The following is a 230,686-nucleotide window of genomic DNA, read 5'->3' on the forward strand; positions in this document are numbered from 1 at the left end:
CAGTTCTGCGCACCAATAGTTTTACTCGGGACTACCTTGAGGGACGCAGTGGAGAAGCTTTGGATATGCGGGCTGTGCGCTTGATTGAGACCCGTCTGCTAGTAAAACGTCAGAGGGGCTGGCAGGCGATCCCCTATATTTGGAATGCGGCTCAAACTGAAGCCGTTTATGAAATCGCTGGTGATACCACACATTTTAAACTGGTGAACGACTCTGGGGATGTCTCAGAATTTACTTATGTGGTGCCCGATGCCAATCAATGCGCCGGTTGCCATGCTGACAACTTTACTGGAAAGAAGATTTCTCCACTCGGCCCGAGAGCAAGACACTTAAATCGAGATTTTACCTATCTTAGTGGAACAGAGAATCAGTTATCCCACTGGCAGAAAGTGGGATATCTGAAAGGGCTTCCCGCGCTGATATCACTACCAAGCCAGGCTAGTTATGCAGATACTTCAAAATCGCTAGAAGATAGAGCTCGCGCCTACCTCGATATCAACTGCGGTCACTGTCATAACCCGGCCGGTGCCGCTGACACATCGGGGCTGATGCTTCATCACAGTGAAACAGACTGGCGCAAGATGGGCTTGTGTAAACCACCAGTAGCGGCGGGTACTGGCAGTGGAGGGCGGGTATTTGCCATAGTACCGGGAGAGCCGGATCACTCAATTTTGAATTTCCGTGTAGAGTCCAGCGATCCGGGCGCGATGATGCCGGAGTTAGGGCGAAGTTTGGTACATGAAGAGGGGGTGAGCTTACTACGCCAGTGGGTGGCGGCTATGTCGGGGAGTTGCTCATAGTGCAGTGAGTGATATCAGGCTGGCCACTTAAGGAAGAAGGCGGCACAGTGTTTGGGCACCGTGCCGCTAACCTGTGAGATAGTCTTTATATTTCAGCCGTATGCTGCGGTCTCGGCAACTTGGGTAGCTGTTGCAGGAATTAAGCCGCGAACCATCATGGTAACTGTGCGCTCAAGCAATGGAGAATCCAGTGCAATGGAGCCACTCAAAATTTCATATTCCAACTTGAGAATAGTGCCGTGAGCGATTTGCGCAGCGGCTTCTGGATCAACAACTCCTAGCAAGTGGAAGAATTCCTGAATTAGGGACTCTCTCGCATGGCTTGACATGCGTACCGCCCGCGTCAGTTGCTCGTTGCGCAGCGCCTCATTGCGGAAGGCCAACTCAACCAAACGGCGGTCACGATCTTCAGCCTGGTTGCGCACATGTGTGAGGATGAAGCGGGTGAGCTGCTGCACCAACAGTTTGTGACTACTACTCGATGCGCGCTCTTGTGAAGAGAGGTTGCGAGCCGCATTGAAACTTTCTTCTTGAAGTTGGCGTGTGCTTTCCAATCCCTGCTCAACGAAGTAAGTGAATGAATCACTGATCAGATCGTTGAGGTCTTTAAAATAGTAGGTAGTGGCGGCCAGTGGTACATTCGCTTCGCGAGCTACGGCGCGGTGGCGGATACCGCGAATCCCCTCTTTTACGATTAGTCGCAGGGTGGCCTCTAGGATGGCCTTGCGGCGCAGGCGGCTGTCGGCTCGCTGTGCGCGGCGGCCGTGATAGACCAGATCAGACTTTCCATTGTCTACAGTCATAGCAGTATCCCTGTTCTTTTTGTGTTGGCTCCGATCGCTCTAGCAAGCTGTTCGGTCGTGCCATTCTAGCCAAACGAATTCAAAAAGAGAGAATAAAGCTATTACATTCGATTACACGAAGATTGCACAAGTCAGAGGCTTCACTTGTGGTTTTTCTACGTGAATCTCCTCAATATGGTGCACTTTTGTATAGGGGGCTTTTATTGAATCAGAAAATAAAGATTTAGGCGTCAATCCTAGGTCTTTTTCTCACCGGAATATGACAATTACTCGGCAAGTGGGTCAGCGACAATCGAATAGCTTTCGCTACACTAAACGATTGTCGTAGGGAATAAGGGCTTGTTTGGGGCAATCTTAAGAGATTTTTCCAGTAACGCGCACCCGTTTGGAGCCAGGTACAATTCTGATTTGCTGACTGCGGCGCCGTTCAATACCTGCATCAATAGCATTTTTCGCTGCAATCAGTAGACCGGCTACCAGAAATGCACCGGGCGGTAACACCGCCACCAGCACACCGGGATAATTACTTCCCAGCAAGTTTAGGCTCCAGTCTTTGGCCATAGGCCCCAATAGCAAATCCATATCTGAAAACAAAGTGCCCTGGCCGAGTATTTCCCGCACGGCGCCGATAGCAATCAGCACTGCGGTAAAGCCAACCCCCATCATAAAACCATCGACCAGTGACGGCAGCACTGGATTTTTACTGGCGAAGGCATCGGCGCGGCCGAGGATGGCGCAGTTGGTAACAATCAATGGAATAAAAATTCCCAGCACCAGGTAGAGCTCATAAGTGAAAGCCTTCATCAAGAGTTCGACACAGGTGACGAAGGTGGCGATGATCATCACCGAGGCGGGTAAGCGCACGGTGTCGGGCATCTGTTTCCGTACTAGGGAAACTGCCAAGTTGGAACAGGTGAGTACACCAGTGGTGGCGAGCCCCAGACCAATAGCGTTGACCACTGAGCCGGTAACTGCCAATAAGGGGCAGAGCCCCAAAAGCTGAACTAGGGCGGGGTTATTTTTCCAGAGTCCGTTGTGGGTAATTTCTGCGTAACCGGGGGTCGCCATTAATTCTGCTCCGTATTGGGCTGAGCCTCATCAGTATTTTCCGCTTCAGGATTTTCCACCTCAACGGCTCGCTTGGACACCGGTGCACTGAATATTTGCTGATGGTTTTTGGCGACAAACTCCAGCACCTGATGTACTTCAGCAACCACTGCGCGGGGGGTGATCGTTGCACCGGTAAATTGGTCGAAGACCCCGCCATCTTTTTGAACTCTCCACTCGCTAGAGGGTGGGTTTTTCAGTGAGAGGCCATCGAACTGAAGAATCCAATCACTTTTTTTAAGTTCGACCTTATCACCAAGGCCCGGCGTTTCACTGTGGCTGGTGACCCGTACACCAGCTATGGTGCCATCGCGGTTGACGCCTACCAGCATTTTGATTGGGCCCGAGTAACCGTCTGGTGCCACCGCCGGTACAATGACCGCTGAAATCTTACCGTCTTTGCCGCGCGCTAAGTTGATATCGCCACCCTGAGAGAGCCCTAGTTGATTCCAGTAGGTCTTGGGAATTGGATAGGTGTCCACAAGTAGGTCATTGCTGTGGCGATCCAGAGGAATAATTTCTAGCAGGGCTTTGGCAGAGGCTGCGCGTATCGCCCGTTCAATGGGCTCTCGGGTGGTGATCTGGGTCACTGCCAGAGTGCCTGCAGTGACCAGGGCAAACAGGGTCAGCACAACGGCATTGGTGGCCATAGACTGCTTGAGCATCAGTGCTCCTCCAAGTCAGTAGCGCGACGCGCCCGCTTGTGGCCATAAGTGCGTGGCAGGGTGTAATTATCAATGGTGGGTGCGGCAAAGTTCATCAGCAGTACCGCAAAGGCCACGGCATCCGGGTAGCTGCCCCAGGCGCGGATAATATAAGTGAAGAGTCCAACACCGGCGCCGAAGATCAGGCGCCCCTTATTACTGGTACAGCCACTGACCGGATCTGTGATGATGAAAAAGGCCCCGAACATGGTAGCGCCGGAGAACAGGTGCAGCAGTGGTGAGCCTTCGGAAAGAGAGCTGCCGCTGTCGTAGAAAAACAGAGAGATCAGGGTCAGGGTTGCGAGCATGGCTACTGGCGCGTGCCAAGTGATAATGCCGCGAAACAATAGAAAAAGTCCGCCCAACAGGAACCCGAAACTGATGGTTTCCCAGCCTGCCCCGGCAAAAGTCCCCTGGCTGAAAACCGGTTCCATCTCGTAGAGTTGTGACAGCAACACTGACTCGTTGAGGCGCACGATTTCCAAGGGAGTGGCACGGGTGAAACCATCCACGTTGTAACTGCCAAAGACCAGGGAAATGGCCTCGCCAATATCCGGTGCACCACCGATCACATCCGCCGCGCCAACCCAGCGGGTCATATCCACCGGGAAACTGATCAGCAATACCACATAACCCACCATGGCCGGATTGAAAGGGTTGTACCCCATGCCGCCATATAGCTGTTTAGCCAATACGATGGCCACGGCGCTGCCGACTACCGGCAACCACCAGGCACAGTATGGAGGCAGAGCAATGCCCAGTAAGAGTGCCGTGACCATGGCACTGTAGTCACGCAGGGTAGAAAGCCACGGGCCTGTCCCGCAGTTTCATGATTGCGGCTTCGCACAGCAGAGCGGTAATTACAGAGAAGGCAATATTGATCAACACGCCGATGCCGAAATAAATCACCATAGCCAGAACACCAGGTGCGGTGGCGGCCGCTACCTGCAACATCACTTTGGCCGTGTTATCGCCGGAGCGGGCGTGGGGGGAGGTGGCTCGCATCAAGGACATTACTGGCGACCATCCTGTGCGGCTTTTTGCTCTCGCATCTTGTCTTCCAACTTTTTCTGCAGCTTTTCCAAGGCAGTCTCAAAGGCCGCCAGGTTGGCATCATTTTCATTTTTGGCTTTTTGCAACCTTGCCTCGGCTTTGCCTAGACGCTTCTGCAGGGCCTCGATATCTGCGGGCGAGTCGCTCGGCATCGCTCATTTGAGAGCGAGCTTCTGCCGAGGCACGCGCCTTAGTGATAGCGCGCACGGCGGCACTGGTCTCTTCCTGACTGGGCTCTCTGGCGGGATCGCGATCGGCGCGACGCCTGGCCAGGGTGAGCTTGTGTTCGGCTTCCTGCAGTTTTAACTCGGCAGCCTTGAGTTGGGCTGCCAGCTGGTCGCGTTGGCCTTCTTCTGCGGCCTCCACCTTATTGCGCAGGCGTTCGACGCGGCTTTCGGCGCTGGAGAAGGTGCGCTGGGCACGGGCGAGCAGCTGCTGGGGATCCTCCTGGCGGGATTTAACCCGGGCCAGGGCAGCGGCGACGATATCTGCTTGTTGCTTGCTCTCTTTGGCTTCCTCGGACTCAGGGCTCTGCTCGCGCTGTTGGCGCGCCAGTTCGGCTGCCTTGCGGCGTGCCTCACGTTTGGCTTCTTTTTCTTTCTCGGCCTTTTCCAGACGGAGCTTGCGGAACTCAAAACGATCGCGGGCGCGGTCGGACTTTTCTTTCTCCTCCTCCGCCAGGCGTATTGCCCCTTTGGCAGCGCGGTAATACTGCACCAGCGGAATCGTACTGGGGCAGACATAGGAGCAGGCGCCGCATTCGATGCAGTCGAACAGGTTATAAGCTTGCAGCTTTTCGCGCTCATCGGCTCGTGCATACCAGTACAGCTGCTGTGGCAGCAGTGAAGCTGGGCAGGCCTCGGCGCAGTAACCGCAGCGAATACAAGCCTTGGCTACCGGTGCTGGTGGCAACTCCTGGTTGGTAGGCACCAATAGGCAGTTGGTGGTTTTGACTACAGGGGCGCGCTCATCGTCGATGGTGTAACCCATCATGGGACCGCCGATAATCACCTTTTGCATCTGGCCGCCGGTGGATACCGTGGTGTTTGAGAATATGGTGAATGGGAGTACCGATGGGCACATCGATATTGCGCTGGCGCTCCAGGGCTTGCCCAACAACTGTGGTTACCCGGCTGATTAGAGGTTCACCATAGCGAACGGCGCGATAAATGGCCCTGGCGGTACCCACATTCTGGCAGACGATGCCGACATTGGCCGGCAGGCCCTGATTGGGTACTTCGCGGCCGGTGAGAATCTGGATAAGTTGCTTTTCCCCACCAGAGGGGTACTTGGTGGGGAACACCACGATATCAAAGCGGGTATCTCCGGCGGCTTCGCGCATGGCGGCAATGGCCTGCGGCTTATTGTCCTCAATCCCGATCAATACGCGCTCGGGCTCGTCAAGGATATAAGAGATGATGCCAATCCCGGCGATAATCTCTTCAGCGCGCTCGCGCATCAGCATGTCGTCGGCGGTAATGTAAGGCTCGCACTCTGTCCCGTTAATGATCAGTGTGTCGATTTCCGCCCCGCCGTGGGGATCGAGTTTCACTGCGGTGGGGAAGCCCGCACCGCCCATGCCGGCGATGCCGCAGTCGCGAATTTTCTCCAGAAGCTCAACAGGCGAAAGCTGGGTGTAATCCTCACAGGGTTGCAGTTCACACCAGTGCTCCTCGCCGTCAGTACGGATCACAATACTGTCCTCGGCGAGCCCCGAAGGGTGGGGGACGGCGCAGGGCTCTATGGCCACGACTTTACCGGAACTGGGGGCGTGCACAGGGCTGCTGATCAGGCCATCCGCCTCGGCAATTTTTTGGCCTTTTAGTACGTCATCGCCGAGTTTGACCAGGGGCAATGCAGTGGCACCACTGTGTTGCAGCAGAGGCACAATCAAATCCTCGGACAGGGGAATGCTGCCAATGGGTTCGCCGGTACTCTGTTGCTTGTTTTCCGGTGGATGTACGCCGCCGTGGAAATCATTGGGGCGCAGTTCCCGCGCCTTTTCGCTGGCGATTAGCTGTGCCTCGCGGGCGGCGCGACGCTCCTCTACCGCTTCGCGCCGCTGGTTTTTTTCCTGTAGCGCTGTGCGGTTTTCATTTTCGGGGGTTCAAACTGCACCTCCCCGTTGATCTGTTTGCTGCGGGCGACGGTCGGTGGCAATCAGCTGGATACCGTCTTCGGGCTTTTGTGGATGCCAATCTTGTAGCGGCATATCTACGGGCACCATATCAATACAATCCACGGGGCAGGGCTCTACGCAGAGATCGCATCCAGTGCATTCGTCGGCAATTACGGTGTGCATATATTTGGCTGCGCCGGCGATGGCATCCACCGGGCAGGCCTGAATGCACTTGGTGCAGCCAATACATTCGGCTTCGCGAATAAAGGCCACTCTTTTTACATCTTCGACCCCGTGCTCTGCATCCAGGGGCATGGGTTCCATATCCAGTAGGTTGGCCAGCTCGTTGATGGTGGCTTGACCGCCTGGGGGGCATTTGTTGATGGCGTCTCCATGCACAATTGCTTCGGCATAGGGACGGCAACCGGGATAGCCACACTGCCCGCACTGAGTTTGCGGCAGCAGGGCATCGACCTGTTCTACCAGAGGATCCCCCTCCACCTTAAAGCGAATGGCGGCAAATCCCAGCAGGGCGCCAAACACCAGAGCCATACCGCCGAGTACCAGCAGAGGGGAGGAAATTTCAGAAATCCAGTCCAGCATCACGTAACCCTATACCAGACCGCTAAAGCCCATAAATGCCAGGGACATCAGCCCTGCGGTGACCATGCCAATAGCGGCCCCGCGAAATGGCAGCGGTACATCCGCGGCAAACAATCGCTCGCGCATGGAGGAAAAAAGAATCAATACCAAGGGAGAAGCCTACCGCGGCGCCAAAGCCATACAGGGTGGACTGTATAAATGTGTGGGCCTTCATGGTGTTTTGCAGCGCTACGCCCAGTACGGCACAGTTAGTGGTAATTAGCGGCAGAAAAACGCCCAAAACCTTGTACATCAGTGGGCTGGTTTTTTCGATAAACATACGGGCGAATTGCACCACTACCGCGATCACCAGAATAAAGGAAATAGTGCGCAGGTATTCGATGCCAAAGGGCTCAAGCAAATAAGTATTTACCAGGTAAGAGCAGATAGAGGCCAGTGTGAGTACAAAAGTGGTGGCGCCGGCCATACCCACGGCGGTCTCCAGTTTGTTGGAGACACCCATAAAGGGGCACAGCCCAAGAAACTGCACCAACACATAGTTGTTGACCAGGATGGTGCTGAGCAGGATGACTGCAAATTCGGTCATATCAGGTCCGGTTGAAGCCCAGGAACAAAATGATGCTAGCGCCTTGGCGGAGTCGAGGTGCCCCGGTGAGAGGCAGAGGGCCTGGGGCTCCGTCGAATGTCGCGCAGGGCCGGTATTATGGGTGAGTCGCGGGGGGCCTTCAACTCAGTCGGGGATCTTCTGGCAGCAGAGGACCCCTGCAAGGCGCCAAGCTAGGTTCTGGCTTTGAGAATAGTTGGTACCTCTGGGCTAGTGCGCGATGCTTACGAGAGGCGATTTAAGGTTTCCATGGATTTATTGGCGCGACCCTTTACTCTCGGGGAGTATGCCCTTATCTCTATTGGATTAACCCGTAACACCAGTTGGAGCTCTGTAATGCCGGATCAACCCTATACTCCGCCCAAGGTTTGGAAGTGGGATGCGGAAAGTGGTGGGCAGTTTGCCAAAATTAACCGCCCCATAGCGGGAGCCACCCATGATAAAGAATTACCTCGGGGCAAGCACCCGATGCAACTGTACTCCCTGGGAACCCCCAATGGTGCCAAGGCTACGATTATGCTGGAGGAGCTTCTGGCACTGGGGGTTGAAGGGGCGGAATACGATGCCCACTTGATTCGCATCACTGAGGGTGAGCAATTCGGCAGTGGTTTTGTGGATATCAATCCGAAATTCAAAGATCCCAGCCCTGGTGGACCACAGTACGACACCACCAATTCGGGTTTTTGAAAGCGGATCAATTCTTCTGTATCTGGGAGAGAAATTTGGCGCCTTTCTGCCGCATACACCGGAGCAGCGTACCGAGACTCTCAATTGGCTGTTTTGGCAGATGGGGGCGGCGCCCTATCTCGGTGGAGGCTTTGGGCATTTTTATGCCTATGCGCCCGAGAAACTGGAGTACCCCATCAATCGTTTTGCCATGGAAGTAAAGCGGCAGATGGAATGTATTGGACCGGCAACTGGCTAAGCACCAGTTTATCGCTGGGCGTGAATACACCATTGCAGATATAGCCATCTGGCCCTGGTACGGAGCCCTGATCCGTAATGAGGCCTATGATGCCAGCGAATTCCTGCAGACCGAGAGTTACAAACACCTTGTGCGCTGGTCGGATGAAATTGCACAGCGACCGGCGGTACAGCGTGGGCGTATGGTGAACCGCACCTGGGGGGATCCCAGTAAGCAGCTCCATGAACGCCATGACGCCAGTGATTTTGAGGAAAAAACCCAGGACAAAATGGCGCAAAAAGGCAGCTGAGCAGTATTGACTGGCAGTTTTTTCTATTGCACGCCCAGGGTGAGATGGTTGTCTCTCTGCTTATTTAGCTTTAGCGAAATAGCTTATAGGGCGCGCATAGAGAGTGCGAATTGAATGATTTGTGAGGTGTGTGGCAGCTGCCAGAGTTTTTCGGTAATAAAGCCGGCGGCAAAAGCGACGCCGAGAATGGCCACTATAGGAATTTTGCCCAGCTGCTGGTTAATTTGCCTTTGCTGTTGATCAAACAAGCGCAACGCACTGCGACGCTGTTTTTCAGCGTCCACACGGCATTGTGTAATTTCTCTATTTAATTGTTTCAGCGACATCTTGTATGGCCTCTTTTACCTGCCGTTTGGTTTCTTCAAACCCCAGCAGAGGGCGCAGTTTTTGCTGATAAAGCAACACACCGAGGAAAAGGGCAATTTGTATCAGTACAAATACAAGGAAGCCGATATAGATCGATTGGCTAAAATAGTAGGCAATCAAACCAATGCCACCGCAAAGGCTGACGAGTAGTGCGGTTCCCAGGGGTACCAGCATCAACTGCAGAATAATCAGCCTTTTCCCGGCTGTTAGGGTTCTCTCCAGCTCTAGTTGAAATAAGCGCTGAATATTACCCATCCATGCAGTTATAAGAGTGAGAGTGGCTTCAACACGAGCCATAGTCTCCTCTAAACTGCCGCCAGTGTCGCTACTATCACCGTTACCGCTGCCTTCAGCGAAACCGTCCCGCCCGCGCTGTTGCGCGGTCGGGTCGGAATTCTGGTCAGTTCCCTGGCGTTTTTCTCCATTGCCCATCGGCGGTTTCCTTACCGGTTAAAACGACAAACGCTTTGGCTTTATTTAAAAAGCTTGGCGATTGCCCAGCCGACCACAAAAGCACAGCCGACTGCGAGGATCGGTCTTTCCCGCAGGGAAGACTCCGCTTTTTCCATAACCTCTGAAGCGCGTTGCCTCTGTTGCTGGACAGAAGATCTCGCTCTCTGTCTCAGGTTTTCAGCAGCATCAGAAGCGGCCTCTCCTGCGAGATTATAGGCCTGTTGCAGCTTATCCCTGCTGGAGTTATGTGGAGATCTTGCAGTTGCCATCGGATTGCTCCTTTTCAGGGGATGATTGCCGCAGAATTCTATAGTCGCAGCAATCAATTCACAGAAGCATTGGCTCTTTATTTAGGGTAATAAAAAATAACTCTGAACTGTTTTGGTGAATTTAGTTATATCGCTATTGATCGGTGTCTCTACAGGGGGCTGATGGCATTTATGGTGTGAGTGTCCGTTTCCAGGCCTCAATATTGTTTACCACACCATCGAGTAAGCGCTGGCGGCTCTCACGGCTGATCCAAGCGTTGTGAGGCGTGATAATCAGGTTGGGAATATCAGTGGCCAGTAGGGGGTGACTTGCCGGTGGGGGCTCTTCACTCAAAACATCCAGTGCGGCGCCGCCGAGCTTTCCACTGCGCAGTGCGTCGGCTACGGCCTCCTCATCCACCAAACCACCCCGCGCGGTATTGATCAACAGTGCGCCGGGTTTCATGCTGTCGATAAAATCGCGATCGATCAATTTCTCTGTCTGCTTCGTGAGGGGGCAATGCAGACTGATTACATCAGATTCCTTTGTAAGTTGCGCCAGTGGTGCCCGGTCAGCGCGTTTTTCTCCACTGAAGGATTCAGCCACCAAAATCTGCATATCCAGGGCTTCCCCCAGTTTGGCGACCCTTTGCCCTAATTCACCATAACCGATTATTCCCAGGGTTTTACCGGCTAGTTCTACGACAGGATAATCGAGTAAACAGAAAATTTCCGACTGACTCCAGCGGCCGGTCATGACGTCCTGATGGTAGTGATGCCAGCGGGAAGCGAGGGCGAGAATTAGTGCCAGGGTGTGCTGTGGTACCGAAGCGCCGGCGTATCCCTGCACGTTGCGCACGGGAATGCCCGAGTCCTGTGCGGCTTGCAGGTCAATATTATTCGTGCCTGTAGCGCACACACAGATCAGCTTGAGAGAGCGGGCCTGCTCCAGAAGCGTGCGGTCCAAAACCACTTTATTAGTAATAACTACGTCCGCATCGGCGATACGTTCGGCGGTTTGCTTGGCTGAGGTGGTCTCATAGAAATCCCAATGATCTAGACTGTTTTTTAGGGACTGTATATTCAACTCCCCAAGTTTCATGGTCATTGCGTCCAGAAATACTCCGCGCATGGAATCTCCTCAATTTCCTGTGTGAGATAGCGGCATGCTACGTCAGCAGAGGTCGAATGCAATGGCTTTTATAGGACGGCTGCAGATCTTGTAGGGTTGGCTACGGTTTGTTTACGGGCCTTTCTGTCACAAATGAAGAGGGCCTTTATGGGAATATCGATAACTGCAGCATCATTGGTTTTAATCTCGGCATTTCTTCACGCGGGCTGGAATTTACTGGGAAAATCCCGCACCCCCTCCCCAGCTTTTTTCTGTATCGCTACTCTCAGTGTGGGTCTACTACTTCTCCCCCTTGGTCTCTGGGTCCTGTCACAGGCTCACTCACTACCTCGTGCTTTCTGGTTGTTGTTACTGGCCAGCGGTTTTTTTCAGATGATTTATATGGGGGGGCTGGCACTGGCCTATCAGCGCGCCGATATCAGCCTGGTTTACCCCATCGCACGGGCTCTGCCGGTACTTCTTGTGGCGCTGGCAACGGTGTTGTTGGGGCAGGTTCTGCCCTGGCAAGCCTGGCTGGGCATGTTGTTGGTGACGATCGGCTGTTTGTTGGTGCCGCTGGTGTATTTTCGTCAATGGCACTGGAGCGTGTACTGGAGAGCGGACTGCGCCTGGGCTCTGGTAGCGGCACTGGGTACGGTGGGATATTCATTGGCGGATAAGGGCGCACTGCTTTATTTGGAAGAGGCACTTGGCGACGCCGGTAACACCTGCGGTGGTGGCGTATAGCTACTTGGGCTTGCAGTTTTTTGTCAGTGGAGTCTGGTTACTATGTGGCTGTATGAGTCGAGTGGGGCGCGGACAATTATTAGAAAATCTGCGGGATTTGAAGGTTGGTATCTTGACCGGCCTGATGATGGGAGCGACTTATGGACTGGTGCTGTTGGCGATGACGATGACGGAAAATGTGAGCTACGTGGTCGCTTTGCGCCAGCTCAGTATTCCATTGGGAGTGGGATTTGCTATCTGGCTGTTGGGAGAACCGGCACACAGACCCCAGCTGTTAGGCGTGGGGCTGGTATGTGCCGGTTTAATTGCGGTATCGCTGCGCTAGGGTGGACAGTGCCCACCCCAAAAATAAATTACATTACGCGCATACCGGGCTTGGCGCCTGTGTGGGGTTCGAGAATCCACAGGTCTTTACCGCCTGGACCGGCGGCCAGCACCATGCCTTCACTCACGCCAAAACGCATTTTGCGCGGTGCCAGGTTAGCTACCATAACGGTGTGCTTGCCCACCAGCTCTTCCGGCGCATAGGCACTCTTGATACCGGCGAATACCTGGCGGGTCTCTCCGCCCAGGTCCAATGTCAAACGCAGCAGTTTGCCGGCACCCTCGACGTGTTCCGCCTCGGCGATGAGGGCGATACGCAAGTCCACTTTGGCGAAATCGTCGAACTGGATCTGCTCGGCAATAGGGTCTTCTGCCAGCGGGCCACTGGCCGCTTTGACTTCAGCCTGTAGCTGGGCCAGTGATTCCTGTGCGGCTTCCATCACCGCATCTACCTGGGTTTTTTCCACCCGTTGTAGCAGAGGTTTGAATTTTTTGATCTCGTGGTCCGCTAGCGGTGTGGTGGCCTGGGTCCAATCCAGTTCACTGTTGAGGAATTCCGCTGCCTTTTGCGCGGTATTGGGTAGTACCGGAGCCAGCCAGGTGATCAGGGCGCGGAACATATTTACGCCTTGAGAGCAAATCGCCAGTACTTCGGCTTCTGTGCCTTCCTGTTTGGCAAGGGACCAGGGTGCCTTGTCGGCGATCCAGGCATTGGCGGCATCGGCCAGGGCCATAATGTCGCGCATGGCGCGTGCGTATTCGCGCTGCTCGTAGTAATCGGCAATACGCGGTGCGGCCTCGACAAATTGATTCCACAGCTGTTCATCGGCCAGTTCGGTGGCGAGCTTGCCGCCGGCCTTACTGACAAACTTGGCGGTGCGTGAAGCGATATTGACCACTTTGCCCACCAGATCGGAATTTACCTTGGCAATAAAATCGTCAAGGTTGAGGTCCAGATCATCCACGCCGGCTGTGAGTTTGGCGGCGAAGTAATAGCGCAGATATTCCGGGCTCAGGTGGTCCAGGTAGTTGCGGGCATTAATAAAGGTGCCGCGGGATTTGGACATTTTCTTACCATTAACCGTAAGAAAGCCATGAACACAGACCTTGTTGGGTGTGCGGAAATCGGCGGAGTCCAGCATGGCAGGCCAGAACAGGGCGTGGAAATTGACGATATCCTTGCCGATAAAGTGATATACCTCGGCATCGCTGTCTTTTTTCCAGTAATCGAGCCAGTTGCTGCCATTCTTATCACAGTAATTTTTCAGGCTGGCCATATAGCCGATGGGGGCGTCCAGCCATACGTAAAAGTATTTGCCTGGCGCATCGGGGATTTCAAAACCGAAGTAAGGCGCATCGCGAGAGATGTCCCACTCCTGCAATCCCTCCTCGAGCCACTCAGCCAACTTATTGGCCACTTCATCCTGCAGGGTTCCGGAGCGGGTCCAGTTGCGCAGGAACTCGGTAAAGGCGGGGAGAGTGAAGAAGAAGTGTTCTGACTCTTTTTCCACCGGCGTGGCGCCAGAGATGGCGGACACTGGATCAATCAACTCCGTGGGGCTGTAAGTGGCACCACAGGCCTCGCAGTTGTCACCGTACTGATCGGGAGTGCTGCAACGGGGGCAGGTGCCCTTGATATAGCGATCCGCCAAGAAGAGTTGTTTCTCCGGATCGAAGGCCTGAGTGATGGTGCGCGAAGCGATGTGGCCATTTTCACTGAGGCGGCGATAGATCATAGCGGACAGCTCGCGGTTCTCCTCCGAGTGGGTGGAGTGGTAGTTGTCCACGCCGATTAGGAAGTCGGCGAAATCCCGCTCGTGCTCCGCCTGCATATTGGCGATATGTTGCTCCGGTGTCAGACCCAGCTGCTCAGCTTTGAGCATGATTGCGGTGCCGTGCGCATCATCGGCGCAGATGTACAGGCAGTCGTTACCGCGGGAGCGCTGAAAACGCGCCCAGATATCGGTCTGGATATATTCGAGTATGTGGCCCAGGTGCAGGGAGCCGTTGGCGTAAGGGAGTGCGCTGGTGACTAGGATTTTGCGCGTATCGGGCATCGGTTTTTCCATCGCTGTGGGGTTGCGGCCGGAGGCTCCGCTGGAGTGGCCGGAGATCGTCAAAAGACGGCGAAATATAGCAGATTTGTACTATGCCGGGGAGGTGTGGGCCATGCTCGTGTATAAAGCGGTCGGGATTGAGCCCGTCGCTGGCGCTGGGCCGCTTCATCCGACACAATGCGGTTCTGACAAGAAGCACCTAGAGGGAGATACCGTGAGCGATCACCACCACGATCATGAAGAGTTATCAAAGGAAGTGCAGGCCGAACTGGAGCGTCTGGCAGAGTGCCTTGGTCAGTTGCAGGACCCGGCCAGTGGCCTGCCGCTGGATCAGCTGGATGCAGATATTGAGGTGGGCTACGAAGATGATACCGTGTACGTCGGTATTACCCTCGGCTACCCCTGCGCAAGCCAGGAAGTACATTGGCGCAAGCGGGTTACCGAGGCCTGTGAGCCCCTGATGAAGAGTGGTCCCCTAGGCGGCCACGGCTTGCAATTTGAATTATTCAGCGATATCCCTGCCACCTCATCGGCCAACGCTCCAGAGCCATTGCGTGGCGTAAAGAATATTGTCGCAGTTGCTTCTGGTAAGGGTGGCGTCGGCAAGTCCACCACAGCCGTGAACCTGGCCTTGGCGCTGGCGGCAGAGGGTGCGCGGGTCGGGTTACTTGATGCGGATATCTATGGTCCCAGCCTGCCCACCATGCTTGGTACCGAAGGGGTCCGCCCGCATGTGAAGGAACAGAAGTTCTTCGTGCCAGTGGATGCATTAGGTATCGAGACAATGTCTTTGGGGTACTTGATGACTGAGGATACCCCGGCAGTTTGGCGCGGCCCTATGGCCAGTGGTGCACTCAATCAAATTCTCACACAAACCCTTTGGTGTGATGCCAAAGAAGAGCTGGATTATTTAATTGTGGATATGCCCCCGGGTACCGGAGATATCCAGCTGACTCTGGCGCAAAAAACCACTTTAGCTGGTGCGGTGATTGTGACTACACCACAGGATTTGGCGTTGAAGGATGCTATCAAAGGCGTGGAGATGTTCCGCAAGGTGTCGGTACCAGTGCTTGGCATTGTTGAGAATATGGCCCTTCATACCTGTTCCAAGTGTGGCCATAGTGAGCCGATTTTCGGCATAGGTGGTGGTGAGCGTATCGCTGAGGAATACGATACCCACCTGCTTGGCGAATTGCCTCTGGCACAGAAAATTCGCGCCGATATCGACAGTGGTCGCCCCAGTGTAACCGCAGATCCCGAGGGTGAAATTGCCGGTTTCTACCGGGAAATTGCCCGCAAAGCTGCAGCCCAGGTTTGGTTGAATGCCAGCAGCGACGAGGAACTGCCGGAAATCGAAATTAGTTGAACCCAACCGCGATATTGATCACAAAGCATTAACTTTTTATTTTTTGTGGTTTTTTAAAGGGGCAAAACTCCCTATATTGAACTCCTTCGGGCGCCTCTGTGAAATTTCGTTTTTGCAGGAGCGCTCAATCTTGATAAGCCAGAATTTAACGCAGGCTTTTCATGTCTCTGTAAAGATTCGTAATAATGACTCTGTTGATGGCTCGCAGTTGAGCCATTGAAAAATGGGTCTTTAAATAATTTATTTATTGCGATTTTGTATTTACGGCGCTTTCGCTCGCGCTAGTGTGCCTGTTAGCCTTTATTGGTACGCTGCCAAGTTAATCGTCAGGGTTTTAGTATTTTTTTAACAGACCCAATTTATTCTGTAGATACTTATGGCAGTTTTGCCTATGACTGCTCGAATTCAGCCTCTGCGGTAAAAAGAGTAAGTATTCCTGCTGAATATCCTCTGGCAATCGTTAAGGTATTTATGTGATTTTACTTTTATTGGAGGGACAACTCGGATAATCAGAAAAGCCGCGATAATCCACGGAATATACCGGGAGATGTTTAGTCGGTTCGTGGATAACACTCGGTTGCGTGGTACAGACTTCCTGCGCCGAGGGCAATAATATCAGGAGTGCAAACCTGTGGTGGCCACCGTGTTATTGGTCTCAGGTAGGGCATACATCAGGCATTGCAGTAGCTGTAGTCGATAAAAATAACAAAGACAAAAGCGCGAGTGCTTTCATCCATGAATTTTAATATTAGCTATCGACCGATAGGGGGTATAGCGCGGGTTTTATTTTATGGACCCGTGGGATTTGCAGAAAAAATGGAGGCGGCTGCCCGATTGGTAGAAAAGTACCGCCACCGTGTACCTTTGCGGGTATTACTGGATATGCGCTATGCGCGCACGAGGGTTACCCTGGAGGAGCAGCGGCAGTTCACCAGCTTTATAGCCGAGCACCCGGTGTTGCGCTGCGCTTATATTGCCGTTTTACATCCGCGCAACCGCTGTACTTCCCCCCTGTCGACCGACGGCACCTGCCTGTGCCGGCATAGTTCGCGGGAATTTGTTGCCGAAGCTGAGGCTGAGGCCTGGCTCACCCAGATCAAGGGCACTCCCAGGCCGGTACTTCGCTGATTACTACGCCTGCTGGGTTTTGGCCTGCTGAGCTTCCGCCTGGCGGCGCCGCTCTTCTTTTTTCTGCAGGCGTTTAGCGGTAGTCATTTCACGGGCATCTTGGCCCATGTGTTTTTCCCCGCGTTTTTTCGCCAGTTGAATCTGCTTCTCGCGCTCGCGGAAGCGGTGGCGATCAGCGTCACTCACTTTGTCATAACAATGCGGACAGCTAACTCCCTGCTCAAACTGTTCTGACTGCTGGTCCTCCTTGGTGATAGGCATACGGCAGGCATTGCACTGATCGTACTGGCCTCGCTCCAGATCGTGGTTGACGGTGACGCGTTCATCGAAAACAAAGCACTCACCCTCCCACAGAGATTCCTCTTTGGGTACTTCTTCCAAGTACTTGAGGATGCCACCGTGCAGATGGTAAACCTCTTCAAAGCCCTGTTCTTTCAAATAGGCGGTGGACTTTTCACAGCGGATACCGCCAGTGCAGAACATGGCGACTTTTTTGTGTTTGGCTGGATTCAGGTTGTCTTTGACGTACTGGGGAAACTCTCGGAAGGTTTCGGTATTGGGGTTGAGAGAATCTTTGAAAGTACCCACCTGGAATTCATAGTCGTTGCGGGTATCCACAACAACGACTTCTGGGTCGCTGATTAGGGCGTTCCAGTCTTTTGGTTTGACGTAGGTGCCAACCACTCGGCGGGGGTCAATGCCCTCTACGCCCATAGTGACAATCTCCCTCTTCAATTTGACCTTGCTGCGCAGAAACGGCATCTCGCCAGTGTAGGACTCCTTGTAATCCAGCTCGGCAAGGCGCTCGTCTGACTTCAAGTAGGCGAGGATGGAGTCGATGCCCTCGCGGGAACCAGCAACAGTGCCGTTAATGCCCTCTCGGGCCAAGAGTAGGGTGCCGCGCACTTGGTTTTCCAGCATAACGTCAAGCAGGGGAGTGCGCAGAGACTCAAAGTCCTCCAGAGTGACGAACTTGTAGAGTGCACAGACAACGAATTGATTCATGGTACTTCCTTAAATGCAGTCCGGAGCGTAAATCCGGGGCAGAAAAAATCGCCGCGCATTTTATCGCAAAAAAAAACAGCTTGTCGTACATTTAGCAAGCGCTCCAGCTGTTGTCCCAGCACAACAATATTTGTTGACCGGGGAGCCGCAACTTGTCAAAGTTCTGGCCGAATTTTCAGGGTCATAGCGAGGTGAACCCCATGGGCGAAGAATTTGCACCGAAAGAGTCAGAATTGAGCCAGATCTACCGCGAGGGCGAGGTATCTGTGCAAATCGATATATTCGAGGATGGTGAGGGCGGTTGGCTGCTCGAAATTGTCGATGAGAATAACAACTCCACCGTGTGGGAGGATGCTTTTGAGACAGAGCAGGATGCCCTTGAGGAAGCCTTGGACGCTTTGCGGGAAGAGGGCATCTCTACTTTTGTCGGCCCTGTTCAAGAAGCGGATGGCGGCTGGTAGATAGTTTTGCTGTGACCTCAAAGTGCGCCTGCTGCTGGTGGATGTCTTCCCGGTAGTCCTGGGAGGCGGCTCTTTGCGCCCAATATGCCGATAACTGCTATGGTTATGGTGAAGGGAATCGCGACTGTGTGACAGCACACCCCAATCACAGCGCCGTCGCGAGGCAACTGTGGAGCTTTTGTCTCCGGCGGTGCTACCAAACCAGCGGTTGCCTTCCCCATGATAATGCGCGGTATTTTTATCATGGTCTGCTTGCAGATCCCGCCCCTTCCCCTCTATGCCGACCCCTTGGTGCCAATTGTCCAACAGCAGCTTTATGCAGACCTCAAGGAGGTTCGCCTAGTTGCGAAGCTGCATGGCTACGCAATAGTGGCAGGGCGCCACTGCATTGATTGCGATGAGAATCTAGCGATTTATATACGACGTATTGCCAGGCCGGGTGAAGTAGTTGGTAATAACCTGTCAGATGGTGATCGTTATACCTATCCGGGTAGGTATCTCGACTATATGACGAAAAAGCTGGTAGAAAAAACCCGTATGTTTTACGGCTATTGCTATGAGGGGCTGCCTTCACTGTTATGGTTGACCGAGTACCGGTCGGGGGATGTTTGGATCAAGTCTGAATACCTGCTTTTACTCACGGGTGAAAATCTGGAGCACCGTTACGTAGAGGGGCATCAGCCGAGTGTTTTCCCATTTGGAGAGTGCAAACTGTAAGGAATTACCGGGGATTTTGATGGAAATGGAGCCCTAGAAATTGTGGCCTTTTTCAGTCATTTGAGGAGAGAGTGAGCCGGCATTGTTTTAGGGGCTTCTTTGCATAAGGGCCTCGAGAGAACAATTATAGTGCTCTCTAATCAAGTCCTTATTAATAATGGACCGGTATGTAATTAGCGGTCATCCACTTTTTACTCTGATTCCTACTTAACGACAGAAATAAAAAAACCCCGCTGGAGGGCGGGGCCAAAAGGGTCGTTGAAATCAGTTCTGCTTTACTTTACCGGTTCAAAAACAATTTTCAGTTTCTTCTTACCCCAGGCGCGAGCCTTGCGGATATCTTTTTCCATCCAAACATCAATACGGTTTGTGAAGCGTTTGTTCATGCGGTCACGCACAGTGTAAGTACCGGGCAGACCTTCAATCTGTACTTTAGCGCCGTTGGTCAGGCCGTGCTTTTCCAAGTCACGGGAAACGGCAATGATTTTATCGCCTGGACGCAGGCGGTTGTTCCAGGCAGCTACCCAAGGGTCGCTATCTGTCTGGCCGGGCACCGAGTTATACGCGGTAGCGTCGACAACCATGGTTTTCTTAAGAGCGGCTGATGCATTGACACTCACACCAATAGCAAGCAGGGCGGCGATGAAAAAAGCAGTGTTACGCAGAGTCTGTTTCATGATGTCCCATTACCTCCAGGAATCAAATGGTCGCAAGCCAAAAGGTGCTTACGAAATTTCCAAGTGCTTTTGGAAATGGTTGATCAATATTTAATCAACGCTGGTTATATTACTGGGGATTTGGGTTGAGGCAACTTTTTCTTATTTGGCGACAAAAGACCTTAAAGAATGGCTGGTTATTGTGAGTGCTTAAAACCAATAACCCTTTTTAGTCTTACGTTTAAGATTTTTGTTTGTGCTTAGGCGCTACTAATGGTTACAGAATTCCTATTTTTTTTCTGATTAAGAAATTTCATTTTTTAGGTGGGATTTGCAGTGACAGCGATGTCATTCTACGGTTTACAAATTATTTTCTTGGATCGGCTTTCTAATTCGTACGAGAAAAGTAAAAAATTTCCCTGAAACTATTTGTGACCATTCCGCCAAAACTGTCTGGTATGAAGGGAAAACCTGATTTTAGGTGGAAAAACTGCTTCGTCACTGATTTTTTTGGCAAAGAAATGGGGTAAATAAGAGCTAAAGGGTGGCTACCTAACTCTGTTGTAGAGGCTCGACTAACTGTGGTGAGACTATAGGAAGTAGACTCTGCTGCAGAGATGCAGAGATGCAGAGATGCAGAGATGCAGAGATGCAGGGATCTCTTCTTTCAAACGTTCCAAGCGCATAAGTTTGAATAAGCCTCTAACTAATCATTACTAATAATCTCTGTCATGAAATTAGAGAGCAGTAATTCTCTCTTTTGATTGTTTAGCTAACGGCAGAAATAAAAAAAACCCCGCTGGAGGGCGGGGCCAAAAGGGTCGTTGAAATCAGTTCTGCTTTACTTTACCGGTTCAAAAACAATTTTCAGTTTCTTCTTACCCCAGGCGCGAGCCTTGCGGATATCTTTTTCCATCCAAACATCAATACGGTTTGTGAAGCGTTTGTTCATGCGGTCACGCACAGTGTAAGTACCGGGCAGACCTTCAATCTGTACTTTAGCGCCGTTGGTCAGGCCGTGCTTTTCCAAGTCACGGGAAACGGCAATGATTTTATCGCCTGGACGCAGGCGGTTGTTCCAGGCAGCTACCCAAGGGTCGCTATCTGTCTGGCCGGGCACCGAGTTATACGCGGTAGCGTCGACAACCATGGTTTTCTTAAGAGCGGCTGATGCATTGACACTCACACCAATAGCAAGCAGGGCGGCGATGAAAAAAGCAGTGTTACGCAGAGTCTGTTTCATGATGTCCCATTACCTCCAGGAATCAAATGGTCGCAAGCCAAAAGGTGCTTACGAAATTTCCAAGTGCTTTTGGAAATGGTTTGATCAATATTTAATCAACGCTGGTTATATTACTGGGGATTTGGGTTGAGGCAACTTTTTCTTATTTGGCGACAAAAGACCTTAAAGAATGGCTGGTTATTGTGAGTGCTTGAAAATCAATAACCCTTTTTATTTTTATATTTAAGGGTTTTGTTTGCGCTTATACGCTATTGATGGTTACAGAATTCCTATTTTTTTATGATTAAGAAATTTCATTTTTTAGGTGGGATTTACAGTGACAGCGATGTCATCCTACGGTTAACAAGCTATTTTTCCGGATCGGCTTTCTAATTCAGATGAGAAAAGTAAAAAATTTCCCTGAAACTATTTGTGACTGCCCCACCAAATTAGTCTGAATTGAAGAAAAAAACGTGGTTTAACGCAGGCAAAACGGCTTCGTCGATTCATTTTCTGGCAAACAATTTGGGGAAAAAGTGAGGGCTAAAGGGTGGTTCCCCGGTTCTGCTGTACCGGCTCTACCTGCTGGCGAAGCGCGGCCAAATAGTCACTATCCTCTTTTAGGTCGGGTAATTTGTGCTGTAAATCCAGTTCTACCGCTTTCTCCAGCCAACGAATGGCCTCTTCAAGATTTCCTTGCCACTCACATACCTGCCCAAGATTGAAATAAGTAATAGAAAGGTTGTGCCATTCCTCCTGACTGAGCAGACCTTCCAGGGCACTTTTATAGAGGAGATAAGCAGTGCTGAGGAGATGTTCACGCTGCGTGGCCAACTCTTCGCTGGCAGCTTGGCGGTGGTAAGTGTGTGCCAGGGCAGAGCGCACTCTTGCGCTGGAGTGGGGTAGTTGTGCACCTGAATCCAGGTAGCGCAGAACTGATTGAAACTGGGCCCGCGCCAGCGGGTAGAGATCTGGCCTCGATTTGGCCCCCAAGGCATTTAGTACTATGCCGTAGCGGTAGCGCAGGGTGTGGCTGCTGGGAGGGATAGGCGCCGAGAGCGGAAATGGCTTTTTCATAGAGTGGCAAGGCATCGCCAAAATTACCCTCGCGGGCGAGTGCCTCCGCTTCATTGACCCAGTGGATCGCCCCCAGGGTTTCTCCCCCGTGAGATTGAGCGCTGTGAGTCTGGGTATTGTTGGGGAGAACGTCCGAAATAAGGGAGACTGCCGCTAATAGTGCGGTTAGGCAGAAAAGTGCATAAAAAAATATGTATAAATGAGGCAGTGGTTTATGCATGGGGATTTTCGCGCTTGGCCCGATGACGTATGGGGCTATAGTTACGGCCCTCATACGTCAGTAAATCCCTAGTTATCGAGTTGTGCCAGTAATCCCTGCAGAGGATGGCGCAGACTAACACCTGCAAAGCGGCTGGCCTGGCAGCGGCAGGAGTATCCGGTGGCGAGTTGGTTGTGCTCCCCACCATTGAGTTTGGGAGCCCAGGACTGCTGGAAGATCACCCGCGATGTTTCCTTGTGCGCGGTCTCGTGGCCATAGGTCCCAGCCATACCACAGCAGCCGAGATTTTCACTCTGCAGCTCCAGGCCCAGGGCGGCGAATACCGTTTGCCAATCCTTGAGTGAGGCGGCGGCATTGGTTTGCTCGGTGCAGTGCGGCAGTAGTTGAAAGCTGCCAGGTTTTACCCGAGCGCGCTGTTGCTGCAGGTGATCTTCTTGTTGAACCAGCCATTCTTGTAACAAATGTACTTTCGGAGCGCGTTCCCCTAGGAGTTTCTTGTATTCAGAGCGATAGGTAAGGGTCATGGAGGGATCAATGCCCACCAGGGGGATACCGCTCTCCGCCAGGTTGTTAAGCATCTCACTATTGCCTTCGGCAATTCGTTGGAACTGGCGTAAAAAACCATGAACGTGGAGGGGTTTGCCGTTGGCCCGATAGGGAGCGAGAATCGGCACAAAGTCCAATTGTTTGAGCAGGCGCAAAATATCCGCTACCACTTCGGCATCAAAATAGCTGGTGAAGGCATCCTGCACAATGATGACCGCGCGGCTGCGCTGGGAGGGTCCCAAGGTTTCCAGGCAGGCTTTAGTAGCGGTGGGTACTCCCAGTTCTCTCATGCTGGTTTGCAGGGTTTTTTGTGAGAGCTGTGGGCTGTCCACCATGCCGAAAACACGCTCCATCAAAAAAGAGATACAGGCTTCAGCTTTAGCGGCCAGTTGTACAATTGCGGTAGTCTGGCTAGATGCGGCATCAGGAATTCCAGTCCGCCCACGGCGTAATCCTTTAGCGGGCGTAGGTAACGGCTGTAATAAAGCTCCAAAAACTTGCTGCGAAATTCCGGCACATCCACGCGAATAGGGCATTGCCCTACACAGGATTTACAGGCTAGGCAGCCCTGCATGGCTTCATTGACTTCGTGGTTGAAGTCGTACTCGCCGCGGGTTTTTGCCAGGGTATTTACGATGCGTTTGGGCAGGCCGACAAAAAAAGAGCGCTCGCGGTATTTACGCGCGCTGGCTACTGCGTCTACATCGTGTTTACTCAATAGACGCAACCATTCTCGCATCAGCGAGGCACGCCCTTTGGGGGAATGGATCCGGTTGCGCGTGGCCTTGTAGGAAGGGCACATGGCATCGTCTGGATTCCAATTAAAACAGGCACCGTTGCCGTTGCAGTGCACACCCTCGTCGTATCCCTCCCATACTTGCGCGGGAATTTGTCGATCGTGTTCACCGCGGGTGCTCACCACATCAATTTTCAGCAGGCTGGCGCTGTCATTGGGTGTGGCAATTTTGCCGGGGTTTAATTGATTGCGTGGATCGAAAGCGGATTTAATTTTCTGCAGCTCGGGATACAGCTCGCCGAAAAATTCCGGGGCATATTCGGAGCGAACGCCTTTGCCGTGTTCTCCCCACAGCAGCCCTTTATACTTTTGTGTCAGTGCTACCACCCGGTCGGTGATGGGGCGAATTTGTGCGGCCTGTTGGGGATCTTTCATATCTATTGCCGGGCGTACATGTAATACGCCGGCATCCACATGGCCGAACATACCGTAGTCGAGGCCGGCCTCATCCAGCACTGCGCGGAATTCGGCAATAAAATCGGCCAGGTTTTCTGGTGGTACGGCAGTATCTTCTACAAAGGGAATCGGGCGCTTTTCCCCCTGGGCGTTGCCCAGCAAACCCACTGCGCGTTTGCGCATGGCCCAGATACGATTCACCTCGGCGTGGCCGCGGGCGATAGAATAGCCGAAGCTCTTGCCTGGCTGGCCAATGGCTGCCTCGATATGTGCAATAAATTGCTGCAGAGCTTTTTCCAGTTCCTCCTCGGTATCTGCAGCGTACTCCACCAGGTTGATACCCTTGACCGGGCGATCCTCTGCGGGGAAAAATTCACTGACGCTGTGCCAGACGATATCTTCCATGGCCAGCTGCAGTACTTTGCTGTCCACTGTTTCGATCGACATGGGGCCTGCGCCCATTAGGTCCTTGGCATCGCGCAGCGCTTCCTGGAAGTGGTCGTATTTTAAATTGACCAGAGCCACACACTTGGGAATGGGCAGCAGATTGAGTTTGGCTTCAGCAATAAATCCGAGGGTGCCTTCGGAACCGCACAATACGCTGTTGAGATTAAAGCGGTTGCCTTCACGGATATGGGCCAGGTCGTAGCCGGTGAGGCAGCGATTGAGCTTGGGGAATTTCTGCTCGATGAGTTCGGCTTTTTCCCTGGCAATCTTGTCACAGGCTTTATGCACCTCTGCGACGCGGCTATTTTCAGCGTATATTTCTTGTAGCTGAGCGTCCCCTATAACAGTGGAGTGCCACAGCTCCCCGCCCATTAACACTGTGTGTAATTCCAACACGTGATCGCGGGTCTTGCCGTAAACACAGGATCCCTGGCCTGAGGCATCCGTATTGATCATGCCACCGATGGTAGCGCGGTTGCTGGTAGAAAGTTCTGGCGCAAAAAACAGGCCGTGGGGTTTAAGTGCAGCATTCAACTGGTCTTTGACCACGCCAGCCTGTACGCGAACCCAGCGCTCTTCCACATTGATCTCAAGGATCTGGTTCATATGGCGGGAGATATCCACCACCAGCCCATCGGTAAGCGATTGGCCGTTAGTACCGGTGCCACCGCCTCTGGGTGAGAGCACTACGGAGTGGAACTCCTCCCGTTCGGCCAGTTCCGCCAGTAGTTGCAGGTCGCGGTGATTGCGTGGGTACACCACTGCCTGAGGTAGAACCTGGTAAATAGAGTTATCGGTGGCTAAAACGGTGCGGCTGGCGTAACTGGGTGTGGTGTCACCGCGGAAACCCGCGTCTACAAGCTCCTGCAAAAACTGCAAATAGAGCGCCTGAACCTCGTCGACTTCGCGCAATGCTGGAATCATGAGCTAATCCGTACTTTCGGGGAGGAGGAGGCCGCAAATTGCCGGGGTAGCTGGTGAGATAAAGAATCACAGCCCTGCCGCTCGGTAAAAATGCGGCCCTGCATTGTAGCTATGGTGTGTATGGGCGCAAGCGGCCATAGAAACTTGATTACTTTCCAAAAGTTATACAAAGCTATCTCTTGTACAACTAGTTGTGAGAGTCTATAAAAGAAGAACGTGAACCGATTCTGTGCAGCAAAACTATGCATATACAGCTCTTGTCTCAAAAAATTCCGGTGGGCATTAGCCGCTGTGCCGTGGGTGATCCGGTGCGTTACAACGGCAGCCACAAGCACAGTAAAGTCTGCACCCAACTGCTGGGCAATTGTTTTGAGTTGCAGGCTTACTGCCCGGAGGTTGCCATTGGCATGGGCGTGCCCAGACCGCCTATTCACCTTATTGTGAGTGACCGGTTGCGTGCGGTTGGCCGGGAAGACCCCAACTTAGATGTTACCGAGGCTCTAGAGGGCTACGCGGATACGATTGCCCCTGAAGTGGAGAATCTGCGTGGTTTTATTCTGATGCAGAAATCTCCCAGCTGTGGAGTGCGAACCACTCCCCACTATAAAGAAGATGGTACCGGGGTGCTGGCGCACGACTCCGGCTTATTCGCGGCACGCCTGCGCCAGCATTTTCCCCATTTGCCGATGGAAGAAGTGGGGCGGCTCAATGCCAGCGATTTGCGCGAGAATTTCCTCACCCGTGTTTTTGCTTACGACGCCTGGCATCGCTATGTGGCCACCGACCTGCGCCCAGCCAGGGTCATTGAATTTTACACCGCTTATAAATATCTACTGTTGGCGCACAGTCAGCCAATGACCCGTGCACTGGGTCAGTTTGTTTCTAACTCGCGCGCATTGCCGGTGGAGGAGTTTGCCTATGAGGTGAGAGGTAAAATAATGGAGATTCTCAGCCAGTTGGCCAGCCGAAAGGACCGCACCAATGCCTTGATGCACAGCCAGGGCCACCTGAAGAGCTACCTGAGCAAAGAAGAGAGAGCCGAGCTGGCACTGCTTATTGACGAATACCGTCAGGGTAATAAGCCTCTGTCGGCGGTGCTTACCATGTTGCGCCATTATTTGCCGCGGACTCCTCACCAGTTTATCCACAGCCAGGTGTTGCTCGCCGCTGAGCCGGCAGAGCTGGGTTTGTGTGAATTTCGCTGAGAATTGTGATGGTTGAGATTGCCCCCCCTACTGAAGCCAGCTTACCTATTCGTGAGGTAGCGCGTCGGACCGGCGTGCACCCTGTCACCCTTCGGGCCTGGGAGCGGCGCTACGGCCTGTTAACACCGGCCAGAACCAGCAAGGGGCACCGACTTTATAGTGAAGAAGAGGTCAGGCGTATCGAAGAGGTACTGGCCTGCCTGGCCCGAGGTGTAGCTATTGGACAGGTGCGGGAATTATTGGCACGTGGTCCATCCTCCCTGTCAGCCAAAGAGAGAGAGGCAAACACTGCAGGTGGTTGGCGTGAGATGATCGATGAAGCCTTAAACTTGTCACAAAACTTTGACGAGCCAAAGCTTCGCAAGCAACTGGACCACTGGATTTCCACCTTACCGGCATCACTGTTACTCGATCATTGGCTCAAGCCGCTGCATACCGAGTTGGCTAGGCTGAGGCGATCGGAAGCCGCGCAAGGTTTCTTTTGGCAGCTGGTTAATGAACAGTTGTTATTGGCCAACGGCATAGCTCGCAGAAATTTAAATAAAGATCGTTTGGCTTGCGAGAGTCGAGTCCTATTGCTGGATTTCCCCGGTGAAGATCAGCGGGCCTTTGTGCAATTATTTTGCGCCACACTTTTGGCTGCCGGTATTGGCGTAGTGGTTTTGGATTATCGGGCCGTTCTGCCGGGGCTTACTGAAAATATGAGAAAGCTGGATGTGCATGCGCTGCTCTGGTACAGCCATCGGGCACAGCCAAAATCCTTACTTGAGGAGGAATTACCACGCTCATTTCAGGAGCTAAGCAAGCCTCTAAGGCTTGTGGGGGATTTCGTAGAGTTACAGTCTGCCAGCTTGGATAACCTAAAGAAAATACCGATGATATCAGTATTATCAGGTACTACAGACTTCGTGGTAACGCAACTGCGGGAGCAGCTGAAGCGATGAGCCGTCAAATATCAATACAGCGGGGCCTAGTCTGGTTCCGCAGCGATTTGCGTATACAGGATAATTCGGCGCTGTATCATGCCAGTACTCGATGCGAACAATTGGCCGCAATTTTTATCGCCTGCCCAGAAACCTGGAAAAACCACGATGAAGGCGATGCACTGGTTTCTTTTCGTATGGCCTGCTTGCAGAAACTCCAAGGACAGCTGCAAACTCGCAATATTCCCCTGTACTTCCTCGAAGTCCCTGAGTTTTCTCTGGTTCCGGAGGCGCTGCAGCAAATTATTCAGCGTCTGAAAGTAGAGGCATTATTTGCCAATGCTGAGTATCCTCTGAATGAGCTGCGTCGAGACAATGCCGTTAGAGAAAAACTGCTGGAACACAATGTTTCGGTTGAATACTACAGTGACCGCACCTTATTACCGCCAGGAGCAGTGAGAGCGGCGAGTGGTGATCCCTACAAAGTGTTTACCCCTTTCAAGCGTGCCCTAATCCAGTTATGTGCAGGGAGCCAGGTTAAGCCCTTGCCCACTCCCAGGAAAATACCACCCTCTACTAATAGCGAACATTGGCCGAAGTGGCTCGCAGTGGATGTAAAGGGAAATCGAAAACTAACGCAGAAAATTCCTAGCCAGTTATTGGGCTACTCGCTCAATATTGATGGATCAGGTAGGGTTAAAGGTTGGGAGAGTGGTGAGCAAGCTGCACAAAAGCGCTTGAAAGCTTTTGCCGAAATTATTGATCAATATCAGGCCGAACGAGATTTTCCAGCGAAAGATAGTACCTCCCGCCTTTCTCCTTATTTAAATAGCGGGGCTATTTCTATTCGCCAGTGTGTCAAGATGGCCCTCAGCCAGAATAAAGGCCTTTGGCAGGGGGGAGATGAAGGGATTGCCTGCTGGATCAGCGAACTTATCTGGCGGGAATTCTATACACATTTACTGACTGACTTTCCCCGCTTGAGTATGGGCAGGCCATTTAAAGAGGAAACAGAACAAATTCCTTGGCGCTATGATGAAGGATTATTTTCCCTTTGGGCAAGTGGCGAAACCGGAGTGCCTATCGTCGATGCTGCAATGCGCCAGCTAAACGAAACCGGCTGGATGCACAACCGCTTACGAATGATTGTCGCCTCATTTCTGAGTAAAAATATGCTGATCGACTGGCGTTGGGGTGAACGCTACTTTATGCAGCACTTGATTGATGGCGACTTTGCTTCAAACAATGGCGGCTGGCAATGGACCGCCTCAACCGGTACGGATGCAGCACCTTATTTCCGTGTGTTCAACCCATACAGCCAGTCGCAGAAGTTCGATCCCAACGGAGAGTTTATTCGACATTATGTCCCGGAAATTTCCTCACTAAGTAACAAGGAAATTCATGAGCCCCCAATGATTGAAGGGTATCCCCAAGTAATTTGTGATGTGAGTGCCGGGCGCAAGCGAGCGATAGAGGTATTTGCCAACCTTAAATAACCATGTCCATGTCCAAGGCCAAGTTGGTAGAGAGAGATAAGTTTTGTAGAGCCTGAGGCTTATTTTTGGAGTGATAAATTGCAGAGCAGGTACTCTAGATAAATAGAAGAGAACTATGCCGACTATTTGATGGTATTCAAAACGACTCATCCTCCCGGTATACATTAATAGAAATAGAACCCTCTAGGTCAGCGGTAACGTGAAAAACTATGGGCTTACAGCAGACCTGGCAGTCTTCTATATATTCTTGCGGAAGTACAGAAATATCAATGAGTGTACTAAAGTGTTCGCCGCAGTAAGGGCATTGAATAATTTCTTCTAGGATTGGGTTCATGCTGAAGTAAAGTCTATCTAGTTCGAGACTTTTGAATTTTAGGTTAAAGCCTACGTAAAATGCCAGAATGATTTTATTTCTAGTTGAATGTCTGGAGTGATATTTTTGAAATTCTATCTTTCTGTAATTCTTGCTAATAAGTTAGCTAGGAAATTAGTAGTGTTGGGGAGTTGAGGTATGTGATTACTCAAGGGGAGTATATTTATTTTTTGAAAGTGGGTGTTGGCAGTTTTAGGGTTTGGTGCAAAGGAAAGATAGTGATTCCATTTATTTTGCATGAATTCTATAGGTTTCTTATGGTTTTCCTAGAGGATGTTTTTGTTAAATGGGGAGTTTGGTCGAATTAGGCTTTGTCGGTCTTTTTGTTTCTGCCTTTCTGGCGGCAACAATCTTACCAGTAAGTTCTGAAATTGTATTGACCACCCTGTTGATCAATGGTTTCTCGCCAGTTGCATTGGTGACTATTGCAACAATTGGTAATGTAGCCGGTTCATTAGTGAATTATGCTCTTGGCTATTGGGCAAGTTTGGGGCTTATAAAAAAATGGTTGAGGATGTCAGAAAATGAATTTGTAAAGGCTGAGCAGCGATTTAAAAAATATGGCCTGATTTCATTGGCTTTTGCTTGGGTTCCAGTTGTCGGAGATCCATTAACCGTTATGGCAGGGGTGTTAAGAATACGACTGTTATGGTTTTTGATTTTGGTGACGGCGGGTAAGCTTTTGCGCTATGTAGTTGTTAGTTATATGGTGTTGCAGGTTTCCTGAATTTGGGAGGCTTGACTGCGTTGTTTGCTGAGCTATAAGCGAGTAAATTTCATATAAAATCCATGAGTGTTATATTCTGGCTATATGTACTAAGTGGTCGGTCCTCATTAGTTGATGGAGTGCTGAGGGGAAGGCGCCCTCAGTTACTCAAGTCAGCTATTTAGAAAAGAGTCTTTTCCCCTGATTTGATAAAACAGTGAAGCCAGGCCAAAAATAAAGCCTATGGGCGAAGTTATTAGGCTGAGTAATGCAGCAATAATGCCGGGAATTTTATAAATTCTAGCCCCGCTTTTTATCTTTCCTCCTATGCTGATAAGTGCTACACACCAACTTAAAAATAAAATAGCTGGGGCTGCTGCTTTGATAGTAAAGGCTGCCCCCTGACTGTATATATAAATGGCGGTTAATAATATGCCAAACAAAAGTGTTAGCCACCCATTGAATTGAAGGAGCTTGCCTGCGACTCTTAAGTCTTTCATAGTTTAAACCGAATATTTTTTTGTCTAAATTTGCTTAAATCTTTGTTTTAAAAGTTGATATGTTTATCAGTTTCCCCACTTAACCAATTTCTCCAGTTGATTTCCAGGCCTCTGATCCCGCCAATATAGTCTTTATCGACCAGATAATACGAGTGCGTACGATCACCACGCTCCAGCTTATGGACTAAACGAATTACAAAGCTTTTACCGACTGGTGTTGATAATAGAAAGTATAAAAATTGCCCGGCCTGTGCTTGTAAAGGCGCAGTCCCATTTCTTTGTGCATGTCGCCATCTTGTGTTAGGGAGCCTAAGGAATGTACTGATATCCATAAGCCTCTCATGGCGCTTGAGAGGATTTACCCATCTATAATTTTCCCAGTGACTAGTGATGCGCAGTTGCCCATTCACTTTAGTGAGGGTTTCCATCTGCTCGGCCAAACCTTCATTTAACCAGGATTGAGCGTAGGGAGTGACAGTATCGGTTATTGCATGACTAACCTCGTGTTTAATAGTGCGGAATGTTCTGGCTCTATCCTCTTGGATGTAAACAATAATTTGGTTATCTTGAGAGAAATATATCCCATAAGAGGCTGATGGTTCTTTTCCCATTCTCTTTCTTAGGTGTTCGTAGTAGGCCTTTTTATCTTTTAGAACCAAGACCTTAACGGGTACCGTTTTATAAAAGTCAAAAAACAGAACGCGATCGTAAAATTCATAGACGAGGTTGACGTCTGTAACAATCTTGTTTAATTCCTGATTGCTCAGGTTGGTGTCAATGGCTTCGACGGAAATATCATATCGAGACCAATCAGATTTGTGCTTTCTAGGCTTAATAACTTCTTGTTTAACATTTTCTATTTTCTTGTCACTGAAGTGAACTTGACCATTCTCATCGGTCCACTTGTAGATATTGGCTGTCGCGCTTAGTGGAATTAGAGGTAGAAGAATAGCTAATACAGCTGGTAGGTGAGGAGTCACTGCTTGAAACTTTTAACTAATTGAAAGTTGGTACTATGATTCTTTGACTGACACCAGCCTCAAGAGGCTACAATCGCCTCTTTTATCGCGGCCTCAGCTAAAAGGTGGTTAGAGTTTAACGTTGGTAACCCAGAATTACTATCATCGATAATCAATGGTATTTCGGTGCAACCCAAGACCACTGCATCACATCCATCCTGTTTGAGGTTGTTAATAGTGTCTTGGAAGTATTGCACTGTTTCCTGTCGAAATACCCCAGTGACTAACTCGCCCATAATCAGCTGCCCGATCCTTTCAACAGCCTTCTTAGGCGGCCGTAAGTAACCTATGTTTGCGGCCTCTAGTTTGGACGGATAAACGTCGCTCTCAACTAACCATCGAGTACCGAGTAGGCCTAGCTTTCTATAGCCTTTGATAGTGGCTTCAGCAATAACACTATCGGCAATATGTAGCCAGGGTAGGGGGGATCTCTCTATTACATAGTCAAAGGCTTGGTGAATAGTATTATCGGGGCAGATCAGAAAACAGGCCCCCTGAGATTTGAGCTTGTCTGCGGAAGAGAGCATTAGATCGCCAACTCTTTGAAGATCATTGGAATCTAAATATTCTACATATCGAGCCAGTGAATGAGTGTGCATGGATATCTCAGGGTGAGCATGTTCACCAAGATATTTACCACTCTCTGTGCAAATTGTTTTATAGCATAGGGCTGCACCCTCAGAGGAGCAGCCAACAACACCAATATGTTTTATCTGATTAAAATTCTTCTTTAAGTTCTTCATTCGAGGAAATCACTCAGGCTGAAGTTGATCTAGTCGAGTTTTTCTTTGTTAGTCATTACTTCTAACTGTTCACTAACTTCCTTGAGTTGTTGTGGGTTGTTTGTTGTGTTTTGAATGATATGTAGAGACTTTTGGTAAGCAATATCAAAAGCCTCCTCTTTTGAAGCGATAATATCTGGTAAAACGCCGGTACCTTCCCAGTTGCTTTTGGTAATTGGATTTACAGCTCTTGCGATAGGAATTGATACCTTGAACTCCTTATCAAGGCTGAGAAATTGTATGGGATGGGCTCCACCTTTGGTGACTTCGCCAATAATTGTGGCTCGTTTAAGATGTTTTAGATAATAAGTAAATGCTTCCGCGGCTGAAAAGGTATCTTTACTGGTTAAAACGAAGACTGGAACTTTGGCTTTTCTTTTGCCATTGAGGGTTTCGAAAGTCCAGAATTCGGTGGTGCTATCTGTTGCTCTCCAGTAAATACTGTTCAGGTGGGTGGGCTTCTCAAAAAGATAACTGCTAATTAGGCGGCCCATATTGCCATCACCGCCGCCATTATTTCTAAGATCGAAGATGATGGCATCGGTATCTTCAATCAAGGTCATTACGGCTTCTAGGCGTTTCTTTGAGACTTCGTTGACATGATCAAAGCCCCAGAAATCAATATAGCCAATGTTACCTTCGAGCACTTCAACGCGCGTAAAACCAGAATTTTTCCTGCCTAGTTTACTGAACCAATCCTCTCGCTTCGGTTGTTTATTTGGGATGTTTGGATCGTACCAACGTACACCAAAATGCTTATCGTGTTTTTCCAGTGCCTTAGTAAGTAGATCGGCTGTTTGTTTTGGAGTTTTAATTTTTTTTAGGGCCTCGGAGTGTGCAATTTTTTGCAAGCTTTCACGAATTGAGGGGATGTTCTCCTGAAGTATATAGCGGTTGGAAATCTCAAGCTCAAGCGCATCAATGAGAGACTTTTTTTGCTCTGCTGAGAAGGTGGCGGAGAAGCCGTGCGATGAGATAAGCAAGAATACAACCGCTAGATATTTCTTCATTACAGTAACCCTCTGTTTTCGTTATTCCCTCGAAATCAATATATGGGCCTGGATTGCAGAAAAAAGAGGCCGCCAAAGATAATTTCTGGCACATTTGCCTCAGTTAAGTCGGTAGGGAGGGGTTGACTGGGGGCTTGGCTGTAAGTGAAGGATGTATGACTCTTATCTTTTCTTTTGCTGTTGAAATGCGCCCAAGACTGAGCGCCATCTATGGAGTCTGGGTTCGTTTATAGAGCCAGTTTGGAGAATCTGTTTCTGTGTGTGATCGGAGGGAGCAGATGTACTGGCATCTGCCTAATAGGCTATCCGGTCGCCTGCGATAGATATTTTATGACCGGCTGATGTCAAATAGTCTATCCCACCTTTATGCATAGACAATGCCTTCAGAATTTTCTGCGGTAAACCCCATAGAAACTCCTGAGTAATGCGAAATATGCGGCTATATAGCGGTATAGATTACTTTGATGGTTGCTACCTTAGCAGTCATAAATGGCAGATAAATAGTGAAAAACGTGACAGATTTTACCCCCCAATTCAGCCTTCAAAGCGAGGCTCTGAACTGTGAGGATTCCAATGTCTGGGCGGTCAGTGACCGGGCCCATGATCTTGCCGATAAGGGGGAGGATGTCATTTTCCTCTGTGTGGGGGACCCCAACTTCAATACCCCCGAGCCAATTCTGGATTTTGCCCGCGCTCGCCTGGGTGTCGGGCGGACTCATTACTCTCCCGCCGCCGGTGAGCCGGTGTTGCGCAGAGCTATCGCGGATATCGAAAGTAAGGTGTCACCCCACCCTTGCAATCCCGATGATGTTGTAGTGTTTCCCGGCGGTACCAATGCTATCTACGCGGTACTTTCCTGCCTGTTGAACCCTGGTGAGGAGATTGTTATCCCAGAACCGATGTATATCGGTTATGTCCCCATTTGTGACAGTCTCAGGCTGTCTGTAAAGCGCGTAGCCTGCCCGGCGGAACAGAATTTTGCGTTCGATGTGGACTCGATCAAAGCGGCAGTCACCGAAGAGACCCGAGTGGTCATGATCAATACCCCGGTCAACCCCACCGGTGCAATGGCAACTCCCGAACAGTTGCGTGAACTGGCTGCCTTTTGCCGTGAGCGCAACATCTGGCTGGTGTCCGATGAAATGTACTCCATGATTACTTTTGCCCGCCGCCATACCTCATTGCGCACAGCAGCAGAGTCTCTGGACAATATTGTGGTGATTGATGGTCTGTCTAAGTCTCATGCCATGAGTGGTTGGCGTCTGGGCTGGGCAGTAGCGCGTGGCCCCCTGGTGGAGCGCCTTGCGGCATTCGCCGGAGCCACTATCTTTGGCTGCCCACAGTTTATCCAGGAAGCTGCGGCTTTTGCCCTGGAGTTCGATACCTATTTCGTGAAACAGATGCGTGACGCCTATGAACGTCGCCGCAATTTGATCGTTGAGAGAATCGGCAAAATTCCGGGGCTTAGCTGTTACAGCCCGGATGCGGGTATGTTTGTGATGGTCAATGTTTCCGAGTTGGCCAGCTCTGGTCAGGTATTCGCCGAGGCCCTGCTGGAAGCCGAGCGGGTATCAGTATTGCCGGGTACACCTTTTGGTGAAAGTGCGGTGAATCATGTGCGTTTGACGCTAGCGGCCGATGACAGTGAGTTGTCGCGGGCTCTGGACCGAATAGAGCGTTTTGTCACCTGCGCTAATCGCCAGGCTAGTTAACCCAAGTGGCGGTAGCCAGCTCTCAGCCTCTCTTGCCGGGGGCTGGCTTTTTCATCTCTGGAGGTTATAGAGTTTCAGCCTCCGGCGATTACCGCTATCCTTGCCCCCTTTCAGATTCAAAAGAAATCAGTTCCGTGAAAATTGACCGGCATAATTTGCGTATTTTGCAGGCTCTGCAAACTAACGCCCGTATTAGCAACCTGAATTTGAGTGAACAAATTGGCTTGTCGGAGAGCGCCTGCCTGGCCAGGGTGAAGCGCCTTACCAGTGAGCGTTATATCCGTGAGTTCCTCGCCGAGATCAATCTGGACAAGGTGCGCCACGCTGAGTTTTATGTGAATGTGGCCCTGAAGCGCCAGGATGCGCGCACCAGTGAAAACTTCCGGCGAATTATCAGTGATATCCCACAGATCGTTTCCTGCGTGAAGATGTCTGGTGAATTCGATTATATGCTGCGCTTTATTTGCCCTGATGCGGCAGACTTCAACCGGGTTTCCGAGCAGTTACTGGCCAATGAGGAGGCCGCTATCTCGCGTATGACTTCGCATTTGGTGATCGAGAAAACCAAGCCTTTTACCGGTTATCCACTGGAGCTTCTCTTCCAGGATTAGGAACAGGCCAGGCAGTGGGCAGGTTTAATGCCACTGCCTGCTCCTTATTTGTGGTGCGGCTTTCGTTTGCGCTTTCTGACATGCTGGTCAAAAAGTGATCCTTATTCTTCGACGATACCTACAGCGAATAGAGACTGTTGCTAGCTGGTCAAGAATCCTTTCTCTTGCTTTCCTTGCTGTTTATTCAATAGCTTGAAGCGCCCCCAGCTCAAAGAGTTGAGCATGATTAATAGTTATCCAGCCTAGAGATTGCGGAGAGCTGCTCAGTCTGCGCCATGCGTATGACAATTTTGTTGCGGTAAGCCCTGCCTTCTTGTACAAGCGTGTTAAATGTGGTGTCTCTAGTCGGCCAGATTAATTTCGGGCTGGCCCAGGTGGCGGGTACCCATGTTGTTTTGAGCCGTTTTTCTTCTGGGATTCTAATTGGTTGAATTAGCTGTCAGGCGGGTGGTCTGGCTTGATCCTGTGCGGAATTTAAAGAACTTACCTCCCTTTTATGTCCATTTTGTGAGGTTGGTGATCCAATTGAAAGAGTGGCGGCTGTAACCTCATATATACTTTAGACAGGCTTCTGTGCAGCGACAGTGGTTGGAAAGCTGCTATCCAGAGGCTGGTAATCACCGCTGGTGCAGGGGAGTGGCAGTTGAAATATTTAGGGCGAGTCTACCTGACTCTCAATTTATTGGCTTTTGCGTCTATCGGTCTTGGGGCCCTGTTTAATCCGGAGTCGTTTGCTGCGGCTATCGGGTTTTCATTTACCTCACCTATCGCTGTGCCCGAGTTTCTTGCAACTTACGCCGGCTTTATGTTGGCAATCGCCGTTCTCTTACTGATTGCGTTGGCCATGCGCCCTCACCGCCGTGCCGCCTATGCTTCACTCTCAATCTCTTACATTGGATTTGCGGCTGGCCGTCTCTTTGGCATGTTTTCCAGCGGTAGCTTCGATGAACGCAATTTATTGTTCTTCGCCCTGGAAGTGATCATGGTAATTTGGGGACTCTACTGTTATCGGGAATCTCGTTGGCTTCCCCTGCAACACGGGCATTAATCCAAAACAGCTAAATACTGGGATCGCCCTTAGCTCTGTTCATCGGTGACTTTGGCCTGTGGGCAGTTCTTACTTTTCGCGTTAATACTGAGAGATGTCTGGCCTGTATTCAAAGGCTTTGGTCTGGTGTTTGCCGCATCCTGTCACTGATGGATATGAGTAATGTCTCAATTCCAAAGTTTGGTGGAAGCTCTGGTTATCCTGGTTGCGCTCTGTGCCTGCGCGATTTGGCTACGCAGTCGCGGGGTGATTCTTAGAGAAGAACAAGGAGTATTTGGGCGCCTGGCAACAGACTTTGCGCTGCCCGCAGTAATTTTACATAGCTTGATTAAAGTCCCTTTCTCTTCCCAGGCTCTTCTTCCCGCACTGGCCTTATTTGCTGTGAGTATTGCAATCATGGTGCCTGCGTGGGCAGTGGGTAAATTGATGGGGCTGGGGCGTAAGACCCTCGGCTCGATCGTGTTGGTTGCCGGTTTTGGCGGCTCTTCGACTTTAGGGTTATCGCTGATTCGTCGGATTTTTCACGATAACCCTCTGGTTATGAGAGACAGTGTTCTCATTGGTGAATATGGCGCACTTTTATCTGTATTCACTGTCGGTGTTGCTGTGGCCATTTATTTCGGCCGGGATGAGGGAGAGCAGGTCAATGTTTGGCAGGCCTGTAAGCCTTTCTTTGTATCACCAATTTTTATCACGATGGTTTTAGGCACAATTATTTCCCTATTTGGCCTGCCCCAGGGGAATGTTACTGTGCAGCTGCTGGAGGATATATTACGGATTTCCGGACAATCCTTGATAGTGCTGGTGGCATTTAGTATCGGTCTGGCCCTGCGCCCCATAGCTGTGCGCCAACTGGCGGGCCTGATCCTGGTGGTCGTCCTGTTAAAGCTGGTGGCAGAGCCTATGGTGGCATGGGCTCTGGCAATGCCAATTGAGTTACCGCACATTGAGCGGGAGCTATTGGTTTTACAGGCGGCAATGCCCTCTGGGGCGATTGCCGCCGTACTGGCGAAACGCTATGGATGCGATGGCGGCGTTGCATCCGCAATGGTGGTTGCCACCTCTTTTATCAGTTTGATAACACTGCCGTTGACTCTCTACTTTGAAAGCCAGTGATTGCACTGCAGCCATTGCTCAGGCGGTTATTTTCCCAGAGTTGTCATCGCTGGAGTGCTGTTCCAGCGTGGTAGTTTCCACCTGCTGTCCGCCGTGTAGTTTACCGTCTACAGCCTGGCGGAAAACTTCTTTGTAGTCCTTGAATTCCGTGCCCATTAAGCGGTCCCACCAAGTGAAGTAAAAACCGTAATTGCCCTGAAAACGCTGGTGATGCAGGTCGTGATGAGTTGTGGTGGTCATATTATCGAGCACGCCATCGACCCAGCTGCGTGGATGGAATTCGCGGCCTGTATGCAGCATGGCGTTGCGGAAAATCATTATGAAAAGGAAGCTAAGCCAGATACTTGGGTGCAGTGGTATCGTTAGGGCGATCAGTGGAGAGAAAAGTCCGTTGATAAATATTTCACCGATAGAGAAGCTGTAGGCGGTCCAGGGAGTTGGGGTTCGCGACATATGGTGTAGCTTGTGGAAGTGCTTAAACAGCTTTGGGTGGTGCATTGCCCGATGGGTCCAGTAGAAATAGGCGTCATGCAGGAGAATTACCACAGGCAGGCTCAAGATGCTCCACCAGAGCGGGTAGTCATTCCAGTTCCAATACAGCTTGGCGATCCCCATATCCTGTAGCAAATTTATGCTGATGCCAAAGAGGGTGAAAATACAAACGGTCAGCATGGAGTAGCTGACTTCCCGGCGAATATCCCCCCAGCTAGCACGCCGTTTTTGGATGCGGCGCCGGTTCATCCAGGCGCGAAACAGCCAGCTCGCGCAGATACTCATCACAGAAGCCGCCAACACATAGCGAAATAGGGTCAATTTAAAGTGGGTGGTTCCGTAATCAGCCACATCTGTGAAGAAATCCATCTTTTTCACCATCCTTTTTCATCGGCGTTGCTAAAGGGGCAGCGTTGGATATTGAGGATCTATTGGAATTCTAGGTGCTACTCACATGGGGAGCTTTTGCATCAGTGCATGCAGTCTGGGGGGCTTTGCTGACTGAGGCTTACGGAAAATGAAAAAATGCTGACGAATTCCGAATTGCTGCCCTCTTAGGCGGGCAGCTTGTCGCGACGGTACTCGGTGGGGGTCTGGTTATGACGACGCTTAAAAGCAGCATTAAACGGGCTGAGAGATCGGTAGCCGATATCCAGGGCGATGGTCAGCACTGGTAGATGCGCCTGTTCCGGATCGGCCAGGCGGGCGCTGGCCTCATCAATGCGAAATTGATTGAGATATTCGTTGAAGTTTCGATAGCCCAAGTGGCGGTTTATTAGTGTACGCAGCAGGTGCTCGCGGGTATCCAGTTGCTCCGCCAGTTCGCGAATGGTCAACCCGGTGTATCGATAGCCTCCACTTTCCATATGCTTTTGCAATTTAGCCAATTGCATCTGCTGCTGCTCATCCAAGGTTGGTACAGGTGCTGGAGGTGGGGCTTCCTCTTCAGGGATATCTGTTGCTGGTTGTAGTAGAGAGTCGCCCAGGGCGCTGGGTGAGAGCGCAAGCAGCCATAAACAAGCTGCCAGGGACAGCAGGCTGGCGAGTAGGGCGTGAAGAGTTGGCACACCATTGGGGACGGGGCGGTAGGCAAACAATGATTCAGCACTGATAACGATCAGCATATAAGTGCCCACCGCAATCAACAGTATGGCGCGCAAGCGACGACGCTCCTCCACCAAATCCGAGTGAAATTGCCCGTGTAGGGTGAGCATGCCCAGGCCAATCAGACCTAAGCGGGTAAATTGGGACAGATTAAAAAAAACCTCTTCGGCACTTCTACCTAAAGGAATTGGCGAATGACTGGCGGCAATACTAAAGGCGATGGAGAGGCCGATAGGTATCCAGCCCCAACGGGGAAAGGGTTCTTCCTCGCGACAGAGCAAGTGGGTAAACAGCCAGAAGGCGGCGGGTACCAGGATCACCGGCAGGTGCATCAGCAACCCCATTAACCCGGTAAGGGGTGGGAGCGTCGGCAACAGCAAATAACAGATAACACCGATTAAAACCAAAATCAGCCAGCGGCCCGCCGCGAGACGCCGGTGATTGACGGAGACCTTGGTTGCAGCCAGTAAGAGTAATGCGCAGGCACCGCCAGAAAAAAATAAATAGCCGGAAGTCACGACTTATCTCCAGCGGTTGGCCCAGGCATCCAGCACCTTACTGCTATAGGTGTGGCGGCCATAGCTGCCGTTGTAGTAGGCGAGAGCGTTGGCCAGATTGCCCTTCGCTTTTTTGATGTAGTGCTTGAGGATGGTACAGCCGTAGCGCAGGTTAGTATCCATGTCGATCAGGTTGTCATCGGGGCGGCCGATCTCTTTTTTCCAAAATGGCATTACCTGCATCATACCTTGCGCCCCTACCCGGGATACCGCGTAGGGGTTAAAGGCGCTCTCGATCTGGATTACCGCCAGAACAATCTCTGGGCGTAAATCCGCTCGCGTTGCCTCGCGATGTACAGCCTTCAGGACCTGCATGCGTCTTTTGGGGTCTTTGATATAGCGTGCCAGGGGTTGGGATTTTGACATCAGCCACACCTCCGCATCGAAGCGATCGACAAAGCTGTCTGCCTGAGTAATGGCCTCGCGCAGGGCGAGCCGCAACTCGGGGTCCACTTGCTTGGTGTTAGTCTGGGATATCGCACCGCAGCAGATAAGGCAGAACCCCATCGCGGTAATAGCTTTTCTTATCATGTTGGGAATTTTACGAGATCCAGGGAGATTGGGTAGCGCCTTTTATGGACCTTTTACGCAAATCTGGACAGGGAGAGGCATTTGAATTGAATGGGGCTGTGAAATACCAACGGACTTAAAGTGCTGTGTTGGTATTTCACGGAGGTATTTTGAGATAGATAAAGAAAATCTATCTCATCATCAGATTAGCGCAGGCCAAATTTCTCCAGCAGTACTTCCTCCAGCTGGGATACCGCAAACTCCTGGCTCTCAGCATCGGCGCGGCCCTTGTATTCCACAATGCCTTTCTCCAGGCCGCGGTCGCCGATAACGATGCGGTGGGGGATACCAATCAATTCGACATCTGCGAGCATGCCACCCAAGCGAGCCTTGGGCTCATCCATTAGCAGTACATCGACGCCTTTGCTGCGCAGGGATTCATACAGGTGCTCACACTTTTCCCGTACCACATCGCTCTTGTGCATATTGATGGGCACAATTGCCAACTGGAACGGCGCTATGGCGTCTGGCCAGATAATGCCGGAGTCGTCGTGGTTTTGCTCAATAGCGGCGGCGACAATCCGGGATACTCCGATGCCGTAACAGCCCATGGACATGACCTGCTCCCTGCCGTTCTCATCGAGTACGGTGGCGTTCATGGCGCGGCTGTATTTGTCACCCAGCTGGAAAATATGGCCGACTTCGATTCCGCGTTTGATTTCCAGGGTGCCCTGGCCGTCGGGGCTGGCGTCACCGGCAACGACATTGCGCAGGTCTTCAACGCGGCCGAGTTCCACGTCGCGGCCCCAGTTCACGCCGGTGAAGTGGTAACCGTCGCGGTTGGCGCCACAGATAAAGTCCGCCAGGTGTGCCGCAGCTCGGTCCACAATGGTTTCGAGCTTCATGCCGACGGGTCCTAAAGATCCGATATTGCAGCCCAGTTCATCGGCAATACGTTGCTCCGGGGCGAACTGCAATGGGCTGGCGATGCCGGCCAATTTTTCTGCTTTCAGTTCGTTCAGTTCATGGTCGCCGCGCAGCACCAGCGCAACCAGGGGCGCGGTTTCACCCTCTTCGCATTCACCCAGCACGATCAGGGTTTTTACCGAATGGGTGGGGTCGCTGTTCAGGAATTCGCTGACATCGGCGATGGTTTTTTGCCCTGGCGTGTGTACTTCCTGCATTTCCTGGCTCGGTGCGGCGCGCTCGCCTGCAGGGGCCAAGGCTTCGGCCAGCTCAACATTGGCGGCGTAGCGGGATTCGGTGGAGAAAGCGATATCATCTTCACCGCTCTGTGCCAGAACGTGGAACTCATGGGAGCTGGAGCCGCCGATAGAGCCGGTATCCGCCAGCACAGGGCGGTAGTCCAGGCCAATACGATCAAAAATGCGGCAGTAGGCGCCGTGCATAATGTCGTAAGTCTCCTGCAGGGAATCCGCATCGATGTGGAAGGAGTAGGCATCCTTCATGGTGAATTCACGCGCGCGCATCACACCAAAACGCGGGCGAATTTCATCGCGGAATTTTGTCTGTACCTGGTAGAAATTGGCAGGCAGCTGCTTGTAGCTTTTGATCTCATTGCGGATCAGGTCGGTAATAACTTCCTCGTGGGTTGGGCCCAGGCAGAAGTCATTGGAGTGGCGATCCTGGATACGCAGTAATTCCGGGCCGTACTGCTGCCAGCGGCCGGACTCCTCCCACAGCTCCGCCGGCTGCACTACCGGCATCAATACTTCCAGGGAACCGGCACTATTCATCTCTTCACGCACAATACGCTCTACTTTGCGCAGTACGCGCAGGCCGGTGGGCAGCCAGGTGTAGAGACCGGAGGAGAGACGGCGGATCATACCGGCGCGCAGCATCAGCTGATGGCTGATTACTACCGCGTCGTTGGGCGTTTCTTTCTGGGTGGCGATAAGGTAACGGGATGCGCGCATAGGAATAAACTGGGTTCAATTATCGGTAAGCTGGTTATTTTACGCTATTCATCAGCTAATAAATATTGCCGGATGGACTCCCGTATGGGATCGGTTATTTTTTGTGGAAGCTACACCCTGCTGATATTGATAAGGGCGTGGTTAAAGGGGAAATTGGTGTAGCTAAGAATGGGGCTATGGCCAATCTTTAGATGATATATAGGGGCATAAAAAAACCCCGCAGTTGCGGGGTTTAGTGCCTGAGGCTGGGAGTCTTAGGACTCAGCCATTTCCTTCAGCTTCTTCAGCGGGCGAACTTTTACCTGGATGCTTGCAGGCTTGGCCTTGAAGACAGTCTCTTCACCAGTGAAGGGGTTGATACCTTTACGGGCTTTTTTGGCTGGCTTCTTCACAGTGGTGATTTTCATCAGGCCCGGCAGGGAGAATTCGCCAACAGCGCGCTTCTTGATGTGGCCTTCAATAATATCGCTCAGCTCGTCCAGAACAGACTGTACCTGCTTGCGGGACAGTTCAGTATTTTCTGCGATCTGGTTCAGCACCTGGGTTTTGGTGAACTTCTCTTTGATCGCTTTTACTTTCTTAACTGGAGCGGCAGCGGCTTTCTTGGCTGGAGCCTTTTTGGCAGCAGTGGTTTTGCTGGCAGCTTTCTTGGCGATTGCCATAGCTTACTTCCTTCTTTGTTGTTCGGTGTATATCCGGTAAAAGTGTGTTCGGTCTCCCGCTGCGCTGCATCCACAAAACGGCGTCTCAGCGGGTGATGGTGGGAAGTATATATAGTTTTTGTTTGGCCGCACGGGAAAATACTAGAAAAATAGTGCTTTTTCCTTATTTTGTACCTGTTTTGAGATCCCAAACCCCTTCTACAAAGGCCAAAAGGGGGTGCCTGCTTCTTCCCTCTGGGGGGCTCATGTATACTCTGTCCCCCTTTTTCCAGCATCGGGTACCGAGTAATGCCGATCTATGAATACCAGTGCAATGCCTGCGGCCACGAGATGGAGGCCTTGCAGCGCATGAGCGACAACCCCCTCAAAGACTGTCCAGCCTGTGACAAGGCCGAGTTGCACAAGAAGATTTCAGCAGCGGGATTTCGCCTCAAGGGCGGCGGCTGGTACGAGACAGATTTTAAGACCGGCAGTAAGAAAAATTTGGCCGGCGATGCGGCCAATGGCAGTAAAGCTAAAAGTGGCCAGCCGGCAAAAACGGCGAAGACGGCTTAAACCCGCTGTGCGGAGCCGCTTGTGCGGTGTACTCTCTATTTAACCTTTTTACCTATCGATAACGGGAATTTTCATCCATGCGCAGCGACTACTGTGGCGTCCTTCGTTCCGCGGACATAGACCGTGTAGTAACCCTCTGTGGCTGGGTCGACCGCCGCCGCGATCACGGCGGTGTAATCTTTATCGACCTGCGCGACCGCGAGGGAATTGTTCAGGTGGTATTCGACCCGGATGCGGCCGAGCATTTCGAAATGGCCGATCGCGTGCGCAGCGAATATGTTCTCAAGGTCACCGGCCGTGTGCGCGCCCGCGCGCCCGAAGCCCTTAATCCGAATATGGTGACTGGTGAAGTTGAGGTTTACGGCACTGAGCTGGAAATTCTCAACACGGCAGAGACGGTGCCTTTCCAGCTGGATGAGCACACTGCTGTGGGTGAAGACGTGCGCCTCAAGTACCGCTACCTGGATCTGCGTCGCAACGAGATGCAGAACAACCTGTATTTCCGCTCCAAACTCACCACGGCGATTCGCAATTATCTGGATGAGCACGGTTTCCTCGATATCGAAACCCCGATCCTGACCCGCGCTACCCCCGAAGGCGCGCGAGATTACCTGGTGCCGAGCCGCACCCACGATGGCAAATTCTTCGCCCTGCCGCAGTCTCCGCAGCTGTTTAAACAGTTGTTGATGGTGTCCGGCTTCGATCGTTATTACCAGATTGCCAAGTGTTTCCGCGATGAAGACCTACGCGCCGATCGCCAGCCGGAATTCACTCAGATCGATATCGAGACTTCCTTCCTCGACGAGGAAGAGATTATGTCGATCACTGAGGGCATGGTGCGCAAGCTGTTCAAGGAATTGAAAGGCATTGAGTTGGGTGAATTCCCACGTATGTCCCATTACCAGGCGATGTTGCGCTACGGCTCTGACAAGCCGGATCTGCGCATTCCGCTGGAAATGGTAGAGATCAAAGACCTGATGACCGAAGTGGACTTCAAGGTGTTCTCTGGACCGGCCAATGATCCCAAAGGTCGCGTAGCGGCTATCAAGGTGAGCGGTGGCTGCGACAAGCTGACCCGCAAGCAGATCGATGACTACGGCAAGTTTGTGGGCATCTACGGTGCCAAGGGTCTGGCCTATGTGAAGGTGAACGACCGCTCCGACCTGGAGAATGGCCTGCAGTCGCCGATCGTGAAATTCCTGCCCATTGAGACTCGTGCTGCCATTCTGGATCGGCTTGAGGCTGAGAGCGGCGATATTATTTTCTTCGGCGCGGATACCGCCAAAGTGGTCTCCGAAGCGCTGGGTGCGCTGCGCTGCAAGTTGGGTGAAGACCTCAATCTGTACACCAGTGAGTGGGCGCCCCTGTGGGTAGTGGCCTTCCCGATGTTCGAGGAAAATGAAGACGGCAGCCTCACCGCGTTGCACCATCCGTTTACTGCCCCTTCCTGTAGCCCCGAAGAGTTAGAGCAGAACCCACTGGGGGCGCTGTCGCGCGCCTACGATATGGTGCTGAATGGTACCGAGCTGGGTGGCGGTTCTGTGCGTATCCACGACCAGGCCATGCAGCAGGCGGTATTCCGTATTCTCGGTATCGATGAAGAAGAGCAGCGCGAGAAATTTGGCTTCCTGCTGGATGCTCTCAAGTATGGTGCGCCGCCCCATGGAGGCCTGGCCTTTGGTTTGGACCGCTTGGTAATGTTGATGACTGGCAGCGATTCTATTCGCGATGTGATTGCCTTCCCCAAAACCCAGAGTGCCGCCTGTGTCATGACGGATGCTCCGGGCACGGTGGATGCCAAGCAGTTGCGCGAGCTGAATATCCGCCTGCGCCAGAAAGAAGAAAAAATCAGCTGATTTTCCCCCGACGGGCCGGGCGAAGCGGGCCTGTCAAATCGTGGTGATGGGCATTTCGCTTCGCTTATTGGCCCATCCCTCGCACAGATTGAAGAGAGACGGAACATGGCCGGACATAGTAAATGGGCCAATATCAAGCACCGTAAAGCGGCTCAGGATGCCAAGCGCGGTAAGATCTTTACCAAGATCATTCGTGAGCTGACCGTAGCTGCCAAGGCGGGCCCCAACCCGGACGATAACCCGACATTGCGCGCGACTATCGACAAGGCTCTGGGCGCGAACATGAAGCGCGACACCATCGATAAAGCCATTGCCCGCGGCGCCGGCAATGCGGAGGGTGATAACTATGAAGCTGTGGTTTATGAAGGTTACGGTGTCGGCGGTGTCGCAGTACTGGTGGAGTGTCTGACCGACAACCGCAACCGTACAGTGGCCGAGGTTCGCCACGCTTTCTCCAAGCGCGGCGGCAACCTGGGTACCGATGGCTCCGTAAGTTATCTGTTCACCCGCAAAGGCCAGATGTTTTACGATATTGGCGTGGATGAAGACGCGCTGATGGAAGCGGCCCTGGAAGCGGGTGCTGAGGATATCGAAACCAACGATGATGGCAGCGTTGAGGTGACCACCGAATTCCAGGATTACCTCACGGTGAAAGATGCGTTGGTAGCTGCAGGCTTCACGCCGGACAGCGCCGAAATCGCCATGATTCCGTCCACCACTATCCCGTTGGATAAAGAGGGGGCAGAGAAGGTGTTGGCCCTGATCGAGATGCTGGAAGATCTCGACGATGTGCAAAATGTTTACACCAACGCGGATATTCCCGCAGAGGTGATGGAAGAGCTGGGCTGAGTCCCAGTTCAGACCGGGGCGGACGGTGTTTGCTCCGGTTTACCCTCATATCGCTTCAGCAGATAGCCACTTTTTCTATGCTGTCTGCGATCTCCCTTGACGCCTCGCTCCCACCTTGGGACACTCCCGCCACTATATAAACATACAGATATTTGGGGAACACCTCTTGACCCGAATCCTGGGTATTGACCCCGGCTCGCGTAAAACCGGCTATGGAATTATCGATGTAGAACGGGGTAAGGCCCGCTATGTGGCCAGTGGGGTAATTCGTATTCCCGAAGGCCCCCTACCTGAGCGCCTAAAGCTGATTTTCGACGCGGTTTCTCAGATCGCTCAGCAATACCAACCGGCGCAGATGGCAATTGAAAATGTATTTATGTCTAAGAGTGCGGGCTCAGCCCTGAAACTGGGCCAGGCGCGCGGTGCAGCCATAGTGGCCGGGGCCAATAGTGGTCTCGCTGTGGCTGAGTATGAGGCGCGCAAGGTCAAGCAGGCGGTGGTGGGCAGTGGTGCAGCCGATAAGCTGCAGGTGCAGCACATGGTCAAAACTTTGCTGTCACTACCGGGGACTCCCCAGGAGGACGCCGCCGATGCACTCGCCGTGGCTCTCTGCCATATGCACACGGAGCAGACCCTACTATTTACCGCCGGCGGAGCGCGCAGCCGCTTTCGCCGCGGTCGCCTCAGCGTTTAGAAAACTCTGCAGAACTTGGCCCTTATTGTGGGCAGCGATAGATAAACCTGGAACAACACATGATTGGAAGACTGAGTGGCAATCTGGCCGCGGTACAGCCCCCTTTGTTACTGATTGATGTGCAAGGGGTGGGCTACGAAGTACTCGCGCCTATGACCACAATTTTTGAATTGCCCGCCCTGGGACAGCCGGTTCAAGTACACACGCACTTGGCGGTTTCCGAAACGGCCCAGCAACTCTACGGCTTTATCCGCGACGCCGATCGCAAACTGTTCAGGACCCTGATTAAGGTCAGTGGTGTGGGCCCCAAGATGGCCCTGGCGATTTTATCCGGTCTCGATGGTGCGGCTTTGGCACGCTGTGTGGCTGAGGATAATGTTGCGGCACTGGTAAAGGTACCAGGCGTTGGCAAGAAGACGGCCGAGCGTTTGATTGTAGAGCTGCGCGATAAGTTGACCCCGGATTTCGGTGATTCCAACGATATTCCATTGATGGCGGCAGCCACAGCACCCAAGGTAGATCATACCGGCGAGGCGGAGAGCGCCCTGGTGGCCCTGGGTTACAAGCCCACTGAGGCCAGCAAAATGGTGGCCCGCGCGAGCAAGGAGCAGCCGGAAGCCGACAGTGCCACCCTTATCCGCCTGGCCCTAAAGGGCATGGCACCCGCCTAAACCGGGAGGCTTGGAGTTATTGCGATGATTGAAGCCGATCGTTTAGTAGCCCCCGAACCAGCGGGGCCCTCTGGGCAGGAAGAGCAGTACGACCGCGCTGTGCGCCCCAAAGCGCTGGCCGACTATGTGGGTCAGCCAGTGGTGCGCGAGCAGATGGAGATCTTTATTCAGGCGGCCAAACTGCGCAAAGAGGCCTTGGATCACACCTTGGTATTCGGTCCTCCAGGCCTGGGTAAAACCACCCTGGCCAATATTATTGCTGCAGAAATGGGGGTGGCGATCAAGACCACCTCGGGGCCAGTATTGGAAAAGGCCGGTGATCTGGCTGCGCTGATGACAAATCTGGAGCCGGGCGACGTGCTGTTTATCGATGAGATTCACAGGCTCAGCCCCCATGTAGAAGAGGTACTGTATCCGGCCATGGAGGATTACCAGCTGGATATTATGATCGGCGAGGGGCCGGCGGCGCGTTCAATCAAGTTGGATCTGCCACCCTTTACTCTGGTGGGGGCCACTACCAGAGCGGGCCTGCTCACCTCGCCCCTGCGCGATCGATTCGGCATAGTGCAGCGGCTGGAATTCTACAACGTGCAAGACCTCACCAGTATCGTGCGTCGCTCCGCTAGGTTGATGGGGGTTGAGATGGATGAAGGCGGAGCCTTACAAGTGGCGCGTCGCGCCCGCGGTACCCCGAGGATTGCCAATCGCCTGCTGCGCCGTGTGCGCGATTACGCAGATGTTAAGGGCGATGGTGCGGTGGATGCTGATATCGCCGATGCCGCTTTGAATATGCTCAATGTGGATGCAAAAGGCTTTGACTCTCTGGATCGACGTATGCTGTTGGCGATGATCGAGAAATTTGATGGTGGTCCAGTGGGGGTGGACAGTCTCGCCGCTGCTGTGAGCGAAGAGCGGGATACTCTGGAAGATGTATTGGAGCCCTACCTGATCCAGCAGGGCTATATTGCCCGGACACCCCGTGGGCGAGTAGTTACCGGGCTCGCCTATGAACATTTTGGCCTGCCTAAGCCGGATAAGGTCAGTTGATGATTCAGCACCTGGTACTTTTGGGTTGGGTGGCTGTGGAAGTGAGGGAAATTCAATGAAGGAAGCGTTCGGTATTCCTGTAAGGGTTTATATCGAAGATACCGATGCGGCCGGCATCGTGTATTACGTGAATTATTTGAAGTATATGGAGCGCGCGCGCACAGAACTGCTGCGCTCCCTCGGGTATGATAAGCCGGCGATGCCGCAGGAAGGTGTACTGTTGGTGGTACATTCCGCCGAGGTCCAGTACCGTCGTTCCGCCAGGCTCGATGATGCGTTGCGCGCCACGGCGGCGATTGGCAAACTGGGGCGTGCCGCAGTGACTTTTGAGCAAAAAATTTGGCGCGGCGATGAGCTAATTTGCGAAGGCGTGGTCAAAGTGGCCTGTGTCGCTGACGACAGCCGCAGGCCCTGTGCCCTGCCGGAACCTATTTATTCAGCATTAAAGGCAGTTATTTAAGAAGATGAACGCCGGTGAACAACTTTCTCTTTGGGGGCTAATTCAGAACGCCAGCCTGTTGGTACAGCTCGTCATGTTGCTGCTGTTACTGGCTTCTGTGGTGTCCTGGGTCATGATTATCCAGCGCGGGCTCTACTTATCCCAGGCCAAACGCGCGCTCAATAATTTTGAACGTCGTTTCTGGTCCGGTGCAGATCTGAACAAACTTTTTCGCGAGGGCAACGAGCGCGCCGAAAAAGGAAAGACCGATGGGGTCGAATCCCTGTTTCGCGCTGGCTTTACTGAGTTTACCCGCCTGCGCCAGCAGGGCAGTAGTGGCCCGGAAGCGGTTATGGAAGGTACCGAGCGCGCCATGCGCGTGGCCATGTCCCGGGAACAGGAAAAGGTAGAGATGAACCTGCCGTTTCTGGCGACTGTAGGCTCCGTTAGCCCCTATATCGGCCTGTTCGGCACCGTTTGGGGGATTATGAACTCCTTCCGCGGTCTCGCCACTATGCACCAAGCCACCATTGCCACTGTAGCCCCGGGTATCAGTGAGGCACTGGTGGCAACGGCCATGGGTTTGTTCGCAGCGATTCCCGCGGTAATGGCCTACAACCGTTACTCGGCCAAGGCGGAGTGGCTGTTGTCCAGCTACGAAACTTTCGCCGAGGAGTTTTCCTCTATCCTGCACCGCAAAGTGCACTCCGGCTGAGTAGTGAGTAGGCGAACCCTATGAGTGTGTTTCGCAAGGGAACCAAGAAAAAGCTGGTCTCCGAGATCAATGTGGTGCCCTACATCGATGTGATGCTGGTGCTGTTGATTGTCTTTATGGTCACGGCACCATTGTTGATGCAAGGGGTCAAAGTGGACCTGCCAAATGCGCCCTCGGCGCCGATGGAGGACACCGATGAGGAGCCTTTGATTATTTCGGTGCGTGCCGATGGCACCTATTACCTAAATCTGGGTACCGATGAGCAGGAGGCCAAGTCTCTCCCTGAGATCAAGGAGACGGTGGCCAAGGTGTTGCGGCAAAAGCCGAAAACTCCGGTGCTGGTATGGGGCGATAGCGAGGCCCGCTACGGTTTAATCGTCAATGCCATGACCGAGCTGCAGCAGGCGGGTGCGCCCAGTGTCGGCTTGGTGACAGAGCCACCGCAGGGGTAGGGTGCCGGTGAATAAAGGCTTTTATGTATTGGCGATAATAATTAGCCTCCTGTTACACGGGGCGCTAATCACTGCCATTACCTATGGTTGGGAAGCCAGCAGTATGCCCGAGCGCAAACCGATGCCGAAGTTTGTGCAGGCCAAGCTGGTAACCATTGAGGCGGCGACGCCAAAGAAGAAACTGCCCAAAAAAGTAGACAAAATTCAGCAGCGCGCCCAGCGCGAGGCTGAGCAAAAACGCAAGGCCGAAGTGGAGCGCAAGCGCCGCGCGGCCCTAGAGCAAAAGAAAAAGCAGGAAGCGGAGAAAAAGCGCAAGGCCAAAGTCGAAGCCGATCGCAAGGCTAAGCAGGAGAAGGCCCAGCGCGAGAAAGAGCGCAAAGAAAAAGAGCGTAAGGAAAAAGAACTCAAGGAGCAGCTGGCCAAAGAGCGAGAGAGCTCTTTCAATGAAGCGCTGGAAGATGAGCAGGAGCTGCTTGATGCCAATGATGGGCAGCAGGCGGTGATGTCTGTAGCCCAAGCGATTCAGCAGCAAATTGAAGCCGTGTGGAGTCGCCCACCGAGTGCCCGTAACGGCATGTTGACCAAGGTAAAAATAAATTTTGTCCCCACCGGCCGGGTGGTGGCAACTAATATCGTCGAGGGCAGTGGTAATGCGGCCCTGGATCGATCGGTACTCACCGCCATCCGTCGGGTGGAAGTCTTTCCTGAAGTGGCCAAGTTGGCCCAGGAGGAGCCGGTGATATTCGAGCGGGAAGTCCGCACCACAATTTTGAACTTTAAAGTCGAAGATCTGCGCCAATGATCAAGAGTTTACTGAAGACAGTCGTCATTATTGCAATCGCCTCGGTGAGCCTGGGGGCTCGCGCCCAGCTGGTGGTGGATATCACCAGTGGTATCGATGACCCCACCCCGATCGCGGTATCCCCATTCAGCTGGTCGGGCGGTGGTGTCCTCAAAGAGGATGTCTCTGGAATTATTTCCGCCGACCTGCGCCGCAGCGGCCTTTTTTCTCCGGTACCCAAGGAAGACATGCTGTCTTTCCCTAAAACTCCGGAAGATGTGGTGTTCCGCGATTGGCGTATCCTCGGCACCGAGTACATTGTTACCGGCCGTATCGAGCCTCAGGCCTCGGGCTACCTGCTGACTTTTGACTTGGTTAATGTTTTCGGCCAGCACAAGATGTTCACCAAACAGGTACGCGGCGGCCAAACCCAGTTGCGCGATATTGCCCACCGCGCCGCCGATGAAATCTTTGAGGCCATCACTGGTATTCGCGGCGCCTTCTCCACAGAGATGGTGTATGTGCAGGAAGAGAAGCGCGGCGGCAAGCCCAGCTATGTGCTGATGCGCTCGGATATCGACGGTGCCCGTGCCAAGCAGGTTCGCCGCTTTAGTGCGCCAGTGATGTCGCCCATGTGGTCGCCCAACGGCCAGGAGCTGGCCTATGTTTCTTTCGAGACCGGCCGCCCGGCGATTTTCCGCGAAAACTTGCGCACAGGCGAACGCAAACAACTAACCAACTTCAAGGGCATCAATAGCTCGCCAACTTGGTCTCCTGATGGAACCAAGTTGGCTATGGTGCTCTCCAAGGACGGCAACCCGGAGATCTATGTACTGGATTTGGCGAGTGGTAAGTTCACTCGCATGACCAGACACTTCTCCATCGATACCGAGCCGAACTGGATGCCGGATGGTAAATCGCTGGTTTTCACCTCAGATAGGGGAGGGAAGCCACAAATTTACCAATTGACTCTTGCCACTGGTCAAGTCGACCGCTTAACCTTCGATGGCGACTACAATGCGCGGCCGCGTGTTTCTCCTGATGGGAAAACGTTGGTCATGGTACATCGCAACCGGGGAACCTTTACCATCGCCACGATGGATATTAACTCGGGCAGGATGCGTGTCCTAACGGAGACCACCCTGGATGAGTCCCCCAGCATTGCACCCAATGGGGCCATGCTGATGTACGCAACCAAGCGCGGAGACAAGGGCATTCTGGCTGCGGTATCGCTGGATGCCGGGGTGAAGTACAACTTACCCTCACAGAGAGGCGATGTCCGTGAACCGGCATGGTCGCCATACTTTGATTGAGGCGGGGGCCCAGCGCTCTGAGGCGTAGGGTATTTATAAGACCAATTTTAAAAATCTTTCAGGATTTTCGATAACACTAAAAGCGGAGTAGCTTATGTTGAAATCAGTAAAAACGGGCCTGGGGTTGGCCTGTGTTCTGGCAGTAATGGCCGGTTGTAGCAATACCAGCAGCGACAACACCAGCGGTGAAGAGTACACTCAGCCTGAGGTTGATACTCAAGTTGAAACTAACGTTGTAGATGAAGCTGAAACCATGGCTCCGTTGGAAAATGTGGTTTACTTTGACTTCGACCAGTCCCTGCTGAAGCCGGAAACCCGTGAACTGCTGATCCGTCACGCCGACCGCATGCGCAGTAATGCTACTGCTGTTCGCCTCGAAGGCCACGCTGACGAACTGGGCACCCGCGAGTACAACCTGGCTCTGGGTGAGCGCCGCGCCAATGCTGTACGCGACTTTTTGGTACTGCAGGGCGTAGACGCAGCTAACCTGGAAGTAATCAGCTACGGTGAAGAGCGCCCGGCTCAAATGGGCTCTAACGAAGCTGCCCGTGCGATGAACCGTCGCGTTGTTATTAACTAATCGTCAAAATGGATGCCAATGGCTTTTACGATTAGAAAACTGGCGATCGCCGCTGCCATAATGGCTGCGGCATCGCCCGTATTCTCCCAAGCCCCGATTGTCGACCTGACTGCCAGCAGCCAGGAGCCGTCGCTCGTCTCAAGTGACGCTAGTAACGAGGACATCTACCTCGCCCGCGCCACAACCCCCAGTCCCAAAGCTAAGACCAACCCCCAGGCTGAAGCCTACTACCAGATGCAGGTATTGCAGCAGGAAGTGCGCGAATTGCGCGGTACGGTTGAGGAGCTGCGCCACGAGATTAAGCGTCTCAAACAACAGCGCACCGAGGACTATATGGATCTGGACCGGCGTATAGCGCGCCTGAGTGGTACAGAGCCCTCAGCTCAGCCGCCGGTGGATACTAAAGGCAGTGGTGGCGCCTCTGTTGGAGGGGGTTCCTCAATGCCGCCCAAGCCTAAGGGGCCGAAAGACGGCAAGAGTGAACGCGACCGCTATCAGGCCAGCTTTGGTCTGGCTCGCAATGGTGACTACGGTGGCGCCAGTGCTGAATTCAAGAGTCTGCTACAAGACTTTCCCAATGGTCAGTATGCCCCCAATGCCAATTATTGGCTGGGTGAGATAGCGCTGGTACAGGGAAATTTGGAAGAGGCCCGCGGATGGTTTGTGGCCCTGCTGGACGGCTACCCGAACTCTAATAAAGTCTGGGACGGTCGTTACAAGCTGGGAACGGTTTACCACCAGCTGGGAGATCAGCAGAAAGCGCGCAACCTGCTGGAGCAGGTGGCGGCGAGTGATGCCCGTGCATCAAATCTGGCTAAGAAATATCTACAGGAGAACTTCTAGCCCGGTGCGGCAGTAATAACTGCTGTTGTTGCCTAATTCGCATCGCTGGTTTTTTGAGCAGAAAAAGCCTATGATCCCGCGCCCGGATGGCATGTGCCATTCGGGCGTTTTTGTGTCGGGTGTGTATGACCAATCTGTCTAAAGAATCACTCAGAATTAGTGAGATTTTCTACTCCCTTCAGGGGGAAGCGCGGGAAAGTGGCCTGCCTACGGTTTTTGTTCGACTGACCGGTTGTCCGCTGCGCTGTACCTATTGTGACTCGGAATACGCTTTTTATGGCGGCGAGCGCATGACCCTGGAGCAAATATTGCAGCAGGTGCAAAGCCACCCCGCACGCCATGTTTGTGTAACTGGGGGCGAGCCCCTGGCCCAGCCCAATTGCCTGCCCTTGCTTGAAGCTCTTTGCGACGCTGGCTACTCGGTATCATTGGAGACCAGTGGCGCCATGCCGGTGGATCAGGTGGACCCGCGGGTATCCCGGGTTGTGGATCTGAAAACCCCAGCTTCCGGAGAGCAGCACCGCAACCGCATGGAAAATATGCAGGTGCTCACCCGCGATGATCAGATCAAATTTGTGATCTGTGACCGGGGCGATTACGAGTGGGCCAGATTTACCCTGGATCAGTACAACTTGCCAGAGCGTGTAGGGGAGGTACTTTTCTCGCCCAGCTATGAGCAGTTGCCGGCGCGGCAGCTCGCGGAGTGGGTGCTGGCCGATGGGTTGCCGGTGCGTATGCAGATGCAGCTGCACAAATTGCTGTGGGGAGATATCCCGGGTGTCTGATTGGCCCGGTGATTGTGGATTGAAAAATTGAGGAAGAGATGACTGCAAAGAAAGCGGTAATTTTGCTGTCCGGTGGCCTCGACTCGGCCACAGTGCTCGCCATGGCGCGTGCAGAGGGTTATGAATGTTATGCCCTGGGTTTTGATTACGGTCAGCGGCACGAAGCTGAATTGTTAGCGGCAAAGCGTGTAGCCGCTGATCTCGGAGCGGCTGAGCACAAAGTGGTGAAGCTCGATCTGCGTTCAATTGGCGGCTCGGCCCTAACCGATGACAGTATTGAGGTTCCCGAAGAGGAAACCAGTGGCATCCCGGTTACCTATGTACCGGCTCGCAATACGGTATTCCTCTCTATTGCCCTTGGCTGGGCCGAGGTACTTGGAGCTCAGGATATTTTTGTCGGCGTCAATGCAGTGGATTACTCTGGCTATCCGGATTGCCGGCCGGAGTATATCGAGGCCTATGAAAAGATGGCCAACCTCGCTACCCGCGCCGGGGTAGAGGGAAACAAGCTCTCTGTGAGAGCGCCGCTGATGCAGATGAGTAAGGCGGATATTGTACTCGAGGGAACCCGTCTTGGGGTTGATTACAGTTTGACGGTATCCTGTTACCAGGCGCGCCCAGATGGCGCGGCCTGTGGTCGCTGCGATAGTTGTCGGCTGCGTGCTGCGGGATTTACGGAAGCAGGCCTGGCGGACCCTACGGTGTATGCCGGCTGATTGTCAGTTGGTGTCATTTTTATGGGAAATACCTAACCCCTTAAATTTGTTAGATTTTTTTTCGGGTTAGGTATTGTCTTTTCAGAATAGATCCGTAAGATACGCAGCTCCTCACATCGAGGCACGGAAAAGGGTCGTTAGCTCAGTTGGTAGAGCAGTTGGCTTTTAACCAATTGGTCGCTGGTTCGAATCCAGCACGACCCACCATTTCCGCCGGGGATATCCACAGTAACCCCACAGCTTTTACAGATCTGCGAGAGAAGTAAAGGCATCCTGAGTTGGGACATACCAAGTTCGCCCAACTCCCTAAGGGTCGTTAGCTCAGTTGGTAGAGCAGTTGGCTTTTAACCAATTGGTCGCTGGTTCGAATCCAGCACGACCCACCATTTCTTTACTGCTTTCCTTTTTATTTTAATTTTTTTACTTCCCTGTCAACACTGGTTTGCTCGCGCCTGAAAATTCTCTACATGGCTGAGCCTTTAAGGCATTTATTGGTCTTCACGGAGCGCAGTTTTTAGCGGCAAATACAGTCTGCTGCCATCTCCCCTAAATATAAGCAACTGGTAAGGCCGGGTGACTCAATGCCGAAAAAGGCTACTAGTTGTGGTTCTTGACTTTCGCCCCAGTGGAATACTTTGAAGTCCTCGGTTGGGCCGCCTTTTGCCGTGAGCTTTGGGCGAATGCCAGCGTAATCTGGCTTTAGGCTTTCTGCGGGGAGCTCGGGCCAATAAAGGCGAACACTTTTATAAAACTTTTCTCCTCGCTTTTTATCCACGGTGTAATCAATTTTTTCTACCCACTCAACGTCGGGTCCAAAGCGGGCATTGCCCTCCAAATCCAGTGTGAGATGGGTGCCCAGTCCGCCGGGCTCTGGCAGGGGGTAGATCAGGTGGGAGAAAGGGGGTTTGTGGTCGAGAGAAAAATAATTCCCCTTTGCCAGGAATTGGTTTGGGACTAGTTGTCGAATACTTTTGTCGTTGATTTTGCAGAGCAATTGGTGGCTGTGTAGCCCTGCGGCTACGATCAAATTCTTGGTACCGAGTTGATAGCCATCTCTCATGGTGAGTTGGTAGTGGTCACTTTCACGCGATAGTTTTTTTACCGCTGTGTCCAGTACCACCTGGCCACCTCTTGCTTCCAGGGCGCCCTGCAGTGCCAACAGCAGGGCATGGCTGTCGAAGATGCCTGTGGTAGGTGAATAAATTGCACTGTGACACTGCAGCTGGGGTTCCATTGCCTTGGCTTCTCTTGCGCTCAGCAGTTGTAAATTGCCGGCGCCATTCTTATCTCCTTGGGCTTTCAAGGCTTTGAGTTGGGGGAGTTGGGCTTCGCTGGTAGCCAGGATTAATTTGCCGATGGCTTTGTGTGGGACCGCATGCTCGCGGCAAAAACGATACAGCTTGGCTTTGCCCGCGACACAGGCTTTAGCCTTTAAGCTGCGGCTTGGGTAGTAAATGCCGGCGTGGATCACCTCGCTGCTACGGGCGCTAATCTCTGTGCCAATATTGGTGTGTTGTTCCAGAACCAGCACATCCTGCCCTCTAATGGCCAGGGCATAGGCACTGGCGAGACCAATGGCTCCAGCACCAATCACAATGTTTTCAACCTGCTCCATTTTAGGGGCTCCCCATTAATAGGAAGGCTTTTTTGCCTGGATGTGGGCGTGCAAAACTGCTTCTCTGTTCTCTTGGGCTCTGCAGCCCGGGCATGCGGCGTAACTTATCTTGCGGTGCTGTCGAATTACCAGTTGTTGATACTTTAGGTGCGCTGATATGGCGTCGCAATGCGTTATACTGCGCGTTTTTCGCTGGTGGTAGTTAGCCATGACCCAAAAGTCCGTTGTCGCAGAAACGGTAGATTCCCTCTCCCTGGTGCAGGCGCACTTGGCGGAGCCGGTTGTGTCTCAGTACAGTGAGGAGGAGTTGCAAGCCTGGCGCGAGCGTATCAAGCGTCTGCTTAAAGAGCAGAATGCCGTGTTAGTGGCTCACTATTACACAGACCCATTAATCCAGGCTTTGGCCGAAGAGACTGGTGGCTGTGTATCCGACTCTCTGGAGATGGCCCGCTTTGGTGCCAAGCATAGCGCCGATACCCTGGTGGTGGCCGGTGTGAAGTTTATGGGCGAGACCGCCAAGATCCTGACGCCGAATAAGCGTGTGTTAATGCCCACCTTGGAGGCTACCTGCTCCCTGGATTTAGGCTGCCCCCCGGATGAGTTTTCCGAGTTCTGTGATCAGCATTCGGATCGCACGGTCGTTGTCTATGCCAATACCTCTGCGGCGGTGAAGGCGAGAGCGGACTGGGTGGTTACCTCCAGTATCGCCCTGGATGTAGTGGACCACTTGGATGCCAACGGTGAAAAAATTCTGTGGGCCCCTGATAAGCATCTCGGTGGTTATGTACAGCGTGAAACCGGTGCGGATGTTCTGCTTTGGGATGGCTCCTGTATTGTGCACGAGGAGTTCAAGGCGAAAGGTGTGGAGGACCTGAAGGCGCTCTACCCGGATGCCGTAGTGTTGGTGCACCCGGAATCCCCTGCCTCGGTGGTTGCACTAGCGGATGTGGTGGGTTCCACCTCGCAGATAATCAATGCAGCCAAGACCCGCCCAGAGAAGCGCTTTATCGTGGCGACCGACCAGGGGATCTTCTACAAGATGCAGCAGGAGTGCCCGGATAAAGAATTGATGGTTGCCCCCACTGCCGGAGCTGGCGCCACCTGCCGCAGCTGTGCGAACTGCCCTTGGATGGCGATGAACTCCCTGGAGAATTTGTGTGGGGTGTTGGAGCGCGGTGATAACGAGATCTTTGTAGATGCGGAGTTGGGCCGTAAGGCGATGATCCCGTTGCAGAGAATGCTGGATTTCCGCAAGGGTTAAAGGTGCCTAGCGGGCTCCAGTGCCAATAAAAAAGAGCGGCTAGAGGCCGCTCTTTTTGTTTGTGTTGTTAATGAGTGAGGTCAAAGCTCCTTGGCTTTTTCCTGCATCTTGATGACGTCTTTAAGGCGCTGTTTCAGGATGGCATTGGTTTGATAGTCGTCTTTGGTCATGCGAATGCCGTGGCGCAGGTGCTGCAGGGCCTTATCGAAAACACCGATCAAAATATAGTATTCGGCTCGTGCCTCGTGCACCCCGACGATATCCCCGGCCAAGCCATGGGTCTCGGCCAATAGGTACCATACGGCGGGGTCTTTCTTGCGCACCCGGCTGTATTTGGCCAGCATGCGCTCTGCCGCCAGATAGTTGCCCGCTTTAAAATGAGCGTTGGCGAGCCCCATCACCAGGGCGTGGTCGCCGGGGTTGCGGTCCAGTGCCTGCTGTAAGCGCTGGGTGGCGCCTGAATAATCTTGGCGTACCAGGTCAATATCGGCGCGCGCCAGGACAAAAGCAGCTTTGGAGGGCTCCTTATCGAGGAGCGGCTGCAGGGTGTCCAGAGCGGAATCCGGCCTTCCTGCGGCGATTTGTGCCAATGCCAGGCCGTAGCGGGCGGCATCTTCGTTGTCATGGATACCATTAAGCTCGGCTTGGAAGCGTTTAACGGCCTGCTGTGGGGTGGCTTCAGTGGCCAGGCGGATTCGCGCGCGCATCATATGGTAGTCGCGGCTATCGCTGGGTTCGACATCCTCCATGCGCTGGGAGCGCAGCTTGGCGTCGGCGATACGCTTCTCTGTTACCGGGTGGGTCAGCAGGAACTCTGGTGGACGGCGGTAATAGCGGGTGGCTTTGAGCATCTGCTCGAACATCTCACCGGCGGCATCTGGATCGCGGCCGGATCTTGCCAAGGTTTCGATGCCGACCCGATCGGCCTCCTGTTCATTCTTGCGGCTAAAGCGCAGCTGGCTGTCGAGCGCTGCAGCTTGAGTTGCGGTTATGGCGGCGAGGCCCGCTTCGCCACCGGCAGTGGCGGCGAGTACCAGGGCGCCGAGCATGCCGGCCAGGGTGGGTAGGGTGTTGTTGCGCTGGGCTTCCAGGGAGCGGGCGTAGTGGCGCTGGCTGAGGTGGCCCAGTTCGTGGGCGACCACCGAAGCAAACTGATCTTCGTTTTTCGCAAATAGGAAGAGGCCGGTGTGAATCCCCATAATGCCACCGGGTACCGCAAATGCGTTCATGGTTTCATTATTTACCACGACCACATCAATATTCTTGTCCTCCAGGGGGCTGTATTCTGCCAGGCCCTTAACGGTTTTTTCGACGTACTGCTGCAGCAGTGCATCGGAGGAGGTCTTAACCTGGCTACGAAATATACGCAGCCACATTTGGCCCAGTTCTTTCTCGCGCTGGGGGGATACCAGGCCGCTGGTGCTGTCTCCAAGTTCCGGCAGGCGGATTCCCTCAGAGTCAGCGGTGGCTGCAATGGGAGTGCTGCCGAGCAACAGGCCTAAGCCGAGTGCCTTTAGGGTGTTGCGCAATCGCAGTGAGAGAGGCGCTTTGTTTGATCGACGAGGCAGGCTTTTTTGGGGATCAGTCATTTTGATTACTGCTCGGTCTGTCCATGAAGGATCTATAGTCCAACTCTATACGCAACCCCGTTGAACTGTCGAGGGTTAGACAGGGTGGGGCGGTAAAGGTTCTGGCCGGCGCCAGCGGGAAGGTTAAAAAGGGTTAAGCATTGTCGGTAACTGGCGCAGATTACGCGTTATAATCCGCGGCTCTGTAAAGCTTGTGACCAAATAGCCAATGGCCGTGCCCCCTTCCAATACCGTTGATAAAAACCCTGTGCCGGACTGGCATGCGGCGGTAACGGTGGACGCCCGCCAGTTGCCCTGCCCCCAGCCTCTGCTGGCTATGCGCAGGGCCCTGCGCCAATACGAAGCGGGGACCCTGCTGTGTGTGATGGCCACCGATGAGGGTTCCTGGCGCGATTTTCACAGCTTTGCCGCACTGAGTGGCAGGCCCCTGCTACGCGCCGAGAGGCGTGATAATACCTTTCTATATTGGCTGTACGCTGGCAAATGAAGAATCAATCCCGAGAGTCTATGTTGTCGATTGTTAAAGGCTGGGTGAACCGCTACTTCAGTCAGGAAGAAGTGGTGTTGCTCGTGCTGCTGCTCACCGTAGCGCTGGTAGTACTGGCCACGCTAGGAGGTGTGCTGGCGCCTGTGCTTACGGCCCTGGTAATCGCCTTCCTGATGCAGGGCATGGTGCAAAAGTTGAAGTCCTGGCGGGTGCCCCATTGGCTCGCGGTAACACTTTCCTGCTTGGTGTTAGTGGGCACTATCGTGGGCCTGCTATTTGTGGTGCTACCGATTATTTGGCGCCAGCTGGTGCGCCTCGGTGCGGAGTTGCCGAATATGGTGCAGCGCGGCCAGGAGCTGTTGTTGCTACTGCCGGAGCGCTACCCGCGCCTGATTTCTGCGGCGCAGATCGACGAGGTTTTTAATACTCTCGGCAAAGAGCTGGGTGGCATGGGGCAGACCCTGCTGGCCTTTTCTCTCACCAACCTGCCCATTTTTGCCGGCCTGCTGATTTATGTGGTGGTGGTGCCGATCCTGGTATTTTTCTTCTTGAAGGACTCCGACCAGCTGATCCGCTGGTGTACCTCTTTCCTGCCAAAGCAGCGCCCCATGCTGCACCAGATCTGGCACGAGATGAACGACCAGGTGGCCAACTATGTGCGCGGCAAAGTGGTGGAGATCGGCATAGTGGCAGCGGTGAGCTACGCCGCCTTCCTGTTGCTGGGGGTCAATTACGCCCTGTTGCTGGCGGTGGCGGTGGGCCTGAGTGTATTGATTCCCTATATCGGCGCGGCGGTGGTGACCATCCCGGTGGCGGCCATTGGCCTGTTCCAGTGGGGTTGGAGCAATGAGTTTTTCTACCTGATTATGACCTACGGCATTATCCAGCTGCTCGATGGCAATGTATTGGTGCCACTGTTGTTCTCTGAGGCCGTCAATCTGCACCCGGTGGCAATTATCCTGGCGGTACTGTTTTTCGGCGGTATCTGGGGCTTCTGGGGCGTCTTCTTCGCTATTCCGTTGGCGACCCTGCTTAAGGCTATTATGAGTGCCTGGCCTACCAGCGAGCACCAGGCCGAGTGGGAGGCCAAGCGTATATCGGAGTAATACTAGCGGGCCCACAGGGGAGCCTCTGGGCCATTGTTGTTTCGCAACCTGGCCCGCCCTATAGAGCTTTAAGAGCGGGTCACACTCTGCGTTGCGACTTATTGAAACGTCTAGGCACTCCTGCGCAGCCGAGCCCTGCCTGTAACCGGCCTGAGAGCCAGAGGCATCAAGGAATTGTTCGGGGGCTCCTGCCAACTTCTTTTCTTTGTATCGACGCGGGCCATTGCTAGAATGCCGCGCTTTCTTTTATTTGCTCCTTCGAATAGGTGAGAGCCCATGAGCCTGGCTGACAAAGTTCTAGCGGTCAATAATGACCTGCCGATCCGTACCGACAAGCCTGTCCACAGCGGCAAGGTCCGTTCCGTTTACTGGCTGAGCGAAGAAGATGGCCGCCGCCTGATTGAGGAAAAAGGCTACCCGGTTTCCCCGGATACCCCTCTCGCGGTAATGGTGATTTCCGACCGCATTTCCGCATTCGACTGCATCTGGACCGGCGAAGGTGGCATGCGCGGCGTACCCGGCAAGGGCGCGGCATTGAACGCGATTTCCAACCACTGGTTCAAGCGGTTTAAAGAGCAGGGCCTGGCCGACAGCCATATTCTGGATATCCCGCATCCGCTGGTGTGGATCGTACAGAAGGCGCGCCCAGTGATGATCGAAGCCATCGCCCGCCAGTACATTACCGGCTCTATGTGGCGCTCTTACCAAAAGGGCGAGCGCGAGTTCTGCGGCATTGAAATTCCCGATGGCCTGCAGAAAGACCAGAAGCTGCCAGAATTGCTGATTACCCCCTCCAGCAAAGGTATTCTCAAGGGCATCCCCGGCGTGCCGGAAGCAGATGACGTCAATGTCACCCGCAAGAATATCGAAGACAATTTCGCGGCCTTCGGCTTTCGCAGCGCGGGCGATATCGACCTGTACGAGCAGTTGCTGAAAGAAGGTTTCGATTTGATTTCTACCGAGCTGGAAAAGCTCGACCAGGTCTTTGTCGATACCAAGTTTGAATTTGGCTATGTCACCGATGCCAATGGTGAAGAGAAGCTGATCTATATGGACGAAGTGGGTACCCCGGACTCCTCCCGTATCTGGGACGGCGAAGAGTACCGCGCGGGTAAAGTTGTGGAAAAATCCAAAGAGGGTTTCCGCCAAGCCCTGCTCAGCCACTTCCCGGACTCCGATATTCTTCTGAACAAAGACCGCATGGATGAGCGCCTGGCACTGGCTCGCGATAATGAGCTGCCAGAATCTATGCTGATGGATCTCTCTAATACTTATGTTGGTATTGCTGAGAAGATTATTGGTACGAAATTGGAGATATCCGATAATCCCAAAGCGGAATTGCTTGAAGTATTGCGTAAGGATTATGGTCTGGTCGACTGATATCAGATTGATTGAGAAAAAACCGGCGTTTACGCCGGTTTTTTTATGTCAGGAAATTTTATTCCTTATTGGTTCGATGGTCTTGGTGCAGATGTTCTCTTAAGAAAATGCATTAATATTAAATCTGTATTGACTGATCAGTGGAGATTTTGCCGTTGATCTTTTAGGTTTGTTATTTAAATCCCCCCCCCTCTCTCTCTCTCCGCCGATTTTTTAATTTTACCAATAATTTTGTTGTTGCTATTCAGATGGGTGAGAGATGGTTGTCGCTGTATAACTATTTCTGAAACGATATGGAGAATGTTTTGTAATAAAGTGTGATTTTCCCTTTTTGTCGATATGTTAGAGTGCTCTTCGCGACTGCTGAGTTTAAAACTTTATTTGTGCACTCTCTACCCTTACGGGTAAGGGGTGTTTTTCCGTATTTTGCTTATTTGAGAAAGGGATTTGCTGTGAATTTTAATGGGCCTCTTATCGTAAATCTGGGTTCTGGCTATAAGCAGCCGCTAAGAGAGGGAGAGCTTGAGTTTTTTCCCGAGCTTAAAGGTTGGAGAATCCTTAATTTTGATAAAAATGAATTTCCTGTTGCTCCATATGCTTATCAGTTTGGTGGTTGTAATAATCTAGAGTGGAGTTATGTTCAGAATGCTGATGTTATGAACAAAATCCCTTTGGGTGATTGTACGGTGGATGTTGTTCTTTCTGTAAGTCCCTATGGTTATTCTGTGTTAAGCAAGGAAGTCTATAGGGTATTGAAGCCAAGGGGTTTAATTCTAATTTTAGGAAATGGAAGTAATAAATATCTTGATAAGAAGCTGAAACAGGATAGCTTTAGGCAGTTAGAGCAATCGTGTAATTTGTATTGGTACGATATGGGGGTGAGTTGTCGTGGAGATTTTTTTAAGCAGTATGAAAATGTAGTCGAACGTGGTTTGGTGGAGCGTTGTAAGAGCTACCTAATGAGGCGCGGTTCGTATGATACCTCTGGGATGCATGAGACGGAACTTAATGTTTGCAAGGTCTATAGAAAAATGCATGTGGATTTTTAACTGAAATGGTTTGGTTGAGTTTGACCCGTGAATTGATGCATAAGAATTAATGAGTTGGCTTTTTATTTTGTTCTTATCGGAATTTTTTGGTTGTAGAAGGTTGTATTTGATATGTGTCTTGACTGGATATGATCATGCTTTAGGTCTTGGGGGAATTTGGCCTAGAAGTTCCATTAGCTATAAAAGTTATTTAGAGAGGGAGAGTGGGGATATCTGAGGGGGAGGCAATTCCCATATGCCACAATTCGCCATAATTCCTCCCTTTTCCCGCCCGCTTCCCTGCTGCCTTTCGCCCACTTCCCTCTGTTTAATGACATCAACATCCAATTTAAAAGTGGAGGGAAGTGAGTGAACAGGGTGATGTTGTTTGGGCAGCGGTTCCATAAAGACGATCTGATGTTGCCGACAGAGGAATATTACCGTCGCCGCCAGAAGAGCGGTGGTACCGGGCGCTGGTTGTTATTTATAGTGGTGGTATTGGCGGTGGTCATTGCGGCAATCGGGGCCGAGGTCAGTGCCCAGGCGCTTGTCTCTGAAAATGATACGGCTACCGCTGAACCGGTTACCCTGGATGATGTGCAGGCGGGGGATTTACTGTTTACCGGCGCAGAGCCGGGCCGTTATGTGCCCGCCGTGCACCTGCATAGCCGTGTCAAAATGGTGGTGCGCGGTCTGGTTGCGGAAGTGCAGTTGCAGCAGGCTTTTCAAAATACCAGCGATAGCTGGCAGGAGGCGGTTTACGCACTGCCATTGCCCGAACAGGCAGCGGTGGCTGGCCTCGAGATTCAATTGGGCGAGCGCCGTATTGTCGGCAAGGTGCGTGAACGCAAGCAGGCGGCAAAGATTTATAAGGCCGCGCGCGCGGCGGGTAAGCGCGCGGCACTCCTGGAGCAGCAGCGCCCCAACCTGTTTACCAACAAAGTAGCCAATATTGCACCGGGAGAAACGGTGCAGGTGAATATTCGCTACCTGCAGCCGGTGACCTATGACAGCGGCGTTTTTTCTTTGCGGCTGCCAACCACCCTGACTCCCCGTTATATCCCCGGTGAACCCATCCCCTCACAAGCCCTCGGTGGTACCGAGTTGGAACTGGCCACTCAGAGCAGTGGCTGGGCGCTGCCCACTGATCAGGTACCGGATGCCGAAGCGGTTACCCCGTTGATGCAGCCGGCGGCAGAGTTGGAAGCGGTGGGCAGTCACAATATTGCCATTGAGGTGGAGCTGGAGAGCGGCTTGCCGCTGGTGAAAATCGGCAGTCCTTATCACGATATTGCCATCGATGAAAAAGCCGGAGAGCGCTACTCGATTCGTCTGCGCAAGGGCAGGGCAAAAATGGATCGGGACTTTCTTTTAAATTGGCAGCCGGAGCCCTCGGCCATGCCGCGTGCGGCGCTGTTTAGTGAGCATGTTAGTGAGCGTGTCGCTGGGGTGCAGGCGGATGGCAGGGAAAGTGCAGATAAAAAATCCGGTACCTATTTGCAGCTAATGCTGCTGCCACCGGATGAGGGCACTCGCGCCCAGCGATTGCCACGGGAAGTGGTTTACGTGATCGATACCTCCGGTTCTATGGGCGGTAACTCTATCCGCCAGGCCAAGGAGAGTCTTACCCTGGCGCTCTCGCGTCTAGATGGTAATGACCGTTTTAATGTAATCGAATTTAATAACAGCCCCCGCGCATTTTTCCCACGCCCGCTGGCGGCGAGTGCGGAGAATATTCAGCGCGCGCGCCGGGAGGTGGAACGCTTAAATGCCGATGGCGGCACCGAGATGGCTGCTGCGCTACGTTTAGCGCTGGGCCAGCAGTTGCCCGATAACAATAACCTGGTGCACCAGGTGGTATTTATTACCGATGGTGCGGTGGGCAATGAACAGGCGCTGTTCGAGTTAATCCACCAACACCTGGGCGATGCGCGTTTATTTACGGTGGGCATTGGCTCGGCCCCTAACAGCCACTTTATGCGTAAAGCCGCCCAGTTTGGCCGCGGTTCTTTCGTCACCATCGGCGATCTTTCCGAGGTGCGCAGGCGCATGCAGACCTTATTCGCCAAGCTGGAAAACCCTATGGCCACCGATCTGCAGTTGAGCTGGCCCGAGGGTGTGGTGGCGGATGCCTATCCCAAACGAATCCCCGATCTCTATCGCGGCGAGCCGTTGCAGCTGGTGGCCAGGGTGGAAGGGGAGTCGCTGCAGGGGGATATTCAGTTGCATGGGCGCATGGCCGGTAAGCAGTTTGTGCGCAACCTGGCGCTGACGCTGGAGCAGGCTCCCAGTAGCAAGGGCATCGGCAGTTTGTGGGCGCGCAACAAAATGGAATCCCTGCGCGACCGCCAGACCCAGCTGGGTGAAGAGAGCGATGCGGGCCAGGCTATGCGTGCACAGATTTTACAGCTTGCCCTGGATCATCAGCTCGCCAGCCCCTACACCAGCTTTGTCGCGGTTGAAGAAGAGCTGGTGCGCAAGCCCGAAGAAAAGCTCTCCCAAAGTGCGCTCAGCAACATGGTGCCTAGAGGGCAGGTGTTGCAGCGCCAAGCCTACCCCAGTACGGCCACAGGCGTTTACGCTCAGCTGTTTGCTGCCCTGAGCCTGCTCAGCCTGGCAGCACTGTTGCGCCGCGGCCGCTCAATGCGCGCCAATATGATGGGGGCAATCCGCCGCCTGCTGCGCAAGGTGGTGCCGGATTTGCGCCGCTGTAACAGTGGGCTGGAGGTGCAGCTGGGGAGTACGCCGCAGTGATGCGCCTGCTGCTTTTTTCAGTGTGCCTGCTGGTGGGGTTGTGGCAGTTGGGCTCCGCCTCCTGGCTGCTGGCCAAGGCGCAGCTGGCTCAGTTGCTGATTGCCAGTGCCTGGGAGGAGCAGTTGCAGGGCGGGGTTCCGCAAAAGCCCTGGCCCTGGGCGGATACCCGGCCGGTGGCCAAGCTCAAGCTGCAGGGTCAGCGTCCATTTATAGTGCTGGCGGGAGGCAGTGGAGAATCCCTCGCCTTTGGTCCCGGCTTGCTTGATGGTTCCGGCAAGCCCGGTGATTTTCGCACCACGGTAATCGCTGCGCATCGGGATACGCACTTTGCCGGGCTGCAAACCCTGCGGCGCGGCAATGGCATTTACCTGCAGGGTGAAGACGGGCGCTGGCACACGTATCGGGTGACGGAGCTGCGCATCGTAAATAGTGAGCGCGAACGTCTGCCGGTTTTTGCCGAGCGCGGCCTGCTACTGGTGACCTGCTATCCCTTCGATGCTATGGCGGCGGGTGGTCCACTGCGCTACTTGGTCTACGCTGAATACCAATCTGGCGGGGAGCTGGTGCAGCTGTGACTGGCACCTTTATTTGAGACTCGATTTTGTAATTTGATTTCTCAAACTTTCCATAAAATATTCCGGTAAAACAGCAAAATGGCAAATAATTGTTTTGCCGTTTTGTTTTGTTTGTTACTAACCGTCCTATCTGGAAAATTTTTTGTAGTAATACTACAATCGCTTCCGCTAATAACCGGGAATGGGGCTTTGTCCGCCACGTTAGAGTGGGGCCCGGAACAGATAATTACAGTCAAACTAAGCATTCGCGGCACAGACTGGCGCCGCTTTTCCTCTCCGCCGCGATCGGGTGAAGATTCACACATTGCATTTCCGCCACCAACGGCGGTGAATTGGCGGAAGCCTGAAAAAAAGGAAGCATTTTTTCGCCTGCGCTGTAGTTTGCCCGCGTACCGATTTTTGAGAAATAGTCCGACTCGACGTCGCCTAATTCGCCGAGGAGCATTTGATGCACGAAGATACCGATAACCTCGAAACGCAGGAATGGCTGGATGCGCTGCAGGCGGTTATCCGCTACAGCGGCAAAGAGCGCGCCGCCTTCCTTCTAAAGCAGCTGTCTGATCGCGCTACCGATGTCGGTGTGCAGCTACCCGCGGCTATCACTACCCCTTACCGCAATACCATTCCGCCCAATGCGGAAAAGCGCATGCCCGGCGACCTATTTATGGAGCGCCGTATTCGCTCCCTGATTCGCTGGAATGCGTTGGCGATGGTGGTGCGTGCCAACCAGAATAACGACCACCTCGGCGGCCATATCTCCAGCTTCTCTTCTGCCGCCACACTCTACGATGTGGGCTTTAACTACTTTTTCCGCGGCAATGAAGGTGAAGAGCGCGGCGATCTGATTTTCTTCCAGGGCCACAGTGCGCCGGGTATTTATGCCCGTTCTTACTTGGAAGGACGCTTCGATGAGGAGCAGCTGGATAACTTCCGCCGCGAAGTGAACGGCAACGGTCTCTCCTCTTATCCGCACCCCTGGTTGATGCCGGATTACTGGCAGTTCCCCACAGTTTCCATGGGGCTGGGACCGATTCAGGCAATTTATCAAGCGCATATTATGCGCTACATGTCCGCCCGTGGTTTGTCGCCGCGCGGTGACCGCAAGGTGTGGGCTTTCCTCGGCGACGGCGAATGTGATGAGCCGGAAACTCTGGGCGCCATTTCCCTGGCCGGCCGTGAGCAACTGGAAAACCTGGTGTTCGTGGTTAACTGTAACCTGCAGCGCCTGGATGGCCCGGTGCGCGGTAACGGTAAAATTGTGCAGGAGCTGGAAGGTGTATTCCGCGGTGCCGGCTGGAATGTCGTTAAAGTACTCTGGGGCCGCCTGTGGGATCCGCTGCTGGAGAAAGACGACAAGGGGCTACTGCAGAAAGTCATGGACGAAGTGGTCGATGGCGAGATGCAGAACTTCAAGGCCAACGGCGGCGCCTATACCCGCGAACACTTCTTCGGTAAGTACCCGGAGCTGCTGGAGCTGGTCAAGGATATGTCCGACGATGAGATTATGAAGCTCAATCGCGGCGGCCACGACCCCTATAAAGTCTACGCAGCTTACGCGGCAGCCATGGCCCATAAAGGCCAGCCCACCGTGATCCTGGCGCAAACAGTTAAAGGCTACGGCCTGGGCTCCGCCGGTGAAGCGGCGATGGATACCCACTCCGTGAAGAAGCTGGATCTGGATTCCCTTAAGCGCTTCCGCGACCGTTTTGCCATCCCGCTCACCGATAAAGAGCTGGAAGAAGTCCCTTACTACCGTCCGTCTCCGGATAGCCCGGAAATGAAATATATGGCGGAGCGCCGTAAGACCCTGGGCGGCCCGGTTCCCCGTCGCCCGATTGAGTGCCCAAAACTGGAAGTGCCCGGTCTCGATGCTTTCAGCGCGCTGACCAAAGGCTCCGGCGAGCGCGAAATTTCCACCACCATGGCATTTGTGCGCGCTATCGCCGCACTGGTGAAAGACAAGAATATCGGCAAGAACATCGCGCCGATTGTGCCCGATGAAGCCCGTACCTTCGGTATGGAAGGCCTGTTCCGCCAGCTGGGTATCTACTCTTCTGAAGGGCAGCGTTATACCCCGGTGGATCACGGCCAGATCATGTATTACAAGGAAGATAAGAAAGGCCAGGTGCTGGAAGAGGGTATCAACGAAGCCGGTGCCATGTCTGCCTGGATGGCGTTGGCTACGGCCTATAGCAACCACGGCGTGCCGATGGTGCCTTTCTATATCTATTACTCCATGTTCGGCTTCCAGCGCGTGGGCGATCTGGCCTGGGCCGCTGGCGATATGCAGGCGCGCGGCTTCCTGATAGGCGCCACCGCCGGCCGTACTACTTTGAATGGTGAGGGCCTACAGCACCAGGATGGTCACAGCCATGTGCTGTCCTCCACTATCCCCAACTGCCGCAGCTACGATCCGGCCTACGGTTACGAGTTGGCTGTGGTTATGCAGCGGGGCCTCAAGGAGATGTACGAGGAGCAGAAGAATGTCTTCTATTACATCACCATCGAGAATGAAAATTACCTGCAACCGGAAATGCCCCAGGGCGTGGAAGAGGGCATTATTCGCGGCATTTACAAACTTCAGTCCAACGTCAAGAAAGGCGCCAAAGGCAAGACTGCCAAGAAGCATGTGCAGTTGATCGGTGGCGGTACAATTTTGCGTGAAGTGCTGGCAGCAGCGGATATCCTCGCCGACCAATTTGGCGTGACCTCCGATGTTTGGAGCCTCACCTCTGCTGTGGAAGCGGCCCGCGAAGGCCAGGATGTGGCGCGTTGGAATATGCTGCACCCAGAAGCCGAGTTGCGCAAAGCCTGGATCACCGAGCAGTTTGAGGGCAATACCTCACCGGTGATCGCTTCCACCGACTACATCCGTTCCTATGTGGAGCCCCTGCGTGAATTTATCGATGGGGACTTGACCACCCTGGGTACTGATGGTTTTGGCCGCAGTGACAGCCGCGAGCAGCTGCGTCGCTTCTTCGAGGTGGATCGCAACTATGTGGTGATTGCCGCTCTGAATGGGCTGGCGAAGCAGGGTGTGATTGATGCGAAAGAAGTGTCCGAAGCGATCGTGAAGCTCAATATCGACGCCGAAAAAGTTAACCCGCGCATCAGCTAAGAGAAGGCAGAACTCCTATGGCAAAACAAGTCATTAAAGTGCCTGATCTCGGCGGTGCCGATCAGGTGGATGTGATTGAAATTACGGTTGCCGCCGGTGATACCGTCGCGCAAGAGGACTCTCTGATTGTGGTGGAGGGCGACAAGGCCTCCATGGATGTGCCGGCCCCTGTGGCCGGTAAAATTCTCAGCATCAGTGTTAAAGAGGGCGATAAGGTCTCTGAAGGTGATGTGATTGGCGAGATCGAAACCGATGTCGCGGAAGCACCGGCAGAGGAGCCCGCTGCAGCCCCCGCCCAGGAAGACGCTGCGCCGGCGGCAGAGCCTGTAGCTGAAGCCCCTGCGGCAGCAGCGAGCGGCGAGCCGAAAGAGGAAACGATCCAGATCCCGGACCTGGGCGGTGCCGATGCGGTTGATGTGATCGAGATCAGTGTGCAACCCGGTGATACCGTCGAAGAGGGTGATTCTCTGATTGTGGTGGAAGGGGATAAAGCCTCCATGGATGTCCCTTCCCCCAGCGCCGGTACTGTAGTTTCTATCGCCGTTAAAGAGGGCGATAAGGTTTCCACGGGCGATACCCTCGGTGTATTGAAAGTGGTTGCCGCAGGTGGTGCCGCCGCGCCCGCAGCTCAAGCCGCGGTTCCGGCAGCTGCTGCGCCTGTCGAGAGCGCTCCACAACAGGCCCCCTTATCTGTTGAGCCGCCGGCAGTGCCGCAGAAAGATTACCAGCTGGAGCGCAATCTCACTGCTGCAGCTCAGGTTTATGCCGGTCCCGCCGTACGTAAATTGGCCCGTGAGTTGGGTGTTACCTTGAACAAGGTGAAGCCCACTGGTCCGCGCAACCGGGTCTCCAAGGACGATCTGCATAATTACATCCGCGAACAGGTGAAGAAAGCCGAGAGCGGTGCGGTCGGCGGTGGAATTGGTATCGCCAAGATGCCGGATATCGACTTCAGCCAGTTTGGCCCGGTGAGCGTGGAGCCGATGAGCAAGATCCACAAGATCACCGCAGCCAATATGTCGCGCAACTGGCTCAATGTGCCTCACGTCACCCAGTTTGATGATGCGGATATCACAGAGCTGGAAACCTTCCGCAAGTCTATGAAGGCTGAGGCGGAGAAGCGCGGTGTGAAACTCACGCCTGTGCCTTTTCTGCTGAAAGCGGTAGCCGCGGCCCTGCGCGCAGAGCCCAGCTTCAATGTGTCCCTGCACAATGATGGCGAGCAGATTGTGCGCAAGGACTATGTACATGTGGGTATGGCGGTGGATACGCCAAAAGGCTTGATGGTGCCGGTTATTCGCGATGTGGATAAAAAAGGCTTGTATGAGCTGGCGGCTGAGGCCACTGAAATGGCCCTGAAAGCCCGCGATGGTAAGCTGAAGCCCAACGAGATGCAGGGTGCCTGTTTCACCATTTCAAGCCTGGGTGCTATTGGCGGTACCGGATTTACCCCGATCGTCAATTCGCCAGAAGTGGGCATCCTCGGTGTTTCCAAGTTGGCGGTGAAGCCGGTGTGGAACGGCGAGGACTTCGAGCCGCGGCAGATGCTGCCTTTGGCGCTGTCTTACGACCACCGCGCGGTCAATGGTGGCGATGCCGGACGCTTTATGACCTACCTGGTGAGTGTGCTTGCGGATGTGCGGCGCCTGCTGCTATAGCCTATTCATAAGCTATAGCACAACCCTCAAAAAGCGGCCTATGGCCGCTTTTTTTATGGGGGCCACTCAGCTGACATTGGGCTTTTAAGAAGTTGTGAGTTCTTTCTGCTTTTTTTAGTCAGAACGGACTCGCAGGTGCCTTACTGCGAAGAAACTTTTAACCAGTTACCCACAAAAGTACCTAAAATGGCGCATAAAACTTTATAAAAATGAATTGCACGCAGAAATGACCTGGCGCCAACTGGCTGGATAATCCTCGCCGGCTAGACTTTTTTGAAAGACAGCTATCAGCGCAACACTGAAAGTGGAGTGTCGGATCATGAGGCCTTCAAGGAAATTCGCTCTGCCGCTTGTAGCGGCTCTGGCGGTGCAGGGTTGCTTATTCTTACCCGCGGAGGAAGTGGAAGTGGAAGGGGAAGATCCTTTCTTTTTCGAGGCTCAGGCTAGCGGGCAGGAAGGTGGCTTTGTCGAAGCCGACTCGATTGTTTCATCGCCTGCTCAGGCCTTGCCTGTTAATAATGAGTGTGAAGGGCATTGCACTCACCAGGTGTACGACTCCACCGCCTGGTTCTTCCCGGTTCTGAGGGTGTACTAAGCACCAAGCTGCGAGTCTGGGAAGGTAGTGCGCAAGGTTGTGGCTGCACCGTCCGATCATTTACCGAAGTACGCGAATTAGGTTTCGCGTGGTGCCGATACGGAGGCAAGCCCATGAAAAAATTCCCTATGGCCATTTCCGCGTTGTGTACCAGCTTGCTGCTTTCAGCTTGCGGTACCCCGGATACGCGCAACCAGGTGGTCTACCCAGCCAGTGCGCCGATACCCCGCCATGCGGAATATCGCGCATATCCCTCTCAAGCAATGCCCGCAGCTCCCTCAACACGCAGGTCCAGTCATTCCAGTTGCCCCGGTGACTCTGAGGAATTGGCGCCCGGATCAATTTGTCCTGAGAGTGCCCGTTGCTTTGATATTTCCGGTGGAAGGCGTTGTATTTCCTATGAAGAGTAAAGTTTTACTGTCATTGATTGTGGCGCAGCTGCTCGGTGGCTGTGCCGATGGTTTTTGGCAGGATTTAAATGGCACCGCAATTTATTATTCCTATAAGCACAGTCCCGTTCCGCCCGATGAACTGACTGCATTCCCACGCTTTTGCCTGGTTTGTGATCCCTATATGGGTGACCTGGACAATTGCATTGCTGCGGGAGTGCCTTGCTATCAATTGGATACTGGCGACTGGTGTGCCGGGCCCTATTCACCATTTGAATTGAGTTACAGCTTCTATTGATAGATATTGCTCGTGACTGCTCCGGGTGAAGCAGGGGTGAAAATATAGGAAGCGGCAAAAGTGTTGAGTTACTTCAGCAGTGTTTTAATACTTTCTTTTATCGAAGTGCCTATATAGTACTTTAAGCCGTTAAGTGTGCCCTTGATATTCACTTCCGGGTAGTAGTCATAGCCCAGATTTTCCAGCAGGATATGCAGGTTTTTCTTGATACCAATGGCGAACCAGCTGCAGGGGAAGGAGATAATGCTGGGACTCTGCCCGTTGAGCAGGTAAATTTTTCCTCCCTGAATATGGTCCACTTGATTGAGTAGGTTGTAACTGGGATCGGCCATGTCAAAGTTATAAAATAACTTGGCCTCGTGATCTATATCCACCTGCTCACAAGTGTGATGCGCATAATAGCGCCGCAGTATTTTCTGGTCATCGCAGTAATTGGGATACATTCCGCGGGCTGCCTGGAATAGGTTTTGTAGCGCTTTATTTTTTCCAATAAATATTCCCGTGGAAAAAACATGTTCGTTAGGAAAGAATTTTTTTTCAAAATACCCCTGAACACCATCGTGGCGGTAGTCATTGGAAAAAATAATATCTTTGCCAAAGGAGTGAAAGTTTTTTTCGAGCAGGCGTACTGACGGTAATATCAATGAGTCGAAACCGTCGAGATAGCAGATTATGTCCTCCTCAGGCAGCGTTTGAAAAAAAGGAAGCAAAATATCCATTTTGGATGAGAAGTCTTTCCAGGGGTGATCGCGCCCAAGAATGGTAAGTGATACGCCATTGCGTCTGGCGGATTCCTGGAGTACGGGAAACATTCTTTCCGAGTGGGTGGCAATGGTGGCGATATGCAACATTTTTTAGGAGAAACCCCTGCGCCTACAACTTTCTAAGCCGGCAAAGGTTTCTTTGCCACCTGTGAGAAGTCTAGCCGACCCTTTTATCTGAAGTGACAGGTCTGTACAACTCGGGGGCTGCTCTTGTCTCGATACGTCTATACATTATTTGGCGAGTGGCAGTGCTTGCCGGATTTCTTTTAATTAGACGAGCGTGTAATGAGAGGCGCCAGAAGAAGCTGGATAATCAATGTCTGCATCGCGATTGATCAGCTCGGTAATGCTATTGCCGGGGGCAATCCCGATGCCACTATCTCTGGTCGTTGCGGTTATTTTTCACGAGTGCAGGAGACACGTTTACGCCGTTATTGGCGGATTTTGGAATGGGTGATCAATTTTACCTTTATCCCCATCGATGGGCCGGATCATTGCTACCGGTCTTATCTGTGGGATCGCGCAGAAAAGCATGAAGAGGGCAGTGACTTTATGCGTGTGCTGCTGGGGGTGATCGTGATTTTTTTCTGCATGCCTCTCTGTCTGTTTACCTGGCTTTATGTATTGGTTTTCCCCAGTGCCCGCTGGAAAAAGGAAGAGCCATAGCAAAAAAAGCCCCCGAGCAGAGCGCAGCGGGGGCTTGAAGTTGGGGGTTATTTCTAGCTATGCGCCGGTTGTTCCATTGAATCCTGAATCAGTGCTGGTTCATTAGTTTTTGTTGTGTTGGACAAGCTGCCACCGGCAAGTTTGCGCAGCGCAACATAAAACACTGGGGTCAGGAACAAGCCAAACAGGGTTACGCCAATCATGCCGGTAAATACGGTAATACCCATGGCGTTGCGCACTTCGGCGCCAGCGCCGCTGGCCAGCACCAGGGGCACCACGCCGGCAATAAAGGCTACGGAAGTCATAATGATCGGACGCAAACGCAGGCGGCAGGCCTCCAAGGCTGCCTCTACGGTACCCTTGCCGTCCATTTCCAGCTCGCGGGCAAACTCCACAATCAGAATGGCGTTTTTACAGGCGAGCCCCATTAATACAACCAGCCCTACCTGAACAAATACATTGTTGTCGCCGCCAGTAGCCCAAACACCGAGTAGTGCAGCCAACAGACACATGGGCACGATCAGAATAACCGCCAGCGGCATTACCCAGCTCTCATAGAGTGCGGCGAGTACCAGGAATACCAGCAGTACTGCGAGAGGGAAGACCACCATAGCGGCGTTGCCCTGGTTAACCTGCTGGAAGCTGAGGTCGGTCCATTGGATCTGCATACCCGGAGGCAGGGCCTGGTAGGCTACCTGCTCAACCGCCGCCAGTGCTTCAGAGGAAGACAGCATGCTGGGATCGGATTGCCCCATCAGGTCGGCTGCGGGATAGCCGTTGTAACGGATGACCGGGTCGGGCCCATAGCTTTGGCGCAGGGTCACCATGGTGCTGATGGGCACCATCTCCCCATTCATATTGCGGGTGTAGAGATTGTCGAGATCCTGCACTTCATCGCGGAAAGGCGCATCTGCCTGGGCAACCACCTGGTAGGTGCGACCGAACAGGTTGAAGTCGTTGATATACATGGAGCCGAAATACAGCTGCAGGGTGCCGAACAGGTCGTCCATACGCACGCCCTGGGCTTTGGCCTGTAGGCGGTCTACCTCGGCGTCCATCTGCGGCACATTGGCCTGGTAGGAGCTGAAGGGATAGCTGAGGCCGCTGGCTTGGCTCAAGGCCCCAGCCAGCATATTGGTGGCATTTTGCAGCTCACCGTAGCCGGCACCACGGCGGTCCTGGACATAGAGGGAGTAACCGGAGCCTGCGCCCAGCCCGAAGATGGGTGGTGGCATGAAGGTCATGGCGAAGCCTTCCTTGATCTGGGAGAGCTTGCCGTTTAGCTCCGCGGCGATTTCGGTGGCACTGCGTTCGCGCACATCGAAGTCGTCGAATAGGATAAATACCGTGCCCACGTTGGGGGTATTGGTGCCTTGTAGGGCGTTAAAGCCGACAAAAGCCGCCGCGTTGGCAACGCCCTCTGTTTCCAGAGCCAATTCACTCACGCGGCGCGCAACTTCTTCAGTGCGATCCAGGGAGGCTCCTTCCGGCAGGCGGATACTGCCCACCAGGTAAGTCTTATCCTGAACCGGAATAAAGCCTCCGGGCACCTGTTGGAACAGGGCGAAGGTACCGCCGAGCAATATCAGGTAGACCCCAAATACGATACCGCGGCGTTTGAGGCTGTGGCCCACCACCCGCTGGTAGCGTTCAGAGTTGCGCTGGAAGAAGCGGTTGAACGGGCGGAATAACCAGCCGAACAGGCGCTCGATAATGCGCGCGGGCATATCCGGCTTGGCACCGTGGGGCTTCAGCAGGGTAGCCGCCAGGGCCGGGGACAGGGTCAGGGAGTTGATCGCGGAGATAATGGTGGCGATGGCAATAGTGGTGGCGAACTGGCGGTAGAACTGGCCTGTGATGCCGTCCAGGAAGGCCATGGGCACAAACACTGCACAGAGCACCATACTGATGGCGACAATCGGACCGCTCACCTCGCGCATGGCCTGGTGGGCAGCGGCTAAGGGTGTCAGTCCCTCCTCGATATTCCGCTCGACGTTTTCCACCACCACGATGGCGTCATCCACCACGATACCGATGGCCAGTACCATGGCGAACAGGGTCAGGGTGTTGATCGAGAAGCCCAACATCAGTAGCACCGCAAAGGTACCAACAATGGATACCGGCACGGCCAAGAGTGGAATCAGGGAGGCGCGCCAGGTCTGCAGGAACAGGATAACCACCAGCACTACCAACAATACCGCCTCAAGCAGGGTCTTGATCACAGAGCTGATGGAAGTGCTGACAAATACGGTTGGGTCGTAGGCAACTTTCCACTCCAGGCCTTCGGGGAACTGCTCTCCCAGTTCCGCCATCTTCTCGCGTACTGCAGCGGAGACTTCCAGGGAGTTGGAGCCCGGGGACTGGAAGATCGGAATGGCGACCGCCTGGCGGCCGTTTAGTAAGGCGCGTAGAGAGTCTTGGGATGAGGCCAGTTCAACCCGCGCCACGTCACGCAATCGGGTGATTTCACCATCGCTGCCGGTCTTCAGTACCACATTGCCAAACTCTTCTTCGCTTTGCAGGCGGCCCTTGGCGTTGATAGAGATCAGGAAATCAGAGCCATTGGGCATCGGCGAGGCGCCGATCTGTCCGGCCGACACCTGCACATTTTGCTCACGCACTGAGCTGACGATATCCGCTGCAGTCACGCCCAGGGCCGCCGCTTTTTGCGGGTCTACCCACAGGCGCATGGCATAGTCCCCGGAGCCAAAGACGGCGGCGAGGCCCACACCGGGAATACGCGACAGCTCATCACGGATATGCAATACCGCATAGTTGCGAATATAGGTGGCATCAAGGCTGTCGTCTGGAGAGATCAGATGCACCGCCATCATCAGGTTGGGCGACTGCTTCTGCGTGGTTACCCCCTGGCGGCGTACGTCTTCCGGTAGACGGGGTAGTGCCTGGGATACCCGGTTTTGTACCTGAACCTGGGCCTGGTCTGGGTCGGTGCCCAGTTTAAAAGTGACATTCAAAGTGAGGGTGCCGTCACTGCCGGCCACCGACTTCATATAGATCATGTTTTCCACACCATTGATGGCTTCTTCCAGTGGTGTGGCAACAGTTTCGGATATCGTCTTGGGGTTGGCACCAGGGTAGCGGGCACTTACTTGCACGCTGGGCGGTACAACCTCAGGATATTCACTGACTGGTAATGACGGGATGCTAATCAATCCCACTACAAAAATAATGATCGACAGCACCGAGGCAAAGATGGGCCTGTCGACAAAGAAACGGGAAAAATTCATACGCTGCTACCTGGGAAGCGGCTTTCAGGCCGCTCGGATTCCATTGATAGGATTCGTTGGGCGTTCGGTGCCCTAAACTCGGTGTCCAAAAGTAGTGGAAACACCTAGGCTCAGTGTCCGGCGGCCTGAGCGCTACTGCCTTGACCCTGCTGGGCGATCATCTCGGGTGCGACCGGCATGCCGGGGAAGAAGATCTTCTGGAGGCCGTTGACTACAATTCGTTCGCCAGTTTGAAGGCCGCTACGGATTACCGTGCGCTCCCCCTGCCGTGGGCCCAATTCTACCGGGCGACGTTCCGTCAAGCTCTCCTGCGTGACCACATAGACATAGCGGCGATCCTGGTCGGTGAGTACTGCCTTGCTATCGATCAGTACTGCCTGGGCCATTTCTTCGATAGGCATTTCCACGCGGGCGAACTGCCCTGGCTTAAATGTGCCTTCGGGGTTGGAGACTACAGCTCGGAACTGGATAGTGCCGGTGTGGCTGTTGAGGCGGTTGTCGATAAAATCCAACTGACCTTTATGCGGGTAGCCGTGTTCGCCTGCTAAGCCGATATGAACTGGGGGCCTGGCATCGCTGTTAAGTAGGTTGCGACTGGCGGCAAAAGTCTGCTCGTCACTTTCGAAATACACGTACATGGGATCTACAGACACGAGGGTGGTCAGCAGGGTTGTATCCGCGTTGGCGAGATTGCCGCGGGTTATCTGGGCGCGGCTAACACGGCCACTAATAGGGGCTGTCACCTCGGTGTATTGCAGGTTGAGGCGCGCATTTTCCACAGTGGCTTCGGCGGCATTCAGGGCTGCGTGCTTGGCATCCCGCGCGGCGATGCGGCGGTCGTATTCTTCTCGCGAGATGGCTTTACTGTCGAGCAGCTGCTGGGCGCGGCGGGCCTGCTTCGTATTGAATGCCAGTTCGCTGCGTACCCGCTGTAAATCCGCTTCAGCGGCACGCAGTTTGGCTTTGTAGGGGCGCTGATCGATAGTGAATAGCACATCACCTCGCTCTACCAGGGCGCCTTCAGTGAAAGATACCAGGTCGATATACCCGCTGACACGGGGGCGTAGTTCGACGGTCTCCGGAGCGACAACGCGGCCGGTAAAACTGCGCCACAAAGTGGTTGCCTCGGTGCTAACCTGGGCAACTTCTACGGCCGGAGGGGGCGGTTGCTGCCCAGTGGGCTCTTCGCTACCGCAGCCAGCCAGGACCAGTGCGGAGAGGCCGAACAGTGTGGCGGTAAGTTTCTTCACCATAACGCGTGTACTCCCTTTGCTTCGGAAGAGAGGGGCTGTTTGGCACTCCTCTCAGTTGGGAGGCAACTTTAATAGGGCGCAATAGGGGGGCGGTATCCGGTAACTATGGCTTGATTGCCTATTTCTATTTTTCTCAGTGAGGTGACAGTCTGAGAAAGACCTTTAAGTCAATCAATTAGTACTGTATATATAACTAGGTTTGCGAATCACTAATGAATTTATCACGGCTTTATACGGTAGGAGATTACAGTAAGTTATCTATTGCTGCACAGTAATTGCCCAATCCTGCAAAATCCTGCGAGAGTTGCCTAAAACTCCGTATACTGTCAGCCACCTTGTTTGATGCCGCCCAGGGCACGCGGGCGCGAGGAAAAACTATGAGCAGTGAAGAGAGAGCGGTAGCAGAAGTCATTCCGGCGGAACTGGAGTCGACCAGGCAAAAACTGATCCAAACCCTGATGCGCCAGGCACCGGAGCAAGGCTTGACGGAGACTGAACTGGATGGCTTGGCCTTGATTCGCTGCAATGAACCGCTCGCCTGTGCCTCGTCAGTCTATACGCCTTCACTGAACTTTATTATCCAGGGCAACAAAACCCTGGAGTTGGGGGATAGGGAAATTTCCTATATGCCCCTCAGTTATGTCGCAACTTCTGTACATTTGCCGATTTTGGGGCGAGTAGAGCGGGCCTCCAAGGATGTCCCCTTTCTTGGGGTAAAGTTGATTATTGACCCCAAAGAGGTGGCAGACCTGGTCCTGGAGCTAGGAGATAAGGCTCCCGGCATTGAAGCTGGTTATGATTGCCCGGAGGTCAGCTGCGGCCTCTGTGTAACACAGATGGATCAGGGCATCCTCGATGCGGTGAGCCGCTTAGTGCACTTGGCAGGAAATCCTATAGATGCGCAAATACTGGCGCCCATGGCGAGGCGGGAGATTATCTATCGGGCTCTGATGGGTGAGATCGGTGCGCGTATGCGCAAGTTTGCCATGGCGGACAGCCAGGCTAACCGGGTATCGCGGGTGATAGAGGTGCTCAAAGACCGCTTCTCCGAGCCCCTGCGTATCAGCGATCTGGCTGAACAAGCCAATATGAGCGAGTCCTCTCTATATCACAGCTTCAAGCAGATAACCCGAATGTCGCCACTGCAGTTCCAAAAGAAACTGCGTCTGCATGAGGCGCGCCGCCTGATGCTCTCAGAGGGGTTGGAAGCAGCTTCCGCCAGTTACCGGGTGGGCTACGAAAGTCCCTCCCATTTCAGCCGTGAATACAGCCGCATGTTCGGCCTACCGCCTCGCGCCGATGTCAGCAAGCTGCGCGGTGAGCTGCGGGTGCCGGCTTAGTCTGAAGTGGCATTGCCCTGTTTGAGAACAAACAGGCTACACCAGCCCTCGGGGCTGATATCGCCCTCCACTACTATGCAGGCATTGGGTGGTGTAAATAGCTGGCAGTCCACACACTTCTTGCCATCTTTCGGTGTGTCCTGGTAATTGACCGATTCCTTGGTCGCCTTGATTTGGGCGTTGGCCCGATCAGTGGCGATTATGCTAACCGGAAGAATCGCCAGGGCACCGCCGGATAACTTAAGGAACCTTCTGCGGGAAATATTCTGATGTTTTTCCATTGGCAAAATTTCCAAAACGCTTTGCTTTAGTCTTCAGAATTTCAGAGTAGCTCGGTTTGGAATTTCTGCAGGGGGGGTTGTATTGCTGCAGAAAGGAAACGAAATGAGAAGAAATCTTATTCGCTTATAAAAAAGGCGGCCATCTGGCCGCCTTCCAGATTTATCTCAAAACAGAATTACTTCTGAGAGATAAGGATTTTACCTACCGACTTGTCTCTGCTCTGCGTGACTACGCGAACTTTCAAACCGTAAGGGGTAATCGCGCGGCCAGCATCGGGGATCTCATCGCTGCTGAAGCTTCTGCGATCGTTGAATACCCGATGGGGACGGTTGTGGATATCGGTCATGGTGATGCCGTAATCTTCCAGAAGATCCAGTGTCAGCCGCTGGGCCCAGTCGACACCAAATGTGGCATCGTGGATCTGGTAGCGAGTAGATGCAACGGAGTCATCGCTCCACTTCAGAACCTGCTGATCTGCATCGACTACGCCGAGGAAGCCATTACCGGGGTGGACACCTACCCAGTTGTTTTCATAGCTGGTGTCCGCATACCAAATCAGGAGACCCTCGTTATAGGTCAGCATTTGGCCGGCCACATTTATGTGTGCCAGGCCTTGGTCTACACCGCGGTGGGTACGCCATTCCAACAGGTAGTAGTGGTCGTGGAGGTTGTAGCCGGGGTGGCGGCTGAAACCGGTCAGGCTGAAGTTGCCGTCGCTCTCCGCATCATCGAAGAGGGTGGCTTGGCCGTCGACATTGATGGTGATGTCATCGGCAAACAGGCCGGGGTTGGCTTCATAGGCATCGGTAATATAGGCGATGGACAGGTTGAACTGTTGGCCAGCGTAGGCACTCAGGTCAAATTCGGCATCGACCCAACCACTGGAGCTGCCGGTAATACCGAAGCCCGGGTTTTGCCCATTGGGGCTGGTCTCGGTGGTAATGTTACCGGGTATAGAGACGAAGCCCTCACCCAGGTCAACCATAACCGCACCGTAATCCCAATCCTGCTCAATGTCATACCAGGCCTTGAAGGTCAGGCTTGCGCTCTGAGCATCGGTCAGGTCGACAGGGATTACCATGGAGTTTTGAAGGTTGTTGTCACTGCCACTGAAATAGGCGTATTCACCGCTGGTTGGTACGGTCACGACCACTTCCTTTTTGGGAAGGTCGATACGGATCGCATCGTTGTTGGTGCCCTTGTGTACCGCCTCGTCAAGCAGGAGCGGGATGCCGCGGCGGGGAATATCTTGCAGGGCGATGGTCTCACCGTGCAGCCAATTGCCGCCGTGGTTGGTTTGCAAATACTCCTTTGCCCAAGCAGAGAAACCCGTGGGTTCTGAGCCCGGGATAACACCGGCCCAGCTGCCGCTGGACATGATTGACCAGGAGGAGACGGGTTCACCGCGGCCGGAACCATCGGTGTCGTACTCGTCGGGTAGACCCAGGTCATGGCCGTACTCGTGACTGACAACACCTGCTGCTGCGTCGGCAGGCTGTACTGTGTAGTCGTAGGCCGCCATGGTGCCGCCCCAGTAATCCACTGACGCGGTAGTTCCCTCAATAGAGAAAACATCGCCGAGATTCCAGCGGTGCGCCCAGATCGCGTCTTCTCCCAGCTGGCCGCCACCAGCTTCTTCCCCCACTGAGGAATGGAAGATCATAATGTGGTCCACCAAGCCGTCGGCTTCCCAATAGTTGCCATCCCCATCCAGGTCGTAGCGGTCTTCGATATCGAAGTCAGCGAGGTTAACGCTGGGATCTGCTGCGGCAGCCTGCAGTGCTTCACGCACCAAAGCACGGGCATCGCCGTTTTCATTGTTACCATAGAAAGCTGCTGGCTGACTGGCAGTGTACCAACCTACTACTGCACCTTCGACGGAGTAGCTATTGCCGGATTGTTGCCAGTAGAACTGTTGCATAGACAGTAGGTTTTCACCCTGGGGGCCAGTAAAGCCCTGTTGGGAGAACAGCAGATCTGCATAGTGTTGTGCGGCATAGTCCTCGTAGTACATATCCGTTTCCCCTGGCTCAATGCTGTTGTGGGGGAAATCTGGGAAGTCCATCAAGATTGCGAGAACCTTCGCGGTACGCATTTCACCTTCATAGTTTTCGAGCTGAATGGGTGCCGGTGCATGGCCGATGCCATGGAAGCGCCCCTTGCCTTTACCACGCCCTAATCTGGGATGCTTGCCGCCACGGGCATGCTTCATCATTTGTACCGTTTCACTGGACAAATCCTGGGCCAGGTTCTGGCTTTTACTGGCACGTTCTTTCAGAAACTGGTGTAGAGTGCGCTCGGCTTCGCCAATGGATGCATTTTTACTAATTCGGCCTGAGCGCTTGAGCATGTCGATCAGCTTGGCTTCGTTGGCGATTACCAGGTCGAACTGATTGCCACCTTGTAGCTGAGGTGAGGGTGCAGCGTAACTGCTCGCAGCCATCAGGCTGAGAGCAAGCGCGCTGACGGGCAGCAGACTATTTACTTTTAGCATTGATCCCTTCTTTCATTTTTGTTTTAACAAAGAGCTCGGGAGATTTTTATAAATTTTAAGGGCACTTTGCCGGTGCATTACCCGAACCTTAAGGGCCGGCTGAACTATTCAGTAGCCCCATGTTGTTCAACGAAGTAAGAGGGAAGAGCCACAGCACTTTTTTTGTGATGGACTTGGTATTTTTTTACTCGGTTATTTACGTTGCTTTGCACTGAGATAGTGGGTGCACACTCTGGAATTATTTTTTTATCTTAATCCTTCTTGGAAGGCTTAATTTCTATTTTAATTGTTTAATTTAAATTTTTGCTATTAAGTTTCTTGCTCCCAGGGTAGCCATAGTGAGATTTGCAAGCCGCCACCGTTTCGGTTCATTAACTGAATGTGCCCTCCGTGTGCATCGACAATTTCTCTACAGAGGGCGAGGCCCAGGCCCACTCCCTGTTCTTTGGTGGAGAAAAATGGCAGCAGCGCTTGTTGCAACACTTTTTCACTCATGCCGCAACCACGGTCGGCAATAACCAGTTGTTGACCCAGGCCATCAGTGTGAATCGACAGTTCGATATCATTACTGCCGGAGCCTGCTTCACGGGAATTTTTGATTAAATTTAGTAGAGCTTGCTCAATTTGTACCGGATCAAAGTAGCCTGGTCGCTCTGGTAGTTCACCTTTTAAAATAAATTCCTGTAAGGGGGCTATGCGTTCTACAAGTTCTTGCCAGCTGACTAGTTCACAGCTTGGTGGGGGTAATTTGGCAAAGCTGGCATAGCCTTGGGTGAACTCAGTCAGGTGTTTGCAGCGCTCGGCAATAATATCGAACACCTTTCCAAGCGCTGCGGCTTTATCCGGTTTGGCGATCAGCATTTTTCCTGAGTGGGCCAGGGAGGAGATGGGGGCGAGGGAATTATTTAATTCATGGCTAATCAGGCGAATCACTTTTCTCCATACCTCTACTTCCGCCTTGGTGAGCTCCTTTGTCATCTCGCGCATAACAATCAGGCGGTGCTTGTGGGCGTTGAGTACAAATGTGCTGTTGCCAATATGCATGGAGTGGCTGCCATATTTATCCGTGTAATTAAACAGGCCGTTATCCCAATTTTGTATGGCGCTGGCAATTTCTTTCGGGCTGTTGGGCAGCAACTTTTGCAACAGTAAACCCTGAATAGGTTTCCCGCCATTGAGTAACTTTTTAGCGCTACTGTTGGAATAAATAATATGATCACTCTGGTCCACCAGGATCAAAGCCTGGGTAGAGCTTTGTATTACTGTATCCAGAAGTAATTCCCGCTGATAAATATGGGCGCGTTCGCGTCTGAGGTGTTCGCCGATATCATTGTATAAATTCGTGATCTTGCTCAGTTCAGTATCCCGGGGAGAGACCAGTGAAATAGAAAAGTCACCATCGCGAAAGTTGAGCAATCCACCCTGTAGGGATTTCAGGGTGGAGGTCAGGGGCTTTAGTGCCAGACGTATCAGGCTGATAAGAGTACAAATTCCCAGGATAAGGCCCAGGGTCCAGGAGAGACGGGCGTCCAAACCAATAAGGCTTAATAACCACGGCAGGCCGGCGGCGATGGCTAGAGCCAATATGGAGAAGGCGAGGATACGGCCTTCCAGAGAGAAATATTTCGACATCAATAGGGAATACCGTGTTTGTCCAGTCGGCGATACAGTGCCTGACGGCTCATGCCCAGTTCCCTGGCAGCTTGGGCGATAATGCCATTACAGCTGGCCAGCGTTTGCTGTAGGAGTTCGCGGCTGGGCTCGAAATGTACTTCGGCTCTGTCTATTGAGGCCTGTTTCGGCAGGGCAAGCAGTGCTTCATCTATCGTATCTCCACGGCAGAGAACCGAAGCGCGTTGCATCACGTTTTGCAGTTCACGCACATTGCCGGGCCACTGATAGCGGGTTAGGGCGGTCAACGCTTGGGGGGAGAGTTTTTTTGAACTGCCGTTATCCTGTAAAAAATTCATGGCCAACGGGGCTATATCCTCGGGGCGTTCACACAGAGGGGGCAGGCGCAACTCAATCACATTCAGGCGGTAGAACAGGTCCTGGCGAAAGCTGCCATTAGTGATGGCCTGGGGCAGATCGCTATTGGTGGCACTGATCACCCGAACCTTAACCTTGCGGGTTTGACTGCTACCGAGCCGCTGGAACTCGCCGGTTTGCAGTACGCGCAATAACTTCACCTGCCCACTGGCAGAAAGTTCGCCGATCTCATCGAGAAAGAGGGTGCCGCCATCGGCGGCCTCGAAACGTCCTTCACGGGCCTTATTACCAGCGCCGGTATAGGCGCCTGGCTCGGCACCAAATAGTTCTGCTTCCATCAGCTCTTCCGGTAGGGCGCCCACATTGATCTTTACAAAAGGTTCGTCACGTAGCATGGAATTGGCCTGCACAATTTCGGCAATTTTTTCCTTGCCGGCTCCATTGGGCCCTGTAATTAGAACTGGTACATCAGATTTGGCCACCTGCGTGGCCATCTCTAGCAGTTGTTGCATTTTATCGCTGCGGTAGATGATCTCGCGCAAGTCGAATTTATCCTGTAATTCACTGCGGGCATCGATGGCCTTTTGCTGGGAAGCTCGTTGCCGTTTTTGCAATTCACCGAGTTCAAGAAGATTATTGATGGTGGAAATCAGCTTGTTATCGTCCCAGGGTTTGCCCAGATAATCGGCAGCACCGGCGCGGACCAGCTCCACGGCCATTTCCAATTGCGTCCAGGCGGTCAAAAGAATGATGGGTAGATCTGGGTTAATTTCGCGAATGGCAAAAAACAATTCGCGCCCCTCCTCACCAGAGGTAGTATCCGCGGTGAAGTTCATATCTTGGATCACCAGGCTGATATCCCGGTTTTCCCGCAACAGCTGCAGACCTGCCTGGGGGGTAATGGCGCAGAGAGGCTGTAGGTCGTGCAGTGACAACAATATTTCTAGGGCTGAGACGATACCGCTGTTATCGTCGATAATGAGTATTTTATCCATAGGGCCAAGAGCCAGCTTGTAAGCTGAACATTATGCAATGAGTGGGTATTAAGGGGGAACTGCAGCTAGGGCAATATGTGCCCCAGCGGAAGGCGTTCACCAAAGTATTAGGAGTTATTGACTATTGTTGGCAGGTTGGTGATCAAAGCTCAGCACCCTGGCGAGCTTCCATTGCCCATCTACCTTTTGCCAGAGATGGGTAAATTGTCCACTTTCACGCAGTACTTCTTTGTTGTTGGCGTGAATACCATAAAAATTATGCGTTCCGGTTTGGACCGCGCCATAGTTGTTGATTGGGAATATCTTTACGCTTTTAGCAATTAACTCGCGGCGTGCCTTGATATCGCTGCCGGATTTTTGTCGTTCACACATACCGCTAATACCATCGAGAAACTCTTGTGCGGAGCTTGCCGTTTTTCCCCATTTATCGTGGTACATTTCCAAGTCTTCGGTTATAAGCTGGCTCAGTTTGTCGATGTCACAGCTGTTGAAAACTGCATCAAACAGTTGTGAATCCACAGCTGTGATTTCTTGTTCTAATTCCTTCGTGGCTTGAGGGCCGGCAACGACTGGGTGCTGCTCGGCAAGTGCTGTGGACATGAAAAGCGATATAGCTGTAAAACCTACAGCTCCAAAATAATTGCGCATAAAAAATCCTTCTATGTTTTCTCAAGAATAGTGGTCAGGCTATTAAGAGGCTGACCACCAAGTCCAATCTTTATACACTTCGTGTTGCAGTCGCCGGGGAAATATTGGCAGCGCGCAGTGCTGGTGCTAGAGCTGCAGCAAGGCTGACAACCAGTACCAATAGAGCGCAGATAGTGAGTGGCAGCAGGGTTAATACCGGCTGGGAGTAATCGCGCACCATATATTGGTTGGCGATTAAGGCTGCGGCACTGCCCAGGGCAATACCAGTAGCGGCAATCAGGCTGTTTTCAATCAGAAAATAACGGCTGATATTACTGCGGGTTGCACCTAGTGCACGCCTTACGCCAATTTGTTTGGCCCGTTGATTAATCCAGAAGATTGTCAGGCCGACAATTCCCAGTGCTACGATAAAGCTGAGGGTGGCTGCAACAATAGATAACACTTTTACCATTAAGTTATCGCCTGCATAACTGCGAGCGACATATTCTGAGAGAACTCTGGTTCTTATAACTCTTTGAGGATCCCTTTCTGACAGTTTCTCTACTAAGGTCTTCAATACTTCATCGCGCTTTCCCGGCTCGGCACGTACTAAATAATTGACGTCCTGAGTATTTCTGACAATGGGGAAAAAAGCCACATTGCCTGCTTTTGGCCAATCCACCCAAGCGCCCAGATGCCGTTCGACAATACCAATAATTTCTATTGGATGGGAAGTGTTGCCATCATAGAGGGGTTTTCCAATAGGATCTTGGTCTGGGTAAATTTTATCCGCGAATTGCTGGGTAATAACTGCGACATTGATATCCCGATTTTCACTGGGATCAAAATATTGCATTTCAGCACTGGTAAAGTTTCGCCCCGCCACTAATTTTAGGCCCAGAGTATTGATAAAGTTTGGGTCTGTATTGTAACGGTTAGAGACCTCTCCACCGATTTCCTGATTAGGTTGATTGTAAAAAGTGCCCGCGGAACCTGACCGGGATAAAGGTACTTGATTGGTAACCGTTGCATCTTGGACGAAAGGCAGTTTTCGCAGTAACTCTAAATCAGAAGATACAGCTCCAATCATATCGTAGTTATTAGGGATCGCCATTACGTTGATGGCTATGATTTCCTCTACGGCTATACCAGTAGGTCTTTCTATTTTTGCAATGCGGTCTTTTACGATAACAGCCGTGTTGCTGATGATTGCCAGTGTCAATGCAAGCTGCAGAGCAATCAGCATGGCAGGAACTTTGTTACGCCAGAGGGCGGATAACATGGGTTTTAATTCAAGCATGACTCGTCCTTTACTGGGTTTTCAGGTAAATGGATGGATTAGTGCGACTGATACGCCAAGCTGGGTAAAGTCCTGCCAGCAGGCTTGCGATCAGGGCAAGCCCGATGGCGGCTATTACCATTATCCAATCCATCTTGGCCACTGTATCCAGTTGTCCCATAGCCAAATAACGGATTCCACTGATGCCCATAAAAGCAAGTAAAATACCAACTATCCCACCGAGAATACCGATGGTAGAGCTTTCAATGAGGTGTTGTGTGAAGATGGCATTGCGGCTGGCACCAAGCGCCCGGCGCACACCCGCTTCGGGTGCTTTGCGCAGAAACTTGGCTAGTAGCAGAGCTACCGCGTTGATAACGCAAACCAACAGAAAAGCCAGAGATACCCAGCCCAATATACGATTGTCATCGCTGAGAACTTCGTTAAGAACTAGCCACTCGGAAGGTTTACTCAGGGCAAACTTTAATGGTCTCTCGAAGCGCCCTTGGTCCTTTTGTCCTTGAATATACGCGGTTAGGAAGTTTTCGTACTCAGCTTTCTGTTCGCTATCGCGGAGTTCAACCCAAAATTGAATCCAGACGCTCTCACTTTGTAGGAAACCCTCGTAGCCTTCTCCCTCTCCTTCTCCACTATTACCCCAGCCATTAGTGTTCCCCCAGCTGTAAATTTCCAGCTTGCGGTGGAGGCCAAAAGGCACGAAAAGGGATTCAACTTTTGCAAAGGAACTGTTGTTTACATCGTAAACTTTGGGTGAGGGTTCCCAGGTATCAATAACGCCAATGACTGTAAAAGGCTGGCTATTTAATATAACGGTTTCGCCAACGCTGTTTTTTCCCGAGAATAATTTTTCATTAGTGGCCTTGGAGATTATTACCACTTGCGAGGGGGAGTTATCAGCTGCTTGTTCCCAGGTTCCTCCATAGATAAAAGGAACATCGAACAGGGCGAAGAAATCGCGAGTGGTTACGCGGATATCGGCGGTATAAGGTCGGATCGCTGAATCTTCCAGCTCCACGGTGAAACCATAGCGGTGCATGGCCACCTGGTGAGTGGGGATATCGGAGCGTAGCAGGGCCTGAGTGTCTCTATAAGTTAGCTGCCAGGGAATTTCATTGGTGGTATTTGCGGCTTCATTAACATCCCAGCCATCGAGCTGTACTGCGAAAAGTACGTCATCTTTATGCTTGAGAGCATTTTTTGACATCGTGTAGTTCAAAGTAAGCACTGTCATGGAGGCACCAACACCCACCGCGATGGCCGCGACCATCAGTGCACTTAATATCGGTGTACTGCGCAGGCTGCGCAGAGCCAGGGAAATATAGTATCCAATCATTACTGCAGGCTCCTTAAGCAGTAGCGGCTTCAGGTTGCTCGGTGACCGGGCGCAGATCACATACTTGCCCATCCACAATCTGAATATTGCGATGCGCGCGGCGGGCCAGCTCGGGGTCGTGGGTGACCATCACGATAGTAGTGCCCCATTCATTGATAAACTCCAGAAGCTCCATAACCTGGCGCGCCATCAGGGAGTCGAGATTTCCGGTGGGCTCGTCCGCGAGCAGGAAGCGCGGTTCGCCGGCCAGGGCACGGGCGATGGCGATACGCTGCTGCTGACCACCGGACAGCTGTGCTGGAAGGTGCTTGGCTCGGGCAGATAGACCTACTTGTTCCAGAACTTTTTCGATGCGTTTACGGCGCTCTTTAGCATTAAAGCCGCGATAGCGCAGAGGCACATCGATATTGTCGAATAGGTTGAGATCTGGAATCAGGTTGAATCCCTGAAAAATAAAACCGATTTTCTCGTTGCGCAGGAGGGAGCGCTGGCGGTCATTCAGGTTGCTGACATCTTCACCGTCCAGCAAATATTGGCCACCGGTTGGGGTTTCTAGTAGCCCTGCGATATTGAGAAAGGTGGTTTTACCGGAGCCGCTTGGACCGGTGACAGAGACAAATTCCCCTTCCTTTACTTCCAGGCTGAAGTCACGCAGGGCGTGGGTTTCTATGGTGTCTGTACGGAAACTCTTGCGGACGTTATGCATTTTAAGCATGGCGATATTCCTTGTTTATCACTGAATTTTTTAAATCTTTAATGAATCGCGGAAGCTGAGTGGGTGTAGCTTGCGCGTGCCGAATGTCTTGTTTGACCTATTCTTTCAGGGCAATCAGCTGCGCCGTATCCAATCCTTCGGAGGCGGAAATAATGATTTGATCGCCCTCTTGCAGGCCGGAAACAATTTCCACTTGCTTCAATCCCAGCGCGCCGACTTGAATGGCAACGCGCTCTGCCTGTTGTTGATCGTTGAGACGGAATGCAAAGCGGCCGCCGCTCTGATCCAGAAAGCCTCCACGTTTTACCAGCAACACATCATTGCGGTTCTCCAGCAGTACGCGAGCGGTGAGGCGCAGGTTCTGGCGCAGGTTTTGGGGCTGTCCCTCGCTAAAGCGCACCCGGGCGATGACTTGGCTGTCGATGACTTCAGGGGATATCGCGGTGATTTCGCCGGGCAGTTCCCGCCCTCCAAGGTTGATGGCCACGGCCATATTCAGACCCAGGTCGTCGGCGTAGTTTTCTGGCACGGCGGCTTCCAATTCGAAACTGGTGAGATCCACTACAGTGATCAGCGGTGAATTAGCGGGCACTGCACTGCGTTGGGTGACGGCGAGACTGCCGACAGTGCCATTCACTGGAGAGAGGATCTGCAGCTCGCGCACACGGCGCTCCAACTCCTCCACTTGCAGTTGTTGTTGTGATAGCTGCAGCTCCAGAGTCTGGGTTTCAAAGGTGAGGGACTCTTTCTCCAGCTCTGCATTTTGTACGGCCTGTTGGTATTCCAGCTGGGCGCGGGCCATTTCATCCTTGCTGCGCTCAAAGTCGAGCAGGGAGATAATCTGTTTCTCCATCGAGAGTTCGGAGCGCTTTAACTCCCTCTTAGCTGCAGTGAGATCGACTTTGGCCAGGTCGGCTTTTTGCTTGTTCTCCATCTGTTGGCGCTTGGCCTGGATTTTCTGCCGTTGCAGCTGCACACCGAGCTGGTTCAGTTGCGCCTTTTCCTGGGCCAGTTGGTTGGACAGCTCTGGGCTGTCGACGCTGGCGAGGATCTGACCGGCCTTTACGGTATCTCCGGCTTTCACGGAAAACTTCACGATACCTTGAGCGGGGCTGAACAGGGTGGGGCTGTTGGCGGCGACGACTTTGCCTTGAACCACCAGGTCGCGCACTAGATCACCGCGCTCCACTTGGGCGATATTGATCCTTGATAGAGATAGGGTGTTATCCACGGAGCTGGTGCTATGCCAGGCGCTGATACCCCAGGTGAGGAAAGCGGTGGCCAGGCCGAGGCCGAGGGTACTCTTAATTACTTTTGGATTCTTCCACAGCGGCACGGCTTCGATTTTTGTATCTTGCCTGGAAGTGTCTCTGATCATCTCGCTTTCCATTACTCTCTAATTGGGGCTTTTGCTTTTCCAACTTGGATGCAAAAAATTTTCTATTCGGATGCAAATCAAAAAAACTGGTTTTGCCGGGTATTCAGCAAGGGCTGTGCCAACTTTGAAATAACTGTTAACTCATTGAAAAATAAGGATTTTTTGAGTTATTGGTAGTGCGGGGCTTTTTCGGGGGTGTCCGCAAAAAGTGTCCGCTGTCCGCTTTGTCCGCTAGTGCTAAGGGGCCGGGGAAGATGAATAAAGCTAGGGCTGGGGAGACTGAAGGCGAAGGTCTATCCGCTGAATCTTTGGTCTGTAGTGGGGGTTTATGCGGGGGGACTGTGCATGTGGTAGAGTGCGCGGCCTTTTTTTGATCAATTCAAATTTATTGCGTTTATGTTCCTTCCATCGCTGCTCTCATCGACCAAAGCCGACTGGTTCGGCAATATACGTCGCGACGTTCTCGCAGGCCTGGTAGTGGCCCTGGCTCTTATTCCAGAGGCGATCGCCTTCTCTATTATTGCGGGGGTGGACCCCAGGGTTGGACTCTACGCCTCCTTCTGTATTGCCGTGGTGATCGCCTTTGTGGGTGGCCGGCCGGGTATGATTTCCGCGGCCACGGGTGCCATGGCACTGCTGATGGTGACGCTGGTGAAGGAGCACGGCTTGCAGTATCTGCTGGCGGCGACGCTGCTCACCGGGGTACTGCAGATTATTGCCGGTTACCTCAAGCTGGGCAGCCTGATGAGCTTTGTGTCCCGGGCGGTGGTGACCGGGTTTGTGAACGCCCTGGCCATTCTGATATTTATGGCGCAGATGCCCGAGTTGATCGGTGGCACCTGGGAGGTCTACGCCATGACCGCAGCGGGCCTGGGGATTATTTATCTTTTTCCCTATATTCCGGTGATTGGTAAAGCGGTGCCCTCACCGCTGGTGTGTATCCTACTGCTCACCGCAGTGGCCGTAACCATGGGGCTGGATATCCGTACCGTCGGCGATATGGGTGAACTGCCGGATACTCTGCCGATCTTCCTCTGGCCCGAAGTACCGCTGAATTTTGAAACCCTGCAGATTATCTTCCCTTATTCCGCTGGCCTGGCTGTGGTCGGTCTGCTGGAGTCTCTGATGACGGCAACCATTGTCGACGACCTGACCGATACCAACAGCGATAAAAACCGCGAGTGTAAGGGGCAGGGGATTGCCAATATCGCTGCCGGCTCCCTCGGTGGTATGGCCGGTTGCGCCATGATTGGCCAGTCGGTAATCAACGTGAAGTCTGGCGGTCGCGGTAGACTCTCGACCCTGGTAGCCGGTATTGGCCTATTGACCCTGGTGGTGTTCCTCAGTGACTGGGTGGCGGTGATCCCTATGGCGGCCCTGGTGGCGGTCATGATCATGGTCTCTATCGGCACCTTTGATTGGAGCTCCATTCGCAACCTGAAACACTATCCGCTCTCCACCAATTTGGTCATGCTGGCCACTGTGATTGTGGTAGTGTGGACCCATAACCTAGCTTATGGTGTGTTTGTTGGGGTGTTGCTGGCCGCGCTATTTTTTGCCAACAAAGTCAGCCACTTTATGTATGTAAGCAGTAAACTGGACGAGGCGCAGAGTCGTCGAACCTATAAAGTGATTGGGCAGGTTTTCTTTAATTCCGCCGATAAATTCACCGCATCATTCAACTTCAAAGAAGTCGTGGATACGGTAGTGATCGACCTCAGCCGCGCACATTTCTGGGATATCTCCGCGGTGAACGCCCTAGACAAAGTTGTGCTGAAATTCCGTCGTGAGGGCGCCCAGGTAGAGCTGGTGGGACTTAACCAAGCCAGTGAGACAATCGTCGACCGGTTCGGCGTACATGATAAACCCGAGGAAATTGAACGGGTTCTTGGAGGACATTGATGGCCGTAAGCAACAGCGACAATAACAATAACTCCTTTAGTAATGGTGCTACACCGCCGCTGATACTCTCCTGTATCGACGGCTCCCATTACACCGGCGCAGTCTGTGATTATTCGGCCTGGCTGGCCGATAGCCTGGGTGCGCCACTAAAGCTGTTGCATAACATCGAACGCAGTGAGGTCCCTGCGGTAACGGACTTCACCGGTAGCATCGGCCTCGGCAGCCAGGAAGAGTTACTGGAAGAGCTGACCGCGCTGGAGCAACAGCGCGCGCAGTTGCTGGTAAAACAGGGCAAACTGATGTTGCAGGCCGCGCGTACTCGCGTTGAGGCTGCTGGAGTGGGGCAGGTAATGAGCTGCCAGCGCCACGACAGCTTGCCCGAGTCCGTGGTGGAGCTTGAGGATTCGATTCGTGTGCTGGTGCTCGGTATTCGCGGTGAAGAGCACGCGGATTCTGACCAGGGCCTGGGTGCGCAATTGGAGACGGTGGTGCGTGCCCTGCACAAGCCGATTCTGGTGGTTAACCGGGAATTCCAGCCACCCAAGCGCATTATGCTCGCTTACGATGGTAGCGAAGCCGCGTGCAAGGCCCTGTCGCTGGTGGCAGAGAGCCCTCTGTTCCGGCAGATGTCCTGCCATCTGGTAAATGTGGGACCTGCGGACGTGGCGGAGAAACTGCTGGCGCAGGCCAGCGCTGAGCTGGATACTGCGGGGCTGGCGGTTACAGCCAGCCACCTGGAGGGCAATCCGGTTGAAGCTTTGATTGCCTATCAGTCAGAACACCAGATTGACCTCACAGTGATGGGGGCCTTCAGCCACAATCGCCTGCGTGACCTGTTAATGGGGAGCATCACCGCCAAGATGCTGCTAAAAACCCGGCAACCCCTGCTGCTGTTGCGTTGATCATTGAAGCTCTGGGGTTGCGGCCTCAGAGTGCTAACGCTGCCTCCCTGGGGCTGGTGAACCAGCGCAGTGCTTCGGCATCTGCAGGCAGTGTTAATTCGCAGTAATGCGCCTCCGGCCGAGCTCGGCATAGCTCCTCCTCCGCGATAGCAAGGTAGTCGCTCAGGGTCCTTAGCGGTTGAGGCTCCTCTTCTTCGTTTATTGCCCCTGCGAAAAAATCCATCTCTGCCAAGCTGACAACTGGGCCGAGTTTTTCTTGCTGGAAGCGCCAGACTCCATGAGCCGTGTCGAAGGCGTAATAGGGCAGCAGCCTCCAGCCGTGCTGTGCGACCAGGGCAACTGCCTCTAGCAAGTATTCAAAGGTGTCTTCGTCGATAAAATAATTGAAATTCAGGCGCACCCAGCCGGGCCGTAGTAGTTTTTGCCCCTTTAGAATCTGTTCTTCCAGAGCGCGGCTGTGCTCCATATCGATGCCGAGCAGTGCGTGCCCATAGGGGCCGGCACAGGAGCAGCCACCGCGGGCCTGGATACCAAACAGATCATTGAGCAGTGCCACAACAAAACCGTAGTGCAAGTCCTTGCCCTGCCAGAGAATACGCAGTGAAGCGATGGAAAGGCGAGGTGCCTGCAGGTTACCGAGAATTTCGATATTTTCTTCACGGGACCAGCGCTGCAGCGCTCGGTTGATAAACTGCTCTTCGCGTCTGGCAATTTCTTCTGTGCCCACCATCCCCTGCAGTTTGAAGACCATGCCGGCGCGAATAGACTCAACAATGGCGGGTGTGCCGCCCTCCTCACAGCGCTCCGGGTCCTCCAGGTAGCGGTGATCTTGCGGGGTGACATAGAGTACTGTGCCTCCGCCGGGAGTCGCCGGTACAGAGTTTTTTAACAGCCGCTCGTGTACCACCAGAATACCGGGGCTACCCGGCCCGCCGACGAATTTATGCGGTGAAATAAAGACCGCATCTTTATTTGCCTTGTCCCCAACTGCACACATGTCGATCCCCACATAGGGCGCGGCAGCCGCATAGTCCCAGAAGGACAGAGCGCCGTAGCGGTGTAGCAGTTGGGTGACGGCCGCTACGTCGGTTTTAATGCCGGTTACATTGGAGGCAGCGGAAAAACTGCCAATCTTCACGGGTCGCTCGGCGTAAGTGTGCAACATGGATTCCAGACCGTTTAGATCCAGCCCGCCTTGGCGATTCAGGGGAATAGAAACCAGTTCGACGATGCTTTCCCGCCAGGGCAATTCATTGGAATGGTGCTCGTAGGGTCCGATAAAAACCACCGGCCGTTGTTGCGGAGGGATTTGCTCCAGTAGCTGGTGTCGCTTATCCAGGTCAGCCGGCAAACGGATGTTGAGGATATCGATCAGTTTGTTGATCGCAGCGGTGGCGCCAGAGCCACAAAAAATGACCTTGTGTTCGGGGCTTGCATTGACCGCCCGGCGAATTTCTTCCCGTGCTTCCTCGCGCAGCGAACTAATCTGTGCACCGGTAAAGGAACTCTCGCTGTGGGTATTAGCGTAGTAGGGCAGTACCTGCTGACGGATGGCATCTTCGATAAACGTCAATGAACGACCGGAAGCGGTGTAATCGGCATAAACCAAAGGCCTAGGTCCAAAAGGAGTAGGAATCGGTGTGCGATCGCCGATAACAGATTCACGGATGTGCTTGATAAGAGTGGTCATGATTCTCTTCCCTGTTTTATAGGGGCACTCTAGGGCTTTGGGAGTGAAACAATGTGCCTATTTATGTGGTTTTTCAGCTCATCACCGAAACGTTGTGCCGTAACTTGAAGATTTTAGATTCTTTGTGTTGAATTCTGTTGAATAAGTGAGACGATGGGCCATTTGATGGTCGGTGTGGGGACAGGTATGGCAGCAGTACTTAACCGGCAGGACAAACAAATTCTCGAGTTATTGCAGCGGGATGCGACACTCTCTGTGGGGGATATTGCCGAGCAGGTGGGGCTATCAAAATCCGCCTGTTGGCGGCGTATTAACAAGCTGGAGGAGGAGGGTGTGATTGCCGAACGGGTGACACTGCTGAACCCGCAGAAACTCAATCTGCCACTGACCGTATATATTTCCATTCGAACCAATCAGCACAATGATCATTGGGCTGCTCAGTTCGGTGAGTTGGTGCAAGGCATCGCCGAGATATTGGAGGTGCACCGTATGAGTGGGGACCTTGATTACCTGATCAAGGCGGTGGTTACCGATATGCCCGGTTACGACCGCCTTTACAAGGCGCTGATTAAAGCTGACCTATTCGATGTCAGTTCCAGTTTTGTGATGGAGACCATGAAACAGACTACCCGCCTGCCACTGACTTACGCGGGTACAGGCTGACGGATTAGTGGCTGTGCCGGTTGCGCCACCATTGCAGGAACTTGGCTTCTCCTCTGGCCCTGTCCCCTTCAGGAACCCGCATACTATTGAGTATTTCTTTCCAAGTATTGGAGTTCAGCCACAGGTTTAGAGCTAGGACAATCAACATAGCGACTATGGCGCCCAGGCCCGCCAGCAACATATCCTTCTGCGCATCCCAAATATCCCCCTGTGAACCGAGAAAGGCGATGCCCAATTCCGGGGAAACTGTGCGCGCCGCTTGCCACTCGATAATTTCATAAATGGAGGACAGGGCGAAGGTGACATCTACCGGAAAGAAGTAAGCCCAGAAACCGCGCAAACCGGCGAGGCGGATCAATATCTCTCGTACCGGGTAGGCCAGTAATAAGCCAAAACTAAAATGCACCAACCGGTCGTACATATTGCGCTCGCTGCCGAGCCACTCTCCCATGGAGAAACCGAATGGTACCTCCGCGTAGGTGTAGTGGGAGCCGATTACATGCAGGCACATAAACAGGGTGATTAGCGTGTAGGAAACCCTGGATAGAGGAAATACCCGGGCGCTGAGTAAAATAACGGGAAGGGCTGCAAAGACCAGGTAGTTTTCCAGCAACCAGTCATCCGGATGTAGGGGCTGCCAGGCGGACCAACCCCAAGTAAAGGCGAAAACGCTCAGTAGTACCAAGCGGTACCAGTGTTGGCGAAGGGTGGACATAACTGCAGAAACCCCATTACAGACAAGGTATATCCGCGCCAGCATACACGATTGCTTATCTCCGTGGGTTATATCGGATTACTGCCTCCATCCCTGGCTAGTGCAAAGCTGCACGGTAGGGCAGTGCCTCAGTGATTTGCGCTTCCTCATCCAGTAGATGGCAAAGGCGGTTTTTGATTGTATGACTAGGAAAGTATTCCAGTGCCAACTCTAAAAAGAGTTCATGGTGGCGGGCTTCGCTCTCGGTGATTACCCGATAAAAAGTTTTCAACGGCCCCTCTGGTAGCGCTTCGGCCACTAGGCCAAAGCGCTCGCAACCGCGCGCCTCAATAATGGCTGCGGTGAGCAAGCGATCCATCAAGTATTCATCAGGGCCGCGGCGGATTAACTGTCGCAGGGCGTGGATATAGGGATCTTTCTCGTCCGCTGCTTGGTAGATACCTCGTTCGTGCATGATTTTGATGACCTGACGAAAATGGTTCATTTCCTCCAATGCCAGGTTCACCATGGCTTCCACCAACAGAGGTTTGTCCGGGTAGTGGGAGAACATGGAGACGGCCATGCCAGAGGCCTTCTTTTCGGCTGCGGCGTGATCCTGTAGAAAACGATTGAAATCTTTGAGCACTACCTCTGCCCAGGCCCTCGGAGTTTTAAAGCGTAGTTGCAACATGGTGGATAACGGCAGTGACAAAATGGTTATTATACCGCCATCCACAGGAATAGCTTTCTGGGGATTAAAGAGCGCTTTAGCCGGCCAATCGACGCTCGCGAAGCTCCCGCTCACGCCGCGTAGCGATACGTGCCTGCTCAAGGGTCATTCCGGCCTTGGCGTGAGGTGTGGGTTTGCCGTTGGCATCCAGTGCCACGAAAACAATCTGTTCCACCTGCACAATGAGTTGCTGGGTCTGCTTGTTGCGTACTTCGCAGTGCACGGTCAGGGAGGTCTGACCAATACCAACCACTTCAAAGCCGAATTCCACGACATCGCCGCAGCAGGCTGAACTAACAAAGTCAATCTCTGACATCAGCTTGGTGACCAGCATGGGCGTGCCCATCTGACAGCCAGCAAAAATGGCGGCCTCTTCATCAATCCAGGCGAGCAGCTGACCGCCAAACAGGCGCTGTGCGGGATTCAGATCGCAGGGTTTGACACAGTGACGGGAGTAATATTTCACGCTGACCTTCCTAACTTACTTTGGGTTTAACGCTCGACGGGTAAGTAATTGCGCAGTGGCTATTCGGATTGGATGCTTCCAGTATTCAAACCGATAGCTTTCGCATATGGAGTGTTCTGCACACAGCGTGCCAAGCCTGAGAAAGTCTAGCTGAGCTTTTCAGGTGGAATGTGTGCCATAACAAGAGATTTAAGCCGTATATCCGGCGTGAAATTAATCCTGATGCGCAAAAATAGTGCAAAAAGTCACTTTAGGGGTGTTTGGCCACTTTGGCCGCTATTGGGGAGGTTCTGGACAGTGTGGCTGTTAGAAGGGAAAAGGGGCTATGGGACTCCTAGGCCACAACCATTAGAATGACCTATCAGTGTGACTCAGGCGTCGATGCGCAGGGTTTGCAGCACCGTTTTCCCCGATGCGTGTTCCGCGTATCTGTGATCACATAACCACGATTCCCCAAGTGCATAGGGAGAGACTGTTAGGATGATTATCCAGCCGAAAGTTCGCGGATTCATTTGTACCAATGCCCACCCGCAGGGCTGTGCTGCCAACGTGCGTGAGCAGATTGACTACATCAAGTCGCAGCCAGCGATCGAAAATGGTCCAAAGCGTGTCCTGGTCGTGGGTGCTTCCACCGGTTACGGATTGGCCTCGCGGATTACTGCCGCTTTTGGCAGTGGCGCCGATACCTTGGGGGTGTTTTTCGAGAAACCGCCCACGGAGAAGCGCACAGCCTCCGCTGGATACTATAACTCCGCGGCTTTTGAGGCCGAGGCGCATAAGGCCGGCCTTTATGCTAAGAGTATCAATGGCGATGCTTTTTCCGACACAGTAAAAGCCCAGGCTGTTGAAATGATTAAAGAGGACTTGGGGCAAGTAGACCTTGTAGTCTACAGTCTCGCCTCACCTCGCCGTACAGATCCCAAGACCGGTGAACTCTACAGCTCCGTATTAAAGCCCATCGGTGAATCCTATACCGCCAAAAACCTGAATACTGACAAACTGGAAATTTCTGATATCACTGTCGACCCCGCCAGCGAGGAAGAGATTGCCAACACCGTGAAGGTGATGGGCGGTGAAGACTGGGAGCTATGGATGCAGGCCCTGGGCGAAGCTGGGGTTCTGGCCGATAACTGCAAGACAGTGGCTTACACCTATATCGGTGAAAAGCTCACCTGGCCGATTTATGGCCACGCCACCATCGGCAAGGCCAAGGAAGACCTGGATCGCGCCGCCAAGGCGATTACCGAGAGCGGTAAGGCAAACGCTAATGTTGCGGTGCTCAAGGCTCTGGTTACCCAGTCCAGCTCCGCGATCCCGGTAATGCCGCTCTATATCTCCCTGGTCTACAAGGTGATGAAAGAAGAGGGTACTCACGAGGGTTGTATTGAGCAGTTGTATCGTCTTTACACCGAAGGGCTCTATACCGATACGCCCCGCCTCGATGAAGAGAACCGCCTACGTATGGACGATAAAGAGCTGCGCCCAGAGACCCAGGCTAAGATTGAAAACCTGTGGCCTCAGGTAACGGCGGAAAATTTGTTTGAGTTGACTGATTACAGCGGCTATCAGGCGGATTTTCTCAAGCTGTTTGGTTTTGGCACTGAGAGTGTTGACTATGAGGCGGATACCAGCCCATTGGTAGAGGCGGAGTTCCGTTGATTTTTGCGGGGCTCAAGTTAGAGCCCCTATCCACGGGGAGTTGTGTCGCTACTCCCTTTTATTTTGCCTCACCGTTAAGGTTTGCATGGCATTTTCTCTCATTCCCTAATTACTTCTTCACCTCCCTGTTTTCTACCTGCGGCGAGGGGGCATAATTCCCTTTTTGTTTTTGCGGGGAGGACTTCATGGAATACCGCCAGCTCGGTACCAGCAATCTCAATGTGAGCCAGATCTGCCTGGGCACCATGACTTTTGGCGAGCAAAATAGCGCCGATGATGCCGCCGAACAGCTGAATTATGCCCTCGAGCAAGGGGTGAATTTTATTGATTGCGCCGAAATGTACCCGGTGCCACCTCGGCCAGAGACCCAGGGGCGGACGGAAGAGTTTATCGGCAGGTGGCTCTCGGCCCGCGGTGGGCGCGACAAGGTGATTATCGCCACCAAGGTAGCCGGGCGTGGGGAGGCAAACTCCGGCGTTGGGCATCTGCGCTCGGGCCCGCGGCTGAACCGTGCGCAGATACTGGAGGCCTGTGACCAATCCCTCAAACGGCTAGCTACCGATTATATCGACCTATACCAGGTGCATTGGCCTGAGCGCCTGACCAATTTTTTTGGCCGTCTCGGCTATCAGCACGGAGGGGATGATGGCATCGCTATTGCCGAGACTCTCGATGCCTTGGAGGAGCTGGTCAAGGTGGGTAAGGTGCGCCACATTGGCATTTCCAATGAGACCCCTTGGGGTATGCATGAGTATCTAAGGGAGTCGGTGATTTTAGGCAAGCCGCGCATCGTCTCGATCCAAAATCCCTACAACCTTTTGAACCGTACTTTTGAGATTGGTTGTGCCGAGATGTCCCTGCGCGAGCGATGTGGATTATTGGCTTACTCGCCACTGGCCTTTGGGGTCCTCTCCGGGAAGTATCTGGGAGGGGAAAAGCCCGTCGGCGCACGCTTGACACTATATGATCGCTTCCAGCGCTATACGGGGGGGCGCACTGGTGCAGCTACCGAGGCCTATGTGAAATTGGCGCATCAATTTGATCTAAACCCCGCACAGATGGCCCTGGCCTTCGTCAATCAGCAACCGTTTGTGACCTCTAATATTATCGGCGCCACAACCATGGAGCAGTTGCGCCAAAATATTGCCAGCCTTGATTTGAAGCTCGATGAGGAAGTGCTGGCCGCAATTGAGGCAATCCATAGCGAAAACCCTAACCCTGCACCTTAGAGCGCGGGTGGAGATATCTATAATTGGGAGAGAAAATTGCGTAACCGGTAAGGGAAAATTTTAGGGAGCTTTTATGGAGACCACCGGGCATCACACTCTCAATGATTTGTTCGCCCAGCTGGGGCTGGCTTCAGAAGATGCGGAAATACATGAGTTTCTGATCACTCATTACCTGCATCGGCATGAGAAATTGTCCGCAGCATCTTTCTGGACCGAGGGGCAGCGACAATTTCTCGAGAGTGCCATAGAAGAAGATTCTGACTGGTGCGTCGCAGTCGATGAGCTGGACTCACTGCTGCGTCATTAATCCGCCGTGTCACTGGCCAGTTGTCCACCCCTGCGCCGTATCCCATAGGTTATACTACGCCGAATTCAACCGATTAAGCCGGGGGAACTCCCCCGGCCGCGTAGCGATACCCGATGGAAAAACCTCGTTTTCGAGCGGCCCTGCTGCACCCCCGATATTGGCCGACCTGGTTGTTGTTCGGTCTTTGGTTCCTGGTGGCTCAACTGCCCTATCGCTGGCAGCTGGCAATGGGACGCAGTTTTGGCCGAGCAATGCTCAGAATGGCCAAGAGCCGCCGCACCATAGCCGAGCGCAACCTGGCCCTGTGTTTTCCCGAGCTCGGTGATACCGAGCGGGCAAACTTACTTATCCGCAATTTTGAATCCAGTGGCATCGCGTTAATGGAAACCGGTATGGCCTGGTTTCGCTCAGCGCGCTGGTTGCGAAAGCGATGTACTTTCGAGGGCCTTGAGCAGTTACAGCAAATCCAGTCTCAGGGGCAGGGTGTGTTGTTGATGGCCATGCACTTCACCACTCTGGAGATGGGGGCGGCCCTGATGGGTATGAGTATTACCCTGGATGGCATGTACCGGCCCCATAAAAATCCGGTTTATGACTATATGCAACGCAAAGGACGCGAGCGCCATACAGGCGGTGGCAGCGTTTATCAGCGTAAGGATGTGCGTGGAGTATTGCGCGCCCTGCAACATGGTCGGGCGGTCTGGTATGCTCCGGATCAGGACTATGGGATTAAGCAGGGTGTTTTTGCGCCTTTGTTTGGTGTACCTGCAGCGACCGTCACAGGGACTTCGCGATTTGCCCGTGTGGGGCGCGCTAGGGTTGTGCCTTACGTGCTTACCCGCCTGGATGACAATTCCGGTTATCGCCTCAAGGTGTACGATCCCATCGATGAAATTCCTTCCGGTGATGAACTACAGGACGCGATTCTGGTCAACCGCTTCATCGAAGCGCGTATCCGCGAGGCGCCCGAGCAGTATATGTGGGTTCACCGCCGCTTTAAGACCCGTCCAGAGGGCGCAACCAATGTCTATGAAGGTGTGCGCAAGAAGAAAAAGAAGCGCAGGAAGGTAGCGAGCTAGTGGCACTGGCATAGATTCTGCGCCCTAAGTAACATACCAGTTCGACTTTGGCGGTGCTATTCCAGGCCGAGCGCAATAAATAAGGAGAGAGGATGTTTACCGGCAGTATGGTGGCCCTGGTCACCCCAATGTTTGCAGACGGAAGCTTGGACTGGGACAGTTTACGTAACCTAGTTGACTGGCATATTGAACAGGGTACACGTGCACTGGTGGCCGTGGGTACCACAGGAGAGTCCGCAACCCTCGACGTTAATGAGCATGTTGAGATTATCCGTCGGGTTGTGGATCAGGTCGCGGGGCGTATTCCGGTAATTGCCGGTACTGGCGCCAACTCTACCGCAGAGGCGATCGATCTAACTGAAGGTGCCGCCCGCTGTGGTGCCGATGCCTGTCTGTTGGTGACGCCCTATTACAACAAGCCGAGCCAAGAAGGTTTATATCAACATCACCGCGCTATCGCCAAGGCTGTGCCGATTCCTCAGATTCTATACAACGTGCCTGGTCGCACTGCCGTCGATATGTTGCCAGAGACAGTTCAGCGCCTGGCATCAATTGGTAATATCGTTGGGATTAAAGAGGCCACCGGTGACCTGGAGCGCGCTAAAGTTTTATTGGATACCTTGCCAGAGGGCTTTGCACTCTACTCCGGTGATGATAGTACTGCCATGGAACTGATGTTGATGGGCGGCCAAGGTAATATCAGTGTCACTGCCAATGTGGCCCCAGCGGCAGTGGCTCAGATGTGTGAGGCCGCACTGGCTGGAGACGCCGTGACTGCACGGGCAATAGACCAGCGTATTCAAATATTGCACAAAGTTTTGTTTTTGGAGTCCAACCCGATACCGGTGAAGTGGGCTTTGCGGGAGATGGGCCGTATTGATGGTGGCATCCGCCTGCCGCTGACCAGTCTGTCGCCCGAGCATCATGCTACAGTGCGCGAGGCTCTGCGCAGTGCCGGCGTACTATAAACCTGCGAATCGTGAATTAACCAGGAAAGCTTTAATGAACAAATTGACCGTTGGAGTCGCGCTTTGTATTTCTAGTCTCAGCCTGGCGGGTTGTGGTGTGTTCGGCAACGATGGCTATTTTCGCGATCGCAGTAACGATTACCAGCAGGCGGACAGCCTGGCGCCGCTGCAGATTCCAGAGGGTATCAACGCCAAACACCAGGAAGAACTCTACGAGATTCCACAGATCGCCGGAAATGGCTTAGAGGATGGGGACTTTGAAGTGCCGCGTCCACAGGCACTATCGGTCAATGCGGGGCTGGAGCGGGTAAAAATTCAGAAGCTGGGCAACAGCCGCTGGGTATTGATTTCCCAACCCCCCGAAGAGGTTTGGCCCCAGCTGCACTATTTCCTGCGCACTTCCGGGCTGACCGTGGAGATGTCTGACGCCAGTGCCGGTATTATGGAAACCGCCTGGATGACATTTAACGAGAGCCCCGATACCAAGGATAAATATCGCCTGCAGATAGAGACTGGTGTTCAGCCGGACACCACTGAGGTCCACGTGCGCCACTTATCTGTTGCGGTGGATGCTCCTGTGGGGGGAACGGTCAACTGGCCGCAACTCTCAAGTAGCCCGGAGCGCGAGGGGTGGATGATCGATGAGATGTCAACTGCCCTGGCCACAGATGCCTCCGGTGCTTCGGCCTCTCTGGTGGCCCAGGCTATAGGTGGTAGCTCTGTAAAGGTGCAACTGCGTGAACCCGTAGGTCACGAACCCTATATTTCCATGGGGCTCGAGATGGAACGTGCTTGGGCTACCGTTGCCCACGCTGTGAATGCCGGCGCTTATCGCTTGCATCGCGAGGATTCCGATATCGGTCTTTTCTACGTTACCTACGATGAAGAGCGCGAGTTGGCGGAGAGTGAAGAGGATGATGGTGGTTGGTTCTCCTGGGGTAAGAAGTCCAAGCAGGACGATGAACTGGCCGAAAATGCCGACCAGATAACCCTGCAGCAGATCCTTGCCGGTATCGATACCTCTGAGGGTAGTGAGCCTGCGCTGTTCAAGGAAATCAAAGGCTTGGGTGTCGGCTCAATTCCTGAGGGCGGCTTCCCCGGCTACTTAATTGTGATTCGGGGTGGTGACGATGAGATCGAAGTGCGTATCCGCGATACCCGCGGTCAGCCTCTCTCGCGCAACAAGGCCTCCCAGCTACTGCTCTCTATTCAGCAGAACCTGATTTAATAATGGGTCTGCGCTTCGCCTCACTGGGAAGCGGCAGTAAAGGAAACGGTACATTGGTCGCCGGTGGCGACCAATGTCTGTTAGTGGACTGCGGCTTTACCATCAAGGAAACCGAGCGACGTATGTCTCGGCTCGGTATGTCTCCGGCTGACCTCGCTGCGATACTGGTAACCCACGAGCACAGCGACCATCTCTCCGGTGTCGCTCCGCTTGCGCGCAAGTATGGCTTGCCGATTTACCTGACTCCTGGGACTCTTCGCGCTCGTGATATCGGCAAGTTACCACAAGTGCACTTGATTGAAGGGCATCAGCCTTTCCTTATTGGGGATATTCAGGTGACACCTGTCGCCGTGCCGCACGATGCCAGAGAAGCTGCACAGTATGTATTCCGCAGCCGAGGGAGTAGTTTGGGCTTATTGACCGACCTGGGCACAGTAACGCCCCATGTGGAATCCCATTTTGCAGGTTGCGATGCACTGGTTCTGGAAGCCAACCACGATCCACAGATGCTGGCCCAGGGGCCCTACCCCCCCTCTCTGAAACGGCGTGTAGGTGGTGCCTATGGGCACCTGAGTAACCAGCAGGCTGCGGGATTTTTACAGCGTGTGGGTTATGAACAGCTGCAGCATCTGGTGGTCGCCCATATTAGCGAAAAAAACAATACTCTCGAACTTGCTCGTTCGGCTCTGGCAGAAATGGTGGAGAGTGTCGAGAACTGCATTTTTGCCTGTCAGCAGGAAGGGTTTGACTGGCTCACCGTTGAAGCCCGAGAGTAATCGGCACTCGGGTGTCACCTAAATTTCCTCTCAGAAAATAGTGATAACTCACAGGCCCAAGGGCGCTGCGGTCAGTGCTAGCGGTTGTTTAAAGGATAGAGACTGGATGGAAACCTTACTTATTTACTTGTTAGTGGGGGCTGCGGCAGGGACTATTGCCGGCCTCTTTGGGGTGGGCGGTGGTTTAATTATCGTGCCGGCCCTAGTGCTGGTTTTTACTGCCATGGGTATCTCCCCGGATATCCTTACTCATATGGCGGTGGGGACATCTCTCGCAACCATCATCATTACTTCTATCAGCTCAGTGCGCGCACATAATAAAAAAGGTGCGGTGGACTGGCGCTTGTTCGGAATGATGACTCCGGGGATTCTTATTGGCTCCTGGCTTGGCGGAATGACAGCAGATTGGTTGTCTGGGGCCTGGTTACAGCTGTTAATCGGTGTCTTTGCCATCGTTATTGCCATTCGCATGTGGCTGAGTGGCTTGCGGCACAGTGGGGCGGAAGAGGGCGCCGGTATTTTACCGGCAGCCCCCATATTAGCTGGCGCAGGTGCAGTGATTGGTTGGGTTTCGGCAATCTTTGGCATTGGTGGTGGTTCGCTCACAGTGCCATTTCTGTCCCGTTGCAAGGTGCGGATGCAGAGAGCCGTTGCTACATCCGCAGCTTGCGGTTTGCCCATCGCCATTGCGGGAGCTCTCAGCTTTGCGGTGCAGGGTTGGGGCAACACTCTACTGCCAGGCTGGAGCAGTGGATTTATCTACTGGCCTGCCTTTTTGGGGATTGTTGCGACCAGTACGATCTTCGCTCGCTTCGGCGCTAATCTGGCCCACCGCCTACCGGCAAAGTGGTTGAAACATGGATTTGCAGTGTTGCTCTGCGTTATCGGTGGACGTTTCATTTGGCTGAATAGCGGCTTACTGGCTCTGTGAAGTAAGGTTGCTCAGGTCATATTGATCTGAGCTTTTTGGCAAAGCGCAGTTAGGGGGTGAGTGCTTTGTACCTTCTCTGTTGCCCACAACCCATCCTAGTCCCACAGGGGTGGCTAAACTGAAGCAACATGGAAATGTTGCTTATTTATTTGTTACTCGGTGCTGTTGCAGGTACCGCGGCAGGCCTCTTGGGGATTGGTGGGGGGCTGATTATTGTTCCTGCTCTGGTACTGATCTTTTCCGCGACGGGTATTTCTCCCGAAGTGTTGACCCATATGGCTGTGGGTACCTCTCTAGCAACCATTGTTATTACTTCAATAAGCTCGGTATGGGCTCACAATGCTAAGGGCGCCGTCGACTGGCATCTATTTTGGGTTATGACCCCTGGGATACTTGTGGGATCTTGGTTGGGCGGCGTGACTGCGGACCTATTACCTGGAGCCTGGCTACAACTCCTGATCGGTGTCTTCGCCATAATTATGGCTGTGCGTATGGGCGTGAGTGGCTTACGCGCAGCCTCCCAGAAGGAGAGTGATGACCGCTTACCTGGTTCACTCCCGCTGATTTGTTCGGGGGGGGTAATTGGTTGGCTTGCGGCCATTTTTGGTATTGGCGGGGGGGCGTTGATTGTCCCCTATCTGTCGCACTTTGCTGTCAAAATGCAGCGGGCAGTGGGTACCTCAGCGGCTTTTGGTTTGCCTATTGCCATCTCTGGTTCGCTGAGCTTTGTTGTTCAGGGGTGGGGTAATAAGTTATTGCCGGACTGGAGCAGTGGTTACATCTATTGGCCGGCTTTTTTAGGGATTGTTCTTACCAGCGTGCTCTTTGCCAAGCTTGGAGCTAACCTGGCGCATAAGATATCTGCCAAGCGATTGAAACTTTGCTTTGCCTTATTGCTCTGCATTATCGGCATTCGATTTATTTGGCAGAACTTCAATTTATTAGTTGGGCTGAGCTAAAGCTACTGACTGCGTATTGATTGCCTGGCTCGGCGCCAATTAGGTTCGCCGTGCTTTATATTTATCCCTGCGAGGCGGGAGGCCAAAAATAAAAAGGCCGCTGTAAAACAGCGGCCTTTTAATGCTATGGTGGTTCTTCTTATCGGATACCACACATGCCTTTTTTCAGCAGCGGTGAGATAACTATCATCAATGCACCGACACCCAGGCCCCACCACATCAGATACTCATACAGGTTGGTATAAGTCGCCAGAGTGGAGGCGAGATCAGTTGCTCCATCCTGGGGAACAGCTGCCATCTTACCGATACGGGTTGCAACGGTTTCTGACAGGGCTGTTGCCAGGAACCAAGTGCCCATACTCACACTGACCACTTTGCCAATGGACAGCTTGGTCACGGCGGACAGACCAACAGGGGAGAGGCACAGCTCACCAGAGGTGTGCAACAGGTAGGCGAGCACCAGCCAGATCATTGCTACTTTACCGGCCTCTGTGGGGTATGCAGCACCTAGCACCAAGGCGCCGAAGCCCAAGCCAGCTTGGATAATGCCCAAACCGAATTTCACCGGTGTACTTGGCTCCCATCCGCGCTTGCCCAGCCAAACCCACAGGGTGGCGAAGGGAATGGCCAGCAGCATGATAAAGCCTGCGTTGAGTGAGCCAAACATGGAGGCGCGTACTTCACCGTCGCCGATGGAGCGGTCCAGTACACGGTCTGCATACAGGGTCATAGAACCTGCGGACTGTTCGAACAATGCCCAGAAGACGATAGTAGAGGTAATAAGGACCATCAGTACAACGGTGCGTGAGAACTCCTCACTATAGTGGCGGACAAAGCCGTAACCAATAAAGGCTACCAGAGCCAGCAACATGCCGCCCAACCACAGGTCGTCGCCATTGAAGGCCCAAATCAGGCCAAGGCCGGCAGACAGAGCGGCCATACCAATGGCGACAACATCTTTACTCTTATTGTCTTTGTACAGCATGGAGAACAGGATCAGGCCGACGATTGCGACGATCAAGAGGCTGTTCTGAGCCAGGTGCACCATGGGCTCACTCTGTACCAGGTACCAAACCAAACCAAGAGACAGGATGGCGCCGAGGTAAACAGCCCACTCTTTATTGATCGGACCAAGCGCCTTTTCTTTCAGTACTTCCGGACGGCTCGGTTCTGCCAGGCCGTCAAGGTACTTTTGGCCCCAAACAAAGGTGATCAGGCCGAAGACCATACCGATACCGGCAAGACCAAATCCATAGCCCCAACCGTAAGTTTCTCCCAGCCAACCGCACAGCAGGGTAGCAATAAAGGAGCCTACGTTGATGCCCATATAAAAGATGGTAAAGCCGGCATCGCGGCGGGAATCATTTTTCGGATAGAGTTGGCCGACAATGGTGGAAATATTGGGCTTTAAGAAGCCGACTCCCACGGTGATCAGTGCCAGGGCCATAAAGAAGACTTTGAGGGCCACCACATCCTGAATAATTACGTTTTCAGTCAGGGTGGTCCCTGCCGCAATCACGCTGCCATCATTCAAAGTAATGGCTTCTGAAAGAACTGTACCTGCCGCATAGGAGATAGCCTGATGGCCTTCCACAGCCATTAACAAGTGGCCTAGACACAGCAGTACACCGCCAAATAGTACGGCCTTGCGCATACCCAGGTAGCGGTCAGCCAGTAGGCCACCGATCAGGGGCAGGGCGTATACCAAGCCAGCATAGGCGCCGAGTACGTCGTAACCCGCGCTATCGGTAAAAAGGTGATACTTGGTGAGGTAGAGTAGGAGCAAGTACTTCATCCCATAGAAGGAGAATCGCTCCCACAGCTCTGTAGCAAAACAGATATAGAGCCCTTTCGGGTGGCCGAGCAATTCGCCCGAGCTCGGAGAGGCCGCCGTTGTGACGTCCGCGACATTAGAAGACATAGAAGTTCCTCTGTCTGAAATAGTTATTGGGGAACCTCCGCTAGCCACTCTCCCGGATAAGGGGCGGGATTCATTGGGCTGCTTCCAGAGCTTCCAGTACAGCCGACAGAGTTTACCAGCTGTCTAAATTACAGGCGAACCGTTGTGGAACAATTTAGAGAAATGGTAATCAGGTGCTTCCATTGCAGCGTGATAAGTGGTAAATCCTGCGTAACATGGAATTTTAAGGGGAAAATAACAATGAAAACCCTATTGCTGCTAAGTCTGCTCCTGTTCTTGAGTGCATGTGCGAGGCTACCGTCTGGTCATATTCAGCCAATTGACTTGGAAGATGCCTTGAGCGGTGAGGCTTTGCTGGGCAGAACGGTCTCCATGGAGGAGTTGCCGCAAGAAGATCTTCTGGGGTTAGACCCAGAGATACGCGCTTATTTGAAAGAGTTAGCTCCAAATGCCAGCCCGCAAAGTCGTTTGGCAGCCCTGATACGGGCCTTTGAGCTGCGCGACTTCACTGTGGAGTATGATGAAAGCGCTACCTTAACAGCCATGGAAACCTATCGGCTGGCACGGGGTAACTGCTTAGCCTTCACTCTGATGATGGTGGCGATGGCCAGGGAATTAGGGGCTGAGGCTTCCTTCAATCAGGTAGAAGTGCCTCCCGTCTGGAGCCACGATGAGGCTGAGACCTTCGTCGTTTACAGACATGTGAATATGGTATCGGAAAGCTCCCGCGGTCGTCGTGTAGTCGACTTCAACCTTGCCGTTTATGACCCTGCTTACGATCAGCACATCCTGGATGACACGACGGTTTTTGCTCTCTTCTACAGTAATCGCGGAGTTGAGTTGATGCGTGAAGGGGAGAGAGAGCAAGCCTTTTTATATCTGCGCAAGGCTCTGGAGCTGCGTCCACAAAGGAGTGATTTATGGGCCAACTTGGGAGCCTTGTACAGCCACTTCGGTTTTCTAACCGAGGCGCAGCAAAGTTACCAGCAAGCCTTACATTTAAAAAGCAGCAACCTCGTTGCAATCAGCAATCTGGAGCGTCTCTACCGATACAACGGCCAGCAAGCACTTGCCGATGAATACGCCAAGCGTGCCCGCTACCACCGGGGACGTAATCCCTATTATCTCTTCTACCAGGCACGGGAGGCCTATGAGCAGGGGGACTTCAAGCGGGCCGAACGCCGCTTGCGCAGAGCTGTATCGCATTATGAGGGTGATCATCGCTTCCACTTTCTGCTCGGGTTGGCCAGATATCAGCTTGGGGAAATGGCGGCATCAAGGGAGAGCTTTGAAGAGGCCTTCTCGTTGGTGACTAGTCCCTCAACAGTCAACGCCTATCAGCGAAAATTGCATCTGATAATGCAGAGTGAGTGAGGGTTTTTGTTACTTGTAATTAAGTGTTAAGTACAAGGGCGTACTAAAATTCAATGCTAAATTGCTAAATAAAGAAAGGGGCCAGATTGGCCCCTTTCTTATTTATTGACTTGCGAGATTCGCTAATTAGAACTGGTAAGTAACACCAGCCCAGGCATAGCGGCCCTGATAGTCGTAAGTGGCGTTCCAGTTGCTACCAGAAGTAGTGGCTGGCTCACGGTCAGTTACGTTATCAATACCGGCAGTCAAACGCATAGCCTCGTTCACATCCCAGCCGGCCTTCAGGTTCAGGTAGGTGTGAGAAGGCATGTCCAGATAAGGGCTGTGACCGTCGCCAATATACTGAACGTCAGCACCGAAGTCCCAGTTATCGGCATACCAGGTTGCACTGGCAAGGCCACGCCACTTGGTGTATGCATCACCAGTTGTACCAATGTAATCTACGTTATCTGTAGTTTGTTTGGTTTGGGAGTCGTATACATCGTACTCAAGCAAGTGTGTTGCTTGAGCACGCAAAGCCAGCTTGCCAGTATCGTAGTGGAAGTTCTGGACGATATCGATATCTATACCACTGGTATTGATTTCGCCAATATTCTGCAGAGAGCCTTCCAGGTGGACAATTTGACCGGTGCTATCACGTCGTACCAGATCTTCGCTACATGCAGCGGCTATACCTGAGCGATAGCAGTCATCAAGCAGCTGTTGGAGATCTGTAGAGGTGATTGCATCTTTGATCTCTACATTGAAGTAGTCCAAAGTAATGGACAAATCTTCAGTAAAGGCCGGAGTCCAGACAACACCTGCGGTAAAGCTGGTAGATTCTTCCGGCTGTAGGTCCTGATTTCCGCCGATATTGGTAGCGATCTGGTTACCTGCCTGTAGGAAGCTGGAACTGAGATCGCCGCAGTGGTCTCCTTGTCCCTTAGTGTTGCTTTTACTGGTGTCACAGGGGTCAATTAGAGTTTCGTAGCTTTGTGCGGTGCCGCTATAAAGTTCATAAATGCCCGGTGCACGGAAGGCCGTGGACAAGCTGGAACGGAAGCGCAGATTTTCAGTTGGTGCATAAACTGCGCCTAACTTGTAGGTTGCTTGACCACCAAAAGTATCGTAGTCAGAGTAACGCACAGCTGCATCAACAGATAATTCGTCTGCGTACTTAGCACCAGATAAGATCGGCAGGTTGAACTCAGCAAATACCTCGGTAACTGCAAAGTCGCCAGAAGTAGCATCCTGCTGATTGCTGTAGGTCGCGCCACTTTGGGTTTCAGCACTTGGATTGAACTCACCAGATTCTTTACGGTATTCAATGCCACTAGCAAAACCTAAAGCACCACCTTGAAATTGAATTGCTTCAATATCACCAGTTAAGCTGGCGCCAAAATTGAGCATTTCATATTCATTATCTTCACGGTCGGTGTAGCTGATGTAATCGATGACTTCATCACTCATTCCACCGAGGAGCTGAATATTTTCTTCAGCAATACCGCTCGTGCCATCAAGGATCTGCTGCATCAGCGTTTTATTGATGGAGTTACCAACAGTATTCTCCCCTTCGTTCTTGCCGTAGCTCACGAAAGTATCCCAGCCCCAGCCATTAGCTAGGTCGCCGCGAAGGCCGCCAAGAATACGATAGGTTTCTGTCTGCTGTTCAGAGTCTCGGGTGCCACCTGCAACCGGACGCAAGCGAACATCGGTTAGTCCTGCTTGCCAAGAGTCACCATGAGATGCCTCCGGTTCACTAGGCTCCAGATCTTTCGGGCTGCCCTGAGACTTCCACTCAGCAAGCGCGGCGTTATAGGCGGCCAATTCAATTTGATAGGCGTCCTCAGCTTCCTGCCAAGCATCAGCAAGTTGGGCCTGAACTTCGGCAGGTAAGTTATCAGAAGTTATTTTTAGCCCATTGCTATTGTACATGGGCTGGGCTGCCAGCTGCTGATTGGTAGTCTTGCTGGTATAGGAACCCTCACCATAAAATTCAATTGCATCTGTAATGGAGAAGGTACCGCTGCCAGTAAAACTGGTGCGCTCCATGGCTCCGGATAGCCACATGTACTGGCCGATATCATAGTAGGAGAAGGCCCCTAATGTCTTCCCATCACTATCTACACCAAATTTACCATAGTCGGTATAGATGTTGCCGGTTGGTGACATGGAGCTTTCTAATCCAGCCCAGTCACGGTCTTTAAATGTGATTTCATCGCGTTTGCTATGGGTAATGTTACCGATAAATTGCCCGCGATCGAATTCTTTACCGAAGGTAATAGACAGCTCACCATTCTCACCGCCGCCGGCTTCAGTGGCACCTGCACGGGCGTTAATGCGAACACCGTCGAAAGAATCTTTTAGAACAACGTTGATTACACCGGCAACCGCATCAGAGCCGTATACAGCGGAGGCTCCGTCGGTAAGAACTTCGATGCGGTCGATCATATCAACCGGGATATTGTTCATATCTACGGCAGAAGCGACACCAGAGCTAGAAGATACGAAACGGCGACCATTAACCAGCACTAGGGTACGGGCAGAACCCAGGTTACGCAGGTCCACAAATGACAGACCAGCACCACCGTTGTTGTCGTTGGCATTGATACCTGTTGTTCCCATGGATGGCAGCTGGTTGAGCAGCTCATCAATGGTGCCTACACCAGAGCGCTGGATAGCTTCAGAGTCAACCAGGGTAATGGGGCCGGTAGTGGATAGTGGGTCACGAGCAATGCGGGAACCAGTAACAACTACTTCCTCAACCTCTGGTCCGGGAATAGATTCCTGGGCGAAAACGCCAGAGCTGGCGATGGTGCCCAGTGCTGCAATGGCAACGCTCAGTTTGGTCTTGATCATAGTGGAACCTTTTTATACTTAAGGTGCTTTTATGGCTATAAGTTTTAATTAAGATAACCTGTCAAATATGACTTTAAATGAAAATCCTGCAATATGGAACTATTGTGACAGCTTACTAGTCCGATTTAGCATGAATTGACAGCATCAGCCACTGATCATTTTGGCTGAATTTTGATCTTGTTAGGCTCGATATATCGCTTTGTGGTTGTTTTTTGTAAGTTCGTTGCTCTCCCTGGCTTATCGCTAATAAATTAATTTTTTTAAGATTAATCTTGACCAGCCAGATGTAAGTCATGTTTGTGTAAGTACATTACATTGTTAATTGAGGTTGGCAGGTGGCTAGCTAAGTTCTGTTTTGTTCAGTTAGTGGGTTTAGGGAGGGGGCTTTCATCTAGATGAGTGGTGATGCAGCAGTTTACTAGTTGAGTGGCTAACTGGTACATGTGGAAAAAAAAAGCCCCGCAAAAGCGGGGCTTTTCATCTAAGCCTTGGGGGCTTAGTACTAACTGTACACAGTTATCAGGAAATTAGAATTCCTGAGAGAGGCGCAGATAGTAGGAACGGCCGAACAAGCGGTAGACGGAGGGGTCAGTGCTTGCGTTGAAGCCTGCATCAATATACGGAGGTTCTTCGTTGGTCAGGTTAGTGATACCGAAAGAAACGCGTGTATTAGTTTGGGAGAAGTTATACGAAGCCGCTAAGTCGTGATACAGCTGGTAGTCAATTTTCTGGGTGTAATCAGAGTATGAAGCATCCGCTTTAATACCGCTGATGTATTCACCTAGATAAGAGACTGAAAGGTCATTCCAGTACCAGTTTACGGCATAGTTAGCTTTGTCTTCTGCGTAGGTCTCTGAATCGGAGTTCATTGTACCAACGTAGTCTTCGGTATCTGCTCCAGCAAAGGCCACACGGCTGTTTTCCAGCTGGCGAACCCACAGTAAAGAGGTTTCGAAGCGGCCAAAGTCTGTATCGAAGCCGTAGCGAATCTCAGTATCTACACCCTTTGCAGTCAGAGAGGCCACATTGAGGTAGGTATCTTCAAGGTATGCAATGCTGTAATCATTATTGCGGACAATCAATGAGCAAGCATCGGAGTTTCCGTTCTGATAGCAATCATCCAGAATGAACTGAGCGCCAAGATTATCGATCATGTCGTCGAGTTCGGTCTGCCAGTAATCCAGGGTAAGAGACATATCACCGTAGGGGAGTTCAGGCGTCCATACAAAACCAACGGTAAATGTATCACCAGTTTCTGGATCGAGGTTCTCGTTGCCACCTACACGCGCCAGTACTTGAGTGTCAGTCTGAGGTGCGGTTTGGGCACAGCCGGGAGACTTACCAACATTGGCAGAGTTACAAGGGTCATCATATGAGGGGAAGGAGTCGGTTACGCCGCGGTAGAGTTCTATGATACTTGGAGCACGGAATACTTCACCCTGAGTGGCTCGGAATTTTAGACCATCGATAATCTGAGCTTCCAGGCCAACTTGATAAACAGTGTTAGCGCCGAAGGTGCTGTAGTCATCCCAGCGAACCCCTAAGGTCATGTCGAGAGACTGAGTACCATTGTCGTACAGAGGGGCAAAGAATTCTGCAAACAAGGAGTTAACATTGTAACCACCTTCAGTTCCGGCCCCAGTATTACCTGTTACTTCATCAGCTACTTTCGCTGAATCTGGCTGGTAGGCGTAATGTTCGCGACGATACTCATAACCAAATGCGGAGCCCAAGGTACCTGCTGGCAGTTCGAACAAATCGCCAGTAATTGAGGCCATGAATTGATCTTGCTCGGTAGTGGTCTTGTCGACGACTACAGTGCCCACATACGCTAGCATCTCGTCAGTGAGTGAGCCAGCACCACCAAACAAATCGATTGGTACACAGCCCTCAATCAGAGTTTGTGGGTTGTTAATATCTGTATAGCATTCTGGAGTCCCATCTCCGTCAAGGTCGGCGGAAGGACCCATTGCTTTAGATAGATTAGGCCCATAAAACTGACCAAAATCCTGATCTGATCGTTGGCGGTATCCCTTGTTGTAGCTAACTTCCCAGTCCCACTCTTGGATAGAGCCGGTCAGGCCAGCGATGGCTTGGAATTGAGAAATTTCCTGCTCGAAACGACGGTCGGATTCAACTACCCGGCGGCGAGCATCGATAATGGGCATGTCAAAAGGATTGTAAAAGTTATCCTCAGAGATTCCGATATAGGATGAGGCTTCAACCTCACGGCCGGCACTTTGGTCGTCAGTGTAAACCCAGTTTGGATCGTCATCGGTACCAACATTCACTTCGCGAAGTGGGTTTCCGGTGAGAGGGTCAACTAGAGTATAGAAGCCATTGTAGCCTGGATCGCCGCCTGAAGCGTAAGGTTGAGGAGCAAGCTGCTGTGCTGAAGTGCGTAGATTTGCGCGGAACTCAGAGTAGAACTTGACGTTATCTGTAAGATCGAAGTTAGCTTCAGTAAAGATATTCACTCGCTCATAAGGAGTCTGAATATAGTTTACCGGGGCATAATTATAGCTACGGCCGTCAAACTCAACGACGCCATTGCCCGCATTCATAAATACGTCGGCATGATCAAAGGTAGGATTACCTTGGGAGGCTACAAACTTGCTGTTTGCAACAAGATCGCCATCATCGTTAGTTATGTAATTAATATTTCCTGCGTGATCCACTAATCGAGCTGTATTAGCGGTACCATCCCCATTGAGGTCAAAGAATCTCTGAGTCAAATTGCCTCGCTGCAGGCGACCTTCAGGGATACGGGAGGAGCCAAGGGGGAAGCCACTGGTTGCCCCATTTGCCTCAAACTCGTCACCATCCAGAATGTAGTATGAATTCTGGAAGTAATCCCAGGGTACATCTGACTGGTAAATTTCTTTCTGCTTAACGTACTCAGCCCCGAAGACTACGTTGCCGCCATCAAATGACTTGCCGGCAAGGAAGCTAAAGGACTGCTGACCACCAGCATCAGCTTCAAATGAGTCAGAGGACTGAATGTCGAGTTGAACCCCTTCAAAGTCCTTTTTGGTGATAATGTTGACAACACCGGCAACGGCGTCAGCGCCATAGGCTGCAGATGCACCATCTTTGAGGATTTCAACACGCTCGATCATCGCCGCAGGGATGGTTTGGTAGTCACCACCATCAACGGTGCGCTTGCCATTAACCAGGGTTAAAGTGCGAACTACGCCCAGGCCTCTCAGGTCAACGTTTACTGCACCAGAACCGCCATTGTTAGTGGTAGTACCAATTGGGGAGCCAGACATGGCGGGCAAGCGTTGTAGCAGGTCGCCAACGTCAGTAATGCCGGTAGCCTGCATATCTTCTGCAGTAAGTACAGTAACCGGGCTGGAGCTGTCCAGGTCAGCACGCTTAATGCGCGATCCGGTTACGATTACTTCTTCTACCATTTCCGCGTCTTCTTGGGCGAAAGCTGGCATAGTCGGAACCATGATCGCTGCCACGGTGAGGCCCAGCGCCCCTTTTACGGCTGCGGATAGGAGGTTCTTTTTCATTGTCAATCCTCTCTTGATCGTTGGATTTATAGTCTTTTGCCATGAATGGCGATCGTTAGAAACGGGTACCCCCAAGTAGCCGCTTCTCTCCCAACATACTCAAAGACGGTTGGCATCAAGAACCCCTCCATAAAAATCACATTTTTTTTCCAATAATTCGCAATGTCAGTTTTGCCAGGTTGTACGGGCGTTTTCAATTGACTTCAGCGAGAGAGGTAATCCGTATCTATGGGGGGATGTTGAAGCTAGATGGAGGTTAAGTGCAGCTTTTTAGGGGGGTGAGATATGGACAGTTAGGAGGAGAGCGATTTTTTGTATGTAGGCTTGACTTGTTAGCTTATAAACTGAATGAGAAACTGCTATACCAGTACCGTCCAGTCAGGTCGTAAGTGCGGTGGTCAAAGTTATTTTCTGTCGCCGTTACAGCAAGAGGAGGTGGGGTGTTAAGCAGGTTGTTGACTCCTATTGAGAATCGAAATCTGCTAGAGGGGTTGAAGGCGAGTTGTGCATCATGGCTAAACCAGCTGCCTATATCGTTGGTGACGATTCTATCGTTCAGAGCGTAGGTTTCCTTAGTGCGACCGACGAAATGTACGGTGTAGCCAGCTTTCCAGCGGTTGCTGCTCCAATAAATCCCCGCATTGGCTTTAAATTCTGGCAGTGAGCCTGCCCCGCCAGTTGTGATGTCTACAAAAGTGCCTGACAGTTCTTCTTCAGGCAGTCCTGCGGCTCCCTGGTTGAGGTAGTCCAGCATATGGCTTATGTTCATAGCCAGCTTGAACTGCCCATGCTCATCCTCGGGTAGATCGTAGCGAAGCGCAACATCGTAACCACGGATGGTTCTGCGGCCTTTATTGATTCTTGTTGCGAGAATTTTGGTGATTTCACCTTGCTCGTCTCTCAATACTCTATCGCTGAATAGCCCAGCATAGGCATTTTGCTCAACCAGGAACTGAGGGTTACTGCCAATGACATCTTCCTGTTGAATGTTAAAAAATTCGACTGCAGAGCTTAACCCTTCTATATGCTCTGGTGTCCAGGCAAGGCTAGCTGTAAGGGTTTTTGAAGTTTCAGGCGTGAGGTTGGGGTTGCCTCCAAACTCGGTAAGATACTGAATTCGTGCGCTGTCTGATTGCCCTGGGCAGCCAGTTAAAGTGCTTGCGCTCTTACTGGTACAGGGGTCAAAGATAAACTCCTGACTTTGATAGCCCTGTTGATACATATCAGTAAGAGTGGGGGCCCTGAAACCGCTGGCATAGCTGACCCGTAGATTTAAGTCTTCCAAAACCTGCCAGCGTATGGCGAGCTTGGGGTTGTAGGTATTACCAAAGTCGCTATAGCTGGATAAGCGGACGGCCCCATCGAGCCAGAGTTTTTCTTCCTGAATTGGGATTGAGACCTCGGCGAAAGTTTCTTTAATGGTGCGTGAGCCTCGAGTCGCTCCTGGGGAGTGCCCACCAATATAGGAAAGGCCGTTTAGGTCATTCGAGTCGCTGGTCAGAGTTTCATGTCTAATCTCGAATCCTGCTGCCGCTAAAATTTCTCCGGCTCTGGTTTCCCCTAGGGATCCGTCTGAGATAAAGGTGAGAGATTCCATTCTCGTGCGGCTGTTGGTAGTGCTTGTTCCTCGAATAAACTCCAGCTGTTCCTGAGGGATGCTGCCGCTGGGGCCGAGGAGATTGATAGGGGTGCAGTCGTTGCTTGAATTGCAGCTGGTGGGCCCCTTCAAGCCTTGAGAGAGCGCTAGGGGGTTAATAAGGTTGCTGAGTTTTTCAGATTTTTTTGCCCTTTGCAGGGAGGTATTCAGTTCCCAATGCCACTGGTTGTAGACCCCTTTGATTCCTGTATTGAGTCTCCAGGTGGCTGTGCGGTTTTTTTGAATGCGTGGACCTAGTTCCGTAATGCGCTTCCTAACATCTGTAATTGTTTGGTTAAAGGGGTTGTAGATGTTATCTGCTGCTATTGTCAAATCACCGTTATCGAAGCGTGTGAAGACTGGGGAGGGTGCTTTGGTCGACTCTGCAGAGGTATGTAGACCCATTGCCTCGGCAAATACAAGGAGGTTGTCTGAAAGGTCAAAATTAGCAGATAGGTAAGCAGAGTTACTTTTGAGTGGAGTGACGGCAGAGGTGTAGTCGTTATAGTTGTAGCGATCCTCTAGGGACCAGTCCCGATAATTATTGGAGGTTTGGCTGGTCAGAGTGGCACCGTTATCAAGCGCGATAAATCCTTCGGGGGTGGCTGATGAGCGTTTATCTGTGCCACCAAAATTTCGGCTGTCTGCAGACTCAGATAAGTTGCGGTCGCGGCTCATTATTGAGCCTTGGGTGTATTGTGCCAGGTTGAGCATGATATGACCCCGCTCGCCGTGTCTCCCCCAGGTTAAATGGTGGGATTCGGTTTCGCGATCGCCAGCACCTGATTGCCCATAGTAGTTATCTATAGATAGGCCCTCGAAGTCCTTGCGGAGGATAATGTTGATCACTCCAGCAATGGCATCCGATCCATAAACTGCAGAAGCCCCGTCTTTTAGGATTTCGACACGCTCGACTAAAGATAAAGGAATTGTGTTGAGGTCAGTAGCCTCTCCGTTGTAACCATCCCCAATTATGCGGCGGCCGTTGATCAAGACCAGTGTGTTGCTGGCAGGAAGGTAACGGAGAGAGACGGTGGCTGTGCCGTCATCCTGTTGGCTGACTGAGGTACTGGTGGAATTTCCCGAAATGGCTGGGAGAAACTTGAGTACATCGGCAACAGTTTGCGCTCCGGTAAGTTCAAGCTGCTCCCGGGTTAGTCTGTCGATAGGAGCATAGCCGTCTAGCTGATAATGGCGCAAATGGCTGCCGGTAAGGCTTTGGCCGGTAACTGTGATTTCTTCAGGTGCTTTGCTGGGGTGCTGTTCAGATCGAGGCGGTGACTCCTTATTTGGAGTCACCGCGAAGGAGGTCGGGCCTATACGGTGATAGGAAAATGGAAGGCCTTCTAGTAGTTGTTCAATTGTTGCTTCAAATGGGTTTTGCCCTGTACTCAGTGTCTGCTTAGGTAGTTGATATAACGAAGCTGAGGAGGCTGGTACCAGAATAGAGACTTGGCACTGCCTTCCCAAAGAAATGAGGGCCTCTGGCAGAGAGCTCGCTGGAAGCTCGATTCTGGGCTTTGGGCACAGTGCATCGGCCGCACTATTTGCCGACAGCATGAGTGCTAAAAAAGCTGTAACCCAGTGCTTTACCGTCAAGAAATTGCCCATTTTTATTGCGCCCAGCAGTTTGAATTTAACTGAGCGGGTGTATCTATTGTGTTTGTGGGCGGGGAGTTGGTTATTTGCTTAATAAACGACCGCCATTTGAGACGGTTATAACCTAGTTGTGCTTGGGAGACAAGATAGTCAGGTTGTTGTTACTGCGGTCCTGCTGAAGGTCCAGGGCCGTGGTAATGGCTTCGAGTGTGTTATCTGGGTCGGATATGGCAAAAGTACCAGATACTAGGCGCCCCTCGATTTGTGGTGCAGCGACAACAGGGGTGGCTAAGTAGCGGTTTAGCTCTTGCAAGGCCTCTTTGAGGGGAGTTCTTTCAAATACCAGGATACCGCGAGTCCAATCTGTCGCCTCTTCCGGTGAGGTGCGCTGGACTTGGGTGAGGCCTTGGTCAGATACGCTGACCTTTTGGTTCTTGATTAGCGTAACGGAGTCGGGGGTTAGGCCTGGTGTTTTCTCTGTTTCACTGACAGAGACTTTACCTTCGGTGACCGATACTCGGGTATTCTTTGGGTTCAGCTCTACATTAAATTCGGTTCCCAGTACACGGATACTTGCACTGCCTGCGGCAACGGTGAAAGGGCGGGCAGTTTGGCGAGCGACGTCAAAAAAGGCCTCTCCACGAAGGAGTTGCGTTTGTCTTTCCTTGCGGCTAAAGCTGACGCGAAATTCACTATTAGAGTTCAGCTTTACTTCGGACCCATCAGGCAGGCTGATGGTGCGAATCTCACCTAGCTGGGTGATATAAATTTGTTGATCAGTCTTGCTGTTTCCTAGCCATTGCAGGCCAACCCAGACAGCGAGGAATACACCACAGGTGGCGAGTCCGCCACCGATGAACCATTGCGGTAGTCCCCAATGAATAGGTTGTACTCTTTTCTTTTCTTGAGTTTTTCCATTTTGGGTGTGGGGGCTGGGTACACTCTCAGGGAACAGTTGATCGATTGGCATATGGGCGAGGGCACCCAGGTCGCCCCAGAGCTCGACCACCTCATCGAAAGCCTGGCGATGAGCTTCAGAAGCTGACAGCCAGGCTTCGAATTCATGCTTTTCCGCGCTACTCATGGCCTCTGAGCGTAAGCGAGCAACCCAAGCACAGGCCTGGTCCAGGCTCTCATTGCTTGTTTGACTTTGGGGGTTGCTGTTCATATTTGCTCTGGTAGTTAAGGGTTAAATAACGCTTTAAGAGTGGGACTTTGGTCTCAAAATTCAGTGCATCTTACTCAAAACTGCCCGACTTTTGCGATGCCGGTGAAGGTAAAGATCTTCCTACAGAATAATCGCAACGCAACTGCCTCATGTAGCAGCAAATAATTCTGAAAGTGCCTCACTTTTTAGGTTTTGTCAGGATTTAAGCTCCACTCATGCACACTGAGACGGCTGAGAAGGTGCCCCCCTCAACAAAAATTAGTGAGGAGGCTGAATGGAAGCTTCGGGTTTACGGGGAGGAATCCACTTTGCGCCGGCAGGCCTTTAGTGCCTGTAGAATATATTTCTCCACACTGCTCACTGAGATGTTCATTTCATGGGCGATTTCGCTATAAGAGAGTCCGCGAGTTCTATGTAGCAGAAAGGCTTGTCGGCACTTCAGTGGCAGTTTATCCATTGCCTCATAGATGGACTGTAACTGTTGGCGTGCAGCGAGAACCCGTTCTGGGGACTGGTGATCGGTATGGTCGTTACCGTGAGTCTCCCCCTCTAATGAGACTTGCTGGTTGAGGTACTCCACATGCAGCTTGCCTCGACGTAGTTGGTCAACAGCCAGATTGTTTGCGATTTGGTAGAGATAGGCGCGAGGGTTTTCCAACTCCTTTTCATCGCTGAGTTTTTGTAGGCGCAGGTAGGCATGCTGAGCAATATCCTCGGCATCGTCTGGGCTTTTGACAATACGTGCGACAAAGCGCACCAAGGCTTGGCCGTGCTCGGCAAATAGCCTCTCCAGAAGTGTCTTCCTGGCTTTATTCATTGCGTATTGCTTTCCCCGTCCCAGGCTCGCTTTATCGTTGTGAATTGTTTGTTCTTAGTGCGAGCTGGCGCAGTTATATCACAAGGTTGGCTTGGGCTACGAGTGGCGCGAAACGATCTCTTGGGATGATAGCCTGCTATTCGCTATGCCTCGTCGTCTATGCCGGTATAATGGCGCCCGCGCCAAAGGCGCTGAGATATAAGTTGGCAGAGGTGTGCCGAGCACCGGAGACTGGATGAGCTATCAAGTACTGGCACGTAAATGGCGCCCGCGTCTTTTTAAGGAGATGGTGGGACAGGAGCACGTGCTTCAGGCACTTATCAATGCCTTGGATAACGGCCGGCTGCACCACGCCTACCTGTTTGCCGGTACTCGGGGAGTGGGAAAGACCACAATTGCCCGCATTCTGGCCAAATGCCTGAACTGTGAGGAGGGTGTCAGCTCAGAGCCCTGCGGACATTGCAATGCCTGCAATGAGATAGCCGATGGCCGTTTTGTCGATCTGATTGAGGTGGATGCGGCATCCCGCACTAAGGTGGAGGATACCCGGGAGCTGCTGGAAAATGTCCAGTATGCTCCGACCAGGGGTCGCTACAAGGTCTATTTGATCGACGAAGTGCATATGCTCTCGAACAGTTCCTTCAATGCCCTGCTGAAGACCCTGGAGGAGCCGCCGCCCCATGTAAAATTCCTGCTCGCTACCACAGACCCACAGAAGCTGCCAGTAACTGTGTTGTCCCGCTGCTTGCAGTTCAAGCTTAAGAATATGAGCCCCGAGCGGATTGTCGAGCATCTGCGCTTTGTACTGGGGGAGGAACAGGTGCCTTTTGAAGAGGGCGCCCTTTGGCAGCTAGGCCGCGCGGCAGACGGCAGTATGCGCGATGGTATGAGTCTCACCGACCAGGCTATCGCTTTTGGCGGTGGCAAAATCAGCGAAGCCGAAGTGCGTGGCATGCTCGGTAGCATCGATACCGGCTTGGTGTGGAAACTGCTACATGCCTTGGCAGAAGAAGATGCGGCGACGTTGTTTGCTACTGTCGCTGAGCTGGCTCAACAGGCTCCAGACTTTGGCGCCACCCTGGCAGAGCTCTCCGATAACTTACATCGTCTGGCGGTCGCCCAGATTTTGCCCCAGTCGATAGATAACGCCCTGGGCGATGGTGAGCGGCTACGACAGCTTGCCAGTCGTATAGCCCCAGAGAATATACAGCTCTACTATCAAATGACCCTGCACGCTCGCCGTGACCTGCCCCTGGCCCCAGATCCCCGTAGTGGCTTTGAAATGGCGCTGTTGCGCATGCTGGCGTTCCGTCCGCAGGGCGTAGCGACAATTCCAAGGGCAGAACTGCCTGAAACAACTGCTAGTGCACAAACTCAGACGGCTCCTAGAGAACAGGCGCCTATCGAGCAGGAGAATGCCGCCGAAAAAAAGTCTGAAGTTGTGGTGCCTCAGCACTCTGAGAGTGCCGAGGCTGTGCCAACTCCAGGGCCTCATGCCGAAGCGATAGCGGCTGCGCAGAATGAAAGCCCGGTTCAGAACTCGGTGCCGGCAAGAGGGGATATGCTTCCTAAACTTGAAGAACCCGCGCCCCAGCAGCCTCCATACCATGCAGAACAAGCCAGCGAGTTAGTACTGGGTGCCCAGACTGCAATAGTTGAGCGGCCACTAGAGGTACCCAGCGCGCAGCCCTCTGGCTCGCGGGAGGGGGTTCTAGCTGAACTTCGCCAACGCGTAGCGGAAGTCGAGGCCTCCCCCCCTGCGCTAGAAAACCAGGCCCCCACGAGAACGGAAGCGGTTGCTCAGGTTGCTGAAGCGCCGCCGGCACGCTTTGATGCCCTTACATCAGGTAGCTGGCCGGCACTCTATAAGCAGTTGGGCATCAGCGGCATATTGCACTCGATCGCGCAGCATCTGGAGCTAGTGGGGCGCCAGGACAATATACTTTCCTTTACCCTGGACGAATCTTTTAGCAGTCTTTATGACGAGGTGCATCAGCGGCGCCTGGGGGACTTACTGGGAGACTTTTTCCAGCAGCCGGTTATTGCACAGATTCAGGTGGGGCAGGTACAAGGCAGTACGCCGGCACGTTTGGCTGCGGCGACTCGCGATGCGCGCCTAGCAGCAGCGCGGGATGCCCTTACCTCAGACCCCCTGGTTCAGGAACTTCAGTCCGAGCTGGGCGCTGAGTTAGTGTCAGATACTGTTGAATCCCTGGCGAAGGCGAATTGATAGAGTTTTTGGTTACCCGGCGTCTAACCGGGCTCACACATAATAGAGATAGAGGTTATCTATGAAAGGTTTGGGCGATCTGATGCAACAGGCCCAGAAAATGCAGGCCGACATGCAGGAAAAAATGCAGAAGGTACAGCAGGAGTTAAATGAGCTACGGGTGTGCGGTGAATCCGGCGCGGGTATGGTTAAGGTCACCATGAATGGCCGGCACGATGTTATCTCTGTGGAAATCGACCCTTCCCTGCTGTCCGAAGACAAAGAGATGTTGGAAGATCTTTTGGCCGCGGCAGTGAACGATGCTGTGCGCCGAGCTGAGGAGAAGGCCCAGGAGTTACAAAAGCAGCAGGTGGGCAACCTCGCTTCTGGCATGAATCTGCCGGAAGGCTTCAAGTTTCCATTTTAAGGGGCAGAGCCCGGTTGTTTAGCCTTATATGTTTAGTCCCTTAATCGAAGAGTTGATTCGCGCGCTGCGTTGCCTGCCCAGTGTGGGCCCCAAGTCGGCCCAGCGCATGGCGATGTACTTGTTGGAAAAGGATCGCGACGCTGCAGAATTACTGGCGCGCAGCCTGGCGCAGGCTGTGGAGAAGGTCGGACGTTGTCAGCAGTGCCGTACATTGACCGAAGAAGCCGTATGCACTCTGTGCAACAACAGCCGACGCGAACAAACCTCTCTCTGTGTTGTTGAAACTCCCGCCGACGTGCTGGCGATTGAGCAGGCTGGTAACTACCATGGCCGCTATTTTGTGCTGCACGGTCACCTGTCTCCGATTGACGGTATCGGCCCCGCGGATCTTGGTATGGACCTACTGGAGCGCAGGTTGGCCAGTGAGCCATTACAGGAGTTGATTGTCGCCACCAATCCCACAGTAGAGGGGGAGGCGACAGCCCAGTACATCGCCGAGCGCGCCAAAGCGCAGGGAGTGACTGTCAGTCGTATCGCCCATGGCGTTCCCATCGGCGGTGAGCTGGAATATATCGACGGCGGTACCCTGGCGCACGCCTTCAATAGTCGCACCGCCTTCTTCCCCCCAGCAGAGTAATACCGATGGTTGAAATAGATACTACTCCACGCTGGGTGGACTCCTGCGAGCAGTTGGCGGCTTTGTGCGCACAGTGGCGACAGCAGCGCGCTGTGGCTCTGGATACCGAGTTTATGCGCAGTCGCACCTTTTATCCTCAGCCGGCCCTAGTACAGGTTGGGGATGGCAGGCACTGCTACCTCATCGATAATCTCGCCATTGAAGACCTGCAACCTTTGCGTGATCTGCTGCTGGATACGGCTGTTACAAAAATCATGCACAGCTGCAGCGAGGATTTGGAGACTCTGGAGCGTCTGCTGGGGGTGATCCCCGAGCCCATTTTTGATACTCAGATCGCCGCGGCGATTAGTGGTATGGGGGCAGGCCTCGGTTACGCCGCTACCGTGCGCGAGCTATTGAGTATTGAACTGCCGAAGAGCGAGACCCGCTCGGATTGGTTGCAGCGCCCTCTCAGTGATGCCCAGAAAACCTACGCCGCACTCGATGTGGCTTGGCTACCGGTTCTCTATGGTGCCTTGCTAAAGCGGTTGCAGGAGCAGCAGCGGGAAACTTGGCTAGTAGAAGACTGCGCAACTTTGGTGGCAACTGCGCGAAGCCCGCAACCCCCTGAGTTCTATTACCAGAAAGTGAAAGGTGCCTGGCGCCTGCGCGGCAAACATTTGGCCGTGTTACAGGACCTTTGTACTTGGCGGGAATGTGAGGCGCGAACCCGAAATATGCCGCGCAACCACCTGCTCAAGGAAAATCTCTGTATGACCATGGCCCAGCAGTTGCCGCGGCATAAAGGCGCCTTGAGCCAGGCTGGCCTCGAGGGCCGTGCCCTGCGAGAACACGGTGATAGGTTGTTGCAGTTGATTTCCCGCGCTCTGGAGCGCAGCGATTTACCGACGCGTTTACCGCAGCCGCTCAACCGACAACAGGGGGAGTTACTGAAGTTACTGCGTAAAGAGGTCGCGAGTATTGCAGAGCGTGAAAATCTGCCTGCAGAAATCCTAATTCGCAAAAAAGAGTTGGAAGCCCTGGTCCTTGCTCGCGACCCCCAGTTGCAAGGGCGTCTCTGTGGTTGGCGCGCCGAAGTGGTTGGTCGGCCCCTGCTTAAAGCTCTGCGACATTTACGCAAAGAGGAAATGAAGTGAAAGTCTTGTGTGATATTTATCGCAGTCCCAAAAAAGAAGAAATGTATTTGTACGTCGATAAGCGTGAGGGGACTGCGCGGGTACCTAAAAATTTATTGGAGTTGTTTGGCAGCCCCCAGCACGTCACTACCATGCTAATGACTCCAGAGCGCAAACTTGCGCGTGCAAATGCCGACAAAGTCCTGCAAGAGGTACGTGTGCAAGGTTACTATTTGCAGATGCCGCCGGTGGCCGATTCTGAAATGCGTGAGATCGCATTGAAAAACAGCAAACTGCAACGCTGAGTTAGATTAATGGCACAATTGCCTTTTTGGCGACGTAAAACTCTAGCGCAAATGAGTGAACCTGAATGGGAAGCTCTGTGTGATGGTTGTGGGCGCTGCTGCCTGCACAGCCTGGAAGATGAGGAAACTGGTGAGCTTTACAACACCAATGTCGCCTGCCGTTTGCTGGATACAGACTCCTGTCGCTGTAGCCAGTATTCAAGGCGAAAAGAATTGGTGCCTGGATGTGTGCAGTTGCGGGTAGAGGATATAGACCAATACACCTGGCTTCCGAGCACCTGTGCCTACCGTCGCTTGGCCGAAGGGCACCCTTTGCCGGAGTGGCATCCGCTTGTGAGTGGAGATAGCCAGTCTGTACACAAAGCGGGTATGTCTGTGCGCGGCAGTGTCATCAGTGAGGAGCTGGTTCACCCGGACGATATGGAGGAGCACATCGTCACCTGGGTGGAAGCCGGTTGAGCTAGTGAGGCATAGTCACTAGTTCCTGAACTGGGCGGGAAACATAGAGTAAATAAAAAATGTCTGAAGATTTTCAACTTGCCTGGTTGGTATATACCGGCTCGACACTGGTTTTACTAGCTGCCGGCTGGTGGTTTATGCGCAATTGGCGCTGGAGCTGGCTGCGCCGCACCTTGTTATTGGTCTTGGCTGGTGTACTACTGCTGCCGGTAAAAATACCGGTGGCCGAGTCAGTAGCCATGCCCGTACTACCCCTGTATCTCTACCAGGTATTATTTGAAGAAAATGGGGCTGCACCGGAAGTGACAGCAAATTTGGTATTTGCTGCAGGTGGTGCTTTAGCGGTGATGATTGTGTGGGGACTGGTTTCGCTATTATCTAAGTTTCGTCGCAGTCGCCGCCGTCGTTTCGACGAAGACCCATACTTCAAGGAACAGTAACGGGATTTTTCATCCAGATCTTCCCTCATCACAGGGCTCATCGCAACTGGGCCCACTCACTTTTCTCCCCTTGCTTATCAAAGGCGTTCCTTCCTTTCTCTAGCCTCTCTGTGGATGGTGACAGCTGCTATATCTATTAGGCTGCTTACGCACTTGGCGTGAGGCCAGACGAGCCGGCTTACTGATAAAGACCAATAAACAAGCCCCTGTTGGGAAATCATGGATTGTATTTCCTGAATATCCCAGTGGAGAGGGTTACTTATTGGTAAGCCAGACTCACGACAGATAAAGTTTATAAATTGCCCTTGGCGTAGATTTTCGCCCATTGTTATGGCGCAGGTTGCCAGATGGCTGAGGAACCCTGATGCTCGACCACCTGCTGATTCTCACTGCAGTAATGCTGGTATCGGGCATTCTCGGTGGGCTGGTGAACTATTATCAAATGCTGTTTACGGAGGAGGATCCCGCCGGCCTTGCTCGCTGCCTGATTATGGGATTATGTGGTGCCTTAATGGTGCCAATCTTCCTGAAGTTTACCCAAAGCGATTTACTGATCGAAATCCAAGGCGACCCTTCACGGCTTTTGATTTTTACCGGTTATTGTCTGCTTGCCGCTATAGCTTCCCGCATGTTCGTGTTTAATGCTGCGCGTCGCCAGCTGCGCGATGCCAGTATCGCCCGTGCTCGAGTGGAAAATATGGAGCAGGAACTGCGCACTATGCAATTGGAAATGATGCCTTTGCTGGAACATGAGATAGAAGGGGATCTGGAGCAGGGGCCGGTGCTGGATTTCAACCAAATTCGCAAGCTGGACGACAATGCCCTGCAGGTACTCAATCTGCTAAATGACGGTGAGTGTGTATTCCGCTCCCTAAGTGGTATGGTGCAAGATAGTGGTATGGAGACCAATTCTATTGCCCGTGCCCTTAACAGCCTGCTTGTATTAGAAATGGTGGGCAAAATCCACAGTCACCTGGGGATTCGCTGGTATATCACCGGTAAGGGGCGCCAAGTAGTACACCGCCGCAGCACTCAGATGGCTTGAGCCATAGTCGATAACCCCCTTCATTTAGTCTCTACTCGGGCTGGTCATCCAATTTGATCGTTCCCGCCTCGCCACCCGCCCCGCTGTTCAATTATCATTCGCTAAATCTGAAGATAGCGTGATGACAGGATTGGAGTAAGCATGAAATTTACCGGTACCGATAGCTATGTAGCTACCGAAGACCTGCAGATGGCGGTGAACGCAGCCGTCACCTTACAGCGCCCTTTGTTGATCAAAGGCGAACCGGGCACCGGCAAAACACTGCTCGCGGAACAGGTTGCCGAGAGCCTTGGAATGAAATTGATCCAATGGCATATCAAATCTACCACTAAGGCCCAGCAGGGACTTTATGAGTACGATGCGGTATCCCGCCTGCGCGACTCCCAGTTGGGGGTGGATAAGGTTCACAATATTGCCAATTACATCAAGCGCGGCAAGCTGTGGGAATCCTTTGCTGCGGAAGAGCGTGTGGTACTGCTGATCGATGAGATTGACAAAGCGGATATCGAATTCCCCAACGACTTGTTGGTGGAGCTGGATCGAATGGAATTCTTCGTTTACGAAACCGGAGAAACTATCAAGGCCAAGCACCGCCCCATTGTCATTATTACTTCGAATAATGAAAAAGAACTGCCGGATGCCTTCCTGCGCCGCTGCTTCTTTCATTACATCAGCTTTCCCGACCGCGATACCATGCGCAAAATTGTCGATGTCCATTACCCGGAAATTAAAGGGCAACTGGTCGCAGAAGCGATGGATATTTTCTTCCAGTTGCGCGAAGTACCGGGTTTAAAGAAGAAGCCTTCCACCTCAGAGCTGATTGATTGGTTGAAGTTGTTGATGGCCGATGATATTCCGGAAGAAGTACTCAAGAATCGCGATAACAGCAGTGCCATTCCTCCACTGTATGGCGCCTTGCTGAAAAATGAGCAAGATGTGCATATGCTCGAACGCCTGGCGTTTATGGCACGTCGTGACAACCGCTGAGCAAGCCTTGTTGCCTTTCATTAGGGGTAAACTTCTGCCCCTGATGATGTTCCGCTCGGTACCACTGAGCATTTTTTCCCATTGCTGACTGCGAATTACTATGCTGATTGGCTTTTTCCTGAATTTACGTCGCTATAAATTACCGGTATCCATCACCGAGTTGTTGGCCTTGCTGGAGGCTTTACAACAGCGCCTGGTTTTTGCAGATCTGGAGGAATTTTATTTCCTCGCTCGTGTCTGTCTGGTGAAGGATGAAAAACATTTCGATAAGTTCGACCGCGCTTTCGAGGCCTATTTCAAAGATTTGGAAACCCTCGACGATATCGTTGAGCAAATGATCCCGGAAGACTGGCTCAGAGCGGAATTTCTCAAGCAATTAAGCGAAGAGGAAAAGGCTAAAGTCCAAAGCCTGGGTGGTTTGGAAAAGTTGCTGGAGGAGTTCAAAAAGCGTCTCGAAGAGCAGAAAAAGCGCCACAGTGGCGGCAATCGCTGGATAGGTACCGGTGGCACCAGCCCCTTTGGTAACAGTGGCTATCACCCGGGTGGTATTCGGGTGGGAGGGCAGGGGCGTAATCGCTCGGCATCCAAGGTTTGGGAGAAGCGCCAATTTAAAAACCTGGATGACAGTATCAGCCTGGGAACCCGCAATATCCAAGTGGCTCTGCGCAAGTTGCGTAAATTTGCCCGCACTGGCGCAGCAGAAGAGCTGGATTTGAATAACACCATTTCTTCCACTGCGCGCAATGCGGGTTTGTTGGATATTAAGATGGTGCCAGAGCGGCACAACGCAATAAAAGTACTGATTTTTTTCGATGTGGGCGGTTCTATGGACCCCTATGTGCGCGTGTGTGAAGAGTTATTCTCTGCCTGCCGCTCGGAATTTAAGCACTTGGAGTATTTTTATTTTCACAACTTTGTCTATGAACATGTGTGGAAAGACAACCAGCGGCGCTATAGCGAGAATACGTCTCTGTTGGAAGTACTGCGTACCTATGGCAAGGACTACAAGGTTATCTTTGTCGGTGATGCCTCTATGGCACCCTACGAAATTACCAGCCGTTTCGGCAGTGTTGAGCATATGAATGAAGAGCCGGGTGCAGCCTGGATGGAACGTATCACCGATATTTACCACAATCTGATCTGGCTAAATCCGGTTGATGAGGAGTATTGGCAGTTTACGCCCAGTATCGGCATGACCCAGCGTCTAGTGGATGGCCATATGTATCCGATGACCCTTGAGGGATTGGATCGGGCGATTGCCTATTTAGTCAAAGGCCGCTAATAGCGGCGTCAATGAAGGTTCCTTGCAAGAAGCTCTAATCTAAGGAGTTTTGGGCAAGGAATTATCCGCAGGCGGCACACTCCTGTGCCGAACTACCCGATAGATAATTTTAGAGTTAATCAAGTACTACTCTTTATTACCGCTGAAGTGTTTGGGTGGCGTTCCCTCGTGATCAGCAGTAATACTGATTTCTTCTCTGGTGGTTTCGCCCACTGTAACATGCACCTCTTCTGCACCGTGCATCCAATCCACTAGTTTTTCACGAATCAAATATAGAATAAAACCGGCCACTATGGCAGTTAGTGCGACACCGCCGAAAGTGGCGAGTGGTCCAGAAACCCCCACTAATTTACCGATCTCTGCTGCCCCTTTGTTGGCGATGCCAATAAAGGCAAACCAGAGTCCCATCATCAGGGATAAATAACGCAGGGGAGATAATTTGGTCACCACAGAAAGTCCGATAGGTGACAGGCAAAGTTCACCAATGGTGTGAAAAATGTAGGCGAAAATCAGCCACCAGATGCTTGCTTTAATGGTCTCGGAGTCGCCGATTTGTAGTGCCGCGCCGCACATAGAGAGAAAACCGATTCCGAGAAAAGCTAACCCCAAGCTGAATTTAGCCGGTGAACTCGGCTCGCGATCTCCCATACCTACCCAGATAGAGGCCATAATCGGTGCGAGGATAATAATAAACAAGGGATTGACCATTTGTAGCCAGCTGGCAGGAATTTCCCATCCAAAGATATTCAGGTCGGTGCGGTACTTGGCAAATAGATTCATTGACCCGGCAGCTTGCTCAAAACCAGCCCAAAAAACCACGATAAACACACCCAGAACCAGAATGACTTTAATGCGATCCCGCTCTTCCTGTGTGAGGGGGCGGTGTTTATTTTCCTCCTCGTCTTTTTTATTTTTCAGTTCCAGATGAGCGGAGGGTTCTACGCCTATTTCTCCCAAGTAGCGTTTGGCTTGAGTCATTTGCAGAATCAGGCCCAGCAACATACCAATGCCTGCAACAATAAAGGCGAGCTGGTAGTCCACCTTTTCCCCAATCCAGCCTACGACCAAATAACCGAGAATTGAGCCCAGGTTGATCCCCATATAGAAAATAGTAAATGCGGTATCGCGGCGGTGGTCCCCCTCTTCGTAGAGATCCCCGACCATAGTGGAGATGTTCGGTTTAAAGAAACCATTGCCGATAATCAGTAGGGCCAGCCCCAGCCACAGCATGTAAATCTCACTACCGTCTGGTAGCCAGGTATGAGGAAAACCCAGGGAGAATTGCCCCAGCATCATCAGGGTACCGCCAAACATGATACAGTGGCGCTGCCCCCAGCGGTTGTCAGCCATCCAGCCACCGATAATGGGGGTCAGGTACACCAACATGGCGTACCAGCCCAGATAGCTCAGGGCTTTGGACTGCAATTCAGTATCGGTGAGCTGTTCCCAGCCGAAGACTGCGGCAGTGGCAGTGGAAGTCAGGTAAAAGACAAAAATACCGCGCATGCCGTAGTAGCTGAGACGTTCCCACATCTCGGTGCCAAATAGCAGAAACAACCCTTTGGGGTGGCCAAACAGCTGTCCGGCGCTGGCGGGGGGCTTGGGCTTGATCTCTTGCATAGTACTGCTCGCAAGGTGTGACCCTAAGGCGCAGCACTGCCACCAAAAGCAGTGCGCCTGTGAAAAAAATTACTATCTGGACCAGTATAGTTGAGCGCCACCAAGGGATTTTCTGCCCCTTAGCAAAGTGCGGGTATAATCTCCCGTTTACCAATTCTGTATGAATTATGAGTCACACCGAAGCAGATAAAAGCCTGGCCGCTTTACAGGCCCGAATCTCCGGCTGTATGGGACGGGACCGCTACCAGCTGTATCGAACGGTTAAAAATGTGCGCCGGCGCCAGAAAGAGGGCAAGCCGGTCGATCGTATGTTAGCCCAGCTGGAACAGCAGCTGCAGGTTTCACAGTCTTTGGCAGAAGAGCGCCAGGGCAAATTGCCCGAAGTGCAGTGGCCGGAGTCGTTGCCGGTGGTGGCGCGGCGTGAGGAAATCGCCGAGCTGATCGAAAAGCATCAGGTTGTTGTTATCGCTGGTGAAACCGGCTCCGGTAAAACCACCCAGTTACCCAAAATCTGCCTGTCCCTGGGGCGGGGTATTTATGGCCAGATTGGGCATACACAGCCACGTAGAATCGCCGCGCGCACTGTAGCCAATCGAATTGCTGAAGAATTGCAGCAACCTTTGGGGGAATCAGTCGGTTACCAAGTGCGTTTTACCGACCACAGCACTGAGCACACTCATGTCAAATTGATGACTGATGGTATTCTGCTGGCTGAAATTCAGCGCGATCCACTATTGAATAAATACGATACGTTGATTATCGACGAGGCCCATGAACGCAGCCTCAATATTGATTTTCTACTGGGCTATTTAAAAACCATTCTGCCCAAGCGCCCAGATTTAAAACTGATTATTACCTCAGCTACGATTGATCTAGAAAAATTCTCTCAGCACTTTGATGACGCACCGATTATCGAAGTATCCGGTCGCACCTACCCGGTGGAAATTCACTATCGCCCGACGGCAGATAGCAATGCCGACCTCAACGAGCAGGTTGTCGCAGCAGTTGAAGAGTTACTGCATGAGGAAAAGTCCAGCAGCCGGCGCGGCGGGGACATCCTGGTATTTATGAGTGGTGAACGGGAAATCCGCGAGTGTGCCAAGGCTTTGCGGGATGCGCAGATTGCTCAGTTAGAGATACTGCCCTTATATGCGCGGTTAAGTCTGGCAGAACAGGCTAAGGTCTTTCACGGCCATAAAGGTCGCCGTATTGTGCTGGCCACCAATGTGGCGGAGACCTCCATTACGGTGCCGGGTATTCGCTATGTGATTGACCCGGGTACTGCGCGTGTCAGCCGTTACAGCTATCGCAGTAAAATCCAACGATTGCCCATAGAGCCGGTTTCACAGGCCAGTGCCAACCAGCGCGCTGGCCGCTGTGGTCGTGTCAGTGCCGGTGTCTGTGTGCGCTTGTACGAAGAGCGGGACTTTGCACAGCGCGCAGAATTTACCGATGCGGAAATTCTGCGCACCAACCTGGCAGCGGTAATCCTGCAAATGTTGCAGCTGCGTATCGGCGATATCCGTGAGTTTCCCTTTGTCGATCCGCCCGATCCGCGCCTGATCAATGACGGCTATAAATTGTTGCAGGAATTACAGGCCGTCGATGACCAGGGCAGAGTAACCAAACTGGGCCGCGCACTTTCACGTTTGCCGCTGGACCCACGATTGAGTCGAATGTTGCTGGCCGGTGCGGACAATGGCAGTGCGCGCGAATTATTAATTATTGTCGCCGCCCTGGCCGTGCAGGACCCGCGCGAACGCCCGGCGGAAAAGCGCCAAGCGGCGGATGAAAAGCACCGACAGTGGCAGCATGAGCAATCGGATTTTCTATCCTTTGTGCAGCTATGGGATGCCTTCGAGACTCAGCGCCAGGAACTGAGCCAAAACCAGCTGCGCAAATGGTGCCAGAAAAACTTCTTATCCTGGCTGCGAATGCGTGAGTGGAGAGATATTCACCACCAATTGCGTGTGGCTTGCCGGGACCTCGAAGTCAAAGAAAACAAAGAACCTGCGGAGTACGAGGCAATACACCGGGCCATTGTCGTGGGTTTACTCGGTAATATTGGCGCTCGAGATGAGAATAAGGAATTTATCGGTTGTCGTAATCGTCGCTTCCATATTTTCCCCGGCTCCGGCCAGTTTAAAAAACCTCCGCGCTGGGTGGTTTCCGCTCAGTTATTAGAGACCAGCCGCTTGTTTGCCCACACTGTTGCGAAAATAGAACCGGACTGGGTGTTGGCTGCGTCTAAGCACCTGGTAAAACGCAATTATTTTGAGCCCCACTACGATGTCCGCTCTGGGCAAGTAATGGCTTTTGAAAAAGTCTCTCTGTACGGCTTGGTACTGGTAGAAAAACGCCGTATTCCCTATGGCAAGTTGGACCCGCAAATCGCCCGGGAAGTATTTATTCGCCAAGCATTAGTGGAACAGCGTTATCGTGGCAAGGGTCGTTTTTATAAGCACTACACTGACCTGTTGAAATCCCTGGAAGAGTTGGAAGCCAAGTCCCGTCGCCGGGATATTTTGGTGGACGATGAAGTGGTTTATCGCTTTTTCGATGAGCTAGTTCCCGCAGATGTCATCAACCTGGCCGGGTTTGAGCATTGGCGCAAGAAAGCTGAAGCCAGTGATCCGCAGTTGCTGTTTGTCCCCCGTGAGTTGTTGATGCAGCAGAGTGCTGATCACGTGGGTGAGGCGCAATTCCCTAACGAACTGCAGGCTGGGGGTATTGTTTACCCACTCCGTTATCACTTCGAGCCCGGCAGTGTAGATGATGGCGTCAGTATCCAGGTGCCCGTTGGGGCGTTACATCAGGTGCCTGCCGCTCGACTCTCCTGGTTGGTGCCTGGAATTTTACGAGATAAATGTATCGCGCTAATAAAAGCCCTGCCGAAACAGTGGCGCAAATACTTTGTACCGGTACCGGCGGCTGTGGATAAGGCCCTGCCGCGACTGCGCGCAGACAATACTCCCCTATGTCAGTCGCTGGCCTTGGAGCTGCAACGTCAGACCGCTCAGAAGCTACCTGAAGATGCCTGGGAATCTGCGGAACATTCCTTGGAAGATTTCTACCGCTTTAATATTCAGGTGTTGGATGAGTCAGGAAAATTGCTGGATCAGGATCGCGATCTCTCGCTATTGCAGGCACGCTATCGCGACCGGGTACAGCAGGGACTGGCAAATGCAGGCGATAGCTTCGAGCGGGATGATATTACCAGCTGGGATTTTGGTGAACTGCCGGAAACTCATACCCTCGATCAGGGAGGGCTCAAGGTGCGCGCCTATCCGGCGCTCGTAGAAGCTAAGGAAAGTGTTTCCCTGAAATTGCTGGATAATCCCGCTGAAGCGCGTCGCCTGAGTCGTGCTGGGATCTGCCGCCTGGCTCTGTTGCACTTGCCCGAGAAGGTGAAATATCTACGTAAAGAGCTGTTGCGTGGCAAAGAGTTGGGGCTTTCCGCCGCAGATCTGGGCCGCCGCGAAGAAGTGGCAGACGATATTCTGATGGCCGCCGCGCGTGAAGTCTTCTGGGGAGATGAAAACTGGCCACGCAGTGAAGCTGAGTTTCTATCTGCACTGGAGAAAGAGGGTGATTTGGTGGGAGTGGCCCAGGAAATTGGCGACCTTTTGGTCAAAGCCCTGGGGCAATTGGTCCCCCTGCGCAAGCAGATCAAACAGCAAAAGAACCTGGCAGTCGCTATGGCGGTGGGGGATATCCAGCAACAATTGGCAGGACTTTTCTACCGGGGTGTCTTGTTTGATACCCCTCTGCAATGGTTGCGCCAGTATGGCCGTTATCTCAAGGCGATTTCTGTGCGTCTGGAAAAGGCGGCCCTCGATCCAAACCGCGACCGCAAGTTGCAAGTGGAGTACCACAAGGCTGCCGAGTCTTTCGATAATCAGATTGAGAAGTTTTCGAGGAGAGAGCTGGCTTCAGAGCCTGCGCTGGTAGAGTATCGCTGGATGCTTGAGGAATTCCGTGTGAGCCTGTTTGCACAGACGTTAAAGACTCTGATGCCGATCTCTGCCAAGCGCCTGCACAAAGTTTGGATAGAAATTGATGGCATGGAGCTGCTCGGTTGAGTACTGCTTAGCCACAGTTCACAAAAAAATTTGTGGCCTTGTGTAATATTTCCCAAACTGGCCCGACAGATGAATGAGAGTCGGTAAGCATACGCGGCATCATTAAATATGTGATGGCTGTGAGCCGGTTTCACAATATGACGGTTTTTCAGTGCGCATCATTATACTGTTGCGGGACATAGAAAAAGTCATAGAGAGTTATATTACATTGGGTATTAGTTAGGAGATTCATTATGAACAAGAAGCATCTTTCCCCTGTAGCAGCTGCTGTTGGTGCTGCTTTTATTGCAACTGCTGCGATGAATGTATCTGCATCCACCGCTGAAGCTAACCCGTTTGCCGCTGCTGAGCTCACCTCCGGTTATAACTTGGCTCTGGCCGATCACGATGACAAGGAGAAAGAAGGCAAGTGCGGCCACGGCAAGAATAAAGAAGGTAAATGCGGCGAAGGTAAAAAGAAAGAAGGTAAATGCGGCGAAGGCAAAAAGAAAGAAGGTAAATGCGGCGAAGGTAAGTGTGGAGAAGGTAAAAAGAAAGAAGGTAAGTGCGGCGAGGGGAAATGCGGTAACTAATACCCCAACACGCGCGATTGGGGCGGCACTGTGTTAAGGGCCGCCCCAAGTACTTTTCACTATCACTAGAGGCAAATAGCGGTGCGTAATTATCCAGTGGAGGGTGCCGGTCTCGGGCTGCGTCGCTCTATGATGGGTGAAGAACTTTCATCGGGTGCGGTGGATTTCTTTGAGGTGGCGCCGGAGAATTGGATTGGCGTCGGCGGGCGCTATGGCCGCTGGTTTCACCAGCTCAGCGAACGATATCCATTTATCCTACATGGCCTGTCTCTATCTATTGGCTCGTCTGACCCGCTGGATATGGACCTGCTTGCTTCGATCAAGCAGTTTATCCGCGATCACAATATCCGTCTTTACAGCGAGCACTTGAGCTACTGCTCAGATAAGGGCCATCTCTACGATTTATTACCCATCCCCTTTACCGAAGAAGCGGTAATGTATGTCGCCGAGCGAATTCGCATTGTGCAGGATACCCTGGAGCAACGTATTGCCATGGAGAATGTCTCCTATTATGCGGCGCCGGGTCAGGAGATGAGTGAGCTGGCATTTTTGCAGGCGGTCCTGCAAGAGGCGGACTGCGACCTTCTGCTCGACGTAAATAATATCTATGTGAATTCAATCAATCATCGCTATGACCCCCTGGAATTTTTGCGCGGGCTTCCCTCCGAGCGTATGCGTTATGTACATGTAGCGGGGCATTACGATGAGGCGGATGATCTGAAAGTGGATACACACGGTGCTGCAGTGATTGATCCCGTGTGGCAGTTGTTGAACAAAGCCTACGAGGTACACGGTGTCATGCCGACCTTGCTGGAGCGCGATTTCAATATCCCACCGCTGCCGCAATTGTTTCAGGAAGTGGAACAGATCAAGAGCATTCAGGCCTGTCACCGAGAAGAAGAGAGCTATGTCATCAGTCGCCGATAAGACAGCCAGGTTCCAAGGCTTACAGCGGGCTTTAGCCAATCACCTACGCGCCCCTGATCAAGTTGAGGCGCCAGAGGATATTGAGGACCGGCGAGTTGCCATATATCGGGACCTGATTTACAACAATATCGAATCTTTTATTGCCAGTGGTTTCCCTGTATTACGCAGCCTCTACAGTGATGAGCACTGGCACAAAATGGTGCGTGATTTTGTTCAGCACCACACTTCCAAGAGCCCCTACTTTCTGCAGATTAGTGAGGAGTTTCTCACTTACCTGCAACAGGAGAGGGAACAGCGGGAGGAAGACCCAGCGTTTCTATTGGAGCTGGCTCATTATGAGTGGGTGGAGCTGGCGCTGGATGTGAGTACTGAGGAGATTCCCACCGACCTGGATCGCCAGGGAGATTTATTGACCTCTATTCCGGTGGTGTCACCGCTGGTGTGGAGTCTCAGTTACCGTTTCCCGGTGCACCGTATCGGTCCTACCTATCAGCCCCAGGAGCCAGCTGATTCTCCCACCTTCTTGCTGGTCTATCGCGACCTTAGCGATGAAGTCAGCTTTATGGAAATCAATGCAGTAACCGCACGACTATTGCAGTTGGCCTCAGAGGGTGATGTCACAGGGGAGCAGCTCTTGGCACAAATTGCTGCCGAGCTACCGCAAGTCGATAGCGAAGCCCTTTTCGGCTTCGGTATTGAGTTACTCCAGAAATTACTGGATAACGGAGTGATCGCTGGTTTGCGGCCGCAGGCGACAGAGTAGATCGGCCGGGCCTAGGATTTCTGGCGCAAATTACCTTTCTGTGACAGCGTGTGCTTGCCTGAAACTGCGGCATCTTTGATGAATACCAGCTGCTATGCTGCCGAGGGTGGTTTACAGTTTGCGGGGGCGTTAGAATCCTTGACCTTGAAATTTGTTAGAAGAGGAGCAGGGTTTTGCTAGGACGCAGAGATTTATCGCCCTGGTTGATGGCCGCATTACTGGCCATCTCCCCCATGGGCGCTTTGGCGACACAGGACCCATTTGGTGACGCCGCCACTCCCTCAGCCCAGCCTGAGGCGGTAGAGCAGAATGACGTTAGTGGTGAGTCCAATGGTTCACTACTGGATGAGTATGGCTTTGACCCCGCGGAAGAGTTTGAGAGTGAGGAAGGTGAAGACTTTTCTCTTCGCGATCCCTGGGAGGGATTTAACCGCGCCATATTCAGCTTCAATGACGGTGCGGATCGCTATGTGCTAAAACCGGCGGCTGTGAGTTATCGGCAGATTACCCCGATATTTGTACAGCAAGGTGTAAGCAACTTTTTCAGTAATCTGGCTGAAGTAACCAATACCTTTAATGGTGTGTTACAGGGCAAGTGGGGCCAGGCGGGTAATGACGCCGGTCGTCTGCTAATCAATACCACTATTGGTATTGCCGGTCTTTTTGATGTTGCCAAGCATATGGGCTTGGAGAAAGGTGACGGTGAGGACTTTGGCCAAACTCTAGCGGTTTGGGGGGTACCCTCTGGTCCCTACCTGGTGTTGCCACTGCTAGGGCCCTCCACGGTGCGGGATACGCCAGCTAGAGTGGTGGATTACTACACCAATCCTCTGACCTATGTGGAGCACGATCCCACGCGCTATACCCTTAAGGCTACCGATATTATCCAGAGTCGCGCTAGCCTGCTGAAGGCTGAATCCCTTCTGCAGGGTGATCGCTATATTCTGCTGCGCGACGCCTACCTGCAGCGCCGCGACTTCTTGATTGTGGATGGTGAACTGGATGTGGATACCGCGACCGAAGCTGCCGAGGCAATCGATCAGGGGGAAGTCGAAGAGTCCAGTGACTACTGAGCAACAGCTGGTTAACCCCCTTTCCAAAAGAGCCTGCAATGGCCGGCCCCAGTAGCCTGTTACTGACCGATGATGAGCGCTCCCGCAATTTCTTGCGTGGAGCGCTTTCGCGTCAAGGGCTTTCAGTTGCTGTAGCTGATAGTGGCCAGCAAGGCATAGAACAATTTACTCCCGAACTGTTTCAGCTGGTTATCGTCGATCTACTCCTGCCCGATATGGATGGGTTGGAGGTACTGCGCAAAATCAAGCTCCGCTCCCCGGCGACGGCGGTTGTAATGATTGCCGAGCAGGGTGAGCTTCACGAAGTATTACAGGCCATGCGTCTGGGGGCCTGCGATTATCTGATCAAACCCATTCAACAGGCTGCATTGATCGATAAAGTAATCTGCCGTATCACCGGCGCGGAAAACCTCGCCCAGCAGAATATTGAGTACCGCAATACCCTGGAGCAGCGCAATAGCGAGCTGCGCGAGCACGTAGAAGTATTGCGCCGTGATCAGGAGGCCGGTCGCTTGCTGCAGCAGCACCTGTTGCCACGCAGTCCCTATTTTTACCCCGGCGGCGTTGAGGCCGCCTACCGCCTGATCCCCTCTCTGTATCTCAGCGGCGATTTTGTCGATTACGGTTTGTTCGGCGAGCGCTTTGTGGCGTTTTATCTGGTGGATGTCTCAGGGCATGGGGTGTCCTCCGCACTGGTTACGGCACTGATCAAAAACAGCGTGATGCATCGCCTGCGTGAGCGCCCTTTGTTTTCCCAACTGGAGTCCCTGGACTCCGACTTGTTGGAAGTTTTGGAGTTGATTAACCGCGAGCTCTTATCCACAGGTATGGGTAAGCACGCCAGCATGTTTATCGGTGTGGTAGATACCGCCGCTAGCCAACTGCACTATGCCGTCGCCGGACAGATCCCCATGCCGGCGCTTGCCAGTGCCGCTGGCGCCGATTGGCTGCCAGGCAAGGGGCGGCCCTTGGGCATTTTTGAGCGGGGTGACTGGCAGGTAATGTGTGCCGAGCTGCCCAGCAGTTGGCGGTTGGTGGCCTGCTCCGATGGTGTACTGGAGTTACTCGAAGGCGATTTACTGCAAAAAGAAGAGCGGTTACTAGAGTTGATAAGCGCTACGGGCGGTGAGTTGGGAGTACTGTGTGAGAGCCTGAAAGTGGACACTTTTGGCGCATTACCCGATGACATTACAATTCTTACCCTTGCCCACGTTTAGAGGTGGCATTTCTGCGACTAAATAGTCGAATTTCATGCCCTAGCACTCTTGTCAGTCCCAGCAGTCAGGAGTAAGCTCCGCCCATCCTATGCACAAAAGTGCCGAGGCGGCAAAACCGCCGCAAGCATTTTTGCTCTACCAGTGAACTTTCGCCATCCAGTACACTTTAATCCACTGAGTGTGTTCGGGTGAGCCAGGGGTTGTTATGCAGTCCGGGCAAATTATGGTTGGGGCCCACCAGGGCGTTTACATCATTAAATTGATGGGCGATGTTCGCCTCAACCTATGCACTTCTTTCGATAGTTTTATCGATAATATGTTTGCAAGCAGTGACTTTGCCGGTGTGGCCTTTGACCTACACGGTGCCGAGGGTGTGGATAGCACAACCCTGGGGCTGATGGCCAAGATCGCGATTCGCGCCCAGGAGCGCGGCTGCCAGAAGCCCTTGGTATTCCTTGCCGATAGGGGTATTCAACACCTGCTAGATGCGATGGGTTTCGATTCCCTGATGGAAATCAGCGATGAGAAACGTGATTTCTCCGTGGAGACAACACCGCTGGTCTGTAAAACCCCGGATGAATGTGCTGCTCGGGAGAAGGTGTTAGAGGCACACCGGGTGCTGATGAGTATGAACGAGCAGAATGCGGAAACTTTTCGCGATCTGGTCCATACCCTCGAGCTAGAATGTGGCTCCCACAGCAAGTCCTCCGCGCACCTGCACTGAGATTTAACAAACACCCTCCTTCAAAGTTTTAACACCCCGGCAAAACTTTTCAGCTACTCCGCATGTCTCTAGCTTCCGCCCGTGCGCGGGTAAAGAGTCCGTGGGGAAGGTAAATTAACTCGGAAACCCGGCGGATCAGATGTTCTTCAAAAGCCTCGATCACATCGTCGGAAAAAGCCACCTGCCACATCTGCCGAACCAGCAGGTACTTGTCTCGCTCGCTGAACTGGTCATTGACGGCCTGGGTAAACTCAAACAGGGAAGTGGCTCGCTCCCTTTGCTCTATGGCTTCATCAATAATCTCTGCCGCCGCATGGCTGCTCAGCGCGTAGTGTTGGCAAAGTAGTTCGATCAAAGTGTTACGTTCGCGCGGGTCTAGCTTTTGATCCACAGTAGCCACCTCAACCAGTAAGGCGGCACTGATCATTCGCACGTCTTTTTCATCGTGCATTTCGACATCGGCACTGTTGCCAATCTGTTCAAACAGCTTACGGATTTGTTGCAGCATCAGTTTCCCGGCGTCCCATCACTTGGCTCTGCAGCAGCATTTCGAGCCGCTCCTGGTCTTTGACAAAATTACGGATACCCTCGGCGAGCTTTTCTGTGGCCATGGCATCACTGTTGAGTTGGTAGCGGAATGCTGCTTCGCAGAGTCGCCCCTCAGGGCGTGGCAGCGGTTCGTTGACCGTGGGAAGCCCACCAACCAATAAACCCTCGCTCTCTTCCAGAGACTGGAGCAGCTGAGGGCTGATGGTTAAGCGATCGCATCCGGCCAGCGCTTCGATCTCCTCCGCATTGCGGAAGCTGGCGCCCATCACAATGGTGGAGTAGTCGCGCGACTTATAATAATGATAGATATTGCGTACCGACAGTACACCGGGATCCTCTTCACCGCTAAAGGCTTTGCGGTCCCCATTGGCTAGATGCCAGTCGAGGATGCGGCCCACAAAGGGAGAGATCAGTGTTACTCCAGCTTCGGCGCAGGCAATCGCTTGGCTCAAACAGAACAACAGGGTGAGATTGCAGTGAATGCCCTCCCGTTCCAGTATCTCTGCTGCTGCTATCCCCTCCCAGGTGGCGGCGACTTTAATTAGTACTCGCTCCCGGGCTACGCCTTCGCGCTCGTACAGGGCCACAAGGTGTCTGGCGTAATCAATAGTGGCGCGGGTATCGAAAGACAGGCGCGCGTCCACCTCGGTAGAGACTACCCCAGGGATCAATTGCAATATTTCACTGCCGATACTGACAGCCAGCTTGATTGCAGCCAGCCGTGCTGTTTCAGAGGAGTTGGCGCCACTGTGGTGGTGAGTTGCCCACTCCAGTGACTCTTGGATCAGGCCCTTGTATTGGGGCAGTTGGGCAGCCTTAAAGAGTAAAGAGGGATTGGTGGTGGCATCCTGGGGGCGATAGCGGCGTATGGCATCAATATCGCCAGTATCTGCTACCACCTGGCTGCGCTGTTTGAGTTGATCCAGTTTATTCATCGCGATTCCCTCGATAGTATTTGGCTTCCCTTCCTATGAAATACTGGCCTTCCAAGTTAAGCCGCTTGGGTGACCAGTGACAAAGCTTGCTCCACAACCTCAGGCCCTGCCCCTTTCTTGTGAGCATTTTCACTCAGATGACGACGGAAACGGCGTGCCCCGGGCAGGCCCTGAAAGAGCCCGAGCATATGCCGGGTAATATGGTTGAGGCGTTGACCACTTGCCAGTTCTCGCTCGATATAGGGCAACATCTGCTCGACCACTTGCGCGGCATCGGGTCCTTCATTTTCTCCAAACAACACACTGTCCACCTGTGAAAGAAGCGCTGGGGTCTGATAGGCGGCGCGACCGAGCATAACACCATCTACCCGCTGTAAATGTTGCTGGCATTCTTCCAGAGAATTAATGCCACCATTAATGATGACTTGCAGCTGTGGGTAATCCTTTTTCAGCTGGTAAACCATATCGTAGTTAAGCGGTGGGATTTCGCGGTTTTCCTTTGGGCTGAGGCCCTGCAGCCAGGCTTTGCGGGCATGGACGATAAATGTCTCTGTGCCGATGGCTGCCTGTGCCTCCACAAAACGGGTCAGGCCAGGGTAGTCTTCCATATCGTCTATACCGATACGGTGTTTGACTGTGACCGGAATAGACACTGCGTCACGCATCGCAGATAAGCCGGCAGCTACGACATCTGGTTCCGCCATCAGACAGGCGCCAAAACGTCCAGACTGAACCCGGTCACTGGGGCAGCCGCAGTTGAGGTTGATTTCCGCATACCCCCACTCCTCGGCAATTCGTGCGCACTCCGCCAGCTCGCGCGGGTCGCTTCCGCCAAGTTGTAGGGCGACAGGCAGTTCGCCAGCGTCAAATTGCAGGTGGCGCTGGCGATCCCCGTGCAAAATTGCCCCAGTGGTCACCATTTCGCTATAAAGACGGGCGCGTTTACTCAGTAGGCGCCACATATAGCGGCAGTGACGGTCACTCCAATCAAGTAGTGGCGCGGTGCAAAAGCGGTGGGGACTGTAATCAGACATAAACTACGATGTAAAAGACTAATAAAAACAGAGTAGCCCGCCATTATATGGGATGTAAAACATAGACCCTATGTGGAAGTGCATGTAAATGAAGATAAATTTACCCCCTGCAAGCCCTCAATCTGAACTCCCTGGACATTTGCTACATTCAAACACTTGACTGGTTGCATAGAGAGACTGGCAGCTGCCCTGATGCGCAATTACACTTTATTCCTGCTATCCTCACGGCTAGGTAGTACAAAGTTCTTTCTGTTTAAATACCTCTGATAGAAACTCGACAAATGCGCTGACTTTAGCAATCTTGATTCGATTTTGTGGGTACAGTGCATAGATACCAATTCTTTCCATGTTCCAGTTTGGTAATAGATTTACAAGAGTGCCTTGTCTAATTTCCGTGTGGCACATGTAGTCTGGCAGAACTGCGATACCGCATGAATCCAATGTGGCTTGCTTAATGATGGAGAAGTCATCCGAAGAGAAGGTTGGATTTATGTTAATTTCAAATACCTTTTTCCCGTTCTGCAAAATTATTTTAGGAGCCTTCTGCATGGCGTTCATAAACAGCCATTGATGCCCCTCCAAGTCTTTAGTTCTCGTAGGTGTTCCATATTCTTTAAGATAAGCTGGACTGGCATAGATTTTTCGGCATGCGTGCCCAAGAGGTTTTGCGACCAGCCTGGAGTCATCCAATTGCCCAACTCGAATCACCACATCAAAGCCCTCTTCGATCAAATCGACTCTGTGATTAACCAAGCTCAGGTTCATTTGTATTTCTGGGTAAAGATGCAAAAATTTTGCTAGCGTGGGTTTTAGGATTTGCTGGCCAATAGTAATTGATGCCCCTACCTTAATGAGGCCTCGATTGACCTGCAGGATTTCTGATACTTCCGCTTCGGCCAGCATTATCTCTTCTTCAATACGCTTACAGTGACTTAAATACTTTCTACCAGCCTCCGTTAAGGTTTGAGAGCGAGTGGACCGCTCCAGGAGCCTGACTGATAGCTGATCTTCCAGGCGTGCAACTTTCCTACTTACGTTGGCTTTTGGTATGCCCAGTCGGTCTGCGGCTTGGGTAAAACTGCCAGTTTCCACTACGGCTAAAAACACCATCATATCGTTGAGGTCTTGGTTCATAGAAATCAATTGTTGTTAAAAATGAGATAGTTATATTCTAATTTTTGTATATATCAAACAATAAGTTGTACCTAAGATACCTCCATCGCTTACATATTTTGGAGGCACATCATGAAAATCCTCAAACGTGACTCACTACCACTTGGCGGTTTTGCTGGGCTTACCGAGCACAGGTTGGTCATGGATAGCCAGGTATTCGGTCCGCACAAACATCCACATACCTCTGAAGGGCTCGATAATTTTGTTTATCTGGCCGATGCCCGCTTCAATCCGAAAGGCGAAACAGGCATGCACCCTCACCGTGAGATAGATGTGATTTCGGTCATGGTGGATGGACGAATACAACATGAGGGCTCTTTAGAGCATGGCAAAGGTTTAGATAAAGGAGGAGTACAAGTCCAGCGGGCTGGAGGCCAGGGGTTTACACATAACGAGATGAACCCGGATTGCAAAAAAAATCGAATGATCCAGCTATGGGCCTTACCACCTGTCTCTGGTCAAGCCGCAGGCTACAAGTACTACAGGCCAGGCCAAAATAAGGTCACCCGAGTTTATGGGGGGCGCGATGATCAAACAGTCACCTTTGATAACAGTACGATTATCGAGATCGCCAATTTAAATGCAGACGAGCAAATTTCATTTAATGGCGAGACTCTGGTTTACCTAACTAATGGCTGGGGAATCTTTTCTGAAGCTGAGCAAAAAGAAAGTGTGAAGGATGGAGATTTAATTAGGAGTCATAGCGGTAAGTTAATTGCAGATGTTAATACAAGTGCAATTGTTATTAGAAAGTTAAATCATTAAATAGGTAGGTAACACCGTGAATAAGTTTTCAGAAACCTTAACTAAAGACAATTCTGTGTTGGCGTTAATTGATCATCAAACGGGACTATTGGTGAGTTGTCGGGATCTGGACCCTCATCTGATGACGGAGAACATAAAGGGATTGGCAAATCTTGCGAAGGCAGTAAATTTACCCACTGTTGTTACTGCGAGTATGCCTGAGGGGCCAAATGGCCCTATTATGCCTGAGATAACAAACATCTTGGGCAATGAAATTATTGAGCGTGAAGGTGAGATAAACGCGTGGAAAAGCCTGGAGTTTAAGCGAGCTATTGAAGCAACCGGGCGTAAAAAAATAATTATGGCTGGCATCGTTACGGATGTCTGTTTGATGTTTCCCGCTATCTCTGCTGTAGCCGAAGGGTATGATGTATATGCCGTAGTGGATGCTTCAGGTACTTGGAATAGTACAGTGACACAGGCTGCTATGCATCGTATGACGCAGGCGGGTGTGAAAGTTGCTACCTGGTCATCCGTGTTGGCAGAAATGATGGATGATTGGCGAAGTGATCACGGCACGGAACTTGGGGGCATATTAGCTCAACACACGACCTACCGATGGGTATATAACAGCTACCTTACTGCAGCAAACCAAAAGTAATTTAGAGCCCCTCTCATTTGTACGGGAGGGGCGGGAGTATGCCTATGGTTCATCACAACAAACATTTTGCGCCACTAATTACTTTTTTGTCCTTGATTCCTTTGGTTTATTTTATCCCTGACAGTTTAGCCTTAATCTTGCCAGATCATAAATTGCTCCAGGTAATTACTGCGGTGGCTATTATAGTACCGATTATTAGCTATTTGATTCTGCCGTTAGCTTTCTACTCGGTTAGGCATATTTATGGTGAAAATGTGGAGAGATAATTCATTGTTTGGGGGCAGTTCTTCAGATTGTTATTCAGATTACTTGCGCTCAGGTGGTTAAACTGCTCTTCAAAATGTATTTAAATGTTTCGCTCTCTTTCGGAGGAGCTATCTTCTGATTTGGTTGGAGTGTTTTTTGTAGTAATCGGTTGGCCAGCCTGGAAGGTAGGCTCCAGTTTTTTCAGTATCTTGCGTGCGGTGGCGCGGTAGCTGGTAAGCTTGCCGCCGGCTACCGCGAGAATACGAGGATTGCGCTCATTATCACAGCAAATCATGGATTCCCGCGAGCGGGCGAAAGGACTTTTTTCCGCTTCCGGTAGAACCCGCAATCCAGCATAGCTATCACATATATCCTCCACCTGTAGGCTGCGTGTCTGGGAAAAATACTGCTGTACTGTACGTAGCAAATAGGCCTCCTCTTCCATGGTGGGAACCACTTCCCGTGGATCGCCGAAGAAGGGGCGCTCTGTGGTGCCAACTAAGGTTTTGTCTTGCCAGGACATTACGAAGACCGCTCGATGATCCTCAGCTTCCACATAGAAGATCTTATTGCCGAGCGACAGTGGCAACAATATGTGGGTGCCAGCGACAAGGTCTATAGGAGGTAGGGTCAAAGAGGGAGAACAGCGCGTGTTGGTGGTCGCTACCCAGGGGCCGCTGCAATTAACCAGGGCACGGGTGTGTAGAGTATTGAGTTTGCCGTCGGCCACGTAATCAACCCGCACCCCCTCCTCGGTAACTTCCGCCCCGACTAAACTGCCGGGACAGATAATTTGCGCACCATGCGCAATTGCTGAAGCGACTACATCACGGGTTAGGGCGGCATCGTCTGTTTGCGCATCGTAATAGCGAAATACTGCGAGTAGATCCTCCTGCTTGAGGCCAGGTAGGGTATCCCATTCGGATTTGGGTAAAGCGCGAAAGCGCGAGGCCTCACTGCCGATACCGGAGAGGAGCGCGTAAAGGCTAAGCCCCAGTCTGACCATCCATGGTGGACGCTTGCTGTCACGGTAAATAGGAATATAAAAGGGCACCATACGCACCAACTGCGGCTTATTTTCCAGCAACCAGTGACGTTCGCGCAGGCACTCATAGACAAGTCGGAATTGACCGCTCTCGAGGTAGCGCAGGCCCCCATGGATAAGCTTGGATGAGCGTGAGGAGGTGGCTGCGGCGATACCGAGCTGTTCCAGAATCACGACCGAATGCCGTTCCTTGGCCAGAGCCTCTGCGGTGCCTGCGCCAAGAATTCCCGCACCAACTACCAGTACATCAAAATCCGTAGACATCACTCGCTTCCCAGGAGCGCATTAATAGTGGCAGGTTGCCGGTGAGGATATGGTGCGCCCCCCGCTTTCGCCAGAGTACAGCTTCTTCGGCAGAGTTAATTTCATAGACAACCCACTGCCAGGGGCCAGGGGGTAATTCTTCGCAATCGACGAAGCTGTCGCGAATCAGCAGAAACTCCGGGGCGAGAGTGACAATATCGGCAGACAGGCAACGTGGAACGCTGTTGATTTGCAAGGCCACCCTATGCCAGCCCATGCTGCGTGCGGCCCGAAGACTGCGACAGTCTTTTGTGAGCAGCGCGAAGGACTCGCGTTCGTTACGCATTAACTCCATGAGCTTCTTTACCGCGGCTGTAAAACCCATGTTGGTGATATTGGCTGCGGAGATGCCTACAAACCAATCCAGATGCCGGTGACAGCTGGCCCAGTCCACCAATTTTATAAAGGAATCGATAGGCAAGCGGTTGAGTTGGGAGTCCCTTAGATCGTGGAAGAAATGTTGACGCTTATCACTTGGCATAGGCAGTGTATCGCTATGGTAGCACCAGGGAGTGCCATTCAAGCTAAAGCGGACATCGCACTGAATGGCGCAGGCGCCCAGATTATGGGCCGCCTCGAAGGCGGCGATGGTATTCTCCGGGTGGCGGGTTTTGTCGCCTCGGTGCGCGATTAGCATGTGAGTCAAATCCGGAAAGCAGGCGTTATTGTCGAGTGGATATAGGCGCTTAGGCGCTCTGTAACCCAAGGGTCAAATGACCCAGGCTGGAATTGGGTCTTACAGGAAAAATAGACCCTGGAGAGGTTGTTGCAAGTAGAGTTAGGCGGAAATTTCGATGCTCAGGTGCATTCCTCAAGAGTAGGGAATAGCCAGCTAAACTTAAGGTGTGCCCTTTAGATGTCTGTGCAGCTGTGGCATAACTGCGCTGTTAAAGAGGTATATAGCCCCCGTGAGTAGTAAAAGACGTATTCTGCTTTTGGTAATTTCCACCACTGTGCTAGCGTTAGCGGAGCAGGTACAGTCTGCAGGACAGACTGCCCAGGCGACTTCACAGATAGTGCTGAGTTTTACACCTCAGGTGCAGTGGCGTTATGAGCGAAGCAGGGAATCGGTAAGGTTTTGTCTTCGCAACATACCGGCCAAACATTTTCGTTTAACAAGCGAAGCTCTGCTGTCTTCCTCTGAGCAGCGTGTATATTATTTAGGTGTTAATAAGTGCCTGGAAACAAAGTCCATTGAGAACTTTTCGGGAGTGATGATTTCAGCGGAGTAATCATTTCAAGAACAAATCGTTTTTGAATGACTGGCTCGGAGTTAATTCTTTTGTATGGGGGTGAGTTTCTGTAGGTCTCCCTGAGTTAGAACAGAAATATGGGAAGAGTACTATATACAGCCATATAAATTCGATGAATACAGTCTTTAAAATAATGGTTAATTTAGGTGGATATTAGAGCGATGAAAAAAATACTGCTCTCTTTCTTGTTGCTACTAGGGCAGCCCGCACTGGCAGCCATGTCCCTGGATAAAATAATTTTTTATCTTGATGATGCTCCCAATGCGCGTGATGACGTGGTTATCACTAATCCGGATAAAGAGACCCTGTATGTACAGACAGAAATATTTCGGGTAGATAACCCCGGGCTAGATAACGAAGAGCGCATTCGAGTGATTAACCCGGATGAATTCAGGTTGTTGGTGAGCCCGGCCAAGGCCATATTGGCGCCAGGAGAGAGGAAACGTTTTCGTCTAATGGCGTTGGATAGAGATTTAAAGGAAGAGAAGGTCTACCGGGTTACCTTCAAGCCAGTAGTTGGGGAGGTCAAGTCGGAGCAAACCGCACTGAAAATTCTTGTGGCCTACCAGGCATTAGTATTTGTGCAACCTGAAGATGGAAGTTACCAGCTGGAGTTACAGGCTGACGGAAGTCAACGCTACTTAAAGAACATCGGAAATATCAATGTTGAAGTGGTTGAGGCCCGTCATTGCCCAAGCGAGGGTGAATGTCAAAAGCTTGATATTTCAGGTCGTTTGTATGCTGGAACAAGCCTGACGTTAGAGGACCTTCCCACCGAAGGGGAACTAGAGCTCTTTTTAAGAGGGCGTGATAGCGAGCGAGTGCGGCTTCCTTTGGGCAGTTAAGGGTCAGTTAGCTAAGATTTTTACTGACTAGGTGATATAGAATAAATACGATAAGGGGATATCTAAGACCTGGTTTGGTATCCCTCTTATAATATCGAAAGTTTATACCTGATTTACAGCATTGAAATTTTTTCAGTTTAAAGAAAAAGTCCATTTTTGTTTTATGCTTGGGGTTTAATCTAAACCAATCGTTCAAACTCTAAATGTACTGCTTGTATAGGGTATAGCTAAGCGGAAGTTCTCATTAATCATGGCTATTAGTATTGGCTACTGGCTAGTAACTGTCACGGTAAGGACGTCTGTATATTTGGATTCTGTTGCACGTTCCCAGTAAGGAGATGGTACTCTAATAGTAATTCTGGTATTGTCGCCAAGGCATCCCTCTGGGGTTGTGCGAGCATAAATACCGGGAATATGCCCGGATGCGTTGAGGTTTGTGAGCGCTCTCCCCTGTGCATTATTAGAAAAGCTGGCCATATAGGGCAATTCTTCTCTTATGCCGGTGAGCATAAACATTTCTTCTTGGAGGCTAGTGGTAATGCGCCCGCTATTACCAGCGATGATGCCGCTGCTACTGGAAAGGGAGATGGCGTAATGGCTAAAGCCGTTGCCAACAACGCAAAAATCTTCATGACCAACTATATCCTGTCCCGGTGAGATTCCTGTATCACTAAGAAATATATTGTCGAGTTGCAGGATCTTGATTGTTGGTTCAATTGTTAGTTCTATGGAAAAATTAATTTCCTCAGCTTTGCCTGATTCCTCTTGAATAGCCTGCAATTGAAAATTCCCTCGGTAACTGCTGGAGGTGAAGTTTCTATTCCCAACTAACTTTACTTTAAGGTCAGCATTGAAATCGCTTATGCTGCCGGGTATGTCCTGATAAGTTTTACCAGGGCGAAAAGTAAAGTATTTACGATGAGGGGCAGATAAAGCTAAAGATAAATCTACGGTATCACCATTATCGGCGTATAACCTATAATAACCCTCATGCTCTGGCTGAATCTCCAGTGAAAAAGGTGAGGCTGCCCCGAGTTCCTGGCTGAGGAATGTGAAGCTAATATTCTGCTGTTGTGCTTGGTTGTTGATCGTGTGCCATCCAGAGAGATTGCAGATGCGCAGGTAAGTGTCACCTTGGCAGCTGGCAAGGCTGCTATTTGGCAGATAGAGAAGAAAAATTAGTATAAGAAAATTTTTAATAAACTTTCTTGATTTTTTATTGGGTGTCATTTGTTTTAGCAGTCTGTGAGATTTGACAGTTGGCTGAACTTTCATCAATAACCCCGAGGTTTAACCAGTCTTCACTGGACTCCACAACCTCAACTTTGGCATTACAATCAAGCCAGGTGACTTCGAGATGTGAAGGGGGCTCGTCAGAAAGAGGTATTTCCAATTGAAAAACACCAAAGCTATCTGTGAGTGTTGACTCTCCTTCAATGGAAACTAACACATTGTCTAAGCCCTGCCCCTTAGCCATAACTCGACCTATGGTCAGATAGACAGGTTGAATCTTGTAAGTAGCGGTGGTCACACTGCCAGGATAAAGCGTCACTTGATCCGTGTTTTCACGGTAGTGAAAGAAACCATCCCCTAGTGGGCGAAGTGATATATTGTAGCTTTGAAATGGACGAAGATTAATCACGGACTTTTTCTCGCCTTTCGCATAGCCATGGCGGTTACCGTCGATTAATACTTCAAAGTTTTCCCGTTGGCTGCCTTCTATATCTACAATGATGGCACTTTCCAGTGAGTGTTCGCCGCCCCATGCCATATGGTCCTTTGTGGCAATGATATTGGTGTTAAAACTGCCAATATAATTTGTAGAGCGGCTATTGTTAACGTCACTATGACTAATGGTGGAGCTGATAAAACCATAATGACCGGAAAGTCGGCTATAACTTCTTAAATAGTAATCTTCCGGTGTTGCTTCTATAGTGAAATCCTGATTTACCTCTGCTGCCCAGCGGTCGGCATCACGCCAGCGGGAGTTGACTTCGAAATATTGGTTATTACCGGAACTTTGCTGGTTTTCTCCACGAAAACTGATTGAATTCTGCCAATTTTTATTATTATGAAGAAGCTCAATACTCAGCAGCGTAAATTTTTCACCGTCAGCATCACTGTAAGATAGATTTGCCGTGGCCTGCCACTTTCTTCCGCGAAATATATTCCTGCGATATTCCAAAGTTCTTAGCTCTTGGGCTTCACTAAGTTGATTGTCCAAAGAGAGTGAATCGGTATAACTTCTGGGAGAGCGGTCGCGCTTACTACGCCTTATACTCAGGTTACCTCCAAAGAGTGGGGCCCTCAGGCTAATATTATTTTGAGATAGTCTATTGCTTAGCAGGGTGTATCTATCGGGCTTTAAATCAATTCTCTGTTCATCAATCTTGATCCGATAGGCGCTCAACATTGCATAAGGTGTTTTTATCAGAGCCTGTAATTTATAGGCATCAATACCATTAGACTCTTTAGCAAATGAGGGAGAGAGTTCTAAATAAGAGCTTACCCAGCGGCCACCAACCTCCATGAATTGCTGACCTTCTGTGGCTGCTAGTGTAGAGAAAACGCCAAAATTTTTTGAAAGGCGGCGGGCAATATATCCTTGCAGTAACTCTTGCTGATAATGATCCGGCATTCCGGAGGATATTTCAGGTTTTACTGGCATTCCTCCCTGCAGGCTCCAGCGCCACTCACCTGGTGCGGGGAGTTGTGAATCCTTGGTAAAAAATTCAGTAGTATTATTGATTAATCTGCCAGCTTCGTCGTAAATACGAATTTCTATGTTGTAAGCGCCATGTGGTAAGGTGGTGGTATCCAGTAAGTGATTTCCAGCTTCCATCAAATCGGAGTGAATCATACGACCATCTCGGTACAGTTCCACCCGGCCACGCACTGGCATGTTTATTTCTACCAGGGCGGAGTGTTGATAACCGATGTCTGTGCGGCTGTACTGAGAGTCACGGAGCTCAAATCCGTAGAGACGGTGTAATGATTGGAAAGTGCTGAAATTTCCTTTTGGTTGCAGTAATCCCAGGCTATAGGCTTTTCCGCGGAAGTCCCTTTCCCAATGCAGGCTACTGACACGGGTACCAATTTCGTTGGCTGTGTACCAATCCCCGTAAATAGCGCTCTCACCAAATCCAATAATGCTGGTAGCAGATAAAGTAGTTTGTGTGTTGCTGTCTACTTCATCGCTTTGTGCTCCCGACCAGGAACCACTGATATTTTGCACAATGGAAAAACTATTGCTGGCTGGGGGCAAGTATCGGTCGGTCAGGGCCTCTTGTTGAGGAAGTAGCTCTGGTGAGAAAAAAACATCCAGTCGATACCTCTCTTCGTCATAGATTACTGCGAAGTATTCTGGATTTATAAATCCACAATCTGTTTGGGAGTTATCACGACAAATTCGCTCACTATTTTTTTCCAGTGAAGCCTGTAATGAAAGCAGCAGGCGCTCGGGGTTTAGGCTGACAGGGAGAAGCTTGATAGCCTCCTCAGGTTCTACAAAACGCACGAATTCAGGCTCGGCAATAATTAGCGCCGAGCCCAAACTGCGCCCGCCATAGTACAGGTCTGCCACAATCCTTTGGGGCTTGGTTAGATCTGCAAAACCTGCAGGTACATCTGTGCTTACGAGATGCATTGGTTCTGTTGATACTGCAGTTGTATGCCAGAGCCATAGCGGTAAGAGCATCCAGGGAAACTTCCCGACGTTGCTTTTATTTACCATTACCATAGGGAGGTTGTTCCCTGACCAAAATTATATTTTATTATTTCTATTGGTTATTCTGACGTAACTGTCACTGTCAAAACGTCGGTATATATAGTGCCGCTTAAAACATTGGGATTTTCCCAATTTGCATTTGGAATTAATACTTCAAAGGTGGAGTTATCTGGAGCTCCATTACAGTTGCCAGGATTTTGAAGAATTTGTCCGTTCAGGGCTACACCTTCATTTGTTGGAGAAAAGCTTCCTCCCGAAACATTTCTAAAGCTAACTTGGTAGGGGATATCCGTGGAGCCATTACTTAGTATGTATGCCCCGTCTCCATTGAGGCTGTCAAATTGAATCTCGAAGTTTGTGAATCCTATGCCTCGAATACAAAAATCCACCCAGCCCTCGGCATCAGTACTTGGGGCGGGGTCTTCAAAGGTGAGGTTTTCGAGGCCATTTATATCAATCGACTCATTAAACTTTAGCATTATTTCTGTATTGGCCTGATCAGTGGCTGCTAGGGCAAATTGTGCCCCAACGATGGATATAGCAGCCATCGCCACAGGGATGACACAACCTCTTAACATGTGCTTCATTATTGGTGTCCTTTTGTTAAGTGTGAGCGGAGAAGGGTATAGTTGATCTTGCGGCTAAAAGAATAGGGAAAATTTCCCAGTGGGTCGGTAGAAATTAGTGATAATTTCTTATTTATGGATAAATAGTGCGCCTGAATTGTCGTAATATTTGTTTGCCTGGATTTGTGGGGTTTTTAGAGTATTTAAAATGCCGTTTTACATGAAACAAGAGTTCTTATGCGGCGCCCATGGAATTTGAGATAGGTGTTAGCAGAGCGATTCCCATAGAAACGCTAATGAGGGAGGTGTATAAGAGTTTTGAAGGATTAGCGCCAGCTAATGGAGTTTTTTTGGTTGGCGTAATTATTTTAATTAATACTAAAGTTGTTTTACAAAGCTGGCGGTCAATAAGAAGTTGTAAAAGTTATTATTGGCTACTAACCGTAATTGTCAGTACATCAGTATATACAGGTTCCCCAGCCTGTTCCCAATCTGAGGGAGCAACTGAGATATATACTCTGGCGTTATCAATAGTACAAGCTTCATCTGACTGTCTAGTAAATGACCCCGGGATATCACCCTGACTATTAGGGCTGTTGAACGTGTTGTTGTTTAACGTATTACTAAAGCCGACTGAATAGGCAATTTTTTCATTAACACCTTTAAGAGAAAAAGGCTGAATTCCAGTTCCACCTGTGTTTCCATTGCCACTAGATAGATTTACGGTATAGCGGTCAAACCCAATGCCGCCAATACAGAAATCTTCCTGTCCCTCAATCGCCTGGCCGAAGGAAATACCCGAGTTGCTGAGATTAATATCCCCCAGGTTACGAATTGCAATACGAGGCTCTACCTGCAAAACAATATCAAATTCTACTGTTTCGCTATCAACTAGGAAAATAAGGAAGTACTGCTCTAGGGTGACTTGAAAACTACCGCTATAGCGATTGGAGGAGGGCGTTTTCGAATCGTCAATGTCCAAGGTTAAGGAGGCGTTGACATCATTGCTACTACCATTAAAGGGGCCAGCAAGATTATTCAGTGTGAGTAGCTGTGCATCACTATTGCTGGGGTTTAAAGTAAAGGAGATATCCAAAATGTCGCCATTGTCGGCAGTTAGAGAGTAAGTGCTACCACTTAAAGGAGTGAGCTCCACGTAGTAAGCTAGGGCGCGGCTACTGAATGCGCTGCGACTGCGCAAGGTGAAGGGAACTTCTTTGCTATTGGACTGGTAATTTAGGGTGTGTGTGCCGCCTAGATTACAGGTGCGCAAGCTGTCATTGCTGGAGCAGCTTTGTGCCTTGGCCGGATTATGACAATGTAAAAAAAGAACACCCAGCCATAGGAGTTTTCCAATTAAGTGTTTAATGCTGCGCACTGGTTAACCCCGCAGTAGTTTCGATGTGGCAGTTGGCCTTGGATTGTTCAATGCTGCCTAGATTCAACCAGCTATCCCCAGAAGACAGGATATTTATGGGAACCTGACAGTGATCCCAAGTTAATGCTTGAGTAAGCAGGCTCTTCTTGTTGGTATTTATGCCTAGTTGGAAAACGCCGTACCGATCGGTGGTGGTACTGTGTTCACCGATAAATAATCGGGTGTTAGGCAGCCCCTCACCCATATCGGTTAGACGCCCCAAAATAAGCAGCTGTTGCTCTATCTGATAAGTTGTGGAATTAACATTACCGGGGTATAGGGTGAAGGTTTTACTCTGTTCGCGGTAATCAAAGAAACCATTATCCAATGGGCGCAGGGACAGGTCATAACTCTGAAATGCCGGCAAGTTGATTACAGACCTATCACCGCCTTTGGCATAGCCACGCCGGTTGCCATCAACTAATACTTCAAAATTCTGTTGGTCGCTGCCATCGATTTCAATAACTACCGCACTTTCTAGTGCGCGTTCACCACCCCAGGCGAAGGTATTTTCTGCAACAATTAGGTTAGTACTGAAGCCACCCAGATAATTGAAAGCCTTGCTATGGTTAACGTTATTAAAGCTGAGAGTGCTGTTTAAATATCCGAAGTGGCCGGCGAGATGGCTGTTGCTCTCAAGATAACGACCATGAGTCCTTTTTTCTGCAGTGATTTGTTGCTCAAATTCCGCTGCCCATAGGTCCCTATCGTGCCAGCGACTCTCCAGGAGCAAGCGCTGTTCGTGATCGCTGTGATTACTGCGCTCACTGTGTAGATTGGCGCTGTGCTGCCAGTGTTTGGCGCGGCGTTGGAGTTCTATCTCCAGGCCAGTATATTGCTGCCCGTCGGCCTTATGGTGTGAGAAAGTGGCACTGCCCAGCCACTTAGCACTTTGTAAGAAGTTGCGTTTGAAGGATAGGCTGGTGAGCTTACTCGCATTATCTAATTTGTCGACTTGCTCTCCGGGCAACAAGCGATACCCGCTGTCTCGCTCACGCAAGCGCAGAGAGAGTTGCCCTCCCAGTAGATTGCTCTGTAGAGCCAGGCTGCGCTGCGAGTAACCTAGTGGTAGCAGTTGCAGACCCTTGGTTTGATCAAAATCGGCAGCGTCATCCAGCCTGGTATCAATAGCACTCAGTGTGGCGAATGGGGTTTTCAACAGCGCCTGAACCCTGTGACCACTGCGCCCATCCTTGTTAGTCACTATGCTCGGCGAAACTTCGAAGAAGCCACCTATCCAGCGGGCGCCAATCTCGTAAAGTTGTTGCTCACGGGTTGAGGCTGCCGAGGCAAAGAACCCCAGATTGCCACTTAAGCGTCGAGCTATAGATCCCTGAGCCAGCACATCCTGGTAGCGCTCGGGTAGCGTCTGATAGTTACTGTAATTGTGCGCGGGTTGCCCTGCATAAAAATTCCAGGACCATTCCCCTGGGGCCGGTAGCAGGGAGTCTTTGGTAAAGAACTCTGAGTGGCTGTGCAGCGAGCGCCCCATTTCATCAAAAGTTCGCACCTCAATTTCGTAGGAACCATGCGGCAGGGTGCTGGTGTTTAGCAACCGGTTACCGGCCTCCAGCATTTCTGTGTGGATCAGCCGCTGATCCCGGTAAATTTCCACACGCCCGCGTACCGGCATATTGATTTCCAGTGGGCTGCCCTGCCGATATTTAATGTCTGTACGGCTGAGCTGGGAGCTGCGCATCTCTAACCCATACAGGCTGCTGTGGTTACCGAAATAGTGCCAGCCCCCTTGGGGTTGTAGTAAGCCAATCGAATAGGCTCTTCCACGATAATCCCTGGACCAATGTAGGGCACTAATCTGATTGTGCTGCGCAGTGGCAGCTGACCACTGGGCGTGAAGGGCGCTCTCGCCAAAGCTGATAATGGTGTTGCCATTCAAAGTGGCGTTATGACTGTTTTCACCGAGATTACTCTCCACACCACTCCAGGCGCCACTGAGGTTTTGAACAATGGAAAATTCACTGGTGGAGGCCGGGAGATAGGGATCGCTGATGGCGGCTTCTTGTGGCAGTAACTTTGCGGAGAAAAATAAATCGAGCCGATAGCGGTTTTCATCGTAAATGACCGCCACCTGCTCAGGCACTAGATAGCCACACTTTCGCTGCCAGCTTGAACGACAGAGATACTGTGAATTTCTGGGCAAAGGATCGGCCAACGCCGCTATTACGGTCTCTCTATCTAATAATTCAGGTAGAAGAGGGAGCAATTGCTCTGGCTCGTCGAATTGGATATGGGTGGGGTCAACAGTAATTGGCGCTGCGCCTATTTGGCGGCCGCCATAGTAGAGGTCTACCAATAACTGCTGTGGTTCGGTCAGTGAATCAAACCCTTCCGGTGCAGAGGTCTCCAGCAGAAAAGTGGCTGCTGTTGTTGCAAAGCTATCGGCGTGAATGGCCTGCGCCAGACAAAATGCCAGCGCATGCCATTGGTTAAGACGTCCTGCCATAAACTGCGATGGGTTTGGCTGGAAATCCTATCCGGCCACGCCACAAAATTATTCTGAGGCTACAGTGATCAGCAGCGTATCGGTGTAGCTGGTGCCATCCAGCACATCGTTGGTCTGCCAGGCGCTATTGGCAACAGTGATTTGGAATCTGGCATTGTCGGAACCGCTGCAAGAAGCGGCGTTACGATCTAGTCCAGTTAGTGGCTCACCCTCATTAACCACAGTAAAGGGACCGTTAGTGCTGTTGTCGAAGCCGACGCTGTAGGGAACGTCTAGGCCGTTGCCGGAGAGGCTGAAAGCCGTATCGTTATTGCCATCATTGCTTTCAAAGGTAATGCTAAAGGTGGGAAAACCAAAACCGCCGATACAAAAGGCATCACTGGCAACGGCATCGGTCCCCAGGGCAGGGTCGGTAATTGTGATATCGCCGACATCGGCAATTACAATGCTCGGGTTAAAGGTAAGGGTGATATCACTACTGGCACTATTGGTGGCTGCCATGGTGGCGGCCGAAGCGCTGAAAAGCATGCCTGCTGCGAGAGCAGAGGCCAGTGAACGAACTACATTTTTGTGCATGGCGTATCTTCCTGAGCCGTTGGTTATCGTTCTGTGAAAAGCCGCTCGCGAAGATCCTGCACTTGTCAGGGGTAATGCGTTAGTCAAGCTATTCCATCTTTATGGCGGGGATCATACTTTTTTTGTGATTCAAGTCACGTCATTTACGGGTAATTTTCGATTTATGGCGCCTAAAAGATCTTATTAGCGACCAGCTTGTATCTGTGCCCGACGCGCGGCCAGCGCTATAATCCCGCGCCTTTAGAGTCCTTTATTTATCTTCAACCAGGTTTGTCATGACCGTAAGAACCCGAATCGCACCGTCTCCAACCGGTGATCCCCACGTTGGTACCGCCTATATTGCCCTGTTTAATCAGTGTTTTGCCCGCGCCCAGGGCGGCCAGTTTGTGTTGCGTATCGAAGATACTGACCAGCAGCGCAGCACCCCGGAATCCGAGCAGGCGATTCTCGATAGCCTGCGTTGGCTCGGATTGGACTGGCAGGAAGGTCCAGACGTAGGCGGTCCCCACGGCCCCTATCGGCAGAGTGAGCGCGGTGATATCTACAAAACTTACTGCGATAAACTGGTGCAGAAAGGCCATGCCTTTCACTGTTACCGCACCGCCGAAGAGCTGGAGCAGCTGCGTGAAGAACTGCGCGAAGCCGGCCGCACCTCACTGAAGCCCAGTGACCTGGCGCTGTCGGAAGAGGAAGTAGAGAAGCGTCGCGCCGCCGGAGCCCCCTATGTAGTGCGCATGAACGTACCGGAGAGCGGTACCTGTGTAGTGGAGGATCTGCTGCGAGGTACTATTGAGATCGACTGGGCCCAGGTCGATGCGCAGATTCTGCTCAAGTCCGATGGCATGCCCACTTACCACCTGGCCAACGTGGTGGATGATCACCTGATGGAGATCACCCATGTGCTGCGCGGTGAGGAATGGATTAACTCCGCACCCAAGCACCAGTTGTTATATGAATACTTCGGTTGGGAAATGCCGGTGCTCTGCCACCTGCCGCTGCTGCGCAACCCGGATAAAACTAAGCTGTCCAAGCGCAAAAATCCCACCTCTATTCTTTATTATCAGCGCGCCGGTTTTATGCCTGAAGCTCTGCTCAACTATCTGGGCCGTATGGGCTGGTCCATGCCGGATGAGCGCGAGAAGTTTTCTCTGGAGGAAATGCTTGAGCATTTCGATATCCACCGCGTTTCCTTGGGCGGTCCGGTGTTCGATGTAGAGAAACTGTCCTGGCTGAACGGCTTGTGGATTCGCGAGTTGGAAAATGAGCAGCTTGCCGACCGCCTTATGGACTGGATGTTTAACCGCGAGAATCTGCTCAAAGTACTGCCCCATGCCAAAGAGCGTATGGAGACTTTCGGCGATTTCGCACCGCTGGTGAGCTTCCTTGCCTCCGGTAAGCTGCCGCTCACCGAGGAGAGCTTCAGTGGCAATAAGTTGGAGCTGGATGAGCAGAAGAAATTGCTGCAATTCGCCTTGTGGCGTCTGGAAGCCCTGCGTGCCTGGGACCGCGACAGTATTTTCCAGGCAGTGAAGACGCTATCCTCGTCCATGGAGATTAAGCTCAAGGACTTCAACGCGCCCCTGTTTGTCGCCATCAGTGGTACCACCGCCTCCTTCTCTGTGATGGACGCCATGGTACTACTGGGCCCAGACCTCAGCCGCGCCCGCCTGCGCCAGGCCATCGACGCCCTGGGCGGCGCCGGGAAAAAAGTCCTCAAACGTTGGGAGAAAGAGTACGCCTCACTCTCCTAAGTACCCCACAGCCCCCGGCAGGGGGCTGTGCCGGCTAAGTTGCTAACTAATTGATTAAAAAGTTATTTTTTCTGTTGACAGGCGTCTAAACCTTGCTAAAATGCGCCTCGCTTTCAACGGAAACGTTAAGCAAAAAGGATTTGGGGCTATAGCTCAGCTGGGAGAGCGCAACACTGGCAGTGTTGAGGTCAGCGGTTCGATCCCGCTTAGCTCCACCAAATTTCCCTTGTCTATCAAGGGGTTGTGAGAAGAGGGTAATGATCTCTTATCCGGTGAGTAAAAACCGGACAAAACTCACAAGAAAGAAAAAAGGGCCTTTAGGCCCTTTTTTTTCGTCTGAAATTTTACCTTTTCACAAAAAATCCCTTTTAGTCACTCGCTTGCCTGGACAAATATTGATTTCTTCTCATGTGCAACATCAAGCTCTTTGCCTGGGTTAATTAGAATCAACAGCGTCTTCACTCACCCATTCACTGGTAGAGGTGCTATTCAGTTGATTTTTTAAGGGGGCTCAAGGTGTTCTATAGCAGCGAAAATACTTGCACATAACGAAGTTTCTATTGAATTAATTTTTTGCGCATTAAGGAAGATGGTATGAGTGGCAAAAAATCATTTTATTTAGAGCTTGCACGGTTGGGAGAGGTTTTGTCGTTAATACAAGTCCTTGCATATCATAAAGGCACGAGTAGAAGCGAAGAGGGGGTGGGGGGACAGCTTCAAAGAAAACCAGAATCAGCAGGTTCATGGATAGAGTTGGCAGAGGCTCACCCTGAACTATTTCGTGTTCGTGTAAAGGAAGGAAGAAGAAAGCTTGTAGCTTTAGTTTCTGGATAAGTTCTTTCGAGCGAAAAGCTGGACAGTGGAGAAAGCGTGTCGCCGGTGCGAGGGCCCGAATTATAGAGCCATGGCTTACATCTACAGAAAGGTGCTCCCTAACTTATTGGTTGAATTATGGGTAAAGTGTGTTTAAGAACGGGAAGTTGAGTCGGACGACTTGAGTCAGTGGCTCACTATCCCTGGTTGCTATTTAGACAGTGGTTTATAGCCTGCTGTAAATAAAGGCTTTTTTGTGGAGCTTGAAGCCTCCATCCCAGAAATAGTAGCCAAAAGGATAGTGAGCCCCTGACTCTTTAATAAGCGGTTAGAAAAAATTTTCATTCACAGAAAGAGGAAAGATAGATGTTTAATAGGTTGATAATTGTATTTCTTGGGGTTTTGTTTTTTTCAGGCTGTGCAACCCAAAGCAATCATATGACAAGAGTTACACCGGAATCCGTTGTAACAAAACCTGAAGACGGTAAGGCGTTGGTTCATTTCATGAGGCCTTCCAATTATGGCGGAGCAATTCAGTCGACGATTTATAATGACTCTAATTATCTAGGTACAGTATCAGCGCAAACAAGAGTTGCCTACCAAGCGGAACCGGGCAAGCATATGTTTATGGTAATTGGAGAAAATGCAGATTTTCTTGAAGCGAATCTTTTGGAAAATAAAACATACTATGTTTTGGTGTCGCCCAGAATGGGAGTATGGAAGGCTAGGTTTAGTTTAAATCCTGCAAGTGGAGACGTATCTCAACAACAGATTGATAGCTGGTACAATAGCACGGCTGAAGTTGTGCCTAACGAGACTGGTTTAAATTGGGCAAAAAACAAAGCAAGTGAAATTGAAAAATTGAAATCTAAGTATCTGCCTAAGTGGCAACAGAAAGCTGAAAATGATAAGCAGAGATTAAAGCCAGAAAGCGGCATATGATGTTTCTAGCTAAGTGTTGAACGTGGATCCAGCTACGTTCTACCAGCATGTGGCTCGCTTTCGCTCACGTTGCCACACGCTGGTTTCGCTACACTGGGCCAGTTAACACGGCGTTAGTAGTGATACCAAAAATAAATTAGCCTAAACTTAGATGTTATATATACTAAAAAAATTCTACATTTGATCTCTCTAGCTTCTTTTGCGGGCCTTCTGCTCGCATGCAGCGGCGGAGATAGTTCTGATCCAGTAGAGATGCCCGCTGAAATAGAAAGCTTTACCTCCTCCGAAATACTTTCAATTGGTCCTCCTTCTTTTGAAGTTGTTGTACGATTTTCACAGAACGTATCGCGAGAAGACGCTCTCGATATAGGAGTAAAAGTTGTGGTGGCTACCGATGGAGCTGGTGATATTATGGGGCAGGACTTTGCCCTATTTTATAATATGGATTGTCCAAGCGGCTATGAAGATTGCGATCAGACAGATTACTTCTTTACCTGGAGCTATGGAGATATTATAGGCTGGTGCTGCACTCTTAGAGGGCGCGACCTTTCGTATGAACTCACGAATGTAGATGGGTACTTACAATTAACTATGAGCTATCATGGAAAATTTACTAAGAGCACATTTGATAATCTCGTTAGCGGTAACATCTTAACAAATGTAGAAGCAATTCTTTTCTCTGGGCCAAATAAAGAAACTGTTTTATCAAGGGACTACTACCCGCTGGTGAATGAGTTTACTGATCAACTTGGAGAGTTGAATGATAATATCCGTGATTATGATGGTTCCTCAGGTTTAATTGATATTCAAAGTATTACTATCACTAATTATTTGGCTCCCTAAATTCGTCAAAGGTACTAACAAATTAAGGAAGCGGGACGCCGTAACTAGCCCCCTTCTTGAGGCGTTAAGCATTCATAAAGAACTATGGAAATATTAAAGGTATTATTTCTTTTTATAGCTACTGCCATAGCGGAAATTGTGGGCTGTTATCTCCCATACCTTTGGTTGCGTCAAGGTTATTCTATTTGGATGCTCGTTCCTGCTGCATTAAGCTTGGCATTGTTCGTTTGGTTGCTTACCTTACATCCACAAGCTGCAGGCCGTACATATGCAGCATATGGTGGCGTCTATGTTTCAGTCGCGCTACTTTGGCTTTGGGCAGTAGAATCAACTCGACCAGTGGTCACGGACTTTGTCGGTGTTATATTCTGCCTAATTGGGATGGCAATCATCATGCTTGGGCCACGTCATGCTTAAAAAGCGCACCTTGTTCGTCTCTATCGGGGCGGGACGGCTTACGGAACCTTCCCCCCTACATTGCGGCCGTTGCTGGCGGCGTTATGCCTCTTGAGAGGTAGTGATGTACAAGGAACCTTGGTCAGATATAAATGAATACGTTGAAAGTCATAGCAAGGCTTTACAGCGAGAGTTGTTTAAGGAACTCTCGAAAGATCATTGCTTGTATGGGATTGAGCTTCAAGCTCTCGCAAAGCGTGAAGACCAAGACGATATACTCTTAACTGACCAGAGTGCATTCTATATAGTTCATCTAACTTGGTCTGGTAAGGAGGAGGAAGCTCCTTATCCTAGAACAGAAAAGTTTAGTACGATGGAAGAGTTGCAGGTCAGACTAGATTCTGATTCGGAAGATTTTTAGAGGGCAAGAACAACCATACAAGGTAAGGCAGTGGACGCCGCATACGTGCCGCCCCTTCTCGCAATGTTATGTGTAATCCGAGGCAACAATGAGTAAGAGGATTAGGGGAATCTGTGTTGCGATATATATTGTTCTGGGAACTGTTAGTATTCATTTTCTTGGCGAAATATATGCTTCCAAAATAATGGAGGAACTGGCTAGGAATCCGTCGCCAGATTTGTATGCTAATAATCACGGGTTTCAATACGTAGCGTTCTGGGTTACATGTGGCATAGCCTTGTCATTCGCCCTAGTGCTATCAGCAATGATACTCAATAAGGTTCTGATTAGGCGACATGCCAAAAACACATAAAAAACGCTGTTGTCGCCATGCTCCACATGGCTAGGACAGCCTACACTGCCTTCTGGTTGCCCCAAAGCTGGTTGTTAAACATCGCTCAAAGTTATGGCTAATTTCGAAATAAGAAAAGTTGAGAAAAATGATATTCAAGTCGTTGTGAGCTTGCTGCAACAGCTAGGATATGAGCCATCCATTCAGGCAATTGAATCGCTGATATCAAATCCCATTTGCGATAGCTATGAAACGGTTGTTGGAATTTTAGACAAATCTGTCGTAAGCGTTATGTCTGTCATCTACTTTGACTATTTTCCTTCAGCTGAAAGGTTTTGCCGAATTACAGCCTTTGTCGTGGATTCAGATGTCAGGGGGTATGGTGTGGGTACAAGACTAATTGATTTCGCGCGAGATAATGCTGCCGCAAAAGGTTGTAGTACACTTGAAGTAACAACATCGCTCAAACGTGAGTCGACTCAACAGTTTTATGAAAGTATTGGTTTCACCAAAACTTCGTACAAGTATGTTCAAAAACTGAAAAGCAATGTTTAATAAGGCAAGCCAGAGGGACTTCCGCACTGCTTGCTCCAGCCCCTGCTGGCGACGTTATGTGTTGCGAGTATTTCGCGATGAAGGAGTCGAACTTTATGGATGAAAGACCAGTTAAGGCACAAGATTTACTCAAGGATGATGAGGATTACAAAACTATTAAAGGGGTAAGAGTAAGAAAAGGAACTATTGCTGCTACTATAAAAAATATTGCCAAGCTAGAAAGCGCAAACTCAGAACAACGGGCTGCTATTCTCGATGCTATTAAAGAAAATGCCCCTGCATTAGTTGCCCTTGATGTTCATCGATACTTCGAGTGTAGAAACAAGGAAGTAGAGAGAATCTTAGTAAAAGCAGCAATGAGTCTAAATGATAGTAAGAGCATATAATAAGTACCGGCAGTACGGCCCTACAGGCCCGGTCCCCAAAATCGTTGGACGAGTTTCCGCTCCTACTATAAGCGCTTAGTGCGATAAGTAGTAAAGAGTATTGTAAGTTGAATAGTTTAAGTACGTATACCTTACTGGTTTTTGCTCTGATTGTTGGAGCTTCTCTTGCATCACAAGCGGGGGTGAATTCACAGCTTCGTGTAGCTCTCCATACTCCCATCCAAGCGGCATTTATCTCTTTCTTGATAGGCACGCTCATACTAGGATCTATCTCACTTTTTCAAAGTGAAAGCTGGTTTACTAAAGAGTCAATTACTTCCATACCATGGTGGGCTTGGCTTGGTGGCGCTTTCGGAGCATTCAATATTGCAATGTCTGTATTTTTGGCTCCAAAGCTGGGAGCGCTAGTTTTGGCAATCTCTATTGTTTGTGGCCAAGTTATAGCGTCTCTAGTTCTAGATCATAACGGATGGCTTGGGTATCCCAAGATAGAGTTGTCAATTTCAAGGGTGTGTGGCGCGCTACTTATAGTAGCAGGTGTACTATTGGTGGCACGGCGGTAGGCATATAACAAGTTGCTGAAAAGTGGTTAGCTGTTCTTAAAATAATCCAGCTAAATCCCTGTGGTAGCTTCGAATACAGCAGGGTAATCAACGGTGAAAAGAGGATCTGCGCAAAGTGGTGCAGCTTCTCGCCTCTGTATACCTCCGTCATAGTATTCCCCACCGCCTTTATATTAACAGTTCAGATAATACGTATAATGGTGAAAAGCTATCTCGCTCTTGATTATCCAAATAAATACCATACATTTTGGTTACACTTTCGTATCTATATATAACACTTATATTTACTTGCTTACTTTTAGTCTATAAATTTCGAATTATGGACCTGTAAAGGACCAATAGAATGTTAAAACGTTTAACCGTGTCTATTCTCAGCCTCATAATGCTATTTGGCATATCCCTCATATCTTCCCAAGAAAATATAAATCGGTTTGTTTTTACTGCCATCCCGGACCAGGACCCGGTACGCTTACAAAAACGCTTTGGCAAAGTTGCTCAGTATTTATCTGATACGCTAGGGGTTGAAGTTAAGTACTTACCTGTGGAGACCTATAGCGATACGGTCGAAGCTTTTAGAAATAATAAAGTTCAATTGGCTTGGTTCGGTGGTTTTACTGGGGTGCAGGCTCGTATTGCGGATCCTGGCGCCAAAGCTATTGCTCAAGGTGAAGAAGATCAAAATTTCACTTCTTACTTTATTGCTAATAAAAGCACCGGACTCAAATCGTCAGAAGACTTTCCCCGTGGTATTGAGGGTATGACGTTTACTTTCGGTTCAGAACACTCTACTTCTGGACGACTAATGCCGGAATATTTTATCCGAAAGGCATTCGGTAAGTCTCCAGCCGATGTGTTTAGCCACGTTGGTTTTGGTGACCACCATTCCAATACCTTGGATCTTGTGCAGTCTGGGAAATATCAGGTTGGAGCCCTGAATCACAAAGTGTGGGAGAATGAAAAGAAAGCTGGCAAAGTGGATGAGAGTAAAGTACAAGTGATCTGGAAAACTCCTGGATATCCAGATTACAACTGGACAATTCGTGGAGATGTCGATGAGACCTGGGGTAATGGATTCACAGACAAGGTACAACAGGCGATTTTGAATATGCGAGATCCAAAACTACTTGCCGCATTTCCTCGTAAAGGGTTTATCAAAGCTGATAACTCAATGTACCAACCAATCGTGGAGATTGCCCACGAAACTGGCTTATTGAATAATGAATAAGCGATTTGGGTTCAAATTTTTCCTTCTGAACGGTGTATTGCTTACCTAAGAGGCCTCAGGGAGAGTCATAAAAAATCTTGGCTATTACAAGCTGAACCAATCAAAGAAGATACGCTACTTAGAGCCCAACAATAATATTGAAACTATTGGGCAGAATAGAGCTTAAGTAAATTTATTATAATTCTAACTAGTCCAGTTTAGGTGCTGGACCAGTATTTATCTTAGTGTTAAAAATTCCCCCTATTAAAACTCCCTTCCTATTGCTTGCCTATCCAAATAGATACTAATCTCTTCATAATCAATATCGTGTCCCGCTTGATAAGACTGAGTAACCCGCTCATCAGTATGCGCCATCAATTGCTGCACCGACTGCACGTCGTATCCCATTCGCTTAAACCGGTCTGAGGCCAGGCTAGGCACTTCGTGAAAGCTGGGTGGGGTTTGCTTATTCGGTAATCCAATATAGAGTCCAATAGCGTTACGAGCTTCTATAAACATATCGTTCAGTCGGCGGGCGCTTACCTGGCAAACATGCTCTTTAGTTTTTTCGGTGCGCCGTTGTTTAGGTGTGTGGCTCAGTATATAGGGGCAGCGGTAATTTCTTATGCCTGGCCATTTCCTAGCCAGACGACTGCGTTACCTGCTCTCAGCCTGCCAGCAGGTTTAGCTGGCTTATGAATTGGTCAAAGTTAACCGCATGTCGCTGCCCAGTTGGTAACACAGAAGGGATGATTCTATGTGGATGGCAGCTGTTGAAAATTGAATCTATGAAAGATTTGAGCCGTGCCTTTTATGTTATGGACACGCACTTTTTAGCAATCAAGAGTGTGAGGGTTTGACTTTATTGGGGGTAAGTATCAGTGGAGCCAGCTGTTAAGGTAGGAGCAGAGTATGAAAGAGCTATAAGATTTGATCCTCATATGCTCAAAACATGTTTCGAAGTTGCTCAGTTATTAGACGACTGTATTTGTACACTCATAATTTTGATAGTAGGCTGAGATGCTTTTGCAAGCTAGCGTGTGTTGTGCCCGCTCACTGCGAAACATGATCAAGTTCAGAGTGCTCGGCCTAGCCATCCCATGAAAACTGTACCAAAGTTTCAAGTCATTTTCGGAAATGAGTTGTGCCTGTAAATCTTGCTCCTTAATCGATAGGAGGATTTCCGTACTGATTACTTGCGGGCATATGAGGTCAGCATGACTTTTAAGTAGGTTGTGAGCGCTAACCAACTTCTAAAGCACTACCCTGCTCCCTTTCATATTTACATCTAGTACAAGTTCTATTTTCTAGGGGTATTCAGAGCAAGTCTTGGATGCTGGGTCATTCAGCTATTTTTTGGTAGCGATTTTGAAAAATTACCTTGCAAGTTTGGGGGTAAACCCTTAGGGGCTTACTCCTATCACATTTGTGGATGTGTATAAAATCAGCTCGATTCGTATAAAAATGATACTGTGTTTTCGTTATGGCTTTAGAGAGAGGTAAGTGCTCACAAAGTAAGTTAAGAGAGAGCTACTTGTTTGCCCATTGATGACAGGCACCAGACGCACATTGAGACTGGTTTTTAATCTGTGTAAGTTCTGCGACTTGTAAGAAAGCAAGTTATCAGATGGGGTTCACGTAATGGCGCGTAATTAATTTAGTGTGACGTAGATCAATCGCCGCGATAATATGCCGCGCTGACCAACAAGGCTGCTGATGTACTCAGGAGGAGTCATCATCATCTATTCCTGCAAGCTTTGAAGCTATCAGAAGTAGATGAGTGAAGTTCTACCAAGTATCACTCGGGTATTTGAAGTAAATCCTTCCAAATGGATTTGAAGTCATTATCCCAGTTTCACGTTTTAGATAGCGGGACTGGTTCACAGTTATTCAAGAAAAGCTGCTATGGGCCCAAAAACTTCGCGAACTGTCTGGCAGATCCAGCGGGATGTAATCTACGCACTGCTTGTGCGCGAAATGAAAACTAGGTTTGGCAAGTGGAAGTTGGGTTATGCCTGGGCTCTTTTGGAGCCCACCATGCATATCATGGTTTTGGCTGCGATCTTTAGTTTCATTGGGCGGGAATTTTATCCTGGGATTCCCACTGCGTTGTTCATGCTCGGTGGTATCGCTCCGTTTTTATTTTTTTCCCATTGCTTTGGTAAATCTATGGCTACGGTGGACTCTAACCGTGGTCTCTTCAACTATCGACAACTACGCCCCTTTGATGCCGTTTTGAGCCGAGTGATGTTGGAGTTTGCTATATACATAATAAGCATGGTTGGGCTATTAGGGATACTGGCTTGGGGTGGTATATCAGCAAAGTTTAATAACTTTCTACTGTTAGTTGCAGTAAACATTTTCTATCTTTGTTTCATATTCGGCATGAGTTTGGCGCTTTGTGTAGCAGGCGCGAAATATCCTGAGATTTCGAAGTTCGGATCCTTAATCCAGCGACCACTTTATTTTATGTCGGGAGTGTTTTTCTCCCTGGAACAGATACCTGAAAAATACCATCCATTTCTTGCCTGGAACCCTTTGTTACATGTGATTGAGTTAACCCGTGAGGGATTGTTCAGTAGTTATCACGGCATGTTTGCAGACTTGCCTTATCTGGCTTTCAGTTCGTTAGCAATGCTCGCTTTTGGTTTGTTGGCTTACCGCAGCCAGTGGAGAGATTTGGTACGCAGCAAGTGATCGAGTTAAGAAATCTGACTAAGTCCTTTCGAACGCCGAATGGTCGCAAAATGTTGTTTAAAGATGTGAATGCTATTTTCCCTGAAGGCAAGAATATTGGCATTCTTGGACGTAATGGTGCCGGCAAATCAACCCTGTTACGGATTATGGGCGGCATTGATTATCCCGATTATGGACAAGTCATTACCAACGAGCGCATATCCTGGCCTATGGGGCTTGCCAGTGGCTTCCAGGGTAGTATGACAGGCAGAGAGAATGCCGAGTTTATCTGCGGTATTCACGGGATTTGGGGAACTGCTAGGCAAAAGGTATTAGATAGAGTTCAGGATTTTGCAGAAATTGGTAATTATTTTAATGCACCGGTTAAGTCTTACTCTTCTGGTATGCGCTCCCGCTTAGCGTTCGGCCTAAGTATTTCTGTAGATTTTGATTGTTACTTAGTAGATGAAGTGATGTCGGTTGGCGATGCACATTTCAAACACAAATGTGAGCAGATTATCGCGGAGAGACGTAAATCAGCCAATTTTATTATTGTGGCCCATGCAATGCAGCAACTGAAAAAGAACTGCGATGTTGGTATCTATCTCGGGCCGGAAGGGTTACAGATATACGATACCGTAGAAGAGGCTATAGAGGTTTATCAGCAGGGAATCCCCAAGCCCAAGGTGCAACTACAGAACAGGGCCGCACAGGCACTTAAGGCATAGACAATGAAAACAAATACGCAGCTTGTCACAGAGCAAAAGACTAAGCCCGATAGTGGCGCATTTAAAAGAACCGCTGAGGTTGTGAAAGGTATATTTGCAAGTTTTGCTGCGAATGAATTGCAGCCACAACCTGGTGCAGGTCGCTCGCGCATGAGCTCTTGGCATGGATTACTGCTTTGTGTTGGCCTACCGCTGTTTCTGGTATCCGCCTATTATCTCTTCTTTGTTTCGGATCGCTATGTCAGTAGTACCCAGCTTATTGTAAAAGACAACGGTTCCAGCCAAGGAATGTCCCCCTCGCTCGGTTTCCTGTTGCCTGGGGTGGGAATAGACAATCAGGATGCCTTCCTAGTGGTCAACTATATCCAGTCTCTGGACATGGCGGTGTATCTGGATAAAACATTGCAATTGAGTGATTACTACAAGAGCGATCGCTACGACATCTTCTCTCGTCTCGGTTCGAAGGCCAGCCAAGAAGATTATTTGAAGTACTACCGCGAACATATTGCAGTTGATTACGATGAGTCGACTGGCATTATTACAATCGAAATGCAGGCTTTTGAGGCTGAATTTGCTCGTAGGTTAGTTGAAACTGTTACCCAGAAATCTGAAGATTTTGTAAATGCGATTAGCAATCAGTTGGCTGATAAGCAAGTGGCTTTTGTTCGCAGTGAGCTGGAGTTGGCGCAGAATAAACTCCGTGCTTCTAAGCAGGAGATTCTCGACTTTCAAAACCGCAATAAAGTAGTCAGCCCAGAAGAGCTTACCAAAGGCATCAGCGGCATTATTCAAGGATTGGAGGCAAAACTTGCTGAGCAGCGTGCCAAGCTGACTGCGGCCAAAACCTACCTTAATCCTAATTCCTCTCAGATTGTCTCTATGCAGGCTGAAATTAATGCCTTGGAAGGGCAAATAGCTGCAGAAAAGGAACGCCTTGTAGGTGTCTCAGACGCTCAGGGAGAACAGCGACTCAACAGTTTGAGTGCACACTTTCAGAATTTGGAATTGAATCTTCAGTTTGCCACCGATGCTTACGCCGCATCCCTTAAAGCCTTGGAGACAGCGCGAATGGAGGCTTCCGGACGGCTGAAGCATTTAATGGTTGTCAGTCAGCCGTCGTTGGCTGAGAAAGCGGAATATCCACGCAAACTTTATAACCTCACTAGCTTGGCAATTATCCTGTTATTAATTTATGGCATTGTGAAGATGCTGGTATCCAGTATCCGCGACCACAGGATTTAGTATCGTTAATCCCTGTTGAAGGTTTAGAGGGTACTGAAAGTAGCTGAATTATTGAAAACGAAACTAGCCCAAATTTTTAATTCAAAATTTGGGCTTTAGAAATAGATACACAAACTAAAAAACCGAAAAAATGATCGTGAGAAACTTAAAAACCCTTGGGGTATTATTAGGCTTACTGACTGGCTTTGCCTTGCCAAATGCGCAGGCCCTGGAAACCCAACTGTTGGATAAGAATGAATCTACAGAGATTCCCAGATCCAATGTGCCGGTCTTTGGTCAGTCCCTATTCCAAGGTGCTTTTAAAGATCAGCCCTTTAGTGGCTTTAACCCAGACTATCGTATTACCGTAGGTGATCAGATTAACCTACAGCTGTGGGGCGCCTATAGTTTTAGCGCGACCCTGGCGGTGGACCCCCAGGGTAATATTTTTGTGCCTGAGGTTGGGCCGGTACATGTAGCCGGCGTGAAAAATGGTGAACTCAATGATTTTGTTCTGCGTCACGTTAAAAGCGTATTTAAGAAAAATGTGCGCGCCTATGCCAATCTGGAAGCGAGTCAGCCAGTCAAAGTATTTGTAACTGGCTATGTGAAAAATCCAGGCTTATATAATGGATACTCCTCTGACTCCATCCTCTACTATCTGGATAGTGCCGGTGGTATTGATCGCGATAGTGGCAGCTTTATAGATGTTAAAGTTGTACGTGGTGATCAGCTGTTGCAAAGCGTCAATCTGTATAACTTCCTTACCAAGGGCAGCATGCCCGCATTGCAGCTGCGTAATGGTGATACCATTGTTATTGGAGCACGTAACGGAGCCGTTTCTATCGAAGGCGCGGTGCAACAGGCCGCAGAAATTGAATTTAACGGTCCTTACACCCAGTTAGGGGAGATGTTACTGGTTACCAAGCCGGATCCGCAGGCTAATTTTGCCCGTATTACCCAAGTGATCGATGATCAGCAGCAAGCCAGCTATTTACCTCTAGAAGAAGCTCTGAATACTGTGCTTTATCCTGGGGCCAGAGTTGAGTTGGTTAGAGATAACGACATCAAATCGATATCCGTTAGCGTAAGTGGTGAATTGGATGGCCCTGCCAGCTATGTCCTTCCCTACGGCGCAACCCTAGAAGATCTCTTGTCGCAGCTTCAGTATCGCGGTAATGCCGATCAATCTGCAGTGCAGTTATATCGTAAGAGCGTGGCCAAGAAGCAGCGTGCAGCACTAGAACGCTCCCTTGATGCACTTCAGATGGAAGTTCTTACCCGCCAGCCAAACACTGAGTTAGAAAAAGGCGCTCAGTCTGAAAATGCGGCAATGATTCAAAAATTTATTGCTGAGGCACGAAAAGCACATCCCCGTGGTCAAGTGGTACTGGCTAACAATCCCAATGCTGGAACGATGTTGCTTGAAGATGGTGATAGGCTGGTGGTGCCCCTGAAGAACTCGACCGTTTCAGTAGTAGGTGAAGTGATTTTCCCCACATCACTGGTATTTAATGCGCGCCATACACTGGAAAATTATATTGAAATGGCTGGCGGTTTCTCCAATAACGCCAATCAAGATGAACTGGTGATCCTGCATTTGGATGGCACAATCAGCCGGGTTAAAAAAAGGAAGTTCGATAATCGTCTGAAGGATATCTTGCGCCCTGGCGATGAAATAATGGTGATGCCAGAAGTGCGCTCCAGTGAGCTACAGGTGACTAAAGATGTCACAGAAATTCTTTATCGTATTGCTGTAGGAACGGCGGCAGTTTTGTCCTTCTAAAACTTAAAGTTACTTCCTTCTTTTAATTACTTTTGGTAATTGAGAGTGAGAAAGCAAACATAATAAGGAGGGAGCAGCTTATTTAGCTTCAGGGGAAAACTATGGAAATAAAAGGAAGCTCAACTAGGAAGGGAATTATTCTTGCTGGTGGCTCTGGTACGCGCTTATACCCCCTAACTAAAGGGGTAAGCAAGCAACTGATGGGCGTCTATGATAAACCAATGATTTATTATCCCCTGACAACTCTAATGCTTGCGGGTATCCGAGATATATTGGTTATCACTACTCCAGAAGAGCAATATTTGTACCAGCGCTTACTTGAAAGTGGTGAACAATGGGGTATTAATATTAGCTATGCGATACAGCCAAGCCCAGATGGTTTAGCACAAGCATTTTTGATAGGCCGTGATCATGTAGGAAACAATAGTAGTGCTTTAGTACTTGGCGACAATATATTTTATGCCCAACATTTTAGTCAGATACTGCAGCGCTCTGATGCACGTGAAGATGGTGCAACGGTATTCGGATATCGAGTAGCAGATGCAAAGGATTATGGAGTCATTGAATTTGACAAGGAAGGTAAAGCAATAAGCCTAGAAGAAAAGCCGGTTCAACCTAAATCTAATTATGCTGTGACTGGTCTTTACTTCTATGATAATCAGGTGTGTGACTTAGCTAGAGAAGTGAAGCCTAGTACTCGTGGTGAACTAGAAATTACTGATATCAATAATGCTTACTTGAACAGAAATCAACTAAACGTTGAGTTCTTAGGCCGTGGTAGTGCTTGGTTGGATACCGGAACCCATGACAACCTGCTTGAGGCCGCACATTTTGTTCAAACTATGGAGCGTCGTCAGGGGTTGAAAATTGCTTGCCCAGAGGAGGTAGCCTATCGTAAGGGATTTATCTGCGCAGAGCAGCTGGAAAAGCAAGCTCAGTCACTTTTGAAGAGTGGGTATGGTGAATATCTCATGAACCTATTGTACGAAAATGGCGAAATCTCCTCTTTAACTCAGCAACGCTTAGCCACATTACTTTGACCTAAATGCTTGACCCATGTTGAGAAAAATCAGCAGTTAGAGAAACCGCATGAAAGTGATTGAAACCGCAATTCTCGATGTGAAAATTATTGAACCTAGAATCTTTAATGATGATCGTGGTTTCTTTTACGAATCCTTTCGCCAGGATTTCTTCAATAAAGAGTGTAAAGATAGAATTTTTGTTCAAGATAACCACAGCAAATCTACACAAGGAACACTTCGTGGCCTCCATTACCAAACCAAGCAGTGTCAAGGTAAGCTGGTTCGAGTCACTAAAGGTGAAGTTTTTGATGTGGCGGTTGATTTACGTAAAAATTCGCAAACTTTTTGCCAGTGGGTTGGCGTGACGCTTTCAGCAGTAAATAGGCGCCAACTTTGGGTGCCGGAAGGCTTTGCTCATGGTTTCTATGTCACTAGTTCTGAGGCAGAGTTCGTTTATAAATGTACTGATTACTATGCACCCGAGTATGAGAACTCCATCCGTTGGGATGATCCTGAACTGTCGATCGAATGGCCCTTGGTAAATGGCGAGGAGCCAAAACTCTCGGCTAAAGATGCTGAGGGAAAATATTTAAAAGATGCGTTTGTTTTCGAGTAAAGGCTCGTTGTAGACAAGATCTATTCATCAAAGTATAGCCAAAATAATGAATAGGCTCAGGTATGTAACTTTGAGGGATAAGCTTCATCATTCCTAGTTTCCACCATAAGGGACAGGAACAGTTGGCACTAACTAATTCAGTGTGAATAAGTAAATGAGAATCCTAGTAACAGGTAGAAATGGCCAGCTGGCAAGAGAATTACAAAAACGCAAACCGCGCGATGTCAATCTGGTAGCGCTAACCCGCAATGATCTGGATGTCACAGATAGTAATCAGGTTATGCAAGCTGTTAATAAGTACAAACCAGATACGTTGATTAATGCCGCTGCCTACACGGCGGTAGACAAGGCGGAATCAGAGAGAGAGCAAGCTTTCGCAATTAATGCTACGGGTCCGGAAAACTTAGCTAGGGCCTGTCACGAAATGGATACTCGCTTAATACATATCTCCACAGATTTTGTATTTGATGGCCAGGGTTGTAGCCCATACAAACCTCAGGATTCGATTCGTCCATTGGGTATCTATGGAGAAAGTAAAGCTGCTGGTGAAGCTGCTGTTCAAAGTGTATTACCACAAGCAGTCATTTTACGGACAGCCTGGGTTTATGGCGCCCACGGAGCTAATTTTACCAACACTATGCTTAGACTTATGCGCGAGCGTGATCAGTTAGGTGTAGTTGCAGACCAGATAGGTACCCCTACTAGCTGTATAACATTGGCTGAAACTATCTTTAGTTTGGTAAGCAAACCGGAAGTTAGCGGTATTTATCATTGCACCGATGCCGGTACAGCCAGCTGGTATGATTTTGCTGTAGCGATCTATGAGGAAGCCAAAAATTTAGGGGTGCTAACCAAAGACGCTAATGTCAATATTATACCAATTGGAAATGCCGAATATCATTCTTGCGCGGTAAGGCCGTCATACAGTGTATTGGATAAAAGTAGCCTCGTAGAAGATCTAGGTATTGAGCTAAAGCACTGGCGTCAAGCATTACGCCAAGTGTTACAAGAAAAAGTTAATAGCTAAAAAGTATACTCGATTCCTATATCCTTTTTTGTAACTTACAAAAAGGATATAGGGGCCTAAAGTTAGAAGTTAAATACGTCATATTTTAATATTTAATTATCGATTACTTAGAGCTATGCATATATTCAATTATTTCTTTCCTACTTTATAAAAAGAAGTGGTAGCTACAGAATGAGTAATTTACTGGTGACTGGTGGCGCAGGGTTTATAGGTGCGAATTTCGTACACTATTGGATGGAAAATCACCCTGAGGATCGAATTATAGTTCTCGATGCTTTAACCTATGCAGGAAATAAAGCGAATCTGAATCCGGTAGCAAAAAATACTAATTTCTATTTTTGTCATGGAAATATCTGTAATACATCTCTAGTAGAAGCTCTACTTAAAGAGTATAAAATTGATACGCTGGTACACTTTGCGGCAGAAAGTCATGTAGATAGGTCTATCTGTGGTCCAGATTCATTTATTGAAACCAATATTATCGGAACATACAGTTTACTTAAGGCGGCTAAGAGGGTGTGGTTGGATGAAGGAATAAACAAAGATAGCCATCGATTTCATCATGTTTCCACGGATGAAGTTTATGGAGCTTTGAATTCTGAGGATTCACCATTTAGTGAAACCACACCTTATGCACCTAATAGCCCCTACTCAGCCAGTAAGGCAGCTTCTGACCATTTGGTGCGTGCTTTCCATCATACATATGGCCTAAAGATTACAACCAGTAATTGCTCGAACAACTATGGGCCTTACCATTTCCCAGAGAAACTAATACCACTAGTAATCACCAATATTCTACAGAACAAATCATTGCCTATATATGGTGATGGCCAGCAAGTACGTGACTGGCTTTTTGTAGCTGATCATGCCCGTGGGATTGAGCTGGCGATACAAAAAGGAGAGTTAGGGGAGTGTTATAACATAGGTGGGAATAATGAATGGACCAATATCGATATCGTTAAGCTGATATGTAAAAAAATCAATAAAGAATTTTCCAGAGACCCTGAACTAAAAAAACAATATCCTCTGGCAGTACATGCAATACAAGGAAGGGCACAAGAATTAATAAATTTTATTTCTGATCGCCCTGGCCATGATCGTAGATATGCTGTGAACACAGATAAGGCTGTTTCACAATTAGGATATCAGCCGAGTGAATTTTTTGAATCAGGTATACAGAAAACTATTAGCTGGTATCTCAAAAATGATACTTGGTGGAGACCTATAGTGCTTAACAATTACCAGAAGTAAGTTTTAGGTGTTAACGAAATTTTTTAAGTGATGAGTTATGAGGAAGCTGTAATGGATGAGAGATATCAAATTCAATTATTAATGGAATCTCCTCTTTTTGATGCTGAATGGTACAAAAATCAGCATCCAGATGTGGAAAGCAAAAAGCTAACACCTGAACAGCATTATCTACGTTATGGATGGAGAATGGGGAGAAACCCTTCGGTTTCGTTTTGTAGTGTAAGTTATCAAGAACAGTATCCTGATGTCGTTCAGAATAATGAGAACCCACTTATACATTACTTAAATTTTGGGCGAAGTGAGGGGCGTGAAGTAAAGCCTGTAGATCATAAAAAACTGAATATACGATCTGATATTGACTTAAATAAGGGCAATAACAGTTTTCAGGTAAGTAATAGAGATCTTTCTCAATCAAATGATTTAGTTCTCATGCAATTAAAAGAAACTCAACGTTTATTAGAAAAGTATTTTTTGCGTTGTCAGGAACTTGAGTATCAAATTATGGATGCAAAAAGATAAGTTTATTTAGGGGAATGTGGAGATGAAAGTTCTAATCGTGTTTGGGACACGCCCAGAAGCGATAAAAATGGCTCCTTTGGCGTTAAAGTTACAGCGTGATACTCGGTTTGATGCATCAGTCTGTGTTACTGCACAACATAGAGAAATGCTTGATCAAGTTCTTAGTCTATTTGAATTAAAACCAGATTATGATTTGAATTTGATGAAACCGGGGCAAGATTTAACAGATATAACGACGGGTATTCTTCAGGGAATGCGTGAAGTATTGACAAAATCAAAGCCAGATATTGTATTAGTGCACGGCGATACAGCGACAACTTTTGCAACGAGTTTGGCTTGCTACTATCAACAAATCCCTGTCGGGCATGTTGAAGCAGGATTGCGGACGGGGAATATTTATTCACCCTGGCCAGAGGAAGCGAATCGTAAGCTTACAGGTGCTTTAACCGCATTACATTTCGCTCCTACAAATGATTCCAAAAATAATTTAATAAAAGAAGGGATTTTAGAAGAGAGTATTTTTGTTACAGGAAATACAGTAATTGATGCTCTACTGGAAGTCGTCCATAAGCTTGATAGCAACCAGTCAACTTATGAAAAGGTAAGGGAGGAATTTCCTTTTTTAGAAGATGCTCGAAAGCTGCTTTTGGTAACGGGGCATAGACGAGAAAGCTTTGGTGGTGGGTTTGAGCGAATTTGTCAGGCATTAGTAAATACCGCTAAAGAACACCCAGATATTCAAATAGTATACCCAGTACATTTAAATCCAAATGTTCGTGAACCAGTGAATCGTATATTGAAGGGAATAGAGAATATATACCTTATAGAGCCACTGGATTACTTACCATTTATCTACTTAATGAATAAATCCAATATTATTCTAACTGACTCTGGAGGTATTCAAGAGGAAGCCCCTTCACTTGGCAAACCGGTTCTAGTAATGCGGGATACTACGGAACGCCCAGAGGCTATTTCTGCTGGAACCGTGAAGCTGGTCGGGACGGAAGTAGATAATATTACTCGGGAACTAAATTTGCTGCTCACAAATGAGAGTGCATATAAGGAAATGAGCTTTGCACATAATCCCTATGGTGATGGCAAGGCCTGTGAAAAAATAATCAACGAATTAATCAGTTTAAAAAAATAGGATTAAAAGGCAGAGTAAATTAATTGCTTTACTTTTAAAATAACAAGCAGGAAAGTTCTTTAAAGGTGTTTATGAAATTTGAAACTATTTCCGTTATTGGGTTAGGTTATATTGGATTACCTACTGCCGCCGTGATCGCTTCACGGAGGAAAAAAGTGATAGGCGTAGATGTAAACCAAAATGCTGTGGATACGATTAACCGGGGTGAAATTCACATTGTAGAACCTGAGCTAGATATGATCGTACACGCTGCGGTAACAGAAGGATATCTCCAGGCTACAACTAAGCCACAGCCATCAGATGCCTTTATGATTGCAGTGCCTACGCCTTTTAAGTCAGGACTTGAGAATAATCATCATGAAGCAGATCTTAGCTACATTAAAGCTGCTGCAATAGCTTTAGCCCCAGTTCTAAAATCAGGGGATCTAGTAATATTAGAATCTACCTCTCCTGTAGGAGCAACTGAAAAAATGTCTGAATGGCTTTCTGAGATTCGTTCAGATCTTACCTTCCCCCAAACTCATGGCGAATCTTCCGATATTCGTATTGCACACTGCCCTGAACGAGTCCTACCTGGACACGTGGTACGTGAGCTGGTTGAAAATGATCGTGTCATTGGAGGCATGACACCAAAATGTTCTGAAGCGGCCAAAGCTCTGTATAAAATTTTTGTTTCAGGTGAATGTTTGGTAACGACAGCTAGAACTGCTGAAATGGCGAAGTTAACCGAAAATAGTTTTAGAGATGTAAACATTGCCTTTGCGAATGAATTGTCGATTATTTGTGAAAAACTAGATATAAATGTATGGGAGTTGATTTCCCTCGCCAATCGTCATCCTAGAGTAAATATATTACAACCAAGTGCAGGTGTTGGAGGTCATTGTATTGCCGTAGATCCCTGGTTTATTGTTGACTCATGTCCTGAAGAGGCACATTTGATACGCACGGCACGTGAGGTGAACGATAAAAAGCCGAGTTGGGTATTGAATCAAGTTAAAGATGCATTGATCAAGTCATGCGAAAGTAAAACTGGGTGTACCACAAGTGATATTAAAGTGGCATGCCTAGGCATTGCTTTTAAACCGGATATTGACGATTTACGTGAAAGTCCTGCACTGAGTATTACAAGCGAAATTTCAAAATTAGGATGTCAGGTACAGGTTGTTGAGCCTAATATCGAACGCCTTCCGAAGGATCTTGTACGAGAAAATATAGAACTTGTATCTTTGAGGCAATCTCTGGATGAAGCTGATGTGATTTGTGTACTTGTTAAACATAGCCCTTTCACTGAAGAAATTAAAAACCTATCAGCTAAGAATTTCATTATCGACTCAGTAGGCCTACTTAGCTAGGTACTTAGTTGAGCGGAACCTGCCGCTAAAACCTAATAGTAATTATCAGTTTGCTAATCGCTGGACACAATTTCCTATGGATGTACTGTTAAAACACGCTGAAACACTTGCGCGCCACCCCGTTAATGGATTGTATACCCCTATTGATAAGCGTATAGCTTATATAGTTAGTCATGGGCAAAGTTATGCCAGTAACGGATATGCAGTACGAACTCAGGAGGTTGCAAAGGAATTGAATAGCCATGGCTTTGAGACGTTATGTATTGTTCGTCCGGGTCGGCCATGGGAGCTGGGAGCAAAGAAAAATATAATCAATGCAGAGGCTGAAATTGATGGGGTTTTATACATCCATAGCCGTTGGCATAATGATCAAACACCGGCTGATGAAACAGCACACCTGGAAGCCTGTGTGGCGCGCTTTGTTGAGTTATTCCAAGTTTATAGACCAGCAGTAGTATTAGCTGCCTCAGACTATATTATTGGGCTACCCGCATGGATCGCGGCAAAACGCCTCAATTTACCATTTTATAATGAAGTTCGTGGTTTCTGGGAACTTTCTCGTGCTGCCCGTGAACCAAATTTTGAAAACACCTCTTTTTTTAAAATTGAAGCTGAGCGTAACTCTTTTGTGAGTAAGCAGGCCTTAGAGGTATTTACTCTTAATCTCGCAATGAGATCAGAATTGGTTGACCGTGGAGTTAGTGCGAACAAAATACATGCTATCCCAAATGGGATTAATTCTTTTCCAAAGAAAAATCCCGAAGATGATAATTTACGTTTGAAATTGGGTATAGAGTCACATGATAGAGTTATAGGATATGTAGGCAGCTTGAATTTTTATGAGGGATTAGATCTATTGATGGATTCTTGTGCCGAACTAATTGAGCAAGGAGAAAATATAAAATTATTGGTGGTAGGTGATGAGCAGCCAGTAAATGATTTTATTACGGCTGATCAAAGACTTGCTAGTAAGCCCTGGTTAATTCAAGTTGGTCGTGTAGCTCATGAGAAAGTAGCAGATTATTATGCGTTAATAGAAACGGTAGTAATCCCGCGAAAAAAAATGCCGGTATGTGAACTAGTATCACCGATGAAGCTGGTTGAGGCAATGGCCTATGGAAAGCGAATCGTAATATCTGATGTGATTCCTTTGGCTGAAAATGACAACAAATATGAAGATTTGATTACATTTAAGGCTGAAGTACCTAGCCATTTAACACAATGTTTGCAAGAAAGCTTAAGGAAACCTGCAACACAGAATAGTGTAATTAATGACCTAACGTTGGCTACACGTATATTACCATTGGTTAATATATTAAAGGGGCTAAACAGCAAGAATTGTGAAAGAAAAGAGTCTAATAATAATTCTAACCCAAGAGAATTAATAAAAAAAATTGAACCCTTACCGCTAGCGAATAAAGAGCCTATTTGGTTCCAAATTCAAGTTGTTCCAGGACAGGAACTTGTTATTGATGCAAACATAGAATATCAGGATTCGTTAAAATTACATAAGCATCATAAACGTAAAGCGGTGATGTTGTTAAAATCAAAAGATATGAATGGAAATGAAATAGATCAGCCGCTAGGGAAGTTAGCGAAGTCTACACATCTTGATTCATATTTTAAGTACCTTGAATCTGATAAAGGGTTAGAGGAGAGACATAAATTTGTTATTCCTAAAGGAGTTGAGCAAATTGAGCTTGGTTTTTGTGCTTTTAACTATCAGGAAGGGGAGATAGTAATAGTTCGTGAGTTTAGTGTTAGAGAATTTCAAGCCTTTAATAAGAAGAAAGATCTTATAGAGTTAAATCAGGAACCTCTTTGGGAAAATTTTAGAGTCAATGAGTTTATTCCACATAGTCTAAATGCAAAACTTAAGTTTGAAAAATCAGAAGATAAACATAGCAAATCTATCATTGTAAGAGTTAAATATTTCGATAAGGAAAAGAAAGAAATTCCTGGTCCATATTCAGGTCTACCTTTGTCTAAAACAGTAGGTTCATTTTCATATATCAGCGCTAAAGAAGAACGAATTGTCCAGCTGATGCCACCAAAAGGAGCTGTGGAGGCCGCTATTGGGTTGCAGCGATGGAATGCTAAAAGTAAGGTCTGGCTAGATGGTAACTTTATTCTCGAATCTGAGATTAAAGTTAACCCTACTATTAAAACTCCCTCCGTTAATAGTAGAGAAGAAACAAAAACTCCACTGCGTAAACTGTCAGATATTAAAGTCGCAGCAATTCTTGATGAATTTACCATGGAATGCTTTCGACCGGAGGTAAACCTTACTTTGATTACCCCCTCAAACTGGCGGGAAAAATTAGAAAAAAAGCATCCTGATTTTTTATTTGTAGAAAGCTGTTGGTTTGGCAATGGTAACAGTTGGAGTGGCTTAATGTATGGCTATACTTCCAACGGCCCCAACAGAATGGATGAATTAATTAAAGTCATTACCTATTGCCGACAAAAAGGTATACCAAGTATCTTTTGGGCTAAAGAAGATCCTGTTCACTATAAACGCTTTGCTCCAACAGCTAAATTGTTCGATTACGTTTATACCAGTGATGCAAATATGATTCCGGCCTATAAGAAAGACTATGGAATTGATGCACAAGCATTATCATTTTTCTGTCAGCCAAAGGTGCACAACCCCATTTGTATGTCACCAAGGAATAATAAAGCGGCATTTGCTGGATCTTATTACAGTGATAAAAAAGAACGATGTGAAAACTTCCATACAATTGTAGCTGGATTAAAGCAAGCTGGAATTAATTACGATATTTATGATCGGTGTTTAAAAAGGGGGACTGCACATTTACAGTTTCCTAAGAAATACAAAAGTCATGTTGTAGGTTACTTAGAGCCTCATGAAATGAGTAAAGCTTATAAATCCTATCGATATACCATAAATTTAAATACCGTAAAACATAGTCCAACTATGTTTGCCCGTCGTGTGTATGAGTCATTAGCATGTGGAACACCAGTTATTAGCAATTACTCAGAAGGTGTGATAACACAATTTGGGGGGATTGTATGTGCAAGCGATAATCAAAGAGAGATATCTGATTTTCTTAATCATTTGAAGAACCCAGAAGAATATCAGCGTATAAGTAATGCTGGAGTTCGAGAAACCCTTGGACGACATACTTTGGCAGATCGCCTAGAACAAGTTTGCGAACGTTTAGGCATACTTGTAGAGCCACACCTACCAATTATTAATGTTGTATATACTGTCGGTAGTGATGAAGAGATTGAAATTGCAAGAAATGCATTCCAAAAACAGAGCTACCACCGCAAGAGGCTTGTTGTAAATCTAAAAAACAGTAACCTCTTACACTCATATCTCAATAGAAATACCGATGAAGAAATTTTTAGAGTTCTTACAGAGTTTGCTAAACCTATTGATGGTGTTGAATTAAAAATGGACCTGCAAGATACCTACTCCAAAAATTTCATAGAAGATGAAGCAATTAAAACACAATTCCAAGTAGAGCAATCAAACCAATCAAATAGAGAGTTCGCAGCATGAATACGTTGAAATTATTAGTGTATGCGGATGTAAATCTAAATATTATGGATGGGTCTTCTGTTTGGCTTGTTGAGCTCTTGCGTTTATTATCGAATGACCCTCGAATTCAGTTAGATTTTCTGCAAAAAGCCCCAGATGAAGGTGGCCCATTGAATGCACAAGTTAATGAAATAAAAAATATAAAACGGATAGAAAAACACCCTAAGCCAATGAAGTTGGAACAGGTGGTAGAATCCATACGTGACCTAGATAATGAGAATCAATATGAGAGGATTCTTGTCCGTGGTAATATTAGTTTAGGACTGGATCTTATTGAGTTCCTACCTAACAGGCTTGTTTATTACACCCTTGAGCCTTTTCAGAGAAGGGGTGAATTTTCCCCTGAGGAAAATAAAGAGATACAAAATCTTCTAAATAAGACTGCATTTACTATTGTGCAAAGTGAGCGAATGAAGAATAGCTACTCCTCAGATTTTTCTATTCCGAAAGAACACATTTATATCTTGCCCCCATTGATTCCACCAATAGTAAAGAATCCTAGTTTCAGAAATAGCTCTAACACTGTATGTTATACTGGGAAGTTTTCTGAAGAATGGGGGACACCAGGTCTTGTCGATACTTTCAAGAAGTTAAAAAAGAAACTTCACTATGTGAAATTAAATATTGCAGGAAATAAGTTTCACGGTGATCTTGGTGGTAGACGAGAAGAAGTACAAGAATTTTTCTCAAATGATAGTAATGTTAATTGGATTGGAGAGGTTTCACGGCAGGAAAGTATTGGATTGTCACGTAGTTCCGATATTGGTTTTGCATTACGCTCAAGTGAAATTGATAATAACAACTCACAGGAATTATCTACAAAATTATTTGAATACATGAGTGCTGGTAAACCTGTAATTCTCAGACCGACAACAGTGCACAAGGATTTATTAGGTCAAAATTATCCACTTTTTGCAAACGATTGTGATGAAGCAGCAGAAAAGTGCTTTCAAGCGTTAACCTGTGTTGAGCTTTATAGTGAAGCTGCAAAAATGTCATATGGGGCCTACAAATCTTTTTCCAAAAGGGTGAATCATCAAGACATTGTAAGACGGTTAGTAAGCTATAAGAAAGATACAATTCTATTTGCCGGCCATGACCTTAAGTTTATCGGAGATATCATGCGGTCTTTTGAGAAAGATGAGAGATATGATATTCTGATAGATCAATGGAAAGGCCACACAGTTCATGATGAAACACAAAGTTTGGTTAAGTTAGAACAATCGGATATTATATTTTGTGAGTGGGGTTTAGGAAATATTCGATGGTATTCCAGAAATAAAAAACCAGGTCAAAAACTTTTTGTAAGGGTTCATCGACAAGAGATTCAGAGATTAGATTATCTTTGTGAATCGGAAGCTGAAAAGATTGATGGTTATATTTTTATTGCTCCATATCGTTATGAGGAGTTTGTAGAGAAGGTTGATATACCAAGATCTAAAGCTAAAATGATATTTAACACAGTTGACACAAAAAGATTTAATTCTAAGAATAGAAATAGCGATGGCTTTACATTGGGCATAGTCGGTATTGTACCCTGGGGAAAACGATTAGATCGAGCCATAAATATTTTTGAAAAATTATGGGGCATAGATAAGCGTTTCAAATTACGTGTTAAAGGTAAGAGGCCGGAACAACTGCCTTGGATGAATAATCCTCAACATGTTGGTGAGCTCGAGAAATACACAAAATTATTCAAAAAAATTGAAAATGCACCATGGAAAAGAAATGTATATTTTGATTCCCATGGTAATGATATGGATGATTGGTATAAACAAATTGATTATTTGCTTTCTGTTAGTGATTATGAAGGGAGTCATCAAGCCGTTGCAGAAGGAATGGCGTCAGGCGCGGTACCAGTAATTTTACCATGGAAAGGGGCATCAACTGTATACCCTAGCAGTAATATATTTTCAGATGAAGAAGCTTTGGTTAGTTATATTTTGGATGGTCAGCATAAATTAAATGTAACTAGCTATGCAGCAAGCCAGTTCGATTCAGAGATAATTTATTCCAACATGAGAGAAATCTTACGAATTTAATTCAATTATAATAGTTGTCAGAGTTTTAATAACTGATTGCCCTTAAAGTTTAGTGGTGAGTGTAACAACCCACCACTAAAATTAAAAAAGTATTTGATAAAATTTTAAAGTTTTAGTTCGTCACTCCCCTGAGATATTTAAGGGTGCTATATTTAAAAATATATTTAATCGCCATCAAGATTTAATAATTTCTAGGGATGACTAATATATGACGCACTAGTATTAGGTGCATCAGGTTTTTAATGAAAATATAATAGGAAGATTTTTTTGTTATTAAGGTTGTTTAATTAATATTCCTTATGATTAAGGTTGTGTGTTAAATATAAATTTTAGAGACAATTAAAAGAAAGAGTTTGCAGCAAGATGTCTATCAATAATCTGAAAATGGGTATTGCTTCAGAAACAAAACTATATATTGATAAAAATATATTTAGCAGGAATCAGACGGACTACAACAAGCTGAAGAAATTATTTTTGGAAAGAAAATATGAAGCCAATAGTTTTTCTGATGTGGATCTAGATGTTTTAAATTTCGACTGGAACAGTGTTAAATGTGACCGCAATTGGTGGTGGCAATTGCAGGCATTACCATTTCTGAATTGGTATATTAATAGTTATAAGGTACAAACCAAAGAGGAAAGATTAGAATATTTTTCTTTATGTCTTAAAGCAATTTTATGTTGGATAAACAATGGGAAAGACAACAAAGATTCTCCATTAGTTTGGCACGATCATGCATCGGCTTTTCGACTTAAAAACTTAGTTAACTGGTTTATATTTTGTCAAGTTGCAGAGTTACCAGTTGGTGCTGATGTTAAAGTGAATTGGTTAGAAGATCTAGTTTTTGAGCATCTTGACTGGTTGCAAGATGATAAGAATTACTCCATTCATACCAATCATGGATTTGATCAGGCTATGATTGGACTAACAGTAAGCTTAATGTTCACACATGATAATTTTGAGTCCTATCGTAGGATTAATCGTGAGCGTTTAGAAAATGAGGTGACTTTTGCTTTCACTGTTGAGGGTGTTCATAAAGAGAATAGTCCTGGCTATCAGAAAGCAATGCTCGGAAGATTAAGGCAGCTAACTTCTCTATCAGTGTTTGGAGAAGATAAAGTAACGAAATTAGGGGAGCACTACATAGCGAAGGCAGAGTCCTTTCTTAAAGCAATAACCTTACCTAATGGTTATCTCCCGATAATTGGAGATACTCGAAGTGAGGACAAAGGGCTGGTTGATGATGAAATTCCTGAAGAGGGATATAGAGTCTACGACTATTCCTCTTCAGGTTACCTAATAGTTAAGGGTAAAATCAAAAAGAAGCACTCGTTCACCCTGATATTTAAATGCTGCCATGACTCTAATTACCATCGTCATGATGATGATCTGATGATTTATCTTAATGTAGATGGTGAGACACTTTTAGGTGATGGTGGACTTGGTTTACATGATGAAAAAAACCCTAAAAGAAAATACCTAAGATCCGTTCATGCTCACACAATGCCAGTCATTAATCGTCCATTCATCCGAGAAAGGTCAAAGTTGTCTTTACCTCCGAAGTTAATCCATGAGACAAATAAAAAAGTGCTGAGTGGTATAAGCTATGGATATGGTATTAAGGTTATGAGGGAAATTGATTACTCTAACCTAAATAACGGGTTATTGATTGTGAGGGATGAATGCGATGACCAAGATTTATCCTCTAACTGGATCATTGGTGATCGTGATATAACTTTATCAAACAAGGGAGTCAAGATTGAATTTACTAATTTCAGACTGGTTATTAGCTCTGACCAGTCGGAGTCAAAAAGAATAATGCGTGGTTGGTCTTCAAATGAATTGAGTACCAACTCAATTTTCTCAAAAAAATATGGCCAATTTTCTAAATGCAATAGAGTGCTGCTTGGTGGTTTGGATAAAAGTCTAGAAGTTAGATTGAAAATCGAGTAGTTCAAAAAGTAGAATTATTTTATATAAAAACAATGCTATGGCAAAAAAATATTTGAGTAGAGTTGAAGTGTATTTTTAGCAATATTTAATGCTGTGCTTTTACCTAAATATAATTTGAGAAATTTCAGATGTCGACTAAAAAGCAAAAAAAAATATCAAAAAACTTGGCTAAAAAGCCAGCTATCAACTCTCTAGCCCAGAGTTCAATTTTTTGGCGACCGGATTATCTTCGACCTTCAGAGTGGTTAGAGCATTTACCTTTTTTGTTTTGGCTGATTGAGGCACATCAGCCACGGAAGGCAGTTTCTTTAGGGGCCACCTCAGATGTGGCACACTTCGCACTCTGTCAAGCGATAAAACACCTTCGCCTAAAGGCTAGTTGCTATTTAAGTATCGATGTACAGAATGAAACATCTGATGGTATAAATTACGAATGTCAAGATTACAATAGCCAATATTATAATACATTCTCATATATTCTTGAAAGTTCAATGTCTGATGTTGCAAGTCAATTTTCAGATGGCAGTATTGACTTGCTACTTTTTATCCCTACGGATGAACATGATCTTGAGAGTACAGTAGCACACTGGAAATCTAAATTGTCCCCACGAAGTATTGTACTGGTGCCAGGAATCTCTAAAAAGAATCCAGGGTGTGAGACTTTCCGGATTTTTGAGTTGTTAAAAGAGGAATATACCAATTTTTCTTTATACCATGGGGAAGGGCTGGGTGTTATCTCTATAGGAGATGAGATAAGTTCGACACTGATAAATTTATTTGATCGTGACGAGAATAACTCTTCCTGGCAAGTTGTTCGCGATAACTTCGCGAGATTAGGGCAAACCTATATTGATGTACTGCAGGCGAAAAAATATCAACAAAAAGTAAAGTCCCTAGAGATAAATATTTTATCTAAAAAAGATAAATTAAAAAAATTGAGTGCAGAGTATGCAGGTGTTAACGCTGAGCTTAATTTACAAAGGAAGGAGCTTACTAATTTTAGCCAACGTATAAAACAGCGAGAGTTAGAGGTTGAACAAAATTTTAAAAATCTGGAGATTGAGAAAAATAATTTGAATTCGCAGATACGACAAAAAGACAAGGAGCTCGTTGAAAAAGATATTGCCCTTAAAGTACGTTTTGAGGAGCTGGCCACCCTCACACAGTTACTTGAGAAGATGAGGAAACAGGAAACTGAACAGCAAGAGTTGCAAAAAGACAGACATCTTAAGTCTGCAGAAAGTGTTCATAAATTAGAAAAAAATATTACTAGCCTTGAATCACAGTTAAAAACCCATGAGTCCAATTTAGAACAGATGAGGAAAGCTAAGCATGATTCAGATAAAGTAAACACAGAACTTAATTCTAGATATAAGGAAATTGAACAGGATTTAAAGCTTGTTAAAAATGAACGTGATAACCTAAACCAAGAGAAGAAATTACTCCAGGCGCAAATTCAATCTCTGAGAGATGATCTTTTAGAAGAAAAAAAATCTGTTGATGAAAGGTTTAGAGAGTTGTCTTTGTTGACAAGCCTACTTGAAGAAAAAGAACTTCAAATTAAAGAACTACGTAAAAAAAATTTAGACCCTGATGGTAAGGCTATATTAACTAATAATCTCACATTCAATGAACGTACCTTTTCAGTAGCCAAGATTTTGGGTAAAGGTTTAAAACAAAAACATAGGCAAAGAAAAGAATTACAAAAAATCATTAAATCAGGTTTTTTTAATGAAGAATGGTACCTAAGAAATTATCCTGATGTAGCATGTAATGAAGATGCAGCAAGAGATCCAGCCTTACATTACCTAAAACATGGTGCATTTGAGGGGCGTAATCCTGGCCCTGGATTTGATAGTCAATGGTACTTGGATACTAATTTAGACGTTAAAGATAGTGGCTTTAACCCATTATTACATTATATATCCATGGGCCGAAAGGAAGGGCGCGAGCCCCTACCCTATTGAATGGATTAAAAAAATGTTGAGATTGAAGCATCTTTTGCATTGGTATAAGAATAGGCGCAAAAAAAAATTTACTAATGTTAAGGATACTGTACCATGCATAGAGAACTTTGATCCTGAGTGGTATTTAAAGACCTATACTGATGTTGCTGCTTCGGGAATAGATCCTCTTTTACACTATATTAATCATGGACAATTTGAAGGTAGATTACCATATAATAATCGCGCTCTTGCTTGGGAATATCACCTGTGGCGCGGGGGGAATAAACTCTTATTACCAAGGCTGATTCGCCTTATAGATACACCGGATGCCACTAAGCTAGAGCGTCACTATGCAGCATGGGTTACCTCCCGTTGGTACGCAGTAAAAAATGACTGGCAGAAAGTGTTAAATATTTTACTGCGTTTTCATGAGAAAGGACTTTCCTATCCAGCTCATGCTGGTCCAAACTTACTTATGTTGGAGGCTGCACTTCGATGTGGACATTTGGATATTGCTCAAAATGAGCTTGACATATTAGCCCAGCGTTTTGGTGAGTGCGTTGATTTGAATCTAGCCAAATCTAATTTAGTAAGTCAATTAGATGGTACTCGGTCAAGTAGTCAGCTTAATTATCAGCGCCTGGAATTGATCAATAGTTTTCTTACTCGATACGAGTTGTGTAGATTGACCAATACTGGTGACGGTCTATTAGGCTTGGATACCATAACTCCTACTTTACCGATTACTATTGTAGGTGGGGAGTCTGATCCGAAAGTTTCGGTTATTGTACCTACTTACAACTCTGAGGATACATTGATTACAGCGTTAACATCACTATGTAATCAAACTTGGCGTAATCTAGAGGTTATAATCGTTGACGATGCGAGTACGGATGGGACTTGGCGAATACTAAATTCGTATTTAAGATGTAGTCATTTTCGTCCTGGGTTAGAGCTTCATCTAATTCGTCATCAAAAGAATCAAGGTTCTTATGGTGCTCGTAATACTGCTTTGGAGAGTGCGACAGGCGACTTGATAACCACTCACGACAGTGATGACTGGTCTCATCCTCAAAAGATAGAAATACAGGCCAAAGCTTTACTTCAATCAGAAAATGCACAAGGTTCTATTTCACATTGGGTGCGCGCTAACAACAATCTATATTTTTCTCGTTGGTTTCCAGATGAGAGTTGGGTACATCGCAATATTTCTTCATTGATGGTACGTCGCTCGGTAATAGATACTATCGGCTATTGGGACAGAGTGTCTGTAAATGCTGATACTGAATATTACTATAGGTTACTAAAGGTTTTTGGTGAGGAAGCTTTAGTTGAAGTGTTACCAAATATACCACTTAGTTTTGGCCGCATTACAAACAACTCCCTGAGTCAGAATAGTGAAACACACGTTAGCACACGTTTTGTTGGGCTTCGTAAGGATTATGAAGATGCTGCAAGGCGTTGGCACTCAGAAGCTATGGAGATGGGAGATCTTTATTTGCCGTCAAGTCCAAAGCACCGTCCATTTTTAGCACCTAAGGCTTTATGTCTTAATGTGAACAAAGTATTGAAGCCAAATCCTATGGATATCGTGCAGCAATCAGGACGTTTCAATCAATCATGGTACTTAGAGATGTACCCAGATTTGCAGAATTTATCCGAAGACCTATTCGAGCATTATTGGACCGTCGGTGCTTCAGAGGGAAGGGATCCAGGTCCAGATTTTAGTGAATCTGGTTATAGATACAAATATATGGAGTCCGGTAAAGATAATATACCAGCACTTTATCACTATTTGACAATAGGTATTGAAAGTCAATTTGAGCCTCTACCAGAGATTTCAGGGAAACAAGAATATCGACCGAAGTCTTTGAATATACTTCTGTGTGCCCATCAAGCTGGTGAGTTGTTGTACGGGGCAGAAAGAAGCTTCCTCGATGTGTTGTCTACTTTAAGCAAATTGAATGTTAATCTTATTGTAGCGCTACCAAGTGCTCTCAATAGTTTTTATGTTGGACAAATTAGGGATTATGCTTGGCGAGTGGTAATTCTTCCTTATGGCTGGTGGAAATTTGACCGGCCAGCAAACCATGTCACCTTAAGACAATTTGAGGCACTGATAACTCGATTCAATATCAAGGCAGTCTATACCAATACACTTGTACTTAATGAGCCTCTATTAGCGGCAAGAGCTCAGAAGGTACCAACCTTAGTTCATGTACGTGAATTACCACAACATGATATAGCTCTTTGCAAATTGTTAGAAACTGATGCATTGAATATTATTTCTCATGTTAAGTCACTAGCTGATATAGTGTTAGTAAACTCGGAAGCTGTTAAGAGTGAACTGGGCGCAGTTAATACGGTAGTGATACCGAATATTATAAATACAAATCAATACAAGACATCTATTGAGGCAGACAGTTCGAATGAGAGGATTGTTCGGGTAGTATTAATCAGTAGTAATTTACCCAAGAAAGGTTTATCAGATTTTGTAGATTTGGCAAGGAGACTTGAAAATAAAGCTATTCCTGCTGTCTGTATATTAATAGGTCCAGAGAATGATTATATTAAAGACTTACAAGTCAGTCAAAATCGGGGACTAATTACTAAGAACCTTAAATTCGTTGGTTATGCTACCAGCCCGCAAAAGGCCTTGGCCCAGGCTGATATTGTGGTCAATCTTTCCCACTTTCATGAGTCATTTGGTCGAACGGTATTGGAAGCTATGGCTTCTGAACTTCCTGTAGTTGCCTATCATCGTGGGGCTATACCTGAGCTTGTTCGAGATAATGACACCGGATTTTTGGTGCCTTTTGGCAATATTGATGAAGTAGCAGATAGAATTAATAAATTAGTAGTTAATAGAGAATTACGCTTACGTATGGGGAAAAGAGGTAGGCAGAGAGTGGAACAGCATTTCTGTGAGGCTGTTATGCTTCGTCAACTCAAAAGAGCTCTAGCATTAATAACAGAGCACGAACTTATACGAGAATAATTAGTATTGGTTTTTTAGAGTTAGTAAAGCGTTGTAAAAAACTAAAATATGTATCAAATTTCAATAATACCACTCTCGAATAATTGCCCGGAAGTCTTCCGGTGGTGTATGGATTATCCGCGTCGTGAACAGACCTATGATGCTGAAACTCTTTTGGGAAGTGGTTTAATTTTCCAAGGTTGGGTTCTGGCTAAAGAAGGCGCTACAGTTAGACCTTATATAAGATTGAATTCAAAGAAATATTATTTAAAGATAAATCTATCAAGGCCAGATGTCATAAGAAGAGTTTTAAATGAAGAGTCAAAGGGACATCCACGATTATATTGTGGATTTCGTGCAGCTGTACCGTTAAATAGTGATACTTGCTTTTTTGGTTTTGAAAATAATAAATGTGACTATGACACAATGCAAATTTTCATAGAAGGGAGTTTAAAGATTATTGAAGGGCATGATGGTTGGCTCTTTCTTGATAATGATACCAATCAGAGTGTCGAACAATTTACTGGAAAATTATTATTAGATTGGCGTGAAAAGCGGGCTTGGTATGATTATTTGGATTCTTTAAGTAAGTTAGCGGAGGAATATCTCTCTGCTCATTCAGTATTGATAGCACCAAGTAAAGAAATGGTGATGTCAGACTATTATCCTCATCGAAAAGGGTCAACGACCCCCGTAGAGCAAGTGGAGAAATTGGCAGATAAAAAGCATAATGTTGTGCATCCAGTGAAGAGAATGCAAGCATCAAAGGATAGAGTTTTTCGTGTATGTGATACCCACTGGACTCACAAAGGTGCACAATGTGGTTTATTAGCTGCTTTAGAAGTTCTAGGTTTGGATACCGTAGCAGTCGCGAGTTTATTTTCAGATGATAAATTTAGAGAGGTTGTTAGGGCGGGAGATTTAGGAAATAAGATATTTCCGAGGCGGACTGCTCGCGAGTTGATACCTAATGGTATTTCATATCGTCAATGGGTTCATTATGATAACCATTTACCTAATATGGGGCGGGTCCTGATTACTCAAAATAAAGAGGCCTTGGTTTCTGCCAAGTGTTTGATTTTTGGATCTTCATCTAGCTATACAATGCTGGATTATGTTTCTAGAATTTTTTCTGAAGTAATATTTGTTCATTCAGCTGGAAATATAGATGTTACTATACTCAATCAGGTACGTCCAAATTATCTACTGGCGCAAACTAATGGTCGCTTTGTTATTAGAGCACCAATAGTTGGCTATCGCCTAGAAGATGAAATTGAAAAAAAATGGGCTGGATTAAATGATAAAGAGCGTGAAGAAATAATAGTAAGTCAGGGTCAATGGATAGAAAAGTGGTCTAAAGACACTCAATTAGAATATTCTTACCCTTTAATTATATTCTTTTCTGTACAAAATACTTGACTTTAAGGCAGACAATGAAAATAAAATAATTTAAAATAGATTTTTAATTTAACTAAGACAATGAAATATATAAATGGGGCTCATATAGATGTATAAAGTAGCTAAGCGCCTAACTAATAATATTCCCCATTTAACAAGACTGGATTTACGCCCATTACTTCGCCCTTCCCAGGATATATTAACCGAGACAAATAAAAATGGTTGTATTGTTGGGAAATCAATATCAAATCTACCTCTATTTACTATAGAGCAGAATAGACTTAAAAGGGGCTGGTATATGGTTGAAGTTTTGATTGAATCAGATACAAGCTATCTTGAGACCTTTTTCACAATTCATCATCAATCAGGGCGGAAATCTAAACAGTTGAATTTATCCGTACGAAATGGACGTATGGCAAAACGATTGATTTGGTTAGCCAGAGGAGAAGAAAGTTTATCGTTTTCTCCGGCACAAAATAAATGCAATTTTATAATTAAGAGATTAACACTAGTTCGTGTTTCTAAGTTATTCGCACGCAATCGAATGCGTGCCCGGCTATCTTACAGGTCACTTTCAGTTCCATCAAGATTAACTTATCGATGGGCATATTATGATTCCACTTTCAATCCTAATGGTGTCCGAATTTCCTATAGAGAGTGGATAAAAAAAGTTGAACCAGGCCTTTGGCCTAAGCTAGACGGTTTAACTGAAGTTAGCTTTACCATTTTGATACCAGTTGACCAGTCTAGTAATTTAGATAGCATTAAAAGAACTGTATACTCTATAATATCTCAAAAATATAAGAACTGGAACCTATTCATTATCCCAATGGAATTTCTAGATCGAAAGATAATCTCTAAGATTAAGTCTCTAATTGGTTATAATGAAAAAATCAGATTGATTGATAGAGTTAATTATAGACAATCGATTGAAAAAATTTTAAATAAAGATAGCTACTATCTCATGTGCCCCCCTAGGGCGGTCCTTGCTAATAAAGCCCTTTCTTGTTTTGAATACATTTTACGTAAGAAACCAAAAGCGAAAATTATTTATTCTGATGAAGACATGCTTAATAGTGCTAGCCGAAGGTCTTCACCGAACTTCAAGTCAGCGTGGAATCCAGATTTATTCTATTCAATAAATTATATAGGTGAATTTGTTGTTTTTGCTCCTGGACTATTAGAAGCCTCTTCATTCAGTAACTTGAAGAATGAGATGGCCTGGGATTACAACTTACTTCTTCAAATACTGAAAAAAATAAAGAAACCAAATGATTCTATTTTTCATATACCAAGAATTCTCTTCCATAGGTTTAGTGATTTTAATAAAGATCTTTACCTGGAAAGTTCAAAAAAAATTCTGAAACGATATTTTAATGATAAAGGGCAAAGGAATGTTGAAGTTGAATATGAAAAAGATCAAGGTGCACTGTATGTACGTTGGCCGATTCTGAATGAAAATCCGTTGGTTTCCCTTCTAATTCCTACTCGGGATATGTTACCGATACTAAAACAATGTGTAGAAAGTATTCTCAAAAAGACTTCATATGAAAATTATGAAATATTAATTCTAGATAACCAAAGTAAAGACCCAAAGACGATAGAGTATCTAGAATACATAAAAAACTTTAATAAAGTGAGAGTTATAAAATATGACCAACCATTTAATTATTCAGCTATTAACAATTTCGGGGTGAAACATGCCCATGGAAAAATTATTGGTTTGATTAATAACGACATAGAAGTTATTTCATCGAATTGGCTAGAGGAAATGGTTGCTCATGCAAGCCGTCCAAATATAGGCTGTGTCGGGGCAAAGTTGTATTATAGTGATAATCGAATTCAACATGCTGGGGTTGTAATTGGACTTGGTGGGCTGGCAGGTCATGCGCATAAATTTTTTAAAAAAAGTGTGATGGGCTATATGAACCGATTAATTTGCACCCAAAATTTTTCTGCAGTAACAGCTGCTTGTTTATTACTACGAAAAGAAACCTATGAGAAAGTTGGAGGGTTGGATGAGAAAAATTTTGAAGTAGCCTTTAATGATGTGGATTTATGCCTGAAGGTCCAAAAAGCCGGTTTTCGTAATCTTTGGACACCTTTTGCAGAAATGTATCATCATGAATCTATTAGCCGTGGCCTTGATAACACACCAGAAAAACGTGCAAGATTTGAACGAGAAGCTACATGTTTAAAAAATCGCTGGAGAACTCATTTAGGTATAGATCCTTACTATAGCCCATTTCTTACTCATAAAAGAGAGGATTTCTCTCTCGGTTTAAATGAAGATATTAAAGCACCAATGTTCCGATAATAAGTATAATATTAATTTCAACTCATCAAGGCTGCAAGAAAATTATCTTGCAGCCATATAAATAACTTTTATTATTTTAGACCATATCTGATAGATCCTTCTATAAAAATATAATTTATTGTTTTGATGCGCGTTTAAAAACAAACTAAGGATAAACCTCATGATCCTTACTAATGATCGTTACATTAACTAAAAATCGGATTGTTAAATTAGATATGGGAACATCTACGAAGCTTGGAATATGCTTAATATATCAAATGACTTTCACGTTCTATGCTTAAACTGCTGGTGTAGATACTCTTCTTGAGATGAATCTGCTGGTACCCAACCATAGAAATCAGGCAAACTATGTTATTGAAGTTAGCGTTTGTCTTTTTTGTAAGAGCTTGTCTATGGAAAACTATCCGTTTCCAATGAACTGCCTAAAGGCAGTGTATTTGTTTACTCTATTGGGGTTTTTAATACCTGGCTGTGGCATGACTTGGCTAAGTCTCAATTGTGATTAAAGACGCTTTAAGCCAAGGTACTCAGGAGGTGCCAATTCTTACGGAGTAGCAGGATCAGGCTTCGAATAGATAGCGACATCATGGTGGAGCCTGAGGGGAAATTGAAACTCACCATCCAGTCTATCTAGACTCTCGGGATATCTTGTATGTAGGAAAGTTTAAGGGGTTTGCCATTTTTAACAGCAAGGCTATATCGATGCTTTTTTAACAGAAATTTATTGCAAGCTGTATACCATCGAAATACAAATTGCTTTTTAGGACTTTCTGAAGGACATTGTATTTCCGTTTTATGCCATACATTATCTTACAGTTTTATGTTACCTGAATGATCGTAGAACAGAATATTGTTACAATCTAGTGTAACACGGCTATTAAGTATAAATGAAATATATACAGCAAGCCATTTACAAACCAGTGTATCGATGGAAGATTCCATAAAACTATTTTACAAGAGTTCTACCAACCATCATTATATCGAAAGATTTGTCGGTCAACAGAAGGGTAAAAATTTAAACGAATGGTCTATCTATTATAATATTAATCGCACTTATCAAGCTAAAAGTGTTGTGCTGCATATTGATAGTAACAGTTGAAGATGGGCAGGCCGTTTGAAAGAAAACGTATCAACCGAATCTGACTTGACATAACACATTCTGAAGTATTGGTAATTGTCAGATAAAGTCTGACTCATTATGTTTTAAGTTTAGAGTACTTCATCAAAACTGATATAAGTATTTTTCAATGTAATTTGTTATATTTGCCCTTAGATAACCTGTATTAATAAACCTTAATAAATATTTCATTCCTAGTATACTCTATCCCGTTTGCGGGTAGCTTGAATGTAGGAAAGCTTACAATAAAAGATCATTCTAAAATGAAAAATTTATTATAAGCCTTGGCAGTCGCTATTTCCTGTTCATAACTTCTAGATATAATAAATCCACGGAAGATATATAAGGTAAGGTCTGTTATATTCTTACAGACACCAATTCAATTGAATATCAATGTAATCACAGCATTTGATTAAGAAAATAAAAATTAACATGAATGTTGAAATTAATGATATTTAACTTTTTTAAATAATTAGTGAGGATAGATTTTTTCATTAAAAAGAGCCAAAAGACGACACTATAATAGTTATGGCGCCAATTTAAAATTTTAAGTGGCATTATCAGGAATATTCGCTATATATACGTATAACTTTAGCATAACTCTAAATAATAAGAGTGTACAAGAGACTAGTCGCTAGTATATGAGCATAAAAATTCCTACATCTAATCGAACTATATGGAAGATCCAGAGAGATGTGATCTACTCACTTCTCGTTCGTGAGATGAATACAAGGTTTGGTAAGTGGCGACTGGGTTATGCTTGGATACTACTTGAGCCAGCTCTTCATATTTTAATGCTGGCAGCAATATTTAATTTCCTTGATAGGAACTTTTATCCAGGTATTCCGACAACTTTATTTATGTTGGGAGGAATTGCACCTTTTTTATTTTTTAGTCACTGCTTTTATAAAGGAATTGCTGCTGTATCATCAAATCGTGGATTATTTAACTATCGTCAGTTACGACCATTTGATGCAATTTTGAGTAGAGTATTATTAGAGTTTTTTATTTATATCTTATGCATGCTTACGCTATTAGCTTTATTATCTTGGATTGGTATTAGAGCTGAATTTGGAGATTTTCTATTACTTATTCAGGTAAATTTTTTATTTTTATGCTTTTCTTTTGGGTTATCTTTGACATTAGCGGTCATTGGTGAGAAATTACCTGAGATGTCTAAAGTTCTTCCATTGATTGTAAGACCTCTTTACTTCATTTCAGGAGTATTCTTTTCACTTGAACAAATTCCTTCAGAATATCACAGCTACCTTGTTTGGAATCCATTAGTACATATCATAGAATTAACCAGAGAAAGTTTATTTAAAAGCTATCATGGAATTTTTTCAAATTTCAAATATTTAATATATTCGTCAATAATGATGCTTGCTTTAGGTCTTCTGACATATCGTGCTTTCTGGAAAGACTTGGTGCGTAGTCAATGATTAGGCTTGAAAATCTCACAAAATCGTATAAAACAAAAAACGAAAGGAAAACACTTTTTAAAAATGTTAATGCGATCTTTCCTGAGGGCAAGAATATTGGAATTTTAGGGCGCAATGGGGTTGGTAAGTCTACGTTACTTAGAATTATGGGGGGGATTGATTATCCAGATTCCGGTAGAGTAATCACAGATAAGAGAATCTCATGGCCAGTGGGGCTCTCTGGCGGGTTCCAGGGAAGTATGACCGGTAGAGAGAATGTGGCTTTTGTTTGCGGAATTCATGGTGTATGGGGAAAAGATAAATGTAAAATTATGAATTATGTGCAAGAGTTTTCTGAAATCGGCAATTATTTTGATTTACCAATTAAAAGTTACTCCTCTGGAATGCGCGCGCGTTTAGCATTTGGCCTAAGTATCGCCCTAGAATTTGATGTTTATTTAGTTGATGAAGTTATGTCGGTTGGGGACGTACACTTTAAAAAAAAATGTGAAGATATAATTAAAGAAAAAAGAAAAAAAGCATCATTTATTATTGTGGCTCATACGACTCAAGTTTTAAAGAAAAATTGTGAGGTAGGAATCTACATTGAAAATGGTAAGGTTAGAATTTGTCAATCTATAAATGAAGCCATAAGCATTTACCAAAATAGTGTATAAATTTTCATAAATGATAAAACTTAAAGTTTAAATATGGATGTTAAAAGAGTGCTTAATAAAAACTGGTGGAGTAATAAAAAATATATTTACTTTAATTTACTTATTTCTTGGTATAAGAATATTTCTTCAAAAACAAAAAGTTTAAAAATAAAAAATAAACATAGATTACACTTACCTTGGTATTATGGCTTTACTCTGATTGTAATAGTACCCATCGTTTGTGTGAGTGGGTATTATTTATTTTGGGTAACTGATCGTTTTGTAAGTACTACACAATTAATTGTTAAAGATACAGCGTCATCTCAAGGATCGTCAACGGGGATTAGTTTTCTTATACCTAGTATAGGAGTTGATAATCAAGATACATTTTTAGTTGTAAACTATATACAGTCACTTGATATGGCCTTGTATCTGGATAGGGAATTAGGATTAAAAAATTACTATAAAAGTAATCAGTATGACGTATTTTCCCGTTTGTATTCGGATGCAACACAAGAAGAATATTTAGAATACTATAGAAATCATGTAGATGTTAGTCATGATGAGACAAATGGTATAATTTCAATAGAGATGCAAGCTTATGAACCGATCTTTGCTCGTATTCTTGTTGAGACTGTAATACAAAAATCAGAATTATTCGTTAATGCTTTGAGTAATCAACTAGCCAATAAACAAGTTGACTTCGTAAATAATGAAGTAGAACTCTCTCAAAGAAAATTGAGAAATATAAAACAAGACATCCTAGATTTTCAGAATAGTAATAATTTAGTTAGCCCCGAAGAGTTAACGAAAGGCATAAGCAGTATTATTCAAGGATTAGAGACGCGATTAGCAGAAGAGCGCGCCAAACTAACTGCCGCCAAAAGCTACTTAAATACTGATTCATCACAAATAATATCAATTCAAGCTGAAATTGGCGCCTTAGAAAATCAAATTAAAGTAGAGAAAGTTCGATTGGTTGGTATAAGTGACGAGAAAGGTGAACAGCGACTCAATACTCTAAGTGCACACTTTCAGAATCTTGAATTAGATCTACAATTTGCTACTGATGCTTACGCCGCATCACTAAAAGCTTTGGAAAGTGCAAGAATGGAAGCTTCTGGTAAGTTGAAACATCTGATAGTAATTACACGGCCTTCATTGGCAGAGGAGGCTGAGTACCCACATAAAATATATAATTTAGTAAGTTTAACGGTGATTTTATTCTTATTATATGGTGTTGGGATTATGCTGTCAGCCAGTATTCGAGATCATCGTATGTAATTTATAGGCTGAGTTTTCATTATCGAACAATATGTTGAGCTATTCAATAGCTATAAAGGAAGCCTTGTAGAATCATGATACCTATTAATAGAGTAAAGAAAAATATTTTATCCCTGATAATAACTTTACTGATCATTTTGGGTCATGGGTTGGCTTTTGCATTAGAAACCCAGTTAGTAGATGGTATAGATTCTCAGCCCACACCAAAAAATGAGATACCAATTTTTGGTCAATCTTTATTTCAGGGAACATTTAAGGACCAGCCATTCAATGGTTTCAACCCGGACTACAGAATCACGGTTGGGGATCAGATTAATCTTCAATTATGGGGCGCTTATAGTTTTAGCGCAACTTTAACTGTTGATCCAAAAGGAAACATTTTTGTACCAGAAGTAGGACCGGTTCATGTAGCTGGAGTACAAAATGGCGACTTAAATAATTTTGTGTTACGCCATGTGAAGCGTGTTTTTAAAAATAATGTACAAGCCTATGCGAACTTGGAAGCAAGTCAGCCGGTTAAAGTGTTTGTGACAGGGTATGTAAATAATCCTGGTTTATTCAATGGTTTTAGTTCGGATTCAATTCTGTATTATTTGGATAGTGCTGAAGGAATAAGTTCACAAAGTGGTAGTTTTGTCGATATAAAGATAATTCGAAGGGACAAAATAATACAGGAAATAAATTTATATAGTTTTATTGTAGATGGGATAATGCCTGCCGTACAGCTGCGAAATGGTGATGTAATAGTAGTTGGTGGAAAAAAAGGATTTGTTACGGTTAAAGGTGCAGTTCAACAGTCGGCTCAACTAGAATTTATCGGTCCTTATACACAATTAGGAGAGATGTTATTAGTTATTAAGCCAGATCCTCTTGCAAATTTTGCTCGTATTACTCAGGTAGTTGATGGAGTCAAACAAGCAAGTTACCAACCCTTAACTAATGCAATGACAACACGCCTTTACCCAGGCGCAATTGTAGAACTAGTCCGCGATAATGATATTCATTCGATTTCAGTAATTGTTTCTGGTGAATTAGATGGCCCCGCTACTTATGTGCTTCCATATGGCGCAACACTTGAAATGTTGATGACAAAATTAAAATTTCGTGAAAATGCTGATCAAAATTCTATTCAGTTATATCGAAAAAGTGTTGCTGAAAAACAACAGGTTGCATTGGATAGATCACTAGATGCTTTACAAATGGAAGTTTTAACTCGTCAACCGAAAACTGATCTTGAAAAAGATGCTCAGAAAGATAACGCTTTAATGATTCAAAATTTCATAAAAAAAGCTCGAAGAGTCATTCCAAAAGGGCAGGTAGTAATTGCTAATAACCCAGATGCTGGAAAAATGTTACTTGAAGATGGTGATGAAATAACTGTACCTCTGAAAACATCAACCATATCTATAGTTGGGGAGGTAATTTTTCCAACTTCACTTGTGTATCATAAAAAATATACATTAGAAGATTATATCGAATTAGCAGGTGGATTTGCCAATAATGCAAACCGTAACGAACTGATTATTTTACATTTAGACGGGACGATAACACGAGTTCATGATAGAGACTTTGATAATAAACTTGGAAATAGATTACGTCCTGGGGATGAAATAATGGTAATGCCAAAAATTAATTCAAGTGAACTACAGGTAACTAAAGATGTAACGGAAATTTTATATCGTATAGCAGTTGGGACTGCGGCCATACTATCATTCTGAAAAACAACATAAATATCTTATTTTTAAATAACTTCTTTGAAGAAAATATTTAAAATACTACTGTAGAAATTTAGCTGTTTCTAATTTCAAGGATTGATGGAGGAATTATGGCTGAAACTGATACCGAACGAAGGGGAATTATTCTGGCTGGTGGTACTGGTACCCGTCTGTATCCATTAACAAAAGGTATCAGCAAGCAATTAATGCCAGTATATGACAAGCCCATGATTTACTATCCGCTAACAACTTTAATGTTGGCTGGAATACGAAAAATATTAATTATAACTACCCCCCAAGATCAAAGTTTGTTTAGGGGACTTTTGGGTACTGGATCTCAGTGGGGAATTAATCTAAGTTACGCCAAGCAATTTTCACCAAATGGTTTGGCTGAAGCATTTATAATTGGACAGGATCATATAGAGAGCAGTCCCTGCGCGCTAATTCTTGGAGATAATATTTTTTATGCTCATCAATTTAGTGAACTTTTAAAGAGAGCTAATTCAAGAATTCAAGGAGCAACAATCTTTGGGTATAGGATTGCGGACCCAAGCGCATATGGAGTTGCTGAATTCAATAAAAATGGAAAAGTTATAAGTGTTGAGGAAAAACCAAATAAACCCAAATCAAATTATGCTATTACTGGATTATACTTGTATGACAATAATGTTTGCGATTTAGTCAGAGAGATCAGGCCAAGTGATCGTGGAGAGTTGGAGATTACGGATCTCAATAAAATATACCTTGAAAGAGGTGAACTTAGTCTAGAGTTAATGGGCCGCGGTTCTGCATGGTTAGATACTGGAACGCATGATAATTTGCTCGCAGCGGCACACTTCGTACAAACAATTGAACGTCGTCAGGGATTAAAAATTGCATGCCCTGAAGAGGTCGCATTTCGTAAAGGTTTTATCTCACTTGATGAGCTTGAAGTTCAAGCTAAATTATTTATGAAAAGTGGATATGGTGAATATTTGATGCGTATCTTGAATGACGCACAAAGAGATCATAATTTCGTATAAATATCAATGATATCATGAAATACAACAAAATTAACATAAGATTTTTTCTATTATTAATAGTTGAACAGGGTCCCCCCAGTTGCATTAACTTTTCTGGAGTTTGAATTCAGGTTAACCAAATATTTTAAATTAAGATTTTATATTTAGCTTATTAATTATGTTTTAAGTTTATAGAAATCATTTTATTCAAATCCCTTAGTAATTTTAGTTTTTGAGTAAGGCAATTAACAAATTAGATATTTAATTTGAATGGTATAAAAATGGATGAGAAGTATCAGGTGAAGCTACTTGAGAATTCAATATTATTCGACCCTGAATGGTATTTGTCACAACATTCAGATGTTGAGAGTATAGAGATAACACCAGAGCAACATTATCTACGATATGGGTGGAGAATGGGAAGAAGTCCATCATCCTTATTTTGTGGAGTAGGTTACCATAATAAATATCCCGATGTAGCTCTGAGAAATGAAAACCCACTTATCCACTATCTCCGATTTGGAAAACGAGAAGGAAGGGAAGTGCAAGCAGTAAAAGAGAAAAATTTTCTTACAAAAAAAGATTTGAATGTTGATACTAATAAATTGTTTTTTCCTGAGACGGATAATGAAAAAAAAAATTTAAATGAAGAGTTTAAAAATCAATTAAAAAAAACGCAAGGTTTACTTGAAAAGTATGTCAGACGATGCAGAGAGCTTGAATATCAAATCATAGATGAAAAAAATTGAATCTTGTATTTGTAAGGAAGGTTTTAAATGAAGGTACTCATTGTTTTTGGAACTCGTCCTGAAGCTATTAAAATGGCACCATTAGCTTTAAAACTGATAATTGATCAAAGATTTAATACTCAAGTTTGTGTAACAGCTCAACATAGAGAAATGTTAGATCAGGTACTCAGTCTATTCGGATTAATTCCTGATTATGACCTAGATCTAATGAGATCTGGTCAGAACTTAACTGATATAAGCGTAGGAATACTTCAAGGTATGAATAAGATTCTTGAAGAAGCAAAACCTGATATTGTATTAGTTCATGGTGATACGGCAACAACTTTTTTTACAAGTCTTGCAGCATATTATTCAAAAATCTCCATAGGTCATGTAGAAGCAGGCCTACGAACCGGAAATTTATTTTCTCCATGGCCAGAAGAGGCAAATCGGAAGTTAACAGGTGCCTTAGCAGACCTTCATTTTTCACCAACAGAAAATTCAAAGAAAAACCTTCTAAATGAAGGAGTAAGCTCCGAGAAAATATTTGTTACTGGCAATACAGTAATAGATTCCTTGTTAGAAGTAGTACGAAAATTAGATGAAGATAAGAAGATATATGATAAATTTAATAATGAATTTAATTTCCTTGATGACAATAAAAAATTAATTTTATTAACTGGGCATCGACGCGAAAGCTTTGGTGGCGGATTTGAACGTATTTGTCAAGCTATTTTGGAAATTGCGAAATCACATAGAAATGTACAAATAGTATATCCCTTACATTTAAATCCAAATGTAAGGGAACCTGTTAATCGACTATTAAATGACGTAGATAATATTTTCCTGATAGAGCCTTTAGACTATCTTCCATTTATCTATCTAATGAATAAATCATACATTATTCTATCAGATTCTGGTGGAATTCAGGAGGAAGCTCCTTCGCTAGGTAAACCAGTACTAGTAATGCGTGACACAACAGAACGACCAGAAGCTGTTAAAGCCGGAACTGTAAAATTAGTAGGAACAAAAGTAGATGTTATTATTAAGGAAACATCTACATTACTTACTGATAAAGACAGCTATAATAAAATGAGTTTTGCCCATAATCCATATGGGGATGGTCAAGCATCAAAAAAAATAATTAATGTGTTAGCTGATTTTGAAAAAAATTTTAAAAGATTAAATATATAGCTTAAAAAGCTTTTTTAAAAAGACACTTTTGTTCAAATAGGGATATTTATGAACTTTGAAAAAATCTCAGTAGTTGGTTTAGGGTATATAGGATTACCAACAGCTGCTATGCTAGCAACTCAAAAAATTAACGTAATCGGTGTTGACATTAATCAAGACACTATAAATATTGTCAACTCAGGCAATATACATATTATAGAGCCGGGCCTGGAACAAATTGTTCAGAAGGCAGTATCTAGCGGATATTTACACGCAACGACTAAACATCAATCTGCTGATGCATTTTTAATTGCTGTTCCTACTCCTTTTATTGAGGAGTCAAAAGTTAAAGATAAAAAAGCAGATCTAGGATATATTGAGGCTGCATCGAAATCACTAGCGCCTTTATTAAAAATTGGTGATTTAATTGTACTTGAGTCAACCTCTCCAGTAGGTACAACAGAGAAAATTTCGGAGTGGCTTGCCGAAGCACGCCCTGATCTCACATTTCCGCACGCTGATGGAGAGTTATCCGATATAAGAATTGCTTATTGTCCAGAAAGAGTATTGCCTGGGAATGTCCTTCATGAACTTGTTGAAAACGATCGTGTTATAGGTGGCTTAACAAAAAAATGTTCCGAAGCAGCAGAAAGCCTATATAAGATTTTTGTTAGAGGTGAATGCTTGTTAACTACAGCACGTACTGCTGAGATGAGCAAACTTACAGAGAATAGTTTTAGGGATTTAAATATCGCATTCGCAAATGAACTATCAGTTATTTGCAGCAAATTAAATATCAATACATGGGAATTGATATCTCTTGCTAATAGGCATCCCCGAGTCAATATCCTTCAACCAGGTGCTGGCGTAGGAGGACACTGTATAGCAGTCGACCCTTGGTTTATTGTTCAATCATGTCCTGCTGAATCAAGACTCATTCGTACAGCACGTGATGTAAATGACTGTAAACCTGAATGGGTATTGAATCAGTTGGAGGTTATTTTAAAAAATATAAGAGTCAAGAATCCCGGCTACACTAGCAGAGATATTACTGTTGCTTGCTTGGGAATTACCTTTAAGCCAAACATTGATGATCTTAGAGAGAGTCCTGCTTTAATGATTGCAGAGGGAATCACAAATCTTGACTGTAACTTACAAATTGTTGAGCCTAATATCCAACTTTTACCTGAAAATCTCTCCAATAAAAATGTTGAACTAGTTTCTTTAGATCACTCATTAATGAATGCAGATATTTTTTGCATACTTGTAAAGCACAATGAATTTCAAAAATTAGTAAATAAATTCGATCGGAAAGATAATATTATCGACGTAGTTGGCCTTCTTAGCTAGCTATTTAATAATACAGCAAAGTGTTTGATCCCTCTAACTTTCAAACCGTTGGGCAGAACTCAATATGGATGTATTATTAAAACATGCTGAAGATCTTGCTAGTCGTCTTATAATGGATGTGTATTTACCTATTCAAGGTCGTGTTGCCTATGTAGTCAGCCACGGACAAAGTTATGCTAGCAACGGTTATTCAATACGAACACAAGCGATAGCCAAAGCATTAAATATAAATGGATTAGAAACTCTTTGCTTTGTTCGCCCTGGTAGACCATGGGAGTTGGGGGTAAAAAAAGGCTCAATTAATCCTGAGGTTGCAATTAATGGAGTAAGATATATTCATAGCCGATGGAAAAATGACATACCTCCTAACAATGAACAAGCTTCACTTGAAGCAAGTGTGGCTTGTTATTCAGACCTTTTTAGCATTTATCGGCCAGAAATTATATTAGCAGCTTCAGATTATACGGTCGGCTTGCCAGCATGGATTGTCTCTAAATCACTGGGATTGCCTTTTTATAATGAGGTAAGAGGATTTTGGGAGCTTTCAAAAGCAGCCAGAGAACCTGGTTTTGAAAAAACTTTGGATTTTCAAATAGAAGCAGATCGTAATTCTTTTGTAAGTAGTAAAGCAATAAAAATCTTTACCTTAAACCAAAGAATGAAAGCCGAGCTTACAAAACGTGGATTGGACAATAATAAAATATCTATTGTACCTAACTGTATAAGTGAGGTTCCAAAAGTTAGGCAAAGTATTTCTAATTTGAGGGCTAAGCTGAGAATAAATGATGATGACAAGGTTGTAGGATATATTGGTAGTTTCTCTTCATATGAAGGAATAGATTTACTTATTGATGCTTGTAAAAAGTTAAGAATCCAAGAAGAGAAAATCAAATTACTACTTGTAGGAGATTATGAACCAGTAAATGAAACGATATCAACACCACAAAGAATTTCCAATGAATCTTGGTTTATTCAGGTAGGACGAGTACCACATGAATTGGTTGCTGATTATTATGCACTTATCGATACAGTTGTAATTCCACGTAAAAAATTAGCCGTATGTGAACTAGTTTCACCGATAAAGGTTGCAGAAGCCATTGCATTTGGGAAGCAGCTTGTAGTATCAGATGTAGTACCACTTAATGAAATTGTAGGGAAAAATAAAAATATTACTGTATTTGAATCCGGAAATATCAATAATTTAGTGAAATGCATTCACAATTCATTAAATGTTCCTGATTCAAATACGAATCAAATTTCATTATTAAAAGATTATATCTCAGAGTTAGTTTCGGAGTTAAAGACCAAAAACTTTCAGCCAAAATGTGTTAAGTCTTCACGAAATTACGAAGATAGAGAGGAGGAAGTAAAGCAGCTTGAAAAAAGAATAGAAAATAAATTAGAAACTTTAGAAGGAGCTTCTTCTAACATAAGTTTTCAGCTGGCCAATCAAGATCAACTACGAGCTGACTTTAATGGAAATCGATCTAATTCTTATTTAAAAAATATTAAACCAATTACAAATAGGTTGAGTGAAAAATTTCCAAATGGACCATCAAATAAATATACTGAAAATAAAACTGAAAAACAAGAATTAATAAATGAAGCTCAGTATATTAAAGAAAAAACAATTAGACTAAAAGAAAACACAAGAGAAGATGTTGCTCAAATAAAAATTCCTATACATGGATCAATACTAGAATTATCTTCGACGATTGTATATCATGTTAGTAATTCTCAAACTACACGTAAAGCCGTAGTTCTCTTCCAATTTTTCGATCAATTTGAAAAGATCATTAAGCGTATTCCTGGGGTTGGAATTGCTGCTGCATTTGATCAACATTTTCGATATTTGAATAAAAATAATAACTCACTAGAGGATGATGTAAAAGAAATTTTCAAATTGAATCTTCCTGATGATGTCGCGAGTGTGGCAATATCCGTTGCAAGTCTTGGTTTGAAGTCAGATGAACATATTGATATACGTATTCTTGGTAGATGCTATAACATAGAAGCAGAAATGCTTCGTAAGAAAGAGTTCTTAAAGCGTCAGCCTATGCCTCCAGCAATTGTTCATGAACCTACTCATAAGCGTTTAATTAAAGATTTAGTTGTCGCATGTATACTGGATGAATTTACTACAGAATGTTTAGAGCATGAGGTTATTTTAATAAAGATAACGCAAGAAAATTGGGCTTATGAATTAGAAAAGAATCATCCTAATTTTCTTTTAGTTGAAAGCTGTTGGAAAGGAAACAACAATAATTGGGGAACCCTTAGTAAGGGTAGCGGAGCTGGAAAAAAGCTTAGTGGACTACTTACTTTCTGCAAAAAGAAAAATATTCCTACAATTTTTTGGAATAAAGAGGATCCACCTCACTATCAAAAATTCGGCCCTATTGCTAAGTTCTTTGATGTGGCAATTACTACAGATAGTAATATGATTCCTTTTTATAAGAAGGATTATGGTATTGATGTGTATCCACTCTCTTTTGCTGCACAGCCGAAAATTCATAACCCACGAAGTATTCTCATAAGAAAAGCTAAAACAGTATTTGCTGGGTCATACTATGAGGATAAACCTAAACGATGCTCCGATTTTAAATTTATATTTGATCAAATAGAAAACGCAGGCTTAGAATTTGATATTTTTGATCGAAATTTTGGAAAAAATATCAAAAAATTTATTTTCCCAGAAAAATATCAAAAAAACATTATTGGAAATTTAATACCTTCTGAAGTTTGGAAAGCTCACCAAGGTTATAAATATCAAGTAAATATTAATTCGGTTCAAGATTCTGAAACGATGTTTGCCCGTAGAGTTTATGAATCGCTAGCTTCAGGTACACCAGTTATAAGCAATGATTCAGTTGGTGTTAGAAAATTATTTGGTGATATTGTTATCATGCCCAAGAATAACAAAACAATTACTAGTCAACTTGGGGAGTTAGAAAGGTCTCCAGATGAATACCGAAATCTTTCACGCTGTGGAGTTAGAAGAGTTATGAGATCTCACACTTATGGCCATCGTATCCAAGAATTATGTAATTTAATTGGTTTAGACGTGAAAATTTCATATCCAGATGCCACGTTGGCTTTGACAGCTAAAAGTGAAAAAGAAATAGATCAGGCAAAAAAAATATTTAAAGAACAAACAGCTCAAAATAAAAAATTATTTATTCAACTAGGAAACTTTGAATCAGCTTATCATTACTTAAACCAGTCTTCTCATTCTATTACTTATGCTATGGATTTTGCAAAGAAGTTTTATCCTTCAGAAAATAGTTTTTACAACACTGAAAACGTATTAAAAGCTGACATGAAAGATAACATTATTCCGGAAGCCTTAGAGGACTTTATCTATTGGGGGCATCTTTGAAAAATGAAGAAGAAAATATTATTGGTATCTTGGCATTTCCCTCCCTATAAGAGTTCATCAGCATTTAATTTATTTAAACGATTAAAAGACACATGTTTTGAGTTTGATGTAATTCAGGCTTACCGAGATGAGAAACCTGACAACGAGAGAATGTTTAATTACTCATTAAGTTGCTTTAATAGATACGAAGTAACGGTACCCTCGGAAGATGCACGAAATACTGAATCAAGAATGTACTTTGTAGAAAGAGTAATTGATTATTATAGAATCTTAAGAGATCACAACCATTATTCAGTATTACTCTCTCACTCACATGAGAATATTTCACATATGGCTGCAATGGCCATTAAAAAACTTAATCCTCAATTACGTTGGATAGCATCGTTCGGGGATCCAATAGCTGCAAATCCATATAACCATTCATACAAATTCCCCATGCTCAAAGAGGATATTCAACTAGAAGAGGAAGTCCTACAAAAAGCAGATCGCATTATTGTCACGAATCCATATCAGCAAAAAATAGTTTTAAGTTCACAAACTAAATCAATTCAAAAAAGTAAATTTTTTGTTCTTCCACATTGTTTTGATGATCGAATGTATGAAAAGGAATTACAGAAAAAGAATAAAGCCGGTGAAAAAACAAGCATTTTTCGCTTCATGCATATCGGAATGCTTTATAAATTTAAGAGAACATCTGAACCATTTATGCTCGGAGCACAACGGTTACTACAGAAGCATCCCAATCTAAAAGGAAGAATTAAAATTGACTTCTATGGAGCCAATGACTCTTTTATTAAGGCTGCTGAGAAATATGACCTCAAAGAGGTCGTGAGTTTTAAAGGAACTGTTGATTATTTAAAAAGCCTTACTTTGATGACTAAGGCAGATTGCTTACTTTTACGCGATGCAGAATTTAGTGAGCAAGGTCTGGATTACAGTCCATTTTTTCCAGGAAAATTAGCTGATTACCTTGGTGCCAAAAGACCTGTATTGGCTGTTACTATGAAGAATGGTTATGTCCCAGATATACTTTCTAAGTTGGGAGGTGCGTCCCTCAGCGAAGATAATATTGAAGGGATTGCTGATGCAATGTATGGCATGATTAAAGGACGTTACATAATAGATAAGAATGAGGCAGAAAGTTATTCATGTAAACATAATGCCGAAAAAGCTAGAGAGACACTGACATTTAAGGATGATAAAAAAGTCATTTTGATAACTGGACATGATTTGAAATTTGCCAAATTTGTTATTAACGAGGTTAAAAAAAATACAAATTTCATTGTTTTAGTTGATAAATGGGAAAGCCATGAAAAGCATGATGAAGAAAAGAGCCTAGATCTTTTAAATCAGGCTGATGTAATCTTTTGTGAATGGGGACTAGGGAATTTAGTTTGGTATTCCAAAAACAAGAAAAAAGGACAAAAACTTATTACACGTGTCCACGCTCAAGAGTTAAAAACTGAACATCTTAAAAGATGTAATCATGAAAATATAGATTTTTATATTTTCGTGTCACCCTATTATTATGAGCTGATGGTAGAAAAATATTCTCTTGCTAGAAATAAATGCAGAATGATCTTTAATATGATTGACAGGGAATTTCTTGACAAGCCGAAATTGTCTGGTTCAGAATTTAATTTGGGTATGATAGGGGATGTGCCTCAATCTAAACGACTAGATCGAGCTTTAGATATTTTTGAGGATCTATACCAAAACGATAATAGATATAAACTTTTTATAAAAGGAAAAAGGCCAGAAGAATATCCATGGATGCACTCTAAAGCAAAAAAAAATGAATTATTTTTTTACAAGCAGCTATATAAAAGAATTGAAACAAATAACTGGATGAATAATGTCATCTTCGAAGGATTTGGGCCAATTGATGAATGGCTTCGAAAAATTGGCTGGATTCTATCTGTAAGCGATAATGAAAGTTTTCACTTGTCGGTTGCTGAGGGTATGGCCTCTGGCTCAACACCGATTCTGTTAAATTGGCCTGGGAGTGAATACATATATAATAGCAATTATATTTTCAATACAATTAGCACCGCTTGTAATTATATAAAGAAAAATAAAAGCCATGATTCAAACCTTCAGAAAAATTATACAAGAAAATTTTGCCATAAATTAAACTCTGATAGGCTAATTTCACTATTTTGAGGTTTTGAAATGAATTTTAATTTTTTTAATTCAGAAAGAATAATTAGATTGACCCCAATAACAAAAGACACTGTTCAGGTTGCGGATTCAATAATTAGAAATAATATTAAAGTATTCCCCACTTTGCCAAATATCTCTGTAACTAGTTTAAATGATTTATGGTGGACGCGATTTACATCAGCTCAAAGTACCTATTCTCTCTATATATACGCATTTTATCCAATTTCATATTTGCTTAATGCGTATGAGATTACACAGAACGAGATATACCTAAATAATGCGCTTAAATTAGTTGACGGATTTTATCGATGGGAAGCACAAGGTTTTAAAAAAATAAATAAAAAAATGAGAAAAATTTTGCATGGAGATCATGCATTTTCAAATAGAACACAATCTCTATGTTATTTATTAGTATGCATGCGACATGCAGGTAAAAACATTTCCGATAAGCTTATTGAAAATCTTATTAAAAATGGAGATTACTTATCTGATATTAAAAACTATAGTCACTACAATCACGGACTGATGATGGATCTTTCATTATTAGGCCTTATTAATACTCTTGATGGTGAACACATAAATTACCCAGCAAGCTATAAGCTTAATTTAATTGCTCGCCTGAACCATTCTATCTCTAGAGATATTACCTCTGATGGTGTCCATGTTGAAAATAGCCCTGGCTATCATTTCTGGCTATTAAGTTTCTTAGAGAAAGTTATTGACCCTTTAGCTTACATAGATACAGATTTATATAAACTAGCCTCTTGTGTCTTAGAAAAAGCTTCGGCATATGCAATGCTCATTGCAAGACCTGATGGTTCAGTCCCTGCCATCGGGGATACTCATGCTGGTGTTAAATATAAAATATCACAAGGCCTTTCGAGTAAGTATTTGAAAGATGCAAATAAAGTGATATTTAGAGATCCGGATGATACTGTTTGGGCCTACTTTTGCTCTGGTTATAAAACTCATGTCCATAAACATGGTGATAATGGGGCCTTTAATCTCTTTTATAAAGGTCAGGATGTTTTTATTGATCCAGGATTTCTAAATTATGAAAAAACAGATAGCTCAATAGAAATAAAAAAAACATCTTTTCACAATACAGTATGCCCTAAAGGTGAAAATCAAGAAATAATTGAGATCAATCTCTCTCAAGAAAATCAAAACTATCAGGGCAATATTGGCCGATCAAAAATAATTGGATATCGTAATCTAAATGAAGTCGAAATAGCACTAGCAAAAATATCTGACTACCAGTCATGCACAATTGACAGATTGATTATTTGGGTGAAACCTAATATATTTTTAATTTATGATACATTGGATGGAGTGCATCAAAGCATGGAGCAGTTTTTTCATGTAGGGTCTTGCTTTAAGGCGTCTATAGATGGGATTCACGCTAATTTAATTGACATAAACGGCGTCAGAGTCTGTCGAATAGAACAATTTCAGTTTAATGAACCAGATAATATCCCAGAGCAAAGAGCAACTGGCTCTATTCAACCAGGATTTTACGCAAAAAATTTTAACATAAAACATCCAAGCCAACGTATTGTATTCGAAACTAAAAGTGATTATTTTTTAACACTTGTTCAATTAGGCGAAAAAGACGAATTAGATATTACCATTGAATCTAGATCCTCTTCAAAAATTTACTTACAAAAATCTGAAAAAATTATTGAGCTTGATTTAAATTATTATATTTCACTTATTAACTCTTAATTTGCATGACTCTCAAGGAGTTGCGTAATGTTAAATTCTCCGCCTGTAATTATTTTTGGTAATCCTAGAAGCGGTACACGAATGTGTGCAACAGTGCTTAATGTACATCCTGACATTTGTATAACAGATGAATTTTACAATGTAGAGATGTTGTTAAATCTTGCTAATCGACAGATTTCTTCTTTCTTAAGCAAGCGTGTCGATGAAGATTCAATTCCTTTGCGGAAAGAATTGCTAGTTAAAAATTATTGGACTCTTCGTTGTACATTTGACCAAATAGAAAAATCACATAAGGCAGTAATTATTGGAAATAAGACGCCTAGAGCTGAAAAACATTATCAAACCTATGAAGAAATATTTTCTATAAATAAGCCAATCTATATTTACTGCGCAAGAAATGCCTACGATGTTTTAAGAAGTATAAAGAATTTAAAAAACATACAATGGAATAAATTGCCATTTAAAGATCTTTTTGAAAACTACAAGAATAGCTATCGAATTTATACAGAAATAAAGGAGAAGTATCCAGATAGAATAATTTTCATAAATGTTGACAAGCTCGACAAATTACAACCATTTGAAGTTTATCGCCCAATCTTCGATATTCTTAAACTCAAATATAATGCAGATTTTATCGAATGCATTAATAGAATTTCTCCTCAAAACACACTTGAAAAAGTAAAAAAAGTTATTAAAGACTCATCTCCGGTGGAAGAGCTTACAGTTGATGAGGAGGAGTTTATTTCGAATTGTCATGAGTATAAAAAAATAGAAGATCAATTTCTTGAATCAGAAAATTCTTGATATTTATTATGGATATTAATTGCCAATGATGTTTACTCTTTTAGATTTATGATATACTATTTAATTAAACTCGACATTTAATTCATATTATATTCTATAGTGAGGGTTAGATTTATGCATGCAATTAACTCTTTACTGTTTGATAAATTAGCCCTTTTTTTATCGGAACTACCGAACATACCTGAAAATTATTCAACATATATTGATAGCTTAGATTGTGAATATATAAATATAAAAAGCCCAAAGGCGCTAAAGAATGCTTTCTTTGAAGAATCTGTGAGGCTTAACGCCTTAGTATTAACAGGTCAATTTAGGTCATTTATCGGTGCACATTCTTACATAGGCGAGGGTGGATACTTAAAACAATGCTTTATAGGAAGATATTGCTCTATTGGTAGGCGTGTAACCATTGGCGCAGGATCTCACTCCATGAAAAATTTAACAACCTATCCGGGGTTATCAAAAAAAACACCAACAAGTCCAGTAATTTTAGAAAATGATATATGGGTAGGTGATGGAGCTATAATTTTACCTGGGATAAGGATTGGTACAGGTGCGGTCATTGGAGCAAATGCTGTTGTTACTAAAGATGTTAGTAATTTCAGCGTAGTTGCTGGTTCACCAGCAAGACATATAAAATACAGGATCGATTCATCTCTATTTTCATCAGTTTTGGATAGTCTTTGGTGGGAATATTCTAAAGATATTTTATTAGAAACAAAGGATTTGGAACTACAAGATCGCTTGATGGTCTTAAATGCCTTAAATAAAAATAATTTCAAAAACTATGACACCTATCATATTTCATAAAACGCTCTTTCTATTTGGTTTAATCTTTATTATCTTTTAAAAAATGTGTTATAATTGATTTTCTTCAAATGGATTTTCTGTTTACTATTGTAATAATTTTTGAATATTGATATTTCTTGATTTATAAGTAATTCTAAAAAATAACTTCACAGTTGAGAATGAAATTGGATGATCTTGATACCATATTAAAAAGTATTGAAGAGAAAATTATTCAATCAGGAAAAGACAATGCTAGTAAGCTTACACGAGACTTAATAACTGTTCAGAATCGTGTTTACGCTCAGCTTGAAAGCCTTAGCTGGCTTCAGAAACGCCTGTCAATTAAGGGGCAGTTACCACCATTACGTGGATGGGCTGCATCTCCCGACGTTTTGCTTCTATTACATACACATATTATGTCTACTCGTCCAGCTATAGTCGTTGAGTTGGGCAGCGGTGCTTCTACACTGGTCATTGCTGATGCTTTACGCCAGAATGGAGTGGGTAAGTTAATTTCTATTGAGCATAGCGATAATTATGGAGCTCAAACATTATCTACACTCGAGGTTGAGTATTTGCAATCTTGGGTTGATCTAAGAGTTGGTGATTTAGAACTTTGGAGCGGTAAACATTTAAACTCTGACGATTCCAATAGTCCTTGCCACTGGTATCCTTTGTCTCTATTTGATGGAATTGATAATATTGATCTGCTTTGGATAGATGGACCACCGGGAGCTACTTGTCCATATAGTCGGTACCCAGCGCTACCTGCTCTTTTCAATAAGTTGACCAGCAGGGCTGAAGTTTGGATGGATGATACTATTCGTAAAGAAGAGAAGACCATATGCGAGCGCTGGGTAAAAGACCATAACTTTAGTTTGGAATACCTAACTTTAGAAAAGGGATTGGGTCGCATGAAGAATTTAAATAATATAGAAGATTCTTTAAGTTCACAATTTCTGAAGAATTTCACAAAAAATGATCCTAAGTACCTAAAATCTCTCGAAAGAAATATGTCTTTTTTTAAACAATCAAACCTTTGATTGATGTTTATTTAAATATAACACTCATAATGAATATCTTTTAGTGGAACGAATTAGATTTTTTTATCCATAGAAACCGAGTGTAATTGGTGGCGGGAGTTCAGTTAGTGACTTTAAGAATCTAGAAAGAGATACGGAAGAGTCACTATTAGCTGAGCAACTTTTAACAATAGTATATTTTCAGTCTAACGAAACATGATAAGTTTACAGAGCGATTACAAGAATTTCTTTGAAATATCACGACGGTGAGTCGAGAGTCCCGATCCAATCAGAGTTTTGAGGATATACCGTTGGTCAGGCACATTACTTGTGTACTTTCATTCCGGCATATGTATAAGACACAAAGGGTGACTTATGGGGTGTCATTACAAATTGTTAAACTAACCCTTAAATAAGCACACAAAAAACTCGGAGTTATTGGGGGCTTAAGTATTTCATCATAACAAGTTTCTAATATTTAAAAAATATTAATATTAGTTAGCTAAGATCAAAATGATTCCTCCTAGATTGATAAAAATATATTTTCTAGGGCATCGTAATAAATTTAGTTAAATAATTTAACCTATCCCTAATACAAGCTTCACATCTTTTTCAAAAGAAAATACAAGTTATTTTGTTATTAGATTTTCGGGATAATTGTTACAAAGAATAACTAAGCTATACTTATTAGTAATTGCAAGGGATACAAGTCTAAAAAGGAACTTAGAAATGCAATCTGAATTAGCTATAAAACCAGCGATCAATACTCTAGCTCAAAGTTCCATGTTTTGGAAGCCAGATTATCTTAAGACTTCTTATTGGCTTGAGCATGTCCCTTTTTTGTTCTGGTTAACAGAGGCACATCAACCAAAAGTTTCGGTTTCCTTAGGAATGGAGTCTGGGGTCGCACACTTTGCACTTTGTCAGTCTATACAACGACTAAGGTTAGATAGCTGTTGTTATGTTATTTGTAATGAACAAATAAATGAAAGCTCATCCTTACGAAATCAGACACGAAACTACAATGATAAGCATTATGATAGTTTCTCTTTTTTCCTTGACAGCCCCTTAATGAGAGCCGTAAATCAATTTGATGATTCCAGTATTGATTTAATTTTGGTAAATCCTGATGTCGATGAGGATTTAGAAAGCTTGCTTTCATGCTGGTATTCTAAGATGTCCCCTCATGGTATTTTGCTGGTACCAGGCATATCAAAACGCGTTAAAAGTAATACTACATTTAGTACATTTAATAATCTTGCTCAAGATAAACCATTTTTCATATTCCAACATGGAGAGGGATTAGGTGTTGTTTCATTAGGAAGTAAGTTGAGTCCATTGCTAGTAAAACTTTTCGAGCGGAGTGAATCCAATTCAGCAATAAAGATTGTTCGAGATGTATTTGCTCGTTTGGGAAAGACTTGTAAAGACTCTTTATTTGCTGGTGAATACCAGCAGAAGGCTGAGGCTCTGCAGGCACGTCTTAATGAGAACGAAGGGAAACTTCAGAAATTAGGTGATAACTATGATAAAACTAGAGATCTATTAGAATCCAAGCGAAATGAATTAATTATTTTCAATCAACGTTTTGAGCAGTCTTTAGAGCGACATGCCCAAGAAAGGGGCCAATTAGCTGAACGGGTTAGTATCCTGCAGGAGTTCCGTGATGAATTAAAGTCTGAAATAATTCAGCTACGCCAACGGTTGGAAAACCAGTACCTCCAGATGGATGAGCGTAATCAACAGCTACTTCAGTTGCAAGCAGCAAGTGGGGAATATCGATGTGAACTTTCAAAGTACCAATTAAAATCTGAATCAATCTCTGAAGAATTGATTAGGACACAGAATAGCCTACAGGACCTTCAACAAAAGTATGAGCAACAACGAGATAAGGGGAGCACACTCAACTCTTGCATAGAGGCTTTGAATGAGCAGCTATCTACAAGAAATGAAGAGGTGGATAAATTACAAGTAGAGCTGTCAAAAAATATCAAGGAAAGACAGTCTCAAAATAAAACTTCAGTATCACAAGGTGAGAAGATTAAGTCGCTAGAATCTGAACTAGCTATTGAGCGACAATCCCGCAGAAAACATGGTAAAGAACTCTCATCTTTGACAGATCAATTGGATAATGTAAATAGAACACTTAATAACAAAGAGGAGGCTCTCGATGCTCAGCGTGCATTAAATGAAAGCTTAAAATCTGTATTGGTAGAAAAGGAAGACCAGCGACAAAAAGAGCAAATCCGGTCTGAAGAATTTGAAAAAAGTTACTTGGAACTCTCGAAAAAATCTGAAGACATAATAAAGGATAAGTTAGCACTTGAAAGAGAGTTAAATGAAATTGAGAAGAAGCAAAAGAATTATTCTCAGATTCGCAATCAAGCTGAGAAGATGCAGATTGAGCTTGAACAAATAACGCGCAATTTTAAATCTATTACTTCAGAAAAGAATAACCTCGAAAAGGATATCCATGAATTACAGGAAAAACAATTACTGTGGAGCCAGGCTCAAATCTACATAGAAAAATTAAAAAGTGAAATTAAGGAAAAAGAAATTAAATATCAAAGTGTTATCTTTAAGAAAGATGAACTTGAAAATATAATCATAGATTTTCAGATAGAGCAAAAGAATTGGAAGTCTTCACAAAATCGGACCAAGCAGCTTGAAAAAGATTGCTTAGATTTAAGAGCTGAAAATGAGAAAGTACTTTCTGCAAAATATAAATTAGAAGAGAAAGTACAACTCTTTGATGAGGAACACTCACTTAGAAAAAAATATCAGGCCCAAGTAAAATCCTTGGAAAAAGTTCAGGCTGATCTTGTAAGTAAGCAAGAGAAAAATGAACGTGAGAAAATCAATCTTAAAGAACAAGTTAATTTGCTTTGTAAAGAACAAGAACGCTCGCAAGTTTCTCAAGAAAAACTTGAATTAATAAACGAAGCTTTTAAGGAGTCTGAAAATAAATATAAAATAATTAGTTCAGAAAAGGAACAGCTTCAAGATCAACTACAAAGAATCAGTGTACAACGACAGGAGGAGGTAAAACATGCAGAACAGCTGCATAAAAGTATTTCTATTTTACAAAGTAAACTTGATGATGGAGAAGAAGTTAAGAAAAAATTAAAAAATAGAGTGCAAACTTTAAGAGAGAAGCATCATGAGTTACGTGAAATGGAAGTTCTCTGTAAGAAAATGGGAAAAGAGCTTGAGAAAGTTAGCCGTAAGCATGAATCTTCTATTTCAGCTAGGAATAAACTTGAGAATGATTTGAAGACTCTTAATCTTGAAAAAAAACAGTGGGAGTATGCTAAAACTAAAATTGAAAATCTTGAGAAAAAAATTAAGGAATTAATTTGTAAATCTGAGACGGATTCTATAGAGAAAAGAAAACTTAGAGATCAAATAAAGGAGCTTAAAACTGAGCAAGATAAATGGGCAGAAGTCAAGAGTCATGCCGATAAATTAGAGATAGGTTATAAGAAATATCAACTTAAAGCTGAAAAAGATTTATTAGAGACAGCAGATCTAAAAAGCCAAGTAAAAACTCTTAATGTCGAAATTCAGGAATTGCAGCCTTTTAAGATTAGAGCTGAACAATTAGAGAGTGACCTTACTAATTTGTCTCAAAAATATGAACTTTCAAAAAAAGAACATAAGAAACTTTCAGTTCAGGCACATGAATATCATATAAAACAGCAACATTGGGAAAAAGACCGAACCATTTTATCTGATTTAAAAAATCAACTTGGTGAAAATGCCAAAAAAATAAAATATTTGACAGTAGAGAAGGAAAAGCTTACTTCGGAGTTAGAAAAGTTTAAGTCTCAGAAGGATATTTGGAAAAAATCAAAACAAAGTATTGAAAAATTAGAGAAGGAGCTTTTAGCATCTCATAGTAAGTATGACTCCATTTACACCGAAAAAGTCAAGCTTGAAAAGCATGTTCGGAGTTTTGAGAAAACCAATCTGGAATTGGAAAAAACTAGGAAATATGTCGAAACACTCGAGCAAAGAATATTCGATTTAGATAATAAATTACAACAATTGACGGTTGAAGAGGGCGAGCTTGATCAGTGGATACAAGCTATGGAGATTGAAGAAAAAGAGAAGGATCAATCACAACGGTTGGCAGATAATCTCAAACAAAATATTAGTGTGCTTGAGCAAAAATATGAAAATGCTAAAACACAAAATCATGATCTCACTCAACGTTTGAAGTCTTTAGAAAGTAAAAACAAAAGTTTAAATGAGATGCGAGATATTAAATTTAAACTTGAGAAGGATCTTGCAGAACATAAAAAAAGATATGAAAAATTATGGCTTGAAAAAGATGATCTAGAAAAAAGAAAAAACACCTTAAATGATAGTTTACAGAAAGAACAAGAAAATTCAGAGCACATAAAGGGCGAACTTTCTGAACTTAAATCAAGTTATTCAGACGTTGTAAATAAAAATCAAAACCTAGAAGTTGAATTAAAATCTTTAGAAAGGGAATTTGATGAAAAAAATATATCTTTGAATGATCGCAATCTTGAGCTGGAGAAGCTTGTTAGTGATCTTAAAATTCTTAAAAAACAGAAAGATGAAGCGGATGTTTTATACGAGAAAAAGTACCATAACTATCTGAAAAGTATCAATAATCTTGAGCTAACCATTAAAAATTTGGAACATCAGCTCGAAGAGCGAAGTACCATACTTGATGAACAAAAGAAAACTGAGAAAAATCGTGATGTAGTAATTGATAATTTGAGAAAAGATCTATCAAATCGCAATAAAGAGTGGGATGAACAAAATAAGAATCTTAAAGGCTCACTTAAATCCACGGAAGAAAAGCTTAGATTAATAGAGCTAAGTAAGGCGGGACTTGAGGAGTCGCTGTCTGAACTTGATTCTCGCTGTAAGAGTATTGAGCAGAAGCGAATCATTGTTGTAAAAGAACGTGATAAACTTCTTCAAGAAAAACAACAGTTACAACTGCGTATACAATCATTAAAATCCGACCTTTCTGGAGCAACAAGCTCGGTTGAAGAACGATTTAAAGAATTAGCATTGCTGACAAAATTATTAGAAGAGAAGGAGATGGTAATTACAGATCTACGATTGTCTATAGAAGAGAAGAGTAAAAAAATTGCTACACCAGAGAATCGCACTAACAATAAAAAAGGACTTCTTGTTAATATTCCTTTTGCAAGGAAGGCAAAAGAATTACGCAAGCAAAAAAAGGAACTAGAACAAATTTGTCACTCGGATTTATTTAATGCAGAATGGTACCTAACAACCTATCCAGACGTTACTGAGGATAAATTTTTAGGCAATAATCCTGCTTTACACTATCTGAAACTTGGCGCTTTTGAAGGTCGTAACCCAGGTCCTAATTTTGATAGTCAGTGGTACCTTGATAGTAATCCTGATGTAAAAGATAGTGGATTTAATCCATTGATTCATTATATATCGATGGGTAAGGAAGAAGGTAGAGAGCCATTACCTTGCTGAGTTTATTAATATAAAAATTAATTCCGTATAGCTTTACAGTTAAGTTTTATAGTAAAAAATTTTCACAAAAAATTATGGTGGATTTTATTTAACTTTAGTTTTATTACTATATTATTGCAATAATCCGTTTTTCTATCTGATTTATGTTCTATGTTTTTTAAGGACGCTAAATTTTTAAGATATCACAAATTATTTATATGTATAATTCTAAGCGGACAAGCGCAAGGACAAGGTTTGATGTACCCCGTGTAAGCGGATCTCATATAACTTTTATTCCTTGATTATTTCCTTGCAATTTCATTTTTACTTATTTGTTTTTTTAAAATATGAAGGATAAAATCGGATATTACGTTAATATATCTGAATTAATCACTTAATTTTTCGATTTATAACTACTTGAAGTAATTGAATTGGATGTTCTAAAAGCAAAAAATCTTTTCAATTGTTATCTAGGATCACAGTCTGTCAGCGATTGGTTGAAGTACTTCCATTTATAAACTAAGGCTGGTAGTTTACTTCAATTTAGGATGTTAAAGGAATAGAATTTAGCTGGAATTATACTGTGAAATGCAAATTTTATTGGCTTTTATGTTTACATATTTTCAGAAAGAGTAGTGTAAGTATGCGTAAAGCTAATATGAAATTAACCAGCGTGGAAACCCTTTTTTGAGACAATCACTAAAAATTTAACTTTCCAACAACTACAGTAATATAAATATATTTTTGGTTATCTTTATTCTTGAGCTTGAAAAATAAAGAATATATTTTCTGACATGTTTGAAATATACTTTGCAGTAATAATATTTTTGTTTTTTACAAAAGTGAATATTTTTAATGCGGATTTTAATCTATGGGTTGAGTAAATCTGGGACCACTTTTCTACATACGATGGTGAAGAAATCTATGGAAAATATACTTCATGGGAGCTCCCAAGAAGTTTTTGAGCCATATGATATCTATGAAACTAATGGATCTCTACTGTATTCTAAAGATGGAGTAAATTGCCATGTGGAATCAAATGATAATGAGATTGTTAAAGCCTTACTTGATTCTGGAGTATCGCCCACAAAGATATTACGCTATCAGGACTATTTCGATAAAAAAATTTTTATTGTTAGGGATCCTCGTGATAGATTCATCAGTCAGACTTTATATAGGTGGCACCGGGCACATAACCCAGATAAGAATAAATTTGAAAGGACTCTCAGATTAGTCAGACATAAAGAGTTATATCCGAAAGATATACCTACATTTTTTTTGTTTAACCAGAGTCACAAATCTTTTTCAAGATTTGCAAAAAAAATCACAGATCTACATCTAAAAGTTGAAAAATTCCTCACTGCAGTTAATAAGGATTGGCTTATTTTGAAATATGAGGATTTAATTGATAGAAATTTGGGGCAGTTAGAAGAATACCTTACCTTTCCTGTTGAGAATAATATCTCCGTTGATAAAAATCACAAAGGAGTAATCAGAACTAAGTCCTATGGAAATTGGAGGGAATGGTATTCGGAAGAAGATGTAACATTTTTAAAGCCTATTTTCAAGAGATATATGTGCTACTTGAAATATGATTTCTCTGATTGGAAGTTAGAATATCCAAATTCACTTCCTAAATCCCATGGATCTGAATATATGGTCCATATTTTCTCTGGTGGGAATGTTGAGCTAGAAGCTTATTTTAATAGTCAAGAAGCTGCAATAACACAATATAGTATTACTAGAGACTTCAAGTCTCTTTTATTTAAATTATTTGGTTCATCTAAGTTTAAATAAATTAAATTTATCGTTCAAGAGTATAGGTTTTTTTCTAGGATTACAGTGCTTTAACAAATGATATGAAAATATTGAAGAGTTATTTAATGTTTTTATGAAAACTGAAATTTCAAAAATTACTATCCCTCATTTCACTAGATACGATTTACGTCCACTTTTAATTCCGCTTCAGGGATTAGAAGTTAAGAGTGAGACCCATGGTAACGTAGTGGGAAGATCAACAACCAATCAGCCAAATTTTAGCATAGACAACAAATATATGTCACGTGGATGGTATATGGTCGAGGTTTTAATTGAGTCTAATCTAAGCTATTTAAATGCGATTTTCACCCTACGGCAGAATGACAGGAATAAATCTCAGAAGCTTCACCTACCTGTTCGTAATGGACGTATATCCAAGCGTTTGCTTTGGTTTGCTAGGGGAGGAGAAGAATTACAGTTTTCTCCCGCTCAAACTGAGTGTAAATTTACTATTCGTCAATTAACCCTTGTTCGAGTATCGTTTTTTTTTGCTCGTGATCGAATGCGCTCACGACTTAAGCGTCGCCAATTACAAGTACCATTCAGGCTCACAAACCGTTGGGCTTGCTACGACGCCACATTTAGACCAACTGGGGTACGTGTATCTTATAGAGATTGGGTGAATAAAATAGAACCAACCTTTTGGCCCGATCCGCTTGATTCCTCAGATAAAATAAAATTTCTATTGTTAATGCCCATTGATATAAATGATCCCCTGAAGTCTATTCGAAGTACTATCGATTCAATTCTTGACCAAGACTATAAAACTTGGCAACTTTTTATTTTACCTTCAGATGAAATTACAAAAGACACTTTTATCGCGCTTGATAAAATTGTGAATGGAAATGATAGAATTAAATGGTTTGATAAATCTATATCTGTAAATCAATTTGCAAATCTTATCTCTTTTGATGCTTACCAACTTTTATGTCCTCCGCGTGCATCACTTTCCTCCAAAGCTCTCACTTGTCTACAGCATGTTTTACAGAGCAAGCCGCATGCAAAACTAATCTATGCGGATGAGGATTTTCTTAATGAAGCTGGGAAAAGATGCCTGCCTGATTTCAAGCCTGCTTGGAATCCAGATCTATTCTTCTCAAGGAATTATATTGGTGAATTTGTTCTTTTTGCCCCTGGTTTAGTAGATATTTCTGAAATTCATAGACTATTTTCTGAAGATGCATGGGATTACTCGTTATTCCTCTTGGCTTTACGGAAGCTAAAGAAGCCGCAACGGGAAATTATCCATATCCCTAGAGTCCTTTTTCACAGGCAGAAATCCTTTTATAATACAAGATATTTACAAAAGAGTGAGCATATTTTAAAGACATATCTAAATGATGTAGGATGCAGAAATGTTGAAGTAAAGGCTATGACAAACCATAAGGTTCTTAAGCTTCGTTGGCCCCTTCAAAAAGAAGAACCCCTGGTTTCTCTTTTGATACCCACACGAGATATGTTATCGATACTTCGTCAATGTATCGAAAGTATTGTTAATCATACTACCTATAGGAACTATGAAATACTGGTTCTTGACAACCAAAGTGTTGATCCGAAAACACTAAAATATTTGTCTGCGTTGAAAGGATACCCCAATGTTAGAGTGCTCAAGTACGATGCACCCTTTAATTACTCGGCAATCAACAACTTTGGTGTCCAACATGTTCGTGGTGATTTTATTGGTCTGATAAACAATGATATCGAAGTGATTTCTCCTGACTGGCTGAATGAAATGGTTTCACATGCCTTAAGGCCAGAAATAGGTTGTGTTGGTGCCAAATTGTATTATGGTGACGGTCGTATACAACACGCTGGCGTCGTTGTTGGTCTGGGGCGATTAGCAGGTCATCCTCATAAATTTTATCATCGCAATGAAGAAGGGTACATGAATCGTCTGATGTGTACACAAAATTTCTCTGCGGTTACAGCTGCTTGCTTAGTGGTGCGAAAGAGTATTTATGAAACTGTTGGAGGGTTAGACGAACAACATTTCGAGGTGGCCTTCAATGATGTTGATTTCTGTTTGAAGGTTAAGGAAGCTGGTTATCGTAATTTATGGACACCTTGGGCAGAAATGTATCACCATGAATCTATTAGTCGAGGTATTGATAATACGCCAGAAAAGCGGGCTAGGTTTGATCGTGAAGCAATGTGTTTAAAGACCAGGTGGTCAACATACGAGGGAAAGGATCCCTACTACAGCCCATTCTTAACTCATACCAGGGAAGACTTTTCTTTAGGTCTAAATGAAAAAACAAAGGCTCCTTTGTGGCGCTGAATGATTGTGTCAGTCGATAAAAAGCTGATTTTCCCTAGAGGGCATTGGCAGACTTATCAAAGCTCCACAGATGACTCCGACTATATTACTAGAGTACTTACTATAAGTGGAATGTGCTGTAGTGTGTGTGCGATATAATGTTAAAAAGTTGCGCGCTGAGGGGCGTTTGTGAATTTCTGGGGTGTGCCCAAGAATTTAATTTTAGCCCATGACTTTTCCTATTATTGCTTCTTAGTAGATAATATTTGGCCTATGCACCGTAAATAGTATTGGTTCTTCAAAATATGCCTCTTTAAAACGTAGCCATTTGTTTTGTCGTTATTCCACAATCCATAGCTATATACTTTGAGAATTTGCTCGTAGTTGGCGCAAAACATCTTGGATTTGTTGCCACAGATTTCATATCGGGTTTAGAGGAGGTTTTTCGGGGGTAGTTTTTTATCTGTTGAGTAATTTTTGAGCAACCCTAAGATTGATACCTGTTTAATTTATGAGCAGGTAGTTTATTGTTCATGCACTGGCATACTTAGGGCTGAACAACCCAATCTCTTTAGTCACTGATAGAAGCTATTGGGCTAGTATGCTTCCATCTTCATCCCTGCGAGAAGAACTAGATTCATTACGAGGTTGGGAGCAAAGCTAGGCGTTGGGTGCCGGCAACAGATTTAGTATAGTTTGCCTTTGCCAAAGATATCTTTTAGGTGAAATATCTACCTAGGTAACCAGAGCGACCCCCCAATTTTATGACTTTTTCCCAATTATTTGTTGCTGGCACTTTCGGTCTAGTTATCTTTACGCTGATTTTTACTCGTGTTCGTCCCTCCTTGGTTTTTGCCTCTGCTGCTATTGTATGTTTTTTGACCGGGTTAGTTCCAGCCGAGTCGGTGCTACAAAAGGCGGTTAACCCCGGCTTGGTGACATTGGTCGTGTTACTACTAATCTCTATTGGCTTGGAGAAAGCACGCTGGCTCCGGGCGATATCTGATGGTTTGATCGGTGGGAAGTTAATATCCAGCCTACTTAGACTTACCAGTGCTACCGCCCTGAGTTCTGCCTTTTTAAATAACACAGCTATTGTCGCGGCGTTGGCATCCAGTGTTAAGGCTCAGAAGCGCCATCCTTCAGGTAAGCTCCTGTTGCCTTTATCTTATGCAGCCATTCTCGGTGGTACACTGACACTAATAGGCACCTCTACTAATTTGATTGTAAATAGCTTTGTCTTGGATAGGGGGGCGGCGTCACTGGACTTTTTTGCTTTCCTACCTATTGGTAGTGCCGCGGTTATGGTAGGGCTGGTAGTATTGTTACTGTGCAATCATCTACTCCCCGAGGGGGGTGCCGTAGAGGAGGAGGCGGCTCAGTATTTGTTGGAGGCTGAAGTCATTCCCGCTTCACCGTTGGATGGCCACAGTGTCGAGCAAAACAATTTACGCCAACTCGAAACACTCTACCTAATCGAAATTGTTCGTGGAGGGCAGAGTATTAGCCCTGTAGCCCCCACCGAACTTATTCGTAGTGGTGACAAGCTGATTTTTAGTGGTGATGTACGTGACCTACAAAGGCTCCAGGCTATAGAGGGGCTGCATTTGTTTGCATTGGATGATGATACTCTGCATATGGACCTGACAGAGGTCGTTCTAACTCCCAATTCCAGTATCGTCGGTGAAACCTTAAAAAGTTGTCAGTTTCGAACTCGTTTCGATGCAGCCGTGGTGGCAATGCGCCGAGGCGGTGATCGCCTGTCCGGAAAGCTTGGTGAGGTTGAGCTTCAACCTGGTGATGCCTTACTTTTGGCGGTAGGGCAGGATTTTAAGCACCATCGTAATATTGATAAGAATTTCTATGTAATCAGTGGTACTGATGTACAGCGCCAACTAACTTCTAGGGACAGTTGGTTACTGGGGCTGGGGTTCGCTAGTGTTGTGGCAGGATCAGCTCTGGGGCTCTTTTCACTACTAAAAGGCTTGGTGGTATTGCTAGGTTTTATGGTGATATTGAACATCGTTACTACCACTGAACTACAACGGCGCTTTCCATTCCAGATCTGGATCATTATTGCCAGTGCGTTAGTCTTAGCAGAAGCTTTCTCCGGTAGTGGACTGGCAGATAGTCTTGCTCTGTCAATGCGAGATTCACTCCAGGGGGCTGGACCATTTGTTGGGGTTATTGGTATTTTTTTGCTGACTCTGTTGTTAACCGAATTGATGACCAATAATGCTGCAGCGGCGCTCACATTTCCATTAGCCTGGAGTTTAGCCGATAGCTTTGGCGTTAGTTGGATGCCGTTTGTGATGGCTGTAGCTTATGGGGCCAGTGCAAGTTTCCTGACGCCTTTTGGTTATCAAACTAATTTAATTGTACAAAACTTGGGTGGCTACCATTTACGTGACTTCTTACGTGCAGGCTTACCCCTCACAATTGCCTATTCAATAACAGTTTTGATACTACTGCCAATCATATTTCCTTTTAAGTGATGACCCTATATTTACCTGAACTACTGGAGTATGAATGGAAGTAGCTAGCCGTTGGATCGTTGTAGAGGAGGGGCCTAATCCCTCGACCGATTACTTTGTTATTCCCTACTTACGCAAGCTTGGGGTAAATATCAAGCGCTTAACTTTCAATGAGCTTCCTTCTGAAGGTGAGCTCAAAGGGGTGCAGCTCATTTTTGTACGTTATATTTCTCGTTCCTGGCAATCACTGATACAACAGAATTTAAGCAAGTTATCTGGCGTTTCGGTATTTCTTGATGATGATTTGTTGGATTGGTCTGCCTTCGCGAGGATGCCAGTGCGCTATCAGTCCAAAATCCTGCGCTATAGCTGGTCCAAACAGCGTTGGCTAAAGTCTATAGGGGCGAAATTACTGGTCTCAACTCCATTTCTACAGAATAAATATCGGGATTGGTCCCCTGAATTATTGTCGGCAGAGCCACTGGATCTAGATAAAGGCCAGCAACTTTCTATTTTCTATCATGGATCAGCGTCC

190 protein-coding genes, 3 tRNA genes and 4 pseudogenes (2 of these 197 running past the window's edge) are annotated in these 230,686 nt (G+C 47.7%); 129 read left to right on the top strand and 68 right to left on the bottom strand.

Annotated features, from left to right (window positions below; all coding sequences use genetic code 11):
- Positions 1-800, top strand: the 3' portion of a protein-coding gene (locus tag MJO52_RS03525; protein ID WP_252084583.1) for an SO2930 family diheme c-type cytochrome. Its footprint begins 355 nt before the window's first position; 800 of the gene's 1,155 nt are visible here — the last part of the coding sequence; its start codon lies beyond the left edge, outside the window; it ends in the stop codon at positions 798-800.
- A gap of 92 nt (positions 801-892) precedes the next feature.
- On the opposite strand, the gene MJO52_RS03530 is transcribed toward MJO52_RS03525, so the two are convergent.
- The 9 genes and pseudogenes from MJO52_RS03530 to rsxA form a co-directional block, all read right to left on the bottom strand.
- Positions 893-1,603, bottom strand: a complete 711-nt coding sequence (locus tag MJO52_RS03530) for a TetR/AcrR family transcriptional regulator (protein WP_252084584.1) — start codon at positions 1,601-1,603, stop codon at positions 893-895.
- Between the two features lie 354 nt (positions 1,604-1,957).
- Positions 1,958-2,671 (bottom strand): electron transport complex subunit E, encoded by a 714-nt coding sequence (locus MJO52_RS03535; RefSeq protein ID WP_252084585.1) that lies wholly within the window; start codon positions 2,669-2,671, stop codon positions 1,958-1,960.
- Positions 2,671-3,375: an electron transport complex subunit RsxG gene (gene rsxG, locus MJO52_RS03540; protein WP_252084586.1), complete on the bottom strand. Its 705-nt coding sequence runs from the start codon at positions 3,373-3,375 to the stop codon at positions 2,671-2,673. Before rsxG ends, MJO52_RS03535 begins: the two co-directional genes overlap by 1 nt.
- Positions 3,375-4,428: pseudogene (locus MJO52_RS03545) on the bottom strand (RnfABCDGE type electron transport complex subunit D). The gene rsxG and the pseudogene MJO52_RS03545 overlap by 1 nt, the downstream one beginning before the upstream one ends.
- A complete protein-coding gene (locus tag MJO52_RS21275; protein ID WP_286037001.1) occupies positions 4,428-4,553 on the bottom strand; it encodes a hypothetical protein in 126 nt (41 codons plus the stop codon). Before MJO52_RS21275 ends, MJO52_RS03545 begins: the two are co-directional and overlap by 1 nt.
- On the bottom strand, positions 4,534-5,487 hold the full coding sequence (locus tag MJO52_RS03550) for a 4Fe-4S dicluster domain-containing protein (protein ID WP_252084587.1): 954 nt from the start codon (positions 5,485-5,487) through the stop codon (positions 4,534-4,536). Before MJO52_RS03550 ends, MJO52_RS21275 begins: the two co-directional genes overlap by 20 nt.
- The gene (gene rsxC / locus MJO52_RS03555; RefSeq protein ID WP_353505480.1) at positions 5,435-6,481 is read right to left on the bottom strand and encodes an electron transport complex subunit RsxC; all 1,047 of its coding nucleotides are present in this window, start codon (positions 6,479-6,481) and stop codon (positions 5,435-5,437) included. The genes MJO52_RS03550 and rsxC overlap by 53 nt, the downstream gene beginning before the upstream one ends.
- A gap of 93 nt (positions 6,482-6,574) precedes the next feature.
- Entirely contained in the window at positions 6,575-7,189 is a 615-nt protein-coding gene (gene rsxB / locus MJO52_RS03560) for an electron transport complex subunit RsxB (protein WP_252084588.1), read from the bottom strand.
- A gap of 9 nt (positions 7,190-7,198) precedes the next feature.
- Positions 7,199-7,775 (bottom strand): annotated as a pseudogene (rsxA, locus tag MJO52_RS03565) (electron transport complex subunit RsxA).
- A 354-nt stretch (positions 7,776-8,129) separates the two neighbouring features.
- Here rsxA and yghU point away from each other — a divergent pair.
- Positions 8,130-9,007: pseudogene (yghU, locus tag MJO52_RS03570) on the top strand (glutathione-dependent disulfide-bond oxidoreductase).
- 83 nt (positions 9,008-9,090) lie between these two features.
- Here yghU and MJO52_RS03575 read toward each other — a convergent pair.
- The 4 genes from MJO52_RS03575 to MJO52_RS03590 all read right to left on the bottom strand — a co-directional run bounded on the left by MJO52_RS03575 (position 9,091) and on the right by MJO52_RS03590 (position 11,206).
- A complete protein-coding gene (locus MJO52_RS03575) occupies positions 9,091-9,333 on the bottom strand; it encodes a hypothetical protein (RefSeq protein WP_252084589.1) in 243 nt (80 codons plus the stop codon).
- Positions 9,311-9,805, bottom strand: coding sequence for a hypothetical protein (locus tag MJO52_RS03580; protein WP_252084590.1), 495 nt, complete (start codon positions 9,803-9,805; stop codon positions 9,311-9,313). Before MJO52_RS03580 ends, MJO52_RS03575 begins: the two co-directional genes overlap by 23 nt.
- Before the next feature lie 41 nt (positions 9,806-9,846).
- The gene (locus MJO52_RS03585) at positions 9,847-10,095 is read right to left on the bottom strand and encodes a hypothetical protein (protein WP_252084591.1); all 249 of its coding nucleotides are present in this window, start codon (positions 10,093-10,095) and stop codon (positions 9,847-9,849) included.
- Positions 10,096-10,264: 169 nt separating this feature from the next.
- Positions 10,265-11,206, bottom strand: a complete 942-nt coding sequence (locus MJO52_RS03590; RefSeq protein ID WP_252084592.1) for a D-2-hydroxyacid dehydrogenase — start codon at positions 11,204-11,206, stop codon at positions 10,265-10,267.
- Positions 11,207-11,353: 147 nt separating this feature from the next.
- Between MJO52_RS03590 and MJO52_RS03595 the strand changes: the two genes are divergently transcribed.
- A complete protein-coding gene (locus MJO52_RS03595; protein WP_252084593.1) occupies positions 11,354-11,932 on the top strand; it encodes an EamA family transporter in 579 nt (192 codons plus the stop codon).
- A 52-nt stretch (positions 11,933-11,984) separates the two neighbouring features.
- The gene (locus tag MJO52_RS03600) at positions 11,985-12,257 is read left to right on the top strand and encodes a hypothetical protein (protein WP_252084594.1); all 273 of its coding nucleotides are present in this window, start codon (positions 11,985-11,987) and stop codon (positions 12,255-12,257) included.
- Positions 12,258-12,285: 28 nt separating this feature from the next.
- Here the strand turns inward: MJO52_RS03600 and metG are convergent, their stop codons facing one another.
- Positions 12,286-14,313, bottom strand: a complete 2,028-nt coding sequence (metG, locus tag MJO52_RS03605) for a methionine--tRNA ligase (RefSeq protein ID WP_252084595.1) — start codon at positions 14,311-14,313, stop codon at positions 12,286-12,288.
- A 214-nt stretch (positions 14,314-14,527) separates the two neighbouring features.
- On the opposite strand from metG, the gene apbC reads away from it, so the two are divergent.
- Both apbC and MJO52_RS03615 read left to right on the top strand, forming a co-directional pair.
- On the top strand, positions 14,528-15,679 hold the full coding sequence (gene apbC / locus MJO52_RS03610) for an iron-sulfur cluster carrier protein ApbC (protein WP_252085959.1): 1,152 nt from the start codon (positions 14,528-14,530) through the stop codon (positions 15,677-15,679).
- 735 nt (positions 15,680-16,414) lie between these two features.
- A complete protein-coding gene (locus MJO52_RS03615) occupies positions 16,415-16,807 on the top strand; it encodes a hypothetical protein (RefSeq protein WP_252084596.1) in 393 nt (130 codons plus the stop codon).
- Between the two features lie 3 nt (positions 16,808-16,810).
- On the opposite strand, the gene MJO52_RS03620 is transcribed toward MJO52_RS03615, so the two are convergent.
- Complete coding sequence (locus MJO52_RS03620; RefSeq protein ID WP_252084597.1) at positions 16,811-17,812, bottom strand: rhodanese-related sulfurtransferase; 1,002 nt, start codon at positions 17,810-17,812, stop codon at positions 16,811-16,813.
- A 200-nt stretch (positions 17,813-18,012) separates the two neighbouring features.
- Here MJO52_RS03620 and MJO52_RS03625 point away from each other — a divergent pair, with 200 nt between their 5' ends.
- Entirely contained in the window at positions 18,013-18,273 is a 261-nt protein-coding gene (locus tag MJO52_RS03625) for a hypothetical protein (RefSeq protein ID WP_252084598.1), read from the top strand.
- Positions 18,274-18,516: 243 nt separating this feature from the next.
- Positions 18,517-18,990, top strand: a complete 474-nt coding sequence (locus MJO52_RS03630) for a hypothetical protein (protein ID WP_252084599.1) — start codon at positions 18,517-18,519, stop codon at positions 18,988-18,990.
- A gap of 275 nt (positions 18,991-19,265) precedes the next feature.
- Here MJO52_RS03630 and MJO52_RS03635 read toward each other — a convergent pair whose 3' ends face one another.
- The 4 genes and pseudogenes from MJO52_RS03635 to ydiJ form a co-directional block, all read right to left on the bottom strand.
- Positions 19,266-19,667, bottom strand: a complete 402-nt coding sequence (locus tag MJO52_RS03635) for a 3D domain-containing protein (RefSeq protein ID WP_252084600.1) — start codon at positions 19,665-19,667, stop codon at positions 19,266-19,268.
- A gap of 820 nt (positions 19,668-20,487) precedes the next feature.
- A complete protein-coding gene (locus MJO52_RS03640) occupies positions 20,488-20,889 on the bottom strand; it encodes a 3D domain-containing protein (RefSeq protein ID WP_252084600.1) in 402 nt (133 codons plus the stop codon).
- A gap of 522 nt (positions 20,890-21,411) precedes the next feature.
- Positions 21,412-21,945, bottom strand: coding sequence for a tetratricopeptide repeat protein (locus tag MJO52_RS03645; RefSeq protein WP_252084601.1), 534 nt, complete (start codon positions 21,943-21,945; stop codon positions 21,412-21,414).
- A gap of 288 nt (positions 21,946-22,233) precedes the next feature.
- Positions 22,234-25,274: pseudogene (ydiJ, locus tag MJO52_RS03650) on the bottom strand (D-2-hydroxyglutarate dehydrogenase YdiJ).
- 242 nt (positions 25,275-25,516) lie between these two features.
- On the opposite strand from ydiJ, the gene MJO52_RS03655 reads away from it, so the two are divergent.
- From MJO52_RS03655 to MJO52_RS03665, 3 genes are read left to right on the top strand one after another with little or no spacing between them, the layout of a single operon-like run.
- Positions 25,517-26,479, top strand: coding sequence for a YbgA family protein (locus MJO52_RS03655; protein WP_252084602.1), 963 nt, complete (start codon positions 25,517-25,519; stop codon positions 26,477-26,479).
- A gap of 8 nt (positions 26,480-26,487) precedes the next feature.
- A complete protein-coding gene (locus MJO52_RS03660) occupies positions 26,488-27,423 on the top strand; it encodes a MerR family transcriptional regulator (protein WP_252084603.1) in 936 nt (311 codons plus the stop codon).
- Positions 27,420-28,898: a cryptochrome/photolyase family protein gene (locus MJO52_RS03665; protein ID WP_252084604.1), complete on the top strand. Its 1,479-nt coding sequence runs from the start codon at positions 27,420-27,422 to the stop codon at positions 28,896-28,898. The genes MJO52_RS03660 and MJO52_RS03665 overlap by 4 nt, the downstream gene beginning before the upstream one ends.
- 136 nt (positions 28,899-29,034) lie before the next feature.
- Here the strand turns inward: MJO52_RS03665 and MJO52_RS03670 are convergent, their stop codons facing one another.
- Complete coding sequence (locus MJO52_RS03670; RefSeq protein WP_252084605.1) at positions 29,035-29,232, bottom strand: CPXCG motif-containing cysteine-rich protein; 198 nt, start codon at positions 29,230-29,232, stop codon at positions 29,035-29,037.
- 325 nt (positions 29,233-29,557) lie between these two features.
- Between MJO52_RS03670 and MJO52_RS03675 the strand changes: the two genes are divergently transcribed.
- Positions 29,558-29,998 (top strand): YqaA family protein, encoded by a 441-nt coding sequence (locus MJO52_RS03675; protein WP_252084606.1) that lies wholly within the window; start codon positions 29,558-29,560, stop codon positions 29,996-29,998.
- 152 nt (positions 29,999-30,150) lie between these two features.
- Here MJO52_RS03675 and MJO52_RS03680 read toward each other — a convergent pair whose 3' ends face one another.
- The 4 genes from MJO52_RS03680 to MJO52_RS03695 are packed head-to-tail and all read right to left on the bottom strand — an operon-like array spanning position 30,151 to position 33,288.
- Positions 30,151-30,477, bottom strand: coding sequence for a hypothetical protein (locus MJO52_RS03680; protein ID WP_252084607.1), 327 nt, complete (start codon positions 30,475-30,477; stop codon positions 30,151-30,153).
- A gap of 47 nt (positions 30,478-30,524) precedes the next feature.
- Positions 30,525-31,457, bottom strand: coding sequence for a DUF4124 domain-containing protein (locus MJO52_RS03685; RefSeq protein WP_252084608.1), 933 nt, complete (start codon positions 31,455-31,457; stop codon positions 30,525-30,527).
- A gap of 59 nt (positions 31,458-31,516) precedes the next feature.
- Entirely contained in the window at positions 31,517-32,239 is a 723-nt protein-coding gene (locus tag MJO52_RS03690; RefSeq protein WP_252084609.1) for an aspartate/glutamate racemase family protein, read from the bottom strand.
- Positions 32,240-32,268: 29 nt separating this feature from the next.
- Positions 32,269-33,288, bottom strand: coding sequence for a S41 family peptidase (locus MJO52_RS03695; RefSeq protein ID WP_252084610.1), 1,020 nt, complete (start codon positions 33,286-33,288; stop codon positions 32,269-32,271).
- Positions 33,289-33,791: 503 nt separating this feature from the next.
- Between MJO52_RS03695 and MJO52_RS03700 the strand changes: the two genes are divergently transcribed.
- From MJO52_RS03700 to MJO52_RS03715, 4 genes are all read left to right on the top strand, one after another.
- A complete protein-coding gene (locus MJO52_RS03700) occupies positions 33,792-35,000 on the top strand; it encodes a pyridoxal phosphate-dependent aminotransferase (protein ID WP_353505463.1) in 1,209 nt (402 codons plus the stop codon).
- Between the two features lie 134 nt (positions 35,001-35,134).
- The gene (locus MJO52_RS03705) at positions 35,135-35,611 is read left to right on the top strand and encodes an Lrp/AsnC family transcriptional regulator (RefSeq protein ID WP_226644702.1); all 477 of its coding nucleotides are present in this window, start codon (positions 35,135-35,137) and stop codon (positions 35,609-35,611) included.
- A 643-nt stretch (positions 35,612-36,254) separates the two neighbouring features.
- Positions 36,255-36,659 carry a DUF4345 family protein gene (locus tag MJO52_RS03710; RefSeq protein WP_252084611.1) on the top strand — a complete coding sequence of 135 codons (405 nt, stop codon included), beginning with the start codon at positions 36,255-36,257 and terminating at the stop codon, positions 36,657-36,659.
- A gap of 162 nt (positions 36,660-36,821) precedes the next feature.
- The gene (locus MJO52_RS03715; protein ID WP_252084612.1) at positions 36,822-37,775 is read left to right on the top strand and encodes an AEC family transporter; all 954 of its coding nucleotides are present in this window, start codon (positions 36,822-36,824) and stop codon (positions 37,773-37,775) included.
- Positions 37,776-37,793: 18 nt separating this feature from the next.
- On the opposite strand, the gene MJO52_RS03720 is transcribed toward MJO52_RS03715, so the two are convergent.
- The 5 genes from MJO52_RS03720 to MJO52_RS03740 all read right to left on the bottom strand — a co-directional run bounded on the left by MJO52_RS03720 (position 37,794) and on the right by MJO52_RS03740 (position 43,037).
- The gene (locus MJO52_RS03720; RefSeq protein ID WP_252084613.1) at positions 37,794-38,636 is read right to left on the bottom strand and encodes a sterol desaturase family protein; all 843 of its coding nucleotides are present in this window, start codon (positions 38,634-38,636) and stop codon (positions 37,794-37,796) included.
- Positions 38,637-38,821: 185 nt separating this feature from the next.
- Complete coding sequence (locus tag MJO52_RS03725) at positions 38,822-39,889, bottom strand: helix-turn-helix transcriptional regulator (RefSeq protein WP_252084614.1); 1,068 nt, start codon at positions 39,887-39,889, stop codon at positions 38,822-38,824.
- A 3-nt stretch (positions 39,890-39,892) separates the two neighbouring features.
- Positions 39,893-40,435, bottom strand: a complete 543-nt coding sequence (locus tag MJO52_RS03730) for a lytic transglycosylase domain-containing protein (protein ID WP_252085961.1) — start codon at positions 40,433-40,435, stop codon at positions 39,893-39,895.
- Between the two features lie 209 nt (positions 40,436-40,644).
- A complete protein-coding gene (locus MJO52_RS03735; RefSeq protein WP_252084615.1) occupies positions 40,645-42,375 on the bottom strand; it encodes a proline--tRNA ligase in 1,731 nt (576 codons plus the stop codon).
- A gap of 254 nt (positions 42,376-42,629) precedes the next feature.
- Entirely contained in the window at positions 42,630-43,037 is a 408-nt protein-coding gene (locus tag MJO52_RS03740) for an HU family DNA-binding protein (protein ID WP_252084616.1), read from the bottom strand.
- A gap of 288 nt (positions 43,038-43,325) precedes the next feature.
- On the opposite strand from MJO52_RS03740, the gene MJO52_RS03745 reads away from it, so the two are divergent.
- The 17 genes from MJO52_RS03745 (at position 43,326) to MJO52_RS03825 (ending at position 55,719) form a co-directional block, all read left to right on the top strand.
- A complete protein-coding gene (locus MJO52_RS03745) occupies positions 43,326-43,592 on the top strand; it encodes an FmdB family zinc ribbon protein (RefSeq protein WP_252084617.1) in 267 nt (88 codons plus the stop codon).
- 77 nt (positions 43,593-43,669) lie between these two features.
- Positions 43,670-45,448 carry an aspartate--tRNA ligase gene (gene aspS / locus MJO52_RS03750; protein WP_252084618.1) on the top strand — a complete coding sequence of 593 codons (1,779 nt, stop codon included), beginning with the start codon at positions 43,670-43,672 and terminating at the stop codon, positions 45,446-45,448.
- Positions 45,449-45,553: 105 nt separating this feature from the next.
- Positions 45,554-46,297, top strand: a complete 744-nt coding sequence (locus MJO52_RS03755) for a YebC/PmpR family DNA-binding transcriptional regulator (RefSeq protein WP_252084619.1) — start codon at positions 45,554-45,556, stop codon at positions 46,295-46,297.
- Positions 46,298-46,463: 166 nt separating this feature from the next.
- On the top strand, positions 46,464-46,991 hold the full coding sequence (gene ruvC, locus MJO52_RS03760) for a crossover junction endodeoxyribonuclease RuvC (protein WP_252084620.1): 528 nt from the start codon (positions 46,464-46,466) through the stop codon (positions 46,989-46,991).
- A 59-nt stretch (positions 46,992-47,050) separates the two neighbouring features.
- Positions 47,051-47,662, top strand: a complete 612-nt coding sequence (gene ruvA / locus MJO52_RS03765; RefSeq protein ID WP_252084621.1) for a Holliday junction branch migration protein RuvA — start codon at positions 47,051-47,053, stop codon at positions 47,660-47,662.
- Positions 47,663-47,686: 24 nt separating this feature from the next.
- Positions 47,687-48,709, top strand: coding sequence for a Holliday junction branch migration DNA helicase RuvB (ruvB, locus tag MJO52_RS03770; RefSeq protein WP_252084622.1), 1,023 nt, complete (start codon positions 47,687-47,689; stop codon positions 48,707-48,709).
- Positions 48,710-48,764: 55 nt separating this feature from the next.
- Positions 48,765-49,169, top strand: coding sequence for a tol-pal system-associated acyl-CoA thioesterase (gene ybgC / locus MJO52_RS03775; RefSeq protein WP_252084623.1), 405 nt, complete (start codon positions 48,765-48,767; stop codon positions 49,167-49,169).
- Positions 49,170-49,173: 4 nt separating this feature from the next.
- Positions 49,174-49,863, top strand: a complete 690-nt coding sequence (gene tolQ, locus MJO52_RS03780) for a protein TolQ (RefSeq protein WP_152451559.1) — start codon at positions 49,174-49,176, stop codon at positions 49,861-49,863.
- A gap of 20 nt (positions 49,864-49,883) precedes the next feature.
- Positions 49,884-50,315: a protein TolR gene (tolR, locus tag MJO52_RS03785; protein WP_252084624.1), complete on the top strand. Its 432-nt coding sequence runs from the start codon at positions 49,884-49,886 to the stop codon at positions 50,313-50,315.
- Positions 50,316-50,322: 7 nt separating this feature from the next.
- On the top strand, positions 50,323-51,117 hold the full coding sequence (gene tolA / locus MJO52_RS03790; protein WP_252084625.1) for a cell envelope integrity protein TolA: 795 nt from the start codon (positions 50,323-50,325) through the stop codon (positions 51,115-51,117).
- Positions 51,114-52,409 carry a Tol-Pal system beta propeller repeat protein TolB gene (gene tolB / locus MJO52_RS03795; RefSeq protein ID WP_252084626.1) on the top strand — a complete coding sequence of 432 codons (1,296 nt, stop codon included), beginning with the start codon at positions 51,114-51,116 and terminating at the stop codon, positions 52,407-52,409. The genes tolA and tolB overlap by 4 nt, the downstream gene beginning before the upstream one ends.
- A gap of 94 nt (positions 52,410-52,503) precedes the next feature.
- Entirely contained in the window at positions 52,504-52,989 is a 486-nt protein-coding gene (gene pal / locus MJO52_RS03800) for a peptidoglycan-associated lipoprotein Pal (RefSeq protein ID WP_252084627.1), read from the top strand.
- Between the two features lie 18 nt (positions 52,990-53,007).
- Positions 53,008-53,832 (top strand): YbgF trimerization domain-containing protein, encoded by an 825-nt coding sequence (locus MJO52_RS03805; RefSeq protein WP_252084628.1) that lies wholly within the window; start codon positions 53,008-53,010, stop codon positions 53,830-53,832.
- A 125-nt stretch (positions 53,833-53,957) separates the two neighbouring features.
- The gene (queE, locus tag MJO52_RS03810) at positions 53,958-54,617 is read left to right on the top strand and encodes a 7-carboxy-7-deazaguanine synthase QueE (RefSeq protein ID WP_252084629.1); all 660 of its coding nucleotides are present in this window, start codon (positions 53,958-53,960) and stop codon (positions 54,615-54,617) included.
- A 38-nt stretch (positions 54,618-54,655) separates the two neighbouring features.
- Entirely contained in the window at positions 54,656-55,333 is a 678-nt protein-coding gene (gene queC / locus MJO52_RS03815) for a 7-cyano-7-deazaguanine synthase QueC (protein WP_252084630.1), read from the top strand.
- Positions 55,334-55,464: 131 nt separating this feature from the next.
- Positions 55,465-55,540 (top strand) — tRNA-Lys (locus MJO52_RS03820).
- Positions 55,541-55,643: 103 nt separating this feature from the next.
- A tRNA-Lys gene (locus MJO52_RS03825) sits at positions 55,644-55,719 on the top strand.
- A gap of 128 nt (positions 55,720-55,847) precedes the next feature.
- Here the strand turns inward: MJO52_RS03825 and MJO52_RS03830 are convergent.
- Positions 55,848-56,948 carry an NAD(P)/FAD-dependent oxidoreductase gene (locus MJO52_RS03830; protein WP_252084631.1) on the bottom strand — a complete coding sequence of 367 codons (1,101 nt, stop codon included), beginning with the start codon at positions 56,946-56,948 and terminating at the stop codon, positions 55,848-55,850.
- Positions 56,949-57,156: 208 nt separating this feature from the next.
- Between MJO52_RS03830 and nadA the strand changes: the two genes are divergently transcribed.
- Positions 57,157-58,209 (top strand): quinolinate synthase NadA, encoded by a 1,053-nt coding sequence (gene nadA, locus MJO52_RS03835; protein WP_252084632.1) that lies wholly within the window; start codon positions 57,157-57,159, stop codon positions 58,207-58,209.
- Between the two features lie 80 nt (positions 58,210-58,289).
- On the opposite strand, the gene MJO52_RS03840 is transcribed toward nadA, so the two are convergent.
- Positions 58,290-59,798, bottom strand: a complete 1,509-nt coding sequence (locus MJO52_RS03840) for a M48 family metalloprotease (protein ID WP_252084633.1) — start codon at positions 59,796-59,798, stop codon at positions 58,290-58,292.
- Positions 59,799-60,006: 208 nt separating this feature from the next.
- Between MJO52_RS03840 and MJO52_RS03845 the strand changes: the two genes are divergently transcribed.
- The 6 genes from MJO52_RS03845 to MJO52_RS03870 all read left to right on the top strand — a co-directional run bounded on the left by MJO52_RS03845 (position 60,007) and on the right by MJO52_RS03870 (position 67,128).
- Positions 60,007-60,285 (top strand): sulfurtransferase TusA family protein, encoded by a 279-nt coding sequence (locus MJO52_RS03845; RefSeq protein WP_252084634.1) that lies wholly within the window; start codon positions 60,007-60,009, stop codon positions 60,283-60,285.
- A 20-nt stretch (positions 60,286-60,305) separates the two neighbouring features.
- Positions 60,306-61,391, top strand: coding sequence for an AI-2E family transporter (locus MJO52_RS03850; RefSeq protein WP_252085962.1), 1,086 nt, complete (start codon positions 60,306-60,308; stop codon positions 61,389-61,391).
- 276 nt (positions 61,392-61,667) lie between these two features.
- Positions 61,668-62,771 carry a phosphoribosylaminoimidazolesuccinocarboxamide synthase gene (locus tag MJO52_RS03855; RefSeq protein WP_252084635.1) on the top strand — a complete coding sequence of 368 codons (1,104 nt, stop codon included), beginning with the start codon at positions 61,668-61,670 and terminating at the stop codon, positions 62,769-62,771.
- A gap of 452 nt (positions 62,772-63,223) precedes the next feature.
- On the top strand, positions 63,224-63,820 hold the full coding sequence (locus tag MJO52_RS03860; protein WP_252084636.1) for a hypothetical protein: 597 nt from the start codon (positions 63,224-63,226) through the stop codon (positions 63,818-63,820).
- Between the two features lie 348 nt (positions 63,821-64,168).
- Entirely contained in the window at positions 64,169-66,553 is a 2,385-nt protein-coding gene (locus tag MJO52_RS03865) for a marine proteobacterial sortase target protein (protein ID WP_252084637.1), read from the top strand.
- Positions 66,553-67,128, top strand: a complete 576-nt coding sequence (locus MJO52_RS03870; protein WP_252085963.1) for a class GN sortase — start codon at positions 66,553-66,555, stop codon at positions 67,126-67,128. The genes MJO52_RS03865 and MJO52_RS03870 overlap by 1 nt, the downstream gene beginning before the upstream one ends.
- A 232-nt stretch (positions 67,129-67,360) precedes the next feature.
- Here MJO52_RS03870 and MJO52_RS03875 read toward each other — a convergent pair whose 3' ends face one another.
- Positions 67,361-67,582, bottom strand: coding sequence for a hypothetical protein (locus tag MJO52_RS03875; RefSeq protein WP_252084638.1), 222 nt, complete (start codon positions 67,580-67,582; stop codon positions 67,361-67,363).
- Between MJO52_RS03875 and aceE the strand changes: the two genes are divergently transcribed.
- The 5 genes from aceE to MJO52_RS03900 all read left to right on the top strand — a co-directional run bounded on the left by aceE (position 67,577) and on the right by MJO52_RS03900 (position 73,186).
- Positions 67,577-70,246, top strand: a complete 2,670-nt coding sequence (aceE, locus tag MJO52_RS03880) for a pyruvate dehydrogenase (acetyl-transferring), homodimeric type (protein ID WP_252084639.1) — start codon at positions 67,577-67,579, stop codon at positions 70,244-70,246. The genes MJO52_RS03875 and aceE overlap by 6 nt on opposite strands.
- Before the next feature lie 17 nt (positions 70,247-70,263).
- Positions 70,264-71,904 carry a dihydrolipoyllysine-residue acetyltransferase gene (aceF, locus tag MJO52_RS03885; protein ID WP_252084640.1) on the top strand — a complete coding sequence of 547 codons (1,641 nt, stop codon included), beginning with the start codon at positions 70,264-70,266 and terminating at the stop codon, positions 71,902-71,904.
- Positions 71,905-72,223: 319 nt separating this feature from the next.
- Positions 72,224-72,499, top strand: a complete 276-nt coding sequence (locus MJO52_RS03890) for a hypothetical protein (protein WP_252084641.1) — start codon at positions 72,224-72,226, stop codon at positions 72,497-72,499.
- Between the two features lie 113 nt (positions 72,500-72,612).
- Positions 72,613-72,909, top strand: a complete 297-nt coding sequence (locus tag MJO52_RS03895; RefSeq protein WP_252084642.1) for a hypothetical protein — start codon at positions 72,613-72,615, stop codon at positions 72,907-72,909.
- Positions 72,899-73,186, top strand: coding sequence for a hypothetical protein (locus MJO52_RS03900; protein ID WP_252084643.1), 288 nt, complete (start codon positions 72,899-72,901; stop codon positions 73,184-73,186). The genes MJO52_RS03895 and MJO52_RS03900 overlap by 11 nt, the downstream gene beginning before the upstream one ends.
- Positions 73,187-73,254: 68 nt before the next feature.
- Here the strand turns inward: MJO52_RS03900 and MJO52_RS03905 are convergent, their stop codons facing one another.
- A complete protein-coding gene (locus MJO52_RS03905) occupies positions 73,255-74,037 on the bottom strand; it encodes a glycosyltransferase domain-containing protein (RefSeq protein WP_252084644.1) in 783 nt (260 codons plus the stop codon).
- Between the two features lie 198 nt (positions 74,038-74,235).
- Between MJO52_RS03905 and MJO52_RS03910 the strand changes: the two genes are divergently transcribed.
- Complete coding sequence (locus MJO52_RS03910; RefSeq protein ID WP_252084645.1) at positions 74,236-74,616, top strand: hypothetical protein; 381 nt, start codon at positions 74,236-74,238, stop codon at positions 74,614-74,616.
- Positions 74,617-74,669: 53 nt separating this feature from the next.
- Here MJO52_RS03910 and MJO52_RS03915 read toward each other — a convergent pair whose 3' ends face one another.
- Both MJO52_RS03915 and MJO52_RS03920 read right to left on the bottom strand, forming a co-directional pair.
- Positions 74,670-77,864, bottom strand: coding sequence for an efflux RND transporter permease subunit (locus tag MJO52_RS03915; RefSeq protein WP_252084646.1), 3,195 nt, complete (start codon positions 77,862-77,864; stop codon positions 74,670-74,672).
- Between the two features lie 110 nt (positions 77,865-77,974).
- Positions 77,975-79,117: an efflux RND transporter periplasmic adaptor subunit gene (locus tag MJO52_RS03920; RefSeq protein WP_252084647.1), complete on the bottom strand. Its 1,143-nt coding sequence runs from the start codon at positions 79,115-79,117 to the stop codon at positions 77,975-77,977.
- A 377-nt stretch (positions 79,118-79,494) separates the two neighbouring features.
- On the opposite strand from MJO52_RS03920, the gene MJO52_RS03925 reads away from it, so the two are divergent.
- The gene (locus MJO52_RS03925; RefSeq protein WP_252084648.1) at positions 79,495-80,457 is read left to right on the top strand and encodes an AraC family transcriptional regulator; all 963 of its coding nucleotides are present in this window, start codon (positions 79,495-79,497) and stop codon (positions 80,455-80,457) included.
- On the opposite strand, the gene MJO52_RS03930 is transcribed toward MJO52_RS03925, so the two are convergent.
- The 9 genes from MJO52_RS03930 to MJO52_RS03970 form a co-directional block, all read right to left on the bottom strand.
- Complete coding sequence (locus tag MJO52_RS03930; RefSeq protein ID WP_252084649.1) at positions 80,454-80,738, bottom strand: high-potential iron-sulfur protein; 285 nt, start codon at positions 80,736-80,738, stop codon at positions 80,454-80,456. The genes MJO52_RS03925 and MJO52_RS03930 overlap by 4 nt on opposite strands.
- Positions 80,739-80,914: 176 nt before the next feature.
- On the bottom strand, positions 80,915-83,233 hold the full coding sequence (locus MJO52_RS03935; protein ID WP_252084650.1) for an immune inhibitor A domain-containing protein: 2,319 nt from the start codon (positions 83,231-83,233) through the stop codon (positions 80,915-80,917).
- A gap of 309 nt (positions 83,234-83,542) precedes the next feature.
- On the bottom strand, positions 83,543-84,865 hold the full coding sequence (locus MJO52_RS03940; protein ID WP_252084651.1) for a sensor histidine kinase: 1,323 nt from the start codon (positions 84,863-84,865) through the stop codon (positions 83,543-83,545).
- On the bottom strand, positions 84,865-86,217 hold the full coding sequence (locus tag MJO52_RS03945; protein ID WP_252084652.1) for a sigma-54-dependent transcriptional regulator: 1,353 nt from the start codon (positions 86,215-86,217) through the stop codon (positions 84,865-84,867). The genes MJO52_RS03940 and MJO52_RS03945 overlap by 1 nt, the downstream gene beginning before the upstream one ends.
- A 114-nt stretch (positions 86,218-86,331) precedes the next feature.
- A complete protein-coding gene (locus MJO52_RS03950) occupies positions 86,332-86,865 on the bottom strand; it encodes a nuclear transport factor 2 family protein (protein WP_252084653.1) in 534 nt (177 codons plus the stop codon).
- Between the two features lie 70 nt (positions 86,866-86,935).
- Positions 86,936-88,144: an ABC transporter permease gene (locus MJO52_RS03955; RefSeq protein WP_252084654.1), complete on the bottom strand. Its 1,209-nt coding sequence runs from the start codon at positions 88,142-88,144 to the stop codon at positions 86,936-86,938.
- 10 nt (positions 88,145-88,154) lie between these two features.
- Positions 88,155-89,477, bottom strand: coding sequence for an ABC transporter permease (locus MJO52_RS03960; RefSeq protein ID WP_252084655.1), 1,323 nt, complete (start codon positions 89,475-89,477; stop codon positions 88,155-88,157).
- 13 nt (positions 89,478-89,490) lie between these two features.
- Positions 89,491-90,192, bottom strand: a complete 702-nt coding sequence (locus MJO52_RS03965; protein ID WP_252084656.1) for an ABC transporter ATP-binding protein — start codon at positions 90,190-90,192, stop codon at positions 89,491-89,493.
- 97 nt (positions 90,193-90,289) lie between these two features.
- A complete protein-coding gene (locus MJO52_RS03970; RefSeq protein WP_252084657.1) occupies positions 90,290-91,570 on the bottom strand; it encodes an efflux RND transporter periplasmic adaptor subunit in 1,281 nt (426 codons plus the stop codon).
- Between the two features lie 396 nt (positions 91,571-91,966).
- Between MJO52_RS03970 and MJO52_RS03975 the strand changes: the two genes are divergently transcribed.
- Positions 91,967-93,472, top strand: coding sequence for a SulP family inorganic anion transporter (locus tag MJO52_RS03975; protein ID WP_152451629.1), 1,506 nt, complete (start codon positions 91,967-91,969; stop codon positions 93,470-93,472).
- Positions 93,472-94,374, top strand: a complete 903-nt coding sequence (locus tag MJO52_RS03980) for a universal stress protein (RefSeq protein ID WP_252084658.1) — start codon at positions 93,472-93,474, stop codon at positions 94,372-94,374. The genes MJO52_RS03975 and MJO52_RS03980 overlap by 1 nt, the downstream gene beginning before the upstream one ends.
- Before the next feature lie 25 nt (positions 94,375-94,399).
- Here the strand turns inward: MJO52_RS03980 and MJO52_RS03985 are convergent, their stop codons facing one another.
- Positions 94,400-96,064, bottom strand: coding sequence for an aminotransferase class V-fold PLP-dependent enzyme (locus MJO52_RS03985; RefSeq protein ID WP_252084659.1), 1,665 nt, complete (start codon positions 96,062-96,064; stop codon positions 94,400-94,402).
- 186 nt (positions 96,065-96,250) lie between these two features.
- On the opposite strand from MJO52_RS03985, the gene MJO52_RS03990 reads away from it, so the two are divergent.
- On the top strand, positions 96,251-96,727 hold the full coding sequence (locus MJO52_RS03990) for an Lrp/AsnC family transcriptional regulator (RefSeq protein ID WP_252084660.1): 477 nt from the start codon (positions 96,251-96,253) through the stop codon (positions 96,725-96,727).
- A gap of 4 nt (positions 96,728-96,731) precedes the next feature.
- On the opposite strand, the gene MJO52_RS03995 is transcribed toward MJO52_RS03990, so the two are convergent.
- The 3 genes from MJO52_RS03995 to MJO52_RS04005 all read right to left on the bottom strand — a co-directional run bounded on the left by MJO52_RS03995 (position 96,732) and on the right by MJO52_RS04005 (position 98,617).
- Positions 96,732-97,442 (bottom strand): DUF2238 domain-containing protein, encoded by a 711-nt coding sequence (locus MJO52_RS03995; RefSeq protein ID WP_252084661.1) that lies wholly within the window; start codon positions 97,440-97,442, stop codon positions 96,732-96,734.
- Positions 97,443-97,539: 97 nt separating this feature from the next.
- Positions 97,540-98,112 carry a tRNA-(ms[2]io[6]A)-hydroxylase gene (locus tag MJO52_RS04000; RefSeq protein ID WP_252085964.1) on the bottom strand — a complete coding sequence of 191 codons (573 nt, stop codon included), beginning with the start codon at positions 98,110-98,112 and terminating at the stop codon, positions 97,540-97,542.
- Between the two features lie 76 nt (positions 98,113-98,188).
- Entirely contained in the window at positions 98,189-98,617 is a 429-nt protein-coding gene (locus MJO52_RS04005; protein WP_252084662.1) for an acyl-CoA thioesterase, read from the bottom strand.
- A gap of 480 nt (positions 98,618-99,097) precedes the next feature.
- On the opposite strand from MJO52_RS04005, the gene fabV reads away from it, so the two are divergent.
- The 9 genes from fabV (at position 99,098) to MJO52_RS04050 (ending at position 107,753) form a co-directional block, all read left to right on the top strand.
- On the top strand, positions 99,098-100,276 hold the full coding sequence (fabV, locus tag MJO52_RS04010; RefSeq protein ID WP_252084663.1) for an enoyl-ACP reductase FabV: 1,179 nt from the start codon (positions 99,098-99,100) through the stop codon (positions 100,274-100,276).
- Positions 100,277-100,461: 185 nt separating this feature from the next.
- A complete protein-coding gene (locus tag MJO52_RS04015) occupies positions 100,462-101,505 on the top strand; it encodes an NADP(H)-dependent aldo-keto reductase (RefSeq protein ID WP_252084664.1) in 1,044 nt (347 codons plus the stop codon).
- A gap of 73 nt (positions 101,506-101,578) precedes the next feature.
- A complete protein-coding gene (locus MJO52_RS04020) occupies positions 101,579-101,812 on the top strand; it encodes a DUF2789 family protein (protein ID WP_252084665.1) in 234 nt (77 codons plus the stop codon).
- Between the two features lie 113 nt (positions 101,813-101,925).
- The gene (gene lpxL / locus MJO52_RS04025) at positions 101,926-102,891 is read left to right on the top strand and encodes an LpxL/LpxP family Kdo(2)-lipid IV(A) lauroyl/palmitoleoyl acyltransferase (protein WP_252084666.1); all 966 of its coding nucleotides are present in this window, start codon (positions 101,926-101,928) and stop codon (positions 102,889-102,891) included.
- 92 nt (positions 102,892-102,983) lie between these two features.
- Positions 102,984-103,859, top strand: a complete 876-nt coding sequence (dapA, locus tag MJO52_RS04030; RefSeq protein WP_252084667.1) for a 4-hydroxy-tetrahydrodipicolinate synthase — start codon at positions 102,984-102,986, stop codon at positions 103,857-103,859.
- A 34-nt stretch (positions 103,860-103,893) separates the two neighbouring features.
- Positions 103,894-105,087: an outer membrane protein assembly factor BamC gene (gene bamC / locus MJO52_RS04035; protein WP_252084668.1), complete on the top strand. Its 1,194-nt coding sequence runs from the start codon at positions 103,894-103,896 to the stop codon at positions 105,085-105,087.
- Between the two features lie 2 nt (positions 105,088-105,089).
- Complete coding sequence (locus MJO52_RS04040; RefSeq protein ID WP_252084669.1) at positions 105,090-105,863, top strand: MBL fold metallo-hydrolase; 774 nt, start codon at positions 105,090-105,092, stop codon at positions 105,861-105,863.
- Positions 105,864-105,969: 106 nt separating this feature from the next.
- Positions 105,970-106,794 carry a sulfite exporter TauE/SafE family protein gene (locus tag MJO52_RS04045; protein ID WP_252084670.1) on the top strand — a complete coding sequence of 275 codons (825 nt, stop codon included), beginning with the start codon at positions 105,970-105,972 and terminating at the stop codon, positions 106,792-106,794.
- A gap of 134 nt (positions 106,795-106,928) precedes the next feature.
- Entirely contained in the window at positions 106,929-107,753 is an 825-nt protein-coding gene (locus MJO52_RS04050; RefSeq protein WP_252084671.1) for a sulfite exporter TauE/SafE family protein, read from the top strand.
- Between the two features lie 139 nt (positions 107,754-107,892).
- Here MJO52_RS04050 and MJO52_RS04055 read toward each other — a convergent pair whose 3' ends face one another.
- Complete coding sequence (locus MJO52_RS04055; protein WP_252084672.1) at positions 107,893-109,674, bottom strand: peptide MFS transporter; 1,782 nt, start codon at positions 109,672-109,674, stop codon at positions 107,893-107,895.
- A gap of 240 nt (positions 109,675-109,914) precedes the next feature.
- Between MJO52_RS04055 and MJO52_RS04060 the strand changes: the two genes are divergently transcribed.
- Positions 109,915-111,048, top strand: a complete 1,134-nt coding sequence (locus MJO52_RS04060) for a tetratricopeptide repeat protein (protein ID WP_252084673.1) — start codon at positions 109,915-109,917, stop codon at positions 111,046-111,048.
- 126 nt (positions 111,049-111,174) lie between these two features.
- On the opposite strand, the gene MJO52_RS04065 is transcribed toward MJO52_RS04060, so the two are convergent.
- From MJO52_RS04065 to MJO52_RS04085, 5 genes are all read right to left on the bottom strand, one after another.
- Positions 111,175-113,886: a TonB-dependent receptor plug domain-containing protein gene (locus tag MJO52_RS04065; protein WP_252084674.1), complete on the bottom strand. Its 2,712-nt coding sequence runs from the start codon at positions 113,884-113,886 to the stop codon at positions 111,175-111,177.
- A gap of 527 nt (positions 113,887-114,413) precedes the next feature.
- Complete coding sequence (locus MJO52_RS04070; RefSeq protein ID WP_252084675.1) at positions 114,414-117,407, bottom strand: TonB-dependent receptor plug domain-containing protein; 2,994 nt, start codon at positions 117,405-117,407, stop codon at positions 114,414-114,416.
- 337 nt (positions 117,408-117,744) lie between these two features.
- On the bottom strand, positions 117,745-120,654 hold the full coding sequence (locus tag MJO52_RS04075) for a TonB-dependent receptor (RefSeq protein WP_252084676.1): 2,910 nt from the start codon (positions 120,652-120,654) through the stop codon (positions 117,745-117,747).
- Positions 120,655-120,766: 112 nt separating this feature from the next.
- Entirely contained in the window at positions 120,767-121,810 is a 1,044-nt protein-coding gene (locus MJO52_RS04080) for a FecR family protein (protein WP_252084677.1), read from the bottom strand.
- A 289-nt stretch (positions 121,811-122,099) separates the two neighbouring features.
- The gene (locus MJO52_RS04085; protein ID WP_252084678.1) at positions 122,100-122,627 is read right to left on the bottom strand and encodes an RNA polymerase sigma factor; all 528 of its coding nucleotides are present in this window, start codon (positions 122,625-122,627) and stop codon (positions 122,100-122,102) included.
- A gap of 235 nt (positions 122,628-122,862) precedes the next feature.
- Between MJO52_RS04085 and dnaX the strand changes: the two genes are divergently transcribed.
- From dnaX to MJO52_RS04135, 10 genes are all read left to right on the top strand, one after another.
- On the top strand, positions 122,863-124,857 hold the full coding sequence (gene dnaX, locus MJO52_RS04090; RefSeq protein WP_252084679.1) for a DNA polymerase III subunit gamma/tau: 1,995 nt from the start codon (positions 122,863-122,865) through the stop codon (positions 124,855-124,857).
- A gap of 61 nt (positions 124,858-124,918) precedes the next feature.
- On the top strand, positions 124,919-125,263 hold the full coding sequence (locus MJO52_RS04095) for a YbaB/EbfC family nucleoid-associated protein (RefSeq protein WP_152451685.1): 345 nt from the start codon (positions 124,919-124,921) through the stop codon (positions 125,261-125,263).
- Positions 125,264-125,291: 28 nt separating this feature from the next.
- Positions 125,292-125,900: a recombination mediator RecR gene (recR, locus tag MJO52_RS04100; protein WP_252084680.1), complete on the top strand. Its 609-nt coding sequence runs from the start codon at positions 125,292-125,294 to the stop codon at positions 125,898-125,900.
- 5 nt (positions 125,901-125,905) lie between these two features.
- Positions 125,906-127,036 (top strand): ribonuclease D, encoded by a 1,131-nt coding sequence (gene rnd / locus MJO52_RS04105; RefSeq protein WP_252084681.1) that lies wholly within the window; start codon positions 125,906-125,908, stop codon positions 127,034-127,036.
- The gene (locus tag MJO52_RS04110; protein ID WP_252084682.1) at positions 127,033-127,320 is read left to right on the top strand and encodes a YcgL domain-containing protein; all 288 of its coding nucleotides are present in this window, start codon (positions 127,033-127,035) and stop codon (positions 127,318-127,320) included. The genes rnd and MJO52_RS04110 overlap by 4 nt, the downstream gene beginning before the upstream one ends.
- Before the next feature lie 9 nt (positions 127,321-127,329).
- Positions 127,330-127,779 (top strand): YcgN family cysteine cluster protein, encoded by a 450-nt coding sequence (locus tag MJO52_RS04115; RefSeq protein ID WP_252084683.1) that lies wholly within the window; start codon positions 127,330-127,332, stop codon positions 127,777-127,779.
- Positions 127,780-127,838: 59 nt separating this feature from the next.
- Positions 127,839-128,219 carry a hypothetical protein gene (locus MJO52_RS04120; protein ID WP_252084684.1) on the top strand — a complete coding sequence of 127 codons (381 nt, stop codon included), beginning with the start codon at positions 127,839-127,841 and terminating at the stop codon, positions 128,217-128,219.
- Between the two features lie 364 nt (positions 128,220-128,583).
- Entirely contained in the window at positions 128,584-129,264 is a 681-nt protein-coding gene (locus MJO52_RS04125) for a YEATS-associated helix-containing protein (protein WP_252084685.1), read from the top strand.
- Between the two features lie 141 nt (positions 129,265-129,405).
- Positions 129,406-130,251, top strand: coding sequence for an AAA family ATPase (locus MJO52_RS04130; protein WP_252084686.1), 846 nt, complete (start codon positions 129,406-129,408; stop codon positions 130,249-130,251).
- Positions 130,252-130,351: 100 nt separating this feature from the next.
- On the top strand, positions 130,352-131,533 hold the full coding sequence (locus MJO52_RS04135) for a vWA domain-containing protein (RefSeq protein ID WP_252084687.1): 1,182 nt from the start codon (positions 130,352-130,354) through the stop codon (positions 131,531-131,533).
- Between the two features lie 126 nt (positions 131,534-131,659).
- Here MJO52_RS04135 and MJO52_RS04140 read toward each other — a convergent pair whose 3' ends face one another.
- Positions 131,660-133,153, bottom strand: a complete 1,494-nt coding sequence (locus MJO52_RS04140; RefSeq protein ID WP_252084688.1) for a peptide MFS transporter — start codon at positions 133,151-133,153, stop codon at positions 131,660-131,662.
- 167 nt (positions 133,154-133,320) lie between these two features.
- Between MJO52_RS04140 and hrpA the strand changes: the two genes are divergently transcribed.
- From hrpA to MJO52_RS04175, 7 genes are all read left to right on the top strand, one after another.
- The gene (hrpA, locus tag MJO52_RS04145) at positions 133,321-137,235 is read left to right on the top strand and encodes an ATP-dependent RNA helicase HrpA (RefSeq protein WP_252084689.1); all 3,915 of its coding nucleotides are present in this window, start codon (positions 133,321-133,323) and stop codon (positions 137,233-137,235) included.
- A 233-nt stretch (positions 137,236-137,468) separates the two neighbouring features.
- Positions 137,469-137,807 carry an HvfA family oxazolone/thioamide-modified RiPP metallophore gene (locus tag MJO52_RS04150; protein ID WP_252084690.1) on the top strand — a complete coding sequence of 113 codons (339 nt, stop codon included), beginning with the start codon at positions 137,469-137,471 and terminating at the stop codon, positions 137,805-137,807.
- An 81-nt stretch (positions 137,808-137,888) separates the two neighbouring features.
- Complete coding sequence (locus MJO52_RS04155) at positions 137,889-138,734, top strand: HvfB family MNIO-type RiPP peptide maturase (RefSeq protein WP_286037002.1); 846 nt, start codon at positions 137,889-137,891, stop codon at positions 138,732-138,734.
- A complete protein-coding gene (locus MJO52_RS04160; protein ID WP_252084691.1) occupies positions 138,715-139,497 on the top strand; it encodes an HvfC family RiPP maturation protein in 783 nt (260 codons plus the stop codon). The genes MJO52_RS04155 and MJO52_RS04160 overlap by 20 nt, the downstream gene beginning before the upstream one ends.
- 173 nt (positions 139,498-139,670) lie before the next feature.
- Complete coding sequence (locus MJO52_RS04165; protein ID WP_252084692.1) at positions 139,671-140,570, top strand: MlaA family lipoprotein; 900 nt, start codon at positions 139,671-139,673, stop codon at positions 140,568-140,570.
- A 38-nt stretch (positions 140,571-140,608) separates the two neighbouring features.
- Positions 140,609-141,787: a PP2C family protein-serine/threonine phosphatase gene (locus MJO52_RS04170; protein ID WP_252084693.1), complete on the top strand. Its 1,179-nt coding sequence runs from the start codon at positions 140,609-140,611 to the stop codon at positions 141,785-141,787.
- Between the two features lie 205 nt (positions 141,788-141,992).
- Positions 141,993-142,511 carry an STAS domain-containing protein gene (locus tag MJO52_RS04175; RefSeq protein WP_252084694.1) on the top strand — a complete coding sequence of 173 codons (519 nt, stop codon included), beginning with the start codon at positions 141,993-141,995 and terminating at the stop codon, positions 142,509-142,511.
- A gap of 49 nt (positions 142,512-142,560) precedes the next feature.
- Here the strand turns inward: MJO52_RS04175 and MJO52_RS04180 are convergent, their stop codons facing one another.
- The 4 genes from MJO52_RS04180 to MJO52_RS04195 all read right to left on the bottom strand — a co-directional run bounded on the left by MJO52_RS04180 (position 142,561) and on the right by MJO52_RS04195 (position 146,163).
- Positions 142,561-143,019, bottom strand: coding sequence for a TerB family tellurite resistance protein (locus MJO52_RS04180; protein ID WP_252084695.1), 459 nt, complete (start codon positions 143,017-143,019; stop codon positions 142,561-142,563).
- Complete coding sequence (gene tal, locus MJO52_RS04185; RefSeq protein WP_252084696.1) at positions 143,000-143,995, bottom strand: transaldolase; 996 nt, start codon at positions 143,993-143,995, stop codon at positions 143,000-143,002. Before tal ends, MJO52_RS04180 begins: the two co-directional genes overlap by 20 nt.
- Before the next feature lie 56 nt (positions 143,996-144,051).
- On the bottom strand, positions 144,052-145,029 hold the full coding sequence (dusA, locus tag MJO52_RS04190) for a tRNA dihydrouridine(20/20a) synthase DusA (protein ID WP_252084697.1): 978 nt from the start codon (positions 145,027-145,029) through the stop codon (positions 144,052-144,054).
- Between the two features lie 228 nt (positions 145,030-145,257).
- On the bottom strand, positions 145,258-146,163 hold the full coding sequence (locus MJO52_RS04195) for a LysR family transcriptional regulator (RefSeq protein ID WP_252084698.1): 906 nt from the start codon (positions 146,161-146,163) through the stop codon (positions 145,258-145,260).
- A 111-nt stretch (positions 146,164-146,274) separates the two neighbouring features.
- Here MJO52_RS04195 and MJO52_RS04200 point away from each other — a divergent pair, with 111 nt between their 5' ends.
- The 3 genes from MJO52_RS04200 to MJO52_RS04210 are packed head-to-tail and all read left to right on the top strand — an operon-like array spanning position 146,275 to position 147,873.
- Positions 146,275-146,967, top strand: coding sequence for a pirin family protein (locus tag MJO52_RS04200; RefSeq protein ID WP_252084699.1), 693 nt, complete (start codon positions 146,275-146,277; stop codon positions 146,965-146,967).
- Positions 146,968-146,983: 16 nt separating this feature from the next.
- Complete coding sequence (locus tag MJO52_RS04205; protein ID WP_252084700.1) at positions 146,984-147,607, top strand: isochorismatase family protein; 624 nt, start codon at positions 146,984-146,986, stop codon at positions 147,605-147,607.
- Between the two features lie 44 nt (positions 147,608-147,651).
- The gene (locus tag MJO52_RS04210) at positions 147,652-147,873 is read left to right on the top strand and encodes a hypothetical protein (RefSeq protein ID WP_252084701.1); all 222 of its coding nucleotides are present in this window, start codon (positions 147,652-147,654) and stop codon (positions 147,871-147,873) included.
- 80 nt (positions 147,874-147,953) lie between these two features.
- Here MJO52_RS04210 and MJO52_RS04215 read toward each other — a convergent pair whose 3' ends face one another.
- Positions 147,954-149,162 (bottom strand): glycerol-3-phosphate dehydrogenase/oxidase, encoded by a 1,209-nt coding sequence (locus MJO52_RS04215; protein ID WP_252084702.1) that lies wholly within the window; start codon positions 149,160-149,162, stop codon positions 147,954-147,956.
- Positions 149,146-149,838 carry a glycerophosphodiester phosphodiesterase family protein gene (locus tag MJO52_RS04220; RefSeq protein ID WP_252084703.1) on the bottom strand — a complete coding sequence of 231 codons (693 nt, stop codon included), beginning with the start codon at positions 149,836-149,838 and terminating at the stop codon, positions 149,146-149,148. The genes MJO52_RS04215 and MJO52_RS04220 overlap by 17 nt, the downstream gene beginning before the upstream one ends.
- Before the next feature lie 777 nt (positions 149,839-150,615).
- Between MJO52_RS04220 and MJO52_RS04225 the strand changes: the two genes are divergently transcribed.
- Complete coding sequence (locus MJO52_RS04225; protein WP_252084704.1) at positions 150,616-151,299, top strand: fimbria/pilus periplasmic chaperone; 684 nt, start codon at positions 150,616-150,618, stop codon at positions 151,297-151,299.
- A 267-nt stretch (positions 151,300-151,566) separates the two neighbouring features.
- Here the strand turns inward: MJO52_RS04225 and MJO52_RS04230 are convergent, their stop codons facing one another.
- From MJO52_RS04230 to MJO52_RS04255, 6 genes are all read right to left on the bottom strand, one after another.
- The gene (locus tag MJO52_RS04230) at positions 151,567-152,574 is read right to left on the bottom strand and encodes a hypothetical protein (RefSeq protein ID WP_252084705.1); all 1,008 of its coding nucleotides are present in this window, start codon (positions 152,572-152,574) and stop codon (positions 151,567-151,569) included.
- On the bottom strand, positions 152,516-154,945 hold the full coding sequence (locus tag MJO52_RS04235; protein WP_252084706.1) for a TcfC E-set like domain-containing protein: 2,430 nt from the start codon (positions 154,943-154,945) through the stop codon (positions 152,516-152,518). Before MJO52_RS04235 ends, MJO52_RS04230 begins: the two co-directional genes overlap by 59 nt.
- Positions 154,946-155,085: 140 nt before the next feature.
- Positions 155,086-155,613 (bottom strand): hypothetical protein, encoded by a 528-nt coding sequence (locus MJO52_RS04240; protein WP_252084707.1) that lies wholly within the window; start codon positions 155,611-155,613, stop codon positions 155,086-155,088.
- A 406-nt stretch (positions 155,614-156,019) separates the two neighbouring features.
- Positions 156,020-156,970, bottom strand: a complete 951-nt coding sequence (locus tag MJO52_RS04245; RefSeq protein WP_252084708.1) for a hypothetical protein — start codon at positions 156,968-156,970, stop codon at positions 156,020-156,022.
- Entirely contained in the window at positions 156,957-159,473 is a 2,517-nt protein-coding gene (locus MJO52_RS04250) for a TcfC E-set like domain-containing protein (RefSeq protein WP_252084709.1), read from the bottom strand. The genes MJO52_RS04245 and MJO52_RS04250 overlap by 14 nt, the downstream gene beginning before the upstream one ends.
- A 48-nt stretch (positions 159,474-159,521) precedes the next feature.
- The gene (locus MJO52_RS04255) at positions 159,522-160,049 is read right to left on the bottom strand and encodes a hypothetical protein (protein ID WP_252084710.1); all 528 of its coding nucleotides are present in this window, start codon (positions 160,047-160,049) and stop codon (positions 159,522-159,524) included.
- Positions 160,050-160,324: 275 nt separating this feature from the next.
- On the opposite strand from MJO52_RS04255, the gene gltX reads away from it, so the two are divergent.
- The 11 genes from gltX (at position 160,325) to MJO52_RS04305 (ending at position 168,275) form a co-directional block, all read left to right on the top strand.
- Positions 160,325-161,800 (top strand): glutamate--tRNA ligase, encoded by a 1,476-nt coding sequence (gene gltX, locus MJO52_RS04260; RefSeq protein ID WP_252084711.1) that lies wholly within the window; start codon positions 160,325-160,327, stop codon positions 161,798-161,800.
- Positions 161,801-161,942: 142 nt separating this feature from the next.
- A tRNA-Ala gene (locus MJO52_RS04265) sits at positions 161,943-162,018 on the top strand.
- 376 nt (positions 162,019-162,394) lie between these two features.
- Positions 162,395-162,634: a hypothetical protein gene (locus MJO52_RS04270; RefSeq protein ID WP_252084712.1), complete on the top strand. Its 240-nt coding sequence runs from the start codon at positions 162,395-162,397 to the stop codon at positions 162,632-162,634.
- Positions 162,635-162,979: 345 nt separating this feature from the next.
- On the top strand, positions 162,980-163,555 hold the full coding sequence (locus MJO52_RS04275; protein WP_252084713.1) for a hypothetical protein: 576 nt from the start codon (positions 162,980-162,982) through the stop codon (positions 163,553-163,555).
- 252 nt (positions 163,556-163,807) lie between these two features.
- A complete protein-coding gene (locus tag MJO52_RS04280; RefSeq protein WP_252084714.1) occupies positions 163,808-164,398 on the top strand; it encodes a hypothetical protein in 591 nt (196 codons plus the stop codon).
- Positions 164,399-164,482: 84 nt separating this feature from the next.
- On the top strand, positions 164,483-164,815 hold the full coding sequence (locus MJO52_RS04285; protein ID WP_252084715.1) for a YnfA family protein: 333 nt from the start codon (positions 164,483-164,485) through the stop codon (positions 164,813-164,815).
- A gap of 103 nt (positions 164,816-164,918) precedes the next feature.
- Positions 164,919-165,215 carry a hypothetical protein gene (locus MJO52_RS04290; protein ID WP_252084716.1) on the top strand — a complete coding sequence of 99 codons (297 nt, stop codon included), beginning with the start codon at positions 164,919-164,921 and terminating at the stop codon, positions 165,213-165,215.
- Positions 165,216-165,660: 445 nt separating this feature from the next.
- Entirely contained in the window at positions 165,661-166,101 is a 441-nt protein-coding gene (locus tag MJO52_RS04295) for a GNAT family N-acetyltransferase (RefSeq protein WP_252084717.1), read from the top strand.
- Between the two features lie 95 nt (positions 166,102-166,196).
- Positions 166,197-166,487, top strand: coding sequence for a hypothetical protein (locus MJO52_RS04300; RefSeq protein WP_252084718.1), 291 nt, complete (start codon positions 166,197-166,199; stop codon positions 166,485-166,487).
- Between the two features lie 107 nt (positions 166,488-166,594).
- Positions 166,595-167,050: a DMT family transporter gene (locus MJO52_RS21365; protein WP_353505464.1), complete on the top strand. Its 456-nt coding sequence runs from the start codon at positions 166,595-166,597 to the stop codon at positions 167,048-167,050.
- A 343-nt stretch (positions 167,051-167,393) separates the two neighbouring features.
- A complete protein-coding gene (locus tag MJO52_RS04305; protein ID WP_252084719.1) occupies positions 167,394-168,275 on the top strand; it encodes a putative selenate ABC transporter substrate-binding protein in 882 nt (293 codons plus the stop codon).
- A 243-nt stretch (positions 168,276-168,518) separates the two neighbouring features.
- Here MJO52_RS04305 and MJO52_RS04310 read toward each other — a convergent pair whose 3' ends face one another.
- Entirely contained in the window at positions 168,519-168,773 is a 255-nt protein-coding gene (locus MJO52_RS04310) for a site-specific integrase (protein WP_252084720.1), read from the bottom strand.
- A gap of 1,386 nt (positions 168,774-170,159) precedes the next feature.
- Here MJO52_RS04310 and MJO52_RS04315 point away from each other — a divergent pair.
- The 37 genes from MJO52_RS04315 to MJO52_RS04495 form a co-directional block, all read left to right on the top strand.
- Positions 170,160-170,951, top strand: a complete 792-nt coding sequence (locus MJO52_RS04315; protein ID WP_286037003.1) for an ABC transporter permease — start codon at positions 170,160-170,162, stop codon at positions 170,949-170,951.
- The gene (locus MJO52_RS04320; protein WP_252084721.1) at positions 170,948-171,658 is read left to right on the top strand and encodes an ABC transporter ATP-binding protein; all 711 of its coding nucleotides are present in this window, start codon (positions 170,948-170,950) and stop codon (positions 171,656-171,658) included. Before MJO52_RS04315 ends, MJO52_RS04320 begins: the two co-directional genes overlap by 4 nt.
- A 3-nt stretch (positions 171,659-171,661) precedes the next feature.
- Positions 171,662-172,900, top strand: a complete 1,239-nt coding sequence (locus MJO52_RS04325; RefSeq protein ID WP_252084722.1) for a hypothetical protein — start codon at positions 171,662-171,664, stop codon at positions 172,898-172,900.
- A gap of 136 nt (positions 172,901-173,036) precedes the next feature.
- The gene (locus tag MJO52_RS04330; protein ID WP_252084723.1) at positions 173,037-174,665 is read left to right on the top strand and encodes a polysaccharide biosynthesis/export family protein; all 1,629 of its coding nucleotides are present in this window, start codon (positions 173,037-173,039) and stop codon (positions 174,663-174,665) included.
- A 101-nt stretch (positions 174,666-174,766) separates the two neighbouring features.
- Positions 174,767-175,705 carry a glucose-1-phosphate thymidylyltransferase RfbA gene (gene rfbA / locus MJO52_RS04335; RefSeq protein ID WP_252084724.1) on the top strand — a complete coding sequence of 313 codons (939 nt, stop codon included), beginning with the start codon at positions 174,767-174,769 and terminating at the stop codon, positions 175,703-175,705.
- Between the two features lie 49 nt (positions 175,706-175,754).
- The gene (gene rfbC, locus MJO52_RS04340; protein WP_252084725.1) at positions 175,755-176,303 is read left to right on the top strand and encodes a dTDP-4-dehydrorhamnose 3,5-epimerase; all 549 of its coding nucleotides are present in this window, start codon (positions 175,755-175,757) and stop codon (positions 176,301-176,303) included.
- Between the two features lie 154 nt (positions 176,304-176,457).
- A complete protein-coding gene (rfbD, locus tag MJO52_RS04345; RefSeq protein ID WP_252084726.1) occupies positions 176,458-177,330 on the top strand; it encodes a dTDP-4-dehydrorhamnose reductase in 873 nt (290 codons plus the stop codon).
- Positions 177,331-177,501: 171 nt separating this feature from the next.
- Positions 177,502-178,581 (top strand): dTDP-glucose 4,6-dehydratase, encoded by a 1,080-nt coding sequence (gene rfbB, locus MJO52_RS04350; protein WP_252084727.1) that lies wholly within the window; start codon positions 177,502-177,504, stop codon positions 178,579-178,581.
- A gap of 51 nt (positions 178,582-178,632) precedes the next feature.
- The gene (locus MJO52_RS04355; protein ID WP_252084728.1) at positions 178,633-179,100 is read left to right on the top strand and encodes a hypothetical protein; all 468 of its coding nucleotides are present in this window, start codon (positions 178,633-178,635) and stop codon (positions 179,098-179,100) included.
- A 22-nt stretch (positions 179,101-179,122) separates the two neighbouring features.
- Positions 179,123-180,247, top strand: coding sequence for a non-hydrolyzing UDP-N-acetylglucosamine 2-epimerase (wecB, locus tag MJO52_RS04360; protein WP_252084729.1), 1,125 nt, complete (start codon positions 179,123-179,125; stop codon positions 180,245-180,247).
- A gap of 71 nt (positions 180,248-180,318) precedes the next feature.
- On the top strand, positions 180,319-181,599 hold the full coding sequence (gene wecC, locus MJO52_RS04365; RefSeq protein ID WP_252084730.1) for a UDP-N-acetyl-D-mannosamine dehydrogenase: 1,281 nt from the start codon (positions 180,319-180,321) through the stop codon (positions 181,597-181,599).
- 76 nt (positions 181,600-181,675) lie between these two features.
- Positions 181,676-185,128, top strand: a complete 3,453-nt coding sequence (locus tag MJO52_RS04370) for a glycosyltransferase (RefSeq protein ID WP_252084731.1) — start codon at positions 181,676-181,678, stop codon at positions 185,126-185,128.
- On the top strand, positions 185,125-187,209 hold the full coding sequence (locus tag MJO52_RS04375; protein ID WP_252084732.1) for a glycosyltransferase: 2,085 nt from the start codon (positions 185,125-185,127) through the stop codon (positions 187,207-187,209). The genes MJO52_RS04370 and MJO52_RS04375 overlap by 4 nt, the downstream gene beginning before the upstream one ends.
- A gap of 363 nt (positions 187,210-187,572) precedes the next feature.
- On the top strand, positions 187,573-189,162 hold the full coding sequence (locus MJO52_RS04380; RefSeq protein WP_252084733.1) for a heparinase II/III family protein: 1,590 nt from the start codon (positions 187,573-187,575) through the stop codon (positions 189,160-189,162).
- A gap of 128 nt (positions 189,163-189,290) precedes the next feature.
- Positions 189,291-191,129 carry a hypothetical protein gene (locus MJO52_RS04385; RefSeq protein ID WP_252084734.1) on the top strand — a complete coding sequence of 613 codons (1,839 nt, stop codon included), beginning with the start codon at positions 189,291-189,293 and terminating at the stop codon, positions 191,127-191,129.
- Positions 191,130-191,142: 13 nt separating this feature from the next.
- Positions 191,143-194,106, top strand: coding sequence for a glycosyltransferase (locus tag MJO52_RS04390; protein WP_252084735.1), 2,964 nt, complete (start codon positions 191,143-191,145; stop codon positions 194,104-194,106).
- 108 nt (positions 194,107-194,214) lie between these two features.
- Entirely contained in the window at positions 194,215-195,504 is a 1,290-nt protein-coding gene (locus tag MJO52_RS04395; RefSeq protein ID WP_252084736.1) for a hypothetical protein, read from the top strand.
- Between the two features lie 88 nt (positions 195,505-195,592).
- Positions 195,593-197,800 carry a glycosyltransferase family 2 protein gene (locus MJO52_RS04400; RefSeq protein WP_252084737.1) on the top strand — a complete coding sequence of 736 codons (2,208 nt, stop codon included), beginning with the start codon at positions 195,593-195,595 and terminating at the stop codon, positions 197,798-197,800.
- A 1,812-nt stretch (positions 197,801-199,612) separates the two neighbouring features.
- Positions 199,613-200,359, top strand: a complete 747-nt coding sequence (locus tag MJO52_RS04405; protein ID WP_252084738.1) for an ABC transporter permease — start codon at positions 199,613-199,615, stop codon at positions 200,357-200,359.
- On the top strand, positions 200,356-201,015 hold the full coding sequence (locus MJO52_RS04410; RefSeq protein ID WP_252084739.1) for an ABC transporter ATP-binding protein: 660 nt from the start codon (positions 200,356-200,358) through the stop codon (positions 201,013-201,015). Before MJO52_RS04405 ends, MJO52_RS04410 begins: the two co-directional genes overlap by 4 nt.
- 33 nt (positions 201,016-201,048) lie before the next feature.
- Positions 201,049-202,278, top strand: coding sequence for a hypothetical protein (locus MJO52_RS04415; RefSeq protein WP_252084740.1), 1,230 nt, complete (start codon positions 201,049-201,051; stop codon positions 202,276-202,278).
- 74 nt (positions 202,279-202,352) lie between these two features.
- A complete protein-coding gene (locus MJO52_RS04420; RefSeq protein WP_252084741.1) occupies positions 202,353-203,996 on the top strand; it encodes a polysaccharide biosynthesis/export family protein in 1,644 nt (547 codons plus the stop codon).
- A gap of 107 nt (positions 203,997-204,103) precedes the next feature.
- The gene (rfbA, locus tag MJO52_RS04425) at positions 204,104-205,015 is read left to right on the top strand and encodes a glucose-1-phosphate thymidylyltransferase RfbA (RefSeq protein WP_252084742.1); all 912 of its coding nucleotides are present in this window, start codon (positions 204,104-204,106) and stop codon (positions 205,013-205,015) included.
- A gap of 260 nt (positions 205,016-205,275) precedes the next feature.
- Positions 205,276-205,743 (top strand): hypothetical protein, encoded by a 468-nt coding sequence (locus tag MJO52_RS04430; RefSeq protein WP_252084743.1) that lies wholly within the window; start codon positions 205,276-205,278, stop codon positions 205,741-205,743.
- 27 nt (positions 205,744-205,770) lie between these two features.
- Positions 205,771-206,916: a non-hydrolyzing UDP-N-acetylglucosamine 2-epimerase gene (gene wecB / locus MJO52_RS04435; protein WP_252084744.1), complete on the top strand. Its 1,146-nt coding sequence runs from the start codon at positions 205,771-205,773 to the stop codon at positions 206,914-206,916.
- Between the two features lie 48 nt (positions 206,917-206,964).
- Positions 206,965-208,245: a UDP-N-acetyl-D-mannosamine dehydrogenase gene (gene wecC, locus MJO52_RS04440; protein WP_252084745.1), complete on the top strand. Its 1,281-nt coding sequence runs from the start codon at positions 206,965-206,967 to the stop codon at positions 208,243-208,245.
- A 64-nt stretch (positions 208,246-208,309) separates the two neighbouring features.
- The gene (locus tag MJO52_RS04445) at positions 208,310-211,624 is read left to right on the top strand and encodes a glycosyltransferase (RefSeq protein ID WP_252084746.1); all 3,315 of its coding nucleotides are present in this window, start codon (positions 208,310-208,312) and stop codon (positions 211,622-211,624) included.
- Between the two features lie 3 nt (positions 211,625-211,627).
- Positions 211,628-213,787, top strand: a complete 2,160-nt coding sequence (locus tag MJO52_RS04450) for a glycosyltransferase (protein ID WP_252084747.1) — start codon at positions 211,628-211,630, stop codon at positions 213,785-213,787.
- A 9-nt stretch (positions 213,788-213,796) separates the two neighbouring features.
- Entirely contained in the window at positions 213,797-215,512 is a 1,716-nt protein-coding gene (locus MJO52_RS04455) for a heparinase II/III domain-containing protein (RefSeq protein ID WP_252084748.1), read from the top strand.
- A gap of 27 nt (positions 215,513-215,539) precedes the next feature.
- A complete protein-coding gene (locus tag MJO52_RS04460; protein ID WP_252084749.1) occupies positions 215,540-216,316 on the top strand; it encodes a sulfotransferase in 777 nt (258 codons plus the stop codon).
- A 114-nt stretch (positions 216,317-216,430) separates the two neighbouring features.
- A complete protein-coding gene (locus MJO52_RS21280; RefSeq protein WP_286037004.1) occupies positions 216,431-217,126 on the top strand; it encodes a CatB-related O-acetyltransferase in 696 nt (231 codons plus the stop codon).
- A 158-nt stretch (positions 217,127-217,284) separates the two neighbouring features.
- Entirely contained in the window at positions 217,285-218,148 is an 864-nt protein-coding gene (locus MJO52_RS04470; RefSeq protein WP_252084750.1) for a class I SAM-dependent methyltransferase, read from the top strand.
- Positions 218,149-218,856: 708 nt separating this feature from the next.
- The gene (locus MJO52_RS04475) at positions 218,857-223,623 is read left to right on the top strand and encodes a hypothetical protein (RefSeq protein WP_252084751.1); all 4,767 of its coding nucleotides are present in this window, start codon (positions 218,857-218,859) and stop codon (positions 223,621-223,623) included.
- 834 nt (positions 223,624-224,457) lie between these two features.
- The gene (locus tag MJO52_RS04480; protein ID WP_286037005.1) at positions 224,458-225,399 is read left to right on the top strand and encodes a sulfotransferase domain-containing protein; all 942 of its coding nucleotides are present in this window, start codon (positions 224,458-224,460) and stop codon (positions 225,397-225,399) included.
- Positions 225,400-225,493: 94 nt separating this feature from the next.
- Positions 225,494-227,698: a glycosyltransferase family 2 protein gene (locus tag MJO52_RS04485; protein ID WP_252084752.1), complete on the top strand. Its 2,205-nt coding sequence runs from the start codon at positions 225,494-225,496 to the stop codon at positions 227,696-227,698.
- 743 nt (positions 227,699-228,441) lie between these two features.
- A complete protein-coding gene (locus MJO52_RS04490) occupies positions 228,442-230,172 on the top strand; it encodes an SLC13 family permease (RefSeq protein ID WP_252084753.1) in 1,731 nt (576 codons plus the stop codon).
- Positions 230,173-230,206: 34 nt separating this feature from the next.
- On the top strand, positions 230,207-230,686 hold the 5' portion of the coding sequence (locus MJO52_RS04495; RefSeq protein WP_252084754.1) for a glycosyltransferase family 1 protein. The gene runs 441 nt beyond the window's last position; 480 of the gene's 921 nt are visible here — the first part of the coding sequence; the start codon lies at positions 230,207-230,209; the stop codon falls past the right edge of the window.

Origin of the sequence: Microbulbifer variabilis, assembly GCF_023716485.1 — a bacterium.
GTDB classification, from domain to species: domain Bacteria; phylum Pseudomonadota; class Gammaproteobacteria; order Pseudomonadales; family Cellvibrionaceae; genus Microbulbifer; species Microbulbifer variabilis_B.

Bases quoted from the DNA above. Each gene is read 5' to 3' on its own strand.
- MJO52_RS03530 (WP_252084584.1), bottom strand. From the start codon at position 1,603: ATGACTGTAGACAATGGAAAGTCTGATCTGGTCTATCACGGCCGCCGC.
- MJO52_RS03535 (WP_252084585.1), bottom strand. From the start codon at position 2,671: ATGGCGACCCCCGGTTACGCAGAAATTACCCACAACGGACTCTGGAAA.
- rsxG (WP_252084586.1), bottom strand. From the start codon at position 3,375: ATGCTCAAGCAGTCTATGGCCACCAATGCCGTTGTGCTGACCCTGTTT.
- MJO52_RS03550 (WP_252084587.1), bottom strand. From the start codon at position 5,487: ATGCAAAAGGTGATTATCGGCGGTCCCATGATGGGTTACACCATCGAC.
- rsxB (WP_252084588.1), bottom strand. From the start codon at position 7,189: ATGCTGGACTGGATTTCTGAAATTTCCTCCCCTCTGCTGGTACTCGGC.
- MJO52_RS03575 (WP_252084589.1), bottom strand. From the start codon at position 9,333: ATGTCGCTGAAACAATTAAATAGAGAAATTACACAATGCCGTGTGGAC.
- MJO52_RS03580 (WP_252084590.1), bottom strand. From the start codon at position 9,805: ATGGGCAATGGAGAAAAACGCCAGGGAACTGACCAGAATTCCGACCCG.
- MJO52_RS03585 (WP_252084591.1), bottom strand. From the start codon at position 10,095: ATGGCAACTGCAAGATCTCCACATAACTCCAGCAGGGATAAGCTGCAA.
- MJO52_RS03590 (WP_252084592.1), bottom strand. From the start codon at position 11,206: ATGCGCGGAGTATTTCTGGACGCAATGACCATGAAACTTGGGGAGTTG.
- MJO52_RS03595 (WP_252084593.1), top strand. From the start codon at position 11,354: ATGGGAATATCGATAACTGCAGCATCATTGGTTTTAATCTCGGCATTT.
- MJO52_RS03600 (WP_252084594.1), top strand. From the start codon at position 11,985: ATGAGTCGAGTGGGGCGCGGACAATTATTAGAAAATCTGCGGGATTTG.
- metG (WP_252084595.1), bottom strand. From the start codon at position 14,313: ATGCCCGATACGCGCAAAATCCTAGTCACCAGCGCACTCCCTTACGCC.
- MJO52_RS03615 (WP_252084596.1), top strand. From the start codon at position 16,415: ATGAATTTTAATATTAGCTATCGACCGATAGGGGGTATAGCGCGGGTT.
- MJO52_RS03620 (WP_252084597.1), bottom strand. From the start codon at position 17,812: ATGAATCAATTCGTTGTCTGTGCACTCTACAAGTTCGTCACTCTGGAG.
- MJO52_RS03625 (WP_252084598.1), top strand. From the start codon at position 18,013: ATGGGCGAAGAATTTGCACCGAAAGAGTCAGAATTGAGCCAGATCTAC.
- MJO52_RS03630 (WP_252084599.1), top strand. From the start codon at position 18,517: ATGGTCTGCTTGCAGATCCCGCCCCTTCCCCTCTATGCCGACCCCTTG.
- MJO52_RS03635 (WP_252084600.1), bottom strand. From the start codon at position 19,667: ATGAAACAGACTCTGCGTAACACTGCTTTTTTCATCGCCGCCCTGCTT.
- MJO52_RS03640 (WP_252084600.1), bottom strand. From the start codon at position 20,889: ATGAAACAGACTCTGCGTAACACTGCTTTTTTCATCGCCGCCCTGCTT.
- MJO52_RS03645 (WP_252084601.1), bottom strand. From the start codon at position 21,945: ATGAAAAAGCCATTTCCGCTCTCGGCGCCTATCCCTCCCAGCAGCCAC.
- MJO52_RS03655 (WP_252084602.1), top strand. From the start codon at position 25,517: ATGCATATACAGCTCTTGTCTCAAAAAATTCCGGTGGGCATTAGCCGC.
- MJO52_RS03660 (WP_252084603.1), top strand. From the start codon at position 26,488: ATGGTTGAGATTGCCCCCCCTACTGAAGCCAGCTTACCTATTCGTGAG.
- MJO52_RS03665 (WP_252084604.1), top strand. From the start codon at position 27,420: ATGAGCCGTCAAATATCAATACAGCGGGGCCTAGTCTGGTTCCGCAGC.
- MJO52_RS03670 (WP_252084605.1), bottom strand. From the start codon at position 29,232: ATGAACCCAATCCTAGAAGAAATTATTCAATGCCCTTACTGCGGCGAA.
- MJO52_RS03675 (WP_252084606.1), top strand. From the start codon at position 29,558: ATGGGGAGTTTGGTCGAATTAGGCTTTGTCGGTCTTTTTGTTTCTGCC.
- MJO52_RS03680 (WP_252084607.1), bottom strand. From the start codon at position 30,477: ATGAAAGACTTAAGAGTCGCAGGCAAGCTCCTTCAATTCAATGGGTGG.
- MJO52_RS03690 (WP_252084609.1), bottom strand. From the start codon at position 32,239: ATGAAGAACTTAAAGAAGAATTTTAATCAGATAAAACATATTGGTGTT.
- MJO52_RS03695 (WP_252084610.1), bottom strand. From the start codon at position 33,288: ATGAAGAAATATCTAGCGGTTGTATTCTTGCTTATCTCATCGCACGGC.
- MJO52_RS03715 (WP_252084612.1), top strand. From the start codon at position 36,822: ATGTCTCAATTCCAAAGTTTGGTGGAAGCTCTGGTTATCCTGGTTGCG.
- MJO52_RS03720 (WP_252084613.1), bottom strand. From the start codon at position 38,636: ATGGATTTCTTCACAGATGTGGCTGATTACGGAACCACCCACTTTAAA.
- MJO52_RS03730 (WP_252085961.1), bottom strand. From the start codon at position 40,435: ATGGGGTTCTGCCTTATCTGCTGCGGTGCGATATCCCAGACTAACACC.
- MJO52_RS03735 (WP_252084615.1), bottom strand. From the start codon at position 42,375: ATGCGCGCATCCCGTTACCTTATCGCCACCCAGAAAGAAACGCCCAAC.
- MJO52_RS03740 (WP_252084616.1), bottom strand. From the start codon at position 43,037: ATGGCAATCGCCAAGAAAGCTGCCAGCAAAACCACTGCTGCCAAAAAG.
- MJO52_RS03745 (WP_252084617.1), top strand. From the start codon at position 43,326: ATGCCGATCTATGAATACCAGTGCAATGCCTGCGGCCACGAGATGGAG.
- aspS (WP_252084618.1), top strand. From the start codon at position 43,670: ATGCGCAGCGACTACTGTGGCGTCCTTCGTTCCGCGGACATAGACCGT.
- MJO52_RS03755 (WP_252084619.1), top strand. From the start codon at position 45,554: ATGGCCGGACATAGTAAATGGGCCAATATCAAGCACCGTAAAGCGGCT.
- ruvA (WP_252084621.1), top strand. From the start codon at position 47,051: ATGATTGGAAGACTGAGTGGCAATCTGGCCGCGGTACAGCCCCCTTTG.
- ruvB (WP_252084622.1), top strand. From the start codon at position 47,687: ATGATTGAAGCCGATCGTTTAGTAGCCCCCGAACCAGCGGGGCCCTCT.
- ybgC (WP_252084623.1), top strand. From the start codon at position 48,765: ATGAAGGAAGCGTTCGGTATTCCTGTAAGGGTTTATATCGAAGATACC.
- tolQ (WP_152451559.1), top strand. From the start codon at position 49,174: ATGAACGCCGGTGAACAACTTTCTCTTTGGGGGCTAATTCAGAACGCC.
- tolR (WP_252084624.1), top strand. From the start codon at position 49,884: ATGAGTGTGTTTCGCAAGGGAACCAAGAAAAAGCTGGTCTCCGAGATC.
- tolB (WP_252084626.1), top strand. From the start codon at position 51,114: ATGATCAAGAGTTTACTGAAGACAGTCGTCATTATTGCAATCGCCTCG.
- pal (WP_252084627.1), top strand. From the start codon at position 52,504: ATGTTGAAATCAGTAAAAACGGGCCTGGGGTTGGCCTGTGTTCTGGCA.
- MJO52_RS03805 (WP_252084628.1), top strand. From the start codon at position 53,008: ATGGCTTTTACGATTAGAAAACTGGCGATCGCCGCTGCCATAATGGCT.
- queE (WP_252084629.1), top strand. From the start codon at position 53,958: ATGACCAATCTGTCTAAAGAATCACTCAGAATTAGTGAGATTTTCTAC.
- queC (WP_252084630.1), top strand. From the start codon at position 54,656: ATGACTGCAAAGAAAGCGGTAATTTTGCTGTCCGGTGGCCTCGACTCG.
- MJO52_RS03830 (WP_252084631.1), bottom strand. From the start codon at position 56,948: ATGGAGCAGGTTGAAAACATTGTGATTGGTGCTGGAGCCATTGGTCTC.
- nadA (WP_252084632.1), top strand. From the start codon at position 57,157: ATGACCCAAAAGTCCGTTGTCGCAGAAACGGTAGATTCCCTCTCCCTG.
- MJO52_RS03840 (WP_252084633.1), bottom strand. From the start codon at position 59,798: ATGACTGATCCCCAAAAAAGCCTGCCTCGTCGATCAAACAAAGCGCCT.
- MJO52_RS03845 (WP_252084634.1), top strand. From the start codon at position 60,007: ATGGCCGTGCCCCCTTCCAATACCGTTGATAAAAACCCTGTGCCGGAC.
- MJO52_RS03850 (WP_252085962.1), top strand. From the start codon at position 60,306: ATGTTGTCGATTGTTAAAGGCTGGGTGAACCGCTACTTCAGTCAGGAA.
- MJO52_RS03855 (WP_252084635.1), top strand. From the start codon at position 61,668: ATGAGCCTGGCTGACAAAGTTCTAGCGGTCAATAATGACCTGCCGATC.
- MJO52_RS03870 (WP_252085963.1), top strand. From the start codon at position 66,553: ATGCGCCTGCTGCTTTTTTCAGTGTGCCTGCTGGTGGGGTTGTGGCAG.
- aceE (WP_252084639.1), top strand. From the start codon at position 67,577: ATGCACGAAGATACCGATAACCTCGAAACGCAGGAATGGCTGGATGCG.
- aceF (WP_252084640.1), top strand. From the start codon at position 70,264: ATGGCAAAACAAGTCATTAAAGTGCCTGATCTCGGCGGTGCCGATCAG.
- MJO52_RS03890 (WP_252084641.1), top strand. From the start codon at position 72,224: ATGAGGCCTTCAAGGAAATTCGCTCTGCCGCTTGTAGCGGCTCTGGCG.
- MJO52_RS03895 (WP_252084642.1), top strand. From the start codon at position 72,613: ATGAAAAAATTCCCTATGGCCATTTCCGCGTTGTGTACCAGCTTGCTG.
- MJO52_RS03900 (WP_252084643.1), top strand. From the start codon at position 72,899: ATGAAGAGTAAAGTTTTACTGTCATTGATTGTGGCGCAGCTGCTCGGT.
- MJO52_RS03905 (WP_252084644.1), bottom strand. From the start codon at position 74,037: ATGTTGCATATCGCCACCATTGCCACCCACTCGGAAAGAATGTTTCCC.
- MJO52_RS03910 (WP_252084645.1), top strand. From the start codon at position 74,236: ATGAGAGGCGCCAGAAGAAGCTGGATAATCAATGTCTGCATCGCGATT.
- MJO52_RS03915 (WP_252084646.1), bottom strand. From the start codon at position 77,864: ATGAATTTTTCCCGTTTCTTTGTCGACAGGCCCATCTTTGCCTCGGTG.
- MJO52_RS03920 (WP_252084647.1), bottom strand. From the start codon at position 79,117: ATGGTGAAGAAACTTACCGCCACACTGTTCGGCCTCTCCGCACTGGTC.
- MJO52_RS03925 (WP_252084648.1), top strand. From the start codon at position 79,495: ATGAGCAGTGAAGAGAGAGCGGTAGCAGAAGTCATTCCGGCGGAACTG.
- MJO52_RS03930 (WP_252084649.1), bottom strand. From the start codon at position 80,738: ATGGAAAAACATCAGAATATTTCCCGCAGAAGGTTCCTTAAGTTATCC.
- MJO52_RS03935 (WP_252084650.1), bottom strand. From the start codon at position 83,233: ATGCTAAAAGTAAATAGTCTGCTGCCCGTCAGCGCGCTTGCTCTCAGC.
- MJO52_RS03940 (WP_252084651.1), bottom strand. From the start codon at position 84,865: ATGTCGAAATATTTCTCTCTGGAAGGCCGTATCCTCGCCTTCTCCATA.
- MJO52_RS03945 (WP_252084652.1), bottom strand. From the start codon at position 86,217: ATGGATAAAATACTCATTATCGACGATAACAGCGGTATCGTCTCAGCC.
- MJO52_RS03950 (WP_252084653.1), bottom strand. From the start codon at position 86,865: ATGCGCAATTATTTTGGAGCTGTAGGTTTTACAGCTATATCGCTTTTC.
- MJO52_RS03955 (WP_252084654.1), bottom strand. From the start codon at position 88,144: ATGCTTGAATTAAAACCCATGTTATCCGCCCTCTGGCGTAACAAAGTT.
- MJO52_RS03960 (WP_252084655.1), bottom strand. From the start codon at position 89,477: ATGATTGGATACTATATTTCCCTGGCTCTGCGCAGCCTGCGCAGTACA.
- MJO52_RS03965 (WP_252084656.1), bottom strand. From the start codon at position 90,192: ATGCTTAAAATGCATAACGTCCGCAAGAGTTTCCGTACAGACACCATA.
- MJO52_RS03970 (WP_252084657.1), bottom strand. From the start codon at position 91,570: ATGATCAGAGACACTTCCAGGCAAGATACAAAAATCGAAGCCGTGCCG.
- MJO52_RS03975 (WP_152451629.1), top strand. From the start codon at position 91,967: ATGTTCCTTCCATCGCTGCTCTCATCGACCAAAGCCGACTGGTTCGGC.
- MJO52_RS03980 (WP_252084658.1), top strand. From the start codon at position 93,472: ATGGCCGTAAGCAACAGCGACAATAACAATAACTCCTTTAGTAATGGT.
- MJO52_RS03985 (WP_252084659.1), bottom strand. From the start codon at position 96,064: ATGACCACTCTTATCAAGCACATCCGTGAATCTGTTATCGGCGATCGC.
- MJO52_RS03990 (WP_252084660.1), top strand. From the start codon at position 96,251: ATGGCAGCAGTACTTAACCGGCAGGACAAACAAATTCTCGAGTTATTG.
- MJO52_RS03995 (WP_252084661.1), bottom strand. From the start codon at position 97,442: ATGTCCACCCTTCGCCAACACTGGTACCGCTTGGTACTACTGAGCGTT.
- MJO52_RS04000 (WP_252085964.1), bottom strand. From the start codon at position 98,112: ATGTTGCAACTACGCTTTAAAACTCCGAGGGCCTGGGCAGAGGTAGTG.
- fabV (WP_252084663.1), top strand. From the start codon at position 99,098: ATGATTATCCAGCCGAAAGTTCGCGGATTCATTTGTACCAATGCCCAC.
- MJO52_RS04015 (WP_252084664.1), top strand. From the start codon at position 100,462: ATGGAATACCGCCAGCTCGGTACCAGCAATCTCAATGTGAGCCAGATC.
- MJO52_RS04020 (WP_252084665.1), top strand. From the start codon at position 101,579: ATGGAGACCACCGGGCATCACACTCTCAATGATTTGTTCGCCCAGCTG.
- lpxL (WP_252084666.1), top strand. From the start codon at position 101,926: ATGGAAAAACCTCGTTTTCGAGCGGCCCTGCTGCACCCCCGATATTGG.
- dapA (WP_252084667.1), top strand. From the start codon at position 102,984: ATGTTTACCGGCAGTATGGTGGCCCTGGTCACCCCAATGTTTGCAGAC.
- bamC (WP_252084668.1), top strand. From the start codon at position 103,894: ATGAACAAATTGACCGTTGGAGTCGCGCTTTGTATTTCTAGTCTCAGC.
- MJO52_RS04040 (WP_252084669.1), top strand. From the start codon at position 105,090: ATGGGTCTGCGCTTCGCCTCACTGGGAAGCGGCAGTAAAGGAAACGGT.
- MJO52_RS04045 (WP_252084670.1), top strand. From the start codon at position 105,970: ATGGAAACCTTACTTATTTACTTGTTAGTGGGGGCTGCGGCAGGGACT.
- MJO52_RS04050 (WP_252084671.1), top strand. From the start codon at position 106,929: ATGTTGCTTATTTATTTGTTACTCGGTGCTGTTGCAGGTACCGCGGCA.
- MJO52_RS04055 (WP_252084672.1), bottom strand. From the start codon at position 109,674: ATGTCTTCTAATGTCGCGGACGTCACAACGGCGGCCTCTCCGAGCTCG.
- MJO52_RS04060 (WP_252084673.1), top strand. From the start codon at position 109,915: ATGAAAACCCTATTGCTGCTAAGTCTGCTCCTGTTCTTGAGTGCATGT.
- MJO52_RS04065 (WP_252084674.1), bottom strand. From the start codon at position 113,886: ATGATCAAGACCAAACTGAGCGTTGCCATTGCAGCACTGGGCACCATC.
- MJO52_RS04070 (WP_252084675.1), bottom strand. From the start codon at position 117,407: ATGAAAAAGAACCTCCTATCCGCAGCCGTAAAAGGGGCGCTGGGCCTC.
- MJO52_RS04075 (WP_252084676.1), bottom strand. From the start codon at position 120,654: ATGGGCAATTTCTTGACGGTAAAGCACTGGGTTACAGCTTTTTTAGCA.
- MJO52_RS04080 (WP_252084677.1), bottom strand. From the start codon at position 121,810: ATGAACAGCAACCCCCAAAGTCAAACAAGCAATGAGAGCCTGGACCAG.
- MJO52_RS04085 (WP_252084678.1), bottom strand. From the start codon at position 122,627: ATGAATAAAGCCAGGAAGACACTTCTGGAGAGGCTATTTGCCGAGCAC.
- dnaX (WP_252084679.1), top strand. From the start codon at position 122,863: ATGAGCTATCAAGTACTGGCACGTAAATGGCGCCCGCGTCTTTTTAAG.
- MJO52_RS04095 (WP_152451685.1), top strand. From the start codon at position 124,919: ATGAAAGGTTTGGGCGATCTGATGCAACAGGCCCAGAAAATGCAGGCC.
- recR (WP_252084680.1), top strand. From the start codon at position 125,292: ATGTTTAGTCCCTTAATCGAAGAGTTGATTCGCGCGCTGCGTTGCCTG.
- rnd (WP_252084681.1), top strand. From the start codon at position 125,906: ATGGTTGAAATAGATACTACTCCACGCTGGGTGGACTCCTGCGAGCAG.
- MJO52_RS04115 (WP_252084683.1), top strand. From the start codon at position 127,330: ATGGCACAATTGCCTTTTTGGCGACGTAAAACTCTAGCGCAAATGAGT.
- MJO52_RS04120 (WP_252084684.1), top strand. From the start codon at position 127,839: ATGTCTGAAGATTTTCAACTTGCCTGGTTGGTATATACCGGCTCGACA.
- MJO52_RS04125 (WP_252084685.1), top strand. From the start codon at position 128,584: ATGCTCGACCACCTGCTGATTCTCACTGCAGTAATGCTGGTATCGGGC.
- MJO52_RS04130 (WP_252084686.1), top strand. From the start codon at position 129,406: ATGAAATTTACCGGTACCGATAGCTATGTAGCTACCGAAGACCTGCAG.
- MJO52_RS04135 (WP_252084687.1), top strand. From the start codon at position 130,352: ATGCTGATTGGCTTTTTCCTGAATTTACGTCGCTATAAATTACCGGTA.
- MJO52_RS04140 (WP_252084688.1), bottom strand. From the start codon at position 133,153: ATGCAAGAGATCAAGCCCAAGCCCCCCGCCAGCGCCGGACAGCTGTTT.
- hrpA (WP_252084689.1), top strand. From the start codon at position 133,321: ATGAGTCACACCGAAGCAGATAAAAGCCTGGCCGCTTTACAGGCCCGA.
- MJO52_RS04150 (WP_252084690.1), top strand. From the start codon at position 137,469: ATGAACAAGAAGCATCTTTCCCCTGTAGCAGCTGCTGTTGGTGCTGCT.
- MJO52_RS04160 (WP_252084691.1), top strand. From the start codon at position 138,715: ATGTCATCAGTCGCCGATAAGACAGCCAGGTTCCAAGGCTTACAGCGG.
- MJO52_RS04170 (WP_252084693.1), top strand. From the start codon at position 140,609: ATGGCCGGCCCCAGTAGCCTGTTACTGACCGATGATGAGCGCTCCCGC.
- MJO52_RS04175 (WP_252084694.1), top strand. From the start codon at position 141,993: ATGCAGTCCGGGCAAATTATGGTTGGGGCCCACCAGGGCGTTTACATC.
- MJO52_RS04180 (WP_252084695.1), bottom strand. From the start codon at position 143,019: ATGCTGCAACAAATCCGTAAGCTGTTTGAACAGATTGGCAACAGTGCC.
- tal (WP_252084696.1), bottom strand. From the start codon at position 143,995: ATGAATAAACTGGATCAACTCAAACAGCGCAGCCAGGTGGTAGCAGAT.
- dusA (WP_252084697.1), bottom strand. From the start codon at position 145,029: ATGTCTGATTACAGTCCCCACCGCTTTTGCACCGCGCCACTACTTGAT.
- MJO52_RS04195 (WP_252084698.1), bottom strand. From the start codon at position 146,163: ATGAACCAAGACCTCAACGATATGATGGTGTTTTTAGCCGTAGTGGAA.
- MJO52_RS04200 (WP_252084699.1), top strand. From the start codon at position 146,275: ATGAAAATCCTCAAACGTGACTCACTACCACTTGGCGGTTTTGCTGGG.
- MJO52_RS04210 (WP_252084701.1), top strand. From the start codon at position 147,652: ATGGTTCATCACAACAAACATTTTGCGCCACTAATTACTTTTTTGTCC.
- MJO52_RS04215 (WP_252084702.1), bottom strand. From the start codon at position 149,162: ATGTCTACGGATTTTGATGTACTGGTAGTTGGTGCGGGAATTCTTGGC.
- MJO52_RS04220 (WP_252084703.1), bottom strand. From the start codon at position 149,838: ATGCTAATCGCGCACCGAGGCGACAAAACCCGCCACCCGGAGAATACC.
- MJO52_RS04225 (WP_252084704.1), top strand. From the start codon at position 150,616: ATGAAAAAAATACTGCTCTCTTTCTTGTTGCTACTAGGGCAGCCCGCA.
- MJO52_RS04230 (WP_252084705.1), bottom strand. From the start codon at position 152,574: ATGAAAGTTCAGCCAACTGTCAAATCTCACAGACTGCTAAAACAAATG.
- MJO52_RS04235 (WP_252084706.1), bottom strand. From the start codon at position 154,945: ATGCATCTCGTAAGCACAGATGTACCTGCAGGTTTTGCAGATCTAACC.
- MJO52_RS04240 (WP_252084707.1), bottom strand. From the start codon at position 155,613: ATGAAGCACATGTTAAGAGGTTGTGTCATCCCTGTGGCGATGGCTGCT.
- MJO52_RS04250 (WP_252084709.1), bottom strand. From the start codon at position 159,473: ATGGCAGGACGTCTTAACCAATGGCATGCGCTGGCATTTTGTCTGGCG.
- MJO52_RS04255 (WP_252084710.1), bottom strand. From the start codon at position 160,049: ATGCACAAAAATGTAGTTCGTTCACTGGCCTCTGCTCTCGCAGCAGGC.
- gltX (WP_252084711.1), top strand. From the start codon at position 160,325: ATGACCGTAAGAACCCGAATCGCACCGTCTCCAACCGGTGATCCCCAC.
- MJO52_RS04270 (WP_252084712.1), top strand. From the start codon at position 162,395: ATGAGTGGCAAAAAATCATTTTATTTAGAGCTTGCACGGTTGGGAGAG.
- MJO52_RS04275 (WP_252084713.1), top strand. From the start codon at position 162,980: ATGTTTAATAGGTTGATAATTGTATTTCTTGGGGTTTTGTTTTTTTCA.
- MJO52_RS04280 (WP_252084714.1), top strand. From the start codon at position 163,808: ATGCCCGCTGAAATAGAAAGCTTTACCTCCTCCGAAATACTTTCAATT.
- MJO52_RS04285 (WP_252084715.1), top strand. From the start codon at position 164,483: ATGGAAATATTAAAGGTATTATTTCTTTTTATAGCTACTGCCATAGCG.
- MJO52_RS04290 (WP_252084716.1), top strand. From the start codon at position 164,919: ATGTACAAGGAACCTTGGTCAGATATAAATGAATACGTTGAAAGTCAT.
- MJO52_RS04295 (WP_252084717.1), top strand. From the start codon at position 165,661: ATGGCTAATTTCGAAATAAGAAAAGTTGAGAAAAATGATATTCAAGTC.
- MJO52_RS04300 (WP_252084718.1), top strand. From the start codon at position 166,197: ATGGATGAAAGACCAGTTAAGGCACAAGATTTACTCAAGGATGATGAG.
- MJO52_RS04305 (WP_252084719.1), top strand. From the start codon at position 167,394: ATGTTAAAACGTTTAACCGTGTCTATTCTCAGCCTCATAATGCTATTT.
- MJO52_RS04310 (WP_252084720.1), bottom strand. From the start codon at position 168,773: ATGTTTATAGAAGCTCGTAACGCTATTGGACTCTATATTGGATTACCG.
- MJO52_RS04315 (WP_286037003.1), top strand. From the start codon at position 170,160: ATGGGCCCAAAAACTTCGCGAACTGTCTGGCAGATCCAGCGGGATGTA.
- MJO52_RS04325 (WP_252084722.1), top strand. From the start codon at position 171,662: ATGAAAACAAATACGCAGCTTGTCACAGAGCAAAAGACTAAGCCCGAT.
- rfbA (WP_252084724.1), top strand. From the start codon at position 174,767: ATGGAAATAAAAGGAAGCTCAACTAGGAAGGGAATTATTCTTGCTGGT.
- rfbC (WP_252084725.1), top strand. From the start codon at position 175,755: ATGAAAGTGATTGAAACCGCAATTCTCGATGTGAAAATTATTGAACCT.
- rfbD (WP_252084726.1), top strand. From the start codon at position 176,458: ATGAGAATCCTAGTAACAGGTAGAAATGGCCAGCTGGCAAGAGAATTA.
- rfbB (WP_252084727.1), top strand. From the start codon at position 177,502: ATGAGTAATTTACTGGTGACTGGTGGCGCAGGGTTTATAGGTGCGAAT.
- MJO52_RS04355 (WP_252084728.1), top strand. From the start codon at position 178,633: ATGGATGAGAGATATCAAATTCAATTATTAATGGAATCTCCTCTTTTT.
- wecB (WP_252084729.1), top strand. From the start codon at position 179,123: ATGAAAGTTCTAATCGTGTTTGGGACACGCCCAGAAGCGATAAAAATG.
- wecC (WP_252084730.1), top strand. From the start codon at position 180,319: ATGAAATTTGAAACTATTTCCGTTATTGGGTTAGGTTATATTGGATTA.
- MJO52_RS04370 (WP_252084731.1), top strand. From the start codon at position 181,676: ATGGATGTACTGTTAAAACACGCTGAAACACTTGCGCGCCACCCCGTT.
- MJO52_RS04375 (WP_252084732.1), top strand. From the start codon at position 185,125: ATGAATACGTTGAAATTATTAGTGTATGCGGATGTAAATCTAAATATT.
- MJO52_RS04380 (WP_252084733.1), top strand. From the start codon at position 187,573: ATGTCTATCAATAATCTGAAAATGGGTATTGCTTCAGAAACAAAACTA.
- MJO52_RS04385 (WP_252084734.1), top strand. From the start codon at position 189,291: ATGTCGACTAAAAAGCAAAAAAAAATATCAAAAAACTTGGCTAAAAAG.
- MJO52_RS04390 (WP_252084735.1), top strand. From the start codon at position 191,143: ATGTTGAGATTGAAGCATCTTTTGCATTGGTATAAGAATAGGCGCAAA.
- MJO52_RS04395 (WP_252084736.1), top strand. From the start codon at position 194,215: ATGGATTATCCGCGTCGTGAACAGACCTATGATGCTGAAACTCTTTTG.
- MJO52_RS04400 (WP_252084737.1), top strand. From the start codon at position 195,593: ATGTATAAAGTAGCTAAGCGCCTAACTAATAATATTCCCCATTTAACA.
- MJO52_RS04410 (WP_252084739.1), top strand. From the start codon at position 200,356: ATGATTAGGCTTGAAAATCTCACAAAATCGTATAAAACAAAAAACGAA.
- MJO52_RS04415 (WP_252084740.1), top strand. From the start codon at position 201,049: ATGGATGTTAAAAGAGTGCTTAATAAAAACTGGTGGAGTAATAAAAAA.
- MJO52_RS04420 (WP_252084741.1), top strand. From the start codon at position 202,353: ATGATACCTATTAATAGAGTAAAGAAAAATATTTTATCCCTGATAATA.
- rfbA (WP_252084742.1), top strand. From the start codon at position 204,104: ATGGCTGAAACTGATACCGAACGAAGGGGAATTATTCTGGCTGGTGGT.
- MJO52_RS04430 (WP_252084743.1), top strand. From the start codon at position 205,276: ATGGATGAGAAGTATCAGGTGAAGCTACTTGAGAATTCAATATTATTC.
- wecB (WP_252084744.1), top strand. From the start codon at position 205,771: ATGAAGGTACTCATTGTTTTTGGAACTCGTCCTGAAGCTATTAAAATG.
- wecC (WP_252084745.1), top strand. From the start codon at position 206,965: ATGAACTTTGAAAAAATCTCAGTAGTTGGTTTAGGGTATATAGGATTA.
- MJO52_RS04445 (WP_252084746.1), top strand. From the start codon at position 208,310: ATGGATGTATTATTAAAACATGCTGAAGATCTTGCTAGTCGTCTTATA.
- MJO52_RS04450 (WP_252084747.1), top strand. From the start codon at position 211,628: ATGAAGAAGAAAATATTATTGGTATCTTGGCATTTCCCTCCCTATAAG.
- MJO52_RS04455 (WP_252084748.1), top strand. From the start codon at position 213,797: ATGAATTTTAATTTTTTTAATTCAGAAAGAATAATTAGATTGACCCCA.
- MJO52_RS04460 (WP_252084749.1), top strand. From the start codon at position 215,540: ATGTTAAATTCTCCGCCTGTAATTATTTTTGGTAATCCTAGAAGCGGT.
- MJO52_RS21280 (WP_286037004.1), top strand. From the start codon at position 216,431: ATGCATGCAATTAACTCTTTACTGTTTGATAAATTAGCCCTTTTTTTA.
- MJO52_RS04470 (WP_252084750.1), top strand. From the start codon at position 217,285: ATGAAATTGGATGATCTTGATACCATATTAAAAAGTATTGAAGAGAAA.
- MJO52_RS04475 (WP_252084751.1), top strand. From the start codon at position 218,857: ATGCAATCTGAATTAGCTATAAAACCAGCGATCAATACTCTAGCTCAA.
- MJO52_RS04480 (WP_286037005.1), top strand. From the start codon at position 224,458: ATGCGGATTTTAATCTATGGGTTGAGTAAATCTGGGACCACTTTTCTA.
- MJO52_RS04485 (WP_252084752.1), top strand. From the start codon at position 225,494: ATGAAAACTGAAATTTCAAAAATTACTATCCCTCATTTCACTAGATAC.
- MJO52_RS04490 (WP_252084753.1), top strand. From the start codon at position 228,442: ATGACTTTTTCCCAATTATTTGTTGCTGGCACTTTCGGTCTAGTTATC.